This is a genomic window from Streptomyces sp. CNX435, assembly GCF_059570575.1.
The window spans coordinates 115344-346029 of record NZ_JCANTA010000001.1; the positions used below are offsets into that span (position 1 = coordinate 115344).

A 230686-nucleotide genomic window follows, 5' to 3' on the forward strand; every position below is an offset into this window, starting at 1 on the left:
GCGCCGGAGACGGTCTGCGCCATGATGTCGCCCATGTTGGTCAGCGACAGACCGGCGGCGGCGAGGGCGTGGTTGAGCTGGTGCAGCGGGGTGCCCGCGGCGACGGTGACGGTGCCGGCGCCGCGGTCGATCTCGTGGATGCCGACCAGCCGCTCCGGGCGGACCATGAGCCCGCCGGTGGCCGCGGCGGCGGTGAAGGAGTGGCCCGTACCGACGGCCTTGACCTTCAGGCCGTCCTCGGCGGCGGCGCGTACGGCGTCGGCGACCTCGGCGGTGGTGGACGGGCTGACGGTGCGCGCGGGGCGCGCGGCGACGGTGCGCGCCCAGTTGCGCCAGGCGCCCGCGGCCCTCCTGCTGATCACCTGACGCATCCGCCGCCCATCCGCCGCCCATCCCCTGAACAGGCCGTCGTACGGCCCTTCTTCCGGCTCTCCGCCCCCGGTTGGAGAGGGATGATACTCGCGCGTACGGACCGGCCATACGCCGGTGTCCGACTCGGGCGGGCGGCTCGCGCATGGCAGGATCGAAGGCATGCCCGACGCGCAGTCCCCCCAGCCGTACGACGCCCTTCTCCTGCTGTCCTTCGGCGGCCCCGAAGGCCCGGACGATGTCGTTCCGTTCCTGGCGAACGTCACCCGGGGCCGCGGCATCCCGCGCGAGCGGCTGGAGGAGGTGGGGCAGCACTACTTCCTCTTCGACGGCGTGAGCCCCATCAACGCCCAGAACCGCGAGCTGCTGGAGGCCCTGCGCAAACATTTCGCGGACGCCGGCCTCGACCTCCCGGTCTACTGGGGCAACCGCAACTGGGACCCGTACCTCACCGACACCCTGCGGCAGGTCGCGCGCGCCGGGCACCGGCGGGTGCTGGCGCTGGTCACCAGCGCGTACGCCTCGTACTCCGGCTGCCGGCAGTACCGCGAGAACCTGGCCGAGTCGCTGGCCGCGCTCGCCGCGGAGGGCCTGGAGCCGCCGCGCGTCGACAAGCTGCGGCACTACTTCAACCACCCCGGCTTCGTCCGCCCCGTCGCCGACGGCGTGCTGGCCGCGCTGGACCGGCTGCCCGCGGACGTACGCGACGGCGCCCACCTGGCGTTCTCCACCCACTCCATCCCCACCGCCGCGGCCGGCACCTCCGGCCCCCCGGCGGACCACGGCGACGGCGGCGCGTACGTCGCGCAGCACCTGGACGCCGCCCGGCTGGTCGCGGACGCGGTGCGGGAGGCCACGGGCGTCGAGCGGCCCTGGCGGCTCGTCTACCAGTCGCGCAGCGGCGCGCCGCACATCCCGTGGCTGGAGCCGGACATCTGCGACCACCTGGAGGAGCTGCACGCCGCCGGCGCGCCCGCGGCCGTGATGGTGCCGATCGGCTTCGTCTCGGACCACATGGAGGTCATGTACGACCTCGACACGGAGGCGGCGGCGAAGGCGGCGGAGCTGGGCCTGCCGGCGGTGCGGTCGGCGACGGTCGGGGCGGACCCGCGGTTCGTCGCGGCGGTACGGGAGCTGGTCCTGGAGCGGGCCGCGGCCGAGCGCGGGGAGCCGGTCGAGCGCTGCGCGCTGGGTGCGCTGGGGCCGAGCCACGACGTCTGCCCGGCGGGCTGCTGCCCGGCCCGTACGCCGAAGCCCGCGACCGCGGGCGCCGACTGAACCGCCGCCGTACGCCGCGGCACCCGCCGTACGGCGCCCGCACCGCCGCCCCGCCGCCCCCGCGAGAAGCGCACCGAGGAGCACCGTGACCGACGAGCCCCGCCCCGGACCCCCCGCTCCCGAGACCCCCGCTCCCGAGACGTCTGCTCCCGAGACCCCCGCCGCGCCGCACGACGAGCTGTTGGCCCTGGCACTGGAGGCCGCACGCCGCGCGGGCGAGCTGCTGCGCGACCATCGGCCCGCCGACCTCGGCGTGGCCGCGACGAAGTCCAGCGCCATCGACGTCGTCACCGAGATGGACCTCGCCGCCGAGAAGCTGATCACCGGCTTCCTCACCGAGCGCCGGCCCGCCGACGGGATCCTCGGCGAGGAGGGCGCGAGCACGCCCGGCAGCAGCGGCGTGCGCTGGGTCGTCGACCCGATCGACGGCACGGTGAACTACCTCTACGGCCGTCCCGACTGGTCGGTCAGCATCGCCGCGGAGTACGCGGGCGAGGCCGTCGTCGGCGTCGTGGCGGCGCCGATGCGGGGCGAGACGTACCACGCCGTGCGCGGCGGCGGCGCCTTCGTCAACGGTGAGCCGGCGCGCTGCCGGCCGACGCCGCCCATGGACCAGGCGCTGGTCTCCACCGGCTTCAACTACGTCCACGCGGTGCGCGCGCACCAGGCCGAGGTGGCACGGCTGCTGATCCCGCGGGTCCGTGACATCCGCCGCGGCGGCTCCGCGGCGATCGACCTGTGCGACGTGGCCTGCGGCCGGCTCGACGGCTACTACGAGCGCGGCCTGAACCCCTGGGACCTGGCCGCGGGCGACCTCATCGCCCGCGAGGCCGGCGCGCTGACCGGCTCCCGGCCGGGCCTGCGGCCGGACGGGGACCTGACCGTCGCCGCGGTGCCGGGGCTCTTCGAGCCGCTGCAGCGGCTGCTGGACGAGCTGGGCGCCTGGCACGACTGACGGGGACCCGCTACCCCGCTACCCCGCCACCCCGCCGTGCCGCCCCGCGCCCGTGGTACGCACCGCCCCCGCGCCAGCCGAGCCGTGACGACCCCGCGGCGGCGCCCTCTCGTCCGTACCCCGCCGCCTCCCGGACACGTCCGCACAGCAGCGCCCCGGCACCGTGGCGGTGCCGGGGCGGCGTGGTCGTCGGGGCGTCGGGCGGGTCAGACTCCGGAGCGGGCTCCGACCTCGACGCCGTGGTCGGCGGCGAGCCGGCGCAGGTCGTCCAGCTCCTCCTGCTCCACCTCGACGCCGAACTCGTCGCCTTCCTCGCGGGCGCGGTCCCGCTCTGACTCGGCCGTCTTGATGCGCTGCAGAATGCCAGCGGTGAATGCGTCCATTGTGTACGCCCCCTCGTCGTCGGGTCGAGGCACTGGGGGTGTGCCGACGGGTCAGATCACGGAGAACGTCCCTCCGGCTACAGCCTGTGTGCCGTGCCGGGAAAGGAGGCTGGGAAACGTGATCGGCGGGTGTGGAATCGTCCTCCCCGCGGCATCGGGGGTGGAAACATCGGATCCGGAGAATCTTTGGGTGCCCGGCTGCTTACCACCGGTTTACTCCCATTGCAGGCAGGATGGAGCTGTTCCCAGGCGGTACTACGAGAAGGGACCTCGCCGTGCGCGTACTCGTCGTCGAGGACGAGCAGCTGCTCGCCGACGCGGTGGCCACCGGCCTGCGCCGGGAGGCCATGGCCGTGGACGTCGTCTACGACGGCGCGGCGGCCATAGACCGCATCGAGCTGAACGACTACGACGTCGTGGTGCTCGACCGCGACCTGCCCCTCGTCCACGGCGACGACGTGTGTAGCAAGGTCGTCGAGCTGGGCCTGCCCACCCGGGTGCTGATGCTGACCGCGGCGGGCGACGTCCGGGACCGCGTCGAGGGGCTGGAGCTGGGCGCGGACGACTACCTGCCCAAGCCGTTCGCCTTCAGCGAACTCACGGCGCGCGTGCGTGCCCTCGGCCGGCGCAGCGCGCAGGCGCTGCCCCCGGTGCTGGAGCGCTCCGGCATCAAGCTCGACCCGGGCCGCCGGGAGGTGTACCGGGACGAGCGGCTGGTGCAGCTCGCGCCGAAGGAGTTCGCGGTGCTGGAGGTGCTGATGCGGGCCGAGGGCGGCGTGGTCTCGGCCGAGCAGCTGCTGGAGAAGGCGTGGGACGAGAACACCGACCCGTTCACCAACGTCGTGCGCGTCACCGTGATGACGCTGCGCCGCAAGCTCGGCGAGCCCCCCGTGATCATCACGGTGCCCGGCTCGGGCTACCGCATCTGACGTTCCCCACGTCCCCCCACGCCCCCCACGCACCCGACGGATGGCCCCATGGACGAGAACAGACGCTCCGCCTCGGACGCGCTGCCCGCCGGTACCCCGCCCAAGCCCACCTGGGACCCCCGGGAGGCCGCCGCGCCGTACTGGCTGCGCCCGACCATCCGGATACGCCTCACGCTGATCTACGGCGGCATGTTCCTGATGGCCGGCATGGTGCTGCTGGCCATCATCTATCTGCTGGCCGCCACCGCCCTGGACAGCTTCGCCACCCCGTTCAAGCTGCTGGAGAGCAGCGGCACGGTGAAGGTGGCCAGCGAGACGTGTCCCGAGGTCTCGGACGCGGAGACGTACAGCCAGTTCAACGGCATCCTCGAAACCTGCATCGAGCGGCGGCGCCAGCTCGCCCTGGACTCCCTGCTGCGCAAGTCGCTGCTCGCGCTGGTGGGGATGACGGTGCTCGCCTTCGCCTTCGGCTACGTCGTCGCCGGCCGGGTGCTCTCGCCGCTGGGCCGCATCACCCGCACCGCCCGCAGCGTGGCCGGCTCGGACCTGCACAAGCGCATCGAGCTGGACGGGCCGGACGACGAGCTGAAGGAGCTGGCCGACACCTTCGACGACATGCTCGACCGCCTCGACCGGGCGTTCAACGCCCAGCAGCGCTTCGTGGCCAACGCCTCGCACGAGCTGCGCACCCCGCTGGCGATCAACCGCACGCTGCTGGAGGTCCAGCTCTCCGATCCGGACGCCTCGCCGGAGCTGCAGCAGCTGGGCAAGACCCTGCTGGCCACCAACGAGCGCAGCGAGCTGCTGGTGGAGGGGCTGCTGCTGCTCGCCCGCAGCGAGAACGAGATCGTCGACAGAAAGCCCGTCGACCTCGCCGAGGTCGCCTCCCAGGCGATGGACCAGGCCCGCGGCGAGGCGCAGTCCAGGGGCGTCGAGCTGCGCGGGGTGCGCAAGCCCGCGTACGTGCAGGGCAATGGCGTGCTGCTGGAACGGGTGGGGCTGAACCTGGTGCAGAACGCCGTGCGGTACAACGTCCCCGAGGGCGGCTGGGTCGAGGTGGAGACGGAGGTGCAGCCCGGCATCGCCGTGCTGACGGTCTCCAACACCGGGCCGGTCGTCCCGGCGTACGAGGTGGACAACCTTTTCGAGCCGTTCCGGCGGTTGCGCACGGAGCGTACGGGGAGTGACAAGGGGGTAGGACTGGGGCTGTCCATTGTGAGATCCGTCATCCGGGCGCACGGCGGGACGGTCGCCGCACAGCCGCGCGAAGGCGGTGGGCTGGTGATTCGCGTAGCGCTGCCCATGCAGACTGTGTGATACGTCACATTCGGCCCATTCCGGCCGTGTGCGCTGCGTCATCGCCGCATTCCCGGAAAAGCCCGTAAGATCCGCGTTTCCGCAGGATGCGGTCCCGGGAAGTACACGGGGTGGCGTGCACGAGAAGCGCCCGGGACCGCGTATGGTCCCTTTCGCCATCCGGCCGCGATCACCCCTGGGTGATGCGGGCGGGTGTCGATTGAGTAACAGACCTTGATGTGAGGCAAAATCTCCGCTTCGGGTCGGGCACAAGACCGGCCTCTCATGCGTTACGAGCGCTGGAGACTCACTGACCACCCGGAGGGGGAGAGCGAGAATGGCAACGGACTACGACACCCCACGCAAGACAGACGACGATGTCAACGAAGACAGCATCGAAGAGCTGAAGGCGCGGCGCAGCGACAAGTCGGCCGCAGCCGTCGACGTCGACGAGTTCGAGCAGAATGAGGGCCTGGAGCTGCCCGGTGCGGATCTCTCCAACGAGGAGCTGTCCGTGCGGGTCCTGCCCCGCCAGGAGGACGAGTTCACCTGCATGAGCTGCTTCCTGGTGCACCACCGCAGCCAGCTGGCCGCCGAGAAGAACGGCCAGCCGATCTGCCGCGACTGCGCGGCCTGAGGCCGGCCGTGGCCCCCACGGTCGGCTCCGGTCCCGCCGGGCCGAAGACCGGGATCCTGCGGCGGACGCGCCCCGACCGGCGCGTCCGGGCGGCGTTGGAGTGGGTGGCGGACGCCATCGTGCAGACCGCGCCGCGCGTCCCGGTCCGCGACCTGGCGACGCTGCGCCGGCAGTTCCCCGGGCTCGGCCCGGAGGAGATCGCCGACCGGCTGGTCGCCGGAGCCGTGAAGGGGAGCGCCACGGTCGGCGCGGGCATCGGAGCGGTGGCGATGATGCCCGCGCCGCCAGCGATGCCCGCCGAGCTCGCGGCCGAGATCGTCGGGGTGGCCTCGATAGAGCTGAAACTGATCGCCGAGCTGCACGAGGTGTACGGGGTACGGGCGGCAGGCCCGGCGCGGCAGCGGGCCATGGCGTACCTCGGCGCCTGGACCGACGAGCGCGGCATCGACACCGCCAAGCTCGTGAGCTTCGACGTCGTACTCGGCGGCCCCATGCGCCGCCGGCTGCGGCAGCAGGTCCTCAAGCGCACCGTGCGGAACCTGCCGAGCCTCGCCCCGTTCCTCATGGGCGCGGTCGCCGGTGCGTTGATGAACCGCAGGGACACCCGCAGGCTGGCCGAGACCATCCGTGACGACCTGCGTGCCCGCCAGGTCCCGTGGGACGTGCTCCCGCCCGCGGGCGGAGGGCTTGCGGCGTCGGGGGACACCCAGGACTCCGGAGGTCTTCCGGGCGCCGGGGGTGCCGGGGCCGCCGCGGATGCCGCACTGCCGACGGGACCGCCGCAGGGCGACCCGCGGGCGCTGCCGCCGGGCGAGCGCTGACCCGCGTCGCCCGCCGCCGTCAGCCCATGGCCGACCGCAGCACCGCCACCAGCCGCTCCGGCTCCCGCGTGGACAGGTAGAGATACGGCGTCGGGTCCTCCGGATCCGTGACCTCCACCCGCACCGCCGTCGGGATGTACCCCCGCAGCAGCATGTACGCGCGCGTGTCCGCCTTGTGCGTACGCCAGGCCCGCGCCTCCTCCGCGTCGAGCGCCTGCGCCTCGCCCAGCGCCGTGAGCGGGATCCGGGCGTCGTCGGTGACCAGCTGCCCGGCGATGACACGGATCCGCGCCGAGCCGTACGAGCTGACCGCGACGGCCGCCAGCGCCGACCCGCCGGCGAGCCCGGCCAGCAGCGGCAGCGTGCCGAACGGCGTCAGCACCAGCGCCAGACACACCCCCGTGCCCACCGCCAGGCCCCACCAGGACCGCGGTGCGCTCAGCCGCTCGTCGTAGCTCTGCGTCGTCTCCATGCACCCACCCTCCCACGGCTTCCCCCCGCGGCCCGCTCCCCTCGCGGCTCCGCCGTGGGCCTGCCACGCAGGTAGGCTCTGGCCGTGTGACTGCAAGTGACAAGCTGGCCCCGCCGCCCGGCGCCGCGGAACCCGTGCGGCATCCGGACGCCCCGGCGCCCGGGCAGCTCCTCGGCTCCCACTACGACCAGTGTTTCGGCTGCGGCGGCCAGGAGCACGGCCTGCACCTGGCCGCGCGGGCGGGCGAGGGCGTGAGCGTGACCGCGGAGTTCACGGTCAAGGCCGCCCACCAGGGCGCCCCCGGCCTCGCCCACGGCGGGGTGCTGACCTCCGCGCTCGACGAGACGCTGGGCGCGCTGAGCTGGCTGCTGCACACCATCACGGTGACCGGCCGGCTGGAGACCGACTTCCTGCGCCCGGTGCCGGTGGACACCACCCTCCACCTGGACGCCCGCGCCCTCGCCGTCGCCGGCCGCAAGATCTACTCCACCGCCACCGGCCGCATCGGCGGCCCGGCGGGACCGGTGGCCGTACGAGCCGACGCCCTCTTCGTGGAGGTCAAGGTGAACCACTTCATCGAGCACGGCCGGGACCGCGAGATCCGGGCCGCGATGGCCGACCCCGACCAGGTCCGGCGGGCCCGCGCCTTCGAGGTGAACCCGTGACGGCGGGGCGGGAGCCGGTGGACGTGCTGATCCGCCGCGTCGACCCCGAGGTGCCGCTGCCGTCGTACGCGCACCCGGGCGACGCCGGCGTCGACCTCGTCACCACCCGGCCCGCGGAGCTGCCCCCCGGCGAGCGCGTCGTCCTGCCCACGGGCATCGCCATCGCGCTGCCCGACGGCTACGCGGCCTTCGTGCACCCGCGCTCCGGGCTCGCCGCCCGCTGCGGCGTGACTCTCGTGAACGCCCCGGGGACGGTGGATGCCGGGTACCGTGGGGAGATCAAGGTGAACGTGGTCAACCTCGACCCGCGCCGACCGGTGCGGTTCGAGCGTTTCGACCGGATCGCCCAGCTGGTGATCCAGCAGGTGGAGAAGGCCCGCTTCCACGAGGTGGCCGAACTCCCCGGCTCCGCCAGGGGCGAGGGCGGACACGGGTCAACCGGAGGGCATGCCTCCCTCGGGGACCGGAAGGCCGTTCATGGATACGCTTCGGTCATTGCCGACCGGGAAGGACAGTGACGTGTTCGGACGTCGTCGCAAGGGGCAGGACGAGCCCGTCGACAAGGCCGCCGACGGCGTGACCGCCGAAGACGCCGAGGAGTCGGCGGACGGGCAGCCGGAGGACGGGGACAGGCCCGCGCTGCCGCCCAGGCCACGGCCCGACGGGCCGTGGGACATCAGCGAGGTCGAGGACGCCACCCGCGGCCGGGTGGACCTCGGCGGGCTGATGGTCCCCGGGGTCGAGGGCATGGAGCTGCGCGTCGAGGTGGCGGGCGAGTCCATCGTCGCCGCGACCGTGGTGCTGCGGGACAGCGCGATCCAGCTGCAGGGCTTCGCCGCGCCCAAGAACGAGGGCATCTGGGGCGAGGTCCGCGCGGAGATCGCCGGCGGCATCACCAAGCAGGGCGGCATCATCGACGAGCAGGAGGGCACCCTTGGCTGGGAGCTGCGCGCGCAGGTGCCGGTGAAGCTGCCCGACGGCAAGAGCGGCGTGCAGGTGGTGCGGTTCGTCGGCTGCGACGGGCCGCGGTGGTTCCTGCGCGGGGTGATCTCCGGCCAGGCGGCGGTGCAGCCGCAGGCGGCGGGGGTGCTGGAGAAGATCTTCCGCGAGACCGTGGTCGTACGCGGCGAGGGCCCGATGGCGCCGCGCGACCCGATCGTGCTGCATCTGCCCACGGACGCACAGATGGTGCCGGACGGGGTGCAGCAGGACGAGGCGAGCGAGGGCTCACGGTTCGCGGGCGGCATCGACTCGCTGGCGCGGGGGCCGGAGATCACCGAGGTCCGCTGAGCGCTCCGCGGGGGCGCTCCGTGGGGGCGCTCCGTGGGGAGTGTGGACGTACGGCGGCGGGCCGGGTCGTGGGACCCGGCCCGCCGCCGTTGTGCGTGCGGGCGCCGTGGGCGGCGCGGGCGGCCGGGTGCCGGATGGCGGGTGGCGGGTGCCGCGGCTGAGGCGGGCGGGAGCGTCGGGGCCTTCGGGGTCCCGGGCGGTGCCGCGCCCGCGGGCGGGGGCCGGGGATCCGGTCGTCTCGGGGGACCGCGTCGGAGTCGTCGGGCGGGCCGGGCTCCGCGCTGCGGGGAGCCGGCCGGGTGGGTCCGTCCAGGGCTGTCTGGGCGCCCGCCAGCCGCGGGGTCCGGGTTCGGCGGTCTGGGGTCCGGTGGCCCGAGGTCCGGCGGTCGGGCGCGCAGCCGGTGGTGTAGCCGCCCCGGACTCGACCGTGGAGAGTGCGTCGACCGGCTCCGGCGCGTCCAGCGCCTCGGCGCGGGGTGTCGGCTCGCCGTACGCCTCTCACCGTTCCGGCCAGCCACGTCCGCCGCCCCCGTGCCGCGGCTCGGTACGCGCGGGTCCCGCCGCGCCGCGGGCCCGGGGCCGCCGGCCTGCGCGTAACGAAGCGGTGAAGGCGCGTTCTTGACCTGCCTGGGCCGTCGCGGCTCGCTTATTCTCCCGGCAACCGGGACAGGGGGGACCGTTGACCGCGACCGTTGCGCGGCCGGGGCGCCGGCTTCCGGCCGTGCTGCGGCAGAGCGCGCACCACGGCCTCGTGCTGGCCGCCGCCGCGCTCGCCCTCTTATTGGCCGTCACCGTCCTCGCCGCGCTCGTCGCGGTCGCCGAGCAGGCCGCGGAGGCCGGCGCGCGGGAGCGGCTCGCCGCGGACCCGGATGCGGCGGTGCGGATCAGCGGCGCGTACGACCCGGAGGGCGTGGCGCGCGCGGACGGGCCGGTGCGGGGTGCGCTGGCGCGTACGTACGGCGACGTGCCGCACCGTACGACGCGGCTGATGCGGGCGCCGGCGGCGCGGGAGCTGCAGCTGCCGGTGGCCGGGAGCGGCGTCGGCGGGCGCGGCGCGGTGGGGCTGTCGGTGCTGTGGGCGGAGGACGCCGGCCGGCAGGCGCGGCTGGCGGAGGGGGAGTGGCCGCGGGCCGGGGCCGGGGGCGAGTCCGGGGCCGGCGGGCCGGTGGAGGTCGCGCTCGACGAGCGGTACGCGGCGCGGTTGGGGCTGACGGTCGGCGACGATTTCGCGCTGGGCGGCGACGAGGACGCGGGGGAGGAGGGCTCCGGCGCGGACCCGGACGGCGACGGCTCGGGCGACGGCTCGGGCGACGGGAGCGCGGCCGGGGAGCGGCATGGGTCCGGCGGCGAGGACGCCGCGTCCGGCACCGAAGCCGGTGCCGGGGGCGACGGCGCCGGGGGTTCCGCCCCGGACTCGGGCGGCGGTGGTGCCGGCTCGGGTGACGAGCACGCGACCGACGAGCGGCGCGGCTCCGCCGGCGAGGACGCCGGGTCCGGCACCGGCGCCGGGTCCGGCACCGCCGAGGCCGGCGACGGCGCCGCGCCGCTCGGCATGCGCGTCAGCGGGCTCTACGCCCCGCGCGACCCCGACGCTCCCCTCTGGCAGGACCTCACCGGCACCTTCGGCACCTCCGACAGCGTCGGCCTCGTCGCCCGCCGCGCCTTCGCCGAGCAGCCCGCCCTCCGCCACGACGCCACCGCCGTGTGGCTCTCCGTGCCCGACGCCCGCCGGCTCCGGCTCGGCCAGGTCGACCCCCTGCGCGACCGCGCCGCCGCGCTCGCCACCGGCGACGCGGCGCGCGTCGTCTTCGGCCGCGACGGCACCTCCGCGCGGTCCGCGGCCCTCGCCGACGTCGAGGCCGACACCGATCTGCCGTACGTGTTACGGCAGTTGGACGTGCCCGTCGCCGTCGCCCGCGCCGCCACGTACCTGCCGGTGGCCCTGCTCGCCTCGCTCGCCCTGGCCGCGCTGGTGCTGACCGCCCGGCAGCTGGCCCGGCACCGCGCCGCCGAGCAGGTGCTGCTCGGCAGCCGCGGCGCGGGGCCCGTGCGGCTCGTCGGCGGGGCGGCGGCGCAGTGGGCGGCGGTGGCGCTGCCCGCCGCGCTGGCCGCGCCGTTTCTGGCCGGCCCGCTGCTGCGCGGGCTGGCGGCGGCGGGGGTGCTCGACGGGCCGGTGCCGGCGGGCGCCGCGACCGGCACGGGGTGGACGGTCGCCGGGCTGGCGCTGGCCGTGCACGCCGCCGCCGCGCTGACCCCCGTTGCGCGCGCCGCCCGCGACCGGCGCGCGGTGGCCCGGCTGCGGCGGCGGGTGCCGCGGCTCGCGGCGTACCAGCGGGCGGGTACGGACCTGGCGCTGGCCGGTGTCGCCGCGGTCGGCTGGCTGCAGTTGGTCACCTACCGCACCCCGGTCGCCGACTCCGGCGCCGTCGACCCCGTCGTCGTGCTCGCGCCCGTCGCCCTCACCGCCGCGACCGTGCTCCTGGCGCTGCGGCTGCTGCCGCTGGCCGCCCGCGCCGCCGACCGGCTCGCGCGCCGCTCCGGCGGCCTCGTCCTGCCGCTCGGCGGCTGGCACCTGGGCCGCCGGGCGGCCGGGCACGCCGGCCCCGCGCTGCTCGTCGCTCTCGCGCTGGCCATCGCCGCGCTGGGCGCCACCGCCCTCGCGGTGCTCGACCGCGGCGACCGCGACCAGGCCGCCTTCGCGGTCGGCGCCGACCTCAGCGTCGAGGCCGGGCACGAGGGCGCGGGCTTCGTGCCGCGCGCGGAGCGCCACACGCGGTATGGCTTGCTGCCCGGCGTCGGGGCGGTCACGCCGGTGGTGGACTGGGACGTCACCGTCGGCACGTCGTTCGCGGGGTTGACCGCGCTGGACTCCGCCGAGGTGCTGCCGACGCTTCGTACGAACGCCGCCGCGAGCCCCGTGCCCGCCGTACGGGACGGGGCCGGGCTGCCCCACGACGCGCTCGCGGCGCTCGCCGGCGCCGGCCCGGCGCCGGCCCACGGGCTGCCGCTGCCCGGCCGCCCCGACGCCCTCGGCATGCGCGTACGCCTGGCCGCCGACGGCCCAGGCACCGCCGAGCCGTTCACGCTCAACGTCACCCTGGAGGACGCCGACGGCCTCGCGCACACCGTCTCCGGCACCCTGCCGCCCGCCGACGGCCGGGCGCACCGGATGAGCATCCCGCTCGGCGCGTACCAGTACCCCCTGCGGCTCACCGGGCTGCAGCTGCGCACCGAGGAGGAGACCGAACGGCGCACGTACCTGCTGACGATCGACGACTTCGCCGGCGTTGCGCCCAAGGAGGACGGCGTCCGGTGGCGGGACCTCATCAGCGGCGAGCGGCCCGACCGCGGTCTCGCCGGCTGCCCGGGCCGCAAGCCGGCGCCGACGCGGGGCCTGCCGCCGCGGGTCGCCACCGGGTTCGTCCTCTGCGAGGCGCGCAACCGTCCCGGCGCGCTCTTCGACGGCGTGCTGCGCGGCCCGGACACGTCGCTGCGCGACGAGTACCTGAGCTGGCAGCTCCAGCTTGGTCAGGCCGGCCAGGGCGACCCGCGGCCCGTGCCCGTGCTCGCCACCGACGCGCTGCTCGACTCCGGCCAGGCGGAGGTGGGCGAGACCCTGCGGGCCGGGCTGCCGGGCAACACGGAGCTGCGCGCTGAGGTCGTCGGCCGCGTCGATGCCGTCCCCGGCACCGACCCGGGTCGTGGGCGGCTGCTCGTGGACACCCGGCTGCTGGCCGCGTACCTCGTACGGGCCGGGCTCGACCCGCCGGTGGAGACCCACTGGTGGCTGGCCGCCCGCGACGGCGACGCCACCGCCGCGCTCGCGGCCGTCGAGCGGCGGCCGGAGCTGGGCACGGCGCGCGACGTGCCGGGGGAGCGGGCGGAGCTGGCGGCGTCGCCGCTGCGCGAGGGCGCGGACGGGGCGCTGCGGCTCTGCCTGGTGCTGGCGCCGGCGTTCGCCGTCGTCGGCTTCGCGCTGCACAGCGTCCTGGCGGTACGGTCCCGGGCCCGGGAGTTCGCGCTGCTGCGGGCGCTGGGGGTGCGGACGCGGCAGCTGACGGCGCTGCTGTGGACGGAGCAGCTGTGCCTGGCGGCCTTCGCCGCCGCGGTGGGCACGGCGACGGGCGTGGCGCTGGCGGCGGCGGTGGTGCCGGCCGTCACGGTCACGGAGACCGGGGCCGCGGTGCACCCGGAGCTGGCGGTGGCGGTGCCGTGGCTGCGGGTGGCGGTGGTGGCGGCGGTGGTGACCCTGCTGATCTGCCTGGCGGTCACGGCGACGGCGCGGGCGCTGGCGCGGACGGACCTGGCGCGGGTGCTGAGGGCGGGGGACGAGTGACGGGGCGGGCGAGCGGGCGGTGGTGGCGCCGGGGGCGCGCGGAGCGGGAGCCGTGGCCGGGCGGTGCGCGGGAGGCGGCCCAGGACCGGGCGGACCAGGTTGACCAGGCGGACCAGGCGGACCGCGTAAACCCCGCCGACCTTACGGACCCGGCCCCGGACGCGGGGCGCGGGGGGCGTGCGGAGCGGGAGGCGCGGCCGGGCGCTGCGCGGGCGGCGGCCGGCGCCGGGCGTGGGAGCGGTGCGCGGGAGGCAGCCCGGAAGCGGGCGGACCGAGCGGATCAGGCGGACCGGGTTGATCGGGCGGACCAGACCGACCGGGCCGACCTTGCGGGCCCGGCCCCCGACGCGGGGCGCGGGGGGCGTGCGGAGCCGTCGGGCCCGGGGCGTACGGAGCCGGTGCCCGGCCCGGTTCGTACGACGCGGGCATCCGGTGCGGACGCTACGGACCGACCGCCCCGCGCCACCTGCGCCACCCGCGCCGCCCGCGGTCCCCGCGCCTGGCGCGAGGCGCGCGCCGACCTGCCCGCCTTCGTCCTCCTCGGCGCGCTGGTCGCGCTGCTCGCCGCCGTCGCGACCGCCGCGCCGCCGCTGCTCGACCGGGCCGCCGGCCGGGCGCTCGTAGACCGGATCGCGGCGGCGCAGGACGAACGGCCGCTGCTCACCCGCACCGTGTCGTTCGGGCAGCCGGTCACCGGGCTGCCGGGGGAGGGCGGGACCAGCGTCGCCGACGACCTGACGTGGGCCGAGCAGGACCTGACCAACGCCGTGCCCGCGGCGCTCGCCGGCCTCCTCGACGAGCCCGCGCACCAGGTGCGCGTCCCCGCCGCCACCCTCGGCGCCCCCCGCGGGGACGCCGCCCTGTCCCTGCTCCACACCAGCGAGGCCCCCGGCCCCGCCGGCTACGCCGCCGGCCGCCCGCCCCGCCACACCGGCCCGGACGGCCCCGTGGAGATCGCCGTCTCCACCCGCACCCGCGACGCGCTCGGCCTCCGCCTCGGCGCCCGGCTGGACCTGACCCCGCGCCACTCCCGGCTCGACACCCCCGTCGTCGTCACCGGCTTCCTCCGCACCGACCCCGACGGCCCCCAGGACCGCCTCTGGCGCAGCCACCCCCTCCTCGCCGTCCCGCTCCCCGCGGCCCACGAGTCCAGCCCGACCGAGGCGCAGGCGCTGATCGCCCCCCGCGCCCTCGACGCCCTCCTGGACCGCGGGCTGCCGCAGATCACCGTCGAGTGGCGGCTCCGCCTGCAGCTGGGCTACGCGGACGGCGCGGACGGCGCAACCGACGCAGACGACGAGCGCGACGAGCGCGCCACGGCCGCCGCCCGCTTCACCGGCGACGACGGCCGCGACAGGCTGATCCGCGCCCTCGCCGCGTACGACACCGCCAGCGCCGACAACTTCTGCGACAGCACCGGCACCGCCTGCATCTACGGCTCCCACCCCGCCCAGCGCCCGACCCGCACCGACCAGGTCCAGCCGCTGGTCCGCGACTTCGACGCCGAGTGGGACCAGGCCGCCGTCGTCGTCTCCTTCGCCCTCGTCTCCGTCGTCGGCGTCGGCCTGGCCGCCGCCTTCGTCACCGCCCGGCTCGCGGTGCGGCGGCGGCTCGGCCACCACCGGCTGCAGCGCGCCCGCGGCGCCTCCGCGCTCGGCGTCGCGCTCTCCCGCGCCGCGCAGTACGCGCCGGTGGCGGGCGCGGGGCTGGCGGCGGGGCACGTCGGGGCGCGGCTGCTGCTGCCCGCCGGCGCGGCGCCGGAGGGGTGGGCGGCGGTGGCGGTCGCGGGCGCGGCGTGGCTGCTGCTGCCGGCGCTGACCTGGGCGGCGGTACGGGACCGCCGCTCGGGCCGGACCGCTCGTCGCCCCGCGGGCCGGCGGGCGTCCGCGGAGGCCGCGGTGCTGCTGCTCGCCGCGGCGGGAGCGGTGGCGCTGCGGGTACGCGGCACGTCCGGCGGCAGCGCGTCGGACCCCCTGGTCGCGGCGGTGCCGGTGCTGTGCGGGCTCGCGGTCGTGGTGCTGCTGATACGGACCTACCCGCCGCCGCTGCGCCTGCTGGCCCGGCTCGCGGCCCGCCGCCGCGGGCCGCTCGGGCTGCTGGCGCTCTCCCGCGCCGCCCGCGACGCGCCCGCGGCCGTGCTCGCGCTGCTCGTGCTCGTCGCCACCCTGGGCGCCGCGGTCTTCGGCGGCCTCGTCACCGGCACCGTCGAGGAGGGCCGCCGCGACGCGCTCGACTGGCGCACCGGCGGCGCCGACGCGGTGCTCACCGACGCCGTCAACCCCGCCGGCGACGAGGCGCTGCGCCGGGTCCCGGGCGTGGCGCACGCGGTGCCGGTCCGGCTCGTACGCACCGAGCTGACCAGCGCCGCCACCGGCCTCGGACAGCCCGGCGCCGACCTGCTCGCCGTCGACTCCGCCGCGCTCGGCCGGGCCGACCCCGGCTCGGCCGCCGCGGCGGCGGTCGCGGGGCTGGGGGAGCCGCGGCGGGACGGCGCGGGGCGGCTGGTGCTGCCGGTGCTGGCCGGCGGGGAGCGGGGGGCGGCGCGTACCGGCGAGACGTACGAGACGGGGTGGCGCGGCGTGCGGGTGCGCGTCGCCGGGCGGCTGGCCGGGGACGCGGTCCGGGACAAGGCGTTCGGCCCGCTGTACGGCGGGCGCGACGCGGCGCCGGGGGCGGACCGGCCGCTGCTGCTGGCCGACACCGCCGCGCTGGCCGCCGCGGACCGGGAGCGCGCCGCGGACGTGCCCCGCGGCGACGCGGCCGTCCTGTACTACGGCGCCGGCGCCACCCCGGCCGCGCTGCGCTCCGCCGCGCCGGGCACAGGCGTCGACAGCCCGTACGGGGAACTGCTGATCGCCACGGAGGAGCGGACGGCGGACCGCGACGACGGGGTGCTCGGCACGATCCGGGCCGCGCACGCCGTGTGCGCGGCGCTGGCCGCGGTGCTGGCGCTGCTGACGCTGCTCGTGGAGCTGCTGCTCTCCGCGCCGGAGCGTGCCCGCACCACCGCGTACCTTCGCCTCCTCGGCCTCGACCGGCGCGGCGCCACCGCCCTCGGCGCGCTGCAGCTCGCCCCGCTCGCGCTCACCGCCGCGGCCGGCGGCCTCGCCCTGGGCCTCGCGCTGCCCGCGGCCCTGGGCCCGGCGCTGGACCTCCGCGCGCTCACCGGCGGCCCGGTGGACCCACCCCGGCGGCCCGACCACCTGCTGACCGCCGCGCTGACGCTCGGGCTGCTCGCGCTCGTCGCGGCGGCGGTGGCGGCCGACGCGGTGGCCTCCCGCCGCAGCCGCCGGCTGACGGCGCTCCGCGTGGGGGAGGACGGGTGACCGCCCCGAGGCTCTCCAGGCGGCGAGGTCCGTCGGCGTCGGCGCCCCGCGCGGCCCGGGCGGGCTCGCGCCCCGGAGACGTACACCCGCCGACCGCACACTCCCCCTACGCCCTGAGGGCGTGGGGGTACCCCCACGTGTCCCGCTCGCCCGGCCCCGCCCCGCGGTCCGGTGCCGGGCAGGTGCTCGTTCTCCGCTGTGCTGGTCTCCGGCTCGTGGCCGGGCCGGTGTGCGGAGTCGCGGCGCGGAGGCGTAGGTCCGTGCGCGGTACGCGGTACGCGTCCTGCCCGGCTGGCTCCGTCGCCGCGGCGTGCAGGTGGCCGCCGCGGCCCGGTGCCGGGCAGGGGCCCGTTCTCCGCCGCGCCGGGCTCCCGCCCGCGGCCGGGCCGCGCAGCGGGCGCGCCACCCCGCGCGCCCGGCCGCCCGCCTGCCACCCGCCCGTGTCGCCGCCCGCCGCGGGTCGCCGCCGCGGTCCGGGACAGGGCACGGACTCGTACCCCGCCGTGCCGGTCTCCCGCGGCCGGGCCGCGGCGCGCGCGTGCCACAGCCGCACCCCTGCGGCCCGCCGGCGCCCGCCTTGCCGCACACGCCCGGCCGCCGCACGCCCCGCACACCCCGGACCCGGCCCAGGAGGTCCGCGTGACCGAACCTCGCACACCGGCCCCCGACCTCGCCGCGCTGGAGCGCGCCGCGCGCGCCGCCCGCGCCGCGCGCGCCGCCCCCGGAGCCGCGGCGCCCGAGCGCCGCGAGCCCGTCGTCGACTGCGACAACCTCGTCCGCGTCTTCCACGCCGAAGGCGTCGAGGTGCAGGCCCTCCAGGGCCTCGACCTCACCGTCGCCGAGGGCGAGATGACCGCGCTCGTCGGCGCCTCCGGCTCCGGCAAGTCCACCCTGCTCGGCATCCTCTCCGGCCTCGACCTGCCCACCGCGGGCCGCGTCCGCGTCGCCGGGCACGACCTGCTCGCCATGGGCCGCCGCCAGCGGCTCGCGTACCGGCGCCGCACCGTCGGCTTCGTCTGGCAGCAGACCGCCCGCAACCTGCTGCCGTACCTGACCGCCCTGGAGAACGTCGCGCTGCCCATGGCGTACGCCCGGGTCCCCCGCCGCGAGCGGCCCGGCCGGGCCGCCGACCTCCTCGACGCCCTCGGCGTCGGGGACTGCGCGCACCGCCGCCCCGCGGAGCTGTCCGGCGGCGAGCAGCAGCGCGTCGCCGTCGCGGTCGCCGCCGCCAACCGGCCGCGGGTGCTGCTGGCCGACGAGCCGACGGGGGAGCTGGACACCGCGAGCGGCGAGCAGGTCTTCGCGGCGCTGCGCCGGGCCAACGAGGAGCTGGCCGCCACCGTGCTCGTCGTCACCCACGACCCGCTGGTCTCCCGCCAGGTGCGCCGTACGGTGCAGATCCGCGACGGCCGCACCGCCGCCGAGACGCTGCGGGACGAGGCGCTGACGGCCGCCGAGTACGCCGTGCTCGACCGCGTCGGCAGGCTGCAGCTGCCGCGCGAGTACGTAGAGAGGTACGGTCTGCGGCGGCGGGTGCGGCTGACCGCGGAGCGGGATCACGTCGGTGTGTGGCGCGCCGCCGAGCAGCCCGCCGAGCAGCCCAGCGAGGAGCCCAGCGAGGAGCGTGACGGGCGGGACGGGCACGACGAGGGGGAGGACGCATGAGTGAGGACGCCGGTCGGGACACCACGGCGGTACGGGAGCGGGCGGCGGACGACGGCCGCCCCATGGTCGTCGTCGAGGACCTGCACCGCACGTACGGCAGCGGCGCCACCGCCGTACACGCCCTGCGCGGCGTGTCGCTGCGGGTGCCGCGCGGCGAGCTGGTGGCGCTGAAGGGCCGCTCGGGCTCCGGCAAGACGACGCTGCTGAACCTCGTCGCCGGGCTCGACGTCGCCGACTCCGGCCGCATCGAGCTGGACGGCGTGGCGCTGTCCGGGCTCGGCGAGGCGGAGCTGCTCGGACTGCGGCGGGACCGGATCGGGCTGGTCTTCCAGTCGTTCGGACTGATCCCGATCCTGTCCGCGGCGGAGAACGTCGGGGTGCCGATGCGGCTGCGCAAGGTGCCGCCCCGGGAGCGGGAGGAGCGGGTGGAGCTGCTGCTCGCGCTGGTCGGTCTGGCGGACCACGCCGCGCAGCGGCCCGGGGAGCTGTCCGGCGGGCAGCAGCAGCGCGTGGCCATCGCCCGGGCGCTGGCGAACCGGCCGGCGCTGATCATCGCGGACGAGCCGACGGGGCAGCTGGACGCGGAGACGGGGCACGCGGTGATGGAGCTGCTGCGGGCGGTGGTGCGCAGCGAGGACGTCACGGCGCTGGTGGCCACGCACGACGCGGCGCTGCTGGACGTCGCGGACCGGGTGCTGGAGCTGCGGGACGGGACGATCACCGACCACGCGGATGCGGATGCGGGTACGGGCCCGGAGGCACCCGCGCCCGCCACCTGACCCCCCGTCCCTGTCAGAGATGCGTCAAGGTCTGCTCCGCGCCCCCACGCCCCGTGCGCCCCGCCGCCCCGCGGTCGTACGCTCGACGGTGCGACACATACGGAAGTGGACGGACAATCGAGTCATGACACGGGGCAAGCTGCGTATCTACCTGGGCGCGGCGCCGGGCGTCGGCAAGACCTACGCGATGCTCTCCGAGGCGCACCGCCGGCTGGAGCGCGGCACCGACGTCGTCGTCGGCTTCGTCGAGCACCACGACCGGCCGCGTACCGAGGTGCTGCTGCACGGCCTGGAGCAGATACCGCGCCGGCAGCTGGTCCACCGCGGCACGCGGTTCACCGAGATGGACGTGGACGCCGTCCTCGCCCGCCGCCCCGCCGTCGCGCTCGTGGACGAGATGGCGCACACCAACGTCCCCGGCTCCCGCAACGAGAAGCGCTGGCAGGACATCAAGGAGCTGCTGCACGCCGGCATCGACGTCATATCGACCGTCAACATCCAGCACCTGGAGTCGCTGGGGGACGTCGTCGAGAACATCACCGGCGTACGGCAGCGGGAGACCGTACCGGACGCCGTGGTCCGCAAGGCCGGCCAGATCGAGCTTGTCGACATGTCGCCCGAGGCGCTGCGCCGCCGTATGGCGCACGGCAACATCTACGACCCCGGCAAGATCGACGCCGCGCTGTCCAACTACTTCCGCCCCGGCAACCTCACCGCCCTGCGCGAGCTGGCCCTGCTGTGGGTCGCCGACCGCGTCGACGACTACCTGCGCGAATACCGCAGCGAGCACCACATCCGGGACACCTGGCAGGCCCGCGAGCGTATCGTCGTCGGCCTCACCGGCGGCCCCGAGGGCCGTACCCTCATCCGCCGCGGCGCACGGCTGGCGACCAAGGGCGCGGGCGGCGAGATCATGGCCGTCTACATCTCCCGTAGCGACGGCCTGACCCCCCTGACCAGCGCCTCCCCCGAGGAGCTGGCCGTCCAGCGGACCCTGGTCGAGGACCTGGGCGGAACGTTCCACCACGTCATCGGCGACGACGTGCCGGACGCCCTGCTGGAGTTTGCGCGCGGCGTCAACGCCACCCAGATAGTGCTGGGCTCCAGCCGCCGCAAGGCGTGGCAGTACGTCTTCGGCCCCGGCGTCGGCGCCACCGTCGCCCGCGACTCCGGGCCCGACCTCGACGTGCACATCGTCACCCACGACGAGGTCGCCAAGGGCCGCGGGCTGCCGATCTCCCGCGGTGCCCGCCTCGGCCGCGGCCGGATCGTCGCCGGCTGGCTGACCGGTCTGGCCGGGCCCGCGCTGCTCACCTGGCTGCTGCTCGTCCTCGACCCGGACCTCGGGCTGCCCAACGAGGTGCTGCTGTTCCTCTTCGCCACCGTGCTGGCGGCCCTCCTCGGCGGCACGCTGCCCGCGCTGGCCTCGGCCGGGGCCGGCACGCTGCTGCTCAACTACTACTTCACCCCGCCTGTCAGGACCTTCACCATCGCCGACGGGCGCAACATCGTCGCCCTCGTCGTGTTCTTCGCGGTCGCCGTTGCCGTGGCGTCCGTCGTCGACCTTGCCGCCCGCCGCGCCTCGCAGGCTGCCCGGCTGCGCGCCGAGTCCGAGGTGATGTCGCTGCTCGCGGGCAGCGTGCTGCGCGGCGAGGCGTCGCTCGAATCACTGCTGGACCGGGTGCGCGAGACCTTCGCCATGGAGGCCGTCTCGCTCTTCGAGCGGCAGCCCGGCGAGGACGGCTGGACGTGCGTCGGCCGCGTCGGCAGCGAGACCTGCGGGCTGACCAACCCGGACGACGCCGACGTCGACATGCCCGTCGGCGACGACATGGCGTTGGCGCTCACCGGCCGCAAGCTGCCCGCCGCCGACCGCCGGGTCCTCGGCGCGTTCGCCGCCCAGGCCGCCGTCGTACTAGAGCGGCAGCGGCTGGCCGCCGAGGCCGTGGACGCCCGCAAGCTCGCCGAGGGCAACCGCATCCGCACCGCCCTCCTCGCCGCCGTCAGCCACGACCTGCGTACCCCGCTCGCCGCCATCAAGGCCGCCGTCACCTCGCTGCGCTCCGACGACGTGGCATGGTCGCCGGAGGACGAGGCGGAGCTGCTCGCGGCCATCGAGGAGGGCGCCGACCGGCTCGACGCCCTCGTCGGCAACCTGCTCGACATGTCCCGGCTGCAGACCGGCACCGTCACCCCGCTGCTGCGCGAGGTCGACCTCGACGAGGTGGTGCCCAAGGCCCTGGCCGGGGTGCCGGAGGGCAGCGTGACGCTGCGGATCCCGGAGACCCTGCCGATGGTCACCGTCGACGCCGGGCTGCTGGAGCGCTCGGTGGCGAACGTCGTCGAGAACGCGGTCAAGTACAGCCCGGCCGACACCCCCGTCCTGGTGCAGGCGAGCGCCCTCGGCGGCCGGGTCGAGCTGCGCGTCGTCGACCGCGGCCCCGGCGTCCCCGACCGCGGCAAGGACCGGATCTTCGAACCCTTCCAGCGCTACGGGGACGCCCCCCGCGGCGCCGGCGTGGGCCTCGGCCTCGCGGTCGCCCGCGGCTTCGCGGAGGCGCTGGGCGGCACCCTCGTCGCCGAGGACACCCCCGGCGGCGGGCTGACCATGGTGCTCACCCTGCGGGCGGCGCCCGTCCGCGGCACGTCCGCGCCGGCCGAGCTGCCGGCCCCGGCGACGACGTGACGCCGCCCGCCCGGCCCGGGACCGCCCCGACGCAGCCGCCGCCGCGGCACTCCCCGTATCCGTATCCGCATCCTCCGCATCCTCGGCAGGAACGAAAGGCGGCAGCCATGCACCGGGTGCTCGTGGTCGACGACGAGCCGCAGATCGTGCGCGCGCTCGTCATCAACCTCAAGGCGCGCCAGTACGAGGTGGACGCCGCCCACAACGGCGCCACCGCGCTCAAGCTCGCCGCCGACCGCCACCCCGACGTGATCGTCCTGGACCTCGGCCTGCCCGACATGGACGGCGTCGACGTCATCCGCGGCATCCGCGGCTGGACCCGGGTGCCGATCCTGGTGCTCTCCGCCCGGCACAGCTCCGACGAGAAGGTCGAGGCCCTCGACGCGGGCGCCGACGACTACGTGACCAAGCCCTTCGGCATGGACGAACTGCTCGCCCGGCTGCGCGCCGCCGTCCGCCGCGCCGAGCCGTCCGCGCCCGCCGACGACCAGGCCGTCGTCACCACGGATGCCTTCACCGTCGACCTCGTGGCCAAGAAGGTCAACCGCGACGGCGCCGACGTACGCCTCACGCCCACCGAGTGGCACCTGCTCGAAGTGCTCGTACGCAACGCGGGCCGGCTGGTCAGCCAGAAGCAGCTCCTCAAGGAGGTCTGGGGCCCGTCGTACGGCACGGAGACCAACTACCTGCGGGTCTACATGGCCCAGCTGCGCCGCAAACTGGAGGCCGACCCCGCCCACCCGCGCCACTTCGTCACCGAGCCGGGCATGGGCTACCGGTTCGAGCAGTGAAACGGACCGCCCCGGGCGGGTACTCTGCGGACATGGACCCCGCCCGCAGCGCCGGCCGACCCGCCGGCCCGTTCCGCCGGATCCTCGGCCGGCTCACCGGCGCCGCCGAGCCGGCGGCGGAGGACTCCCTGCCGCCCGACGAGGACACCGCGGACGTCACGCCCATCCGGCGGTGCCACGACCGCGCCGTGGTCACCGTCACCGGCAGTCTCCGCACCGTCACACTCCAGCCGCGCGCCGGCGTGCCCGCGCTGCAGGCGGAGCTGTTCGACGGCACCGACTCGCTCGACCTGGTCTGGCTCGGCCGCCGCGCCATCGCCGGCATCGAGCCGGGCCGCAGCCTGACCGCCTCCGGCCGGATCGCCATGAGCCGCGGGCGGCGGGTGCTCTTCAACCCCAAGTACGAACTGCGACCCCTCGGACAGGAGCAGCGGTGACGTCTTTCCAGAAGCCGGCCGACGACCGCGCCGGCGGCGCCGGCGCGACCGGGGGCACATCCGGGGGCACATCCGGTGCCGCGCCGGCGCCCCCGTACGACGCCGAAGGCCGGCCCGGCTCCGACGTACCGCAGGGCGACTCGCACGCCGTCACCCAGGCCGCGATGGCCGAGGCGTTCGGCGGCATCCGCGGCATGGTGGAGACCACGGTCCCCGGACTCGTCTTCGTGCTCGTCTACACCATCGGCTCGGACCTCAAGCCCTCCGCGCTGGCCGCGCTCGGCGTCTCGCTGCTGCTCGGCCTCTCCCGGCTGATCACGGGGGGCACGTTCAAACACGCCTTCAGCGGCGTCTTCGGCGTGGCCATCGGCGTCGCCTTCGCGTCGATGACCGGCAACGCCAAGGACTTCTACCTCCCCGGCCTGCTCTACGGCCTCGGCCTGGCCCTGGCGTACATCCTCAGCACCCTCGCGGGCCTGCCGCTGATCGGTCTGATCCTCGGGCCGCTGTTCCGCGAGAACCTCTCCTGGCGCACCCGCAACCCCGGCCGCAAGAAGGCGTACGCCAAGGCGAGCTGGGCCTGGGGCCTGATCTTCCTGGCCAAGTCCGCGATCCTCTTCCCGCTCTACTTCTGGGCCGACCCCAAGGAGTTCGGCTGGGTGATCGTGGCGCTGAAGATCCCGCCGCTGCTGCTGGCGGTCACGCTCACGTACATCTTCCTCAAGCAGGCGCCGCCGCCGATCGACGTGATCGCGGAGATGGAGGCGGAGGAGAAAGCCGAGGAGGAGCGGGAGAAGCAGCGGCAGGCGGCGGGGGAGCGCGAGTAACCCCCGCGGCTGTGCCGGGTCAGTCCTCGCGTCGTACGGAAAGCAGCTCCTCCAGCTGCTCCTCGCGCGCCTGCGCGGCGACGAACAGCAGCTCGTCGCCGGCCTCCAGGGTGTCGTCCGGCTTCGGGGTGAGAACCGTGCTGCCGCGGATGATCGTCACGAGCGTCGTGTCCGCGGGCCAGTCGACATCGCCGACGGCGGTGCCCGTGAGCGCCGACTCCTCCGGCAGCGTCAGCTCGACGAGGTTCGCGTCGCCGTGGCTGAAGCGCAGCAGCCGGACCAGGTCGCCGACGCTGACGGCCTCCTCCACCAGCGCGGACATCAGCCGCGGGGTGGAGACGGCGACGTCCACGCCCCACGCCTCGGTGTAGAGCCACTCGTTGCGCGGGTTGTTGACCCGGGCGACCACGCGCGGCACGCCGTACTCGGTCTTGGCGAGCAGCGAGACGACGAGGTTCACCTTGTCGTCGCCGGTGGCCGCGATGACCACGTGACAGCGCTGCAGCGCGGCCTCGTCCAGCGAGGCGATCTCGCAGGCGTCGGCGAGCAGCCACTCCGCCCGCGGCACCCGCTCCACGGCGATGGCGGTGGGCGTCTTGTCGATGAGCAGCACTTCGTGCCCGTTGTCCAGCAGCTCACCCGCGATGGACCGGCCCACCGCGCCCGCGCCTGCGATAGCCACCCTCACAGCACCGCTCCGTTCGCGCGTGCGTCGCTCACTGTGCTGCTCCGTTCGCTTCTCCGCCCGCGCGGCGGGTGTGCGGCTGGTGTGTCCTGTGCGGTGGGGCAGCCGCGCGTGCGTCGCTCACCGTCGGTCCTCCGTGTCCGGGCCCTTGGCGCAGGCCGCCTCGACCTGCTCCACCTCGTCGGTACGCATGATCACATGCACCAGGTCGCCGTCCTGCAGCACCGTCTTGGCGGTGGGCAGCACCGCCTCACCCTGCCGGGTGATGAACGCGACCCGTACGCCCGTCTCCTCCTGCAGCTCGGCCACCCGGTGCCCGATCCACGCCGCCGAGGTGTGCACCTCGGCCAGCTCGACCCGGCCGCTCGGATCCCGCCACAGCGGCTCCGCACCCGAGGGGAGCAGCCGGCGCAGCATCTGGTCGGCGGTCCAGCGGACGGTGGCGACGGTGGGGATGCCGAGCCGCTGGTAGACCTCGGCGCGGCGGGGGTCGTAGATGCGGGCGGCGACGTTCTCGACGCCGAACATCTCGCGGGCCACGCGGGCGGCGATGATGTTCGAGTTGTCGCCGGAGCTGACCGCGGCGAAGGCCCCGGCCTCCTCGATCCCGGCGTCCTTCAGCGTGTCCTGGTCGAAGCCGATGCCGGTGATGCGGCGCCCGCCGAAACCGGAGCCGAGGCGGCGGAAGGCGGTCGGGTCGCGGTCGATCACCGACACCGTGTGCCCCTGCTGCTCCAGCGTGCGCGCCAGGGTGGACCCCACCCGACCGCACCCCATGATCACGATGTGCACGCGGCGTCCCTCCGCCATGTCTGCCGTTTCCGTTCAAGCTACACACCCCCGCGGGCCGGGGGCACCCCGGGTGGCGCGGCCGGCCGGTGCGGCGGGCGGGACGGTCCGTACGCGCAGGGGCAGGGCGGCCCGCCTAGACTGGCGCGGCCCGACCCGCCCGTATCCACCCACCCCAGGAGCCCGCCCCGTGCCCGAAGAACAGCAGGCGTCCGCCACGTCCCCGAGCCCGGTGGGGGAGGAGTACGAGGTCGAGGTCGGCCCGGTGGCGCACGGCGGGCACTGTGTCGCCCGTACGGCCGAGGGCCAGGTGCTCTTCGTACGCCACACGCTGCCCGGCGAGCGGGTCGTCGCCCGAGTCACCGAGGGGCGCGCCGGCGCCCGCTTCCTGCGCGCGGACGCGGTGCGGGTGCTGGAGCCCGCGAAGGACCGCATCGAGGCGCCGTGCCCCTACGCCGGCCCCGGCCGGTGCGGCGGCTGCGACTTCCAGCACGTCGCCCCGGGGGCGCAGCGGCGGCTGAAGGCCGACGTACTCGCCGAGCAGCTGAGCCGGCTCGCCGGGCTCACCGCCGAGGACGTGGGGTGGGACGGCACGGTGGAGCCGGCGCCGGGCGACAAGGTGCCGAAGGGCGAGGTGCCGGCGTGGCGTACCCGGGTGCAGTACGCGATCGACCCCGACGGCCGGGCGGGCCTACGCAAGCACCGCTCGCACGAGGTACAGCCCATCGACCGCTGCCTCATCGCGGCCCGGGAGGTCGAGGAACTGGGTGTGGAGAGCCGGGAGTGGCCGCAGCTGGCCACGGTCGAGGCCATCGCCGCCACCGGCTCGGGCGACCGCCAGGTCGTCCTCACCCCCCGCCCGGGCGGCCGGCTCCCCCTCGTCGAACTGGACCGCCCCGTCTCGGTCCTCCGCGCCGAGGTCCCCCACACCCCCGGCGCCCCCGCCGCCGTCCACCGCGTCCACGGCCGCGACTTCGTCCGCGAACGAGCCGCGGGCCGCACCTGGCGCGTCGGCGCGGGCGGCTTCTGGCAGGTGCACCCGAAGGGTGCGGACCTGCTCGTCGAAACGGTGATGACGGGCCTGATGCCGAAGAAGGGCGACATGGCCCTCGACCTCTACTGCGGCGTCGGCCTCTTCGCCGGCGCCCTCGCCGAACGCGTCGGCCCCAAGGGCGCCGTCCTGGGCGTGGAGTCCGGCAAACGCGCCGTTACCGACGCCCGCCACAACCTCGCCGACCTCGACCGCGTCCGCATCGAACAGGGCAAGGTCGAACGCGTCCTCCCCCGCACCGGCATCACCGAAGCGGACCTCGTCGTCCTGGACCCACCCCGCACCGGCGCCGGCCGCCAGGTAGTCACCCAGATCACCACCCTCCACCCCCGCCGCATCGCCTACGTCGCCTGCGACCCGGCAGCCCTGGCCCGGGACCTCTCGTACTTCCTCGCGGCGGGCTACACCCCGAAGTGGCTCCGCGCGTTCGACCTCTTCCCGATGACCCACCACATGGAGTGCGTGGCGGTGCTGGTCAGGACCGAAAAGACTGCCTGACCTGCGGTTTGGCCGTGGACCTCGGCATCCCGACCTTTCCTGGCATCGCCAGCGGGGCATCTTACGCCGCTCCACCTCAAGATCGCTCTCCATGACGGTGCGGCCCTGCCCCATCCCCGCCAGGACGAAGCCCAGGGACGGACGGGAGGGCGCGCACCATCAGCGTTCGGCGACGGTCTTCCCCTCAGGGGCGTCGCCGAGTCTCTGTTTGGGCTTCAGGTGCCCGCTCGGGAGTGGCGGTGCCGGATATCACCCCCGCAGACCTTTGTAAACCGATCGGTTTTCATTGCGATGGAATCGAGTTAACCTCGCAGTGTGACCACCAAGGCGAAGCAAAGTCCCCGGGAGCGGCTGCTGGAGGCGGCGGCCACGCTCACCTACCGAGACGGTGTCGGCATAGGCGTCGAGGCGCTGTGCAAGGCGGCGGGGGTGTCCAAGCGCTCCCTGTACCAGCTGTTCGAGAGCAAGGACGAACTGCTCGCGGCGAGCCTGGAAGAACGCGCCTCCGACTACGTGGCGAGGGCCCTGCCGTCGGCGGACGACGACCGCTCACCCCGCGAGCGGATCTTGCACGTCTTCGAGCGGGTGGAACTGCAGGCGGGTGCGGCCGAGTTCCAAGGCTGCCGGTACCTGGCCGTCCAGATCGAGCTCAAGGACCAGAGTCACCCCGCGAGCCGGGTGGCGCACCGGATCAAAGGGGGACTGACGGCCTTTTTCCGTGCCGAGGCCGAACAGGGTGGTGCGAGCGATCCCGAACTGCTGGCCCGGCAGCTCAGCCTGGTCTTCGACGGCGCCAGTGCCCGCGCGGGGATCGGCGCCGACAACCTGACAGGGCTCATCACGCCCACCGTGGCTTCCCTGCTGGATGCGGCAGGCATGCGCTGACGCATCGCCTTTCTGGGCAGGTTCGGTGACTGATGTGCTCTCCGAGCTGATGCCGGTCTCAGGCAGCCGGCACGGCCCGCATGGCTTCATGCCCTTGCTCCCCGGTACTCATGGTGAAGCCCGATGATCGTGAGGGAATTGATGAGCAGCCGGGCGCGGGTCTTGTCGGCATCGGCGCCCAGTGGCAGGGCGTGGTCTCCCGGAGCCTCATCCAGCCGGCCCGGACGCTCGCCGATCCGGTCATCGCCCCGCGCGTCGGTGGCTGCCGCGACGGCGCATCCCTGCATCTGGAGTGTCTCGGGGTGCGTCGAGATCAGCTGCATGTAAGCGATCGCCATGGGGCTGACCATTGCCTGGGAGGGCCCGCTCGCGCCCCCACCCCTTTGGCCGCCCTCTCGCAATCCAGGCGGGCGTCTTCCGTGCTCCGCGTCAAGGCGGCGACGATCGCCGGGGATGACGCTCTCGCGTCTCTCCTGCCTGCTCATCCGGCCCGTGCCGCCATGCCGGCGGGCGCCGATCAGCTCAGCCTGAAGCCGGCCGGTGACGCATACCCGGGATCAGTTTCCTCCTTGAACTTGCACATTGGAAACCGATCGGTTTACAGTTGCGGTAGGTGAAACCGATCGGTTTCCCAGCGAGTTCGGGAGCGTATGATGACGACGAATCGGCCGGTGGCCCTCGTGACGGGCGCGTCCTCCGGCATCGGCAAGGAAACTGCGCTCGCGCTGGTCGCAGCGGGTTTCGACGTGGCGGGCACCGGCCGCGACACCTCGCGCGTCACCCCGCTGGGCGGGGTGACGTTCATCGATCTCGACGTGGCCAGTGACAACTCGGTCACCACCGCGGTCAAGCAGGTGATCGACCGGTTCGGGCGGATCGACGTCCTGGTCAACAACGCCGGCGTCGGCTCGGTAGGTGCGGCCGAGGAGACCTCCATCGCGCAGGCCCCATCGCGCCGTTGACACCGGGAGAGACCCATGTCCGAGACCCTGCACTCCACCGCCGCTACCATCGCGAGCTGGCGCGCTGCCTCAGAACGCGGTGACGTCGACGCCGCGGTCGCGTGCCTGAGCCGGGACGTCGTGCTCGGCTCGCCGCTCACCGAACAGTTCCGCTTCAAGGGACCTGACCAGCTGCGCGACTTTTTGACCTCGGCGTTCACGGCGGTCCAGGACATCCGCTTCCATACTCAGATCGGCGAGGGCGACGCGTACTCGCTGTTCTACCGGGCGCAGGTGGGATCCCAGCCGTTCGAGGAGGCGCAACTGCTGCGGCTCGACGAGCAGGCACGCATCAAGGGGATCACGCTCTTCGGGCGTCCGATGCCGGCCCTCACCGCCCTGATGATCAGCGCGGGCTCGGAACTCGCCCGCAGACAGGGCCGCCGGGGCGTCGCGGCGCTCATGCGCGCCAGCGCCGCGCCCGTGCACCAGATGGTCACCTTCGGGGACCGCCGCGTGGTCCCGCTGACCCGGCCGGCAGCACGGCCGAACTGACAGCACCAGACCCACCGGGCGTTCGGCCCCGTTCCCTTCCCGGAGCCGGCGCCAGCCGCAGGCGTTGAACCGCCCCGGGTTTGATGGAGATCATCAAGACCCGGAAGGATGCCGATCGCGGCTGCGCCCCGTAAGTACCCCGACGAACTGCGTGAACGCGCGACGCGTCTGGCCGTCGATGCCCGCAAGGACCCGACCGGCCGGGCCGGAGCGATCAAGCGCATCGCCGACCAGCTGGACGTGCGTCCTGAGGCACTGCAAGGGTGGGTCAAGCGGGCCGAGATCGATGAGGGCGTCGGGCCCGGCACCACCAGCGCGGAGGCCGCCCGGATCGCGGAGCTGGAGCGGGAGGTGAAGGAACTGCGGCGGGCGAACGCGATAGTGAAGTCCGCCTCGGCTTTCTTCGCCGCGGAGCTGGACCGTCCACTGCGATGAAGGTTCAATCAGCCGATGTCCGGGTCGTCGGCCTCTTCGAGGAGGCGGGTCGCGAGGTCATCGGCCCACTCCACAGCCCAGCCGCGCAGGGCGGTGATCGTGGCGTCGTCGAGCCCGTAGGCGGCGAAGGCTTCATCGTCGGTCCACTCGGCGCCCGTGAGGTTCGCTTGCAGATCCTCGCGCTCGAAGCGGCCACGGGCATGGCGGCGGCCCAACTCCTCCAGCTCGGCATTGCTCCAACTGGTGTGATCTTGCGGCAGTGTTGAACGGTGACTACCTCGCTTGTTCAGCGGCTGGCGCCGGATGACCTGTGGGAATTGTTTGAGCGGGTGGTCCCACTGGCCCCGGAGCGCCCGCAGGGCGGCGGCCGGCGGCGGCGTGGGGACCGGGAAGTGCTGGCCGCAATCATCTTCGTGACCACCTCGGGCTGACCGGGTGATGCGCGGCGCTGGGGGTGCGATCAGGGACAACAGGCTTCTCTCGGCAGGCGGTGCTAACGGCGGGGTGTGGGCGCGTGGCGGCGTGGCCGGGTCGGTCCGCGGCCGGCGCGGGCCGATACAGGGCCTCGGGGTCCAGCGCGGCGAGGGAACAGCGGCGGTTGCGGCGAGGTCCTCGGCCGCCTCCTGGACTTCGCCGGTGAGAAGCCGACTTGCCGGCCGGCTGCGGCGAGGCGGCCGGCGATCTTCCCGCCCTAAGGCTCCTGCTGCGCCTGGCCAGCACGGGCGCAGATCGGTCCGTGGTGTGGAAGCCGGCTTCAGGCTGGTCCTTCCCACCCTGGGCGGGCCCTGGCAACTCGACCCGGTACGTTGGTTGTTGACTCCGCACACCCGCGTAAGGACGGCTCCCATGGCAGACGCGACGACAGCGGGCAACGGGGCACCGTTTGACGCCACCGTCTCCCACTCGGCCCGGATCTGGAACTACTGGCTGGGCGGCAAGGACAATTACGCGGTGGACCGCGCGGCCGGTGACGCGATCTGCGAGGTGCTGCCGGAGATCGTCGACATCGCCCGCCACACCCGCGCCTTCCTCAGCCGCGCCGTCCGCTACCTGGCAGGCGAGCAGGGCATCCGCCAGTTCCTGGACATCGGCACAGGGCTGCCGACCGCGAACAACACCCACGAGGTCGCCCAGGCGGTGGCGCCCGACGCGCGGATCGTCTACGTCGACAACGACCCGCTGGTCCTGGCCCACGCCCGCGCACTGCTGACCTCCAGCCCGGAGGGCGCGACCGACTACATCGACGCCGACCTGCGCGACCCGCAGCGCATCCTCGCCGGCGCCGCCAAGACGCTGGACTTCACCCGACCTGTGGCGATCACCTTGCTGGGGGTCTTGCCGTTCATCGGCGACGACGATGAAGCCTCCTCCATCATCCACACACTGCTCGACGCTGCCCCCTCCGGGAGCTACCTGGTCATCGTGCACAGCACCAGCGACGTGACCGGCGAGAAGATGGAAGAGGCGGTACGCCGCTGGAACGAGGCCGGCTCGGCGGTTTACCACCTGCGCACCGGGGAGCAGCTCGCCCACCTCTTCGCCGGCCTGGAGATGGTCGAACCCGGGCTGGTGACACTGCCGCAGTGGCGACCAGAGCCGAACCTCTTCGGGCAGGCCGCTGAGATGGACGAATTCGGCGCGGTAGCCCGCAAGGTGTAGCCGGGCGCCTGCGGTGGGTTCGGTGTCGGTTCGGCTCGGTGTGGCCGGTATGCGGTGGCCACTGCGGTGGTCTGCCCGTGCGGCGTGGCTCCTACCTCATGCGATGGCTTCGCCGCGGAGGTGAGCTTGCTTCGGTTTGACGGACAGGGTGGTTGTGTCGGTCAGGCCGTGTGTGCGGCTTCGTACTCGGTGGGGCTGCGGTAGCCCAGGCTGCTGTGCAGCCGGTGGAGGTTGAACCAGCCCTCGATGAACTCGAAGATCGCGGAGTGGGCGGTGGCCCGGCTGGCCCACACCTGGTGGTGGCCGGCGCCCAGCTCGCGCTTGAGAGTAGCGAAGAACGACTCCGCCAGCGCATTGTCCCAGCACACCCCGGTCCGCCCGGTGGACAGCCGGATCCCGAACGACGCGGCGACCTGCGCGAATTCGCGGCTGGTGTACTGGCAGCCGCGATCCGCGTGGAAGATCAGCCCGGGGCCGGGCCGGCGGCTGCGGCGGGCAGCTCGCAGGGCGTCGGTGACCAGCGAGGTCCGCAGGTGGTCCGCAGTGGCCCAACCGACCACCTTGCGCGAGGCGATGTCAATCACGGTGGCCAGGTAGAGCCAGCCTTCCTCGGTCGCGATGTAGGTGATGTCGCCGCACCACCGGGTGTTGAGTGCGGTGGGCTCGGGCGCGAAGTCGCGGCCGATAAGGTCCGGGCGCCGGCCGGCGTGCGGATCGGGGATCGTGGTGCGGGCCCGGCGGCGGTGGTGCCGGCCGGTGAGATCGCCCTGGCGCATCAGCCGCGCCACCCGGCGTCGACCGCAGCGAACGCCTTCACGCAGCAGCGCGGCGTGCACCCGCGGAGCCCCGTAGGCGCCGCGGGAGCGCGCATGCACCGCGATGATTCGCTTCGTCAGCTCGGCGTCCTGTCGCCGGCGCGGTGACAGGGTGCCCGCGCGGCGGGCATAGAAGGCGGCACGCGAGACCTTCAGCAGCTCACACGTCCGTTTGACGCTGTGGCCTGCCTGCTTCTCCGCCTCGATGAACGGATCCACCGTCACCGGGTCTCGTTCGCGAAGAAAGCCGTGGCCCGCTTGAGCACGTCCACGTCCTGCCGCAGCCGGCGGTTCTCCTGCCGCAGCCGGACCAACTCGGCCCGCTCATCGCTGGCCAGCCCCGGCTCCTGACCGGCATCGACCCCGGCCTGACTGACCCACAAACGCACCGCGGTCTCGGTCAGGTCGAAGTCCTTGGCCACCTGACCGACCGAACGGTCACCGCGGCGGCACAGCTCGACGATCTCCGCCTTGAACTCCGGCGTGAACGAGCGCCTGGGACGCGGCTTCTTCTTCCCCATGCTCTCCATGGTGGACATCCTTCCGGGGCCGTAACCCCTGATCTCGGATGTCCGTCAAAGCTGGTGTGGTGCCAGTCCGTGACAGTAAGGACCCGCACGGCTCCGCGCTGGTCTTTTCGGCAGACGGCTGGTCATCGTTCGTGACGGCCGTCAGGCGCGGGGAGTTCCCCACCACCTGACCCACGCAGCAACCAGCCACCGAAGCGAGCGGCCCCGCGATCGGGGGCCGCCGTCATGTCGGCAGTCTGCCGCGCCGCCCACGTCCGCATGTCCACGGCAGACGTTGCCGGCCGCCCCGGGGCCCCGGGCCGGCCGGTGAGCGGCGTGAACGCCGGCCTGTCGGAGGCAGGCTTGGGGGTCAGTGGAGCCGCGAGCTGAACCGGTAGCTGCCTGGGCCTACGGAGTAGACGGCACGGCCGTCGGCGAAGGTCGTGAACTCGGCCGCCCGCGACGCATCCACCGGCCGTCCCTCAAGCCGGACTGCGGTCGGACGGACGGTCGGGACGTGGATCTCGCCGACCGAGTTCGCGGGTATGGTGACGTCGAGTTCGAGGTCCCGGCTGCCGTGCGCGGGGATCCTCCAGGCGCTGCCGATCCGCCCCCGCGGACCGTGGTAATGGCCCTCGACCTCCGTCAGCGGGTGCTCCGCCGTCCCCACCAGCTTCGGCTTCACGACCACGTGCTCGTACGCGAGGGAACCGGGCGCCTGCCGGATACCCGCCAGGCCGGCGCTGAACCACTCGTCGATCTGGAGCAGGATCATGTGGGTCAGCGACGAGTTCCGCTCCGGCGCGTACCAGTGCTCCGGCACCGTGGTCATGCCCTGGGGGTTGTGGACCGAGGGCAGTAGGAAGGCGCCGTAGCCCGGCCTGGTGTCCTCGTGCAGCACGTCCCAGATGACGTCGTCGCGACCGCCGTCGCTGAGCGCGCGGAAGGTGGGGCCGAGCGAGATCGTCCCGCCGCTGACGTGCGGTCCGCCGCCGTCGGGGTGGTAGTCGCGGATCCGCCGGACCAGGTCGTCGAGGACGTGCCGTTCCCTCCCCGGCGGGACCAGGCCGGCGTCGAGGGCGAGCGCGTTCGCCGCCTGGGTGCCCTGGGTGCCGGCGTTGCCCTCGTTGGTGTAGGTGCCGAGCCTGTGGTTGAAGAAGCGGTCGTTGAAGGCGGTCCTGATGGCTCCGGCCAGCGCCCGGTACCGTCTGGCGGCGGAGTTTCTGTGCAGGGCGGCGGCCATCTGCGCCAGTCGCTCGGTCATGAGGTAGTACCCGTACGTCCCGACCAGGAGCCCCGGTGTGCTCTCGTCGTGCGCGACCCAGTCCCCCAGCGGTCCGTTGACCAGGTGCTCGTCGGCTCCTGAGCCGGCGTGCGCGACGCGCACGTAGTCGTGGTAGTCGACCATGGACCGGAAGTGCGCGGCCATGGTCGCGGTGTCTCCGTGGTGGCGCCACAGCCACCACGGGGTGAGGATCACCGCGCTGCCCCAGTTGACGTCGTCGCGGTACATCGCCCACTCGCCGTCGAAGACCGGGAACTCCGGAGCGTGCGCGGGGACGAGCCCGGCGTTCGGCCCGGAGACGAGCTGGGCCTCCTTCATCACCTGCTGGATGTGCGGCAGGTAGGCCGCCATCGCGTAGTTGCGGTCGATGGCGTGGATCGAGTGGAGCATGTCGGCCAGCCACCCGAGCTTCTCCCGGTTGGGGCAGTCCGTGAAGACCGACAGCATGTTGCCGGCGATGGAGTACCTGCTCATCCGGTGGAGCCGGTCGACCCGTTCACTGGAGGTGGACACGTCGCCGGAGACCGGCGCCGAGGCGCGGATGTGCAGCGCCCGCACGGTGCCGGTGCCCACCTCGTACGCGGCGGGCAGGCCGGTGACCTGGATGTACTGGAAGCCGTGGTAGACGAACCGGGGAGCCCACGCCTCGCCGTCGGGGTCGCCGGAGGTCGTGTACGTGTCGAAGATGTCGTCGTCCGACCCGAGGCTTCCCGCGTCGACGGTGCCGTCGGCGCGTAGCGACTCGGACGGCTGCATCCTGATTACGGTGCCGGCCGGCAGTGTCCCGTCGACGTGCAACTCGGGCAGGGCGGCGGCGTTCTGCCCGAAGTCGAAGACCCAGGTGCCGGGCACGGGTTCCGTGACGGCGACCGGAGAGACGACGTCGGTCACGGTGACCGGCTGCGCGCGGCGCCACGCGAGTCGCGTCGCGAGGCTCGGCGGCGGGGCGATGCCCGCCGGGACCCAGCCGGTGGGCGTGCCGTCGCGGCGCGTCGCGCCGTCGGTCAGGTCCGCTCCCGGCAGGTCCCAGCCCGGCTGTTCGCGCCGGGCGTCGTAGTCGCTGCCGGCGTACCAGTTGTCGGTGACGGTCGGGCCGAGGGCCGTCCGCCAGCTGTCGTCGGTCACGATCGTGTCGGTGCCGCCGTCCGCGTAGCCGATCTCCAGCCGTGCGATCAGGCGCGGGCTGATCGCCGTGATGGTCGCGTTGGCCGTGCCGGACCGGGTGACGGCGGCTCCCTCGGCGTGCCGCCCGGTGAGCGGTTCGGCGAGGCCGATGCCCGTGCCGCCGGCACCGGCGGTGCCGACGGCGGTGATGATCCGGCTCTCGAGCCGGCCGCCGCCGTCGCCGGTGTCGACGTTGAGCGTCGCGCCGACGGCGAGGCCGCTCACGTCGGCCACCTGCACGCTCGTGTCGCCGGGGGCGGCCGGCGCCGCCAGGGTCGTCGGCGTCGGGACGGTGCTGGTGAACTTCCGGTACACGCTCGTTCGTCCCACCGCGTCGTTGGTGACGGGACGGACGTGGGAGATGCCGTTGCCGAGTCGGACGGCGACCGTGTTCCGCCCGCTCTCCAGGAGGGCGGTGACGTCGTAGGTCCCGACCTCGACGGACTGCTGGGGGTTGGAGTTGCCCGGCACGAGCACCGCGTCGGTGACCGGACGGCCGTTCACCGTGGCGACGTAGACGCCGAGGCCCACGACGTAGAGCCGGGCGTGGTCAACGGTCCGGCCCTCGGCGGTCGTGAAGGTCCGGGCGAGGACGGGCAGGGGGTCGGTGTCGTCGCGTGCGGCGTGCTGGATCCACCGGGCCGGCGACCAGTCCGCCGGATCGAGCAGACCGGCCTCCCAGGACGACGGAGCACTCCAGTCCGAGACCCTGCCGCCGGTGTCCCGGACCCGCACCTGCCATACGGCCCGTTGGCGCGAGCGCAGCGCCTTGCCCTCGTAGGCGACCCCGGTGGAGTCGCCGGACCTGACCCAGCCGGAATCCCAGAGATCCGGCTCGGGCAACAGGCTTGGCGAGCTGGCGACCCGGATCCGGTACGCGCGCTGCATCCCGCGCGCCAGACGCCACGACAGGAGCGGTCTGGGGTCGTCCACGCCCAGCGGACGGTCGAGTCTGCCTGCCAGCGACAGGCCGTCGACGGCGGTCGCACCGGCCGACTCGGCCGCGGCGGCACTGCCGAGCCCTGCGCTCGAACTCGCGACGGCCAGTCCGGTGACTCCAAGGGCAGTCGACTTGACGAAACGGCGGCGGGGGACTCCGGTCGGTTCGTTCCGCATCTCAGCCATGAAGCGCGCTCCTCACGTCCGTTGCGATTGAATCGTTTCAACAACTGATCGCAAGCTCCCAGGTGCGGAAACGAGGGGTCCGTGTACGTTACAACATGGTTTCCGGCGAAGGTCAAGATCCGCGACGGAGTTGGTCAAAGGATTGACGGGAGCATTACAGCTCTCTTACTGTGATCCTCCGCTCATTGATACGTTTCAATCGGCAGAGTCGAGGAGTGTGCCTCCATGGCCGAGGTCAAGGCCCGTCGGAGCGGTCGCCGGACAAGCCTGGTTCTGCTGGTTGCGGCCCTCGTCGTCGGCTGCCTGCCCGCGGTGAGCGGAGCGGCCTCGGGGGAGGGCGCCGCCCGGTCGGCGAGCGGCTTCGTCCGCAGTTTCGCGGATCCGCCGGCCGCGTACCGGCCCGTCTACCGCTACTGGCATCCGGGTGGGCGGATGGACCCGGCCACGCTGAAGGCTGAGTTCGAGGCGATGCGCCAGGGGGGCGCCGGCGGCGTCGAACTCGTCAACTTCGTCCGCGACAACGAGATCGCTCCCATCGAGGACTATGACCCCGCCGTGCACGGCTTCGGGACGCCGGCGTGGCGCGAGCGGCTTGCCGACGCCTACCGGATCGGACGAAGCGCCGGGCTGCAGGTCGACACGCTGTACACGTCCAAGTGGTCGGCCAACCTCCCGACCGTGTCGCCGGACGGACGCCGCTCGGCCAAGGAGCTGACACTCGCCACCGCCTGGCTGGACGGCGGGGAGGCGTACGCCGCGGAGGTGCCCGAGCCGGAACTTCCGGACCGGGTCCACAAGCGTGATCTGGTCGCGCTTCGGGCCTACCCGTGTCGCCAACAGTGCGACTCCGGGACCCCGGTCATCGATCCGGCGAGGTCCGTCGACCTCGCCCCCCGCGTGACCGCCGATGAGCGGCTGAACTGGACTGCCCCGCGCGGCGCCACGCGATGGGTGCTGGTCGCCTCGTGGCTCCATGGGACCGGCCAGGTCGTGGAGGGTGCGGAGTCAGAGGGCGACTCCTTCGTGGTGGACCACTTCAGCCGCGACGGATTCGACGCGGTGAAGGAGTTCTGGACGCAGCGGGTGCTCGACCCGGAGATGCGGACCCGGCTCGCCGCCAGCGGAGGCTCGCTGTTCTTCGACTCGCTTGAGCTGAACCGCAACGGCGGCCAGCTCCGCCACTGGACCCGTGACTTCCTGCGGGAGTTCAGGAAACGGCGCGGATACGACCTGGAGCCGTACATTCCGACGCTCGCCGTGCGCGACCCGGCGTACGAGGTGCCGGGCGACGCGGGTGAGCGGGTGCGCGAGGACTACCGGCGTACGTTGCAGGAGCTGTTCCGCGACGAGCACCTGCGTCCGCTGCGCACGTGGGCACACCACCTGGGGCTGACACTCCGCGGACAGCCGTACAGCTCGTGGGGGCCGAGCTTCGCGGATCCGATCGAGTCGTCGTCGCTGCTCGACGTCCCGGAGGGAGAGGACCGCTCCTTCAACGCCGGAGCAGGTCAGGACTTCATCGAGACGCAGGGCGCCGACGCCTTCCGCGGTCTGGCCACCGCCGCGCACGTGACCGGACGCCCCGTGGTGTCTACGGAGTGCTGCGCGTCGTTCGGCCGGGCCCATCGGGTGACCCGCCAGGAGCTGCTCTCACACCTGAACCAGAACTTCTCGGCCGGGGCCAACCACGTGGTGTGGCACGGCTGGTCCCACGATGCGCCGGGCACGGCGGGGAGCTGGCCGGGCTGGGCGGCCTTCGGCAACACGGGCGTGGACGACTCCTACGGGCCACGCAATCCCACCTGGGCCGACGACCGCCGCATCAACGACTACGTCGCACGCCTCCAGGTGGCGCTCCGCGCCGGTCAGCCCCGTACCGACGTCGCCGTCTACCACCAGAAGCCGGGACACAGCTCGGAGGGAACCGTCGGCGAGCGGTACTTCACCAGCCCCGGACTCGAGAACCGCGGCTTCACGTACGGCTTCGTCAACGCGTCCCTCCTGACCGGCGACGACACGCCGGTCGCCGACGGAATCCTCGCCCCGGACGGCCCCCGCTTCCGCGCCTTCGTCGTCGACGAGGAGGAGGCGATGGACCTGGACGTCGCCCGGCGGATCGTGGGCATGGCGGGCCGAGGTCTCCCCATCGTCGTCGTCGGCGACGCACCGAGCCGCGCCACGGGCAGCCGCGCGGCCGACGACGAGGCGGTACGCGCCGCCTTCGACGACCTGCGCCGGTTCGCCGGCGTCCGGTGGGTGAAGGGCGAGGACGACGTGCCGCAGGCGCTGGCCGACCTCGGAATCCGCCCGCGTGCGGAGTTCGCGAATCCCTCATCGCTGGTCGGAGTCCAGCGCGGCGCCGGCACGCTGGACACGTACTACTGGTATAACGCCTCGGAACGACGCGAGCGGGCGACCGTCTCCGTCGCGGCGGACGGCATCCCGTACCGACTCGACCCGTGGACGGGAGAGGTCACGAGGCTGCCGGCGTCCGCGAAGGGCGGCCGCACGCGAGTCGACCTGGACGTCGCACCCGGAGACGTCGCCCTCGTCGCGGTGAGCGACGTCCCCCTGGACGGGGCCGCCGCTGCGCCCACCGGGGCTCCGCGCGTCGAAGACCCGGGTGCCGCCCGGGACCTGACCGACTGGGACCTGACGGTCGCGTCGTGGCACGAGGGAACCGGCCCGCAGGACACCGACGTGACCCGCCTCCCCGAACGGCACGTGACCGCCTCCGACACCGACGGCCGGCTGCCCTCCTGGGACCGGCTCCCCGGGCTGGAGGCCGTGTCCGGAGCAGGCACCTACCGCACGACGTTCGACCTGGACGAGACGTGGCCGGGGCGAGGGGCGTACCTGGACCTGGGCGAGGTCAGAACCACGTTCCGCGTCGAGGTGAACGGACGGGACATCGGCCCGGTCGACCAGCTCGACGCCTCCCGCATCGACGTCGGCCGGCTGCTGAGACCGGGCCGGAACGAGATCGTGGTCAAGGTCGCCACCATGCTCGGCAACGCCGTCGCGGGAAAGCCGGTCGACAGCTACGGACTGATCGGACCCGCCCGACTGGTTCCGTACTCCTGATTCCGCCGCCGAGGAGGCACACGTGAAACACGTACCGTCGCGACGCACTCTCCTGCGCGGAGCCACGGCTGCCGCGTCACTGACTCCCGCGCTCGTCGATCCGGTCGGCGCACGTGCCGCCGGTCGAGACCCTGCGGGTGAGGTCCCGGAGCGGAGAATGCGAGAGGTCTACGAGACGGCGTTGACGCCCTACAAGTACGGAGTCGTCCTCGAGAACGACCTCGGCTTCGTGGACGGCCCGTGCGTCTTCCGCCTCGGCCGCGACTGGTACATGACCTACTTCGTACTGCACGGCGACGACGCTCCCGTCAACGGATACACGACCGAGATCGCCCGGAGCGAAGACCTGCTGCACTGGGAGCCGCTCGGCACGCTGCTCCCCTTCAGGCAGGGGGCGTGGGACGCCGCGCAAGCGGCCGGCTCGATAGCGCTCCCGAACACCGCGTGGGGCGCAAGCCGCCCGCTCACGTACGGCGGCAGATACTGGATGTCGTACTTCGGTGGGGACGAGGAAGGCTTCGAACCCGGCCCACTCGCCATCGGCACGGCGAGCAGCGCGACGCCGCTGGCGCCGTCGACGTGGACGCGGCCCGGCACACCGGCCCTGGGTCCCCAGGACGCGGATGCGCGGTGGTGGGAGAACCACCGGCACTTCCGCTCCACGGTCATCCACGACCCCGGCAGAACGCTCGGCGCGCCCTTCGTCATGTACTACAACGCCAGGGGCGGCACCATCCATGAGTGGAGCGAGCACATCGGGATGGCCGTCTCGACCGATATGACGGAATGGACCCGGTACCGACGCGATCCCGTCATCTCGAACCCGCCTCTCGACGCGGACGGCGGGCTGTCAGGTGATCCGCAGATCGTCCGCATGGGCGACCTCTGGGTCATGTTCTACTTCGGCGCCTTCTGGCGGAACGGGGCCTTCGACACCTTCGCCTGTTCCTACGACCTCGTGAACTGGACGAAGTGGACCGGCCCGATGCTCGTCGCGCCGACGGAGGAGTTCGACCGCACGTACGCCCACAAGCCGTGGATCGTGAAGCACGACGGAACGGTCTACCACTTCTACACGGCGGTCGGGGACAAGCGCTCCATCGCCGTCGCCACGTCGCGCGACCTCGGCGGCCGGCGGCGGCCCGGCGCCGAGCACGTGACGGCCTCCTACACCCACTGGAAGAACAGCGTGTCCTCGGTCCGGGACGGCATCACCGACCCGGGCGACTCCCCGCAGGGCAGGTGGACCGCGTACGAGACCCCGAACTTCCACGACTGGATCGAAGTCGATCTCCCCGGACCCCGCAGAGTCTCCGGCCTGCGGCTGCACGTCCTCGACGACGGGGCGCACATCAAGCCCCCGCGCCATTACCACGTCGAGGTCCGCACCCGACGGGGGTGGGTCGCCGCGGACGGCCAGGAGCGCGTGCCCCGCGAGCCCGGCGCGGGGGAGAACACCGTGACGTTCAAGCCCGTGACGACCCGGAGGATCCGGCTCTACGTGCACCATCGTCACGGGGGAGTCGGACCCGCCGCCGGCGGCGCCTACTCCGGGCTCACCGAGATCGAGATCCGCTGAGCGCCGACGCCGGCGTCCCGGCCGGACGACGTTCTTCAGTCCTGCACGGGGATTGTGCTCAAGGGACCGAGTCGGTTAGCTTCCGGCTAGTCAATCGATTGAGCGGAGGTTGCGTGACCGTTCATCTGTCTCTCTCCGGGCGCCGGATCCTGGTGACCGGCGGCGCCGGAGGGCTGGGACGCGCCGTGGCCGAGCGTCTCGCCGAGTGCGGTGCGAGCGTGGCGTCGGCCGACCTGAGCGAGGACGAGGGCGCGCAGGCCGGCGACGGGCCGCCCGGCGGCTCCGGAGCCGCGGCGGTGCGGCTGGCCGCCGATCTCGCCGACCCGGACGAGGCCCGCGCGCTGCCCGGGCGGGCCGCCGACGCGCTCGGCGGTCTCGACGGGCTCGTCAACTGCGCGGGCGTGATGCAGACCAAGCCACTGGCCGAACTCGCTCCAGAAGAGTGGCGGCGAGTGATCGACCTCAACCTCACCTCCGTGTTCGACGTCGTCCAGCGGGCGGCGGCGGAGATGACCGACGGCGGGTCGATCGTCACGCTGGCGTCGGTGGCCGCCCGTTCGGGGCGGCCCGACGCGGCGCACTACGCGGCCTCCAAGGCCGCGCTGCTGTCGCTCACCAAGTCTGCGGCGCTGGCGTACGGCCCGGCGATCCGCGTGAACGCGGTGTGCCCCGGCGTCTTCCTGACCCCGATGTGGGAGGGGATCATCGCCGACCGGGAACGCCGGTTCGGCACCGGCGCGGGCCGGAGGTACCTGGCGGAGGTCACCGACGCCCTCGCACTGAAGCGGGACGGACACCCCCGCGAACTCGCGGACGTGGTGGCCTTCCTGCTCAGCGACCTCGCCTCGTACGTGACCGGGCAGGCGCTCAACGTCGACGGCGGACTGGAGATGGACTGATGGGGGCCCAGGCGTTCCGGCTGCTGTCGGCGCTGTACCACGACGAGCCGACGGTGGGCATCTGGTCGCCGGAGCACACCGTCGCCACCTGGCTGCGCGTCGAGTCGGCGCTCGCCCAGGCCCAGGCGGAGGTGGGGCTGCTGAGCCGGGAGGACGCGGACACCATCGCGGGCGCGTGCAGGCCGGAGCTGATCGACGTGGACCGGCTGTGGGAGGGGGCCCGCACCGTCGGGTATCCGATCCTGCCGCTGGTCCGGCAGATCGCCGCCCACCTGCCGGCGGGGCCGGACGGGCGGGTGCACTACGGCGCCACGACCCAGGACATCATGGACACCACGCTGGCCATCCAGCTCGTCGGCTGCTGCGACCGGCTGATCGAGCTTGCGGTGTCCTTCGGTGACGCGCTCGCCGCGCTGACCAGAAACCACGCCGGGTTGGTGATGGCCGCCCGCACCCATGCCCAGCAGGCCGTGCCGACGACACTGGGCGCCAAGACCGCGGTGTTCCTCGACGAGGTCGGCCGCGAACTCGCCGAGCTGCGCCGGACCCGTACCGACGTGGGCGTGGTGTCCCTTTTCGGTGCGGGCGGCACCAACGCGGCGATGGGGGAGGACGCGGCGCGCGTACGGGCGACGCTCGCCCGGCGGCTCGGCCTCGCCGACACCGGCGTGCCGTGGCACGTGGCCCGGGACCGGGTGGCCAGGTTCGGCCAGACCTGCGCGCTGCTCGCCGCCACCTGCGTGCGGTTCGCGCGGGAGGTCGTCGACCTGTCCCGCACCGAGATCGGGGAGGTCGGGGAGGAGGACGGGCACCACCGCGGCGCGTCGTCCACGATGCCGCAGAAGGCCAACCCGATCTACTCGGAGGCCGTCATCGGCTACGGCGTCGCCGCCTCGGCGACGTCCACGCTGCTCCTCCGGGGCATGGAGGCGGGGCACGAGCGCAGCGCCGGGGAGTGGCAGGTCGAGTGGCTTGCGGTGCCGCAGGTCGCGGAGTACACCGCCGCCGCCGTGCGGCTGGCCGGCGACACGGCGGGCTCGCTCCGGGTCTTCCGCGAGCGCATGCGCGCCAACGTCGAGCTGGACGGCGGCCTGCTGATGAGCGAGGCCCTGATGATGCGGCTGGCCCCCGCGCTCGGCCGCGAGCGCGCCCACGACCTGGTGTACGCCGCGGTCGCCCGGACGCGGTCGGAGGGCGGGGACCTGGTCAGCGCCTGCGTACGGGACCTGCCGGACGAGGTGCGCGAGGACCTGGGGCGGCTGCTGCTTGATCCGGCGGGCTACCTCGGCGAGGCGACGACGGTGGCGTCGCGCGCGCTGCGCGCATGGGAGTCGGTCCGCGGCGAAGGCGGCCAAGCCGGCCAAGCAGACCAAGCCGGCCAAGCAGACCAGGCAGACCAAGGCGATCGAGGAGGCAAGTGATGGCGGACGTCGGGCAGATGCTCGCGGACCTGCACGCCATGTGGCGCATCCGCGTGCTGGAGGAGAAGGTGCGGGACCTGCGGCTCGGCGAGGAGGGCGCGATCGTGGGCTCGGTGCACCTGAGCATCGGCCAGGAGGCGGGCCCGGTGGGGGCCTGCACGGAACTCGCGTCGGACGACGCCCTGTTCACCACGTACCGGGGACACGGGTGGGCGCTCGCCCGCGGCGTGCCCGCCGAGGGCATGCTCGCGGAGTTCGCCGGACGCGCCACCGGCGTCAACGGAGGCCGGGGCGGGTCCGCGTACTTCACCGCGCCGGAACACGGCTTCTACGGCGAGAACTCCATCGTCGGGGCCGGCCTGCCGATCGCCGTCGGTGCCGCGCTCGCCGGCCGTTTCGACGGCAGCGGACGGGTCGCGCTGACGGTGTGCGGCGACGGCGCGCTGAACCAGGGGGCCGCCCACGAGGCGCTCAACATGGCCGCCGCGTTCCGGCTGCCCGTCGTCTTCGTCTGCGAGAACAACCTCTGGTCGGAGCTGACGCCCATCGACGAGATGGTCGGCGAGCCCGAGCTGTGGCGGCGCGCGGCCGGGTACGGCATGGCCGGCGAGCGCGTGGACGGCAACGACCCCGCCGCGGTGCGCACCGCCGTACGGGCGGCCGTCGCCCGGGCGCGGTCGGGCGAGGGGCCGACGCTGCTGGAGCTGATGACGCAGCGGCTCGTCGGCCACTACATCGGGGACGCCGAGCAGTACCGCAGGCCGGGGGAGCTGGACCGGGCGCGGGAGGAGGAGCCGATCGCGCGCCTCGGCCGGTCGCTCGCGGCGGCCGGAGTCCCGCAGGCCGACATCGAGGACGCCCGGACGCGCGCCCAGGACGAGATCGACCGCGCGGCGGGCGCCGCGCTGGCCGCACCGCCGGCCGACCCCGAGACCGCGAAGGAGCACGTCCATGCCTGAGCCGACGGCCGAGGTCGCCGAGAGCCGGCCCGCCGAGTCCCCCGCGCCCGAGACCCGCCGGCTCAAGTACGGCGAGGCCGTGAACGCCGCGCTCGTCAGGCTGCTCGCGGAGGTGCCGGAGACCCTGCTGTACGGCGAGGACGTCGGCGAGCCCGGCGGGGTCTTCGGCGTCACCCGCGGGCTGCGTCGGCGGTTCGGTGATCGCGTGTTCGACACGCCGATCAGCGAGGCCGCGATCCTCGGCAGCGCGGTGGGCGCGGCACTGATGGGCGCCAGGCCCATCGTCGAGATCATGTGGGCGGACTTCTCCCTCGTCGCGCTGGACCAGCTGGTGAACCAGGCGGCGAACGCGCGCTACGTCTCGCGGGGCACGGCTCCCGCGCCGATCGTGGTGCGCACCCAGCAGGGCAACGCGCCCGGCGCGTGCGCGCAGCACTCGCAGTCGCTGGAGGCGCTGTTCCTACACGTCCCCGGCCTGCGGCTGGCCATGCCGCGGACTCCGCAGGACGCGCACGACGCCCTGGTCACCGCGGTCTACGCCGACGACCCGGTGATCGTGGTGGAGAACCGGACGCTGTACTTCGGCGACAAGGCCGACGTCCGGCTCGGTGAGCCGCCGCGGACGATGGGGTGGTCGCACGTACGCCGCCCCGGTCGCGACGTCACGGTGGTGAGCTGGGGCGCGGTGACGGACCAGGTGCTGGCGGCGGCCGGGACCCTCGCGGCGGAGGGGATCGAAGCCGAGGTGGTCGAGCTGACCTGGCTCGACCCGGTGGACATGGACACGGTGCTGGCCAGCGTCGCGCGCACCGGGAAGCTCGCCGTGGTGCACGAGGCCAACGTCACCGGCGGCTTCGGCGGAGAGATCATCACGCGGGTGGCGGAGGCGGGTGTCCGGCTGGACGTCGCACCGCGGCGGATCGGCGCTCCGGACGTACGAATTCCGGCCGCGCCCGTGCTGGCGGAGGCCCTGCTGCCGTCCGCCGGGCACATCGCCGCGCGGATCGCCGGGATGGTGCGCTGACCACCCCTCCCGCCTATCAGGAGATTTCGGAAGTCAATCGTGAGAACGGAGATGCCCCGATGGGCAGAAAGCAGATCCTGACGACCGCCGCGGCGGCGGCGCTCCTGGCGGCACTCGCCGGTGGTTGCGGGGAGGCGACCAGCGAAGGGCAGAGCGAGAAGAAAGCGGGCGACATCACCATCGGGGTGTCGAGTCTGGGGCAGAGCTTCCCCTTCCCGGCCGCGATCACCAAGGGGATCAAGGCCGAGGCCGACCGGCTCGGCATCAAGGTGATCGAGGTGGATGCGCAGGGCAAGGCGGAGAAGCAGTCCAGCGACATCCAGGATCTGATCAGCCAGCAGCCGGACGGTGTGCTGATGCTCCCCGTCGACTCGGGCGTGGCCACCGGCATGGTCGACCGGCTCAAGGACGCCGGTATCCCGACGGTGGCGGTCTCGTCGCAGGTCGGCGACCCCGAGACGCGCGAACTCGACGACGTGTACCCGGGCCTGACGGCGCTGGCTACGCAGGACGAGTACGCGGCCGGACGCAGGGCCGGGGAACTCGCCGTCGAGTCGGTCCCGAAGGGCGGCCCGATCGGCGTCGTCGAGGGCGCCGCCGGATTCGCCGAGACGCAGCAGCGCTTCCGCGACTTCCTGGCCCCGGCCGAGGAGAAGGGCGTCGACTTCGAGGTGGTCGCCCGGCAGCCCGGCGACTGGCTGCCGGAGAAGGCGCAGTCGGCCTGCCAGAACATGCTGGCCGCCAACCCCGGCATCGAACTCTTCTACGCCGAGAGCGACGACATGGCCGTCGGCTGTGCGAAGGCCGTCAAGGCGTCGGGCTCCGAGGCGAAGATCATCGGCGTCGGCGGCTCCAGGCTCGGCGTCGACGCCGTCAAGAGCGGCGAGGTGTACGGCACGGTCTGCTACAAGCCGGAGGATCTCGGCAAGCGCGCCGTGCAGGTGCTCCACGGGCAGCTCAGCGGCGACGAGAAACTCGACGCCGAGTTCGTCAGCTACGACACGCCCGTGATCACCAAGGGCAACGTCGACGACTGCCGCCCGCAGTGGTGACGGAGGCACCGATGGCAGCCGCCGGCCAGGCCGTGGACGAGCGCGAGCCGCTGCTGCTCCTCGACGGCGTCACCAAGACGTTCCCCAACGGGACGCGTGCACTGCGCGGCGTCTCCCTGGCCGTGCGGCCGGGCAGCGTACACGGCCTGGTCGGCGCCAACGGGGCCGGCAAGTCCACCCTCGTAAAGATCATTTCAGGATCGCTCGCCCCCGGCGGCGGCACGGTCCGCTGGGCGGGACGGGACCGCCGGTGGCGCGATCCCGGTACGGCACGCCGGGCCGGCATCGCCACCATCCACCAGCACGCCCCGCTCGTGCCCACGCTGACCGTGATCGAGAACGTGTTCCTCGACCGGGGCGGCGCCTGGCGCAGGCCCCCGGCGCTGCGCGCGGAGTTCGACGCGCTCGTCGAGCGGATCGGCTATCCGGTGGACCCGGATGCCGTGGTGGGCGATCTGCCGATCGGCATGCGCCACATGGTGGCGGTGCTCCAGGCGCTGGCGGCCGGCGCGCGTCTCGTGGTCATGGACGAGCCGACCGCGTCACTCTCCGAACAGGAGCGCCGGGTGGTCTTCGACGCCGTGCGGCGGCTGTCGGCGCAGGGCACCGCGTTCCTGTACATCTCGCACTTCTTCGCGGAGATCTTCGAACTCACCGACAGCACGACCGTCATCCGGGACGGCAGGACCGTGCTCGACGAGCCCACCGACGCGGTGACTCCCGCCATGCTCGTCCGCGCCGTCACCGGCCGCGAGTTGCTCGACATCGAGCGCGCGGGCAGTCCCGGACCGGACGCCGGCGCGCCCGCGGTGCTGGCGGTGGACGGCCTGTCCTCGGCGGTCGGGCTGCGCGACGTGTCGTTCGAGGTCCGCCAGGGCGAGATCGTCGGCATCGCGGGGCTCCTCGGCGCGGGCCGGTCGGAGATCCTGCGTGCCGTCTTCGGCGACGATCCCGCGGCGACGGGCACCGTACGCGTCAACGGCTCCCGGGTGGGCCGCTCTCCGCGGGCCGCCGTGGCGGCGGGCATCGCCTACGTCCCCGAGGACCGGGCGGGCCAGGGGCTGCACGGCGGGATGCCGATGTGGCAGAACATCTCCCTGCCCGACCTGGACCGTCTCTCCCGCGCCCAGTTGGTGCCGCGCAGCGCGGACGAGCGGGCGCGCGCGGAGCGGGCCATCGGCGACCTCGGCATCGTGGCCCCGGGCGTCGACGCCCTGCCGGGGGAGCTGTCCGGCGGCAACGCCCAGAAGGTGGTGTTCGCCAAATGGATGTACGCCGATACGTGCGTCTGGCTGCTCGACGAGCCCACCGCGGGCGTGGACGTCGGCGCCAAGGCCGACCTGCTGCGCGTCATCCGCCGCTTCGCCGACCAGGGCAACGCGGTCGTCATCGTGTGCGGCGAGTTCGAGGAGCTGCTGTCGGTGGCCAACCGCGTGCTGACCGTACGGGGCGGCCGGATCGTCGCCGAACGGGACGCGGCACGCACCGACGAGGAGGAACTGCTGATGCTGTCCCACGGCCTCTCGGGGCAGCCGGGGCAGCCGGGACAAGGGCTCCGCCCCCGCACCCCCGGCGGGGCTCCGCCCCTGCACCAGGCGGGTCAGGACGAACAGATAAAAGAGGTACATCGTGAGCGCTGAAGCCAGCCGCATCCGGTGGCGGCCACCGGCCGCGCTGCGGCTCGGGAACGCCGGCGTCGTGTACGCCCTCGGCATGATCGTCGTGGTGCTGACCATCGCCAGCCAGGCGCAGGGCCGGGTGTCCTATCTCGGGCCGACCAATGTCTCCAACATCCTCGATCAGACGACCCTGCTCGGCATCATGGCGGTCACCACCACGCTCGTGCTGATCAGCGGAAACTTCGACCTGTCGGTCGGCGCCGTCGCCGCGCTCGGCGCGGCGGTCTGCCTGAGCCTGGCGGACGAGATCGGGTTCTGGCCCGCACTGCTGACCGCGCTCGCGTGCGGCGCGCTCATCGGCCTCTTCAACGGCGTGGTGGTGCAGTACGTCGGGATCAACGCCTTCGTCGTCACCCTCGGCACCATGACCGCCGTACGCGGGATCGTGCTCCTCGTCACCGACGGCCGCACGGTCACGGCAGCGGAAGGAGCAGCGGCCGACGGGCTCCGCTCCCTCGACAGCGGGTCGTGGGTCACGCCCAACCTCTACCTCCTCGCGGGCATCGGCCTGCTGGCCCTCGGCGGCTGGCGCGCCTGGCGCGCCAGGCAGGCGGGCGGGTCCCGCCACCTGCGTGCGCCACGCCTGCTGGTGCCGCTGCTGGCCGGGGCGGCGCTGATCGCGGCCTCGCCGGGGCTCGTCTTCACGATCCGGATCACGCAGCGCACCTTCTACATGCTGGCGCTGGTTGCCGTGGCGGCCCTGGTGCTGCGCTACACTACGATCGGCCGGCGCCTGTACGCCAGCGGCGGCAACGCCGACGCCGCCCGGCTGTCGGGCATCGCGGTGGACCGGTACAAGGTCGTGGTGTTCGTGCTGAACGGGACGACCGCGGCCTTCGTGGGAGTGCTGTACGCCGCCCGGTTGGGCTCCATCAACCCCAACGGGCTCACCGCGTTCGAGCTGACCGCCCTCGCCGCCGCCATCCTCGGCGGGACCTCGCTGTTCGGCGGGATGGGCAGCGTCGCCAAGTCGCTGGTCGGCGCACTGATCCTGATCACGCTGGAGAACGGCTTCAACATCCTCAACCTCGGCGCCAACTGGCAGGGCCTGATCGAGGGCATCGTCCTGATCGTGGCTGCCGGTGCGTACACGATCTCGCTGCGGCGCCGGCAGACCCGGAAGATCCGGGAGGAGGAGGTGCCGGCCGCGGCAGGGCCGGCGGAGCCAGACGGCGGGGGAGCGCCGAAGTCCTCCGCACCACAGCGGGAGACCGTCCCCGCGGACGAGAGGAGCTGAGGCGATGCTCACCGCGGTCTGGCACTTCAGCTTCCACGTCGCCGACCTCGACCGGTCGGTCGCGTTCTACCGCGACGTCCTGGGCATGAAGCTGGTCCACGTCCAGGTGCAGGACAACGCGTACACGCGGTCGCTCGTCGGCTACCCGGACGCGCACCTGCGGGTCGCCCAGCTCGCGCTTCCCGGCCGCGTCGGCCCGGGCGAACACGTCAGCACACACGACCTGGAGCTGGTCGAGTACGTGGTCCCGCGCGGTGAGCGCCAGGACCCCGCGCGCCACCACCCCGGCGCCGCGCACCTGGCGTTCGCGGTGGACGACATCGAGGCGGAGCACACCCGGCTCACCGCCCTCGGCGTACGGTTCGTCTCGCCGCCCAACCACATCACGGCAGGGGTCAACACCGGCGGCGCCGCGTGCTATTTCGTGGACCCGGACGAGATCACACTGGAACTCGTGCAACCGCCGCCCCGTGAGGAGACCCCATGAAGCTCGCACTGCACAGCGTTCTGCGGGAGGGACAGGAGACCGCGTACGAACGCGAACACGCCACCGTCCCCGACGACCTGCTCGCCGCCCTGGAACGCGCCGGCGTCCGCGACTGGACCATCTGGCGCAGCGGCCGGCACCTCTTCCACCTGGTCGACGCCGACGACTTCGCCCGGGCTCTCGCCATCCTGGCCGAGGACCCGGCCGACCAGGAGTGGCAGCGGCACATGGCGGACTTCGTCGACCACTTCGAGCCGGGCGCGGACGGGCCGACCGGCGCGCTGGGGCAGGTGTGGAACCTGCGCGAGCAGCGCGAGGGGAGCGACACGTGATCATCGACGCGCACCAGCACTTCTGGAACCTCGACCGGGTCGCGTACCCCTGGCTCACCCCCGACCAGGGCCCCATTCACCGGACGTTCGAGGAGAGCGACCTCCTGCCGGACCTGGACGCCTGCGGGGTCGACGGCACGGTGCTCGTCCAGGCCGCCGACTCCTACGAGGACACCGACTACATGCTGGAGGTCGCCGACAGGTGGCCCCGGGCGCGGGCCGTCGTCGGCTGGGTGCCGCTGCTTCGTCCGGACGAGGCCGCCGAGGCCCTGGACCGCTACCGGCGCGACCCCCGCTACGTCGGCGTCCGGCACCTGATACACGACGAGCCCGACCCCGACTGGCTGCTGCGCCCCGAGCTGCGCGACGGCCTGGACGCACTGGCCGAGCGGGGCCTGACCTTCGACGTCGTGGCGGTGCTCCCGAGGCACCTGGAACACGTGCCGGTGCTGGCGGAACGGCACCCCGGGCTGCGGTTCGTGATCGACCACCTGGCCAAGCCGCCGATCGCCGAGCGCGGCCGGCAGCCGTGGGCGGACCTGCTGGCCCGTGCGGCCGCGCACCCCCACGTGTACGCGAAGGTCTCCGGCCTGAACACGGCCGCCGACTGGACCACGTGGTCGGCCGCCGATCTGCGTCCGTACGTCGAACACGCCCTGGAACTCTTCGGCGCCGAGCGGCTGATGTTCGGCGGCGACTGGCCCATCTCCGTCCTCGCCGGCGGCTACCGCAAGGTGTGGGACGAGACCCGGAAGCTCCTGGACGACCTCGCCCCGGACCCCGGCGACCGGGCCCGCCTGCTCGGCGGCACCGCCGCCGACGTCTACCGCATCCCCGACCCCACCTGAACCGGAGCCGCCCCATGCTCGACCTGTTCGCCCCGATCGCGGCCGAGGCCCGGATCTCGGTGCCGGCCGGCCACCGCCGCCCGATCGCGGTCGTCGGCGCCGGCGCGATCGTCGACGTGGCGCACCTGCCCGCGTACCGCGCGCACGACCTGCCCGTACGCGGCATCCACGACCTCGACCCGGCGCGCGCCGAAGAAGTCGCCGCCCGGCACGGCCTGCCCCGTGTCTACGGCTCGCTCGACGACCTGTTGAAGGACGGCGACGTCGAGGTCGTCGACGTCGCCGTCGTCCCGGGCGCGCAGCCCGGTGTCGCCCGCGCGGCGCTGGCAGCCGGCAAGCACCTGCTGTGCCAGAAGCCGCTCGCCCCGGACCTCGACGGGGCCCGCGAACTCACCGAACTCGCCGAGGCCGAGGGCCGCCTGCTCGCCGTCAACCAGCAGCTGCGCTGGGACGAGGGCATCGCCGCCGCCCGCGCCATGGTCCGGGCCGGCTGGGTCGGCGTCCCCACCGCGATGTCGTTCACGGTCGACGTGAACACCGACTTCACCGCCTGGCCGTGGCTGGCGAACTCGGACCGCCTGGAGATCATGTACCACTCGATCCACTACCTGGACGCGGTACGCAGCATCCTGGGCGACCCGGTGCGCGTCTTCGCCGCCGCGGGCCGCACCCCCGGCCAGCCGGAGGCGGGGGAGACCCGTACGGTCAGCACCCTGCTCTTCGACGACGGCGCCCGGGCCGTCCTGCACGTCAACCACCAGAACCGCACCGGCGACTTCCGCGCGGAGTTCCGGATCGACGGCGACAAGGGCGCCATCCGCGGCACCCTCGGCCTGCTCTACGACTACCCGCACGGCCGCCCGGACACCCTGGAGGTGAACAGCGCCGTGGCGCCCACCGACGGGTGGCTGAGCTACCCCGTGACCGAACGCTGGATCCCCGGAGCGTTCGCCGGCCCGATGGCCGCGCTGCTGCGCTGGATCGCCGAGGGCGAGCCGTCCCCGACCGCCGCCCGCGACAACCTCGGTACGCTGAGGCTCGTCCAGGCACTGTACGCATCCATCGACAGCGGTGAGGCACGGCCACTGTGACCCAGTCCACCGGGGGCGCCCGCAGGCGGCGCGCCAGGCGGGTGACGCTCGCCGACGTCGCCCGCCTGGCGCGCGTCGACAAGGCGGTCGTCTCCCGCGTCGTCAACGACGACCCGCTGCTCAACATCCGTCCCGAGACGCGCGCCCGGGTGACCGCGGCCCTCGAAGAACTCGACTACCGGCCCAACGCGGCGGCCCGCAGCCTGCGCACCGCGCGCGCGGGCACCGTCGGCCTGATCATCCCGGACTTCGCCAACCCCGTCTACGCGGAGATCATCACCGGTGCCGAGACCGCCGCGGCGGCGCGCGGCTGCGCGCTGATGGTCGGCTCGTACACGGCCGACCGCGGCGGCGCGCAGGGCTACCTCGACCTGCTCGGACAGGGCCGGGTCGACGGCGTGCTGCTGGCCGGCGGCGCGATCACCGACGACGAGCAGGAGGTGCTGGAGGACCGGGGGCTGCCACTGCTGTACGTCAACCGCCGCGGCGCCGGATCCGGGCGGCACGTCATCCTCGACGACGTGCTCGGCGCCCGGATGGCCGTCGAGCACCTGCTGGACCTCGGCCACCGCCGCATCGCCCACGTCGGCGGCCCGGCGGGTGCCGACACCGCGCACCGCCGCCGCGAGGGATACGTCATGTCGCTGCGCTCGGCGGGCCTGGCGGAGGACCCGCGGCTGCTCGCCCAGGGCAGCTACGGGCCGGACGGCGGCGCGGAGGCCATGCGGCGGCTGCTGGCCGTCCCGGAGCCGCCGACCGCGGTGTTCGTCGCCAACGTCACCTCGGCGGTAGGGGTGCTGAGCGCGCTGCGCGCCCACGGTGTGTCGGTGCCGGCGGAGATGTCGGTCGTCGCCGTGCACGACCTGCCGCTGGGGGAGTACCTCATCCCGCCGCTGACCACCGTGCGGATGCCGCTGCAGGCGCTCGGGGCCCGGGCCACCAAGCTGCTGCTGACGCTGCCGGCCGACCACCCCGTCGAGGAGGTCGTCCGCGAGCCCATCGAACTCGTCGTGCGGCAGTCGACGGCGCCGCCGCGCTGAGGGTTCGTACCCGAACGGCAGGGGCCCCGGCGCAGCGCCGGGGCCCCTGCCGTTCTGCACGCCGTCAGCCGAGGCCGAGCGTGCGGTCGCCGAGGCGCTTGACCTCCGTCGCCGGGCTCCCGCCGACGCCCTCGAACGGGAACGACGAGGCGGGCCTGTCGACCCGCTCGACGAGGTAGGAGCGGCCGTCCCGGACGCGGAACGACAGCTCGTCGTCCGTGGTCGGGCCCGCTATGGCGCGGCCCTCGCCGGTGGCGCCGTCCACCACCCGCACCTCCTGGCCCGGCCAGGGGTTCGCGACCTTCAGGGTGGCGTCCTCCGCGGCCTGGATGCCGACCACGTTGGGCTCCCCGTCGCGCACCTGCGTGCTGACCCGGTGCCCGCCCTCGATCTGCACCGAGCCCGAGACGTCCCAGTCGCGCGGCACGGCGGGCGCGATCCGCACGATGCCCTCGTACGACTGGACCAGCGACTCCTGCACCGCGGATCCGACCACCGCGTTCCAGCCGTTGTAGTAGTTCGTCTGCTCGGCCGGGTCGTCGCCCACGCTGTGGGAGCCGAATCCGTTGGGGAAGATCTGGAAGTCCTTCGTCCCCTGGACGAGCAGGTCCTTCATCTCGTCCGGCAGGCCGAGCCTGCCCGCGAGCAGCGCGTCCTCGGCCCACTCACGGGTGTTCACGAACACCCGGTTGCGGAAGGTCGACTGCATCAGCTCCGAGTCCGCGCCGTACAGGCCCCACGGGAAGAGCGGCTCGGTGTCCGGGTTCTGCGTGTTGTGCGCCTCCTCGTCGGTGGCCGACCACGCGATCACCTCCTCGCCGTTGCGGGTGACCGTGCGGAACGGCGGGATCTTCGGCAGGGCCGCGCGCAGCTGCTCCGCGAGACCCTCGTCGCCGCGCTTGTCCGCCTGCCCGGCGATGATCGGGAAGACCACCCGCATGGCGGCGAGGTCGGGGGTGGGGTCGGTGGCGTCCCACTGCGTCTCCATCGAGTTCAGGTGATGCAGGTGCAGCAACCCGTCGTCGCCCTCCTCGAGGATCGACAGGTAGAAGCGCGCCACGTCCCTCATGAGCGGGTACGACTCGTCGAGGATGGCGCGGTCGCCGGTGTAGCGGTACTGGAGCCAGAGGTTGTACATGACCTCGGGGCCGCTGGTGACGATGCGGTTGAGCCAGCTGGGCTCCATGCTGCTGTCGCAGGCGTCCGCGGTGCCGTCGTACCGGAAGTACTCGGGCAGGCAGATGCCCTCGGTACCGGGCCAGTGGGCGCGGGTCCAGTCCCGCATCTCCTGGAGCCGGTCGAGGTACAGGCGGAAGTACGGTCTGTTGAACTCCTCGGTGTCGGCACCGAGGTTGGTGTAGACGGGCTGGCGCAGGTTGAAGTGCCACCAGTAGTCGGCCGACCAGTGGACCTCGTCCCGCCACGGCGAGAACATGTTGATCACGCCGCCGTGGCTGCTGGGCACCGAGCCGCGCATCGTGGCGGCCGTCATGTAGAGCTGCTGCGCGCGCAGGTGCTCCATGTACTCGCCGGTGCCGTCCGGCGAGTCGATCCGCATCGGCGCCGCGTCCGCCCAGAAGCGGTGCCACCACTGCCGGTGCTCGTCGCCGATGCCCGACCCGGACGACCTGGCGAGCGCCTTGCCCGCCGCCGCCCCGAGGTCGCCGCCGGTGTACGCGGTGACGCCGGTGACGAGGCGGTAGCTGCCGTCGGAGCGGGGCTTGAAGCTCACCCGGACGGTGCTGCCGTCGACGACCTCCGCGCTCGTGTCGCGGCCGTACGCGGTCAGCGCCGCGATGGCGCCCGTCGTGCCGCCGTTGGCGTCGTCCGTGAAAGTCTCGGCCAGCGCGGCCACTCCGTCCGCGGCGTACGTCGTCGGCGTACGGCCCTCCCAGAGGTGCAGGTCCGCGGTCTGCACCCGGTCCGGGTCCGCACCCGTGACCTCCAGCACGAACTGGTCCGCGCCGGGCCTGACATACGCCCGGGCCGACATGCCGCCGCCGCTCTGCTCCAGCTCGCCCTCGTGCAGCCGCAGCCGGCCGGCGTAGTCGGATGCCTGCAGCAGCGGGCGCACCCCGGGGACCGTGAGCCGGCCCGCCGACTTCAGGTCCGGGAAGGTGTCCGCGCGGTTGAGCTGCGCGTGGAGCCCCTGCCCCGACTCCGACCAGATCGCCGCGCCCAGCGTCCCGTTGCCGACCGGCATGCTCTGGTAGGGCTGGCGCGCGGGCTCCTGGAGCACGAAGTCCGACCGGGACACGACCCCCGCGGTGTCCACCCGCAGTGCCCCGTTCCGCCAGGCCGTCGTGGGCTCGGCCTGCCCCTGCGTGTGCGCAGGCGCGCCCGCTCCCGCGAGCACGGTCACGATGAGCGCCGTCACGAGCGCGACCCTGCGCGCGGCCCCGCCGCCGCGCCTCACGTTCTCCGCCCTCTCATGGTCGTCTTCCTCCTCTGGTCAAACGATTGACTCAATCGATTGACCGATGATTGCACCAGACATGCCAGAGGACAAGATTCCGTGCGCTCCTGCGCACTTGAACGAGGGCGGGGCCGGCGACGTACCCACCCGCGTGGGTCAGCTAGACAGTGGTGCATATTAGACTTAGTCGAACTATTCGATTTAAATAGCACAACTGAGATCAAAAATCAATAAGCCACCTCTTGTTGACCCTCGTCACATGCGATGCAACAGTCGTTCCCCGACCGGTCGTTCAACGTTCGACTTCTCGAACACACCGGTGACGTGTGCGCACACGGCCACTTCCGCACGGCTCCCGAACACCGCCCATCCGGCTCCGCCCGCTCGCCACCGACGGGCGCGGAGCATGGACTGCCAGGAGGCTTCTGTGCGCTTCACGCATGTGCCCGACCCCCACCCTTTCGAGACCGCAACGGACCGCCTGCCCGACACCGACCGCCGGCTGTTCCGGCAGTTCGGCTGGGGCCCCGCGAGCACACCGCCGCACCGATTGATCCACCGCCCCATCGAGGAGCACGCCGCTGCCCGCCCCGATGCCGTCGCCGCCGAGCACCTGGGCGAGACCCTCACCTACGGCGAACTCGACCGGCACGCCGAGCGCCTCGCGGCCGTGCTGGCCGGCTGCGGTGTCGGTCCCGGCGACGCCGTGGGGCTGTTCCTGCGCCGTTCGCTGCCCATGACGGTCGGCCTGCTGGGGGCGCTGAAGGCGGGCGCCGCCTACGTGCCGCAGGACGTCGGCGCGGCCCCGGCGGCGCAGCTGCGCCACGTGATGCGTGCCGCCCGGACGAAAGTCGTCCTGACCGTCTCGGACTTCGCCGGCCTCGTCCCGGTGCCCGAGGGAACCACCCTCGTCAACGTCGACGAGGTGATGGCCGGGACCCTTCCGCCGGGCCTGGCGGACGCGGCCCGGCACGCGCCGGCCCGCCGGCGGCCCGCCGTCCCTGACGACCCCTGCTACGTGCTGTTCACCTCCGGCACCACGGGCGCCCCCAACGGCGTCGTCGTCACCCACCGCAACGTCTGCAACCTTCTCCTCACCGAGCCCGGCGGCCTGGGCATCCGCCCCGGCCTGGGCGTGGCTCAGCTCCTCAACATCGCGTTCGACATGGCGTCCTGGGAGATCCTCGGCTGCCTCGCGCACGGTGCCACCCTGCTCATCCGGGGCCGCGACATCGCCGCCACCGCCGAGCGCGCCGACGTGCTGATCGCGACCCCGACCGTGCTGAGCGGGATCGACCCGGCCCGCTGCGCCCGCGTGCGCACCGTCGCCGTCGCGGGCGAGCCCTGCCCCCGACCGCTCGCCGACGCCTGGGCCGCCGCGGCTGCCTTCTACAACTGCTGCGGCCCCACCGAGACCACCATCGTCAACACGATGCACCGGCATACCCCGAGCAAGCGGCTGACCATCGGCCGCCCGACGCCCAACAACACCGTCTACGTCCTCGACGACCGGCTGCGCCCGCTGCCCATCGGCGAGGTGGGCGAGATGTGGGCCGGCGGAGACTGCGTCTCGGCCGGTTACCTGGACAACCCGTCCCTGAACGCGGAGCGGTATGCGCCCGACCCCTTCCTCGGCGGCGGACGGACGATGTTCCGCACCCGCGACCTGGGCCGGTGGACCCCGGAAGGCGAGCTGGAGCACCTCGGGCGCACCGACGATCAGGTCAAGGTGCGCGGCTTCCGCGTCGAACTCGACTCCGTCTCCGCCGTGCTGGAGTCCGTCCCCGGCTGCCGGCAGGCGGTGACGCTGCAGCGAGACGGGCGCAGCCTGGTGTCCTTCGTGACCCCGGCGGACGTGGACACGGACGCGGCGCGGCGTGCCGTTGCCGCGGCGCTGCCGTACTACTGCACACCCGCGGAGGTGCACGCGCTCGACGCGCTACCCGTCACCGCGCGCGGCAAGACGGACAAGGCGCTCCTGCGGCGGCTGGCCACCGCGGCCCCGGTGACCACTCTCGCCCCGACCGTCCCTGCTGCCCCGACCGCCCCGACCGCCCCTGCCACCCCGGCCGTCGCGCAAGGAGCCGTGTCATGACGGCTCCGGTCGCACAGGACGCCACTACCCGCATCCGGGTGCCGTCCGCGCCCGAGGAGGTGCGGCTGCCGCCGCGCACCGGAGCGCTGCGCCGCGCGTTCAAGCACCCCCGCCTGATGCACTACAACCGGCTCGCCGCCGGCGTGCTCGCCGCGAACCTCGTGGCGGCCACGGCCGGCGCCACCGGGGGATGGTGGGACGCGCGCACACTGTCGTACATGGCGCTCGCGAACGTCGCGCTGGCCGTGATCGTGCGCAACCAGTACGTCATCAACCTCTTCTTCCGCGTCGCCACCTCCGCCCCCACCCGCTGGCCGCTGAAGATCCGCTGGACGCTCGGCAAGGTCTACCACTTCGGCGGCCTGCACGTCGGCGGTGCTCTGGCCGGCTCGCTCTGGTTCTGCGCCTCGGTGGTGGCCCTGACCGCCGAGGGCGCCGACGCCGCGGTGCTGACGGTGAGCTACGCCCCGTTGCTGCTGCTCGCCGCCATGCTGGTGACCGCGCTGCCGCGGATCCGTACCCCGCGCCACGACCTGTTCGAGCGCACCCACCGGTTCGCCGGCTGGGCGACTCTGGCCCTGCTGTGGGCGCAGGCGGCGCTGACCGGCTCCACGGTGGCGCTGTGGGTGCTGGCGTGCGTCACCGCGAGCGTCGCGCTGCCGTGGCTGCGGCTGCGCAAGGTGCCGGTCGGGATCACCCGCCCGTCGTCGCACGTGGCGCTGCTCCGCTTCAACCACGGCGAGACGCCGTTCGCCGGGTCCTCCACAGCGATCAGTCGCAGCCCGCTGCTGGAGTGGCACTCCTTCGCCAACGTCCCCGCCCCCGGCGAGGAGGGATTCCGCCTGACGGTCTCCCGAGCCGGGGACTGGACGGGCAGGCTGGTCGACGACGCCCCGGAGAAGCTGTGGGTCAAGGGCATCACCACGGCGGGCGTCGCCAACATCGAACGGCTCTTCACCAAAGTGGTCTACGTCGCCACCGGCAGCGGCATCGGTCCGTGCCTGCCGCACCTGCTGGCGCAGCAGGTGCCGGCCACACTGGTGTGGTCCACCCGCAGCCCCCGCCGCACCTACGGGGACGCGCTCGTCGACGACATCCTCGCCGTCCAGCCCGACGCCCTCATCTGGGACACCGACGAGCGGGGCAAGCCCGACATGGTGCGCCTGGCGTACTGGGCCTACGAGAGGTCCGGCGCCGAGGCGGTGATCTGCATCTCCAACAAGAAGCTCACGTGGCGAGTCGTCCACGCCCTCGAAAGCCGCGGCATCCCCGCATACGGCGCGATCTGGGACTCATGAGCCCCCACGGACACCAGGAGGCAGCAGTGGAACACGTAAAGATCGAGAGGCACGAGAAGGACGGAGCCGTGGTGACGGCCCGGCTGCACCGGCCCGGGGTGCTCAACGCGCTCAACAGCGCGCTGATGGAGGAACTGACCGGGGCGCTCGGCGAACTCGACGCCGACCCGGACGTCGGCTGCTTCGTCGTCACCGGCTCCGAGCGCGCCTTCGCCGCCGGCGCCGACATCCGGGAGATGGCGACGAAGTCGGCGGTCGAGATGGCGGAGGAGGACTTCTTCGCCGGCTGGGACGCCTTCTGCGCCCTGCGCACCCCGACCGTGGCGGCGGTCAGCGGCTACGCGCTGGGCGGCGGCTGCGAGCTGGCGATGATGTGCGACCTCATCGTCGCCGCCGACTCCGCGGTGTTCGGCCAGCCGGAGCTCTCCCTCGCGGTGATCCCCGGCATCGGCGGCACCCAGCGCCTGATCCGGGCCGTGGGCAAGGCCAAGGCGATGGACATGATCCTCACCGGCCGCACCATGGACGCCGCCGAGGCCGAGCGGGCCGGTCTGGTCGCCCGCGTCGTCCCGGCGGACCGGCTTGCCGACGAGGCGTACGAGGTGGCGTCCGCCATCGCGGCACGCAGCACCCCCGCGGTACGGGCCGCCCGCGAGGCCGTCGGCCGGGCGCAGGAGGTGCCGCTGCGGGAGGGGCTGCTGTTCGAACGGCGGCTGTTCCACGCGCTGTTCGCCACCAGCGACCAGAAGGAGGGCATGAGCGCGTTCCTGGAAAAGCGCGAGCCGCGCTTCACCGGCCGGTAGCCGCCGGCGCACCGCGGCGGGCGTCTGCCCGCCGCGGTGCGCACCCGCCCTCACTTCCTTCGATAGGCCGCCGTCACCTCGACCTCGACCAGCCAGCCCGGCACGGCGAGAGAGGCGACTTCCATGGTCGCCCGGGCCGGGCGGGCCCTGTTGACGAGGATCGGCGGCTTCGGCGCCGAGGTGCCCATCGGCACCGGGACCGTTTCGCCCGAGGCCAGGTCGACGTTGGCGTAGAACTGCCGGTACGCGCGGTTCCAGCCGGCGTAGTCGGCGAGTTCGGCGTCGGGCGGCTTCATCAGATAGCACTTCATCGTAATGACATCGGCCGGAGCCAGTCCGGCCACGGCGAGGTTGTCGGAGATCTTGCGCAGCACCAGCAGCGCCTGCGCCTCGGTCACCGTGACGCCCTCGGCGCCCGCGGTCATCGACGGGTCCGTCCAGCTCTCCGGCGTACCCTCCGGAGCGGCCGGGTTGAGCGCGTCGGGGCCGAGGCCGCTGCTGGTGTAGAGCGCGACGGACTCACCGGTCGCCACACCGGTGGCGATGGCCGGGTTGCTCTGCCCGGTCGGCAGCATGACCTTGACCTGGTCCGGCCCGGGCCGCCAGCCGCGCGCCGCCGCGAAGGCGGTGGCGGAGGTCAGCAGTGCGCCGCCGGCGCCGGCGACGGTCAGCATCACGGCGCGTCGTTTCGGTGCGCTCATCCCAGCATCACCCTCTCGTGCAGTTCGTTGACGACCTTGCGGGCCGAGGTGATGGCTCCGTGCTGCCAGGCGATGGCATGGCTGAGCCAGTCGCCGGCGAAGTACACGTGGCCCGCGGGCTCAAGCAGCCGCCGGTACTCGGGGCCGGTCTGCGACTCCCAGCCGACCCATCCGCCCTCGATGAAGGGGGTGCGGTGCCAGGCGACGCTGAAGGAGGCGGCGAGCTCGGTGCGGTACTTGTCGCCGTGGATCCGCACGCCCCGACTCAATGCCCGCGCCTCGCGCTCGGCGTGCGTCAGCTGACCATAGGCGACGGCGTCCGCCCCGAAGTTGTAGTAGCCGATGACCGTGCCCCGCCGGCCGTGGTAGCCGGACGAGGGATACCAGATGGTGGCCAGGTCGGTGTCGGTCGGGGTGATGCCGCCGTAGATGTGCTCGTCCGTCTCCCACCAGCGGCGGCGGTACTCCAGGCCGATCTTGCCCACGGGGACGGGAGTGGGAGTTCTGAGCGCGGCGGTGACGTCGGCGCCCAGATTGTGGTCGAGCCGGGCGGCGATCATCGGCGGGATTGCGGAGACGACGAAGTCGGCGCGCTCGGTGTGGTTGCGGCCGCGTATGTCCCGCCAGGTGACCTCCGCGCCGTCGGGGCGGTCGGTGACGGCGGTGGCCTCGGCCCCGTAGACGATCCGCTCGCGGCCGATGGCCCGGGCCAGCGCGTGCGGTATCCGGTCCATGCCGCCCTTGGGCTGGAACATCAGCATGGCCTGGTCGTAGCCGAACTCGAAGCTGAAGCGGTGGCCGATGCCGCTGGCGAAGACGTCCGAGAGAGAGGGGACGGGGTCGAGCACGGTGCCCGACTCCAGGCCGGCGCCGGGCTCGACGGAGTAACCGCGGCGTTCGCTGCCGGCGTATGCCCGGCCGTCCGTGGGACCTCCTATGTCGCCGAAGTCTTCCAGGAACGCCAGTAGCTGCTCCTTGTCGTCGGCGGTCAGCTCCTTGTCCAGGGCGCCCTGGTCGGTGGCGGTGGCCAGCAACTCGGAGACGTAGCCGTAGACGTCGGCCTTGGCGGTGCGCCAGCGCACCGGCTTGCCGGCGAGCGAGCCCGCGGCCTTCTCGTGGTAGATGTAGGCGTTCGCGTTCTGGTTGGTGAAGACCTCAAGCTCCACGCCCAGTTCGCGGCAGTACTCCAGCGTGACGTGGGATTGCGGCAGCCGGGCCGGGCCGGCGTTCATGTACTGGTCTTGGGAGAACGTCGCGTGCTGGGTCTGTCCGTCGAGGTCGGTCTCGGTGGTGCCACCGCGGACGGTCCAATTGCGACCGCCCGGCCGGTTCCTGGCCTCCAGGATCCGTACGTCGTAGCCCGCCTTGCCCAGCTCGTACGCGGTGATCAGCCCTGCGATGCCGGCACCGAGCACGATGACCGTGCCCGCGGCCCGGCCGGAGAGGGTGAAGTCGCTGCGCCGCGGCGGGCGGAACTCGGTCGCGGCGGCCTCGACGACGGGGGCCAGGCCGAGCGCGCTCATCGTGGAGTACAGCATTCCGGCGCCCCCTGCGGCACCGACGGAGCGCAGGAAGTGCCGGCGGGTTGCTGAACCTGCCACAGTCTTCTCCTTGCCCGCGGCCACCGCCCTGCAGAGAACCGGCGGCCACGTGTTCGTGGAACGGTCCGGCCCTGTGGGGTGGGAAACCGGCGTGCGAGAGGAGCCTCTCCCCGGTGTGTTTCCGGCATATGCCGGATGCATCACCGGCCGGTTGAAGTCTTGACTGCCCCGTGCGGGGGCTCGGCGGGATGCGTCGCCGGGTCTGACGAGGCGTTACCGCAGGTAGTCGGCGGGCTCCCCCACCAGGTCTCCCGCCACGCCGCGGCGGTAGGATCCTGCCCGCCAACTGAGGGCGGCCGGTCCGCGGATCGGCCGGTGGGCGCCGGACGGCCCGGGGGCGCGGTCGGTACGGGCAGCGGGGCCGGTCGTCGGCGGTTATCGTGGCAAGTTCACGACACAGGAGCCACTCCTGTATCCGGGCTCGGGGTGAGGGGCATGAGGTGCGGGACGGCACGGGGGCGGACGAGCCCGGGCGGTTGATAGCGGGGCGGTACCGGCTGCTGGAGCGGATCGGCCGCGGTGGCATGGGCACCGTCTGGCGAGCGGAGGACGAGGTTCTCGGCCGGCACGTCGCGCTCAAGAAGCTGCACCTGGCGCCGCATCTGCAGGACGCCGAGCGCGACACCCTCTTCGAGCGCACCCGGCGGGAGGCGCGCAGCGCCGCCCGCATCACCCATCCCAACGTCGTCGTGGTGCACGACGTCGTGGACGACGCGGGGCTGCCCTGCATCGTCATGGAGCACGTCCCCGCACCCGCGCTCGACGAGGTCCTGAAGAAGGACGGCCCGCTGCCGGCCGCCGAGGCGGTCCGGATCGGCATCGGCATGGTCGCGGCGCTACGGGCCGCGCACGCCGCCGGGGTCTTCCACCGCGACGTGAAGCCCGGCAACGTGCTGCTGGGAGCCGACGGGCGCGTGGTCCTCACGGACTTCGGCATCGCGGTCGTCGCCGACACCTCCACGCTCACACGCACCGGGGAGCTGGTCGGTTCCGTCGACTTCTGCGCGCCGGAACGCCTCAGGGGCGCGGACCCGGCTCCCGCGTCCGACCTGTGGGCCCTGGGCGCGACCCTCTACCAGGCCGTGCACGGGCGGCCCCCGTTCCGCCGGGCCACGGCGCTCGAGACCGCCTACGCCATCGCCGCCGACCCCCTCGAACAGCCCGCCGGCGCCCGGGCGCTGGCCCCGCTGATCGCGGAGCTGCTCGCCAAGGAGCCGGCGGACCGGCCGCCGGCACCGGAGGTGGAGCGGCGCCTGCGGCAGCTGGCGGACGCCCTTCTCGTCGGGGACGCCCCTTTCGTCGGGGACACCGCCCACGTCACGGAGGTCACCCGGGTCGTGGACACGCCCCGCGGCGCGGACGCGCCCGGCTTCGGGCCCGCGTACCCGGCCGCCGTCGCGCAGGCGGCGCCCCCCGGGGCCGGGACCCGCGTTTCCGCCGCCGGCCACGGCCACGGCCAGGGCCACGGCCGCGGTGACGGACGCGGACGGGGGCGCCGTACCGGCGTGTGGGCGGCCGTCGCGGTCGTCGTGGCGTCGCTGGCGCTCGGCGGCACGTACCTCGTGCTGCACGACGAGGGCGACGGTTCCGGCACCCCCCGCGGCGACAAGCCGCCCGGGAGTGTCGAGGGCACCCGCAGGCCCGCGCACACGCCCGCGCCGGTGCCCGAGGGCTACCGCCTGGTGCGGGAAGAGGAGTTCGGCGTCTCCTTCCCCGTGCCGGTGGACTGGACCCGCAAGGACCTGGAGGACGAGAGCGAGGGCGTCGCCTACATCGATCCGACCGGGATGGCCGGCCTGCGCGTTGCCGCCCTCGACTACGCGACCAGCGACCCCCTGCAGCACTGGAAGGACGACGAGGCCAAGTCGATCCAGGAGGGCAAGCTGCCCGGTTACCGCCAACTGCGGATGCAGGGCACGACCTTCCGGGGCATGCCGGCGGCGATCTGGGAGTTCACCTGGCAGGGCAGGGCCCGCGAGTTCCGCGCCCGCGACCTGGGGTTCGGACGGCCGGGCGAGAAGGAGTACGCGATATACCTCTCGACGCCCACCGCGGACTGGGACCGCTTCGAGCCGGTGTTCGGCCACGTGAGCGCCGGCTTCCGCCTCGGCTCCGACGCCCACGGGGGGCGCTGACCCGGCAGGCCGGTGACGCGACCGGCTGCCGGGCCGGCGCCGCGCGCGCGTATGGCTCCGCCCGCCCGCACACGGTTGCGGGCGGGCCCGTACCGGTCAGCGGGTGTGGATGGTCACGTCCAGGCGGTCCTCGGTCCTCGGGAGGCTGGTGAAGTAGTCGTAGTTGCCGCCCTGGTCGCCGTGGCAGCTGTCGGCGCCGCCCTTGTGTATGCCGTAGGCGACCCGGCTGTCACCGCTGGGCCGGTACCAGCCGCCGCCGCTGTCGCCGGGGCAGGCGTCGTGGCCCACGACGCGGATGTAGCCGTTGCCGACGGTGCCGTCGATCGTGCCGCAGTCGCTGCCGTTCTCCGGGTTGTACTTGGCGGACAGGCACACGATCTGCCCGTTCTGGATGCCGGACTCGCTCGTCAGCCGGCCGGTCACCGGGTACGGGTCGTCGTGGTCGTCGGGGTTGTAGAGCCAGCCCAGCGACGTGCTCAGCCAGTGCGTGTTCTCGACCCGGGCCTTGGCCACGTCGGTCCCGGAGTCGTTGTCGAAGACCACCCGGTCGAAGTGCCCGATCGTCCAGTTGCTGTGCTTGAGCCGCTGGTCCTTCTCGCCGCAGTGCCCCGCGGTGATCGCGAACTTGCGCTTCGGGTGGTCCTTCCCGTAGGCCGTGAAACCCAGCGAGCAACCCACGTTGGGGCTCTTCACATCGATGCCGCCGCGCAGCGGCTTGCTGCAGTCCATCCGCGAACTGCAGGCTTCGTCGACGATCGGCAGCCCGGACGGGTCGGTGGTGCTGCGCGGCTTGATCTGGAAGGTGTCCGGCACCGCCATGGTGTCGTTGCGCGCGGACTTGAGGTCGGTGGACGCCAGCCCGGCCACCACCCGGTTCGCCTTCACGTCCACGGCCGCGTCGCCCTTGGCGGCGTCACCTAGCACGGGGTGCGCACCGGCGCGCGCCTGCTCGGCCTCGGCCGTCAGCTGCGCGTAGCTGTAATCCACCTGGTGCACCTCGGCCTTGATGCCGCTGTCCGCGGCGAGCCCGGCGAAGCGGTCGGCCGCCTCGGCGGTGGTCGCCTGCAGGTGCTGGGTGTCGGTCGCGCCGTCGTACCAGGAGCCGCCGAACGTGTCGGCGTCGTCCTTCGCCAGCCCGGTGATGAGGGCGACCCGCCCGTCCTCGGCCTGGATGCGACGCCACGCCTCCTCGTCGCTCACCCCGGGGAAGCGCTCCTGGAACGCCCGGACGGCACCCGGCCGTGCCGCGGCCGGGTCGGCGGCGGTGCCCGCCCCGGCGGTGTCCCCGCCGCCGTCGTCCCAGATGGCGGCACTGGCCGGCGTCAGGTACAGCGTGCCGCCGACGGCCGCCACGCCCGCCGACAGCGCGAGCGTCGTCCGCCAACTGCCTCGTCTCCTGGCCATCCTGCCCCTCTCACTTCTTCCTTCTTCTGCACGGAATGCACAACACGCCTGCGGCCGGCGGTCAGGTGTGGATCCACTTCTCGTACTCCGGCACGTCGGGCTCGGTGGCGCACGCGCCGTCGCCCGGGCCGCGGCTGACCTTCGCGTGGCTTGGCTGTACGTGGGTGCAGCGTGCCGTACGCACCTGGTACCGCACCTTGACGAAACCTGACGCGGCTTCTCGAACTCGCCGCCGCTGCGCGCGATCACGTGCCGGTACGGTCCTGAGCCGCCGCTTGCGTTGTAGCGCGCTGGAACTCCTACGCTCCCCTCGTCGGAACTTCCCAGCGGCTCCAGCACGAGGTGATCATGCGTTCCACCCGGTCACGGCTCATCGCCGGCGTCGTCGTGATGGCGTTCGCCACGGCCTGCGGAGACGGCGGCGACCCGGCGGCGCCCAGGTCGCAGACCTCCGCGGGCAGCCCGGCGGGGGCGAGGGCCCTGCACACCGGATTCTCCTCCCCGACCGGTCTGGCCTTCGGCCCGGACGGCGCGATGTACGTCTCCAACTGGTCCGCCGGCACGGTGGAGCGCATCGGCGCGGACGGCGCGCGCTCGACCTACCTCGACGGCCTGGACGCCCCCGCGGGTCTGGCGGTGACCGAAGCGGGTGTGCTGTACGTCGCCGACTACAGCGCGGACGTGGTCTACCGGGCCACGGGGGCGGGCGAGTTCGAGGAGTTCGCCACCGGCTTCCGTACCCCCACCGGGATCGGCTTCGACGCGCGGCGGAACCTGCTGGTGGCCAACCGGGCGAGCGACGAGATCATCCGGGTCCGGCCGGACGGCACCCGCAGCACCCTGGCCGGCGGTCTGCACACGCCGGTGGGCGTGGCCGCGCATCCGGACGGCACCGTGTACGTGTCCAACTACGAGGGCGGCATCTCACGCATCCGGCCGGGCGGGCGGCCCGAGACGCTCTCGGACGAGGTCGAGGGCCCGGGCGTGGGCGTCGTCGTCACCGAGGACGACGAGTTGTACGTCGCCGACCGCGCGGGCGGTGCGGTCACCCGCGTACGGCCCGACGGCTCGGCCGAACCCGTTCTCCGCGGCCTCGACTCGCCCGTCGCCCTCGGCGTCGACGCCGCCGGCGAGCTGCACACCGCGACCTGGGGCGACTCCGCCGTCTACCGCGTGCCCGGGTGACCGGAGGGCCCGTTGCCTTGAAGCGCACTCCAACCCCTAGCGTCCCCGTATGTCCACTACCCAGACGACCGAGACCACCCGGACACTGACCATCGCCGACACGGCCGCGCTCACCGGCCTGAGCCCCACCACACTCCGCTACTACGAGCGCATCGGGCTCATCGACCACGTGGAGCGGACCGCCGACGGGCACCGCCGCTACCGGCAGGCGGACCTCGCCTGGCTGGCGTTCCTGCTGCGGCTGCGCACGACCGCGATGCCCATCCGGCAGATGCTGCACTTCGCCCGGCTGCGCCGCGGCGGGCAGGCCACCGTCCGCGACCGGCTGGAACTGCTGCGCCAGCACGAGGCGAGCGTCCGCCAGCAGCACGAGGCCGTGATGCGCAGCCTCGCCGCCATCAGCGACAAGATCGTCCACTACGAGCAGACCCTGGAGGAGAAAGATGAGGACCCCGGAGGATAGGCCCGCCCACCGCCGCACGCTGCTGCGCTACGGAGTCGCCGGCGGAGCCGGCGCGATGGCCGCCTCGCTGCCGGCGGCCGGCGTGGCCGCGGCGGACACCGGCACGTCCGAGCGGTATGCGCGCGGCGTGGCGCGGATGCGGCAGATCGCGGGCCCCGACGCCCTGGACACGGTCACCGCTCTGCGTGACCTCGCCCCCGACCTGGGGCGCTTCATCGTCGAGTTCGCCTACGGGGACGTGCACGCCCGGCCCGGGCTGGACGCGCGCGAGCGCCAGCTCGTCACCGTCGCCGCCCTCACCGCCGCCGGCGACACCGCGGCGCAGCTGCACTTCCACATCGGTGCGGCGCTGCACACCGGCCTCAGCCCCGCGCAGGTCGTCGAGGCCCTGATCCACCTGGTCCCGTACACCGGCATCCCCCGTACGCTCAACGCGCTGACCGCGGCCCGCGCCGTCTTCGAGGAGCGGCACGAGCACGTCGACCCGATCGCAGTGCCCCCGGGCGGGGACCGCTACGGGCGCGGGCTGGACATGCTGCGCACCGTCGACGGCGAACACGGCGTCGAGGTCGTCGAGTCGCTGAACGACGTGGCGCCGGACCTCGGGAGGTACATCGTCGAGTTCACCTTCGGCGACGTGTACACCCGGCCCGGCCTGGACCTGCCGCAGCGGCAGCTCGTCACGCTGGGCGGCCTGATCGCCTTCGGCGACACCGCACCACAGCAGCGGGTGCACGTGGGCGCCGCGCTCAACGTGGGCCTGTCACCCCGGCAGGTGATCGAAACCGTCATCCAGACCGTCCCCCTCGTGGGATTCCCCCGAGCGCTCAACGCCGTCGGCGTGGTCCGCGAGGTCTTCGACGAACGCGGCGTCAGCACCTGACCGGCCCGCCTGCCGGGCAGCACCACCTCCCGCTCGCCCGTCCGCGGGACGAGCGGGAGCCCCCGACGACCCGGCCGGCCCCCGACGACCGGCCGGCCGCCGAAGAACCGCGACGACCGCCGTGACCGGCGGGGGCCACCCACGTCGAGGGGATCCGCAGCCGGGGGACCGCTACTTCCGGTCAGCCGGTCCCGGCGATCACTTACCCCCGGCGCCCGTGTCGGCTGCCGCCCAGCCGATGCCTCCGACGAGGTGCTTGACGAGGTTGTTGTCCCCGCCGTTCGCCGTGTAGGACTCGGCGAAGTGACCCATCCCGGTCACCCAGACGCGGCCCCCGTCGTACTGCCTGCACCAGGAGATCGGGTGGTCCTCGCCCATCGCGTTCGGGCCGGGGTCGTACGACTCCTCGTCGAGCGTCGCCAGCACGTGCGCGTCGCCGCGCACGCTGCGGGCGAAGTTGTAGTGCTCGTCGCCGAATTCGAACTCCTCGGGGAGGTCGCGCGTCGAGGGGTGCTTGCGGTCTTCGACGTGCACCGTGGCGGTGTTGTTCAGGTCGGTGGCTGCGTGTCCGGTCATCAGCGTGCCGACCGCGCTGCCGGCCCCGCCGTCCCACCAGTCCCAGGTGGTGACGCCGGCACCCATGTCGACCGCGTTGTGGTTGGCGGCGATTCCGCCGCCGGCGTTGACGAATCCGCGGATCGCGGCACGCTGCTCCTCGTCCCACAGCGGGCCCGGACGGTCGCCGCCGAGCCACTGCGACGAGGCGTTGAAGAGGAAGATCGCGTCGTAGCCGGCCAGGTTCTCCGGGGTGAAGATGCGCGGGTTCTGATCCGGGTGGTCGCAGTTGCCGACGGCCCCGCCGAGGCCGTCGCAGTCCTCCCACACCCATGCGATCCCGGCCTCGTCCAGCGCGTTCTGGATCGGGCCGATGCCGCCGTCGATCGCGTCGGCGTGGCGGTACCCGGTCGTCCCGGTGTAGATAAGGACCTTCGACTTGGCCTTGGCCTCGGCAGGTACGGCCGACGCCGCGACGAGCCCGAGCGCCGCCACCGCGAACGACCTACGGCTCACGCCTGATCGTGCGTAACCCATGACACTCCCCTCGCGTCTGATGCCCCCATCAACTACGGCCTCTTTTCGAGGACATGTCAAGACGGCGCGGAGTCGGCCCCGCGCGCATGGCGGACGATCCTCTGCTCAGGACAGGAAGCAGAACGGGAAGCAGGACAGGAATCTGCCGTACGGGCCGTTGCCGTCGGCCAAGCCGGGGCGGGCCGGCTCCCAGCTCTCGGCTCCGTGTCCCCGTCGCGGCTAGACTCTCCCACCACCGAACGCGACCCGGGGGAGGGGACGTTGGCCGTGGAGGGGGAGACGCCGGGGCAGGGCGGTTCTGCGGCGGGCGGCGCGGACATTCAGCCGCTGGAGGAGGACGACCCGGCGATACTCGGCTCCTACACGCTGCTGGGACGGCTCGCCACCGGTGGCATGGGACGCATCTTCCTCGCCCGCTCCGTGCGCGACGGCTCGCTGGCCGCCGTCAAGACGCTGCTCGCCGAGGGCGAGGTCGACGGCACAGACCGGCGGCGCTTCGCGCGCGAGGTGAAGGTCGCCCGGCGGGCGGAGGGGGTGCGCACCGCGCGCGTGCTCGACGCCGACCCGGAGGCGCCGCGGCCGTGGATGGCGACGGAGTACGTGCCCGCCCCCTCGGTTGCGGAGCTGGTACGCCGCGCCGGGCCGCTGTCCGGGACCGCCGCCCGCTGGGTGACGCGGGGGGCGCTGGAGTCGCTGGCGGAGCTGCACCGGCAGGACATCGTGCACCGGGACGTCAAACCGCAGAACATGCTGCTCGAACTCGCCGGACCGCGCCTGATCGACTTCGGCATCTCGCACGCCACCGACCTGACGAGGACCCGGCTGACCCTCGGCACCCTCGCGTACATCGCCCCCGAGCAGGCGCGCGGTGAGCCGGCGACCCCGGCGTGCGACGTCTACGCGCTCGGCGCCACGCTCTGCACCCTCGCCACCGGTCGCCCGCCGTACCCCGACACCGGAGACCCCGTCCGGCTGCTGGCGCTCGTCGCGCGTGGCGCCGTGGAACTCGGCGGGGTGCCGGACGTGCTGCTCGGCCTCGTCCGGGCCTGCCTGTCCCCCGATCCGGCGGCCCGGCCGCGGCCGGCCGCGCTCCGCGCGCTGGCGGAGGAGACGGGCGCGGCTGCCGCTGCCGCTTCGGCCGGCGGCACCGGCGGCACCGGCGGGTCGTCGTGGTCCGGCATGCCGGACCGCTGGGCGTGGATCGTCCTGGCGTACCAGCGGCAGGGCCGGGAGCTGACGCAGCGGTACGGGTCCACCGGCCCGGTGCCGCCCTCCGGGGAGGGACTGCGCCCCGGGGCCGCGGCGGCGGCGGGCCCCGCCTCGGTGGCAGACCCGGACCCGGGCGTGCCGGTGGCGGAGGCGGCAGCAACGGCGCCGCAGGCGACCGCCCCCCGGACGCCGACGGAGACGGTGGATGCCGTCGCCGCCGGGGCGGACGCCCGTGCACCGCACCCGGCACCCGGCGGGCCCGCGCCGGACCCCGCACCGGACCCCGGCCCCGCGCGGCGCGTCGCCGGGCTGACGCCGCGGGGGTGGCGGGCCGCCGTCAGCGTGGTCGGGAACTGCGCCGGAATCGGCTTCCTCGCCCTCGGCGCACTCGCCGTGCTCGCCACGGTCATCGGGATCGTGGTCGCCATCGCGGCCGGGTGATCCCGCAGCCAGAGGTGGTGCGGGCGGACTCGGCGGCACGGTCCGGTCCGGCAGCGCGACCCCCGTCCCCGGCGAGGACGTGCTGACGGCCACCACCGAACTCTGCTGGATCTGACCCGCTGCCGTCCCTGTCCGGTCCCCTTCGCCCGGGCCGGTGGAGCCCGGCCACAGGGCGGAGCCCTCAGGAGTGTGGGCCGCATCCGATGGCGCGGCGGCGGTACGTGCCTAACGTGCGGGGTCGGGTGCCCGATTTCCTCACCCCCCTCACGACGGGAGAACCCCATGGCGGTTCGTGACCGTACCCTTGTTCGCCTCCGGGCGGTGCTGTGCGCGCTGCTGGCGCCGCTCGCCCTGGTCGCGGGAGTGCTCGTGGCGCCCGCGTCGGCGAGCGGTGCGTCGGCCGGCCTCACGCCGGTCACCGGATTCGGCTCCAACCCCGGCAACCTCGGCATGTACGCCTACGTGCCCGACGGCCTGCCCGCCGGCGCGCCGCTAGTCCTCGCGCTGCACGGCTGCACGCAGAGCGCGAGCGACTACCACGGCCACTCCGGCTGGGCCGAACTGGCCGACGCGCACGGCTTCGCCGTGGTCTACCCGCAGACCACGAGCGTCAACAACGCCAACTCCTGCTTCAACTGGTTCCAGTCGGGAGACACCGCCCGCGGTCAGGGCGAGGCGCTGTCCGTCAAGCAGATGGCCGATCACGCCACCGCGCTCTACGGCACGGACCCCGAGCGGGTCTTCGTCACCGGCCTCTCCGCCGGCGGCGCCATGACCGCGGAGCTGCTGGCCGCGTACCCCGACGTCTTCGCCGGCGGTTCCATCGCCGCCGGCATCCCGGCCGGCTGCGCGCGCAGCCTCGTCGACGCCTACATGTGCATGTACGCCCCGTCCGGCAAGTCCCCGCAGCAGTGGGGCGACCTGGTGCGCGCCGCCTCCGGCGGCTGGGGCGGGCCGTGGCCGCGGGTGGCGGTCTGGCACGGCACGGGCGACACCACTGTGGTGCCGGCGAACGCGACCGAGTCGCGTGACCAGTGGACGGACGTCTGGGGCATCGGCCAGACACCGGCGGAGACGACGACGCTCCCGGGCGGCACGACGAGAGCTTCGTACGAGGACGCGTCCGGCCGCTCCGTGGTGGAGACGTACACCGTCGACGGCATGGGCCACGGCCTGCCCGTCGACCCGGGCACGGCAGCCGAGCAGTGCGGCGCTACGGGCACGTACTATCCGGACCACGTCTGCTCCGGCTTCTACACGGCGCGGTTCTGGGGTCTGCTCTGACGCCGGCTCACCGACGGGCCCGGCCGCCGGCCGGGCCCGTCCCCGGCCCGCCGTCACGTCCCGTCATGCGGGCCCGTCATCCCGGCCCGTCGTCCCAGCCCGTCATTCCGGCCCCGCGCGCGGGGAGAGTATGGCGTGCACCTTCACCGCCAGGTGCGCCTGCAGCCCGTGGTCCCCGTGCCGCCAGTGCGGGCCCAGCAGCGCGGTGATGCGGTCGATGCGCTGGTAGAGGGTGTTGACGTGGACGTAGAGCGCGGCGGCGGTGCGGGTGAGGTTGGCGTCGCAGGCGAAGTAGGTCGTCATGGTGTGGGCCAGGTCGCCGCCGCGGCGCTTGTCGTAGTCGAGCACCGGGCCGAGGGTGCGGCGTACGAAGCGGCGCAGCTCGTCGCGGCCGGCCTGGTGGAACAGCAGGCCGTAGACGCCGAGTTCGTCGGGGGAGGCGCCCTCGCCGTCGCGGTCCAGGGCGAGCAGCACGTCGAGGCAGCGCACCGCGTCCGGGTGGGCTTCGACGATGGCCTCCAGCCCGGCGGACGCGGGCGCGGCTCCGACGGTGACCGCCGTGTCCAGGGTGCGCCGCAGGTGGTCGGCGAGGGCGCGGGCCTGGGCGCCGGGGTCGGCGTCGCCGGAGAGCAGGACGACGATGTCGCCGTGGTGCTCGCCGGCCAGGCCGCCGTGGCGCGCCGCGTAGGGGGCCGCGGCGTCCGCGATGCGCCGGCGCGGGGCGCCGTCGCGGGAGCGGGCGGCGAGCACGGTGTGCGGGCGGCCGTGGGCGATGCCCATCAGGGCGGCCCGGCGGCGCAGCCCTTCGGGGTCGCGGTGGGGGGACGACAGCAGGTCGTCGAGGAACTCGCCGCGCAGCCGGTGCTCGGCCTCGGCCACCGTCCGTTCCCCGAGCAGCAGCAGCGCGGTGACCATCGCCGCCCGCTCCAGCAGCCGCACGTCGTCGGCGCCGATGCGGTGGCACAGCAGCAGCAGGACGCCCTGGACCTCGCCACCGGCGACCACGGGGGTGGCGCAGGCGGCGGAGCCGCCGTCGGCGGCCGGCACGCGACGTGTCCTGCGCGCGTCGGTGCTCAGCACCCGCGCTTCGCGTACGGCACGCGCCGCCGGACAGGACTCGGGCAGCGCGCCCTCGGCGCGGGCCTGCTCGACCACCGGGTCGGCGCCGGCCGCCGCCATGGTGCGCCCGCTCGGGTCGAGGACGAGCAGGCCGCCGCCGAGCACCTCCGCGAGGGTGTCGGCGACGTCCGCGAGGCCGCCGCCGTCCAGGACGATCCGGGTCAGCCGCTCGTGCAGCGCCGCGGCGCGTTCGATGGACTCGCTGTGTGCCTGGATGACCGCGTTGGCCTCGGTCAACTCGTCGACGGTGCGGCGCACGTCCTGGAAGAGGGTGGCGTTCTCGATGGCGATCGCCGCGTGGTTGGCGAGCGAGACCAGCAGGGCCACCTCGGCCGGCGAGAAGGGCCGGGCGCGGCGGTTGGCGGCGAAGAGCACGCCGATGACCCGGTCGGCCAGGGACAGGGGCACGCCCTGGATCGCCGTGACCCCTTCGCCGCCCACGACGTCGTCGATGGTGTGGTCGAAACGCGGGTCGTGGAGGTAGTCCGGCGTGTGGTAGGGCACGCCCGTCTTGGCGACGAGCCCGCCGAGTCCCGCGCCCATGGCGAGCCGCACCTGCTTGAAGGCGTCGGTGCGGATGCCGTCGGTGACCCGCATGTACGTGTCGCCGCGGTCGTCGTCGTTGAGCATGAGGTAGGCGGCGTCGGTGCCCACGAGCTGGCGGACGCGGCGGACGATCGCCCGTAGCACGGCCTCCAGGTCGCGTAGCGACGACAGGTCGCCCGCCGTCTCGTACAGCGCGGCCAGCTCCGCCTCGCGCCGGCGGCGCTCCTCCAGCTGCGCGCGCACCGCGAGCGCGTCCTCGACCAGCGGGCCCAGCGCCGCGGCGGTCTCGCCGTGCGCGCCGGCGAGCAACTCCTCGTACGCCTCCCGGGACGCGCCTTCGCGCAGCAGCCGCAGCAGGCGTTCGGCCGCCTCTCCGGTGGTGCCTGTGCCGCGTGCTTCGCCCGGTGGGTCCGCGCACATCGCGGCCTCCTGACTCACGGCTCCCTGACCAGGGAGCGCTCCGGCCTTTCGCCGGTGGCGGGGTCACGAACCGTACCGCCGGAGTCGGCGGAGCGCATGCCGGCGGTACCCGCGCGCGGCCGGAGCAGGTGCGACACGGTGCCCCAGATGCCGCGCCGGAAGAGGAGCACGACCAGGATGAACAGGCTGCCGGTGACGATCCCGACCTCGTCGAACCCGGAGGTGGACATCCAGTCCTCCAGCCGCACGACGGCCGCCGCCCCCAGCAGGCTGCCCCACAGGGTGCCGATGCCGCCGAGCACCGTCATCACGACGACCTTGCCCGAGGTCGTCCAGTACACCTCCTGCAGGGACGCGAACCCGTGGTTGACGGCGTACAGCCCGCCCGCGAGACCGGAGAGGAACGCGGAGACCGTGAACACGACCACCTTGTAGCGGTCGACGGAGTAGCCGAGCGCCCGGGCGCGCGCCGGGTTGTCCCGCACCGCGGCGACGACGCGGCCGAACGGCGAGTGCACGATGCGCCAGGCGGCGGCCAGACCGGCCAGGACCAGCGGCAGCGCCGCGTAGTAGTAGACGAAGGAGTCCGACAGGTCCACGCCCGGCAGTTCGCGCGGGATGCCCTGCAGCCCGTTCTCGCCGCCCGTGAGGTCGCCCCACTGGTTCGCGATGAAGTAGATCATCTGCGCGAAGGCGAGCGTGACCATGGCGAAGTAGATGCCGCTGCGGCGCACCGCCAGCAGGCCGATGGGCACGGCGACGACCGCGGCGGCCACCGCGCCGCCGGCCACCGCGAGCGGAAACGGCACGCCGGCGTGGATGGCGATGAGCCCGGTGGTGTACGCCGAGGTACCCCAGAACGCGGCATGGCCGAAGGACAGCAGCCCGGCCTGTCCCAGCAGCAGGTCGAACGCGACGGCGAACAGGCCCCAGCAGAGGATGTCCGCGGCCACCGGCGGATAGAGGACCCACGGCAGCCCGAGGACGGACGTGAGCCCGGCGGCCAGCAGCCCCAGGCGCAGCCAGGCGGGCCGGCCGCGGAGGCGGTCGAGCAGGGCGAGGATCATAGTGCGTGTTCCTCCTTGCCGAAGAGTCCGGCCGGCCGGACCAGCAGCACCACGGCCATCAGCACGAAGACCGACGTCTGCGACAGGACGGGGACGTAGAGGTTGCCGAGGGCCTGCAGCATCCCGATGGCGAAGCCGGCGACCACCGCGCCCGGGATGGAGCCGAGGCCGCCGATGACGACGACCGCGAAGACCGCGATGATCAGGTCCCCGCCCATGCCCGAGTTGACCGCGCGCATCGGCGCGGCCAGCACCCCGGCCAGCGCGGCCAGCGCGACGCCGAAGCCGAACACGGGCGTGACCCAGCGGGCGGTGTCGATGCCCAGCGCCCGGGTCAGCTCCGGTCGTTCGGTCGCGGCGCGCACCACCGTGCCGATGCGGGTGCGGGTCAGCAGCAGCCAGACGGCGAGGCAGACGACGGCCGCGGCGCCGAGGACGAAGACCTGGTAGGCGGGGTAGTCGAAGAGCCCGAGGTCGACGGAGCCGGGGAAGGGGCCCTCGTCGTACGGGGTGGACTGGGCGCCGTACTTCATGCGCAGCAGGTCCTGGCAGACCAGCGCGATGCCGAAGGTGAGCAGGAAGTTGTACAGCGGGTCGAGGGCGGCCAGCCGGTGGATGAGCAGCCGCTCCAGCAGCATGCCGGCCAGCGCCGCGGCGAGCGGCACCAGCAGCAGCGCCCACCAGAACCCCAGCCCCGTGGCGTCCTGCAGGGCCACCGCGCCGAACGCGCCGAGCATGTAGAGGGCACCGTGAGCGAAGTTGACGACGTGGAGCATGCCGAAGATGACGGCGAGGCCGAGGGCGAGCAGCGCGTAGAAGCCACCCGAGACCAGGCCGTTGAACGCCTGTTGCAGGAAGGAGGTCATCGTGGTTCCCGTCCGTCCGCCGCAGCCCGGGCGGAAGTTCCGCGGGCCGCGGCCGTTGGTCGCCGGTCAGGACATCGAGCAGTCGGGGGAGGGCGGGCCGAACGCCTCGTCGGCGGGGATGGTCTCCACCTTCTCGGTGAAGTCGCCTTCGGTCTCGCTGTCCGCGGGGTCCTTGACCCGGGCCAGGTAGGCGTCGTGGACGACGCGGTGGTCGGCCGCGCGCACCTCGGCGTTGCGGGCGAAGAAGTCGTCGAACTTCATGCCCTCCAGCTCCTTGTTGACCTCCTGGGGATCGTCGGTTCCGGCGCGCTGCACGGCCTGGAGGTAGTGCGTGGCGGCGGAGTAGTTGGCGGCGTGGTCGAAGGTCGGCCAGGTGCCCGCCTTCTCCCTGAACCGCTCGGCCCACTGCTTCGACTCCGCGTCGACGTTCCAGAACCAGGGGGAGGTGAACATCGTCCCGGCGAGCTTGTCCTGCCCGATCGCCTTGATGTCGGTGTCGAACATCAAGCCGATGGCCAGTTGGATGTCCTTGTCCTTGAGCTTGAACTGCTGGTACTGCTTCACGACGTTGACCAGGTCGCCGCCCGCCTGCAGCGTGCCGAGCACGGCGGGTGGCGGCTTCTTCGCGGACGCCTTGAGCAGGAAGGTGGAGAAGTTGTCGTTCGGGAACGGGGTCGGGTCCTTGCCCACCACCTCGCCGCCGGCCTCCTCGATGGCGGTGCTGAACTGCTTCTCCATGTCCTGGCCGAAGGCGTAGTCCGGGTAGATGAGGTACCAGCTGTCGCCGCCCTGCTTCGTCACCTCGGCGCCGGTCCCGTTGGCCAGCATGTAGGTGTCGTAGGCCCAGGCGTACGTGTACGGGTTGCAGGACTCGCCGGTCAGCTCCGTGGTCGCGGCGCCGATGTTGAAGTACAGCTTCTCCGACTGCTCGGCGACGTTCGCCACGGCAAGCGCCGCGGACGACGTCGGCACGTCGAAGACCGCGTCCGCGTGCTCGCGCTCGTACATGTCCCGCGCCTGGTTGTTGGCGATGTCCGGCTTGTTCTGGTGGTCCGCGGAGGTGACCTCGATGTCGTCGGTGACCGCGTCGCCGCCGTGCTCCTTCTCGAAGTCCGCGACGGCCATCTCCACGGCGGTGACGGCGTCGGGTCCGGCCAGTTCGGCGTAGACGCCGGAGAGGTCGGTGAGCACGCCCAGGGTGATCCCGCCGTCGCTGATCTTGCCGCCGCCGGAGCCGGGTCCGCCTCCGCCGCACCCCGCCAGCAGCGATCCGGCTACCACGGTGGCCGTGACGGCCGCGGCTTTCGGCCAGGTATGTACCATGCTTCCTCCTTGAAGTGGTCGACGTGAGGCGACGCGGCGCTTGCGCCGGCCGTGCTACAGGCCCAGGTAGTCGAGGAGCTCGTGTTCGCGCTCCCGCACGTCGTCGTTGGCCAGTGATTCGGCGATCCGCCCGCGGTCCAGCAGGTAGTGGCGGTCGGCGACGGTGGTGGCGAAGCGCAGGTTCTGCTCCACCAGCAGCACCGCCGTCCCGTGCCGCTTGGCCTCGCGCAGGATCTCGCCGATGCGCTCGACGACGATCGGCGCCAGGCCCTCGGTCGGCTCGTCGCACAGCAGCACCCGGGCGCCGGTACGCAGCACGCGGGCGAGGGCGAGCATCTGCTGCTCGCCGCCGGAGAGCTTGCCGCCGGGGCTGCGGCGGCGCTCGCCGAGCACCGGGAACTCCTCGTAGACACGCGCCAGCGGCCAGGGCGAACCCGTCTTCGCCGGCGGCAGGGTGAGGTTCTCCTCCACGCTCAGACCCGCGTAGATGCCCCGGTCGTCGGGGACGTAGCCCAGGCCGCGGCGGGCCCTGCGGTGCGGCGGTACCGCGCCCAGGTCCCGGCCCGCCAGCCGGACCGTGCCGGCCGTGCGCCGGTGCAGGCCCATCACGCAGCGCAGCAGCGTGGTCTTCCCGGCCCCGTTGCGGCCCACCAGCGTCACGACCTCGCCGGCGCCGACGTCCAGCGACACCTCGCGCAGCACCTCGGCCTCGTCGTAGTGGGCGGTCACGCCCCGTACCTCAAGCAACGCCGGCTCCCAGGTACGCCTCGACGACCCGGGGGTCGGAGCGGACGGTGCGGTACGGGCCCTCGACGAGCACCCGGCCGCGCTGCAGCACCGTGACCGTGTCGGCGAGCGAGCCGACGACGCTCATGTTGTGCTCGACGAGCACCACCGTGCGGCCGGCGCGGATGCGGTCCACCAGCGTGACGGTGCGATCCACGTCCTCCAGGCCCATGCCGGCCGTGGGCTCGTCGAGCAGCAGCACCCGGGGATCGAGGGCGAGGGCGAGCGCCAGCTCCAGCGCGCGCTTCTGCCCGTACGGCAGGCTGCCCGCCGGCTGCTCGGCCCGGTCGGCCAGGCCCACCTCGTCCAGCAGCTCCAGCGCGCGACCGGTGAAACGCGCCAGCAGCCGGTCCGATCGCCAGAACCGGCGGCCCAGGTCGGTGCCGGCCTGCAGCGCGAGTTCCAGGTGGGCGCGCGCCGTCACCGCGGGGAAGAGGCTGGTGACCTGGAAGGAGCGGGCCACGCCCAGGCGCGCCACCCGCTCCGGCGGCAGCCCGGTGATGTCCTGTCCGGCCAGCTCGATCCGCCCCGCCGACGGCGGCAGGAAGCCGGTCAGCAGGTTGAACAGCGTGGTCTTCCCGGCCCCGTTGGGGCCGACCAGGGCGTGGATGGTGCCCTCCGCGACGCCGAGGTCCACCCCGTCGACGGCAAGGAAGCCCTGGAACTCCTTGCTCAGGCCGTGGGTGGCCAGAAGGGCGCGCGGGGGTGCCGTGGCGCCACCGCTCGTCGTGTTCGTCGTCCTCGTCGTCCTCGTCGTCCTCGTCGTCCTCGTCATGCCGGCCTCGGATTCCGCGGGTGGGGCGCCGACAGAGCGTCGGCGTCGGGGAGAACGTAGAGGCGGACGGCACCCGCGACTACAGAGAAGGCACCCACAAGAAGGCGGTCCGGAGTGTGGGATTCCTCCGTGGTCCGCGTCCGAAGCCCCGGTCAACATGTCCGCCATGGCGATGATGGACATCCCGCTCAACAGCTGGCTGCTCTTCGACCACGGGCCGCGCTACTTCCACGACACCGAGGTCGTCAGCCGCCTCCCGGACGGCGGCGAGCACCGTTACACCTACGCGGACTTCGGACGCCGGGCGCAGCGGCTCATGCACGCGCTCGACGCCCTGGCACTGCCGCCGGGAGCGCGGGTGGCCACCCTGGCCTGGAACGGCTACCGGCACCTGGAGGCGTACTGGGCGGTGCCCTGCACCGGGCGGGTGCTGCACACCCTGAACGTGCGGCTGTCCGCCGGCGAACTCGCGTACATCATCAAGCACGCCGACGACCGCGCCGTGCTCGTGGACGCCGACCTGCTGCCGCTGCTGGAGCAGGTGGCCGAGCGCGGCGGACTGGCGGGCGTGGAGCACGTGGTGGTGCTCGGCGACCGGGTGCCGGCCGGCACCACGCTGCCCGGCGCCGTCGCCTACGAGGAACTCATCGCCGCGCAGCCGGAGACGTACGAGCCACGGGAGATCGACGAGCGGGCGCCCCTCGGCCTGTGCTACACCTCCGGCACCACGGGCCGGCCCAAGGGCGTGGTCTACACGCACCGCTCGACCATGCTGCACGCCCTCGCCGGCTCCTCCCGGGCCGCGATGTCCATCGGCCCGGGCGACGTGGTGCTGCCGGTGGTGCCGATGTTCCATGCCAATGCGTGGGGCCTGCCCTACACCGCCACCCCGTACGGCGCCAAGCAGGTGTTCTACGGCGGGCCGCTGGACGCGGCGGCGCTGGTGGAGCTGATGGCCGCCGAGCGCGTCACCGTCGCGGCCGGCGTGCCGACGGTGTGGATGGCCGTCGCGGACGCCGTCGCCGCCCGCGGCGGCGGGCTGCCGGACGTACGGCACCTGCTGTGCGGCGGCGCCCGCCCGTCGCGGGCGCTCATCGACCGCTACCGCGCCGAGTTCGGCATCCCCCTGGTGCAGATCTGGGGGATGACGGAGACGTCACCGCTCGCCAGCTTCGCCTGGCCGAAGGAGCGCATGCGCGGCTGGGACGAGGAACGGCTCGCGGACACCGTCCGGGGCATGGCCGGACTGCCGCTGCCGGGGGTGCAGGCGCAGATCCGCGACCGGGACGGCCACCCGCTGCCCTGGGACGGCGCGTCGATGGGCGAGCTGCTGGTGCGCGGGCCGTGGGTGGCCGACGCGTACCTCGGCGAGGACGGGGCCGAGCAGTTCACCGAGGACGGCTGGTTCGTCACCGGCGACATCGCGACCGGCTCGCCCGACGGCTACTTCGTCATCACCGACCGGGCCAAGGACCTGGTCAAGTCGGGCGGCGAGTGGATCTCCTCGGTCGACATGGAGTCGGCGGTGATGGCGATGGACGCCATCGCCGAGGCCGCCGTGATCGCGGTGCCGGACGAGAAGTGGTCGGAGCGGCCACTGGTGTGCGTGGTACTGCGCCCCGGGGCCGCGGTGACCCGTGACGAGGTGCGTGCGCACCTGGAACGCAGCGGGTTCGCGCGCTGGCAGCTGCCCGACCGGGTCGAGCTGGTGGACGCGGTGCCGCGCACCGGCACCGGCAAGTTCGACAAGAAGGCGCTGCGCGCACGCTTCGAATCCTGACCGCCGGCCCGCCGGCCCGCCGGCGGGCCCGGGCGCGCAGCACCCTTGCGAGCGGCATCCTTTCGTGGTCCGATGTTGACGACCTTGGTGGTCAAAAGCAGTTCGACTGTCGCAACCGAATCAGCGCCGCCCAAAGCGAAGCATGAGGTTCGAATGCGCAACGAAACGCTGGAGAGCCTCGTCCTCGGCGATGTGCTCCGAGAGCGGGCCGAAACCCATCGAACAGAGACCTTCCTCAAATTCCGCGAGGGCGAGGTCACTTACGGCGAGGTCGACTCGATGGCCGACCGTGTGGCCCACGGGCTGGCCACCGCGGGCATCGACCGCGGGGACCACGTCGGCGTGATGCTCCCCAACTGCGCCGACTTCATCCACGTGATCTTCGCGCTCGCCCGGCTCGGGGCCGTCGCCGTGCCGGTCAACATCAGCTACCGCGGCGAGCTGCTCCGGCACGTCCTGCACACCTCCGACGCGTCGGCGCTGATCGTCGACGCGCCGTACGCCGACAGGCTGCCGGAAGTGGTCCGGCAGCTGCCCGATCTGGGGCGCCTCATCGTCCGTACCGAGGGCGCGGCCGACGTCCCGCTGCACCGGCTCGGCAAGCCCGCCGCGACGCTGTCCAGTCTCCTGGTCAACGGCGCGGAGGCACCGGGCGTCGACGTCGGCTTCGGCGATCTCCAGGCGATCATGTACACCTCGGGCACCACGGGCCCGTCCAAGGGCGCGATGATCCCGCACGCCCTGGCGTTGACGTGCGCGCTGGACTCGCTCGACTTCCTCGACCGGTGGGGCAAGACCATCTACTGCCCGCTGCCGCTGTTCCATGCCGCCGGGCTCTGGGACGGCGTGATGTCGGCGCTCCTCGCCGGCGGGTCCATCGCCGTCGTCGAGCGCTTCAGCGCCTCGCGGTTCTGGGACGACGTGCGGAGGTTCGACGCGCAGGTCGCGATGAGCGTCTTCTCGATGATCCCGATACTGCTCAACCAGCCGCGCACCGAGCGCGACAAGGAGCACCCGCTGGAGACCTTCTACATGGGCAAGTCGAGCCTCGACGAGCCCCTGAAGGAACGTTTCGGTGTCCGTTCGGTGGAGACCTACACCAGCACGGAGGTCGGGATCGCCACCGCCAGCCCGTACGGTGAGTGGCGGCTCGGGTCGTGCGGGCAGGCCCACGACGAGCGGTTCGAGGTGGCGGTGGTCGACGAGTGGGACCGCGAGGTCGGGGTGGACGAGCCGGGCGAGCTGGTCGTACGGCCCAGGCAGCCGTTCGTGATCACGACCGGGTACTACGGGGCTCCCGGGGCCACGGCCGACTGCTTCCGCAACATGTGGTTCCACACCGGCGACCGCGTGTGGCGCGACGCCGACGGCTACTTCTACTTCCTCGACCGCATGAAGGACGCCATCCGGCGCCGCGGCGAGAACATCTCCGCCTTCGACCTGGAGTGCGAGGTCAACCTGCACCCCGCGGTCCTGGAGTCGGCCGCCACCGGCGTGCCCTCGGAGCTGGAGGACGAGGACGTCAAGCTGTGGGTCGTGCTGCGGCCGGGAGCCGCGCTGGAGCCCGCTGAGCTGGTGGCGTTCTGCGCGGAACGGCTGCCCCGTTCGATGGTCCCGCGCTACGTCGAGTTCATCGACGCCCTCCCGCGCACGCCCACCGACAAGGTCGCCAAGTACCGGCTGCGGGCCGAGGGTCCCTCCGGTTCAGGGGGCCTCACGCCCGCCACCTGGGACCGGGAGGAGGCTCCGTGAACTGGGGGGACACCGCGGAGCAGGCGGCCTTCCGCGAGGAGGTGCGGGCCTTCGTACGCGACCGCTTCCCGCCCGCGTACGCGCCCGACCCCGGGGCCGAGCAGAGCCTCGAACCCGAAGACGTCTGGGGCTACAACTGGCCGGTCGACCGGCTCTCCGACGACCCGGCGCGCCGCGCCGGGGCCCGCGCGTGGGCGGCTGCGCTCGCCGGGCGCGGCTGGATAGCGCCGCACTGGCCGGCCGAGTTCGGTGGGGCGGGGCTGTCGGCGGTGGCGGAGTTCATCCTCCAGGAGGAGATGATGCGCGCCCGCGTGCCCACCGTGAACGGGATCGGCGCCTTCCTGCTCGGCCCGACGCTCCTGGAGCACGGCACCGCCGAGCAGCGCGCCGCGCACCTGCCGCCGATCGCCCGCGGGGAGGTCACCTGGGCGCAGGGCTTCTCGGAGCCGGGCTCCGGCTCCGACCTCGCCTCGCTCCGTACCCGCGCGGAGCGGGACGGCGCGGAGGCCACCGGTACGTACACGGTCAACGGGCAGAAGGTGTGGACCTCGCTCGGGCAGTACGCCGACTGGCTGTTCGTGCTCGTCCGCACCGACCCGGCGGCCGAGAAGCCACACCGCGGCATCACCTTCCTGCTGATCGACGCGACCTCGCCCGGCGTCACCATCCGCCCCATCACCGACATCCGCGGCGCGACGCCGTTCTGCGAGATCTTCTTCGAGGACGTACGGGTGCCGGCGGCCAACCGGGTCGGCGAGGAGAACCGCGGCTGGTACGTGGCGATGACCGCGCTCAGCTTCGAGCGGGCCGGCATCGGCGCCACGATCAAGTACGAGCAGGCGCTCTCGGACCTCGTCGGCTACCTCCGCTCGGCGGAGGGCCGCGGATTCCTCCGGGACGACACGAGGGCCGCGCTGCGCCAGGAGATCGCCCGCCGCCACACCGAGATCCGGGTGCAGTACAACCTCGCCCGGTACACGGTGTCCAGGCAGGCCGCCGGCGGGGTGCCCGGCTACGAGGCGTCGGTCAACCAGCTCTTCGGCGCCGAGCTGCACCAGCGCCTGGCCCGTACCGGCGCTTCGGCCTTCGGCCGGTCCGCCCAGCTCTGGCAGCGCCGCGGCGCCCCGCTCGGAGCCGTCTTCACCCACATGTCGCGCGACTCCGTGGCCGCCACCTTCCTCGGCGGTGCGGCGGAGATCCAGCGCGATGTCATCGCCACCCGGGGCCTGAAACTGCCTCGCAGCCGATAACGACTAACCGCTAACGACTAAGGAGAACGCTCTCCATGTACGAGACCCTCGACCTGAAGATCGAGGAGCGGGTCGCCTGGCTGACCCTGAACCGGCCCGAGAAGCTCAACGCCCTCACCCCCACGACCATGCGCGAACTCCGCCGGTTCTTCACCGAGGTCGACGACGACGAGAACGTCAGCGTGGTGGTGCTGCGGGGGGCCGGCGAGCGTGCCTTCTGCGCGGGCATGGACCTCGGCTGGTCGGAGCAGCTCACCAAGCGGGAGCGGGTGGAGCAGGGCCGCCTCGGCGAGAAGACGTTCGCGATGATGGAGCGCCTGTCCGTCCCGGTCGTCGCGGCCGTGCACGGCTACGCCGTCGGCGGCGGGCTGGAGCTGGCGCTGGCCGCCGACTTCATCGTCGCCTCGGACAACGCAAAGATGGGCCTGGTGGAGATCACGCTGTCCGCGCGCCCGCCGTACCGGCCGAAGATGACCGAGGACGGCGACCCCGACCAGCCGGAGTTCGGCGGGTCCGCGCCCGGCTGGGGCGGCGTCAAGCGGCTGCCGCGGCGGGTCGGCAAGGCGATGGCCAAGGAGCTGCTGTTCACCGGTGTCCGTGTCGACGCCGCCCGGGCACAGCGGATCGGCCTGGTCAACGACGTGTACCCGGCCGACGAGTTCGACAAGCGGGTCGGCGAACTGGCCGAGCGGATCGCGGCGATGAACCGGTACAACCTGCGCCTCGTGAAGGAACTGGTCACCAACGAGTACGACTGGATCGAGCCGCACCCGAGCTGAGCCGCGTCCGGACCGGGCAGGAGCGAACGAGGAGGAACCGTGCGGATTTACCGGATCGACCACATCGGCCAGGTCGCGCCGGAGCTGGAGCCGCAGGTGGCGCTGCTGGAGGGCCTGTTCGGGTTCCGGCGCACCCGGAGCTGGGACAACCCCGCCGAGGGCTGCCGCGGCGTACGGCTGGCGCTGCCCGGGAACCCGGGGCACGCCTGGGAGGTGCTGGCGCCGGCCGGGGAGGGGTCCGCGCTCCAGGAGTTCCTCGACGGCCAGGGTGGCCGCCCGGGGCTGCACCACGTCGCCGCCGAGGTGCCCGACATCGGCGCCGTACGCACCGAGCTGGCGGGTCTCGGCATCGAGCCGACCGGCGGCGGAGCCGCGGGCGGCTGGCTGGAGGCGTCGCTGTCGCCGCCCGAGCGCGGGCCGGGCGTGCTGTTCCGGCTGCGCGGCCCGGGTGGCCTCGCCCTGTGCGGCGACGGGCCGCCCGGGCCGGCGACCGCCGAGCCTCCCCCACAGCGCGCAGAGCGCGCGTGGGCGGTACCCCCAGACGCGCCCTCGCCCGGCCCCTCGCTCGGGATCGTTGCCCTGGACCACGTGTGCCAGGCGTTCCCCGACCGCGACGAGCTGGCCCGGTGGTACGCGCGGCTCGCCGGCTTCATAGAGGTCTGGCGGACGCCCGAGGACGAGCACCCGGACATGGCGGACCTCGTGCTGAACATCCCCGGATCGACGATCTGCTGGGAGGTCATCATGCCGCGCGGAGAGGACTCGTTCATCGAGCGGTTCTGGGAGAAGAACGGCGCCGCCGCGCATCACGTGACCTTCGAGGTCGCCGACTGGGACCGGGCGCTGGCGGCCTGCGCGCACCACGGCGTGCCGACGTTCGGCGAGAACGAGGGCAGCACCGACGGCGCCGGCTGGCGCGACACCTTCATCCACCCGAAGCACACCGGAGGCGTGCTGGTGCAGCTCTTCTGGGAGGAGCGGCCCGGTGTGTGGGTGCGGTCCGACAAGATCCCGCCGGGGACCTGATGGACCTCACACTCACCGAGGACCAGGAGCTGATCAGGGCCACCGCCCGGGGGCTCCTGGAGTCGCGGAGCGGGACCGCCGGGGCCCGGGCGATGGCGGACGAGCCCGCCGGCTACTCCGCCGCGCTGTGGAAGGAGATGGTCGAACTCGGCTGGACCGGGCTGGCGCTGCCGGAGGTCCACGGCGGCGTCGGCGCCGGCTTCCTGGAACTGTGCCTGGTCGTGGAGGAGCTGGGGCGCTTCCAGGTGCCGAGCCCGTTGGTGTCCACGGTGGTGTGCTGCGGGCTGCCCCTGGCCCGGTACGGGACCGAGGCGCAGCGGGCGGAGTGGCTCGGGGCGATCGTCCGCGGCCGGGTCATGAGCGCCGTGCCGGGCCGCTGGGACGGCACGGGCGACGAGATCGCCGCGGTCGAGCGGGACGGCGGGTTCGTGCTGGACGGCACGGCGCTGTTCGTGCCGTACGCGCACGCCGCGGAGGACCTGCTCGTCGTACCCGGCGAGGGCCCGGCGCTGCTGGTCGACGCCGCGTCGCCCGGCGTCGGACGCGAACCGCTCGACGCCGTCGGCGCCGACCGGCCGCACCGGGTCCGCTTCGACGGGGTGACCGTGCCCCACGACCGCGCCCTGCCCGCCGGCCGCCCCGTCGCCGAGGCGATCGACGCGTACGGCGCCGCCGCCACCTGCGCCGCGATGGTCGGCGCGGCCCAGCGGGTCCTCGACATGACGGTCGCGTACGCGGCGGAGCGCGAGCAGTTCGGCCGGCCCATCGGCGGCTTCCAGGCGGTCCAGCACCACTGCGCGAACATGGCCGTCGACGTGCTGAGTTCGCGCTTCATGGCGTACGAGGCGATCTGGCGGCTGTCCGTCGGCCTGGAGGCCGCGGCGGAGGTGTCGATGGCGAAGGCGTGGGTGAGCGAAGCGTGCCGGCGGGTCTGCGACACGGGCCACCAGGTGCACGGCGCGATCGGCTTCACGCACGAGCACGACCTGCACCTCTTCTCCGGCCAGATGGCGGCGTGGGCGCTGGCCTTCGGCGACGCCGACCACCACTGGAGCCACGTGGCCGGTCACCTGGGCCTGCCGGCCTGACCACCTCCGCACCGCCCGGCCGGGGCCCGGTGCCGCCGGCCCGGTCTCGGCTGGGACGGTACGCGGACGAGGCGTCGCGGGCGGGCCACTGCGGCAACCCCGACGTCGTCACCGCCGCCTCGGCCGGGCATGAGTGCCGGGCCAGGCGCAAGGCGCCGCGCATTCTGAGAATTTGCTGTGAGTGCCGACTCCGCCCGTGATCGGCGATTCCGCGCCCTAAACTGATCGCTTTCGATCAACTCCTGTGGGAATGAGGGGCGTGCACGTTGGGCGATCTGGTAATCCGAGGCACCGTCATGGAGGACCTCAGAAAGACATTCAGCACGATCACCAACCGCATGGAGAACGTCCGGAGAGTGATCGGCAGCGCCGACGGCGACGCCGCGGGCGCCGAGAAGCTGGTCGACGAGGTGCACGACTTCGCCGACGAGTGGAAGTACGGCATCACGCAGATCGGCGAGACCACCGCCGCCACCGTGGACATGATCGACGAGATCGCCAGGAAGTTCGACGATCTCGACAAGGACCTGATGGAGACCCTGACCAAGGCAGAGGCCGGCTGAACCATGGCACCGCCCGAACCCTCCCGCAGCTTTCCCACCCTCGGCTTCGACCCCACCCCCGGGGACGTGCACCGCACCAGAACCCTCGCCAGGCGGATCGGCGGCGTCGCCGGCGAACTGCGCGACACCGTCTCCGACCTGGAGCGGATATCGTGCGGCGCCTGGAAGGGGAAGGCCGCCAACGCCTTCTCCGACTACGTGTCGGATGACGTCACGCCCAAGCTGCGCGAGGCCCGCGACTCCTTCGAGAGGGCGTCGCACGCGCTGAGCCGCTGGTCGAACCAACTGCAGAACTTCCAGGAGGAGGCCGCCGACCTCGAACGCGAGGCCAAGCGCCGGCAGCAGGAGGCCGAGGACGCCCAGCTGGCGCTGACGACCGCCACCGGTGCCGCGGAGGACAGCGGCAGCGAGCGCGAGGAGAAGCGCGCCGAGAAGGACAAGGAGCGTAAGGAGGAGGCCGCCTCCAACGCCGACGACGCGCTGCAGCGCGTCATCGACCGCGCCGAGGAGCTCCGGGACCGCTACAACGCCGCCGCCGAGCGGATCACGGACGACCTCGACGGCGCCAGCGACATGGCCCCCAACGAGCCGGGGATGTTCGACAAGATCACCGGTGGGATCGCCGACGCCTTCGGCAACGCCGTCGACTGGGTCCAGGACCACGCCGACTTCATCAAGGCCATCGGCGACCTGCTGAGCACCCTCAGCAGCATTCTCGGCGTCCTGGCCATCATCACGGCGCCGTTCGAGCCCATCGGCGCCATCTTCGCCGTCGCCGCCATGGTGACCAGCGCGCTCGCGCTGGTCACCCACCTCACCGCCATGGCCGCGGGCGCCGACGTCAGCTGGATGTCCATCGGCATCGACGCGCTGGGCATCCTCCCCGGCGTGAAGGGCGTCACCGGGACGGCCCAGCTCGCGCGGGGCACCAACGCGGTGGCGCGCGCGGCCAGGCTGGGCAGCGCGTACAGAGCGGGCGAAGGGACAGCCAGGATGTTCGTCCTCTTCGGCCCGAGGGCGACCGTCCCTATCATCCAGGGCGGCAGCCGGATGATGCTGGCGGCGGAGAACGCGTACCAGAACGTCCGCATGGGCCAGTGGCTGGGCACGCAGGGGATCAACAACGTCGCCAGTCTGTTGGGCCGCGCCGACGATCTGATCGCCCCCATGTCGAACCTCGGCCGCGGCCTCGACGCGGGCATCAAGGGCGCGCTCACCGGCTTCAATATCAAGGGGCTGTGGGAGCGCGACTTCGGCTTCGGTGACGCCTTCGACAACGCGGCCGCGGCAAGGTGAGCCGGGGCGTGAGCGAAGTGACGAGCCCGAACGAGACCGCGACCGACAAGGCGACGAGCGATACGGCGCCCGCCACGGCAGCCGACGCGGCACCCGACATGGCAAGCGGCACGGCGACCGGAGTCCAGCTGCCGCCCATGGCGTTCCACGTCCCCGAGGGCATCCACGCCGTCTCCCTCAGCCTCGACCCCGCCGAGCGGGCCGCGGCCGCCGGCGAACTCGTCCGGGACATCTACCCGAAGGGCGACCAGCAACTCTGGGAGGCGATGGGCACCATCTACGTGCCCGTGCTGGAGGCGATGGCCGTCAACGGCGTCTGCTTCACCGGCATCGGCATCTACGACGACGAGGAGGGCGGCGTCGCCCACTGCTCCCTCACCGTCGCCGCGATGGAGTCCGACCACACCAGCGCCGAGGTCGCGGCGCTCGGCCTGCGCGAGATCTGGGGGCGCCGGCCCAAGCACGACGTGCGCTGGCTCGACCTGCCCTGCGGCCCGGCCGTCGCCGTGGTCACCGTCAAGGCGCTGACGATCGACGGCGAGTACACCAAGACCGGCGAGCACACGCAGATGATCACCGGCCAGATCCAGGTCTACGTCCCGTTCCCCACCGGCCCGTACACCGCGGTGTTCACGCTCGACACCAGCGCGATGAACCAGTGGGACAACCTCAGCGAGCTGATGGCGGAGATCGTCAAGTCCATCGTCTTCCCCGAGCCGCAGGACACGGAGGGAGACTGACGGGCATGGACTGGTATCCGGACGGCGGCGAGACCCTGCGGTACCGGGTGGCGGTGCACTTCGCCACCGGCGTCTCGCCGCGCGTCGCGGGCGCGCGCTGGTTCCGGGACACCGGGCGGCGCGACATCCAGCGCGAGCTGCAGGAGCAGGCGGGCTGGCCGGAGGGCCCGGAGTTCACCGTACGCGCGGCGGGCGAGCGGGCGGCGCGGCGTACGGGCCGGGCGCTGGGCCTCGGCATCCCGGCCGTCCTGAACGTCGTCGCGAACGCGCTCGGCGGCGGCGGCTCCCCGTTCGGCAGCCCGTCCGTGCGGGGCCGCCCGGAGGAGCCGGAGAACGAGGTCGACGACTTCCCCGTCATGTGGGCCGACCCGGGCACCGTGGCGCGCGGCGCCCCCTGGCAGCTCGACCCGTCGCGCCGCCCGGACACGTACCGCACGCACGTGGCGCTCACCGACCGGCGCCTGGTCCTCCTCGGCGCCACGCTCGGCCCGACCGGCCGCGGGGACGTCCTGTGGGAGGTGCCGCGCGACGCCGTCGCAGAGCTGCGGCGGATGCCGTACAGCGAGCTGGAATCCGACGTACGCCTCACCTTCACCGACACCTCCTGGCTCCGCCTGACCGCAATGACCCCCGGCATCGCGACCCTGCTGATCCGCCACGTACGGGGCGAGGTCGGCAGCCTGCAGCCCTCGGACCTGACGGGAGGGCAACGGGCCCGCGTCGACCAGTTCGTGCGCAACCTGCCGAAGAACGCGGAGCCGCCGACGTTCACAGTCCTGCCGAGCGGCATCGTCTACGTCTCCAGCCAGTCCCCTGCGAAAGCGGCCCCCGACCACTACGAGGCGCACGCCATCCTGATGGACACCACCGGTGCCCCGGCGCAGCCGGAGCCGGGCGACCTCTGACGGCGGGCCGCGGCGGCACAGCCGTGACGGGTGGGCCCCGGCCGGGGTTCGGCCGGGGCCCACCCGGTGGGGGGTGCGGCGCGTCGCTCAGGCGCTGCCCGAGACGTTCACGCCGTGGTTCTCCAGCCAGGTGATCGGGTCCTCGGCGGATCCGTACTCCGGTGTCGTGCGGACCTCGAAGTGCAGGTGCGGGCCGGTGACGTTGCCGGTGGCGCCGGACTCGGCGATCGCCTCGCCCATGCCGACGGAGTCGCCCACGGAGACGTCGATCTGCGACAGATGGGCGTAGTGGGTGTAGTCCTCGGCGCCGTGCTTGACGACGATCTCGTACCCGAAGGAGTCGTTCCAGCCGGCGTCGACGACGACTCCCTTGGCCGCGGCCTGGACCGTCGTGCCCACGGGCACGGACCAGTCCTGGCCGGTGTGGCCGCTCTCCCAGTGCGCGCCGGACGCCGCGTAACCCGCCGTGGGCGTGCTGCCGTCGACGGGCATGACGGCGGTCGGCTCGTCCGCGGCGGTGTCGGTGCCGTACGAGGCGCTGTCGGCGTCCGCGTCGGTGCCGGAGCCGGCCGCGGGGCCGTCGAGGGACAGCTCCATGCCGGGGGAGATAAAGTCCGGGTCGTCGCCGATGACGGATCTGTTGTTCTCGTACAGCGCCTTCCAGCCGCCGTCGACGTCCTGCTCCGCGGCGATGACGGAGAGGGTGTCGCCGGAGGCGACGGTGTAGGTGGAGTCTTCTTCGGCGAAGGCGGTGGACGCGCCGATGACCGGCAGCGCGAGGGTGGCGCCCGCCGCCGAAGCGCGAGTGGCGAGCTTGCGGACGCCGCTGGGGCGGCGCAGCGCTCGGTGGCGGCCGTGTGAGGACGACATCTGACGGGCCTCTTTCTCCGGACGCCTGCGAGGTCAGCTGTCGGGTTCGGGCTGGAGTTGCCCGGCCGCCGGCTTCGGCGGACCTCACCCCAAGCCGTCGCAAGGGACGGCGGTGGTCCGGCGGTTGCCGGACCCGTGGGTCCCCCGCTCCTGCCCGGCGGTGAGAGCTGAACGGCAGGTCCCGCGGCGCCGGGGGCAGGATTCGGCGGTCCGGCACCAGCAGGTGTTCGCCTCTCGAACGGGCAGTCACGCTAGGGCGCTCATGTGTGCGATGACAAGGTCGTCACGCGTTCCCGCGCAATAATTGACTTCGCGTCGCGGGGAGTTCACGCGGCGCAGCCGCCAGACCCGGGCAAGCCCCGATTTGCCCGCCGCACTCCGACAAAGAGCGCCGCGAGCCCGGATGCGTCGACATGCCCGAAGCGGGCGGCAGTGGCGTCGCCGGATGGCTATGCGCTTTCCGTGCGCTGAACATCCGGAGCGCGCGCCACGGACCTAAGCTGGGGGCCACGGGACGGAATTGGGGGCGCGCACGGTGCTGGACGTGGAGCTGCACCGGGATTTCCGGTACGTGCACGAGCCGTTGCCCGCGGGCGACAGCGCGTTACCCACGCTCGGGCACGAAGAACTGGTCGGCGGGCTCGCCGAGCGCCTGCGCTATTCGCACGGTGGCGCCTTCCTCGTCACCGGGTTCCGCGGGGTCGGCAAGTCCACGCTGGTGGACCGGGCGCTGACCGAGGCCGCCGGGCAGTGGCGCCCGGACGAGGAGTTGCTCGCGGTCCACCTGACGGTGGCGCGCACCATGACGGCGGACGAGTTGCTGTTCGCCGTCGTGCGGCGGATCGTCGAGACCCTGGACGACCGGGAGTTGCTGCAGCGCCTGCCGCCCGAGGTGCGGGACAAGCTTCTCCTCGCGTACATGCGCACCTCGTTGTCGTACACGCAGACCCACTCCGAGAGCACCGAACGCGGCGCGACCCTCGGCGCGGGCGCCATGCGTGGCGCACTGGCCGCCCTGGCCCCCTCGGTCAGCCTGAGCGGCCGGCGCATCCAGGCCCAGGCCACCGAGGCGGCCTTCCTCGCCTACTCCGAGACCGACGTCGAGTACGACCTGCTGCGCATCATCCGGCTGCTCTCCGGCAGGGAGGGGAGGGCGGCCCGGCCGCGCCGCCGGCTGCTTCGCCGCCGCGGACGGTCCGGGCCGCTCCGCATCCATCCCGTCGTGGTGCTCGACGAGATCGACCGGCTCACCGACAACCGCGAGGAGGCACTGGAGGATCTGGAGACGCTGCTCGCCCGGCTCAAGAACGTGCTGACCTCCCGGGGGGCCCACTTCGTCCTCGTCGCCGGGATCGATCTGCACGAGCGGGCGATCCGCGACGCCGAACGGGGCAACGGCGTCTACGACAGCGTCTTCGCCTGGCGCATGTACGTCCCGTGTCTGTGGGCGGCGCCCGAGCGGCTCGTACGCGCACTGACCTCGCCGGCCCCCGGTGGCGACCCGGGTTCCGGCCCGCCGGCCGAGACCCGGCCGGACACCATTGCGGGGGGCCTGAACCCGTGGCGGCGCGACGAGTTCGTCCGGTACCTCAGCTACAAGGCCCGCGGGCTGACGCGGCGCCTGCTGCAGGAGTTCAACGCCCTGGTCGCGTGGGAGAACAGTGCGCCGTCGCTCCGTGTCCCCACCGAGGACTGGGAGCGCATCAAGTTCTACGGCGAGTTGGAGCTGCTCGTGGCCGCGGCCGTGTCCGACGGCAGACCCGCCGGCCTGACCTCCGTACCGCTGGACGAGGACCGCTGGCGGCTCGGCGGCTACCACGTCGTGGACTGGGCGCTGCGCAGCAGAGGCCGCTCCTTCACCGCCGCGGACATCTTCGGCGGCGGCGGGCGCGAGCCCGGGATCGACCCGCTGCTGCGGATGGACGGCCACACCGCCGAGCGCCTGCTGCGCCACCTGGCGCGCTTCAGCGTGCTGGAGGTCGTGAGCGAGGCGGGCCGGCCGGACATCACCGTCGTCGGCAACCCCGCCGAGGTGCAACCCAGCTACTACACGCTCACCACCCAGCTCCGGCGCCAGCTCGACGACTTCGCGCGGCGCAGCGAAACGGAGCGGGCGGAGCTGCAGCTGGGCGTGTCCTGGTCGCCCGGCCGGTACGACACCGCCGCCGGCGACGGTTCCCACACGGGCACGGGCACGGGCACCTTCACCGACGTGCCGGTCCCGGACGACGAGTCCGGCTGGCCCGTGCCGCCCCCGCCACCTCGGTCCGACGGGCCGCCGAGCCGGCCGGCCGGGGCCGGCCCCCGCACCGGGCCCACCGGGTCGTACCGGATCGCCTCCCCGGCGGCCGGCGGGGAGGCGGGCCCGCGCCCCGGGCCGGCGCCCCCCGCGGGCCGCCCGCCCGAGCCGGTCACGCCGATCACCGTCCTCGCCGACCGCTACGAGGTGCGGGAACTCATCGGCCAGGGCGGGATGGGCGCCGTGTACCGCGGCCGGGACACCCGCACCGGCCAGGCCGTCGCCGTCAAGATGCTCAACCGCTCCCTCGCCGAGGACGAGGAGGCCCGGACGCGGCTGCAACGAGAGGCCCGCGTGGGGCGGATGTTCCGCAGCCCGCACGTCGTCCGGGTTCTCGACTTCCTCGACGGGCCCGATCCGGCCCTGGTCATGGAGCTGCTCCAGGCCCCCTCCCTACAGGACGTGCTCGCCGACCGCGGGTCTCTCAGCGGCCCCGAGGCCACCCGCCTGGGCCGGGACGTCGGCCGGGTGCTCGAACAGGCGGTGGAGCTGGAGGTGTCCCGGCTCGACCTCAAGCCGTCGAACGTGCTGCTGCACCCGGAGCGCGGCGCCGTCGTCATCGACCTGGGCATCGTCCGGTACGAGGGCCGGCAGGCCGACGACCTCACGGCGGCGGGCGCCGTGGTCGGCACCCCGGGCTACATCTCGCCGGAACAGGCCCTGGGCCGCCCCTCCGACATCCGGGCCGACCTGTTCGTGCTCGGCCTCATCCTCTACGCCTGCCTGGCGGGCGAGCCCCCGTTCGACGCGGTCGAGCCGCTGGCGCTGCTCTACAGCGTCGTGACCGACGACGTGCCGGTGGACCGCCTCGCGGTGTCGGAGGCGCTGCGGGCCGTGCTGCGCAGACTCACCGCGAAGGACGCCGGCACCCGCTATCAGACGCCGGGCGAGTTCCTCGCCGATCTGGCCGCCACCCCGGAGGCCCGGGACGACCGCCCCGGCCAGGGCCGGACCACCCCGGCGGCCTCGTAGCGCCCGCTCACTCGCGCAGGTCCGGGTCGCCGTGGACGATCGAGTGGAACGCCCCGTGCAGCAGCGCCGCGACCTGCTCCGGTGGCGCGTCCCGCAGGCCGTCCAGCCGCAGCAGGTGGCGCCCGATGACGGTCCCCAGCATCAGCGCGCCGATCAACCCCGCACGCAGGTCCGCGTCCTCCGTCGGCAGCGCCCCGGCGGCCTGGCGCTGCTCGGCGAGCATCGCCTCCCGTACCTCCGCGGCGGCCTCGGGGTGGGTGAACATCGACCGGAGCGCCGCCAGCGCGTCGACGGGCTCGTCCGCGATCTTCGCGCTCAGGGCCGCGAGCAGCAGGTCGGCGATCTGCTCGGGGCTTCCGTCGATCGGTTCGGCCCGGTGGACCACGGCGACCCGGGCGAAGAGCCGTTCCTTCGACTCGAAGTACCGCATGACCAGGCCGGGGTCGGTGTTCGCCGCAGCCGCGATCCCGCGAATGGTCGTCCGGTCGTAGCCGTGCTCGGCGAACAGCTTCCGTGCCGCCGCCAGGATCCGCTCCTGGGTGCGTCGACGCTGCTCGGATCGGGAGACAGGTGCGGAGCCCACTGCGACAGTCTACATGCGTTGACTGACGCGTGGCGTGCGGCTATATTTCAGCCAACGAACGTTGACTGAAATTGAGGAACCAAAACCATGTTGCAGACCGTCGTGTTCTCCTTCCTCGCCGGCCTCATGGGGATCAACGCACTGCCCCACCTGATCAAGGGCGTCGTCGGCGAGGAGTTCCCCAACGTCCTGGGCAACTCGCCCCTTCGCAACGCTCTCTCCGGCGTGACCGCGCTCTTCCTCACCTTCCTCTTCGTGCGCGGGGCCGACATGCCCGGCCACCCGTGGGCCGCCGTCGTCTCCGCCCTCGCCGGCGCCTATCTGATGGCCGTCTTCCACGGACTGCGCGGTGCCTTCCGGCTGAACACCGCCACCGGCCGCCCCAACCCGGTCACCCCGAACGGCTGAGGTGGGCTAAAGCCATGTGACATTGTACTGTTCTCCCATGGGTCCGCGACGGTGCGGCCCGCCCGTACGCCGCGACTCACCGGGAGTACTCCATGACCACTGCCCCACAGGAACGGTCCTGCCCCTGGCACGGCCTCATGGTCGCCACCGCGCTCCCGCTGCGCCCCGACCTCACCGTGGACTTCGACGCGTACGCCGAGCACGTGCGCCGGCTCCTCGACGCCGGCTGCGACGGGGTCGTGACCAACGGCTCCCTGGGCGAGTACCAGACCCTCACCTACGACGAGCGCATCCGCCTGGTGCACACCGCCGTGGCCGCGGCGGGCGACGGCGACCGGGTCATGGTGGGCGCCGCGGCGTACGGCAGCGCCGAGGCCCGCGGTTGGGCCGAGCGGGCGGCCGAGGCCGGCGCCGGCTCGGTCCTGCTGCTGCCGCCCACCGCCTACCGGTCGGACGAGGCGGCGGTGCGCGCGCACTACGCCGAGGTGGCGAAGGCCGGGCTGCCGGTCGTGGCGTACAACAACCCGTACGACACCCGCACCGACCTCACCCCCGCGCTGCTCGCCGCCCTGCACGGGGAGGAGAGCATCGTCGCCGTCAAGGAGTTCACCGGCGACGTCCGCCGCGCGTACGAGATCGCCGAGCTGGCGCCCGGCCTCGACCTGCTCATCGGCGCGGACGACGTGCTGCTGGAGCTGGCGGTCGCCGGCGCCGTCGGCTGGATCGCCGGGTTCCCCAACGCGCTGCCCGAAGCCTGCGCCACCCTCTACCGCGCCGCCACCGCCGGCGACCTGGCGCTGGCCAAGCCCCTCTACCGGGCCCTGCACCCCCTGCTGCGCTGGGACTCCAAGCCCCAGTTCGTCCAGGCGATCAAGCTGTCCATGGACGTCGCCGGGCTGCACGGCGGCCCCTGCCGCCCGCCGCGCTCGCCGCTGCCGGACGAACAGGCGGCGGCCGTGCGGGGCGTCACGGAAAAGCTGCTCGCCGAGGGCCTGGGCTGACCCGCGTCCCGCCCGCCCCGGTCCTCGGCCGCCGGGCGGGAGGGCGGGGGTACGATGCAAAAATGTCACATCGCGCACCGAGCCCCTGCCGCCCGCGGAGGGAACTCCATGGCTGAGGCGAAGCGGGGCAAGCTCATCTCGGTGCAGAAGCACCTGCGCGACCAGGTCGCGGGCGCGCTGCGCGCCGCGCTGATAGCGGGGGAGCTGCGGCCCGGCACCATCTACTCCGCACCCGCCCTGGCCACGGAGTTCGGCGTCTCGGCCACGCCCGTGCGCGAGGCCATGCTCGACCTCGCCCGCGAGGGCCTGGTGGAGGCGGTGCGCAACAAGGGCTTCCGCGTCACCGAGATGACCGAGGGAGACCTCGACGACTACACGGAGATCCGCGAGCTGATCGAGGTCCCCACCGTGGGCCGGGTGACCGAACTGGCCACCGCGGAGCAGTTGGAGGCGCTGCGTCCCCTCGCCGAGGACATCGTCAAGGCCTCCCGCGACCACGACCTCATCGGCTATCTGGAAGCCGACCGCCGCTTCCACCTCGACCTGCTCGCGCTCGCCGGCAACGCCCACCTGGTCACCGTCGTCGCCGAACTGCGCAACCGCTCCCGCCTGTACGGCCTGACCGACCTCGACCGCGCCGGCGTGCTCGTCGACTCCGCGCAGGAGCACGTCACCCTGCTCGACCTGATGATCGCCGGCAACGCCGAGGCCGCCCAGGAGCTGATGGCCGGCCACCTCGGGCACATCCGCACCCTGTGGGCGGCGGGTCAGCGCAGCGCCGCGAAGCGCGCCGGCGCCCTGCGGCTCGGCGAAGGCTAGACGCTCGGGGCGCTCTCTCCTGCACGCACGGGCGCCGCTGCCGCGGCGGGCTCCCGGGGCGTCATGCCGGATAGGCGGCGGGCGGGGCCGTGGAGTGGGTGGTCAGGTGCGGGTCGGCCGCGGCGGCGCGGGCGATGTCCGCGCAGCGGGCGAAGCGGGTGCCCTGGCCGCGGGCGTAGGCGAGCAGGGATCTGAGGGCCTCGGCCCGGGCCGGGCGCCCGGTCAGTTCGGGGTGGACGGTGAGCATGAACAGCGCCTGGTGCCGGGCGTGTGCGTCGAGTTCGTCGCGCCACATGGCCAGGACGGTGTGCGGCGCCTGGATGACGGAGCCGACGTCGGGGTCGGGCAGGAAGGCGTACTGCTCCCAGTCGTCGAGCGACCAGTGCGGCGGAAGCTCGACGAACCAGCCGCCGTCCGCGGTGGTGACGCGGTAGGGCCGGTCGTGGCCCATGAGGGAGGAGTCATACAGGCCGTGCTCGGCGACGAGCCGGCAGGTGGTCTCGTTGGACTGCCAGTTCGCGGCGCGGAACCCCTCGACGGCGACGTCCTGCGCCGCGAGGACCTCCAGCGCGCGGGTGAAGTCGGCGCGTTGCTCGTCGTCGGTCATCTCGACGGGCGGGCGGTGGGCGTAGGTGTGGTGGGCGATCTCGTGGCCGTGTTCGAGGATGGCGGCGGTCAGGCCGGGGTGGTGTTCGGCGACCCATCCGGGGACGAAGAACGTGGCGGGGACGGCTTCTTCGTCCAGCAGGCGCAGCAGCCTGGGCACGCCGACGTCCACGCCGTACTGCTGGTGCGACATGGTGCCGGTGTGGGCGGCGTAGCGACGTGAGCGGGCCAGGACGGCGGAGTGGGCGTCGACGTCGATGGTCAGCGCGGCGACGGTGTCCCCGCCGGGCCGGGGGGAGCCGGTGGTGGTCATGGTGGATTCCTTGGGTGGAGCGCCCCGTGCCGGCCGGGGGGAACCGGCCCGGGGCGGGTCGGGGCCTCAGTGCCGGCGGTGCTGCCGCCGGCGTCGGGCGGCGTTGTCGAGGGTGACGGTCGGGCTGAGCACGGCGGGGTCGAACGCGGCCGGCTCGGCGCCCTTGGCCAGTATGACCGGGTAGTCGGGGCCGGCGAGAGCGGCGCGGCCCAGGGAGATCAGGTCGGCGTGGCCGTCGTCGAGCACGCCGGCCGCCAGCACGGGGTCGCCGAGGCCGCCGTTGGCGATGACGGGCCGCCCGGTGACGCGCCGGGCCAGGGCGGTGAGGGTCTCGCCGGAGTCCAGGGTGGCGCCCTCGGCCCAGCCCTGCCCCTCGCCGGCGATGTGGACGTAGGTGGCGCCGGCGTCGGCGACCGCGGTGAAGACGGCGACGGCGTCGGCGGCGCCGCCGGGCCACCGGTGGTGGTGGTCGTTGACCTTCCCCTCGGACAGCCGCACCCCCACCCAGAACTCCCGGTCGGTGATCCGCCGGCGGATCTCCCCGACGACCCGGGCGGTCAGCCGGGCCCGGTTCGCGGCGCTCCCGCCGTACTCGTCGGTGCGGGTGTTGGTGTAGTCGGTGAGGAACTGGTCCAGCAGGTAGCCGTTGGCGGAGTGCACCTCGATGCCGGCGAACCCGGCGCGGCGGGCGCGGTCGGCGGCGGTGACGAAGCCCTCGACGGCGGTGTCGATGTCGCCGGTGGTCATGGGGCGCGGCACGGGCCAGGGGCCCGAGCCGCCGTAGGCCGGCATCATCTCCCCCCGCGGCAGGACGGGAGAGGGGCCGGCGGTGCGCGTGCTGTGCCGGTTGCCCTGGGAGAGGGCCCCGGCGTGCATGAGCTGCATCACGGGCAGCGCTCCGGCGTCGCGTACCGCCCGGGCGACGGTCCGCCACCCCTCCTCGTGCTCGGCGCAGATGATGCCGGGCTGGTTCAGGTAGCCCTGGCTGTAGTGGGAGTCGGTGTAGACGCCCTCGGTGAGGACGACCGCGAAGCCGCCGCGGGCGTACTCGGTGTAGTAGTCGGCCATCTGCGCGGTCGGGGTGCCGTCGGGGGCGGCGGACACGCGGGTCATGGGGGCGACGGCCAGCCGGTTGGGCAGGGTGGCGCCGGCCACCTGGACGGGGGTCAGGGCAGGGTGGTCCCGCATGGTGAATGCTCCTGTGGACGGGTGGTCCGCGGCGGTGTGGATCCGCCGCGGTGGGGGCGTGGTCCGGACGTCAGCCGCCGACCGGGGCGGCCGGGGTGGTGGCGTGCGGTGGGGTCTGTGCTGTCGTGCTGACCTCCGGGGGCAGGGCTCATGTGCGGTGACCAGGCCCACACCCAACACCGCGTGCACCCGTGGTCTCCAGTGGTGAGACATCCCCTTTGGGCGGCTTAGGGGTGGGAGAATGTCCACCGTGCTCACCATCAATGCCCTCGCCGTTCTGCCCCGGCTGGGGCTGGCCGTCCTCGTTCCCGGCCCGCCCGGCGCCCTCGACGCCGAGATCGCCTGGCTCCACAACACGGAACTGCCCGACCCGTCCGGCTACGTCGGGCGTACCGAACTCGTCCTGACCAACGGGCTGTGGCTGCCGACGACCCCCGCGGACGAGTTCGTCGACCACTGCCTCGCCGCCGGCGCCGCCGGCATCGTCTTCGGCCTGCGCGACGCCACCCCCCACACCCCCGCCGCGCTGACCGCCGCCTGCCGCGCGGCCGGCCTGCCGCTGCTCCAACTCCCCGTCGACGTCCCGTTCACCGCCGTCACCCAGGCCGCCTCCGACATCCGCGCCACGGAGCGGCAGACCCCCCTCGCCGCGTCCCTCCACCGCGGCACCGCGTTCACCGACGCCCTCTCCACCGGCGCGGGGGCCGACGGCGTCCTGCGCGTCCTGCGCCGCGAGTACGAGCTGCCGCTGGCCGTCGTCGACCGCACCGGCGCCGTCCTCGCCCACAGCGGAGACGGCGGAGACGCAGCCCCGGGCGCCGACGACGCGCAGACCGCCGCCACCGCCCTCACCCGTACTCCGCCGCCCCTGGAGCTGGTTCTCGCCGACGGTGCCACGGCCACCCTGCTGCCCGTCGGCGCCCTCGGGCACCCGGAGGCCGCGCTGCTCTGCCTGCGCCCCGCCGCCGGCCTCACCGAGCCCCAGCAGCAGGCACTCAGCCAAGCGGCCCACTACCTGGCCATGGAGATCGCCCGCCGACAGGCCGTCCGGGCCAGCGAGGAGCGCTTCGCCAGCGAACTGGTCGACATGGTCGTCTCCGGCGTGGAGTCCCCCGTCACCCTCACCCGCCGCCTCGGCGCGTTCGGCATCGACCCCGGCCAGCCCCTGGCCGCGCTGGCCGTGACGAGCCGGGCCGGCGTCCCCGTGCCGGACCTGGCCGCCGCCACCCGCACCGCCCTCCGGGATCAGGGAATCCCCGCCGTGGTCGCCGCCGGCCACGCCGACGTCGTCGCCGTCTGCACCTGGCGCCGGTCGGCGGCGGCCCTGCCCGAGTGGTGCCGCCGGATCACCGGCTCCGACGCCGCCCGGGACCGCCGGCCGCCCCGCCTCCCCGACGGCAGCGTCATCGGCGTCGGCGGGCCCGTCACCAGCCCCGGCCACCTGCGCACCGCCGTGCTCGAAGCCCGCCGCGCGAGTGCCGTTCTCGCGCAGACCGGCGGTCCTCTCACCGTTGCCCGCCTGACCGACCTCCCCACGTACCACACGCTTCTCAGCCGGGCCGACCCCCAGACCCTCCACCAGCTCACCGCCGTCCTCGGCGCCCTCCGCGACTACGACGCCGCGCACGAAGGCCGGCTCGAGAACACCCTGCGCACGTTCCTGGACCATCAGGCCAGCCCCTCCGCCACGGCCCGGGTGATGCATCTGCACATCAACTCCCTCTACAAACGGCTCGCCCGCATCACCGAGCTGACCGGCCGCGACACCGCCACCCTCACCGGACGCCTCGATCTCCTGCTGGCCCTGGAAGCCGATGCCCTCACCGCCCCGTGACCTCGTGGCCCTCCCGCCCGGCGGGCTCCGGCGGCAGAAGCGAGAACTGCGCGCCCGGCCGGGAATTGGCGTCGCGGACCGGGCGAACCGCGTGAACCTGGGATGTTCCGGCCCGCGTGGGCCAGCCGATGGTGTCTCACATGACTTCCGCATCGGTGGCGAGCACGTGGACCTACGACGACTTCACCCGCGGCGCACTCGACCCGGCCCGCTGGCGGCTCATGGAGATGACGGGCGCCGGGGGCGTACGGCACGAGTACCGGGACGACAACGCCCGGGTCAGCACCGGGGACGGGCGGCTGACGCTGACCGTCCACCCGTTCAGCCGCTTCCACGACACCGACCCCCGGCGTAACAACGCCAAGCAGATGTACCGGTCGGTGCGGCGGTTCGCCGCCCCCGCGGCGGGGCGGCTGACGTTCGAGGTGGAGATGGCGGTGCGGACCTACGGGCAGGTTCCGTACGACCTGCTCGACGCCTTCGGCACCGTCAACCTCTTCGATCTGGAGACAGGCGTCGTCATCAACGCCGCCGCGACCAACGACACGGTGTACGCGGTCGTCGAGCGGCTGGTGATCCCCGGCGTGAGCCGGCCGGACGACCACTACATCCACCGGGTCGTCATGAACGTGCCCACGGAACCCGGGCTGGCGCACCGCTACGCCGTCGCCTACCGGGCCGAGACGTCCCAGGTGGAGTGGTACGTGGACGGGCGGCTCGCGTACTGGGCGCGGGTGCCGGTGCCGGTGGCCGGCTTCCACGCGGGGATGGCCCTGTTCTCGGCCCGCGACCTCGCCCGCTACTCCCGCGCGGAGCGGGAGCGCGGGCAGGGCGCGACCGGATGGTGGGGGCCGTGGCGCGTCACGACGAGCGCCGCCTGAGCGGGGGCGCGGGGATGCCGCGTACGCCGGCGGGCCGGGGACAGCCGGTGCCCCGACCGTACCCCGGTCCCGCCGTCCCGGCTCATCCCGCGTTCACGGTATTTCCTCCGGCTCGGGGTGCCGGGGTACGCGGACGGGGGCGGGCGCGGGCGGTGCGGGGGCCTGCCCGCCCGCCGGGTAGCGGCGGATCGCCAGCGCCGTCACCGCGTACGCGGCCAGCCCCACCGCCGTCGCGGTGACGGCGACGCCGGTGCCGTCGGAGACGGCCAGCGCCGCCCCGCCGCCCGCGCCGGCCAGCGCGACGCCCACGTACAGCCCGCTGGTGTTGAGCGCCACCGCCTCGGTCCCGGCCTCGCCCGCCAGTTGCAGGATGCGGGTGTTCGTCGGCGGGGTGAAGCTCCACGCCGCGCACCCCCACAGCGCCAGGTTGAGGGCCACCAGCCACACCGGCGCCGCCCGGCCCGTGGCCCCGGTTACGGCCAGCAGCGCGGAAGCGGCGACGACGCCGGCGATCGACGCGCGCAGCGTACGGTCCGGGCCCCAGCGGTCCGTCAGCAGCGCGCCCGCACCGGTGCCCACCGCACCGGCGACGCCGACCACGGCGATGAACAGGGCGAGGACGCCGCCGCCCCGGCCGGTCAGGTCCCGGGTCAGGGGCGCGACGTAGGTGTAGATCATCAGGCCGCTGCCGGCGCAGACCACCGTCCCCGTCGCGCAGAGCAGGACCGCCGGCCGGCCCAGGATCCGCACCTGCCCCCGCACCCCGAGCTGCGGGGCGCCGGCCAGCCGCGGCAGCGCCGCGGACCCGGCCGCCGCCACCAGGGCGGTGGCCACCGCGACCGCCACGAAGGTCGAGCGCCAGCCGAAGGCGTCCCCCAGCAGCGTGCCGGCCGGCACGGCGGTGAACAGCGAGAGCGTCAGCCCCGCCGCGACCGTGCCGATGGCGCGCCCCATCCGCTCGGGCGCCGCCAGCCGCGCCGCCATGGCGAAGGCCGCGGGGGAGACGGTGGCCGCGATCAGCGCGGTCAGCACCCGCGCGGCCATCAGGGTCGCGTAGTTCGGGGCCAGCGCGGTGGCGGTGTTGGCCACGGCGAAGGCCGAGAGGCCGCCGACGATCAGGGTCTTGCGGGGCAGCCGCGCGGTCGCCACGGCCAGCACGGGCGCGGCCACCGCGAAGGTGACCGAGAAGACCGTCACCAGCTGGCCGGCGGCGGCCTCGCTCACGTCCAGGTCGGCGGCGATGTCCGGCAGCACGCCCGCGATGACGAAGTCGTCCGTGCCGATGACGAAGGTGGCGAACATCAGGCACAGCAGCCATCCCGCGCCCCGCGCCGGCGGAGAAGAACTCACCTTGGAAGCCATGGCCGCACGCTAACGCCGCCGTGGCGGGGTACTTCCAGGGCGTTTCGACGCCATTCGGGGAAATCCCCGGCGGCCGGATCCGGCGCGCGATGCTGCGGACGCGGTAGCCGGCTGCTGTCGTCGCAGTCCCCGCGCGCGGCGGCTACCGCGGCGGCGGCAGGCACATCGGCCGCGTCTGGAGGACGACCCGTGACCAGGCCGGTTCGTACGCTGACGCCGCCAACACGGTTCGAACCGAAGGGGTTCCGATGTCCGTCCGTCACCTGTCCACCTCCGCCGCGGCCGCTGTGCTCGGCGTGGCCGGGCTGGCCCTCGGCGCGCTGGCGTTGTCCCGCTCCCGGCGCGGGGTGGCCGCCTAGCACCACGGCGTACGGGCGGCTCCGGCGGACGCGTACGCCGGAATCGCTTCCCCCTGTCAAGCCGGTGCTCAACTGACCACTCCCCGATGGGCATCGGGCGTGCGCCGTCCTACCGTACGAAAGGTCCACGCCCCCCTGCGCCGGAACAGGAGGCAGCGCCATGACCGCGACCGCCCCCCAGTCCCAGTCCCCGTCGTCGCCCCTGACCGTCTGGCTGGCCGCGCGACCGGTGTGGCTGGTCGCCGTCCTGGCCACCTTCGCCGCCGCCGTGGTGGCGGAGTCGTTCACGCTGCTCGCCCGCGGCGCCGGCGTCGAGATGGTGGCGGCCGGGGTCGGGGAGGACGTGGCCACGGACATCGCGGTGGGCAGCGTCGCGCGGAGCGTCGTGCTGTGGTCGGTCGGCGGCATCGTGTTCGCCGTGCTCCTGGACGTCCTCGCCCGGCGGGCGGTGCGCGGGGCGAGACGCCCGGCGCGCGTCTTCGCGGTGTGCGCGGGGGCGTTCACGATCCTGTCCCTCGCCGGCCCGGGCTTCGCCCCGCACACCGCCGACACCACCCAGGCCGTGCTGGCCTGCACCCATGTGCTCGCCGGTGGCGTCATCATCCCCGTCGTGGCGCGCCGGCTCTCCTTCGTCTGACCCTTCGTCCGAATGCCCGTGCTCTCGACGACTCCTCGTTTGACATGTACTGCAAGAGGAGTACCGCCCCCGCGGTAGCGCGGCCCGCAGAGTGCCTGCATCTGTACGTCGACTCCGGTGATCCCCGTCCCGAGGATGAGGGAGCACCGCACCAGACCCGAGGAGACGATGATGCCCACCGAGACCGCACGCCCGGACGGCGCGCTGGCGGGCCTGGCCCGGTTCTGCTTCCGGCGCCGCCGCCTGGTCCTGCTGGCCTGGATCGCCGGCGTGATCGCCGTGGCCTTCGCCGGCTTCGGCCTCGCGGCCGACCCCGACAACGACTTCTCCGGCGGGGACTCCGGTTCGGCCCGGGCGCAGACCCTGATGGAGAAGCACTTCCCCGAGGAGCAGGGCGACACGCTGACCCTCGCGATCAAGGCGGACGCGGGGGTCGACGACCGGGCCGTGCGGCAGAAGGTGGAGCAGGTCGTCGCCGACCTCGCCGACTCGCCGGTCACCGGCCCGGTGACCTCGCCGTACGACGACGACCAACTGGTCACCGAGGACCGGCGCATCGCCCGTACGACCATCCCGCTCACCGACAAGGAAGCGACCAAGGACGAGGTCAAGCCGCTGGTGACGACCGTCAAGGACGCCTCCGGCGACGGTGTGACGATGGGGCTCGGCGGCGACAAGGCGGAGAAGGCCGAGACGCCCGCGCAGGGCCCCGCCGAGAGCGTGGGCGTGCTGGCCGCGGCGGTCATCCTCTTCATCTCCTTCGGCTCGCTGGTGGCGATGGGCCTGCCGATCGTCACCGCGCTGATGGCGATCCTCGGCGGCATCGCCCTCATGAAGCTCGTCGGGCACCTCGTGCCCTCGCCGGACTTCACCGTCCTGGTCTCCGCCCTCATCGGACTCGGCGTGGGCATCGACTACGCCCTGTTCATCGTCACCCGCTACAAGGAGAAGCTGCAGAGCGGACACAGTCCCGAGGACGCCACCGTGGGCGCGCTCACCACCGCCGGTCGCGCGGTGCTGTTCGCCGGCACGACGGTGGTCATCGCGCTGCTCGGCCTGGTCACCATGGGGCAGCGGCTGATGACCGGCGTGGCCGTCGCCGCGTCGGTGACGGTGCTGGTGACGATGGTCGCCGCGGTGACCCTGCTGCCCGCGTTCCTGGGCTTCACCGGGCACCGGATCAACTCGCTGCGGCTGCCCCGCCGTACGGCCCGCGGCGCCGGCGGCCCGGCCGCGGAGCGCCGTACGCCCGCGGAGCGCTGGGCCGGCGTGGTGCAGCGCCGGCCGCTGGCCGCGGCGGTGCTGGCCGTCACTGGGCTGCTGCTGCTCGCCGCGCCGGCGCTGTCGATGCGGCTCAGCCTGCCGGACGCCAGCGTCCAGCCGCACGACCGGAGCAGCTACACCTCGTACGAGATCATCTCCGAGGGCTTCGGCCCCGGCTACGGCGCACCGCTGATCTTCGCCGCCGAGCTGGACGCCACCGGCGGCGATCTCCTCCCGTCCGTCGACGCGGTCGCGGGCACGGAGGGCATCGCGCACGTCACGGAGCCGCGGGTTAGCGAGGACGGCGAGGCCGCCACCTTCATGGCGTTCCCGGAGACCGGCTACCAGGACGAGAAGACCGCGGACCTGGTACACGAACTCCGCGACGACGTGCTGCCCGAGGCGGCCGGCGGCGACGCCGTCCAGGTCGGCGGGCCGAACGCGGGCGCGATCGACTTCGCCGAGGAGACCGGCTCGCGGCTGCCGTTCATGATCGCGGTCGTCATCGTGCTGTCCCTGGTGCTGCTCGTCGCGCTGGTGCGGTCGGTGACGATCGCGCTGCAGGCCGCGGTGATGAACCTGCTGTCGATCGGCGCCGCGTACGGCGTGCTGGTCGCGGTGGTGCAGTGGGGCTGGCTCGGCTCGGCCCTCGGGTTCCCGACCGACATGCCGATCACGACCTGGGTGCCGATGATGATGTTCCCGGTGCTGTTCGGCCTGTCGATGGACTACGAGGTCTTCCTGATCTCGCGGGTCCGCGAGGAGTACGAGCGCACCGGTGACACCAGGACGGCCGTCACCCGCGGGCTGGCGCGGACCGCCAAGGTCATCACCGCCGCGGCGGCCATCATGATCGCCGTCTTCACCACCTCCCTGCTCGGCCACGACGTGTCGGTCAAGCAGATCGGACTGGGCATGGCCGTGGCCGTGTTCATCGACGCCACCGTCGTCCGGATGGTCCTGGTGCCCGCGGTGATGGAGCTGTGCGGCAACACCAACTGGTGGATGCCCGGCCGCCGGGCACCGGAGAAGACCTCGCCGCCGCCGGCCGAGGTCGGGGAAGAGGCCAGGGTCTGACCTCTTTCCGAGCCTGCGCGCGGGGAATTCCGGGGGACCGGGATTCCCCGCTTTGGCGTGGCGCTTTTCCGCTAATTCTCCGCGCCCTTCTCGCCGAAGGCACAGGACGGGTCAAGTGCAGGTAAAGGCTATGCCATATCACGGAAAAGGGATCAGCCCTCCGTATTTTTGGCCCCAAGTCTGCGTCAAGCCGGCGCCAAGTCCCCCGGTTGAAAATCGAGTTGATAGAGGCACGTGGGGAGGTCACCGTAACGGTTGAGCAGGTTCCGGGATAAACCTGGGGATAGTCAGGGGAAATATGACAACGTGGTCAACGAAAGGGACGCAGAAGCCGGAGACGTTACTCGATCACGCCAGCCCGTCCGGACGTCCGCTGCCGAAGCGGGTACGTGCCGAGGCCAACGAGCAGTTCCTGCGCGAGCTTCTCGGCGGGGATCTGGACGGCGAGTTGCGGGGGCTCGCGGCGGCGGCCGGCGAGAACTCCCGGCTGCTCGCGGAGCTGGCGAACAGGCTGGTCGACGAGGGTTTGGTGGCACGGCGCGAAGGGAAGGTCCGGCTGGCGGAGTCCCGTACCCCGCGCAGTCTGCTGGTGTTTGTGCGGCTCCGTCTCGGGGAACTGAGCCCGGGCTGCCAGGAGTTGTTGAAGATTGCAGCACTCCAGGGGAGGTCGTTCCTTCTGGAGGATGTCTCCAGGATGCTGAACCGCCCCCTGGCGACGCTGCTCGCGCCGCTGGACGAGGCGATGTCCGCGGGCTTCGTAGCGGCGACGGAGCGTCAATTCGTATTCCGCAGCGAATTCTTGATGCGCGGCGCGGTCGCCGCCATTCCCGTACCCGCACGCGGGGCGCTGCAGCGCGAGGCGCTGCAGCATTCCCGGAGAAGTGCGGAAGAAACCGACCAGGGGGTGAGTGCGGCCGAGCCCCCGGCCCAGCGGTTCGCCGTGGTGGCGGAGGACGACGGCGGACCGTATTCGCGGGCCCACGGGCTGATCATGCAGGGGAAGGTGGCCGTAGGAACGGAACTTGCGCGGCGCGCCCTGGCCGTTCCGGGAATTTCCGGCGACGACCGTCTCGACGCGCAGGCATCGGTGCTCCTGGGGTGCCTGCTGCTGGGGAGCGACGAGGAGGCCGAAACGCGGTCCCGGGAGATTCTGCGGGAGCGCAGTGACGAGCCGGACGACATCGCCGCGCTGATGGCGATGACGGTCCTGTCGGACCTCGGCTGGCGGGCCGGCGAGCTGGCCGAGGGCATGAGGCTGGGCCGTGCGGCGGAGCGGTTCTGCGGTGCCGCCGACCCGCTGTGGCGGCTGCACTTCCAGCTCGAACTGGCCGCCAAGCTGGTCGATCTCCGCGAGTTCGACGAGGCGGAAGCCCTGATCGACAAGGCGGAGGCGGGTCTGTACGAGCTGTCGGCGGACGTCTGGCACGCGGCGCCGGCCGCGCTGCGGGCCCTGCTGTGCCTCACGGCCGGCAGGTTCAGGGACGCCCGCCGGCACGCGGAACTGGTCACCGCGGCGACGGGACAGAACGCCGTCCCCATGCTCCTGCCGCTCGCGTACACCGTGCTCGCCACCCGTTCCCTCTACACCGGGGACCTGCCCGGCGCGATCGAGCAGTTCCAGCGGGCACAGAGCGAGCTGGCACGCGACGGGGGGACTCGGCGCTCGCCGCGGCACGCCTGGACCGAGGTGCGGATCGCGGTCAGAAGGGAGGGGCCCCGCGCGGGCGTCGCCCTGCTGTCCGGCAAGCACGACCGGCTGCCCGCGGACCGGCGGCTGTACGTCGAGGACCCGGCCGCCGCCGCGTTCTTCGTCCGCCTCGCACTCGACGCCGACGACTCCGGTCTGAAGCGCACCGTGCTCGACACCGTCAACGGCCTCGCCGGGGACAACCCCGGCATCTCCGTCGTCGGACTCGGCGCATTACACGCCAACGCCGTCGCCGAGCGCGATCCCTCGGGGCTGGCGCGCATCATCGCGCAGTCGCCCGACATCCTCTCGATCGGCCTGGCGACCGAGGAACTCGCCAAACTCCACGGCGGCCAGGGCTCGCCGCGCAGGCCGCGGGTCCTGCCGGGCCTGCCCGACCCCGCGGGAGTGGTCGCCGACGGCACCCACGCACACCGGCAGGGCGCCTGCTGGTCCGTCCTGTCCGACATGGAACGGCGCATCGCCTACCTGGTGAGCGTGGGGATGACGAACCGGCAGATCGCCCGGCGCATCCATCTCTCCGCGCACACCGTCAACTACCACCTGAGAAAGATCTACAAGAAACTGGGCATCGGCACGCGCGTCGAACTCGCCCGCGAAGCCGCCATGTACTCCGGCTCCGCCGCGATCTACTCGATCGGCGACGACACCGGGGGCTCGGGCCCCGCGGCGGCGAGCTGACGTGAGGAGACGGTCGCGCCGCCCGGCGCGACCGTCTCGTGCGCGAGGAACTGCTTGGTCAGCTCGACGCGGCTGTTGATGTCGAGCTTGGCGAAGACCCGCCGCAGATGACTGTCGACGGTATGGGGTGACAGGAAGAGCATGCCCGCCGCCTCCCTGTTGGTTTTGCCGTCGACGATCGCCCGCACCACGCGCAGCTCCGCGCCCGTCAGGCTCTCCCAGCCCGACTTGGGCCGCTGGGCGGCGCCCAGGGCGCGCGCGTGCGGCACCCCGAGGCGGCGCAGCTTGCGCTGCACCCTGGCTGTGTCGCGCTGCGCGCCGCAGTCCAGGTAGAGGTCCGCCGCCGCCGCGAGGAGCCGTGCGGCCCCGTCCCGGTGCCGGGCCGCGTGCTCCGTACGGGCCGCGTCCTCCAGCGCGCCGCCGGCCGCCAGCGGACGGCCGGCGAGCCGGTACAGCTCGGCCGCCCGCCGGAGCGCGTCCAGGTCGTCGCGCAGGACGCCGTCGGCGTGCGCGGCACCGGCGGCCAGGGACGTCACGTCCGGGTTCCGCTCGGCGATCCGCCGGGCGAGGCCGGCCGCCTGCCCGGCCTCCGCGCCGAGGTTCATCTGCCCGGCCAGGCGTACGAGCATCGCCGCCGCGGTCGGCGCCTCCGCGAACAGCAGCGGGTCGGGGTCGGCGCCGTCCTCGGCGTCGAGCAGCGACCGCACCGTCATCGCCGCCCGCCCGCTGGCCGCGTGGAACCGGGCCAGCGCCCAGTCCAGCCGCGGCTTCACGGCCGCCGCGGCGGGCCCGGCGGGCCGCTCCGCCATGCGCAACTGCTGGCTGGCGGTGGCGAGGTCGCCGTAGCGCAGGGCGATCCGGGCCAGGACGAGCCGCGCGGGCAGCAGGTCCTCCGGCGGTGTCCGGTCGGCCAGGCTCAGCGCCTCCTCCGCCTCGACCCGCGCCTCCTCCAGCCGCCCGGCCGCCGCCAGCAGTTCGGCACGGTGGCCGTGCCACAGCGCCGCCGCCCGGGGCCCGCCGCGCTGCCCGGCCTCCTGCCCTACGGCGTCGCAGACGACGGCCGCCTCCTCGAAGGCGTCGACGGCGACGAGGGCCCGGGCCAGCCACGTCCACAGCGGTCGCGCGCAGGCCCCGCAGGGCGCGGGTCCGCCTGCGGCGGTGCCCGGGGGTGTGGTGGTCGGGGATGCCGTGGGGGCCGGTGCGAGGGGTCGGTCGGCGGCGACGCCCGCTGGCGTGGTGGCCGTGGATGCTGCGGGGGTCGGTGAGTCGGACCGGCCCGCGGTGGCCGCGGGTGTGGTGGCCGGGGACGCGGTGGGGGCCGGTGCGTGGGGTCGGTCGGCGGCGACGCCCACCGGTGTGGTGGCCGGAGGCGTCGCGAGGGCCGGTGCGTCGGGCCGGCCCGCGGTGCTCGCGGGCGCGTTCGCCGGACGCGCCGCGCCGGTCGCGTCGCTCACGTCTGCCGTTACCGCGAGGCGCGCGACGTCCGCCGCGTGCGTCACGCCCGCTACGTCCGCCACGTCGGCTCCGGAGCGTACGGCGACGTCCGCCAGCCGGGCGGCCTCGGCGGCGCGGCCCGCGCCGGCGAGCAGCCGCAGGGCCCGTGCGAGGGTGCGCGGCGCCGTGTCGGAACGGTCCGTCAGCGCCGCCACCGCCCGGGCCACCATGCCCTCGCAGCCGCACACGGCGGGCCGCGGCGGCGCGCCGGGGGAGTTCTCCGGCGGTACGGGGCGCGGCTGTTCGCGGTACGCGTCCGGTACGAGGCCCGCCGCGGCAGCGGCCGACGCCGACACCGGACCGGGCGCCGGCGCGGGGTCGGGCTCCTGTGCCGGGCCGGGCGCTGGTACCGGGCGGGACATCGGCACCGTGCCGGACGTCGCTACCGGGCCGGGCGCCTCCGCAGGGCCGGGCACCTGCGCTGGGCCGGGCGCTGGGCCTTGGCCGGACATCGCCGCGGGGCCCGGGGCATGCGCCGGGCCCGACGCATGCGTGGGGCCGGACGCCTGCGCCGGGCCCGACATCTGCGCGAGGTTGGGTGCCTGCACCTGGCCCGACGTCGGCACCTGGCCCGAGGTCGGCACCCGGCCGGGCGACGGCACCCGGCCGGGCGCCTGCCCCGGAGCGGACGGCGGGACCTCCGCCGCCTCCGCCGGCCCGGCCCCGGCCGGGGCGGGCCGCCGCGGCGCCGGATGCCGTAACGCCGGGTGCCGCAGCGCCTCCGCGATCACCCCGTGGGCGAACGCCAGCTCCTCGCCGTGCCGTTGCAGCAGCCCCGCCCGTACCGCCTCGTCCACTCCGGCGTCCTGACCCGCGCCGCCGAGCACCGCCGCTGCCTCCGCCGCGGTGAACCCCGCCCCGGCCACACCGACTTCCGCACCCGCGACGAGCAGCCGCGCCACCGCGCCCGGCAACCCGTCCAGCAACTCCCGTACCGTGCCCAGCACGTCGTCGGGGAGCTGCTCGCCCAGCACCGCGGCCGTACCGTCCACGAACACCAGCCGCCCCGTCGTGACCAGCGCGTCGAACACGCTCGCCAGCAGCCACGGGTTGCCCCCGCAGCGGGCCGCCCAGCCGAGCACGGACGAGTCCGGCTTGGCACCGAGGAGGCCCGTGCACAGCTCGGCCACCGCCTCGTCGTCCAGCGCCCCGAGGTGGAGCCGCACCGCGGCGCCGTCGATCATCCGGTCGACGGCGTGCTGGGCGAGCGACCGCGCCGGCACGGACCGGCGGGTGAGCAGCCACAGCACCGGCGACCCCGCGAGCGACTGCACCAGCCCCCGCAGCGCCAGCCCGTCCATGTCGTCCACCCGGTGCACGTCGTCCAGGAGGACCACGAGCGGATGGCTGCGCGCCGCTATCTGCACCAACTCGCCGACCTGGTCCATCAGCCGGAAAGGGTTGCCGTCCGGCCGGACGAGGTCGTCCACGTCCACATCCGCCGCCAGCACCCGCCGCAGGTAGTTCATCAACAGGTGTACGGGCAGCGGCGGCCCTCCCTCACCGGCTACGCCCCCTCCCCCACCGGCTACGCCCCCATTGGCGGGGGTGCCCCCAGACACTCCCGCGCGGGCGCCGACCACCGTCAGCCCGCGCTCAGCCCCCTCCCGGGCGGTGGCCCGCAGGAGCCGGCTGCGGCCGATGCCCAACGGGCCCTCGACGACGACGCAGCCGCCGTCGCCCTGCAGCGCGGCGTCCAGGTACTCGCCCAGCACGGACAGCGTGCCCTCACGCCCTACGAGTGATTCCATGATCTGCCCCCGCGGTGCCGTGGAGAATTCTCGAACACGTGCGACGAGTCCTGGCGTTAATGGTCATCCCGCGGCAATGGCCGGTCAATGAACGCGGTCCCGACAACTCGGGTAGCCGCCACTACTCGGCCGGGTAGTGGGCAGGACCGTGCGGTGCGATTACTTTTTTACGCACCCGATAAACCCGTGCATTCGCATCAGCCCCCGATACGTACCGCAATACATTCCGTGCCGACCAAGGGGTTTCGCATGTCCGCAACAGTCGAGATGGACGAGCTGTACTCAGTCATCGAGCAGTCGGCCCGGACGCTGGGCGTGCCGTGCGCACCCGAGACCGTCCGCCCCGTCCTGGCCGCGTACGCGGACACCTTCGGGCACGCCGCGACCGTCGTCGCCTTCCGGGTGGCGACCAGTATCCGGCACGCGGGGGAGCTGGACTGCCGGTTCACCACGCACCCCGAGGAGCGCGAACCGTACGCGACCGCGCTCGCGGCCGGTCTCGCTCGACGTACGGACCACCCCGCCGGCGCGGTGCTCGCGCAGCTGCAGGGACGCTGCCACGTCGACAGCCACGGCATCGACTTCGGCGTCGTCGGCGGCTTCAAGAAGGTCTATGCCTTCTTCACCCCCGACGACCTGCAGGAGATCTCGAAGATCGCCGACCTGCCGGCCATGCCGCGCGCCCTGGCCGGGCACGCCGGTTTCTTCGCCCGCCACGGCCTCGCCGACCGCGTGGGCGTCGTCGGGGTCGACTACGGCCACCGCACCCTCAACGTCTACTTCAACGACGTGCCCGCGCGGCTCTTCGAGCCCGGGACCATCGCCGCGACGCTCGACGAGCTGGGGATGGCGCGGCCGAGCGAGCAGATGCTGAAGCTCGGCCGGGAGGCGTTCGGCCTGTACGTCACGCTCGGCTGGGACTCGCCGCGGATCGAGCGGATCTGCTACGCCGTGACCACCGCGGACCTGGCCGCGCTGCCTGTGCCGGTGGAGCCGGAGATCGAGCGGTTCGTGCGCGGCGTCCCGGCCGGCGACGGCGACCGCAAGTTCGTCTACGGCGTCGCGGTAGCGCCCGAGGGCGAGTACTACAAGCTCGAATCGCACTACCGCTGGAAGCCCGGAACGATGGACTTCATCTGACGGACCCGGACGGCGGCCGGACGGAGGGCCGGACGGGCGGCCCGACGGGCGGCCGACCGGGGCAGCCGCGGCGGCTCACCGGCCGCGCGGGGTCACCAGCCCCGACTCGTAGGCGATGACCACCAGTTGGGCGCGATCGCGCGCGTGCAGCTTGAACATGGCCCGGTTGATGTGGGTCTTCGCGGTCAGCGGGCTGATCACCATGCGGTCGGCGATCTGGTCGTTGGTCAGCCCCTGGGCGGCCAGCGCGACGGCCTCGCGCTCCCGGTTGGTCAGCTCCTCCAAGCCGCGGACGGCCGACGGGTCGAGCGGCGGCTGCGACACGTACTTGTTGATCAGCCTGCGGGTGATCGACGGCGCCAGCAGCGCGTCGCCGCGCGCGGCCACGCGCACCGCGTGCAGCAGGTCCTCCGGCAGGATGTCCTTGACCAGGAACCCGGCGGCGCCGGCCCGCAGCGCGTTGAACACGTTCTCGTCCAGGCCGTAGTTGGTCAGGATCACGACGTGGATGTGGGCCAGCGCCGGATCCGCGGCGATGTGCCGCGTCGTCTCGATGCCGTCCATCACCGGCATCGACAGGTCCACGAGCGCGAGGTCCGGCAGGTGCTCCCGGGCCAGGGCCAGGCCCTCCTTGCCGTCGCCCGCCTCGGCCACGACCTCGATGTCGTCCTCGGCGTCGAGCAGCGCGCGGAACCCGCTGCGCAGCAGCGGCTGGTCGTCGAGCATCAGCACACGGATCACGGGATTCTCGCCACCGGAAGTTCGGCCTGGACGGTGAAGCCGCCCTCGGTCCGCGGCTCGGCGGTGAGGCTGCCGCCGAGGGCGGTGACGCGCTCGCGCATCCCCAGCAGGCCGACGCCGGGCGCGGGGCCCGCGCCCGGCCGGGCCGTCCCGTCGTCGTCGACGCGGATGCCGAGGGCGCCGGGGCGGTAGGAGATGAGGATCGACGCGGTGGAGGCCGCGGCGTGCCGGGCGGTGTTGGTGAGCGACTCCTGCACGATCCGGTAGGCGGTGCGGCCCACCGCCTCGGGCACCTCGTGCCGCTGCCCCTCGATGGTGAGCGTCGTGTGCAGCCCTATGCCGTGGGTCCGCTCCACCAGTTCCGGCACCCGGTCGATTCCGTGCGCCGGCGACTCCTCGCCCTCGTCGCGCAGCGTCTCCAGCGTCGCGCGCAGCTCCCGGGTCGCCTCCCGGCCGGCCTCCTGGATCGCGAGCAGCGACTCGGGGACGTCCTCGCCGCGCTTGCGGGCCAGATGGACGGCGACCTCGGACTGCACCTTGACGATCGAGATCTGGTGGGTGAGCGAGTCGTGCAACTCCCGTGCGATGTGCAGCCGTTCCTCGCTGGCGCGCAGCCGCGCGGTCTCCTCGCGGGTGCGCTCGGCCTCGTCCGCCCGCCGCTCGGCCTGCCGCAGCGCCTCGCCCGCGGCCCCGGCGGCGATCAGCCAGGCCAGTTCGAGCACGCCGCGGGCCTGGGCGAAGGCGTCCGGGGGGCCGTCGCCGGGGGAGGCCATCACGGCGTACGGGAGGGTGAGCACGAGCACCACGCTCACCGCGACCGTGACGATCCGGTGCCCGGAGCGTACGGCGGCGTAGACGGCGAACAGGTAGGCGACGGCGGGCACGTCGAAGCCCGCGGCGTTGTAGCCCACGACGCACATCCCCGTCACGGCAAGTATCGGTACGGGGGCCCGCGCGCTGCAGGCCAGCGCCAGGCCGCTGGTCACCAGCAGCCCGTAGCCGAGGAGATCGAGACGCGAGGCGGCGTGGTCGCCGGACAGCGCGGTGATCAGGAGCACCGCGGCCACGCAGACCGCGATCACCAAGCTCCTGACCCGGGCCCAGACCTTGGACAGCCGTGCGCTCATACGTGCACCATAACGGCAGTTCCGGGTATCCGAGTACTGCCTGCGGAGGAGTATGTGACTACCGCGCCCACAGTAGTCCGGCGGCGGGTACGGCAGCCCGGCAACCCAGCGGCCCGGCAGTGCGGCGAATTCCCCGGTCCGCAATTCCCTATGGCGTGCCGCCGCCATCGCGTGTTCGCGGTAACGCCCTTCTCCATGGCGTGACCCACTGAATTCGACGCCACTACCCGGGCGAGTAGTGGGCCGGGAAGAAAGCCGCGCTTACTGTCGTGTCATACCTGGTAGTCGAAGGGGGTGAAACGGCTGTGGCTGTGCTCGTGCAGAAATACGGTGGCACCTCGTTGCAGACGCTCGACCGCGTGCGCCGCGCCGCGCTGCGCATCGAGGCGGCGTGGCGGCGCAGCCCGTCGGTGGCCGTGGTCGTCTCCGCCCGCGGCGGCCGGACCGACGAACTGCTGCGGCTGGCGGCCGACGTCGGCGCCCCGTCCTCGTCCCGGGAGCTGGACCAGCTGCTCGCCGTGGGCGAGGCGGAGTCCGCGGCGCTGATGGCCCTGACGCTGGACGGCCTGGGCGTGCCCGCTATCTCGCTCACCGGTCACCAGGCGGGGATACGTACCACCGACCGGCACGGCGACGCGCTCGTCTCCGGCATCGGCGCCGAGCGGGTGCGGGCGGCGCTGGCCGCCGGCCGGGTGGCCGTGGTCACCGGGTTCCAGGGCGTCGACCGCGCCGGGGACGTCGCCACCCTCGGCCGCGGCGGCTCCGACACCACCGCCGTGGCGCTCGCGGCGCGGCTGCGCGCGGCGACGTGCGAGATCTACACCGACGTGGACGGCGTGTTCACCGCCGATCCCCGCGTGCTGCCCGCCGCTCGCTGCCTGCCGTGGGTCGACCCCGGCGTGATGGCGGAGATGGCGTTCGCGGGTGCGCGGGTCCTGCACACCCGCTGCATCGAGCTGGCCGCCATGGAAGGGGTCGAAGTGCGCGTGAGGAACGTGTCGTCGCAGGCGCCCGGGACAACGGTCGCCGAGCGGCAGGACGACCGCCCGCTGGAGACCCGGCGGGCGGTTGTGGCGGTGACCCACGACACCGACGTCGCGCGGGTGCTCGTGCACTGCCGGGACAGCCGCCGGGACCTCGCGCCCGACGTGTTCGACGTGCTCGCCGCCCGGGGCACGGTGGTGGACCTGGTGGCCAGGTCCGGACCGTACGAGAACGAGTTCCGCATGGGCTTCACGATCCGCCGCGGCGAGGCCGGCCGGGTGGGCGACGCGCTGCACGAGGTCGCGGCCTCCTTCGGCGGCGGCGTGCACTTCGACATGGACGTCGGCAAGGTCTCCGTGGTCGGGATGGGCCTGCTCAGCCGCCCGGAGTACGCCGCGCGGCTGATGGCGGCGCTGGCCGCCGCCGGGATCCCGACGAGCTGGATCTCCACCTCCCAGATGCGGCTGTCCGTGATCGTGCCGCGGGAGCGCACGGCGGACGCCGTGGAGACCCTGCACCGCGAGTTCTCGCTCGCCGAGCCGCAGCCGGACGACGCCGCGCCCGCGGCGCCTGAAGGCCGCTCCGCCACCGTTTGAGAGAGGCAGGACACAAGTGGCTGTACTCAACGCTTCGTTCGGCCGCGGGCTGCGCCTGCGACGCCTCCACCGGCACGGCGACGGGCGCCTGCTCGTCGTACCGCTCGACCACTCGGTGACCGACGGTCCGCTGCGCCCCGGCGAGCTGGACCCGCTGCTGGGCGAGCTGGCCGGCACCGGCATCGACGCCGTCGTCCTGCACAAGGGCACGCTGCGGCACGTCGACCACGGCTGGTTCGGCGGCATGTCGCTGATCCTGCACCTGAACGCGAGCACCCGGCACGCCCCGGACCCGGACGCCAAATACCTGGTGGCGCACGTCGAGGAGGCGCTGCGCGCGGGCGCCGACGCCGTCAGCGTGCACGTCAACCTGGGCTCCCGGCAGGAGGCCCGGCAGGTCGCCGACCTGGCCGCCGTGGCGGGGGAGTGCGACCGCTGGAACGTTCCGCTGCTGGCCATGGTCTACGCCCGCGGGCCGCGGATCGGCGACTCCCACGCGGCCGACCTGGTGGCGCACGCCGCGCTGCTCGCCGCCGACCTCGGCGCCGACGTCGTCAAGACCGACTACGCGGGCACGCCCGAGGAGATGGCCGACGTCGTACGGGCCTGCCCGATCCCCGTGATCGTGGCCGGCGGCCCGCGCGCCGCCGACCCCGACGCGGTCCTGTCGTTCGTCTCCGACGCGCTGCGCGGCGGCGCGGCCGGGGTGGCGATGGGGCGCAACGTCTTCCAGGCCGAGAAGCCCGGGCGGACGGCCGCGGCGATCGCCCGGCTGGTGCACCCTCCCGGACCCGCCCCGGGCCGTAGCGGCAATGGGGGTACCCCCGCCAATGAGGGCGTAGCCGGTGGGGGAGAGGGCGTAGCCGGCGGGGGAGAACGGCTCGCCGCCCTCACCTCGTGACGGCCATCTCGTCCACCGACCCCTCCCGTCCCGCCCTTCAGACCCGTCGACCATCCGCTCGTGAGGAGAGATCCGTGAAGCTGTGCTGGCTGGACATCCGAGACGCCGACGGGGCCAAGGAGGCCATCGTCGAAGAAGCCATCCACCAGCGGGTCGACGCCATCGTGGCCGCCGACCCCGCCGACCTGGCGCCGCTGCCCCCGACGGTGAAGAAGGTGCTCTTCCCGCAGGGCCGGCCGCTGCCGGAGCAGCTGGAGCCCGCCGACCTCGTCATCGTCGACCCCGCCCGGCACGGCGAGCCCGCCGAGCTGGCGCTCGCGCACGCCGGTGTGGAGTTCGGCCGCTACGTCGAGATCACCGACGCCGGCAGCCTGGACGACGCCTGCCGCGCCGCGCGCCACGACCGGTGGAGCCTGCTGGACTTCCGCGACCCCACCAAGATCCCGCTGGAGATCGTGCTCGCCGCCGCGGCCGGCGCCGAGGGCAGCATCGTCACCCGGGTCGCCGACGTGGAGGAGGCGGAGATCGTCTTCGGCGTCCTCGAACACGGCTCGGACGGCGTGATGCTCGCCCCGCGCGCGCCCGGCGAGGCCACGGACCTGCGGGCCGCCGCGGTCAGCCGGGCCGCGGACCTGTCGCTGGTGGAGCTGGAGGTCACCGGCATCCGCCGGGTGGGCATGGGCGAGCGGGCGTGCGTGGACACGTGCACCAACTTCCGCCTGGACGAGGGCATCCTCGTCGGCTCCCACTCCACCGGCATGATCCTGTGCTGCAGCGAGACCCACCCGCTGCCGTACATGCCGACCCGCCCGTTCCGCGTCAACGCCGGCGCGCTGCACTCGTACACCCTCTCCGCCGAGGGCCGCACCAACTACCTCAGCGAGCTGACCTCCGGCGGCAAGGTGCTCGCCGTCGACTCCGCGGGCAAGTCCCGCGTCGTCACCGTGGGCCGGGTCAAGATCGAGACGCGGCCGCTGCTGGCCATCGACGCGGTCGCGCCGTCGGGGGTGACGGTCAACCTCATCGTCCAGGACGACTGGCACGTACGGGTCCTCGGGCCCGGCGGCGAGGTGCTCAACGTCACCGACCTGACGGCCGGCACGAAGGTCCTCGGCTGTCTGCCCGTCGAGCAGCGGCACGTCGGCTACCCCATCGACGAGTTCTGCATCGAGAAGTGAGCGGTGGCCGCGATGACCGCACAGCCCGTGCTGGACTTCCACGTACGTCTCGCGCCCCGGCCCGGCGCCGGTGAGCGGCTGCTCGCGGCGATGGACGACCACGGCCTGGCGCGCGCGGTGGTGTGCGCCGGCGGCACGATCGACCTCGACACCCTCGCCCGCCAGCTCGTCGAGGGCGGGCACGTCGAGACCGACGCGGACAACGACGCGGTGCTGGCGGCCTGCGCGGGTACAGACAGGCGGCTGGTGCCGTTCTGGTTCGCCAACCCGCACCGGCCGCCCGGGGCGTACCGCGAGCGCGCGGCGGAGTTCCGCGGTCTGGAGATCTCGCCCGCGGTGCACGGCGTCGCGCTCACCGACCCGCGCGTCGCCGCGCTGGTCGAGGTCGCCGCCGACCACGGCCACCCCGTGTACACCGTCTGCCTCGCCCGCCCCGGCGCGGGCGTGGCCGACCTGGTCACCCTGGCCCGCCGGTTCCCGCGGACGGACTTCGTCCTCGGGCACAGCGGCATCGGCAACATCGACTTCCACGCCCTCGCCCTGATCCGCGACGAGCCCAACATCGCGCTGGAGACCTCCGGCGGCTACACCTGCGTGGCCGCGGCGGCGATCGACCGCCTCGGCGCCGCGCGCGTGGTCTTCGGCACCGAGTACCCGCTGCAGCACCCGGCCGTGGAACTCGCCAAGTTCGAGGCGCTGCGCCTCCCGCCGGGACAGTGGCGGCAGATCGCCTGGGAGAACGCCCACCGACTACTGGGGGAGGAGAAACCGTGACCGACACCACCGCGCGCCTGCCGCACATCGGCCAGTGGAACGGGCCCGAGGAGCTGCGCGGCCTGCAGGAGAAGCAGCTGCCGCAGACCGTCTCCTGGGCCGCCCGCTCGCCCTTCTACCGGCCCCGGCTGGGCGCGTCCGCCGCCCTGCCCGCGACCGCCGCCGACCTCGCCGGACTGCCGCTGACGACCAAGCAGGACCTGCGGGACAACTACCCGTACGGCATGCTCGGCGTCCCGAAGGAACGCCTGGCCACGTACCACGAGTCGAGCGGCACCGCCGGCCGGCCCACACCCTCGTACTACACCCAGGAGGACTGGCTCGACCTCGCCGAGCGCTTCGCCCGCAAGTGGATCGGCATCTCCGCCGCGGACGTCTTCCTGGTCCGCACCCCGTACGCGCTGCTGCTCACCGGCCACCTCGCACACGCCGCCGCCCGGCTGCACGGCGCCACCGTCGTGCCCGGCGACAACCGGTCGCTGGCCATGCCGTACGCCCGCGTGGTGCGCACCCTGCACGACCTGGGCGTCACGCTCACCTGGTCGGTGCCGACCGAGTGCCTCATCTGGGCCGCCGCGGCCACCGCCGCCGGCCACCGCCCCGGCGCCGACTTCCCCGCGCTGCGCGCGCTGTTCGTCGGCGGCGAGCCGCTGACGACCGCCCGCCGGCAGCGGATCAGCCGGCTGTGGGGCGTGCCGGTCATCGAGGAGTACGGCTCCACGGAGACCGGCAGCCTCGCCGGCGAGTGCGCGCACGGGCGGATGCATCTCTGGGCCGACCGGGCGCTGTTCGAGGTGTACGACCCGCAGACCGGCGCCGTCGCCGCGGAGGGGGCCGGGCAGCTCGTCGTCACCCCGCTGTACCGCGAGGCCATGCCGCTGCTGCGCTACAACCTGGAGGACGACGTCGAGGTCTCGTACGACGACTGCGACTGCGGCTGGCACCTGCCCACGGTCCGGGTCCTCGGCCGGGCGGCGTTCGGCCACCGCGTCGGCGACGCCAAGGTCACCCAGCACCGGCTGGAGGAGGTCGTCTTCTCCCTCCCCGACGCCTACGGGGTGTACTTCTGGCGCGCCCGCGCCGAGCCGGTGTCGCTGCGCATCGAGGTCGAAGTCCCCCCGGAGCACCGCGCGGACGCCGAGGCGGCGCTCGCGGCGGCCGTACGCGCCGAGTTCGGCGTCGACGCCGACGTCACCGGGCTGCCGCCGGGGTCCCTGATCCCGCGCGACGCGCTCACGAACATGCCCGACGTGGTCAAGCCGCGCAGCCTGTTCGGCCCCGACGAGGACTGGAGCAAAGCGCTCCTCTACTACTGAGGAGGACGAAGGCATGTCGCAATTGAGGGTGGCCGTCGTCGGCGCCGGGATCGCCGGCCTCGCCTTCGCCGCCGCCCTGCGGCGGGGCGGCGCCGACTGCCACGTCTACGAGCAGGCGGAGCAACTGGCCGAGGTGGGGGCGGGGGTGCAGGTGGCGCCCAACGCGACCCGGCTGCTCCACCGGCTCGGCCTGCGCGGCCGGCTCCGCGCCGCCGCCGTCGCCCCGGAGGCGATCGAGATGCGGCGCTGGGACGACGGCCTGATGCTGCAGCGCACCCCGCTGGGCGACAGGTGCCTGCGCCGCTTCGGGGCGCCGTACTACACCGTGCACCGCGCGGACCTGCACGCCGCGCTGCTCTCCGAACTGCCGCCGGACCGGCTGCACCTCGGCGCCCGGCTCGTCGCCGTCACGCAGGACGCGGGCGAGGCGCGGCTGCACCTGGCCGACGGGCGGACCGTCACCGCGGACGTCGCCGTGGGCGCGGACGGCATCCACTCGGCGGTGCGCGAGTGGTTCGTGGCCGACTGGCCGCGCTACTCCGGGCAGACGATCTACCGCGGACTGGTGCCGGCCGAGCGGGTGCCCCACCTGGTGGCGGAGCCGCGGGTGCGGCTCTGGTTCGGGCCGGACCAGCACTGCGTGTGCTACCCGGTCTCGGGCGGGGCGCAGGTGAGCTTCGGCGCCACCGTGCCCGCCGCCTCCTGGGAGGTGGAGTCCTGGTCGGCGCGGGGCGACCTCGCCGGGCTGAAGGCGGCGTACGCGGGCTGGCACCGGGACGTCGCGCTGCTGCTCGACGCGGCGCAGACGGTGAGCAGATGGGCGCTGCACGACCGCGACAGCATCGACCGGCTCAGCTGGGGCCGGGTGGCCGTCATCGGCGACGCCGCGCACCCCATGCTCCCGTTCCAGGCGCAGGGAGCGAACCAGGCGATCGAGGACGCCGTCGTGCTCGCGCACTGCCTCGCCGAGGCGGGCGCGGGCGCCGCGCCGGACCGGCTGCGCGCCGCCCTGCACCGCTACGAGCGCATCCGGCTGCCCCGTACCACCCGGATACAGCGCCAGTCCCGCGCCAACGCCGGCACCTTCCACCTGGCCGACGGCGCCGCGCAGCGGCGCCGCGACACCGGCGCCCTCGCCGAGCCGGGGCTCGACCGGCACCAGTGGCTGTTCGGGTACGACGCCGAGCAGGCAGTCGCCACGACCAGCAGGAGTTCATGATGGAACTGACCGGAATCGAGTCGACCGTCGCCCTGGTCACCGGGGCGGCACAGGGCATCGGCGCCGCCGTGGCCACGACCCTGGCCGGCGCCGGAGCGCACCTCGCCGCCGCGGACCGGAACACGGAGAAGCTCGCCACGGTCGTCGCCAAGCTGGAGGCGGAGGGCACGACGGCACGCGGCTACGCCGTCGACGTGTGCGACAGCGCGGCGGTGGACGCCGTCGTCGCGCGCGTCGAGGACGAGCTGGGGCCGGTCGGCATCCTCGTCAACGCCGCCGGCGTCATGCACACCGGCCGCGTCGTGGACCTGCGCGACCGGCAGTGGACCGAAACCCTCGCGGTCAACGCCGGCGGCGTGTTCCACGTCTCGCGCGCGGTGGCGCGGCGGATGATCCGCCGCGGGCGCGGTGCGATCGTCACGGTGGCGTCCAACTCCGCCGGCGTGCCGCGTACCGAAATGGCCGCGTACGCCGCCTCCAAGGCCGCCTCCGCCCAGTTCACCCGCTGCCTGGGGCTGGAGCTGTCCGGCTACGGCATCCGCTGCAACGTCGTCTCGCCCGGCTCGACGGACACGCCCATGCTGCGCGCCATGCACGTCGACGACCCCGAGCTGCGGGAGGTGGTCGAGGGCATGCCGGCGGAGTACCGCGTGGGCATCCCGCTGCACAAGCTGGCCCAGCCGCGGGACGTGGCGGAGGCCGTCGCGTATCTGGTGTCCGACCAGGCGGGCCACGTCACCATGCACGACCTCTACGTCGACGGCGGCGCCTCCCTGCACGTCTGACGCCGCCGGTGCACCTCAGACCCCCAGCCCCCCAGACCCCAGGCCACCAGGAAGGGAACACCACCGTGTCGGAACGCACTCACGTCGTCGTCATCGGCGGAACGTCGGGGATCGGGCGGCACTTCGCCCAGACCTGCGCCGACCGCGGCAGCGACGTCGTCATCACCGGCCGCGCCGAGGACCGTACGAAGGCCGCCGCCGACGAGATCGGCGGCCGGACCCGCGGACTCGCCCTGGACCTGGCCGACACCGCGGGCGTCGTCGCCGCCCTGGCCGGCGTCGAGCGGGTCGACCACCTCGTGCTGACGGCGCTCGACCGGGACCGCAACACCGTGCGCGACTACCGCCCGGACGACGCCGCGCGGCTGCTGACCGCGAAGCTCGTCGGCTACACCGCGGTCCTGCACGCGCTCGCCCCGAAGATGCCCGGGCACGGCGCCGCCGTCCTGCTCGGCGGACTGGCCAGCCACCGCCCGTACCCGGGCTCGACCAGCGTGACCACCGCCAACGGCGGCATCGGCGCGCTGGTGCGGACCCTCGCGGTCGAGCTGTCGCCGATCCGCGTCAACGCCCTGCACCCGAGCATCGTCGCCGACACCCCGTTCTGGAGCGACAAGCCGGCCGCGCGCGCCGCCGCGCAGGAAAAGGCCCTGACGAAACGGCCGGTGACGATGCGGGACTGCACCCACGCGATCGACTTCCTGCTGGAGAGCCGTGCCGTCAACGGCATCAACCTGAACATCGACGGCGGCGACGTCCTCATCTGACAGCCACGTGAATCCCCACGCGCGGGCACGCCAATTCCCCCGCCGCGCCCGCAGATCGCGTGAATGGGTCATGTCCACGCGGAAGCGGTGTCCAACACTGCAGTGATGACCGCCACGTCCGGACGTCGTCGTCCAGGCGTCCCTGCCAAGGAGGTGTCATGAGTTCGACGGACTCGTCGCCGGGTGGCGACCGCTACGTCGCCGTTCACGGCAGCGCCGGGTTCAAGTCCCTGCAGCGCCAGACGAATTCCTTCCTCATCCGGGCGAGCGTCCTCTTCTTCGGATGGTGGTTCACCGGGACCTCGCTGGCCGCGTTCGCCCCCGGCTTCTTCCGGCAGGAGATCGGCGGCCCCGTCAACGTCGGGCTGCTCTTCATGTTCCTGACGTTCGTCGTCGTCGTGACGGTCTGCGCGTCGTACCTGCGCTACGCCGCGGGCCGGCTGGACCCCCTGACCGACCAGGTCCGGGCGGAACTGGGAGGAGAGCCGCGATGAGCACGACCCTCGCCGACCCGCCGCCGCCCATCGACAACACCTGGGCGGTACCCGAGATCGCGATACCCGCGACGATAGCCGTCGCCGTCGCCGTGTACTTCGTCGTGAAGGCGGCCCGCGGCAGCGTGCGCACCTCCGACGACTTCCTCATCGCGGGCCGGCGGATCGGGCCCGCACAGAACGCCGTCGCGCTGGCGTCCGCGCCGCTCATGTACTCCACTCTGTTCATCATCACCGGGCACATCGCGCTCAACGGCTACGACGCCGCGATGCTGCTGACCGCCTTCACCACCTCGATGGTGCTCGGCGTGCTGCTCTTCGCCTCGCCCATACGCAACCTCGGCGGACACACCCTCGGCGACATCTTCGCGATGCGCGCGGAAGAACGCACGGCGCGCAAAGCGGCGGCGGTCGTCACGCTGCTGATCTACGGGATGTTCACGATCATCAGCCTCGCGGCGATCGCCTTCATCTTCAACCGCTGGTTCGGCCTGGAGAACGTCGCGGGACTGGGCCTGTCGGTGCTCGTCGTGGGCCTTGTCACGGTCCTGTACGCGTACATGGCCGGCATGCCGGGCGTCACCCGGCTGCTGGTGTTCAAGGCGATCCTCACGCTCACCGTCGTGCTGGTGCTGACCTTCCTGGTCCTGGCGAAGTTCAACCTGAACGTCTTCGACATCCTCGACACGGCCGAGGAGAACCGCAAGGACGTCCCCGCCGGCTACGACCTGCTCGGCCCGGGACGCGAGTTCGGCGAGGGCCAGCACCGGCTGGTCCACCTCTCCAAGCTCATCTGCGTCGCCGTCGGCGTCGCCGCCATCCCCTTCCTGTTCCTGCGCAACTTCGCCACCACCAGCGGCAAGGACGCCCGCCGCTCCGCCGGCTGGGCGTCGATGATCGTCGTCGGCGTCTACCTGTGCATGTCCATCGTCGGCTTCGCCTCCGTCGCGGTGCTCGGCTCCGAGCGGATCGGCGTGATCAAGGCCCACCGCGACATCAGCCTGCCCAAACTCGTGGACGAGCTGGGTGGACAGGTGATGGTCGGTGTGCTCGCGCCGATCGCCCTGCTGACGATCGTCGGCGTCTACGCGGCCCTGCTCATCAACGCGGTGACCTGCGTCACCAAGGACCTCAACGTCGTACGCGGCCGGACACCGGCCCCGGCCGACGAGCTGAAGGACATCCGCCGCAACACCCTGCGGATCGGCGTCGTCTCCGTGCTCGTCGGCGTCGCGATGCTGCCGGTGCGCACCCACATCTTCATCCCGACCTCGATCGACCTGGCCGGCACCGCGATCCTCCCGGCCGTCGTCTACGCCCTGTTCTGGCGCCGGTTCAACACCGCCGGGCTGAAGTGGATCGTCTACGGCGGCACCGCGCTGCTGATGTTCCTGACGGTGTTCTCCAACGGGGTGTCGGGACCGGAGGACGCCATCTTCGCCGGCGCCAACTTCAAGTTCATCGACATCGAACCGGGGCTGATCACCATCCCGGCCGGCTTCCTGCTCGGCTACCTCGGCTCGCTCAGCAGCAAGGAGCGCGACGACGTGGCCTTCGCCGAGATGCAGGTCCGCGCCCTGACCGGCGGCCTCGCGCCCGGCACCCGTAAGGCCGCGGCCGGCGTCGCCGCGACGGCGCCCGCCGTCGGCCCGAACGGACAGGGCCCGCAGGGGCACAGCCCCGACGATCCCGGCAGCCAGACCCGTACACCCAGCGAAGCCCGCTGACGACGACCGAAGACGACCGAAGACGACCGAAGCGACCCGAAGACGACCGCAGACGACTGCGACGGTGTGGGGCGGCCGAGTGCCGCCCCACACCCCTGGGGAGGCATCCGTGGATCCAGCACCGGTACTCGTCGTGGGCGCCGGCCCGGTCGGCATGGCAACCGCTCTGGCGCTCGCCCGCCAGGGCGTCCGGTGTGTGCTCGCCGACCAGAGTTTCGAGACCTCCGTACACCCCAAACTGGACTACGTGAACTCCCGCAGCATGGAGTTCCTCCGGCAGCTCGGCGTCGCCGACGACGTCCGCGCCGCCGGCGTCGCGCCCGGGCACCCGGCCGACGTCGTCTGGTCCACCGGCCTCGCCGGCGAGCCGATCACCACCTGGGCGCTGCCCTCCGTCGACGAGGAGCGCCGGCGTATTGCCGAACACAACGACGGCACCCGGTCCACCGAGCCCGGCCAGCGGATCTCCCAGATCGAGCTGGAACCGGTGCTGCGCGCGCACTGCCTGCGCCACCACCTCGTCGACCTGCGCGCCGGGCTGCGGTTCGACTCCCTGACCCAGGACGACCAGGGCGTGACCAGCCACCTGGTGGACGTCATGTCCGGCGAGCGGATCCGGCTGCGGTCCCGGTACGTGATCGGCTGCGACGGCGCGTCCAGCCGGGTCCGCGCCGTCCTCGGCATCGGCGAGGACACCTTCGGCGTCCCCGGGCTGCCCGGCGCGTTCATGGTCCACTTCAAGAGCCGCGACCGTGAGTCCCTGCACCGGCACGGGCCCTTCTGGCACTACTTCGCCTTCCGCTACGTCATCATCGCCCAGGACGAGGTGGACACCTGGACCGCGCACGTCAACGGCGCGCACCCGGACGAGTTCGACACCCCGCCCGCCGACCCGGCCGGGTTCCTGCGGGAGACCCTGGGCACCGGGCTGAAGATCGAGAAGGTGCTGCTGACCTCCCGCTGGCGCCCCGGTTTCATGCTCGCCGACCGCTACCGCGCCGGCCGCGTCCTGCTCGCCGGCGACGCCGCGCACCGCATGTTCCCGACCGGCGCGTACGGGATGAACACCGGCATCGGCGACGCGATGGACGCGGCCTGGAAGGTCGCCGTCCTGGTCCGGCACACCGGCGGCCCCGCCCTGCTCGACAGCTACGAGACCGACCGCCGCCCCGTCGGCCTGCGCAACATGCGCACCTCGCACCGGCACATCGGCGTGCACATGAAGGCGGGCACCCTGCTGCGCGAAGGCGTCCCGCCGGCCGCTGTCGCGGACTTCCTCACCGACGAGCGCGGCGAGAACGAATACCGCGGCGTCGAACTGGACTACCGCTACGACGACTCGCCCGTCGTCTGCCCCGAGGACGGCCCCGCGCCCGGCTGGAGCCCGCGCGCGTACACGCCGACGACCTGGCCCGGCAGCCGCCCGCCCAGCCTGCTGCTGGCGGACGGGTCACCGCTGTACGACCTCTTCGGCGCGGCGTTCACCCTCGTCGACTTCGCCGGCGGCGGGCGCGCCGACCCGCTGCTGAACGCCGCCGCCGCACAGGGCGTGCCCGTACGGCACACGGTGGTGCGCGACGCGACCGCGCGCGAGCTGTGGGAGCGCGATCTCGTCCTGCTCCGGCCGGACCACCACGTGGCCTGGCGCGGCAACGGCGCGCCCGCGGACCCGGACGCGGTGGTCCGGCGCGTACGGGGCGCCGCGGGCGTGACACACAGCTGACCGCAGCCGCGCCGGGTGGGTGGGAACGTCCTTCCCGGCGCGGCTCTTCGCACGCCGCGGCGCCGGCCGCCGACGGGGTGGACATCACCCCGTCGGCGGCCGGCGCCGGTCTCAGCCGTGCTCCCGTACCCGCTCCCGGTCAGCCGCCGTTCAGCTTGCGCTGGACGAACTCGTAGCTCATGTCGCCGATCTCGGGCGCGTAATGCTCCGCGGCCTCGACCGAGGACCGGAAGTTCTCGCCGGCCCAGATCCGGCTTTCGCCGCAGGCGTCGGCGTACTCCGTCCAGCTGTTCCACTGCAGCGTGATGTCGGAGGACGGGGTGACACCCGGTTCGACCACCGACGACCCCTTGGGGAAGGGGGCGGTGATCTTGATCTCGTCGGTGCCGGTGAGCTGCGGTACCTGCGCGGCGAGGGCGAGGCAGAGCGCGGAACTGGCGGACGGGTACTCGGGATGGTCGGCGGAGACCGAGTCCAGGTAGCCTTCCCACTCGCCGCCCGTGATGTCGTCGACGGTGCCCTGGCCGGGCCCGCCCCAGGCGGTCACCTTCTCGTCGCCGTACAGGTAGGCGATCGCACTGCCCGGCCGTACCGAGTCGAACTTACGCTTGTAGTACCAGGTGGCGATGGTGACGTCGACGAACGCCACGTCGGTCATGGTGACGTAGTGGACAGCCTCCTCGGTGTTGAAGTCGCCTCCCGCCACTACCGCGGTGGCCGCCCGGCCGAGGCTGAGCACCTTGTCGTCGAACACCTCGGCTGCCGCCTTCTGCTCGTCGGTCAGGTTCGCCGACGCCTTCAGCACCTCGTCCGCCTGGCGCTTGTAGGCGCGGCGGTTGTGATGGTTGCTGCTTACCGGCGGGGGGACCTTGAACTCGGTGGGGCTGTCGTACGTGAACGGCCGCACCCTGCCGTAGTGGGGGGTCGCGAACTGCTGGTCCTTGTAGACGCCCCGCGCCGAGGACGTGTTCGGCTGCCAGCGTGAGGGGTCGCGCAGCTCGTAGGCGGTGTTGACCGGCCGGTAGCCGGTGTAGTCGGAGTAGGGCCGTTTGTGGTATTTGCGGCCGTTCAGGTCGCCGTACCGGTTGCTGCCGTCGTCCTGCCGTGCCGCGATGGCCTTCTTGGCCGCGATGATGCCGATGCCGCTCGGTGTGCTGGGGTCTTCCGCGGTGTTGTCCGGATCGAGTCCGGCCTCGTTCATCATCTCGATCCACCGCGACTTGTACTGCGGTAGCACCGCGTTCAGCGAGGTGAAGGCGGCGTAGGTGACCGCGATGTTCTGGTTGCGTGTCGTGTGCTCGGATTCCGGGCGGCGGCCCATATCCGAGAAAATGCCCTCCGCGGTCGGGTGATAGGGCGCGATGGCGTCGAACCACGGAAGTTCGATGAGCATGATGAGGTCCACGGTCAGCGACACCGCACGGCCCGAATCCTGCTCCCGCGACACCGGCTGGAACTTGGGATAGACGACTTCCAACAGCACGTTGTCATGGTTGATGTCGAAGCCGTCGTCCTGTGACGACGCCGGCACCGCACTGGTCAGGGTCCCCGTCAGCGCCGCCGCGGTGGCGATGGCCACCGCGTATCCCAGACGTCGGTTCCGCAGCCGTGTTAATTTCGCCACCGGACAATCTCCTTGTTCGTGCGTGGGGTGGATCCGCGATGTGGCGCGCCTTATTCCGCAAGGGGGTTGCACACTGCTGAAGGACGCTAGTCCCGCCGTCAGAAGCGGGTCCACTGCTCGATCGGGTAGTGCGCACTACCCATGCTGGAGCATTTGCGGATGTTGCCCGCGCGGATGCCGCCGGGAAGGATTCCGCCGGGAACGGGTTTCGCTCTGGCTCCTACGGGTCGACGGGTGGGTGCGCGCATGCGGAGCAGCGGGGAGTCAGCGGAACGGGACCGTCACCCGCCGGCGCGGGTTCCGGCCGCGGCCGTCGCGGTGCCGGTGGCGTCGCTGCTGCCCGGCGACTCGCCCCGGCTCACCGGAGTGGACCCCGAACACGTACGCCTGCTCGCCGCGGTGCCGGACCTGCCGCCGGTGCTCGTACACCGCCGCACCATGCGCGTCGTCGACGGCATGCACCGGCTGCACGCCGCACTGCTGCGCGGCGATACGACCATCCCCGCCACCTTCTTCGACGGCGACGAGAAGGCGGCATTCCTGCGCGCCGTCGAGCGCAACCTCACCGGCGGGCTGCCGCTCTCCCTCCACGACCGCGAGGCGGCGGCCGTCCGCATCCTCGCGGCGTACCGGCAGTGGTCGAACCGCGCCGTCGCCGCCGCCGTCGGCCTGTCCCCGACGACGGTGGGCGCGATCCGGCGGCGCTCCTTCGTCCCGCCGGCGGGCGGGGACGGGGGCGGCGACGGCGCGGGTGACGCCGGCGCGGGTGACGCCGGCCGGGTGGGCCGGGACGGCCGGGTCCGCCCCCTGGACGCCGCCGCCGGCCGGCTGCGGGCGAGCCGGGTGATCGCCCGGCACCCGGACGCGTCGCTGCGCGCCATCGCCCGGGCGGCGGGCATCTCGGTGGGCACGGCCCACGACGTACGCGAACGCCTGCGCACCGGCCGCGACCCCCTCCCGCCCCGGCCCGCGACCCCCGGGCCACCGCCGCCCCCGCCCCCGGGCGGAACGTCGGGCGGATCTTCGGGCGGACGGCGCGGCGCCGAGTGGCGCACGGTGCGCGACGGCCTGGGCCGGGACCCCTCGGTGCGGTACGCGGAAGGCGGCCGGGCCTTCCTGGCCTGGGCCGACGACCACGTGCTGGCGCCGGACGACCGGGACGAGCTGGTCGACGCGGTGCCGCCGCACTGGCGCGGGGCCGTGGCGGAGGTGGCCCGGTCGTGCGCCGCGGCCTGGCTGGAGTTCGCACGCGAGCTGGAGCAGCGCACCTGACGCTTCTGCGTCCCGCTGGGCGGACATGGGGACCAGAAATCTTCCTCAAAACGCTTAATTCGGGCCCACATCTGCGCCCACTCCTTCTTCACCCGGGCCAGCTCGCCCGTGCGCCTACGGCAGGGCGGGGCCGCGGGTGCCGGTGACCTTCCAGACCTTGCCGTTCGCCTTCGCCAGCAGATACAGGTCGCCCGCCGCGTCCTGCCCGAAACGCAGGTCGACGCGGGTGTCGCCGGCCAGGTCCGGCGCGGAGACCTGCTCGCCGGTGGCGGCGTCGTAGAGCCTGAGCTGATGGATCGTGGCCATCTGCGCGGCGCCGCGGTCCATGTCTTCGGTCCGGGTGGCGAAGACGCGGCCGTCGACGAGGTCGCCGAAGACGTACGTGCCGCGCAGGTTGCTCAGGTCGTCGCCGCGGTAGACGAAGCCGCCGGAGACGGCCCGGCCGATGTCGGAGGTGCAGTCCCAGTCGGCCGGCGGGTCGTGGTCGTAGGCGGCCACGGGGTAGGTGTAGCCGTACTTGTCGTCGTCGGGCGGCAACGGCTTGTACGCGTCGCACGGGTCGGCCGGGTTCTTGTCGAAGACGAACGGCCCTTCGCGCTCGCTCCAGCCGGAGTTGTCCCCGGCCCGTACCTCGTAGACGGACTCCACGGCGTGCTGGCCGATGTGGCCGAGGTACATCCGGTTCCCGCCGCCGGTGTCCCAACTGAAGCGGTGCGGGTCGCGGAAGCCGTAGGCGTAGATCTCGCCGAGCGCGCCAGGGCGGTCGGCGAAGGGGTTGTCGGCGGGGATGCCGTACGCGCCGTTGGCGCTGTCGGTGCCGCGCGGGTCGATCCGCAGCAGCTTGCCGTGCGGCAGCGCGAGGTTCTGCGGCTCCGTGGTCTTGACGCCGGTGCCGCCGTCGCCCACGGCGACGTAGAGCTTGCCGTAGTCGGCGCCGCCCTCGCGGGCGGTGGGGTTGAAGGCGATCTGCTGGATGCCGTGGATGCGGCCGCTGAAGCCGAGCCGCAGCACCTCGCGGCGGGTGCCGGAGAAGGCGCCGGCGGCCGGGTCGTCGGCGGTCCACTCGGTGATGATGCCGTGGTAGCCCGTGTCCGGCTGCGGGGTGAGGTCCGGCTCCTTGTCGGTGGTCGAGGCCAGCTCGGTGTGCACGGTGTAGAAGATGCCGTTGCGCGCGAAGTCGGGGTGGAAGGCGGCGTAGCCGAGGCCCTGGCCCAGGCCCTGGCCGGAGAAGAACTGCGGCGCGAAGGTGGCGCCGACGTCGAGGTACGGGCGGGGCTGCGCGCCGTCCTCGACGAGGTACAGCGTGCCGTTGAGGTCGGGCACCGCCTTGCGGCCGGAACCGTCCGGGAGTTCGGCGAGCGCGTTGATCCGGGCGTGCCGCATCAGCCGCGGGTCGGTCGGCGGCGGCGTCGGCTCCGACTTCGGGAACTGCGCGTACTCCTGGACGACCAGCCCGAGTTCCGCCGGCACGGGCCTGGGGAGGATCGGGTCGCCGGGCGCGGCGGCGGGCGCGGGCGGCGCGGTGGCCGGCTCGGTGCGGGCCTCGGCGGGGGCGGTCAGGAAGGCGGTCGCGGCGACGGCCCCAGCGAGGATCGGGGCGAGTATCGGGGCGAGGCGGCGGGGCGGGCGCTTGCGGCCGGTGGGTGTGGGCATGCCGGGACTCCGTTCTGGGGTGGTGCGCGTTGCCCGTGCGCTACGGGCGGGGGTGCGGCGGGTGCGCGACGGGCGCGGGTACGGGCGCGGGGGTACGGGCGCGGGTGTGGGTACGCGGGCGCGTGCGGCTCAGGGCCGCGACGAGGTCATCAGCCGGTACTGCGCCCGCACCTGCCCGTCGGACAGCTCGCTGTCGAGGAACATCAGGCTGTCCATGCGGCAGTTGCAGGGATTGCGCTCCCGCGTGTTCTGCGGGAAGCTCCCGCCGATCTTGATGCCCGCCGGATCCGTCGGCGAGGCGCGGTGCTCGCCGGGTTCCGCGACCTGCCAGGGGTCGCCGGGGACGGCGTAGAAACCGTCGAGGCGTTCGCCGTTGCGGAACAGCGCCATGGTGCCGTCGGTGTAGTCGAACGTCGCGGCCAGGAACACCCACTCGTCCGGCGGCAGCAGTCGGCGCCAGTCCGCGGCGGCGGCGAACGTCTGCGAGGCGCCCTCGTCGAGCCGCCGGCCCAGCGCCACGAGCCGCAGCTCGCCGTCCACCTCGATCAGCTCCAGCAGGGCCCGTACGCCGTGGCCGTCGGAGTTGCCGGCGAGCACGCCGGCCAGGCCGACGGCGCCGTAGCGGTCGGCCGGGTCGGGGGTGGTGGAGTCGGGGGCGGGGTTGTCGCCCGCCACCTTGAACCACCCCATGACGGTGGCGGCCTTCGCCCCGTTGAACGCGCCCATGCCGGGGATGCCTCCGGGGCCGTAGACGCCGGCCTTCCAGTCGTCGTTGCCCGCGGTGGCGGGGGAGACCTGGGCGGTCTGCAGCGCGCTGCCGGCGCCCGGGTACGCGCGGTCGGGCACGCGCATCGCGGCGCCGCCGTTGACGAGTTCGATGTCGGTGCCGGAGCGGCCCCGGTCCTGTTCGAGGGCGGGGCTGCCGCTGACCGGGTGGGTGAAGTCGTAGTACGCGGCGAGGTTCGGCAGCAGCTCGGGGAGCACGTCCGGTGCGCCCCGCTCCGCCGCCCCCGGTCCGTCCGCGGTCTGCACCGCCTGAACCGGCCCGGCCGCCAGGGCGGTCAGGGCCAGCGCCGCCGCGGCGGCGATCATGCGCGCGGCAACGCCCCTTGTGTGCTTGTGCATTGCGTCATCTCCCCTGCCCGAAGAGGACGTTGATGGTTCGGTAGCGTTTAGTAAGCGCTTGCTGTACGTCCCGCTGCGGACCGTATCCGTGCGACGTGAGCGCGTCAAGAAAGCCGGCGCCGCCGCGGCGCCCGCGTCACCGCCCGGCCGGGCTGATACGCATGGCCGCGCCGCCGCCCGCGACCAGTTGCAGAGTGAGCACGCCGGACGCGCGCACCACCCGCCCTCCGTCGCCCCGGGCAGCCCTGCCCCGCCGGTCTGCCCGGACAGCCTCAGCGGGCTCTCCGCATATCCGAGATGCGCTTCTCAGGAAAAATCTGCAGGATATCTGGCAACGCAGAGGGGAGCTGCCGTGCAGACACCACAGGTCCGGGATCCGCACTGGCGCGTCGCGCGCTCCGACGAACTGCTCCGCGAAGAGCAGCGGCAGGCCGCCCGGCCCGCCGAACCCGACCTGCAGCGCATCGTCGACTGGTTGCGCGGGCACATCGACGCGCACGTCGCGCTCGTCTGGAGTACGGGGACGGTCGCCGCGGCCTCCGCGGGGTTCCCCCGCGCTGTGCTGGGCATGCTGGCGCCCGCGCTCGCCCGGCTCGGCGACGGCCGCAGCGGGGTCGCCGGGCTGGAGGCCGCCGGGCTGCACCTGCACGTCGAAGCCCTCGCCCCGCAGCCCGAGCCCGCCGGAGCCCGCTCCCGCGCGGCTGTTTCCGGCGACGGCGACAACCCCGGCGACCCCGGTGACAGCGACAACCCCGGCGACGGCCACGCACCCGGCCCCTGGCCCGCCGGGCCCGCGCGGCCGGTGCTGGTGGTCGCCGGCGCGGCACCGCCCGCCCGCGAGGCCGCCCGCCTCGCCTCGGACGCCGCCCGCTCGGCCGCGCTCCTGCTGCGCCTGCACGAGGCCGCCGTGGCGCACCGCAAGTACGAGTACAAGGCCCGGCAGGTCCGCTTCGGCGTCCTCCAGGCGCTGCTGGCCGGCGACCCCGAGCTGGCCCGGCGGATGACCACCGGCGACGTACCCGAACTCCTCGACGCCGCCACCCTGCGGGTCTACCTCCTGCACTGTCCCCCGGCCGAGCGCGACCGGATCGTGCTCGATCTCCAGGACCCCTCGGGCTACCACGACCGCGACCTCATCGTGCACTGCCCGGTGTTCCGCGAGCACCTCATCTGCCTCGTCGCCGAGGGCCCCGACGACCACGCACCCGGCGGCCGGGGCGCGGCGCTGCGCCGGCTGGCGCGCGACGGCGCGGGCTACGCCCTGGGCATCAGCGCCGTCCACGCGCTGGAGGCCACCCCGCAGGCGTACGAGCAGGCCCGGCACGCGCTCTCCGTGGCCCTGAACCTGCCCGGCGGCGTGGCGTTCTACCGCGGTGAGTCGTCCTTGGCCCAACTCCTGCCGCGGCCGGGCGCGGTCGAGTGGGCCCGCGCGTTCCTGCGCCCGCTGGCCGGCGTGCCCCGGCTCACCACGCACGTCCTGCGAGTCGGGCTGACGGCGCCGCGCTCGGGGGCCGGCCGGCTTCTGGGGATCAGCCGCAACACGGTGGCGGCCCACTTCAGACGTGCGGAACAGCTGCTGGGCCTGGACCTCGGCGAGGTGGTCCCCCGGGCGCTGCTTCACCTCGCCCTGGCCCTCGCCGACCCCCCGACTGCCGGCCCGCGGGGTTCGGTCCCGCCGGCCGCCGGACCCGGGACCGCCCGCGCCCGGGCCGCCGACGCCGCGTCCGCCCTCGCCGCACTCGTCTGCTCGCCGTCCGCCACGGCCTGGGCCGCGGCCTTCCTCCACCCCCTGGACGACACGCTGCGCACCACCGTACGAGCCTGGGTGGACGCCAACGCCGACGCCCAGCGCACCGCCCGCGGCCTCGGCATCAGCCGCAACACGGTCAGGGCCCGGCTGCGTACCGCCGAGGCCCTGCTCAACCGGGACCTCCTCAACAGCGGCTTCGGCGTCTACGATCTGGTCCACGCCCTCGCCATCGCCGAAGGGGGATCCGCGGTCGGCGGTCCCTCGGGGGTGCCCTCCGGGGGCCCGGGCGGCCCCGTCGCCGGCCGGCGACCTCTCGGCCGCGCGGGTGGTGTACACCCTGGGGAGGAGGCGACCCCGGCATGACGGTCCGCCGGGGCGACGGCCACAGGCGCCTCCTCCCGTAATCTGTGGCCATGGAAGTCGAGCGTGGCGAGCAGGGGGAATCGAGGATGGAGAAGGCCAGCACCGACGCTCCGGTGGCGAAGGTGGACGAGCCGGAGAAGCCGGAGGCGCCCGAGCACCAGGCGTGGGGGTCGAAGGCGCCGGGCTTCATCCAGCGCTCCCGAGCGCTGCACGTGAGCTGGCAGGTCGGGGTCTTCATCATCGGTCTGGCCATAGTCATCGGCGGCATCATCCTGCTGCCGCTGCCCGGGCCCGGCTGGCTGGTGATCTTCGCCGGCATGGCCGTGTGGGCGACGGAGTTCGTGTGGGCGCAGATAATCCTGCGCTGGACCAAGCGGAAGGTCACCGAGGCCGCGCAGCGCGCGCTCGACCCGAAGGTCCGCCGGCGCAACGTCATCCTGACCACCGTCGGCCTGGTGATCTGCGGCGTGCTGCTCGGCATCTACCTGTACAAGTTCGGCATGGAGATGCCCTGGAACGTCTGACGGCCCGCAGACGCGCGGTCCCGTCACGCACGGTCCCCGTCCCGCGCGTCTCTCTCCGGCCCCGGCGGGCAGCCCTCGGCTGCGTGCCGGGGCCGGGTCTTCTGTACGGGTGCGCTCCCAGCCCGACCAGGGGAAGGACATCGGAGGGCAGCGCCGGCTCACGGGTCGGGGAGGGTCAGCCGCTGGTCGCCGCAGGCCAGGCGCTCGGATTCGGCCGCCACATACTGGGGGAGGAGAGTGCGGATGTCTTCGGGGTGGTCGGAGTCGCGGGCCTGGACGACGAAGACGACCAGGCCCGTCTGGCACCTGGCGCCGTACAGGCCCCGGTCCGCGCGGAGGCTTCCGTAACCGTGGGCGGCGCCCCTGACCCGGTCGCCGCGGCGCAGCAGCTCGTCGATGAAGACCTGGGCCAGCCGGGGGTCCTCGACCGTCATCAGTCGCAGCAACGGAGCCGACGTGCCGTACTGCCGGTCGCAGGTGCGTACCGGCCCGGTGACGGGGGTGACCAGGGACCGCCAGCGGTCGTCCCGCCAGCGCGCCGGCGCCCGAAGGCCGTCGATGCCGCAGAACGCGCCGGGCTCGTCGGGTGCGGGCCGCGGAGGCCGCGCCATGCCGTCCGCGGGGTCGGCGACGGCGCCGTCGCAACCGAGGTCGGCGCTTACGGAGTTGACCAGCTCGACGACGATACGGGCCAGCGCGTTGCGCTCGGCCGCGGCAACCTCCGCGCCCTCCTCCGCCGGCGGGCCGGCGACGTCCACGACGGTCGGACCCTCGTACTCCGCCGGCCGGCCCTTGCAGCTGTCCGGGATCGCCAGCCAGGCCCGTTCGTCGGAGGCCATGCCGAGCATGTCGCCGCCCAGCGGCGACATGCGGCCGCCGAGGAACCGGTCGGCCCACTCGCCGGCGGTGCCACTCCACTCGCCGGCGGAGCCGCCCGGGTTCCCGCTCAGCTTGTGCAGGCGCGCGGTGAGGGCCGTCCCGGTGCTGCCGGAGCCGTCCGTGCGGGAGAGCCGGCAGGTTCCTTCGAGCCCGCCGGGGTACGAGGTCGTGGAGACCGGCGGGAGTTCGGCGGCGTCGAGCGCGCCGGGGTCGTCGACGAGCGGGGAGAGCGCGTCCCGGTCCAGGGCGCCCCAGCACACCTCGTCGGCGGCGAACACGCCGGCCTCGGCCTGCCAGGCGACGGCGGTGCCGCCGAGGAGCGCACCGGCGAGGGCGGCGGCGAGCACGGGCCGCAACCGCCCGCGCAGCAGGCGGCGTGGGTGCCACCGGCGACGTGGCGGCGACCCGGCGGAAGCAGCGGGCACGGAGCCGGCGTCAGTGCCCGGCCCGGCCCTCTCCCCGGCCCTCTCCCCGGCCCTGTCCCCGGCCCTGTCCCCGGCCCCGTCCCGGGCCCTGTCCCCGTCCCCGGCCCCGTCTCGGGGCCGGAGCCCGGAACCGGATTCCGTACCGCTGTCCGCACGCGGTTGTCGTTCGTCCGTCATCGGCCGGACCTCCCGGGGGCGAGCGGTGCGCAGCCCAGCCGCTGCGTGACGGCGTCGGTGAACGCCACGAAGTGCTCCGGCCCGCCATCGTCGGTGCCCTGCACCAGCACGAACACCGTGGACCGGCCCGCGCACTCGGCCCGGGCGGCCAGGTAGTCCGCGGTGAAGTCGCCGGTGCCCCGCCAGCCCTCGTCCGGCGGCGCCTCCCCGGCCACGTCGGCGACGAGCGAGACGAGCCGCGGCTCGGCGATCATCGCGAGGCCGAAGGACAACTCCCCCTCCTCGTCCAGCTCGCCGCCGCTCACCCAGGGCGGGACCGACACCGAGCAGGTCTGCAGCTCCCGGGTCACCGCACTCACCTGGGGCTGGAGGTCCTCCAGTTGCTCCTCCGTGCCCTCGACGTCCAGGCCCCGTACGCGGCAGGTGTCCCGGCCCGCCGTCACCAGGCCGTCGTCCGGATCCTCCGGCAGGGTGAACACCGGCGAGGTGACGCGCAACGGCTTCCCGGCGGCGCAGCCGGCCAGCTCCATGCCGCGGTTCGCGGCGGCGACGAGCAGCACGGCGGTCTCGCGCACGCCGCCCAGACTCGGCTGCGCGTCCGCGTCGAGCGCGACGGTGGCCGGCCGGCCGTCGGCGGCGGCGCACCGCTCGGGCAGCACGAGCAGCCCGCCGCCGGCGGAGACCACCCCCGGCAGCCCGTCGGGCAGCGGTACGGAGTCGGGGAAGAGGAAGCCGCCGAGCCACGACATGCGCTCCGCCGGGTCCTTCGGGGCGGGCCCGTAGGCGACCCGTACCGTGCCGCGGTACCCGCTGGGTCCCCGCGAGTCGTCGAGGGTGACCTCGCAACTGCCGTGCGGGCGCCCGGGCGTCGGTGCGTCGTCGGTCCCCGTGCGGCGGCCCTCGTCACCGAGCACGCCGGGCTCCTGCCAGGCGCCCCAGCAGAATCGGTCGGGGGCGAAGGGGCCCGCGTCCGCGGCCCAGGCGCCGAGCCCGCCGGTGAGCACGCCGGCGAGCACGACGGCCGCCGCGCCACCCGCGACCAGCCTTCTGCGTGTCCGCAGCACACGTCCCAGCCGCTCCCGGCGGCTCCCGCCTTCTCCGGCCACGTCTGCCTCGTCCGGCATCTGCCCGCTGTCTCCGTCCGCACCTCGCGCGATTCGCTTCAGTGTGTCCCACCGACCTGAGCGAAACCTGACGAGCGGCCGGCCGCCGCGGGTTCAACCCGGGCGGGACGGCTCGGGGAGCCCCGGCGCCGACGGCGAACACGGAAAGCACGCGCCGTCCGTCCCCACCCGGACGTCCGCACCGGGCGGGGACGACCGGGTGGGGTACCGGGCCCGGCCGCGCTCAGTCCGCGTCGTCCTCCGCGACGGTCTGGAGGATCTGCTCGCCGTACTTCGCGAGCTTGTTCTCGCCGACTCCGCTCACCGACTCCAGCGCGGCGAGCGACCCCGGGCGCTCGGTGGCGATCTGCCGCAGCGTCGCGTCGTGGAAGATCACGTACGCGGGCACCCCCTGCTCTTTCGCGGTCGCGCCCCGCCACGCGCGCAGCCGCTCGAACAGCCCGGCCGCCTCCGCCGGCAGGTCGGCCGCCTCGGCCCGGCCGGCCCCGGAGCCCTTCGACCGCGCCGCCTTCGCCGCCCGCGCGGGCTCGGTGCGCAGCGGCACCTTGCGACCCCGGTACAGCACGTCGTCGGCGTCCTCGGTGAGCACGAGCGTGCCGTAGTCGCCCTCGACGGCGAGCAGCCCCTTGGCGAGCAACTGCCGTACGACGCCGCGCCACTCGTGCTCCGCGAGGTCGGCGCCGACGCCGAAGACCGACAGCGAGTCGTGGTCGTGCTGGATGACCTTGGCCGTCTTCCGGCCCAGCAGGATGTCGACGATCTGGCCGGCGCCGAACTTCTGCCGCCGCTCGCGCCGCAGCCGGACCACCGTCGACAGCAGCTTCTGCGCGGCGACCGTGCCGTCCCACGACTCCGGGGGCGTCAGGCACGTGTCGCAGTTGCCGCACGGCGAGCCGCTCTGGCCGAAGTAGGCGAGGAGCTGCGAGCGCCGGCAGTCGACGCTCTCGCAGAGCGCCAGCATCGCGTCGAGGTGCGCGCCCGCCCGCCGCCGGTGCGCGTCGTCGCCCTCGGAGCCGTCGATGAGCTTGCGCTGCTGCACCACGTCCTGCAGCCCGTACGCCAGCCACGCGGTGGACGGCAGCCCGTCCCGGCCGGCGCGGCCCGTCTCCTGGTAGTAGCCCTCGACGGACTTCGGCAGGTCGAGATGGGCGACGTAGCGCACATCGGGCTTGTCGATGCCCATGCCGAACGCGATCGTGGCGACGATCGCCACGCCCTCCTCGCGCAGGAAGCGCGACTGGTGCTCGGCGCGTGTCGCCGCCGGCAGGCCGGCGTGGTACGGCAGCGCCTCGATCCCGTTGCGTACGAGGAACTCCGCGGTGTCCTCCACCGACTTGCGCGACAGGCAGTAGACGATGCCCGCGTCGCCCGCATGCTCGGTGCGCAGCAGCTCCAGGAGCTGCTTCTTCGGCTCGCGCTTGGGCACGATGCGGTACTGGATGTTGGGCCGGTCGAAGCTCGCCACGAAGTGCCGCGCCTGCTCCAACTGCAGCCGGCCGGCGATCTCCGCGTGCGTGGCCTTGGTCGCCGTGGCGGTCAGCGCGATGCGCGGGACGTCCGGCCAGCGCTCGGACAGCGCGGACAGCGCCAGGTAGTCGGGCCGGAAGTCGTGCCCCCACTGCGAGACGCAGTGCGCCTCGTCGATGGCGAACAGCGCGATCGTGCCGCGGTCGAGCAGCCGCAGCGTGGACTCCACCCGCAGCCGCTCGGGGGCCAGGTAGAGCAGGTCGATCTCGCCGGCGACGAACTCGGCCTCCACCATCCGGCGCTCGTCCGGGTCCTGCGTCGAGTTCAGGAAGCCGGCGCGTACGCCGAGGGCGCGCAGCGCGTCGACCTGGTCCTGCATGAGGGCGATCAGCGGCGAGATCACCACGCCCGTGCCGGGGCGCACCAGCGCCGGGATCTGGTAGCACAGGGACTTGCCGCCGCCTGTGGGCATCAGCACGAGGGCGTCGCCGCCACCCACCACGTGGTCGATGATCTCCTGCTGACCCTCGCGGAACGACTCGTAGCCGAAGACCTTGCTGAGGACTCGAAGCGCCTCGGTGGAACTCATCGGGCGAGTTTATGCCCCGCCGCCGACACCGCGCCGGGCGGTCGGCCGGGCCGGACGCGTCCACGGCTACGCCCCGGCCACCGCGCGCAGGGCGCGGTCGCGGTACTCCCGGGGCGGCATCCCGTACGCCGCGCGGAAGGCCCGGCTGAAGGCCGCCGCCTCGGCGAAGCCCCAGCGGGCGGCTATCCGGTGGATCGGGGTGGCACGCAGCGCCGGCTCCGCGAGGTCGCGGCGGGCGCGCTCCAGGCGCTGCCGACGGACGGTCTCGGTGACGGAGGTCTCGTGCGCCTGGAAGAGCCGGTGCAGATAGCGGGTGGAGATGTGGTGCGCCGCGGCGATGACGTCCGGCGTCAACTCGGTGTCGTGCACGTGCTGCTGGATGAACGAGCGGATGCGGAGCAGCAGCGTCTGCTGCCGCGTCTCCGGCTCCAGCGGCGACTCGGCGTCCAGCAGGTGCCCGATCACGGCGGTGACCAGCTCCAGGGTGACGGCCCCCAGCCGGGGCACGTCGGCCGGGCGGTACGCGCCGGGTTCCTCGGTGAGCCGGACCAGGAACCCGGCCAGCAGCCCGGCGACCCCCTCCCCGGCGGGCAGCCGCCGTCCGTCCAGCACGTCGGGCCGGTGCGCGGGCAGCGGCAGCAGTGCCCTCGGGACGGCGGCGACCACGCCGCGGAACGGGCCGGTGAGGCCGGTCGCGAACGGCTGCGACCCGCTCACGTACAGGTAGTCCGGCCGGCACTCCACCCGCCGCCTGCCCAGCTCCAGCCGCACCGTGCCGCGCACCGGCACGATGACGTGGTACGACTCGGAGTCGTCGGCCGGGGCCGGCCGGGCAGCGGTCATCCGCAGCGACGTCACCTCGGTCGCGCACACCTGCGCGACGCCCAGGTCGATCATCCGCAGCACCGAGGCGCAGCCCTCCGCCGCGTCGGCCTGCACCTCGACCGGTTCCTGCGACCGCGTGGCGCACTCCCGCCCGGCCCCCGGGCGATCGCCCTCGTCGAGGTGGTCGCTGCGGAACTCCTGCACGAACATGGCTTTCCCCCCGTGGCCGGCTCCCGGCCTGCACCGCCGCCGCCGGCAGGCGACGGGAGAGGACGCTAGGCCGGGCGGTGTCCGGCGGGCAAGGCGCACGCTGCCCAGCCGGCGCGGCCGGGCTGTGCACGGTGCACAGCCCGGCCGGCGCCACCGGTCGCTCGTCTCCGACCCGGCGAGGGCTCCGTGGGACGGGAACGCCCGGGAGTCCTCCCGCGCGACGGCGGGAGGGCTCCGCGGGCCGGTACGGCTAGAGCGTGAAGCCGGCGGGGAACGGGTCCGCGGGATCGAGCAGGTACTGGCCCATGCCCGTGATCCACGCCCGGCCCGTCACCGTCGGCACCTGCGCCGGCAGCCCCCCGACCCCGGTCTCAGCCTCCAGCCGGCCGGTGAACACCGTGCCGAGCAGCGACTCGTTGACGAAGTCCGCCCCCAGCCCCAGCTCCCCGCGCGCGTACAGCTGCGCCATCCGCGCGCACGTGCCCGTGCCGCAGGGGGAGCGGTCGAACCAGCCCGGGTGGATGACCATCGCGTTGCGCGCGTCGGCGCCGCCGCCGGCGGCCGGCGCCGTCAGCTGGACGTGCTTGCAGCCCGCGATCCCGGGCTCGGCCGGATGCACCGGCCGGTTCTGGTCGTTGATCGCGGCCATGATCGCCATGCCCGCGTCCAGCATCCGCTCCTTCTCGGCCTTCGCGAACGGAATGCCGAGGCTCTCGATCGGCAGGATCGCGTAGAAGTTGCCGCCGTACGCCATGTCGTACGTGACCCGGCCAAGACCCGGCACCTCCACCGCGGCGTCCAGCTCCAGCGCGAACGACGGCACGTTGCGGAACGTCACCGACTCCGCCCGCCCGTCCGCGACCGCCACCTCGGCGACCACCAGCCCCGCGGGCGTGTCCAGCCGGACCTCCGTGACCGGCTCCGTGACCGCCACCATCCCGGTCTCCACCAGCACCGAGGCGACGCCGATGGTGCCGTGGCCGCACATCGGCAGCAGCCCGGAGACCTCGATGTAGAGCACGCCGTAGTCGGCGTCCGGGCGGGTCGGCGGCTGGAGGATCGCGCCGCTCATCGCGGCGTGCCCGCGCGGCTCGTTCACCAGCAGCTGCCGGATGCCGTCCAGGTGCTCGGCGAAGTACGCGCGGCGCTCGGCCATGGTGGCGCCGGGAACCACCCCGACGCCGCCGGTGATCACCCGGGTCGGCATGCCCTCGGTGTGCGAGTCGACGGCCGTGAAGTAGCGGGAGGCGCGCATGTCACACCCCCGCCGGGCGGGCGCGGACGGCTCGGTCGGACGGGTCGTGCGGGTCGTGCGGCCTGGGGCTCATGACGGTCTCTCCTTCGCGTGGCGGTCCGGCTGGTACGGGGCCGCGGCGGTCACGGCGGTCACGGCGGTGTCGTTCCCGGCTCTGGGCCGGAGGGCGGCGGCGGCTCCGCCAGCTCGCCCAGCCGGACCGGGGACGCGAGGGGGCGGCGCGCGAACGCCGCGGCGTCCGCGGAGCCGGTCAGGCAGGCGACGTTGGGGCCGCAGACCCGGCCCTGGCACGGCCCGAGCCCGGCCCTGCTGACCAGCTTCACGGCCCGTACCCCGAGCGCTTCGCGGTCCTCGACCGAGCGGCACAGCTCGCCGTACGAGACCTCTTCGCACCGGCAGACGAGGGTGTCCTCGCGCAGCCACGTACGCCACCCGTCCGGCACCGGGTACGCCCGCGCCAGCGCGGCGGCGAACCTGCGCCCGGCCCGTACCCGCCGCAGCGCGTGCACCGGGGGCGCCGGGCGCGCGCCGAGGAGCCGGGCCGCGGCGACGCCGGCGACCTCGCCCTCCGCGGCTGCCAGGTCCGCGCCGCCGACGCCCGTCAGCTCGCCCGCCGCGAACACCCCCGGCACCGACGTCGCCTGCGCGGCGTCCACCGCGACGAACCCGCCGGCCAGCGCGCAGCCGACGGCGACCGCCGTCTCCAGCTGCGGCTCGAAGCCGAAGCCGACGCACACCGCGTCGACCGCCATCCGGCGCTCGCTGCCGGGTACGACCCGCCAGCCGGCGTCGAGCCGGGCCGTGGTGACCTCCTCGACGCGGTCCGCGCCGTGCGCGGCGACGACGGCGGCGCGGCGCCGGTACGGGATGCGGCGGCGGGCCAGCAGCGCGGCGTAGCCGGCGAGTTCGCCGAACTTGCGGCGCCCGGCGAGGACGTCCGCGGGCCGGCGCAGCCAGGCGGTGACCGGCTCCGCGGCCTCCAGCACCCCGGCGACCTCGGCCCCGACCGCCGTCAGCGACGCGGCGACCGGCAGCAGGAACGGCCCGGTGCCGGCCAGCAGCACGCGCTCGCCGACGCGCACGCCCTGCCCCTTCGCCAGCGCCTGCGCGGCGCCGGCGGTGAAGACGCCGGGCAGGTCCCAGCCGGGGAACGGCAGCGCCCGGTCGTACGCCCCGGTGGCCAGCACCAGCGCGCGGGTCTCGACGCTGCGCCCGGTGCGGCCCGGCCCGTCGGCGGGCCCGGTGCGCAGGTGCACCCGGTGCCCGCCGCCGGGCACCGGCTCCAGCGCCCAGACCACGGAGTGCGGCAGGTGCTCCACGCCGGGCGGCAGCGGGAACCGGTCACGGCCGGTGCGGAAGTCCTGCCGGTGGTACTGCCCGCCCAGCGCGGCGCCGGAGTCGACGAGCAGCACGTCGACGCCGAGTCCGGCGGCGGCCCGGGCCGCGGCCATCCCGGCGGGCCCGCCGCCGATGACGACGGCGGGGGCGGCGCGGGGCGCGCCGGTGCGGGGCGCGCCGGTCCGGTCAGGGTCGGTGCCGCTCCCGACGGTGTGGCCGGCTGTGTGGCCGGCTGTGTGGCCGGCGGCCGGGCGGTCTGTGCCGGCCCGGCCGTGCGCGGTGCCGTTCGCGGTGCGGTGCGCGCCGGTGGCCTCCCCGTCGCCGGTCACGACGGCAGCTCCGCGCCGTCCTGGGTGCGGATGTCGTCGCCGTCACGGACGAGCCGCTGGCAGGCGCGGACGTCGGGTGCGCCGTTGACCACGACGAGGCAGTCGTGGCAGACGCCGATGCCGCAGAACACGCCGCGGGGCCGGCCGCCGCCGCGGGTGGTCCGCCAGGAGACCCGGCCGAGCGCCAGCAGCAGCCCGGCGACGGTCCGCCCGGGCTCGGTGACCAGCTCCGCCCCGTCGACCCGCACGGTCACCGGGCCCCCGGCCGCGTGGTCCGTACCGGATCGGGCCGCGTGGTCGGCACCGGATCCGCCCGCGTGGTCCGTACCGGATCGGGCCGCGTGGTCGGCACCGGATCGGGCCGCGTGGTCCGTACCCGATCCGCCCGCGTGGTCCGTACCCGAACCGCCCCCGTGGTCAGCACCCGAACCGGCCGCCCCGATATCCGCCGGGCGGCCCCCGCGGGCACCTGCCCCGCGCTCCGCTCCCGGCCCCGGCGCTCCCGTACCGCCGGCCCTCGTCCGCCTGTCCCTACTCCCGCTCATCCGCCGCCTCCCTCATGACCCCCGGCCGGTCCACCCGGAACGGCGCCGCGGCCACCTCCGGCGTGCCGCCCGTGAGCAGGTCCGCCAGCATCCGCCCGGTGCCGGCCGCCAGGCCGATGCCCGCGCCCTCGTGCCCCGTCGCGTGCCAGAGCCCCGGGCGGCGCGGGTCTTCGCCGATCACCGGCAGGTGGTCCGGTACGTACGGACGGAAGCCGCCGTACGCGCGGATCACCGGCACTCCGGCGAGCACGGGGAACAGCCCGGCCGCCTTGCGCGCAAGCTCGCGCAGCACCGCGACCCGCACCGTCTCGTCGAACCCGACCCGCTCCCGGCTGGAGCCGACGAGCACCGTCCCGGCCCGCGTCGCCTCCACCACGGTCGACGTCTGCAGGTCGGCGCTGCCGCCGGCCACCGCGCCGACGTAGTCGGCGTCGTACACCTTGTGCCGCACCGTGCCCGCCGGCAGCGCCGCGGTGACGAGCACCATCCCGCGCCGCGGCAGCACCGCGACCGGGGCGCCGCTGGCGGCGGCGAAGTGGCCGGCCCACGGGCCGCAGGCGTTGACGACCGCGCCGCACGGGACCGTGCCCCGGTCGGTGCGCACGCCGTCGACGGCGCCCGCGGCACCGACGGTGACCCCGAGGGCGGTGACGCCGGGGCGCACCCGGCCGCCGCGGGCCCGTACCGCGGCCAGCAGGGCGGTCGTCGCGAGCACGGGCTGCAGCTGGCCGTCCTGCGGGTAGTGCACGGCCGCCGTCACGTCCGCGGTCAGGTGCGGCTCCAGCTCGCCGGCTTCGGCGGGGCTCACCGGCTCCGCCCGGACGCCGGCGGTGCGCTGGGCGGCGGCGAAGTCCGCGAGGGCGTCGGCCGCGACGGGGGTGGTGGCGACGACCAGGCCGCCCTTGGCCTCCCACTCCGCCTCCGCGCGCTGCGGGCCGAGCAGGTCGTGCAGCGCGGCGAGGAGTTGGGGCCAGCGGCGGCGGGAGTCCCGGGCGAGGGCCAGCTCGGGGCCGGGTGCCTTGTCGGACACCAGGACGTTGCCCTCGCCGGCGGCGGTGGTGCCGCTCGCGGGCGCGCCGCGGTCCAGCACCGCCACCGAGAGCCCGGCGGCGGTCAGCGCCTCGGCGCAGGCCGCGCCGATCACGCCGGCGCCCACGACCACGACGTCGTACGCCACCTGCCACCACCTCTGTTCATTAAAACGAACGACAACGAGCGTATGGAGGGCGCTGATCGGGGGTCAAGCCTCTGCGTCGGGCGGGTGTGGTGCGTTCTGCCGTGGCGCCGGCACGGCGCACGAGGCGACGGGCGGGACCGGGTGCGCGGCGGCCGGGTACTCCAGCATCAGCACCGAGAGCACCGGGCCGCCGACGGTCTCGTAGACGTGCGGGCCGGCCGCCGGGAAGCAGACGTAGTCGCCGGGGCCCAGCTCGTACGGCGCCTCCGGCGGACCCACCCGGAGCCGCCCGGACGTGACGACGACGTGCTCACGGCCGGGGTGGCCGGCGGAGTGCTGCACCGCGCCGGGGCGCACCCGCTGGTCGTACAGCTCGACGACCGTGTCGGTGAGGTCCATGCGGCGCAGCATCCGCAGGTCGACCGCGTCGCTGCTGAGCACGTCGAGCCCGGCCGAGCGCACCAGCAGCACGTCCGGGTCCGCGCGCTCGGTGAGCAGCGACGACACCGGCACCCCGAGAGCGTTCGACAAACTGAACACGGTCTCGATCGTGGGGTTCCCGGTCCCGGACTCCAGCTGCGACAGCGTGCCCTTGGCTATGCCGGAGGCGCGCGCCAGTCCGGAGAGGGTGAGCCCCGCCCGGGCGCGCAGCGCCCGCAGGTTGGCCCCGAGCACCCGGCCTGCCTGTTCCCGTACCACCGGACCTCCTCGACGCCCACGTGCGCGAGAGGCTACCCCGCGCCCGGCGAGGCGGCGACGGGCGTATTCACTATTCGCGTATCGTCGCTTTCATTGGTCGGCCCATTGGCGCGGAGAGTTTTTCCCCAATTCCCCGTGCATAAAGGGTCGTTGTTTAACCCAGGGGTTGTCGTGTGCATGCCCCGGATGTTTTCATGGCCGATCGGACAACGCGCACAATCCCTGATCCCCCACACCCACCCCCCACCTGAAGGAGACCAGGATGGCAGCACATCCGGGTTTCGGCCGCCGCGCTCTGCTGCGCGGCGGACTGACCGCCTCCGCGGCCGGAGCGCTCGGGCTCGGCGCGGCGGGGCTCGCGAACGCCGCGCCCAGGTCAGCGACCGCGTCCGCGCCCGCCGCGGCCCCCGTCCCGCTCCGCGGCGCGCGTTCGCTCGCGGCCCCCGAGCCGCGCATCTACAGCACCGCCGAATGGGGTGCCCGGCCGCCGGAAACCGACATCGTCATCCTCGACCACGTGCCGACGTACATCGTCGTCCACCACACCGCGGAACCCGGCAACAGCGAGGATTACTCGCTCGAACACGCCATGGAAATCTGCCGGTCCATCCAGAACTTCCACATGGACGGCAACGGCTGGGGCGACACCGGCCAGCAGTTCACCATCAGCCGCGGCGGCTACAACCTCGAAGGCCGGCACGAGAGCCTGGACGTCGTGCGCGGCGGCACCCAGCACGTGCAGGGCGCCAACGTCGGCGGCCACAACAGCGAGGTCATCGGCATCGAGAACGAGGGCCTCTACACCGAAGTCGACGTGCCAGCCGCGCTGTGGGACTCGCTCGTCGCGATGGTCGCCTGGATCGCCGGGCAGTACGGGCGGCCGGTGGAGAACATCATGGGCCACCGCGACTTCAACTCCACCGAGTGCCCCGGCGAGGTGCTCTACGGGCGCCTGCCGGAGCTGCGCGAAGCGGTGGCCGGGGTGCTCGGCGTCCCGGCCCCGGCCCGGACCGCCGTCTGGCCGCTGCTGCGGCCCGGCGACAGCGGCCCGACGGTACGCGCCGCGCAGCACCTGCTGCGCGCCCGCGGGTTCACGGGGCTGCGGGCCGACGGGATGTTCGGCCCGTCGACGAAGGCGGCCGTGGCGAAGCTGGCCGAGATGAGCGGCGTCGAGCGGCACTCGTGCTCGGCGGAGATCCACAAGAGCGCCGACGAGACCGGCTACCTGGGCTCGGACATCTGGCCGCTGATCACGCCGCGCGGGCGCGCCGGGGACGGCGAGGTCGCGAAGGCCCTGGAGGCGCTGCAGGGCCGCGGCAAGCGGGCGCCGGCCGGCCGGAAGCTGGACGCGACGGTGTGGAAGCAGTTGCTGTCCTGACGGCCTGGTCCCGTACGGACCGAGCGCGCGGCGGCCGTCGCGTACGCCCCCGGAGGGCGGCGCGGCGGTCGCCTTCGTCAGCGGCGGCCTGTGACGTACGGCCGGAGCTTGTCGGCGAGGGCCTCGCTCGTGACCAGCTGGAACTCCGTGGCCGGGTAGAGGGCAGACTCGGGGCACGTCTGCTCGGGGGTCGTCGTGCCGTCGAGGGCGAACTTCGTTACCAGCGCGCCCGTGCGCGCCTCGAAGACACGGAATATGTAGCGCGCGCTCTCCACGTCGACCACGCCGTCGCCCGAGTTGTTCGAGCCGCCGAGGTAGGTGCAGGTGCCGACCTTGTGACTCGGGTAGTCCCAGTCGTCGTACTGGCAGACCACCAGCTGGGTGTCGTTGTTCGCGAAGTCCGCCGTCCAGTCGTCCGGCAGCTGCGGCGGCTCGCTCTCCTCGACGGCGATGTCGTCGCTGAACAGCACGGCCGGATGCGGCCCGGGTCCCTTGTAGGCCGGGCCGTCGGGAAGGTACGCCTTCACCTTGCCGGCCTCGAACGGCTCCGCGAAGTCGCAGACCTCATCGGCGCTCCGGACGACCTGGCTCGCCGGCGGAGGCGTGCGCGGCAGCGGATCGGGCGAGGGGGGCGGGCTCGACGCCTTCGCGTCCCCGCCCGCGCTCCCGTCCCCGCGCCGGTACACGTCCCCGTCGGGCCCGGTGCAGGCGGCGGGCCCCGCCAGTCCGGCGACGGCGAGCAGAACGAGCCCGGCCACCCCGCGCCGCGTACGTCCCACGATGCCCGCTCCTCCCGCCACGCCCCCATGATCCGTCCGCACCATACCGCCCCCGACCCGGGACGGGTCCCCGTCCACAACGGTGATTCGCGCGCACCTGCCGCCGAGGTCAACCACTGGTGCCATCTTGGTGGTTGGGTTGGGGGCGAGCAGTGCCGGAGGGTGTGGTCCGGCACGGAGGGAGGAGCGCCGTGGAGCCGCTGGCGGCTGGGGACCCCGCGCGGGGGGGTGACTTCGTGCTACGTGGCCGCCTGGGCGCGGGCGGCATGGGGGAGGTGTTCCTCGGCCGGTCGCCCGGCGGGCGGGCGGCGGCGGTGAAGGTGGTGCACGCCCATCTGGCCAGGCAGCCGGAGTTCCGGCGCCGGTTCCGCCGGGAGGTGGCCGCCGCGCGGTCGGTCAGCGGCGCGTACACCGCGCCGGTGATGGCGGCGGGCCCGGAGGACGATCCGCCGTGGATCGCCACGCTGTACGTCCCGGGCCCCTCCCTGGCCGACGCCGTGACGGCGGCCGGGCGGTTCCCGGAGGGCTCGGTGTGGCCGCTGGCGGCCGGGCTGGTCGAGGCACTGCAGGCCATCCACGCCGAAGGGCTGCTCCACCGCGACCTCACGCCGGCGAACGTGCTGCTGGCCGCCGACGGCCCGCGCGTGATCGACTTCGGGATCTCCCGGGCCCTGGACGGCACCGTGCTGACCGGGACCGGCGCGACGATCGGCACACCGGGCTTCATGTCCCCGGAGCAGGCCCAGGACGGCGACGTCCGGCAGGCCGGCGACGTCTTCTCCTTCGGCGCCGTGCTGGCCTACGCCGCCGGCGGCGCCGAGCCGTTCGGCCAGGGCGCGCCGCTGGGCGTCCTGCACCGGGTGGTCACCGCGGAACCGAAGCTGGACGGGGTGCCGGAGCGGGTACGTACCCTCGTCGCCGCGTGTCTGGCCAAGAACCCGGACGACCGGCCCACCCCCGCGGAACTCCTCGGCCTGATCGCCGCGGAGTGGGACCCGGGCGACGACTTCCCGGCCGCGCCGCCGTGGCCCGAGGCCGTGACTGCCCTCATCCAGGCCCGCGCGACACCGGCCACCGCGCGCGGCACCGAGCGCGACTCGGCGCGCGGGACGGAGTCCGGCACCGCCCCGCCGCCGTACGAGGCGCCCACCATGACCGCGCCCCCGCCCTACACCCCCACGCAGCCGGCCGAGGAGGAAGCCCGACCGGATCCGCAGCCGGATCCGCAGCCCGCCTCCGGCCGCCGCCGCACGCCCAGAGCCGACCGGCCCCGCGCCCTGAACCGCCGCCAGCGGCACGCGCTCCGGGCCACGAAGTCGGGCGACTATCCGGAGGCCGAGCGGCTGGTCGCCGCACTCGTCGCGGACCGCATCCGGGTGCAGGGGCCCGACCACCCCGACGTCGTCAACACCCGCCAGCACCACGCCTCGACGCTCATGGACACGAAACGGTACGCGGAGGCCGCGGAGATACTGGCCGACGTCATCCCGGCCCTCCAACGACAGCGCGGCACCGACGACCTCAACACCCTGGGGGCCCGCCGGCAGTACGCCGAGGCCCTCGGGAACACCGGGCTCCCGGAGGAAGCCCTGCGGCTGCTGGCCGACGTCGTCCCGGACCACGTACGCCTGTGCGGCCCCGACCACCCCGACACGCTGCTCGCCCGCCACATCCAGGCCCTCAACATCGCCGAGACGGGGGACTACGCGCAGGCCGCGCGCCTCTTGTCCGTCCTCCTCGACGACCGGATCCGGGTGCACGGCCCCGACCACGTCAAAACCCTGGTCGCCCGCATGTTCCACGCGCACTTCCTGGGACTTGCGGGGGACCACGCGGAGGCCGCGCGACTGCTGGCCGCGCTCATCCCCGACCAGGCCCGGGTGCTGGGGCCCGACCACCTCCAGACCCTGGACGCCCGCGGGTCCCGCGCCCGCAACCTCGGAGCGGCCGGGGAGCATGCGGAGGCCGCACGCGCGTACGCGGAGCTGGCCGCCGACCGCGTACGCGTCCTGGGGCCCGACCACTACGACACCCTGCTGGCCCGCTTCCACAGCGCGTGGGAGCTGGGCGCGGCGGGGGAGCACGCCGAGGCGGCGCGGCTGCTGGCCGGGGTAGCGGCCGACTGGGCGCGCGTCATGGGTGCGGACCACGTCTGCACCCTGAGCGCGCGCCACTCCCATGCCCATCACGTCGGTGCGGCGGGTGACCACGCCGAGGCGGCGCGGCTGCTGACCGGGGTCGCCGCCGACTGGGCCCGCGTCCAGGGGCCCGATCACCCCGATACCCTGGCCGTCCGCGGCCACCACGCCTATCACCTCGGTGCGTCGGGGGAGCACGAGGAGGCCGCACGCCTGGAAGCCGAACTGGCCGCCGACCGGGCCCGTATCGGAGAGAGGGCGGTCTGATCGCCACGCGGCACCCCGGTCGGCGTCCGGCGCCGACCGCGTCCCCGTTCAGGCGCCCGGCGGCGGGGCCGCCGGCGACGGCGTCAGGTCGCCGGCGCCGCCGGCCACCACGGGCTGCGGTCGCGGATCCCGGCCTGGGCGCGGGTGACCAGGCCCGGGTAGGACTTGCCCGGATACCAGGGGGAGGTCGGCAGGGCGTCGAAGCCCGGCACCTGCTCCATCTGCCGTACCATGCGCCAGCGCGTCGCGCGGTCGGGCAGCTCGCCGCGCATGGCGCCGACGTTCTCGGTCAGGTGGTCGGGGTTCGACGTGGCCGGCAGCACGGCGGTGACGGCCGGGTGGCCCAGGGCCCACTTGAGGAAGTACTGCGCCCAGTTGGCGGCCCCGAACTCCGCCGCGAGGCCGGGCACTTCCCGGTCGCCCACCACGTGGTGCAGGCGCCCCTTCTCCAGCGGCATGTTCACCAGCACCGCGACGCCGTTGTCGGCCGCCGCCGGCAGCACGCGCTCCTCCGCGGCACGGGTGCGTACGGAGTAGTGCACCTGGACGAAGTCGACGTCGCCGCGCTCGATCCAGTCGGCGAGCACGTCGAAGTACGCCGGCTCGTGGTGGGTGACGCCGATGGCGCGGATGCGGCCCTCGGCCTTCCAGGCGTGCAGCATCGGCAGGACGCAGTCGATGTTCACCAGGCTGTGCACCTGGACGAGGTCGAGCGGCCGGCCGCGCGCGAGGCGTTCCATGGAGCGCTCCAGGCTGGCCAGCGCGTGCGCCTCGTCCCACAGGAAGTCGCCGGTCGACCAGATCTTGTCGGCCACGAACACCCGGTCCTGGAAGCCGGCGAGGGCGGCGCCGGTGTTCGTCTCGGCGGCGCCGTAGAGCGGGGACGTGTCGACGATCCGGCCGCCCGCCTCGTAGAACCGCCGGACCACCTCGGCGAGGTGGCCGGTGGGCGCGTCCGGGAGGGTGTCGAAGGTGGTGAACGTGCCGAGCCCGACGGCCGGCAGCCGCTCCCCGGTGCCGGGCACCTCCCGGGTGATCAGCTCCCGCCGGCCGGGTGCGCCGGGCCGGCCGTGCGCCCCGGCGGGCCCGGCATGGACCGCGGTCGCGGCACCGGCCGCCGCCGCGGCGGCGGCCAGTCCGCCGGTGACCTTGAGCACGCGGCGCCGGGTGGCGCCGGTGGCCGCGTTCGTCGTGCTGTCGTCAGTCGTCATGGCCAACTCCCATCGGTGGCGGGGCACTTGCCGCTCGGAGCGTAAGTCGGCCTCCGGGGAGAATGCACAGACCGGTTTGGTCTGCGGATATACCCTGAAGGTATGCCGCTGGACCTACGCCTGATGCGCTACGTCATCGCCGTCGCCGAGACCGGCGGGTTCCAGGCCGCCGCCGAGCGGCTGCACATCGCCCAGCCCCCGCTCAGCCGCCAGATCCGGCAGCTGGAGGACGAGCTGGGGGTCGCCCTCTTCGAGCGCCGGCCGACCCGGCTCACCGGTGCCGGACAGGCGTTCGTCGACGCCGCGCGGGAGACCCTGGCCGCCGCGGAGCGCACCGTCGCCGTCACCCGCCGCGCCGCCCGCACCGCCACCGGCACCGTGCGCGTCGGCTACGGGCCGACCACCGCGCACGCCGAGATGCCCCGGCTCCTCGCCGCCCTCGCCGAGGCGCACCCGGAGGTGACCGTGGAGGTGGTCGAGGCCTGGGACCCCGAGCTCGTCGACGGCCTGCGCACCGGCGGCCTCGACGCGGCGCTCGGCCGCCACCTGCCGACCCCGCCCGACTGCCGGGCGCTGACGCTGCGCACCGAGCCGTACGTGGCCGTGGTGCACTCCGGCCACCGGCACGCCGCCCGCGGCGCGGTCGCCCTGCGCGACCTGCGCGGCGAGACCTTCCGCTTCCTCGCCCGCGACCTGGCGCCCGGATACCACGACGCGGTCCTGGCCGCCGCCCGCAGCACCGGCGAGGACTTCCCCGTCTGGCACAACCCGGTCCCCGGGCTGCGCAACCATCTCGGCGTCCTCACCGACGGCTTCATGCTGCTGCCCCGCTCCGTCGCCGAGCACCTGCTGCCCGGCGCCGCCCGGCTGACCGTCACCGACCCGCTGCCGCCCGTACCACTGCGGCTGGTCCACCGCGGCGCCACGGACGCCCCGGCCCTCGCGGCGCTGGTCCGTACGGCCCGTGGCCTCGCCGCCGCCCGGGGCTGGCAGGCCGACGGGACCGCCGACGGCGCCTGAACCGCCGCGCCCGCCCACCGGGCCGCCGAACCGGGTCCGGGACCCCTCCGCGACGCCCCTGGCCTGCGTTCATGTCGTTGAAGAATAAATCAGTCCGCTTCGGGCTTTCCCGCCAATCCCCACGACAGAAAATCAAGTCAGCACCAAGGGGCGCGCTCCATACTTCCGGCGAGAGGTGCGAGTCGCTCACACCTCCTGTCGATCCGCAACGGATCCCGCTGAACCCGTGGCGGGCCGAGGCCAACGGCTCCCGGTCCCGGCCCGCGACGGTGACCGCACGGACCTTCCACGTACCGGGTGACACGACCTCGGGACGGGACCTTCCGTTCGCCACGACCTCACCCCGAATCCCGCAGGCCACACCGCCGTGGCGGCGGCGTAGCGGGGCGCACACAATCACAGTTCGATGGAGGCAGCTTTCATGGTGAGTCGGCGCAGGGTACTCGCTGCGGGTATGGCCACAGCGTGCACGGGGGTTACCGGAGCCGCGTTGATACCACTGGCCACGACACCGGCCGGCGGGGCCGAGCCGGCCGGCGCGCAGCCGGCGGCGAAGGCCGGGGCACTTGCCGTCACGCCCTTCACCCAGCCCATGCCGCGGCCCACGGTGCTGTCGCCGGTGTCGACGGGCGACGGCACGGACGTCTACGTGATGACCATGCAGCCGGCGACCGCGGAGATCCTCCCCGGCATCCAGTCGCAGGTGCTCACGTTCAACGGCAACTTCCCCGGGCCGCTGATCAAGGCGCGCCAGGGCCGGCCCGTCGTGATCCAGCAGCGCAACCGGCTCGACGTGCCGGCGTCGGTGCACCTGCACGGCGGGGAGGTGGACCCGGAGCACGACGGCCAGCCGATGGAGACCATCGCCCCGGGCGAGGACCGTACGTACTACTACCCCAACACCCAGCCGCACGCCTCGCTCTGGTACCACGACCACGCCCACCACATCGAGTCCGAGAACGTCTACCGCGGTCTGTCCGGCCAGTACCTCCTCACCGACGACGTCGAGGCGGCGCTGCCGCTGCCCACCGGGGAGTACGACCTGCCGATCGCCATCCGCGACGCCAACGTGGACGCCACCGGCCTGCACTACACGATGGGCGACCGGGAGCGGTCCACGATGATCGCCAACGGCAAGGCGTACCCGTACGTCGAGGTCGCCGCCCGCAAGTACCGCATCCGCTTCCTCAACTGCTCCAACCAGCGCTTCATGGAGCTGGGCCTGGAGGACGGCGGCGAGATGATCCAGATCGGCTCCGACGGCGGGCTGCTGCCCCGCCCGCACCCCACCGCCAGCATCCCGCTGTCCGCCGCCGAGCGCGCCGACGTCGTCATCGACTTCTCCCGCTACGCCGTCGGCAGCAGCGTCGTGCTGAAGAACACCGGCGGCTTCGGAGACCCCGAACTCGTCGGCCAGGTACTGCGCTTCGACATCGTCCGTACCGCCGAGGACGACAGCAGCGTCCCGTCCGTGCTGCGCGAGCTGCCCCCGCTGCCCCAGCCGACCGCCGAGCGCACCGTCACCCTGCGGATGGACGAGGACGGCCGGCCGAACCCGCAGGCGTACATCGACGAGAAGCTCTACGACCCGGACCGGGTGGACCAGCAGATCCGGTTCGGCGCCAGCGAGATCTGGACGGTGCAGAACCTCAACCAGGTCGCCCTGCACAACTTCCACATGCACCTGGTCCAGTTCCGCGTCCTGGAGCGGGGCGGCCAGGCCCCGGGCCCGGCCGAGGCCGGCCTGAAGGACACCATCAACCTCCTCCCGAACGAGACGGTCAAGCTCCAGGCGACGTTCGACACCCACCGGGGCTCGTACGTCTACCACTGCCACATGCTGGACCACTCCGCGATGGGCATGATGGCGACGATGAAGATCAGCTGACGCCCGGCCGCCACCGGCCGGAGGGGCGGGGCCCCTCCGGCCGGTCGCGCGGCCGGGCTACTCCGGCGGGTGGGGCCTGGCGAGGGTGCAGGCACCGTCCGCGCAGCGGCGTTCCAGCCGGCCGCGGGAAACGCTCTGCGCGAGGCCGGCCAGCCAGCAGGTGGGACAGCCGCGGAAGGCGATCAGGGCCGGCGGGGCCGCCAGCAGGGCGGCCGGGCCGACCACGGGCAGCAGGGCGACCGAGCCGGCGAGCAGCCCGAAGCCGAGGGCGCCGCACGCCAGTTGGCGGCGGACGGACGGGACGGCGGCGTCCGCCCGCGGCGCGGGCCGCCCGGGACCCGCGGTGTTCACGGGCTCGACAGTGCTCGCGGGCTCGACGGTGTTCACGGGCTTCACGGTGACGTGTCTCCTTGGGTGTTCGCCGTCAGTGAGTGCCGCAGCGCCGCGCGCGCCCGGTGCAGCCGGGACTTCATCGCCGCGCCGCTCAGCCCGAGCGCACGCGCGACGGTCTTGCCGGGCAGGCCGTGCACGTCCCGCATGATCAGGACCTGCCGCTGGTCGCGGGGAAGGGCGCAGACCGCCGCCGCGATCCGCTCCGCCTCCAGCCGGTGTAGCACCGCGTCCTCGGCGGACGGTTCCGTGGCCGCCTCCGGCCCGGCCGGTGTCTCGTCGCGCCGCGAGACGAGCAGCCGCGCCTGCCGGAGGCATTCGTTGCGTACGATCCGGAACATCCACGAGGCGAGCGCACCGGTGGCCCGCAGGGTGCCGATCTTCCGGTAGAGGACGATCAGCGCCTCCTGCGCCGCGTCCTCCGCGTCCTGCGGCGAGGCGCACAGCGACAGGGCGAACCTGCGCACATGCGGCCGCGACTTCAGGACGACGTCGGCGAGCGAGTCGGCGTCGCCGTCCTGAGCGGCCTTGACCAGCCGCTCGTCGGGCCAGGGGAAGCGTCGGTTCACTGGGCTCGTCGGCTCCGGCTCCTGGAGCGCCGCACCAGGTGCCAGCTGCATGCGCCCACGAGCAAGGCTCCGATCGCCACGAGGCCGGTGACCATCATGGATGTCTCCTCCCGGTTTCACCGGCCCGTTCGGCCGGTGCATGGACAGCGGTACACGGATAAGAGAGCGGCGGGCCCCGAAAGGATTCACACTCTCACCCGACTGCGCGCGCAGCGCTGGTGCGCCCGGCGGGCGTGATCCAGGCTCGGATACGGACCCCGGGCGTGGACGAGCCGGACGCCGGCCTCCTCGTCACCGGCGCGCGGGGGCGCGGCGGCTTCGCGCCCCTGACCCGGCGTATCCCACGGCCCTCGGACCCGGAAAGGGGACCATGCACACCTCGCTCACCCCCACCGCGCTCGCGGAGCTGCGCGAGCGGCGCCCGTACCCCGCCGTGTCGCTCACGCTGCCGACGGACCGGCGCGCGCCCCGCAACGCCGAGGACTCCGTGCGGCTGCGCAACGTCCTCGCCGAGGCCGACCGGCAGCTCGAACGCGACCCCGGCGTGACCCGCGCGGCCCGCCACGAGATCCGTACGCAGCTCACCGCCGCCGCCGACGAGACGGACCTCTCCCGGGCGCTGGACGGCCTCGTCGTCCTCGCCACCGTGGGCGAGCACCACGTGTATGCGCTCCCGCGCGCCGTCCCCGAACGGGTCGTACTCTCCGAGACGTTCCTCACCCGCAACCTGGTGGCGGCCTACGCGGCGCAGCGCCCGTACTGGGTGCTGTCCCTGGCCGCCGACCGCGTCACCCTCTGGAGCGGCTCCGGCCGGCACGTCACCGAGGCTACCGGCGGGGGCTTCCCGATGACCAGAAGCCTGGAGAACCCCGACGTGGAGCGGGAGGAGCGGATCGGGGACACGCCCAGCACGTTCCGCGACGAGGAGGTCCGCCACTTCCTGCGGGACGCCGACGCGGCGCTGCACGCCGTGCTGCGGAAGGACCCGCGGCCCCTCTACACCACCGGCGAGGACGCCGCCCTCGCCCTGCTCGCCGACGCCGGCACCGCCGCCGCGACCGCCGTGCACATCCACCACGGCGGCCTGGCCCACGGCCCTCCGGACGCGGTCGCACGGGCCGTCGCCCCCGCCCTGGACGCGGCGGCGCGCCGCGAAACCGGCGCGGCGATCGAGGCCCTGGACGACGCCAGGGGCCGCCGGGCCTTCGCGGGCGGCGTGGACGAGGTGTGGGCGAAGGTCTCCGACGGCCGCGTCCGCCGCCTGGTCGTCGAGGAGAACTACCGCATCACCGTGCGCCCGGCGGACGACGACCACCTCATCCCCGCCGAGGACGACGACCCGCGGGCGCGCCACGACATCGTGGACGAGATCGTCGAGAAGGCACTCGACACCGGCGCGGAGGTCACCTTCGTCCCCGACGACGCCCTCGCGGACCACGACCGGATCGCGGCGGTGCTGCGCTACTGAACGGCGGCGAAATCCGTTCGCACCGTCGGCGATGACTTTCGGCGCGCCGTGCCGTCGTAAAGGATGACCGCACGCGGCGGGGGCAGAGCCCCGCCCGACACCACCGGACCAGGAGCTATCGATCATGCGTACTCTGATCAGCACCGCCTTCGTCTCCCTCGACGGCGTCGTGGAAGCCCCAGGCGGCGAGCCCGGTTACCGCAACTCCGGCTGGACCTTCAAGGACGTCGAGTTCCTCCCCGAGGCGTACGAGATCAAGGGCCGGGAGCAGGAGGAGTCCGACGCGCTGATGATGGGGCGGGTCAGCTACGAGGCGTTCAGCCCGGTCTGGCCGGGCATGGAGGAGTTCGCCCGGTACAAGGTCCTGCCGAAGTACGTCGTCTCCACCACCCTCGCCGAGGACGACCTCGTCACCGACTGGGGCGACATCACCATCCTGCGCTCGATGGACGACGTCGCCGCGCTGAAGGAGACCGAGGGCGGCCCGATCATCGTGCACGGCAGCGCCAGCCTGAACCACAGCCTCTCCGACGCGGGCCTGATCGACCGCTACCACCTGCTCGTCTTCCCGCTGCTGCTGGGCGCGGGCAAGCGGCTGTACAGCGACACCTCCAAGGACACCCAGAAGCTGAAGCTGGTCGAGCACGAGGTGTACGCCAACGGCCTGCAGAAGAACGTCTTCGACGTCGTCCACTGACGACGTGCGCTGCCCCCGATCGATGTCGTCACGCGCGTTACGCCCCGGACCCGTCAGGCCAGCAGCACCTCGGCCCGGCGGGTCCGCGCGTACAGCACGCTGCGCCCGGTGCGGGGACGACACCGGGGGCGACCGGCGCCGGTATCCGACGGCGGCGGGGCTGGCCCTGCGGGATGCGGCGGCGCAGGGCGTGCTCACGATCAGATGTCGAAGTACGCCCTGGCGACGGCGTAGCTGTCCTCATAGAGGTGGTAGCGGGTGATCCGCCCCTCCCGGACCGTGACGTGCAGGGCGAACGCGGTGTCGATGTCCCGGCCCGTCTTCTTGACCTCGGAGACGATGCGCCCGAGGAGCACCACATCGTCGCCCTCGGCGATGACCTGGCGGACGTCGAACACCTTGGCCTGCACATGGGTCTGCAGCAACTCGAAGAACGTCCGCATGCCCGCCGCCGAGTCCACCTCCGGTACCCACGGAATGCCCGGCGGGTGCGGGATCGAGAACGACACCGAGTCGGCGAACAGCGCCGCCGCCTCCGCGGTCTTCCCCTCGGCGAGCAGCGGGAACAAGCGTTGTACGGTCGGCGCCGGTGACCCTGCTGTCATGCGCACCGACCTTACCTTTCGGACTTGCCGGGCGGCCCGTCAAGCACTGACCTCAGCTGAGCTCCTCGGCGAGTCCGACCACGATGCCCTCCGGGCCGCGGACGTAGCAGAGCCGGTAGACGTTCTGGTACTGCACGATCTCGCCGACGAGTTCGGCACCCCGGGCGCGTAGGCGGGTGACGACGTCCTCGATGTCATCGACGGCGAACATGGCGCGCCGCAGGCCGAGGGTGTTCGCCGGGGCTTCCTGCGGCTCGGGGACGATGGCCTTGGGCCGGTGGAACTTCGCCAGCTCCACCCGCCCATGGCCGCCCGGGACGCGGAGCATGGCCACGTCCTGCCGGACATCGTCAAGCCCGATCACCTGTTCCGCCCCGCGCCAGTCGAGCGGGCCCCTGCCCTCGAGTTCCATGCCGAGTTCGACGAAGAACGCGATGACCGCGTCGAGGTCGTCGACGACGATGAGGACGTTGTCCATCCGCTTGATGGCCATGGCCGGGCCTCCCTTGTACGGCACGCCACGATAGCCGCTTCGCCGGCGGAGAGCGGCAGGACCGTGGTGCGGCCGGCGACACTCGGCGCGGACGGTTCGACGGGGACGTTCACCGACGAGGAGGGGAACTGTGCTGGTAGGAGCGGAGGTCCGGGGGCGCGGTGGACCTGGGCGGTACTTCGGGGTGACGCCAGCCCTCAGGGGTGGAGGGGGGGTAACCCCTACCAAGGCCGGGGGAAACCCGGATCGTGCCGGGGCCGGGTGATCCGTAACTTCGGGGGTGCCATCGCAACAGCGGTGCACACCGACCTCGGAGGACCCCGTGATCCAGCTTCCCAGCCGCCCGGCCGTCGCGGCGTTCGCCCGGTTCGTGGTCTGCGGTGGCGGCGTCGGGCTCGCCTCCAGCGGCGCGCTCGTGCTCCTCGACGGCGCGCTGCCGATGATGGTCGCCAACGCCCTGATCACCGTGGTCTCGACGCTGCTGGCCACCGAGTTGCACGGCCGGGTGTCGTTCCGCAGCGAGCGCGGCGGGTGGCGCGTACACCTGCAGTCCGCGCTGACGGCCGCCGTGTGCTACGCCTTCACCACCGCCGCGCTGCTGGCGCTGCACGCGGTGCGGGCGGACCCCTCGGTGGTCACCGAGCAGACCGTCTACCTCTCCGCGTCGGCCCTGGCGGGCGTCGGTCGCTTCGTGGTCCTCCGCGCGGTGGTCTTCGCCGACGACCGCCGTGACCGCCGTGACCGCCGTGACCGCCGCGTCCGCCGTGCGCCGGCGCTCGCCAAGGCGGCCGTGACGATGGCCGCGTAGCGCCGCGGGCCCGACCGCGGCGGGCGCGGTCTCAGCAGGTGGAGTGGAACAGCCCGCCCACCGGGCCGGCCGCCGCCAGGGAGTTGTACAGCTCGACGGCCTCGGGGGTGGGTGCCACGTGCACCTCGACGCCCTCCTCCGCGAGGAGCGCCAGCGTCTCCGGCATCGTCTTGAGGCGGCGGTCCATGCCCTCGCTGAGGACGATCACGGTGGCGCCGTGGGCCAGCAGTTCGCGGGTGTCCTCCGGGCGGATGCCGGGCTCGTGGCGGGTCCCGTACTCGTTCCAGTCCCACGCGTGGCCGCCGCCCGGGAACAGCTTGAAGTCCTTGCCCTCGCCGATCCCCTCGACCACCATCCGCCCCCATGACAGGTGTGTGATCTTCGGTGAGTGCTCCATCGGGGTCCTCCGGCGGCCTGGGCGGGGCGACTTCGCGCCCATCGTAGGCCAGCCCATCCCAGGCTGCTGGAAGCCGCCGGGGCGTGCACAAGCCGCCGGGCCGGCCCCCTCCGCGGGGGCCGGCCCGGCAGGGTCAGGCGGGGGTCAGCTCAGCTCGAAGCGGTCCAGGTTCATGACCTTGTCCCACGCCGCGACGAAGTCGTGCACGAACTTCTCCTTCGCGTCGTCGCTCGCGTACACCTCCGCCAGCGCGCGCAGCTCGGAGTTCGAGCCGAAGACCAGGTCCGCGCGGGTGCCGGTCCACGTGACTGCGCCGGTGGCCGAGTCCCGGCCCTCGAAGATCTGGCCGTCGCCGTTGGCGGACGACCACGTGGTGCCCAGGGCGAGCAGGTTGACGAAGAAGTCGTTCGTCAGCGTGCCCGGGGCCTCGGTGAGGGCGCCGTGCGGGGACTGCTGGTAGTTGGCGCCCAGGACGCGCAGGCCGCCGACGAGGACCGTCAGCTCCGGGGCGCTCAGGGTGAGCAGGTTCGCGCGGTCGAGCAGCAGGTACTCGGCCGGGAGCCGGTTTTCCTTGCCCAGGTAGTTGCGGAACCCGTCCGCGGCCGGCTCCAGCGCGGCGAACGACTCGGCGTCCGTCTGCTCCCGGGTGGCGTCCGTACGGCCCGGGGTGAACGGGACGTCGACCTCGACGCCGCCGTCCCTGGCCGCCTTCTCGACGCCCGCGACGCCGCCGAGGACGATCAGGTCGGCCAGCGAGATCCGCTTGCCGCCGGACTGCGCCGAGTTGAACGACTCCTGGACGCGCTCCAGCGTGCCCAGTACGCCCGCGAGCCGGTCGGGGTCGTTGACCTCCCAGCCGCTCTGCGGCTGCAGGCGGATGCGCGCGCCGTTGGCGCCGCCGCGCTTGTCGCTGCCGCGGAACGTCGAGGCCGACGCCCACGCCGTGGAGACCAGGTCGGAGACCGACAGCCCGGACTCCAGCAGGCTGGTCTTCAACGCCGCGACGTCCGCCGCGTCGACCAGTTCGTGGTCGACCGCCGGCACCGGGTCCTGCCAGATCAGGGTCTCGTCCGGGACCTCCGGGCCGAGGTAGCGCACCTTCGGGCCCATGTCGCGGTGGGTCAGCTTGAACCAGGCGCGGGCGAACGCGTCCGCGAACGCGGCGGGGTCGTCCTTGAAGCGCCGCGAGATCTGCTCGTACGACGGGTCGAAGCGCAGCGCCAGGTCCGTCGTGAGCATCGTCGGGGCGTGCCTCTTCGAGGAGTCGTGGGCGTCGGGCACGGTGTCCGCGCCGGCGCCGTCCTTCGGCCGCCACTGGTTGGCGCCCGCGGGGCTCTGGAACAGCTCCCACTCGTAGCCGAAGAGGATCTCGAAGAAGCTGTTGTCCCAGGCGGTGGGGGTGTCGGTCCAGATGCCCTCCAGGCCGCTGGTGATCGTGTCACCGCCCTTGCCGGTGCCGTGGCTGTTGGCCCAGCCCAGGCCCATGGCCTCGATCGGGGCGCCCTCGGGGTCGGGGCCGACGGCGTCGGCGGGGCCGTTGCCGTGGGTCTTGCCGAAGGTGTGGCCGCCGGCGATCAGGGCGACGGTCTCCTCGTCGTTCATCGCCATCCGGCGGAACGTCTCGCGGATGTCGCGGGCCGCGGCGACCGGGTCGGGACTGCCGTTGGGGCCCTCGGGGTTGACGTAGATGAGGCCCATCTGCACGGCGCCGAGCGGGCTTTCCAGGTTGCGGTCGCCGCTGTAGCGGTTGTCGCCGAGCCACTCGGTCTCGGGGCCCCAGTAGACGTCCTCCTCGGCCTCCCACACGTCGGCACGGCCGCCGGCGAAGCCGAAGGTGGCGAAGCCCATCGACTCCAGCGCGACGTTGCCGGAGAGGATCATCAGGTCGGCCCAGGACAGGCTCTGGCCGTACTTCTGCTTCACCGGCCACAGCAGCCGGCGGGCCTTGTCGAGGTTGCCGTTGTCCGGCCAGCTGTTCAGCGGCGCGAAGCGCTGCTGGCCGGAGCCGGCGCCGCCGCGGCCGTCGTGGATGCGGTACGTACCGGCGCTGTGCCACGCCATCCGGATGATGAACGGGCCGTAGTGGCCGAAGTCCGCCGGCCACCAGTCCTGCGAGGTCGTCAGCGCCTCGGCGATGTCCCGCTTGACCGCGGCCAGGTCCAGGGTCTTGAACGCCTCGGCGTAGTCGAAGTCCTCGCCGAGGGGGTTGGAGACGGCCGGGTTCTTGGCCAGGATCTTCACGTTCAGGCGCTCGGGCCACCACTGACGGTTGCCGCCGCCCTGGGTCGGGTGCGGCGCGCGGCCGTGCGCGACGGGGCAGCCTTCCGCCCCCTCCAGGTTGGTGTCGGTGACGTGTGCATCAGGCTTGTCGGCCATGAATATCCTTCCGGACCATGCGGTTGAGGGTGCGGTGCTCGGGGGCCGCGGGGCGAGGGAGGTGTGGAAGTGCCGGGGCAGGCGTGGGCGACCGGCGTGGTATGGCCGGTTTCCGCCCGGACGCGACCCTCGAACCGGGCTCCGGGCAGCCTTGCGGTTCGAAACGGCGGCGTACGCGCATGTCGGAGTCTTCGTCTCCTGCCGTACGAGGTCTTCCTGTTTCCTGTGGCTTTCGCCGACTCCGATCCTACGGTGGACGGATTCTAAGTCAAGAAGCGCGCCAACTTCGTATCGGATCGGACCAGTGGGAATCCGCGGTTTTCGGACACCTGTCCGCCGGGTGGTTCTTTGGCGTCAGAGCCAGCCGTTACGGCGGAAGCCCCGGTGGACGACGAAGCAGGCCGTCACGATGACCGCGAGGACCGCCGGGTAGCCGTACGTCCAGCGCAGCTCCGGCATGTGGTCGAAGTTCATCCCGTACACCCCGCACACCATGGTCGGGATCGCGATGATCGCCGCCCACGCCGTGATCTTCCGCATGTCCTCGTTCTGCGCCACGGTCACCTGCGCCAGGTGCGCCTGCAGGATGGAGTCCAGCAGCGCGTCGTACGACGTGATCTGGTCGGTGATCCGCTGCAGGTGGTCGGCCACGTCCCGGAAGTAGGCCCGTATCCCCGGCGCGATGTGCGGCATGTGGCTGGTGGCGAGCCGCTGCAGCGGCCGGTCCAGCGGGGCGACGGCCCGGCGCAGCTCCAGCAGCTCGCGCTTGAGCTGGTAGATCCGGCCCGCGTCGGCGCCGCGGGCGTGCTCGCTGAAGACGGCGGACTCCACGTCGTCGATGTCCCGCTGCACCGCGTCGGTCACGGCGAGGTAGTCGTCGACGACGTGGTCCGCGATCGCGTGCAGCACGGCCGCCGGCCCCTGCGCCAGCCGCTCCGGCGCCGACTCCAGCGTCTCGCGCAGCGGGCCCAGCGAGCCGTGCGGCCCGTGCCGCACGGTGATCACGAAGTCGGGGCCGGCGAAGACCATCAGCTCGCCGGTGTCGACCACCTCGCTGGTCGCGGTCAGCTCCGCGTGCTCGACGTAGCGGACGGTCTTGAAGACCGCGAACAGCGTGTCGTCGTACTGCTCCACCTTGGGCCGCTGGTGCGCGTGGACGGCGTCCTCGACGGCCAGCGGATGCAGCCCGAAGAGGTCGGCGAGGCCGGCGAACTCCTCCTGGCCCGGCTCGTGCAGCCCGATCCACACGAACCCGTCGCCGCGCCTGCGCACCTGCTGCAGCGCCTCGGCGGCCGGGCAGTTGCCCTGCTGCAGCCGCGCGCCGTCGAGGTACGATACGCAGTTGACCACGGCGCTGCCGAGCGGCGAGCGGGCGGGGTGGCTCAGGTCCACGGTGCGCCCGGGTGCCCTGCGCACCACGTGGCGGAGGTTTTTGATCATCGACACGGCGGGCTCCTTCGGCGGACCGATGGCCAGTCTGCCACCGGTCCGCCGCGCGCCGGGCCGCCCGGGCGGCGATCACCCGCGGGGGAGGAGGTGAGCGGGGGTGCGGGGGAGCTGCGGGAGCGGGGTCAGTCCCCGGTCGCGCGCCCCGGGCGGCGCTGGACGTAGATGCGCCCGTTGTTCCCGCCGGTCCACTCCAGGCGTACGACGCCGGGGACGGCGGCGTCCGCGATGCGGGCCGGGTCGGCCCAGTAGCCGAAGTTGGGGTTGCGGAAGAACGTCGCCCACAGCCCGCCGTCCGCGTCGGCGAAGAAGTTGTTGTGGCCGGCGCCCACGCCCGCGGTCCAGCGTCTGGAGTACGGGCCCTCGAAGCGGTCGGCCACCGCCACCACCGCGTCGTACTGGTACTGCACGCGGCCGGTGCCCGCCGGGTCGTACGCGTGCCGCGTGCTGCCGTACGGATCGAGGCTGGCCCGGTCCCACGCCGCGTGCAGCAGGAAGTACTTTCCGTCGTGCTTGAAGACGTACGCGCCCTCCAGATACGGCTCGGGGGAGTAGCGCTCCTGCCCGAACCGCGGCAGGTCCGTCACCGGGACGATGTCCTCCATGTCGTCGCGGAACTTCGCGTACAGGTCGTTGTGGAGTACCAGCCAGGCGTCGTCGCCCTCGGAGTAGAGGCTGCCGTCGATGTGGTGGTACGCGCCGGGCTCGATGAACGACGGGCCGCCGGTGAGCGGGTCGCCGAAGGGCTTGTCGGCGTTGCCCTCGACCAGCCGGTACGGGCCCTCCACGCCGCCCTCGCTCACCAGCATGAACGAGCCGACCAGGCGCGAGTGGTCGCCCATGCACGCGACGATGTACCAGGTACCGCGGAAGTAGTGCACCTCCGGCGCCCAGGTGTTGCCGCGCTTGCCGAACATGTCGTCGTGCCAGAACTCCTGCCACGGCGCGACGACCGTGCGCCCGGGCCGGTTCTCGCCAGCGAACTCCGGCGACCACACCTTGCCCTTCTCCGCGTCCGGCCGGATGCCGGTGGTGTCGGCCAGGTGCCACGGGCCGCGCAGGGAGCGGGCCGTCCAGACGAAGATCCCGTCGTTCCACGGGCTCGCGGTCTCCAGTCCGGGGACGCGGCTGGTGCCGGTGGCGACGTACAGCGGACTGCCGTCGACGTCGAAGCAGTTGACGTAGGTGTCCCGTATCCAGACCACGCCGCGGTCCTCGTCGCGGGGGCGCAACTGGAGCGGCAGCACGAAGGAGTTGTCCTCGCGGGGCCACAGGTCGGCGCGGGTGTCGGCCAGCCCGTACGGCTCGGGTTCGGGCCAGTTGGCCAACAGTCCTCCCGTGCCGCTCCCGGCCGCGTCCGCCGCCGCTCCGGGAGCCGTCGCGGACGCCGGTACGGGGGCCAGCGCCGCCGCCGCTCCCACGGAGCCGGCGCCGGCCAGCAGGGAACGCCGGCCGATGGACGAACCGCTCGCTGAGTGAGTCATCTTCTCGTCCTCCCTCGTCGTGCCGCACGCGGGCGGCCTGGCGCACAGCATGCGAACGCCCGTCGATTTTCGTCAACAGGTCGGAAAAATAATCCGCCCCGGCCCCACGCCCCGCCGGATCCGCACCCCGGCACATCGCCGCAGGTCACGCAGGCTCCATCGGGCGGCAGGCGGCAGCGGAGTTTTGTGTCGGGAGTCTTGCGGCTCTGTGATTCTTTTTTCCGACCTGTTGACGAAAAAGGCGAGGCGTCCCCATGCTGTCGGCCATGCACCCCTCCGCAGGCCCCCTCTCCCGCCTCCGCCGCGAGCACGAAGAACTCGTGCTCTCGCTGCTGCGCAAGCACGGCCCGCTCAGCCGCGGCGAACTCGGGACCCGCTGCGGGCTGTCCCGCACCACCCTCTACGACATCGTCGGTGACCTGATCGCCAACGGCGCCGTCGTCGCCGCCGTGCCGCTGGCGGAGGAGCGGCGGCGCGGCCGGCCGGTGGAGAAGCTGTCCCTCAACCCCGACGCCGGGCAGGCCCTCGGCATCGACTTCGCGCGCCGAGCCGTGCACGTCGCCGCCGTCAACGTCGCCCACGAGATCGTCGGCTCCGCCAGCGAACAGCACGCCCCCGACCTCCCCTGGGAGGAGCGGGTACGGCTCGCCGAACGGCTCGTCGGCACCCTCACCGGCGGCGCGCTGCGCCTCGGCGCACTCAACGCCATCGGCGTCGGCGTCGTCGGCCCCGTCGGCGCGCCCGGGGACCTCACCGCGGCCGGCCGGCACCTCGACGTCCCGTCCGAACTGCTGCGCAAGAGCTTCGGCGTGCCCGTACTGCTGGACAACAACACCCGCCTCGCCGCGCTCGCCGAGGCCACCTGGGGCGCCGCGGCCGACGACGCCGACGTGCTCTACCTCCGGGTCTCCCACGGCGTCGGCGGCGGCCTGGTCGTCGGCGGCTCGCTGCACCGGGGCGCCTTCGGGCTCTCCGGCGAACTCGGCCACGTCACCGCCGTACCGTCCGGCGCCCCCTGCGAGTGCGGCGGCACCGGCTGTCTAGAGACCGTGGCCTCCGTCGGCGCCGTACTCGACGCCTACCGCGCCGCCGGCGGGCGCGCGGACGACCTCGCCGCCTTCAACGCCGCGCTGTCCTCCGGCGACGCCGCGGCCCGGGCGGTCCTCGCCGTGGCCGGCGCCCACATCGGCACCGTGCTCGCCGCCGTCTGCAACGCGATCGGCCCCGGCGTGATCGTCATCGGCGGCGAACTCGCCCGCACCGGCGAGGCGCTCACCGGCCCCGTCGAGAAGGCACTCGGCGCGCACATCATGCCCGCCTCCCGCGACCGCGTGGTGCTGCGCCCCGCCACCCTCGGCGCCACCGGCGGCGCGCTCGGCGCCATCGCGCTGGTGCTGCACGAATCCCCGCTGCTCTCCCACTACCCCGCAGAAGCCGATCCCGAGGACGACGCGTGAAACGTGTGCAACGCGTGAGACGAACGAGGTGCGTATGGCCGTGATCACCACACCCCAGAAGAAGGCCGCCCGGCCGCGCACGCGCCGCACCGAGCGGCGCGGCCAGGTCCGCTCCCTCGTACTGAACGTCATCGCCCTCGCGTTCGGCGTGGCCGTCTGGGCGGTGCTGGCCGCGCTGAACTTCGAGAGCCTGCCCGGGCCGCTCGCGGTGGCCGAGAAGGCCGGCGACCTGATCGCCGACGGCACCCTCGCCGACGACCTGCTCGCCAGCCTCCGCCGCGTCTTCACCGGCTTCGCACTCGGCACGGCGCTGGCCATCCCCGTCGGCTTCCTCATGGGCTGGTACCCCACGGCCCGCGGGCTGCTGGAGCCGTACGTCCAGTTCTTCCGCACCATCCCGCCGCTGGCGCTCATCCCGCTGGCGATCGTGCTGATGGGCATCGGCGAGACGCCGAAGGTCTTCGTCATCTTCCTGGCGGCGTTCCTGTCCTGCGTCGTCGCCGCCTTCCAGGGCGTGGTCGACGTCGACCGCACCCTCATCAACGCCGCCCGGGTCCTCGGCGCCTCCGACCGCGTCATCTTCCTCAAGGTCGTCATCCCGGCGTCGACCCCGTTCATCCTCGTCGGCATGCGCATCGGACTCGGCGCCGCCTGGGCCACCGTCGTGGCCGCGGAGCTGATCGCCGCCCAGGAGGGCCTGGGCTTCCGCATGCAGTACGCCCAGACCTACTACGACCTCGACACGATCTTCGTGGGACTCATCACCATCGGCGTGCTCGGCCTGCTCATGGACCGACTGCTGCTGCTCGCCGAGCGTCGTCTCACCGGCTGGCAGGAGCGCAGAGGATGACCGAAAAAAAGATCTCCTTCCGGGACGTCGTGAAGACCTTCCCGATGAAGGGCACCGACTTCACCGCCCTCGACGGGGTGTCCCTCGACATCGCCGACCGCGAGTTCGTCACCGTCGTCGGCCCCTCGGGATGCGGCAAGAGCACCCTGCTCAACATGGCCGCGGGGCTCGCCGAGCCCACCTCGGGCGACGTCCTCGTCGACGGCGGCCCCGTCACCGGGCCGGGCCCGGAGCGCGGCGTGATCTTCCAGCAGTACGCCCTCTTCCCCTGGCTGACCGTGCGGAAGAACGTCGAGTTCGGGCTCAGGCTCGCCCGGCTGACGGCGGACGAGCGCGCGCGGCGGGCCGACCGCGCCATCGAGCTGGTCGGCCTCACCGACTTCGCCGACGCGCTGCCCAAGACGCTGTCCGGCGGCATGAAGCAGCGCTGCGCCATCGCCCGCGCGTACGCGGTCAACCCCCGGGTGCTGCTGATGGACGAGCCGTTCGGGGCGCTGGACGCGCTGACCCGGGTGCAGCTGCAGGACCAGCTCCTCGACACCTGGAGCCAGGACAAGCGCACCGTCATGTTCATCACGCACGACGTCGACGAGGCGGTCTACCTGGCCAGCCGGGTGGTGGTGATGGCCGCCCGCCCCGGGCGCATCCACCGGATCATCGACGTCGATCTGCCCTATCCGCGCACCGAGGAGATCCGGCTGTCCCCCGAGTTCGGCCGGATACGCAACGAGGTCTGGCACTCCGTCTACCACCAGAGCACCGCCCCGGCCGCCGCCTGACCCCGTAACCCGTCCCCCACACCTCTACGCATCCCGAGACTTCAGCACACCGGAAAGGACCCTCCGCCATGCGTGCGACCCGACGTAGCATCGCCCTCTCACTCACGGTAGCTCTGATATCACTCCCGGTCGCCGCCTGCTCCGACGACAACGGCGGCGGCGGGTCAGACAGCTCGACCGTCCGCTTCGGCTACATCAACGACTACAACGGCGCCAGCCTGCTGGCCATCGCCGAGAAGCAGGGCCTGTGGAAGAAGGCCGGCCTCGACGCCGAGGTCTCCGTCTTCAACAACGGCCCCATCCAGATCCAGGCCCTCGGCGCCGGCGACCTCGACTTCGGCTACATCGGCCCCGGCGCCATGTGGCTGCCCGCCTCCGGCAAGGCCGACGTCATCGCCGTCAACACCCTCGGCTACGCCGACCGCGTCATCGCCCAGCCCGGCATCACCTCGCTCGCCGACCTGAAGGGCAAGAAGGTCGGCGTCCCCGAGGGCACCTCCGGCGACATGGCACTCAACCTCGCCCTCCAGGAGGAGGGCATGTCCATCGACGACGTGGAGAAGGTGCCGATGGACCCCGCGACCATCGTCTCCGCATTCTCCTCCGGGCAGATCGACGGCGCCGGCCTGTGGTACCCGATGATCGACGAGATCAAGGCCAAGGTCCCCGACCTCGAAGAGGTCGCCAGCACCCGGGACATGCCGGACAGTTACTTCCCCACCGCCTTCGTCGCCGGCACCGACGTCGACCCCGAGCTGTCCGGCAAGGTCATCGGCGTCCTCCAGGAGGCCAACGACTGGCGCTTCGAGAACCCCGAGGAGTCCGTCGCCGACACCGCCGCGATGCTCAAGCTGGACGAGGAGAAGGTCAAGGCCGACGCCGCCAACCAGGAGGTCCTGGCCACCAAGGACCTCGTCGCCAAGACCGAGGACGGCACCGTCGGCGGCTGGCTGAACGACCTCGCCGAGTTCTTCGTCGGCACCGGCCAGCTCGACGAGGCCCCCGACCCGGCGGAGTACTACCTCGGCGACCTCTACACGAAGGCGTCCGCCAAGTGAACCTGCTCTTCCTGATGACCGACCAGCACCGGGTCGACACCCTGGGCTGTTACGGCAACCCGCACGTCGACACCCCCCACCTCGACCGGCTGGCCGCCACCGGCACCCGCTTCGACCGGTGCTACACCCCCACCGCCATCTGCACCCCGGCCCGGGCCAGCCTGCTGACCGGCCAGGCGCCGTTCCGGCACCGGCTGCTCGCCAACTACGAGCGCAACGTCGGCTATCTGGAAGACCTGCGGGACGACGCGTTCACCTTCCCCGGCGCGCTCGCCGAACGCGACTACCAGCTCGGGCTGGTCGGCAAGTGGCACGGCGGCACCCACCGCAACGCCGCCTCCTACGGCTTCGACGGCCCCGACCTGCCCGGCTGGCACAACCCCGTCGACCACCCCGACTACCTCGCGTACCTCGCCGAGCGGGGGCTGCCGCCGTACCGGATCTCGGCGCCGATCCGCGGCACCACCCCCAACGGCAACCCCGGCAACCTCCTCGCCGCCCGCCTCCACCAGCCGGCCGAGGCCACCTTCGAGCACTACCTCGCCACCCGCGCCATCGAGCAGCTGGAGACGTACGCCGCGACCGGCCGGCCCTTCTTCCTCGCCACCCACTTCTTCGGCCCGCACCTGCCCTACCTGCTGCCCGACGAGTACTACGACATGTACGACCCCGACCTCGTCGACCTGCCCCCGTCGATCGCCGAGACCTTCGAGGGCAAGCCGCCCGTGCAGCGCAACTACAGCGCCCACTGGACCTTCGACACCATCCCCGTCGAGGTCACCCGCAAGCTCATCGCCGTCTACTGGGGCTACGTCACCCTCATCGACCGGCAGATCGGCCGCATCCTGGCCCGCCTCGACGAGCTCGGCCTCACCGACGAGACCGCGGTGTTCTTCACCGCCGACCACGGCGAGTTCACCGGCGCCCACCGCCTGCACGACAAGGGCCCGGCCATGTACGAGGACATCTACCGCATCCCCGGCATCGTCCGCGTCCCCGGCGCCCCGCCGCAGGTGCGGGACGAGTTCGTGACCCTGACCGACTGCACCGCCACCATCCTGGAGCTGGCCGGCTGCGACACCGCGCCCGCCGTCGACAGCCGCAGCCTGCTGCCGCTGGTCCGCGGCGAGCATCCCGAATGGCCGGCCGAGCTGCTCGCGGAGTTCCACGGCCACCACTTCCCGTACCCGCAGCGCATGATCCGCGACGACCGCTACAAGCTCGTCGTCAACCCCGAGTCGGTCAACGAGCTGTACGACCTGGCCGCCGACCCGCACGAGCTGGCCAACCGCTACGCGCACCCCGAACTGCTGCCTGTACGCCGCCGGATGCTGCGCCGGCTGTACGACCTGCTGCGCGAGCGCGGCGACAACTTCTACCACTGGATGACGCCGATGTACGACGTCGGCACCCTCGACTACGACCCGACCCTCAGCGCATTCGAACCGGAAGGAACCACCGCATGAGACGACGGACGTGGACACGGACCGCGCTGCTGCTGTGCGCGCTCCTCGCGGGACTGCTGCCGCTGTCGTCGGCGACGGCGTCGCAGCCGGTCGAGAAGGCGGCGAAGGCCGCGAAGGCCGCGAAGGCCGCGGAGGCCGCGGGGGCCCCGGATGCCGCGGAGGCCGCCCCCGGGACGTACGCCAACCCGGTCACCGAAGGCGTCGTCGACACCTTCCCCGACCCCGTGACGATCCGCGGCAAGGACGGCTACTGGTACTCCTACGGCACCATGAACCCCGTCTTCCAGTCCGGCGGCGAGCAGAGTGAGCGGATGCTCCCGATCCTGCGCTCCGCGGACCTGGCGAACTGGGAGTACGCCGGCGAGGTCTTCACCCCCGCCACCCAGCCCGACTGGCACGAGGGCTCGCGGCTGTGGGCCCCCGACATCCGCTACAACGACGGCCACTACACCCTCTCCTACTCCGTCCCCGGCCGTGACACCGTCGGCGCCGCCACCGCGCCCACCCCGACCGGCCCGTGGACCGACACCGGCCCCGTGCTGCCCACCCCCAGCGGCTGCCCCACCGGCGGCATCGACCAGGCGCAGTTCACCGACCGGGACGGCAAGACGTACCTGTACTGGGGCAGTTACGACATCCTCTGCGTCGCCGAGATGAACGCGGAGCGCACCCGCATCACCGGCGAGGTGACGCAGGTCGCCCAGGGCCGCCGCATGGAGGGCGCGTTCGTCGTCCGCCGCGACGGCTACTACTACCTCTTCTACTCCGACGCCGGCTGCTGCGACGGCGCGTACAGCGGCTACCAGGTCAAGGCCGGCCGCTCCACCAGCCCCACCGGCCCGTTCCGCGACGACGAGGGCGTCGACCTCATGGCGCCCACCAGCAAGGGCGCCATCGTCCTCGGCGCCAACGGCAACCGCTGGATCGGCCCCGGCCACAACGGGCTGGCCACCGACCTCGCCGGCCAGGACTGGCTCGTCTACCACGGCATCCCCGCCGACAACCCCGACCTCGACCGCTTCCCGGACCTGCCCGACCGCCAGCTCACCCGGCGCCCCATGCTCATGGACCGGCTCGACTGGATCGACGGCTGGCCCGTCGTCCGCGCCGGCGCCGGCCCCTCCGAGGGCCCGCAGCGCGCCCCCGTCACCGACTGGGACGCCGGCGGCACCTTCGCCGGCGGCTCGCTCGACGGCTGGCGCGCCGACGGCGCGGGCACCGGCGGCTGGTCGCTCGCGGACGACGCCGACTCCGGCCCGTACGCGACCCACGAGGGCGGCGGCGCCGACCCGGCGTTCCTCGTCACCGACGAGACCGCGCCGCGCGACCTGCGCGCCGAGGCCGACCTGCGGGTGGCCTCGGCCGAGGGGGCGGCGGGCCTGACCGTCGCCTACCGCGACCCGCGCAACCACACCACCGCCTGGCTCGACCGCGAGCGCGGCGCGCTGGTCACCGACGTCGTCGTGGCCGGCCGCAGCCGGGGCGAGCAGGTCACGCCGCTCCCCGGGACGTACGACTGGGACACCTGGCACAACGTCACCGCCGAGGTGCGCGGCGGACGCATGACCGTCGAGGTCAGCGGCGACCGGCTGCGCGACGCCGTCGCCGCCCAGGAGCGGCGGCTGCCCGCTGACGCCACCGGCCCCGGCGCCGTCGGCACCGCCGCCCGCGGCGGCGGCGCGGCGGCCGACAACGTGGGCGCGGCGCGGCTCTACGAGCCGGTCACCGAGCGCGTACCCGAGCCGGCCACGGGCCTGCCGCTGCCCGGCCACAGCGACGAGTTCAGCTCCGCCGCCGTGCCCGGCACCGAGCCCGGCTCGCCCTGGCGGTGGCTGCGCGGCCCGGCGCCCGGCGTGACCACCGACGGCGGCGGAGGTGACCTCGTATGGCCCACCCAGAACGGCGAGCTGCACCTCGACAGCAACAACGCCTCCGTGCTGCTGCGCGACGCACCCGAGGGCGACTACACCGTCACCACCAAGGTCGGCTTCGACCCCGACCAGCCCAACCAGCAGGCCGGGCTGCTCCTCTACGCGAACGACGACAAGTACTTCAAGATGACTCACTCCGCGCTGCCGCTGAACCGCGGCGGCGGCACGCTCCTCGACGTCAGCGAGTTCGGGAAGGAGGGCGAACGCCCCACCACCTCGCCGCCGACCCCCGTCGCCAACGCGCCCATGTTCGGCGGCCCCACCGCCGACACGATGTGGCTGCGGCTGTCGTACCACCACGACGGCGGCAACGGCGAGCACGAGGTGCGCGCGGCCACCAGCCGCGACGGCCGGACGTGGGTCCATAACGGCGTGTGGACGCTGCCCGGGGACGAGCGGCTGCAGATCGGGCTGGTGTCGATGAACAAGGAGGGAGCGGAGGCGCGGTTCGACTACGTACGCACCCACCGGACCCGCTGACGGCGGGGTACTTGCCCCCGGCGTCTTGACGGCGGTCTCGATCACGCCCACCGTGGCTGAGGCTGGTCCACCGGCCCCGCCGGCACCCCAGGTGCCGGCGGGGCCGCCTCGTACGTCCCCGTATGCCCCCGTACGTCCAGCGTCCCCCTCCAAGGAGCCGCCATGGCACCCGTCCCGACCGTGAGAAACCGCGTGCTGCTCGTCCTCTCCGCGCTGTTGCTCGCCCTCGTCCCCGCCGCCCCGACGCTGGCCGCGGCGGCACCGGAGCGGGCCGCGGCGGGCAGCCCTCGGGGTGACGCCGAGGTCGTCGGCGTCACGCAAGTCGGAGACCGCCTGGTCGACTTGTCGGTACGTTCCCCCGCCCTCGGCGGCCGCACCGTCCCCGTACGCCTGCTCACCCCCGACGGCTGGGACCCGGACGACCCCGCGCAGGACTGGCCGACCTTCTGGCTGCTGCACGGCTGCTGCGGCGACTACACCTCCTGGACCTCCGAGACCGATGTCGAGGACACCGACAGCCTGCGCGACGTCCTCGTCGTCATGCCGGAGGCGGGCTGGAACGGCTGGTACAGCGACTGGTGGAACTTCGGCGAGGGCGGCGACCCGGCATGGGAGACCTTCCACACCGACGAGCTGCGCCGGCTGCTGGAGAGCGACTGGGGCGCCAGCACCAACCGCGTGGTCGCGGGCCTGTCGATGGGCGGCCAGGGCGCGCTGATGTACGCCGCCCGCCACCGCGGCATGTTCAAGGCCGCCGCCGCCTACTCCGGCGCCGCGCACCCGCTGCTCAACGACGAGTCGGTCGACCGCATCATGGGCTTCTTCGCGGGCCAGGGCGACGACCCCCGCCGCGTCTGGGGCGACCCGGTCGACCAGCGCGCCATCTGGCAGGCCCACGACCCGTATTACCTGGCGAAGCAGCTCAAGTCCACGCCGGTCTACCTCTCCTGCGGCGACGGCACCGCGGGGCCCCTCGACCCGCCGGGCGCCACGGACGCCCTGGAGGCGGACTTCAACCGGCAGAACCAGGCGTTGGCCGCGGAGCTGAAGCGGGTCGGCGCCAGGAAGGTGATTACCAACCTCTACGGCCCGGGCACCCACCGCTGGGAGTACTGGGAGCGGGAGTTGCACGCCTCGCTGCCGATGCTGATCGGAGCGCTGAAGGTGAGCTGACGCGCGGGCCCCTGACGGGCCCCCGGCGGCCGGGAGCGGGCCGCCGGGGGTCCCTTGCCGTTGTCATCGGCTCAGCTACGGTCCGTGGCTCGCGGATGCCCTGTGCCTGCGAAGGTGATCCAGCAGGTCTCTCGGGCGGTATCCAGGAGATACCAGATGCGACCGCCGCCGGTCACTTCGATCTGCCACTGCTCGCAGGTCCGCCCGCGATAGGTGCCATGCGCCAGACCGCCCTTGAGCCGGTGGTGCCGGGGTGTCTCGGTGGCCGGTCCGGGGGTGGTGCGCATGGTGCTCCAGGCCCGGTAGGTGTTCTCTCGGGCCTGTTGGGCTAAGCATTCCCAACCCTTGGCCGAGGCCGCGTCCGCGAAGCGGACTTCCCAGTGGCCCTCCGGCGCAGGAGGCGCGGCCCGGTCGCCGCGGCCCCCAGTCACGCGACGTCCCGCGGGTCGGCCACCGGACCGTAGTCCTCACTGTGGTCCCTGGTCAGTGCGGCAAGCAGCGCAGGGTCGGAGTAGACCTCCGCGGTGTGCTGCCAGGCGACGAGCATCTGCGCGACAGACGCGCTGTTGCCGAGTGAATCGGCGGCACGCATGGTGTCGACCAACTCGATGGCGAAGGAGTGGAGATCGGGCTCAGGCAGGAAACGAACCCAGGGGAAGGCGTCGGGAAGTATGTCGAGGAGCAGTTCCATGCTTCCCGGCTCCCGGCGTGCCATCGCCGCCAGCATCCGCGTGGCAGCCGATACGACGGTCTGATCCTGCTCAGCGCGTGCCGCGGTGGTGAGGACCAAATCCTCCCCGTCCCTGCGGTGCAGCACCAGCCGTGATGACACCTTGAGCCGGGCGAGCGTCTGCTTGTTCTTGTTCACCAGCTCGGAGAAGTTCACCGCAGTGCTTTCGCTTGCCATGACTTGCAAACTACTTCGAAACTCCAGGATCCGCCATCACCCGAATGAGGGGCGCGTACCGGTTCGCTCCGACGGTGTCGGAGCTTACGCGTTGGCCTGACGCCCTCGCCGTGGCGCTGCGGGGGACGGACCCGCCCGCCACCCGCCCACGGCGACGGCCGACGTGGTTGCCCCAGGCCGCCTGGACGTGGAAGTAGCCGAGGGGGCCTTCCCTGCGCATCCCGACGTAGGTCAGGTACGCGACCCAGCCCAGCGGAGCGAGGAGCAGCATGCGGCTACTGGTGGTCGACGACGAGGAAGGGCTCGCCGCGTCCCTCAAACGGGGCCTGGAGGCGGCCGGTTACGCGGTGGACGTGGCCCACGACGGCCACACCGGCCTGTACCTGGCGCGGGAGTACCCGTACCAGGCGATCGTGCTCGACATCATGCTCTCCGGGCTGAACGGCTACCGCGTGTGCGCCCGGCTGCGGGCCGACGGCATCGACCCCCCGATCCTGATGCTGACGGCCAAGAACGGCGAGTACGACGAGGCCGAGGACCTGCTCCTGCTGGCCCGCCTCGACGGCACCGCCCCCCCTCCCGCGCGACCCTGTCAACCTCACCGACCTCGTCCACGACCTGGTCGAGGAGCACCGCCATCTGCGCCGTGTGCACCCGCTGGAGGTCCGCCTCGACGCCCCGGGGCCGCCGGCGTGGGTGGCGGGCAGCGGCCTCCAGCTGGAGCGGATGCTGCGCAACGTGCTGAGCAACGCCTGCCGCTACGCCGACAAGGACGTCGAGGTGGCCATCCGCGCCGAGCGGCACGACGGCGTCGAGACGGTGCGGATCGACGTACGCGACGACGGCCCCGGGATACCGGCCGCCGACCGGGAGCGGGTCTTCGAGCGGTTCAGCAGGCTGGAGGACGCGCGTGCCCGCAAGTCCGGCGGAGCCGGTCTCGGCCTGGCCATCGCCCGCGAGATCGCGGACCACCACGGCGGCACGCTGCGCTTCACCGACCCGCCGCACGGTGCGCACGCCGTCAGCCGGCTCCCCGCCGCCGGGCCGGGGCGGAGCGCGTCCGCCGACGCGTGACGTGCTCGTGTCGTCCTGAAGTTCGGCGCGCGTCGAACCCGCCCACCACCCGCCCAGCTTCCGGTTGGGCTGGTTACGGACTGGACATAGAAGGTAACTGTCCGTAATCATGACGGGATTGGAGATCCGGCAGTGGTGCGTGAGAGAGGTGGCCGGGCATGGGGAACGCGGGCAGCGGCGGGGTGTACGGGAGCGAGCCGGAGGTGTCGGACTCCCTGAAGACGTTCGGGGCGGTGCTGAAGGTGCTGCGGGAGGAGGCGGGGCTGACGCAGGAGCAGCTGGCGGAGCAGCTGGGGTACTCCGCGGAGACCATCGCGGGGGTGGAGCAGGGACGGCGGTTTCCGTCGCAGCAGCTCGTCACGCTGTCGGAGGAGGCTCTGGGGGAGTTGGCCGCGAGGTTGCTGAAGGCGGCGCGCAGGAGCCTGACGAGGAAGGCGGGCCTGGCGTCCAGGTTCCAGCACTGGGCTTCGATCGAGGAGGAGGTGGTCACCCTGTACGCGTACGAGTGCCGAACGGTTCCGGGGCTGTTGCAGCCCGAGCCGTACATCCGCGCTGTGTTCGAGGCCGTGCCGCCGCCGCTGACCGAGGAGCAGATCGAGCGTCAGGTCGCGGCACGTCTGGAGCGGCAGGCGGTCCTCGATCAGCGGCCGTACACTTTCTTCGGCTTCATCATCGAACAGGCGCTGCTGGAGCGGCAGCTGGGCGGCGTAAAGGTCGCACGCGCCCTGATCGACCACCTCATGGCGATGGGCGAACGGCGCAACGTCGAGATCCAGGTGATGCCGCTGCGCATGGCAAACCACGCCGGGGTAGACGGCTCCCTTTACCTCGCCGAGACTGTCGACCACAAGTGGCTTGGCTACTCCGAGGGTCAGCGGTCGAGCATCTTGATCAGCGATCTGGCCAACGTGGGTATTCTGCAACAGCGCTACCGGAAGCTCAGTTCCCAGGCCCTCAGCCACGAGGCTACGGTGGAACTGCTGGAGCAGATGCGAGGAGACCTATGAGCAGGATCGGACCGGAGTGGTTCAAGAGCAGCTACAGCGGGAGCGACGGCGACAACTGCATCGAGGTCGCCGTCACTCCGCAGGTTGTCCACGTCCGTGACACCAAGGACCGGGAGGGCGGTCAGCTCTCCGTCACCCCCGCGGCCTGGGCCGACTTCGTCGCCTTCGCCAAGGCCGTCGAACTCTGACACAACCCGCGCCCGTGCGGCCGTCCCCGGCCGCGCGGACGGCCCGGGGCTACCGGCTCGTCAGGTCGAACATGTGCAGGCCCTGTCTGCCGGTCACGGCCAGAGTTCGCCCGTCGGGCAGCCAGCAACAGTCCATCGCGTTCTTGCCTTCGTTCGGGTCCGCGTAGAAGCGGACCGTCGTCTCGATCTCACCGCCGGCGGCGGCCCAGATGCGTGCCGTGTGGTCGCCGACCGAGGCCAGACGACTGCCGTCGGGTGACCACCGGCAGGCGTTCACGAAGTGGCTGTGGCCGCGCAGGACGTGGAGCGTCTCGCCGGTGGCCGCGGCCCAGACCCGGATGTCGAACCCTTGCTCGCTGGCGAACAGAGACCCGTCGGGGGAGACGTCGAGCAGGCGGCTGGAGCGATCGATCTTCCGGTTCGTGCCGCTGGGCAGATCGTGGACGACAGTTCCGTCCGGGCCGCTGTAGGCAAGCCAGCTCGCGTCCGGGGCGACGACGCATCTCAGCATCCGGCCCGTGATGGCGGGGTGGTCGAGGATGTCCCGGGTCTGTCCGGTGGCCACGTCCAGAAGGCGTACGGTCCCGTCTTCGCAGGCCGCGGCCAGCCAGGTGCCGTCGGGTGCGACGGCGAGGTCGATGACGTAGTTCGTGGCCGCGCTTCTCAGTACGTGCCCGGGGCGGACCGGGCATTCGATGTGGTGCAGCAACCGGCCGGTGGCCACTTCCCAGATCAGCACGGCGTCGCTGCGGGCGGTCGCCAGCCAGGTGCCGTCCGGGGCCGCGACGCACGAGCTGTATCGACCGGAACCAAAGGCACAGCGTTGTTGACCGGTGGTGACATCCCAGATCGCGATCCGGCCCTCCCGCCAGTCGTCGTCTGCCGTCGCGAGCCAGGATCCGTCGGGTGCTGCCGCGCAGGACGACAACGGCACCTGGCGCGGGTCGGGCCGCTGCTCGGCGACGCCTGCGTTCAGGTCCCAGAGCCAGATGGTGCCGTCCCCGCAGCCGGCGGCCAGCCTCGCGCTGTCCGGCGAGATCGCATACGACGTCACCATCGAACTGTGCTCGCCAAGCGTGAGGGGGCGGGACCGGCCGCCGGTGGTGTCCAGGAGCACCGTGCGCCTCTCTTCCAGCGTGGCGGCGATCCACGAACCGTCCGGAGTGACCGTGTGCACGTGTCCCAACCCGCACGCGAAGGTTTCACGAACCTCACCCGTCGCGGTGTCCCAGACCCGGGTACGGCTCTGACGCGGGCCGATCTCGGCGGCCAGCCACGAAGCGTCCGGCGCCAGCACCAGCCTCCCGGCGCCGTAGCCGTCGGCGTGGAATTCGTGCACGACCCGGCCCTCGGGCAGCTCACGGATCCGGAGCCGCCCGTCGTCCACGGTGACCACCCGGGAGGCGGCCGGTCCCCTTGCGGCCCGCGCCTCTGTGACGGGATGCCAGGGAAAGGTGTCGAGACGCCGGCCATCGGGCATCCGGTAGAGCCCGACATGCGCCAGCTGCCCGGTCGTGATCGGCTTGGCGGGACAGCCGATCGCCAGCCACGTTCCGTCCGGGGCCATCGCCACTGGCTCATCGCCGCGCCCCGTGTCCAGTTCGCCGGACAGCCGCCCATCCGGCATCCGGTAGACCTTGATCCGGCGTCGTCCCGCCGTCGTGTGTGATTCATCGATCGCCAGCCAGGCGCCGTCCGGGTCCGCCGCCACCAACCGCCCTTCGAACATTCCGCACAGGTCGCCTGAGTCCACGTCCCATATCCACACCGTGTCGGCCGCGTAGGTGGCCAGCCATGCTCCCGACGATGGCAGGACACAGTCGCGTATCCAGTTCGGCACGTCGGCACCGTGATCGAAGGTCGGCCCGGGCAGCCAAGTACCGGCGTGCCAAAGCCGAACCGCATTGCGCCGCCCATCAGCGCCGAACCCGTTGCCGATCGACACCAGCCAGTGGCCGTCCGGCGACCAGGCGCACCAGGAGGCGTCGCCTTCTCGACCGTCGAGGACCCGGGCCAGGCCAGGGGCGGGCTGATCCGACATCGGCCATCTGCTTCTCACGGCAGGACCGCGCAACGACGCGCGAAAGGACTCCACCATCAACCGCAGCTCCGGTACGCCGGTCAACCGAAGTACCAACGCATCGCGCAACTCCCTTTCGGACTCGGCACGAGCCAGCAGGTGCGCCGCCCGGGCCAGCGCACGGCGCAACGCATCAGCTGCAGAACCACCGGCGCGCGCCAGGTCTTCCTCCGCGGCCGGCAGACCGTTCCGCCAGAGCCTTGCCGCCACCTCGGTGAGCACAGACGGATCGGAGATCAACACGAGGTCCTTGCTGTGTGGTCCGACGATGTCCGAAGCCGGCCGGCCGCAGTCCCTTCACCCCCGTGCCCCTCCGGGGAACCGGGTGAACACCGCGACGTCGCCGCCGAAGCATACGGCCATGCGTACCTGAGGGTTGAGGGCGAGCGCCGAGGGCCGTCACCGGCATCACCCGAGCCCGGCCGCCGGCGACCTGCCGAGGTGCCCGACTTCCATCATTAATAGAGCGCATGCTCTGTTAATGTGCTGGGAACGGCCCGGCCGGGCCGGGTGCTCGGAGTGTCACGGGAGGCGCAGGTGCAGGAGCGTGGAGTGCAGGCACGGGGGTTGAGCCGGAAGCGGTTCCTGGCCGGGGCGGCGGGGCTGGGCGCCGCCGCCGCGGTCGGGTCGGTGGCCGCCGCCAACAGCGGCGGGGCGTCGGAGCCGGCGCGGACGACGGGCGGCGGGCGCGGGGTGCGGTATCGGAGCGTGTGTTACACCATCGGCGCCGGCGAGACCCCCGCGACCAAGTGGAGCGCCGCCCGGATGCGGCACGACATCCGCGCCATCGGCGGCGAGCTGCACGCCAACGCCGTGAAGGTCACCGGCGACGGCGTGCGGCGGCTCACGGCCACCGCCGAGGAGGCCGCCGAACGCGGCCTGTACGTACGCGCCGAGCCCACCCTCGCCGACCGCCCGCCGCGGGAGATCCTCGACCACCTCGCGGAGGTCGGCCGGCACGCGGAGGGACTGCGCCGCCAGGGCGCCGGGGTGGAGCTGAGCGTCGGCTGCGAGTTCTACCTCTTCGTCCCCGGCATCGTCCCCGGCGACAACGCGCTGGAGCGGATCGAGAACATCCTCAGCGGCAACTACGACCCGGTGGAGATGCAGCGCAAGCTCGATGAGTTCACCGCCCGCGCCGCCGCCGTCGGCAGGTCCGTCTTCGGCGGGCAGCTCAGCTACGCCGCCGCCCAGGACGACGAGGTCGACTGGGGCCTGTTCGACATCGTCGGCATCGACTACTACTCGTACCACCCGCGCCCCGCGGACTACGTCCGCGAACTGCGCACCTACCAGCGCTTCGGCAAGCCGGTGTCGATCGCCGAATTCGGCTGCTGCACCTACGAGGGCGCCCCTTCGGACAGCGACATGGGCTGGTTCAAGGTCGACTACAACAAGTACCCGCCGGAGCTGAAGGAGCCGCTGGTGCGCAGCGAACGCACGCAGGCGGAATACGTCACGGACGTGTACGACGTCATCGAGTCGATGGGCCTGCACTCCGCCCACGCCTTCGAGTTCGTCACCCCGGAGACGTGGCACTGGCCCGGGGACCCGGTCCACGACCTCGACATGGTCAGCTACGCCCTGGTCAAGTCGATCCAGGACACCCCCGGCGACCCGGACTCGCCCTGGCACTGGGAGCCCAAGGAGGCGTACCACGCGCTCGCCTCCCGCTACGCCCGCGCCGGCCGCGCCGCGCGACCGTAGCCGAAGACGTCGCGCCCGGGGTGACCTCCCCGGGCGCGGCGTCTACCCTCTACGCCCGGACGGCCCGGACGGGCTGCGGAGTCCCGGACGGTTCGGGACCGTACGGGACGGGGTGCGCGATGGCTGGCGCGGCAGGGAGCGGGGGGCAGGTCCGTACGTACCGGGGACACCTCGGGTCCATGATCACCCTCGCGCTGCTGTGCGCCCTCTTCGGCGGCCTGTTCGTGTTCTTGGGCGTGCTGCTCGTCGCGGGCGCCGGCGCGCCCGCTGCCGTCGCGATCCCGTTCTGCGCCGTCGGGCTGGCCCTGTTCCTGCTCACCTACTGCGTAGTCCGCAGCGTGACCGTCGTCGACGACGCCGGCCTCACCCTCCGCTGGTTGCGCACCCGGCGGCTGGCCTGGTGCGACCTCGTCGCCGTCGAACTGGAGCACAACGCGCCCGCGTCGGCGGAGCGCAAGCGCCCCGTCATGGGCGTCGTCGTCTACCACCGCGACGGCCGCCGGGTGAGCCTGCCCAACGTCATCGACACCCGCAGCCTGCGCGCGCACCGCGAGGTGGAGGTGATTCGCGAGGTCTGGGAGCGCCACCGCGGCGCGGACTGGACGCCGCGGCCGGAGGTCACCGAAACCGCGCGGGCCAAGGCCGACGCCTCCGAGCACACCCAGAACTCGCTGGTCGAGTCCATGGGCTGCGGCCTTACCGCGGTCCGCGTGCTGGTCTTCTGCGTACTCGTCGTCGCGGTCGTCTTCCTGGCCACCGGCAACGCCGACGCGCTCCCGGACATCCCCGGCGAGGTCTTCGCCGGTGTCTTCGCCGCGGTGTTCCTCGCCCCGGTCGCGATCGCGCTGGCGGGCAGGGCCGCTGCCCGTGGACGACGCGGCGACGGCCCGGGAGCCGACCGGGAGCCGGACGAACCGCCGCCCTGGTGACACGGAGCCGGGCGCGGTGACGAGGACGAGGCGACGAAGCCCCCCGGCCCAGTACCGCCGCGACTAACGTGCCCCGTCCGGCAGTCGGCGGCCGGCGAGCGGCGGTCGGAGGACGGCGGTCGGCACCCGGCCGGTCACCGCGTGCCGTCGGCCGGCACGGCGTGCGGGCGGCCCGGCCGGGTTGCCGCCTGGGATCCCGCCCCGATCGTCCGCCTCCGCCAACACCCAAGTCAATCCTCGGAATTCCTTGCCCGGCCCCGAGGAGTCGCTTGGAGGAGAACGCCGGTTTCCCCGCGTGTCCCTGCGCGGTCACCCGTTCGGCCCATCGATAGAATCGCGCGATGTCCACACTGGGAGCACGGAGAACTGGGAGGAGGACCGTTGACCGGACATGACGTCACCGACGAGCAGTGGCAGGGGCTCGCCGAAGTCGTGCCGCTGCGCGGCAACGAATGGCCCTCCTGGACCGGGCACGAGGCGCTCGACGACCCCGAAGTCGACGCCGACCAGCGGCAGTTCGTCGTCATCCGCTGCCAGGTCTTCGCCGACGCGCGGCGCGTCGCCGAGTACCTGATAGCGCAGGTTCCGGTGCTGCTGGACCTCACCGGCGCCGAGATCGACGTCGCCAAGCGCGTCCTCGACTTCGCCAGCGGGGTCACCTTCGGGATCCAGAGCAGCATGCACCGCGTCGACCGCAACGTCTTCCTGCTGGCCCCGGTCGGCACCGAGGTCGAGCCGCTGGCCGGTCGCTGACTGCCTTACCGTGCCCGTTCGGGCAAGCCCCCGCGGATCCGCGAGGGCTCGCCCGAACGGGGGAAGGTCCCGCTGCCGGAACGGTTCCGCTGACGGCGGCCTCAATAACGTCCTGTCGTATGATCTCCCCCACCGGGCACCCGCTTCACGCCGCGCGTGACGTCCCGCGCGAGGGCCCGCGCGAGGACCTGTTCGACGCTCTGAGCGCGGCCCACCCCGGGCGCCACCCCCGGGCCGAACGCGTGGCGCTCGGCGAACTGCGGCTGTCCGCCTTCAAGTCGCACCGCGGCACCCGCCTCCGCCTCGGCGCCCTCACCCTGCTCACCGGCGGCAGCGGCAGTGGCAAGACCGCGGCGCTGGAGGCGTACGGGGTCCTGGCCAGGCTCGGTGCCGGGGCCACCCTCAAGGAGGCGTTCGCGCCCGTGCCCGGCGGCGCCGCCGCCTGCGTACCGCACAAGGCCAGGCCCGACGCCGCCGGCCGGCGCGGCGTCCGGCTCGGCTGTACGGTGCGCGGCCCCTTCGGCGACGTACACCTCGACGTCGCCGTACAGGCCGAACCCGAACTGCGCATCGTCGGCGAACGCCTCACCGGCGCCGGACGCACCCTGCTGACCACCGCGCTGCGCGACCCCGGGCGGGACCGGGTGGACGCGTCGTGGTACACCGCCGGCCCCGCCCCCGTCACCCGCGCCCCGCTGCCCGACGACCGCCTCGGCACCGCCCTCTTACCGCTGCGGGTCGGGGGCCGTACGGAAGGCGAAGAGCTGGTGCTCGCCGCCGCCGAACAGGTCGTCGTCGCCCTCCGCTCCGTCTACCTCTGCGACCCCCATCCCGCGCTGATGCGTGCCACCGCGGCCGTCCCGTGCGACGGCGGCCAACTCGCCCCCGACTGCCGCAACCTGCCCTCGGTGCTGCGCCGCGTACGCGACGAGTGCGGCACCCGGCACGCGGCTCTCGTGGACGCCGTACGCGCCGGCTGCCCGGGCCCGCTGTACGACGTGACGACGGAGCCGCACGGGAAGGAGCTGGTGCGGGCCGTGCTGCTGCGCCGGCCGGGGCAGCGCGGCACCCTCCTTGAGACGCTGGGCGACGGCGAGTTGCGCTACCTCGCCCTGGCGCTGGTGCTGCTCACCGGGCCGGGGGTGCTGGCGGTGGACCCGGCGGCGGAGGTGCCGGCGGCGCGGCAGGCGCTGACGGTGCTGGCGGACGGGATCGACCGGAGCCTGGACGCGCGGCAGGCGCGTGAACTGGTGGCGCTGTGCGGGCGGATGTGCGACCGCGGGCACATCCGGGTGGTGGGTTCGGTCAGCGACCCGGCGCTGGCGGCGGGGGTGGCGGGCGCCACGGCGGTGACGCTGCCGCAGCGGGCGGGGGAGGGGCCGGGGCGGCGGGGGCGTACGGCCGACGACGGGTGAGCGGCGGCCGGCGAGGATGCCGGAACCCGTCCTCGGCCGGCTCGTACGAAATTGCGTTGCGGACTGTGCGCGCGGGCCCGGACAGTGGGCGGATGCCTCTCACCGTGCGCGCGGCGCGGCTCGACGACGCCCCCGCCATCTGTGCGCTTCTCAACGAGGTCGACGTCTTAGAGATCGGCCGCCCGGAGACCGACCTGCACACCGTCGAGGCGGACCTCAAGCACCCCGAGGCCGACCTCCCGCACAACTCCTGGCTTGCCCAGGCCGACGACGGCAGGCTCGTCGCGTACGGGCTGCTCTGGGACGAGTCGTACGCCGAGCGCATCGACACCGACCACTACGTGCTGCCCGGCCACCAGGACGCCGGACTGCGGCTGCTGGAGCGGATGGAGGCGCGCGCGGCGGCGAAGGCCGCCGCCAACGGCGTCCGCCGGGCCGTCGTCCACCTGCACCTCAACGCCGCGCCCACGATGGACACCGCGCTCCTGAAAGCCCGCGGCTGGCGCGTCGTGCGCCGCTACCACGTCCTGACCCGCACCCTCACGCCCGCCGCCGACCCCGTGGTGGTCCTGCCCGGGGTGCGCCTGCGCGACTGCACCGCCGAGCCCGACCGGCGCCGCGCGCACGAGCTGCTGCAGCTCGCCATGTCCGAGCACTTCGACTTCCAACCCAAGAGCTACGAAACCTGGCTGGCCGACCCCGCCAACGCCGCCCTCGACTGGTCGCTCGTCTGGATCGCCCACGTCGACGGCCTCGGCGACGTGGGCGCTCTCGTGGCGCGCAACGACCGCGAGGCGATGGGCTGGATCTCCACCGTCGGCGTCCTCCCCGGCGCCCGCGGGCGCGGGCTGGGCGGACTGCTGCTGCGGCACGCCTTCGCGGCCTTCGCGGGGCGGGGGCGGGACGTCGTCGGCCTCGGGGTCGACACGCGGAACGAGTCCGGCGCGCCGGCGCTCTACGAGCGCCACGGCATGGGCGTGCACTTCGCGGTGAACACCTGGGAGATCACCCTGCCCGCCGCTCGGCTGACGGAGCCGCCGGACCGAAGGACCTACGACCGAACGAACGAATGCACGCACGCGCGCACACGCGCACACGCGCACACGCGCACACACGCGAAACGGAGTGCACATGCCCATCGACGGCCGGACCGCACTGGTCACCGGAGTGAGCCGGACGCGGGGAATCGGGTTCGCCATCGCCCGCCGGCTGCTGGCCGACGGCGCGCGCGTGTTCGCGCATGGCTGGACGCCGCACGACGCCGAGATGCCCTGGGGCGCCGACCGCGACGGCACCGCGGGCGTCACCGCCGCGCTCGGCGGTGAAGGCGACCGGCTCGCCTACGCGCACGCCGACCTCGCCGAACCGGACGCGCCCGCCGCGCTGCTGGCCGCGGCGGGGGAGCGGTACGGGATGGTGGACACCCTGGTCGTCAACCACGCCCGCAGCTCCACGTACGACCTGGAGGGGCTGACGGCCGCCGAGCTGGACCTGTGCTGGGCGGTCAACGTACGGGCCACGCTGCTGCTGGTGCAGGCGTACGCGGCGCAGTATGACGCGGCGGCGGGGCGGGAGCGGGGCGGCGGCCGGGTCGTGCTGTTCACCTCCGGCCAGCACCTGGCGCCGATGAGCCCGGAGATCCCGTACGCCGCCACGAAGGGGTCGCTGCAGCAGTTGACGCTCACGCTCTCGGACACCCTCGTCGACCGCGGCATCACCGTGAACTGCGTCAACCCCGGCCCCACGGACACGGGTTGGGCGGGCGCGGAGCTGGCCGCGCAGGTGGGGCGGGCGCTGCCGCGCGGGCAGTGGAACACACCGGACGAGGCGGCGGCGGTGGTACGGCTGCTCCTGGGCGACGACGCGGCGACGATCACGGGCAACACGGTCGACGCGGAGTCGGGTTTCCGGCGCTGGGTGTCGTAGATGCGGGTGGTAGACAGGGGCGCATGACGGACGACGTGCAGGGACTCCAGAAGCGGCTCGTGGCGTTCGCCGCGGCGCGCGACTGGGAGCAGTACCACACCCCGAAGAACCTGGCCGCGGCGTTGAGCGTGGAGGCCGCGGAGCTGGTGGAGATCTTCCAGTGGCTGACGCCGGAGGAGTCCGAGCGGATCATGGCGGACCCGGAGGCGGCGCACCGGGTGACGGACGAGGTCGCGGACGTGCTGGCGTACCTGCTGCAGTTCTGCTCCGCCGTGGGGGTGGACCCGCTGGCGGCGCTGGCGGCGAAGATCGAGCGCAACGAGGAGCGCTTTCCGGTGCCGCAGCGGGAGGGCGCTCCGGATACGGCGCGGCCAGGGGCCGCCGGGCCGGGGGAGGGGCGGTGAGACCCGGCCTGTCCTTCGCGGCGGCGGTGGCGCGGGCGGCGTCGGCCGGGCCGCCCCTGGTCCTCGACGGCGGCCTGTCGAACCAGCTCGAAGCGCAGGGCTGCGACCTGCGCGACGCGCTGTGGTCGGCGCGGCTGCTCGCGGACGCCCCGGAGCAGATCGCCGCCGCACACGCCGCGTACGTACGGGCCGGGGCCGAGGTGCTGCTGACGGCGAGCTACCAGGCGACGTTCGAGGGCTTCGCGCGCCGGGGCGCCGGCCGGGGCGAGGCGGCGCGGCTGCTGACGAGCAGCGTGGCGCTGGCCCGGCGGGCGGCGGACGCGGCGCCGCGGCCGGTGTGGGTGGCGGCGTCGGCGGGGCCGTACGGGGCGATGCTGGCGGACGGCTCGGAGTACCACGGCCGGTACGGGGACGGGGTGGGCGTCGCGGAGCTGGAGCGGTTCCACCGCCCCCGGCTGGAGGTGCTGGCGGCGGCGGAGCCGGACGTGCTGGCGCTGGAGACGGTCCCGGGGGCGGTGGAGGCGACGGCGCTGCTGAGAGCGGCGGGCGGGCTGGGGGTGCCGGTGTGGCTGACGTACACGATCGAGGGCCGGACGACACGGGCGGGAGAGCCGCTGGCGGACGCCTTCGCGCTCGCCGCGGACGACGAGCGGGTGGTGGCGGTCGGGGTCAACTGCTGTGCGCCGGCGGACGTCCCGTACGCGATGGAGACGGCGGCGCGCGTCACCGGCAAGCCGGTGGTGGCGTACCCGAACAGCGGCGAGGGCTGGCACCCGGCCACCCACAGCTGGCGCGGCCCGGGCTCGTTCGACCCGGCGGCGGCGACGTCCTGGCGCCGCGCGGGCGCCGCCGTCCTGGGCGGCTGCTGCCGCGTGGGCCCGGACGGCATCGCCGCGTTGGCGGCGGAGCTGCACGGGGAGGGCACCGGAGGGTGACGGCCGCTCGGGCCGTTGAGCACCGCTCTGTGCGGCGGCCGGCGCACCGGCGAGAGCACTGCTCCGTGCGGTGAGCGCCGCTCTGACCCGGGCGCGCGCCCGGTGGCTCCGAGAGCGCTGCTCTCGCGCGCGACCGCCGCTCTACTCCGAGAGCACCGCTCTCCGCCCGAAACCCGCTGGCCCGCGCCCCGCCCCGCACGAAATACTCGCTCACGTGTTCCTGACCATCACCGCGACCGGCACCGACGCCGCGCCCGCCACCGACCTCGGCTTCCTCCTGCACAAACACCCCGACAAGGCGCAGGAGTTCGCCACCGCGCGCGGCACCGCCCACGTCTTCTACCCCGAGGCGACCACCGCCCGCTGCACCGCCGCGCTGCTCCTCGAAGTCGACCCCGTCGGCCTCGTGCGCGCCGCCAGGGGCGGCGGCAAGAACGGCAAGGGCAAGAGCCCCGACTCCGCCCTCGCGCAGTACGTCAACGACCGCCCGTACGCCGCCTCCTCCCTCCTCGCCGTCGCGCTGAGCCGCGTCTTCCGGACCGCCATGACCGGGACCAGCCGTAGCCACCCCGAGCGCGCCGCCCGGCCGCTCCCGCTGCGCATCGAGGTCCCCGCCGTCGCCGCCCGCGGCGGCGCCGAGCTGGTCGGCCGCCTCTTCGCCCCCATGGGCTGGCAGGTCACCGCCGACGTCGTGCCGCTCGACCCCGCGTTCCCCGAGTGGGGCGACTCGCGGTACGTCTCCCTCGCCCTCGACGGCGAGGTGCGGCTCGCCGACGCGCTGCGCCACCTGTACGTGCTGCTGCCGGTGCTCGACGACGCCAAGCACTACGGCGTCGCCCCCGACGAGGTCGACAAGCTGCTGCGCGCCGGCGAGGGCTGGCTGGAGGACCACCCCGAGCAGCGGCTCATCACCGGCCGCTACCTCTCCCGCCGCTGGTCGCTGGCCCGCGAGGCGCTGGAGCGGCTGGAGCTGGCCCGCCTCGCCGAGTCCGACGACGCGGAGCCCGAGGAGCTGGACAACGCCGTCGACGAGACCACCGACACCGAGGAGAAGCCGGTACCGCTCGCGGTGCAGCGCCGCGCCGCCATCGCCGAGGCGCTGCGCGCCGCGGGCGCGGCCCGGGTGCTCGACCTCGGCTGCGGCCAGGGCCAGTTGGTCAAGGAGCTGCTGAACGACCCGCGCTTCACCGAGATCGTCGGCGTCGACGTCTCCGTACGCGCCCTCGCCGCCGCCGGCCGCCGGCTGCGGCTGGAGCGCATGGGCGAGCGGCAGGCCGCGCGCGTGTCGCTGCTGCAGAGCGCGCTGACGTACACCGACCGCCGGCTCGCGGGCTACGACGCCGCAGTGCTGAGCGAGGTCGTGGAGCACGTCGACCCGCCGCGGCTGCCCGCGCTGGAGTACGCCGTCTTCGGCTCCGCCCGGCCCGCGACGGTGATCGTGACGACCCCCAACTCCGAGTACAACGTGCGCTGGGAGTCCCTGCCCGCCGGCCACGTCCGGCACGCGGACCACCGCTTCGAGTGGACCCGGGCGGAGTTCCGCGCCTGGGCCGGGCCGGTGGCGGCGCGGTTCGGCTATGCGGTGGCGTACGAGGGCGTGGGCCCGGACGACCCGGAGGTGGGCCCGCCGACGCAGCTCGCCGTCTTCACCCGCACCGACGTCCGCAACCCCACCGACCCCCGCAACTCCACCGACACCAGCGACCACACCGAGACCCCGAAGGAGGCGTCATGAGCGACACCACCCCGGCGGTGAGCACCACGAACACCACCCCGCGCCGCCTCGGCGTCCCCGACCTCTCCCTCGTCGTCCTCATCGGCACCACCGGCTCCGGCAAGTCCACCTTCGCCCGCCGGCACTTCAAGCCCACCGAGGTCCTCTCCTCCGACTTCTGCCGCGGCCTCGTCGCCGACGACGAGAACGACCAGTCCGCCTCCGGCGACGCCTTCGACGTCCTGCACTACGTCGCCGGCAAGCGCCTCGCCGCCGGCCGCCTCACCGTCGTCGACGCCACCAGCGTCCAGCCCGAGGCGCGCCGCCAGCTCGTCCGGCTCGCCCGCGAGCACGACGTGCTGCCCGTCGCCATCGTCCTCGACGTCCCCGAGAGCGTCTGCCGCGAGCGCAACGCCGCCCGCCCCGACCGCGCCGGCATGGGCGCCCACGTCATCCCGCGGCAGCGCCGCGAGCTGCGCCGCGGCCTGCGCGGGCTGCAGCGCGAGGGTTTCCGCGCCGTGCACCACCTGCGCGGCACCGCCGAGGTCGACGCCGCCGAGGTCGTCCTGGAGCGCCGCTACAACGACCTGGCCCACCTCACCGGCCCGTTCGACCTCATCGGCGACGTGCACGGCTGCGCCGGCGAGCTGGAGACCCTGCTCGCGGACCTCGGGTACGAGGACGGGGTGCACCCCGAGGGCCGTACCGCCGTGTTCGTCGGCGACCTCGTCGACCGCGGTCCGGACAGCCCCGGCGTGCTGCGCCGCGTCATGGGCATGGTCGCCGCGGGCAGCGCGCTGTGCGTGCCCGGCAACCACGAGAACAAGCTCGGCCGCCTCCTGCACGGCCGCAACGTCAAGGTGACGCACGGCCTCGCCGAGACCGTCGAGCAGCTGGAGCGCGCGGAGGCGGCGGAGCCCGGGTTCCGCGAGCGGGTGCGGACGTTCGTCGACGGGCTCGTCAGCCACTACGTCCTCGACGGCGGCCGGCTCGTCGTCAGCCACGCCGGGCTGCCGGAGAAGTACCACGGCCGCACCTCCGGCCGGGTGCGCTCCTTCGCGCTCTACGGCGACACCACCGGCGAGACCGACGAGTACGGCCTGCCGGTGCGCTACCCGTGGGCCGAGGAATACCGTGGCCGCGCCGCCGTCGTCTACGGCCACACCCCGACGCCGGAGGCGTCCTGGATCAACAACACCATCTGCCTCGACACCGGCTGCGTCTTCGGCGGCAGGCTCACCGCGCTGCGCTGGCCGGAGCGCGAGCTGGTCGACGTGCCGGCCGAGCGCGTCTGGTACGAGCCGGTCAAGCCGCTGGCGGCCGGTAACGGGACCGGCGCCGGCGCCGCACGGAACGGCACCGCCGACCGCCCGCTCGACCTCGCCGACGTGCACGGCCGCCGCGTCGTGGAGACCGGCCAGCACGGCCGCGTAGCCGTACGGGAGGAGAACGGGGCGGCGGCGCTGGAGGTCATGAGCCGCTTCGCGGTCGACCCGCGGCTGCTGCTCTACCTGCCGCCGACGATGGCGCCCACCGCCACCTCGGCGGAGGACGGGCACCTGGAGCACCCGGCGGAGGCGTTCGCGGCGTACCGGGCGGACGGCGTGGCGCGGGTGGTGTGCGAGGAGAAGCACATGGGCTCGCGCGCCGTGGCGCTGGTGTGCCGGGACGCGGGCGTGGCGGAGAAGCGCTTCGGCCTGCCCGCGGGCGCCGGCGTGACCGGCGCGCTGCACACCCGCACGGGCCGCCCGTTCTTCGCCGACGGGGAGCGCACGGAGCAGGTCCTCGCCCGCGTCCGCGACGCGGCGACGGCCGCGGGGCTGTGGGAGGAGCTGGGTACGGACTGGCTGCTGCTCGACGCCGAGCTGCTGCCCTGGTCGCTGAAGGCGGGCGGGCTGCTGCGGCAGCAGTACGCCGCGGTGGGCGCGGCGTCGCGCGCGGTGTTCCCGGACGCGCTGGCGGCGCTGGCGGCGACGCAGACGCGCCTCGCCCGCGCCGCGTCGGCCCCCGGGGTGCACCCGGACGCCGCCGCCGCCGACACCGACCCGACCGCCGCCCTCGCCGCGCTGCTCGCCCGCCAGCGCGAGCGGGCCGGCGACGCCGAGGCGTTCTCGGCCGCGTACCGTCGCTACTGCTGGCCGGTCGACGGCCTCGACGGCGTGCGCCTGGCCCCGTTCCAGCTGCTCGCCGCCGAGGGCCGGAACCTGGCCACCGAGCCGCACGACACCCAGCTCGCCCGCCTCGACCGGCTGGTGGAGAACGACGCGAGCGGGCTGCTGCAGCGCACCGGGCGGCTGTACGTCGACACCGGCGACGACGAGTCGGTGGCCGCGGGCGTGCGCTGGTGGCGGGAGATGACGGCGGCGGGCGGCGAGGGCATGGTCGTCAAGCCGTTGCAGGCGCTCGTACGGAACGGGGACGGCCGGCTCGTACAGCCGGGCGTGAAGTGCCGCGGCCGGGAGTACTTGCGCATCATCTACGGCCCGGAGTACACCCGCCCGGAGAACCTGGGCCGGCTGCGCAACCGCTTCCTGGGGCACAAGCGCTCCCTCGCGCTGCGCGAGTACGCGCTGGGTCTTGAGGCGCTGGACCGGCTGGCGGCGGGGGAGCCGCTGTGGCGGGTGCACGAGGCGGTGTTCGCGGTGCTGGCGCTGGAGTCGGAGCCGGTGGACCCGCGGCTGTGAGCCCGCGGCGCCGAGTACGGGCGGGCCCGCGCCCACCACCGCGGGCCCGCCACAACCCGTCCGTGCGACTCGGCCCGTGCGCGCCCGGCCGAGTGATCAGCACGGGCGCGCGGCAGGCCGCCGTCCCGGTATCCGGGATGACCGCCTGCCGCGTAGAGGCGCTGTTCAGTCCGTGGTGAGTACGGTTCGGTCACGGGAGGCGATGGTTCACTTCCCGGAGCCGACGATGGCGGTGACGCGGATCTCCACGCGCATGGTGGCGAGGCCGAGGACCGTGACGCCGGACTCGGTCCAGATCGGCGCGCGGCCGTCGAGGCGGCGGCGGAACTGCTCGGCCATGACCGCGTTGTGGTCGTCGCCGATGGCGTCGTCCCCGAGCGCGACCTTGTGGTAGGAGTTGACGTGGATGACGTCCTTCCAGGTCGCGCCGACCGTGGCGAGCGTGCGCTCCACGTTGTCGAAAGCCTGGATGATCTCGTCTTCCAGCGAGTCGGGGATGACCAGGTCGTCATCCACCCCGGCCTGGCCGGAGGTCTCGACCCGGTCGCCGACGCGGACGGCCCCGCTGTAGCCGTAGGCCGCGTGCAGCTTCTCGCCGTAGCCCGGGGTGATGCCGAAGGTGACGGTGCTCATGATGTTCGCTCTTCCTTGTCCATAGGGGGCGCGTTTCCTCTTCGGTGAGTTCACGCATAAAGTGATAGTAGCAAGCGATGACTTCAAGCGTAAAGTTATGACGGACGTCGTCTGAAGGGCGGGAAGATCCATGAGCAGCACGGACGGGCCGATGAGCGGCACGGACGAACGCGAGGACGAGGAGGAGCTGCGATGGCTCGACGAGCAGGAGAAGGCGGCCTGGACGGGGCTGATCTCCCTCGTCCTGCTGCTGCCCGGCAAGCTGGAGCCGCCGCTGCGGCAGGAACACGGCCTCACCCTGTTCGAGTACCTCGTGCTCAGCCAGCTCTCCGAGGCCCCGCGGCGCACGCTGCGGATGGGAGAGCTGGCCTTCCTCGCCAGCGGGTCACTCTCCCGCCTGTCCAACGTCGTCAAACGCTGTGAACAGCGCGGCTGGGTCGTACGGACACCCGACCCCGCCGACGGCCGTTACACCCTCGCCGAACTCACCGACGCCGGCTTCGGCATCGTGCACCGGGCGGCGCCCACACACCTGCGCGCCGTACGCCACACCGTCCTCGACTCGCTCAACACCACCGACCAGAAGGCCCTCGCCCGCATCGCCCACAAACTCCGCATCGTCCCCGAGGGTCTCGGCTGACAGCCGTCCCCGCTGCTTCCCTGTGTGCCACCCGGCGGTCCGGTCAGATCCAAGGAGGACCTGTTCCGCAAGCCCCTGGAGCGCTACACCGAGGGCCCCGCCTCGTACGGAGCGCGTGCCCTACAGGAGCCGACCGTCCGCCGGGTGGCCACCGCGCTCCTCCACGGCTCTCCGTCCGGGCCACCACCCGCCCGGGCTGCCCCACCGGGTGCCTGGGTGTCCAAGGGTCCCTCGCCGCCGGCGACCAGGGACGCAACGCCCGCGACTACCTCATCGTCTGGCGCAGTGAGTACACCTCCCTCCTCCGCGACCGGCTAGAGCAAGCCGTCGGGGAAGGCGACCTGCCCCCGGGCACCTATCCCGACCTCCTCGCCCGTTACCTCATGACCGTGGCAAACGGCATCGCCGTCCAAGCCGCCAGCGGCGCCACTCGCAGCGACCTCCAGCAGGTGGCCGACATGGCCCTGCGAAGCCGGCCACCGGCCACGGGCCCGAGGAAACACCGGGCCGGCTCGAAGCGCTGAATTCGCCGCGGCGGGCGGCATGAGCGCGCGGTGCCACACCTTGCGCCGCTCCCTCGCCGTGCGCTCCCCGCCCCCGGCGTGGTCTCCGAATCGCCGCCCCTGCGCCGCCCCCGGGCCGCCCCGCGTGGCAGTCTGATCCCATGCCAGCGCCCTCATTCCGCGTCGACTCCGAAGCCGGCCGCCTGCGCCGCGTGATACTGCACCGGCCGGACATGGAGCTGAAGCGGCTCACCCCCCGCAACAAGGACGCCCTGCTCTTCGACGACGTGCTCTGGGTCCGCCGCGCCCGCGAGGAGCACGACGGCTTCGCCGACGTGCTGCGCGACCGGGGCGTGCAGGTGCACCTCTTCGGCGACCTGCTCACCCAGAGCCTCGACATCCCCGAGGCGCGGGCGCTGGTTCTCGACCGGGTCTTCGACGAGAAGGAGTACGGCCCCCTCGCCACCGAGAAGCTCCGCTCCACGTTCGAGTCCCTGGACTCCGCCGCGCTCGTCGAGGCGCTGGTCGGCGGGATGACCAAGCGGGAGTACCTGGCCGGCTTCGCCGAGCCGGCGTCGGTGCGCTTCCACGTCATGGACCCGGACGACTTCCTCCTCCGCCCGCTGCCGAACCACCTGTTCACCCGCGACACCTCCTGCTGGGTCTACGACGGGGTCTCGATCAACGCGATGCGCTGGCCCGCCCGGCAGCGCGAGACGGTCCACTTCGAGGCGATCTACAAGCACCACCCGCTGTTCGCCGGCCCGCAGTCCGGCGCGTTCCACGTCTGGTCCGGCGGTCAGGAGGACTACCCCTCCACCATCGAGGGCGGCGACGTGCTGGTCATCGGCAACGGCGCCGTGCTCATCGGGATGAGCGAGCGCACCACGCCGCAGGCCGTGGAGCTGCTGGCCCGCGGGCTGTTCGCGGCCGGCTCCGCGCGCACGATCGTCGCGCTGGACATGCCGAAGGCGCGGGCGTTCATGCACCTCGACACCGTGATGACGATGATCGACGGCGACACCTTCACGCAGTACGCGGGCCTGGGCATGCTGCGCTCGTACACGATCGAGCCCGGCTCCGGCAGCGACGAGCTGAAGGTCACCGACCACCCGCCGGAGCACATGCACAACGCCATCGCCGCCGCCCTGGGCCTGGACGGCATCCGGGTGCTGACGGCCACGCAGGACGTGCACGCCGCGGAGCGCGAGCAGTGGGACGACGGCTGCAACGTGCTGGCGGTGGAGCCGGGCGTGGTGGTGGCGTACGAGCGGAACTCGACGACCAACACCTTCCTGCGCAAGCAGGGCATCGAGGTGATCGAGATCCGCGGCAGCGAGCTGGGCCGCGGCCGGGGCGGGCCGCGGTGCATGAGCTGCCCCGTCGAGCGCGGCCCGGTCGAGAGGCTTGTATAATAATGCGTTTTAACGCATAGAATTTGGGAGCGCGGGACCATGGCGACAGACCTCACCGGCCGCACCTTCGTCAAGGAGCTGGACCACACCGCCGAGGAGCTGCGCCACCTCCTCGCCCTGGCCGCCGAGCTGAAGGCGGCGAAGCGGGCCGGCGCCGAGCGGCGCCGGCTGGCCGGGAAGAACGTCGCGCTGGTCTTCGAGAAGACCTCCACCCGCACCCGCGCCGCGTTCGAGGTCGCGGCGGCGGACCAGGGGGCGTCGACCACGTACCTCGACCCGGCCGGCTCGCAGCTCGGCCACAAGGAGTCGGTGAAGGACACCGCGCGGGTGCTGGGGCGGATGTACGACGCCATCCAGTACCGCGGCGCCGCCCAGGCGGCCGTGGAGGAGCTGGCCGCACACGCCGGCGTGCCCGTCTACAACGGCCTGACCGACGACTGGCACCCCACCCAGATGCTCGCCGACGTGCTCACGATGACCGAGCACAGCCCGAAGCCGCTGACGGAGATCGCGTACGCCTACCTCGGCGACGCCCGCCTCAACATGGGCAACTCCTACCTCGTCACCGCCGCCCTGCTCGGCATGGACGTGCGCATCGTGGCCCCCGAGGCGTACCGGCCCGCCGCGGCCGTCGTCGCCGAGGCCCGCCGCCTCGCCGCCGCCAGCGGCGCGCGGATCACGCTCACCGCGGACGTCGCCGAGGGCGTGGCCGGCGCCGACTTCGTCGCCACCGACGTGTGGGTCTCGATGGGGGAGCCCAAGGAGGTGTGGGGCGAGCGGATCGCGGCGCTGCGCCCGTACGCCGTGACGGCGGACGTGCTGCGCGCCACCGGCAACCCGGACGTGAAGTTCCTGCACTGCCTGCCCGCCTTCCACGACCTCGGCACGGCGGTCGGCCGGGAGATCCACGAGCGGTACGGGCTGACGTCGCTGGAGGTCACCGACGAGGTCTTCGAGTCGGACCACTCCGTCGTCTTCGACGAGGCGGAGAACCGGATGCACACCATCAAGGCGCTCATGGTCGCCACCCTGGGCTGAGCCCTCGCTGCTCCCTCCTGTTCGCGTATCGCGTGGTCGTGACGACAGTCACGTACGAGTGATAACTTCGGCTTACCGCCACCGCCCGCCACCGTCTGCAGACAGGGGCCGCGCACGATGAGCCCGTTCACCGGATCCGCCGGCAGCACCGAGCAGTGGGAGCACCTCCGGGTCGCCGTCGACGACGGGGTCGTCACCGTCACCCTCGACCGCCCCGAGAAGCTCAACGCGCTGACCTTCGAGGCGTACGCCGACCTCCGCGACCTGATCGCCGAGCTGGCCCGCACCGGCGGCACCCGGGCGCTGGTGCTCGCCGGCGCGGGCCGGGGCTTCTGCTCCGGCGGCGACGTCGACGAGATCATCGGCGCCACCCTCGCCATGGACACCGGCCTGCTGCTGGACTTCAACCGCATGACCGGCCAGGTCGTACGGGCCCTGCGCGAGGCCCCGTTCCCGGTGGTCGCCGCCGTCCACGGGGTCGCCGCCGGCGCCGGCGCGGTCCTCGCGCTCGCCGCCGACTTCCGCGTCGCCGACCACTCCGCGCGCTTCGCCTTCCTCTTCACCCGCGTCGGCCTCTCCGGCGGCGACATGGGCGCCGCCTACCTGCTGCCCCGCGTCGTCGGCCTCGGCCACGCCACCCGGCTGCTGATGCTCGGCGACGTCGTACGCGCCGGCGAGGCCGAACGCATCGGCCTGATCAGCGAACTGGCCGACGAGGGCCGCGCCGACGAGGCCGCCCAGGCACTCGCCCGCCGGCTCGCCGCCGGGCCCGCGCTCGCGTACGCGCAGACCAAGGCACTGCTCACCGCCGAGCTGGACATGCCGCTGGCCGCCGCCGTCGAGATGGACGCCGCCACCCAGGCGCTGCTGATGAACAGCGACGACTACGCCGAGTTCCACGCCGCGTTCACCGCCAAGCGGCCCCCCGCGTGGCAGGGGCGCTGAGCGCCGTGCGGGTCGCGGTCATCGGCGGCGGGCCCGGCGGGCTGTACGCCGCCGCGCTCCTCAAGCGGCTCGACCCCGCCCGCGAGGTCACCGTCTTCGAGCGCAACGCCCCGGACAGCACGTACGGCTTCGGCGTCGTGCTCTCCGACGAGACCCTCGGCGGCATCGAGCACGCCGACCCCGTCGTCTACCAGGCGCTGCAGGGGGAGTTCGTCCGCTGGGACGACATCGACATCGTCCACCGCGGCACCGTGCAGCGCTCCGGCGGCCACGGCTTCGCCGCCCTCGGCCGCCGCCGGCTGCTGGCGGTGCTGCAGCGGCGCTGCCGCGACCTCGGCGTCTCGCTGCGCTTCCGCACCGAGGCCCCGCCCGCCGCCGAACTCGCCCGCACCCACGACCTCGTCGTCGGCGCCGACGGCGTGCACAGCGCCACCCGCGAGGCACACGCCGGCTTCTTCCGCCCCCGGATCGCCGAGCACCGCTGCCGGTACGTGTGGCTGTCCGCGCCGTTCGCGTTCGACGCGTTCCGCTTCGAGATCGTCGAGACCGAGGCCGGCGTCATGCAGCTGCACGGCTACCCCTATGCGGCTGATTCCTCCACCGTCATCGTGGAGATGCGCGAGGAGGTGTGGCGGCGGGCCGGGCTCGACGACTGCGACGAGGAGGAGTCGGCGCAGCGGTGCGCCAAGTACTTCGCCGACGCGCTCGGCGGCCGGCCGCTGACGGGCAACCGCTCGCCGTGGACGGCGTTCCGGACGGTGGTCAACGAGCGCTGGTGGCACGAACCCGCCGCGGGCGGCGGCGCCGTCGCCCTCCTCGGCGACGCCGCCCACACCGCGCACTTCTCCGTCGGCTCCGGCACCAAGCTTGCCGTCGAGGACGCCCTGGCGCTCGCCGCCTGTCTCGACGAGCGGCCCGACGTGCCGGCCGCGCTCGCGGCGTACGAGGCGGAACGCAAGCCCGTCGTCGCCTCCACCCAGCGCGCCGCGCACGCCAGCCGCGAGTGGTTCGAGGACCTGGCCCGCCATCTCGGCCGCCCGCCACGCCAGTTCGCGTTCGACCTGCTGACCCGCAGCCGCCGCATCACCCACGACAACCTGCGGCTGCGCGACCCCGGCTTCGTCGCCGCCGTCGAGCGCGAGGCGGGGGTGCCGGAGGGCACGCCGCCGATGTTCACGCCGTACACCCTCGGCGGACTGACCCTGCGCAACCGGGTCGTTTGCTCGCCGATGGACATGTACGTCGCCGAGGACGGCCTGCCCGGCGACTTCCACCTCGTCCACCTCGGCGCCCGCGCCCTCGGCGGCGCCGGGCTGGTGATGACCGAGATGGTCTGCGTCAGCCCGCGCGGGCGGATCACCCCCGGCTGCACAGGCCTGTGGTCGGACGAGCAGGAGGCCGGCTGGCGCCGCGTCGTGGACTTCGTACGCGTCCACGCGCCCGGCGCCGCCCTCGGCGTCCAACTCGGCCACTCCGGCCGCAAGGGCTCCACGAAGCTGATGTGGGAGGGTATCGACGAGCCGCTCGCCGACGGCAACTGGTCCGTCGTCGCCCCCTCCGCGCTGCCGTACCGCGCGGGCCTGAACCAGACCCCGCGCGAGCTGGACCGCGCCGGGATGGACGAGATCCGCGAGCAGTTCGCCGCCGCCGCGCGCCGCGCCGCCCGCGCCGGGTTCGACCTGCTGGAACTGCACTGCGCCCACGGCTACCTGCTGTCCGGCTTCCTCTCCCCGCTGACCAACCGCCGCACCGACGCCTACGGCGGCGACCTCGACGCCCGGCTGCGCTACCCGCTGGAGGTCTTCGACGCGGTACGCGCCGCGTGGCCGGCCGAACGCCCCATGACCGTGCGGATCTCCGCCACCGACTGGGCCGAGGGCGGCACGACCGCCGCCGACGCGGTCGCCATCGCCCGCGCGTTCGCGGCCCACGGCGCGGACGCGATCGACGTCTCCACGGGCCAGGTCGTCTCCGACGAACAGCCGGCGTACGGCCGCTCGTACCAGACCCCGTACGCCGACCGCATCCGCGCGGAGCTGGGGATCCCGGTGATCGCGGTCGGCGCGATCTCCTCCTGGGACGACGTCAACTCCCTGATCCTCGCCGGCCGCGCCGACCTCTGCGCCCTGGCCCGCCCCCACCTCTACGACCCCCACTGGACCCTGCACGCCGCCGCCGAACAGGGCTACACCGGCCCGGGGGCGCCGTGGCCGGCGCCGTACCGCGCGGGCAGCCGGAGGCCGCCGACGGGGCGTACGGACGGGCCGAAGCCGAGGCTGGCGCTGGACGGCGGCTGAGCTTGTCGTGGCGAGCCGGCGCCCGGCCGTCCGGCCGTCCGGCCACGGAGCCTCCGCGAAAACCTGTTGGCCGGACGGTGGCGACCACTGCTAATCTTCCGCGGGCCGTGCAAGAGAACGAGGAGGTGGTACCCGTGAACGCAGTATCGACATGGGTGCTCCCCTCCGGGGTCACGGTCGGGCGGTAGGTCGTCCGGGAGCGCCGTTCCAGCCCTCCCGAAAGGCACGACCATGCACGTCACTTCCGAACGGCGCCTCGACGACGGCGTCCTCGAACGCGAATTCACCCTCGGCGAGATCCCCGGCACCCTGTGGACGCCGGAATCGGCCGCACCTTCCCCGCTGATCCTGATGGCCCACAACAACGGCCTGCCCAAGGGGGACGCCCGGCTGGTGGCCCGGGCCCGGAAAACCGCGGCCTACGGCTACGCGGTGGCCTCCATCGACGCCGCCGAGTGCGGCGACCGGCCCCGTTCCGCCGCCCACGAGCAGGCCCGCGCCGACCTCCGCCGGGCGGTGCAGGCCGGCCAGCCGGTCGACGAGATCTTCGAGTCCCTCGTCGGCCCGATGGTCGACAAGGCGGTCCCGGACTGGCAGACCACCCTGGACGCCCTCCTTGCGCTGCCCGAGATCGGCGGCCCGGTCGGCTACTCGGGGTGGACCGCCGTCGGTATCCGGCTGGCGGTGGTCGAGCCGCGCATCGCCGCCGCCGGTTTCTTCGCCGGGGGTTACGTGCCCCACGCCCAGCGCGAGGAGGCCCGGCAGGTCGCCATTCCGCTGCTGTTGCTGCTGCAGTGGGACGACGAAGGGAACCCCCGGCAACGGGCCCTGGACCTGTTCGACGCCTTCGGCAGCAAGGAGAAGACGCTGCACGCCAACCTGGGCGGACACCTCGGCACCCCGTGGTTCGAGTTGGAGGACGGGTGCCGGTTCTACGACCGGCACCTGAAGTGAGCCGGGCCGTCAGGGGCCGGTTACGTCGATCGGGGCGCCGTCGGCCTCGTCGAAGATCATGATCACGCCGCGGCCGAAGCTGCGCCGCGGCGTCTCCACCACATCGGCCCAGTATTGAGCAACACGCCGGGACCGATCCCCCGGCAGCGGCCGACCGATGAGTTCCGGGCCGCGCGGAGGTCAGAGGTGCAGGACCGCCGGTAGACCGGTGTGCTCGTATCCGAAGGAGACCCCCATGGCAAAGCTACGGGTCGCCGGTCCACGTGTCGCGCTTGAGCGCCGTGTACAGGCGCTTGCGCTCCTTCTCGTCCTTGATGCGGCGGTCGACGGCGCGGCGTACGCGCACCTTGGCGGCTTCCCGATTCGCGGCGATGTCGGCGACCGCGTCCCGCACGGTTTCCTTCCAGGCGTTCGCCAGCACACCGAAGGTACGGTCGGTTCCGTTGCTCATCCACTGGTCGCGGATGGCGCGGTCCTTGACGCCGGCGCCCCCAATCGAGCCGTACTCGCGCCACACCTTCGAACGGACCCGGCCGAGGCGGCGTGCCTGCTCTTCGAGCCGGCCGTACTTCCCGGTGTTGAGCTGCTTAGAGTAGGCGATACGGGTGACCTTCACCGGCTACCGCCGGACAACTCGTCCTTCAGCGTCTTCGCATAGCGTCATGGGCCGTACAGACGACGCGAGAAGGTGTGCGCGATCACCACCGTCTCCCCCCCCCGCGTTCGATCTGGTCCATCAGGTTCAGGAACTTCTTACGCTGGAGGTTCATCCCGCCGCCGATCTCCTTGACCCACTCGCCAACGGCGAGACCACGACCCCGGCAGAACTCCTCCATCGCTCCCACCGTGCGAAGCGAAGCGTCCGGTGCTATCAACGACTCAACGTTCGGACGGGTTACGCTCGGTGAAGGTTTGAGTTCACGAACATCTCGGCGGGCCCGCGAAGCCGGTCGTGCAGGGCCGCGAAGACCTCCGCCGCCCGGGCGCCCGGCCAGTCCGGGGGCAGCACCTCGGGCGGCAGGCCCGGGTCGGCGTACGGGAGGTGGCGCCAGGCGTCGAGGGCGAGGAGGTAGTCGCGGTACGCGTCCGTGTCCGCCCTGGGGGGCGTCCGCGAGGACCACCGCCGCAGCACCGCCTCCTGCGCGTCCAGGAACGCCTCGTGCAGCTTCGCTATCGCCGGCAGGTCCCACCACCGGGCCACCGCCTCCGGCGTCGGCGTGAAGCCCTCGTGCACGCCGCGGAAGAGGTCGACGTACGGGGCGAGTTCGAGCCGGCGCAACGTGTGGCGGGTCTCCTCCGTGACGTGCGCCGGGGCGATCCACACCCCGGGCGCCGCCTGGCCGAAGCCGAGGCGGGCCAGGCGGGAGCGCAGCAGGTGGCGCTTGCGGCGCTCGGACTCCGGTACGGAGAACACCGCGAGCAGCCAGTCCCCGGGGCTCGCGGGGGTGTCCCGGCGGTAGATGCGGCGGTCGCCGTCGTCGAGGAGGGTGCGGGCGGAGGGCGACAGCTCGTACGCCGCCTCGCCCTCGTGCCGTACGGGCACCAGCAGCCCGCGCCGCTTGAGCCGGGACACCGCCGACCGCACCGCCGGCGCGTCCACGCCCGCCGCGCCCAGCAGCCGGATGAGCGCCGCCACGGGCACCCGCCCGGAGCCTGCGGAGACATCGGAGCCGGCGGAGCCGCCCGGCCCGGCCGGGCCCTCGCCGCGGCCGAACGCGCCGTAGAAGCTGACGATCAGAGACCGCGGGGTCCGCTCTGCTGCCACTCGATCACTCTAGCGATTCCCGGCCGGCCGCCCGGCGCCCGGCCTGCTCCTCCCGCAGCCGGTACCGCTGCAGCTTCCCCGTCGGCGTCCGCGGCAGCGCGTCGGTGAAGACGATCTCCTTCGGGCACTTGTACGGCGTGATCTCGCCCTTCGTGAACTCCCGCAGCGCCGCCTCCGTCTCCGGCCCCCGCGGCACGCCCTCACGCAGCACCGCGTACGCCACGACCACCGTGCCCCGCTCCGCGTCCGGCCGCCCGACGACCGCGGCTTCGCGCACGTCGGGGTGGCGCAGCAGCGCGTCCTCGACCTCGGGGCCCGCGATGTTGTACCCGGCCGAGATGATCATGTCGTCCGCGCGGGCGACGTACCGGAAGTACCCGTCGGGCTCCCGCACGTACGTGTCGCCGGTGAGGTTCCAGCCGCCCCGCACGTACTCCCGCTGCCGCTCGTCCGCCAGGTACCGGCAGCCCGTCGGCCCGCGCACCGCCAGCAGCCCCGGCTCCCCGTCCGGCACCGGCGCGCCGTCCGCGTCGACCACCCGCGCCTCGTAGCCGGGCACCGGCACGCCCGTCGTCCCCGGGCGGGCGTCGCCGTCGGCGGCGGAGATGAAGATGTGCAGCATCTCGGTGGCGCCGATGCCGTTGATGATCCGCAGCCCGGTGCGTTCGCGCCACGCCTGCCAGGTGGCGGCCGGCAGGTTCTCGCCCGCGGACACGCAGCGGCGCAGCGAGCCGATGTCGTACGCGTCGAGCTTCTCCAGCATCGCCCGGTACGCGGTCGGGGCGGTGAACAGCACCGACACCCGGTGCTCCGCGATCGCCGGCAGCAGCCGGTCGGGCCCGGCCTGCTCCAGCAGCAGCGCCGAGGCGCCGGCGCGCAGCGGGAAGACGACGAGGCCGCCGAGGCCGAAGGTGAAGCCCAGCGGCGGGCTGCCCGCGAACACGTCGTCGGGGACGGGCCGCAGTACGTGCTCGGAGAAGGTGTCGGCGATGGCCAGCACGTCGCGGTGGAAGTGGACGCAGCCCTTGGGCCGGCCGGTGGTGCCGGAGGTGAAGGCGATGAGGGCGACGTCGTCGCCGGACGTTTCCACCGGCGCGTAGGTGTCGGGTTTGGCGTCCGCGAGGCGTAGAAGGTCGCTCGGTCCCGCACCGCCGTAGGTGAGGACGGTCAGGTCGGCGACCTCCGCCCTGGCCAGATCGTCGAGCGCACGCGCGTCGCACAGCGCGTGCCGTACCTGCGCGATCTCGCAGATGCCGCGCAGTTCGTGCGCGCGCTGCGCGGCCAGCACGGTGACGGCGACCGCGCCGGCCTTCATGACGGCCAGCCAGCAGGCCACCAGCCAGGGGGTGGTGGGCCCGCGTAGCAGCACCCGGTTGCCGGGGAGCACGCCGAGGTCGTCGGTGAGCACGTGCGCGATGCGGTCGGTGTGGCGCTGCAGTTCGCCGTACGACCAGGTCTCGCCGGCGTCGGTGTGCAGGGCGGGGCGGCCGGCGCCGAACCGCTCGACGGTGGCGTCGAGCAGCTCGGCGCCGCAGTTGAGCCGGTCGGGGTAGCGCAGGCCGGGGAGTGGGAAGACCAGCTCCGGCCACTGCTCGGCCGGCGGGAGGTGGTCGCGGGCGAAGCTGTCGGCGTGGGCGGAAGGCTTCAGCTGCATGGCGGTACGCCCCCTAGGTCTGCCCTGCGGTACCACAAGGAGCGTAGCGTTGACGTGACGACAGTCAACACTCCGCGATATCCCGGCTGTCACGTCACCGGGAGAGAGGAGCACCTGCATGCCGCAGCCGCAGCCGCAGCCGCAGCCGCAGCCGCAGCCGCAGCCGCAGCCTCCGCCGACGCCTCAGCCCTTCGCGCTCGACCCCGGGCTGCAGCGGTGGTGCGGGGAGCTGCGCTCGTTCGCCGCGCGGCGGCTCCGCCCGCTGGCCGAGGCCGGCGAGCCGGGCCGGGTCAACCGGCCGCTCCTCGCCGCGCTCGGGGCGCCGGGTGACGACGGCGGACCCGGCCTGCTAGCGCGGGTGTTCCCCGCCGCCGGGCCGGTCTCCGCGCTCACGCTCTGCCTGCTGCGCGAGTCGCTGGCCCGCGAGTGCACCGAGGCCGAGACGGCACTCGCGCTGCAGGGCCTCGGCGCGTACCCCGTCGTGCAGGCCGGCACGGCCGGGCAGCGGGAGCGGTGGCTGCCGGAGGTGACGGCGGGGCGGGCGGTCGCCGCGTTCGCGCTGACCGAGCCGGAGGCGGGCTCCGACGCGGCGGCGCTGCGGCTGGCCGCCGAGCCGGACGGGCCCGGGCGCTGGCGGCTGACCGGCGAGAAGAAGTGGATCTCCAACGCGCCCGAGGCCGACTTCGCCACCGTCTTCGCCCGTACGACGCCGGATACCGGCGCCCGCGGCGTCACCGCCTTCCTCGTGCCCGCCGACCGCCCCGGGCTGACCGGCGAGCCGCTCACCATGCTCAGCCCGCACCCCATCGGCACGCTCCGCTTCGACGGCGTCCCCGTCACCGCCGCCGACGTCCTCGGCGAGGTCGACGGCGGCTTCCGCACCGCCATGGCGACGCTCAACCTCTTCCGTCCCTCCGTCGGCGCCTTCGCCGTCGGCATGGCGCAGGCCGCGCTCGACGCGGCGCTGGCGCACGCCGAGCGGCGGGAGGCGTTCGGCGGGCCGCTCAAGGACCTGCAGTCCGTCGCACACACCCTCGCCGAGACGGCCACCCGCGTCGAGGCGGCCCGGCTGCTGGTGTACGCGGCGGCCTCGGCGTACGACGCGGGCGCGCCGGACGTCACCCGGCGGGCGGCGATGGCGAAGCTGCTGGCGACGGAGACCGCGCAGGCGGCCGTCGACGCGGCGGTGCAGATCCACGGCGCCCGCGCGCTTCAGGCGGGGCACCTGCTGGAGCACCTCTACCGCGAGGTGCGTGCGCCGCGCATCTACGAGGGGGCGACGGAGGTGCAGCGGAGCATCATCGCCAGGGAGCTGTACCGCCGTTGACCACGGGCGTACGGGACCGCCCCGGCCGCGTACGCCCGCCCGCCCTCACCCCCACCCCCGCACCCCTCCGATCGAAGGGAACCGCCGCCGCCGTGTCCGTCCACCGCATCAACCCCGCCGTCCTCGCCAAGCCCTCCGGCTTCAGCCACGCCGTCACCGCCACCGGCTCCACCCTCGTCTTCCTCGCCGGGCAGACCGCGCTCGACGGCACCGGCCGGATCGTCGGCGACACCCTCCCCGCCCAGTTCGAGCAGGCCCTCGGCAACCTCCTCACCGCGCTCGCCGCCAGCGCCGGGGAGCCCGCCCACCTCACCCGCGTCACCGTCTACGCCACCGACCCCGAGGACTACCGCGCCCACGCCGCCGAACTGGGCCGCATCTGGCGCCGCCGGGCCGGCGACACGTACCCGGCGATGGCGGTGATCGGCGTCACCCGGCTCTGGGACGCCGAGGCGCTGGTCGAGCTGGACGGGATCGCGGTGCTGCCGTAAAGGTCCGCCGTCGTGGGCCGCCGTCGTGGGCCGGCGCGCCGCCGGCAGGTCGCGGTCCCGCTACGAAGTGGCCGCGGTGCGGTGACCGCGTACGGCAACGAACTGGTGACCGGCGGCCATCGTAGGTAGATTTGTGCGCATCCCCAACTACCGCACGCAGAACAGAGGTTACGTGCCGATGCCTGACCGCCGGCCCGAGCTCGGCCGCTACGAAGCGCGCCTGCTGCTGTGGCTGCTGCGGGAGTCCGGCCATCGCTCGGACGTGCCCGTGCGCACCGCCGCCTTCGGCCTGGAGCAGAACAAGCCGGCGCTCGGCGTCTCCGCCGTCATCGCCACGCTGGCGGACCGCGGCCTGGTGCACGTCCACGAGTGGCCCGAGCACAACCCCGCCGACACCTCGCTCCGGCCCGCGGGCCACGAGCGCGCGCTGCGCCTGGAGCGCGAGCGCCGCGACCCCGGCGCCCGCCGCGCGTACGCCGGGGACGCCGTGCTGCGCTGGGCGTTCGAGCACCGCGGCGACGACGTGCTGCTGCTGCGCGACTTCTTCGTGGCCGACCACGTCTTCTTCCACGGCGACGCCCTCGACGCCGAGGAAGTCCTCGACGCGGCCCGCTCGTTACGGTCGGACGGCCTGCTCGGCCTCACCGAAGACGGCATCGCCGGCGGCGTGGTCACCGGGGAGGTCAAGCTCACCGAGCGCGGACTGGAGTGCGGGCACGCCGGCACCGGCCGCGACGAGTTCCTGCGCCGCGAGCGCGACAGGCCGCGGCCCTCGCTGAACATCGAGAACTTCCAGGGCACGCTCATCAACAACAGCACCATCCACGTCGTCGGCACGCTGGCCGACGAACTTGCCGAGCGGGGCGGCGAACTCGGCCTCGACGAGGAACGGCTGCGGCTGCTGCTGCGGGACGCGGACGACATGCGCAGCGCGGCCGAGGAAGGCCGTCCACGTCGAGTGCGGGCGCTGTTCGAACGGATCAGCCACGAGCTGGGCGGCGCCCCGGACACCACCGGCCGGCAGCTGCTGCTCGAAACGGCACGACACGTCGGCGACCTGCTCAGCTAGCCGGGACGCCGTCGCGCAACGGGAGGGAAGCGGAGCTTGACCCTGTACGGACGTGATGCCGTGCTGCAGGACCTGGTGCCGCGGATGGTGGGACTGCACCACACGAAGCGGAAGGCCGTGCGACAGGAGCCGCGCGACGAGGTGCCCGCCGTGCTGCTCCACGGCGGCCACGGCAGCGGCCGCACGGCCGTGCTGGACGAACTGCGCACGGCGTACGCCGACCGCGTCCCCGTCGCCGCCGTGGACTGCGCCGACGCCAACGGCGACGACGCCGCGGTCTCCAACACCTCGCCCGTCGCCGAGCTGCTGACCGGCCTGGCCCGCGGGCTGTGCGGGCACCGCCCCGGCTTCGGCCGGCTGCGGCTGCCCCGGCTGCTCACCGGCCTGGTGGCGGTCAGCGCCTGGCACCGGGGCGAACTCGGCGAGCAGGCGTGTGCCCGCGACCGGGTCGCGGCGCTGCTCACCGACTGCGGGCTGGAGAAGGACCCGGGCCGGGCCCGCGACTGGCCCGGCGACGTGCTCGGCCTCATCGGCGGGTGGGGCACGGACGACCTGGGTCCGATCGCCGCCGCGAGCGTCCATCTCTTCACCGACCGGTATCTCGGCTTCCGGGAGAACCGGGCGGTGCGCCAGTGGTACGACGGCCTGGACGGCGTGCCCGCCTCGCAGCAGGACAACAACCACGTGCTCACCGCCCTGTGCCGCGCCTTCCACCTCGGCGAGGGCATGCGCCGCCGCATCGAGGGCCACCTGGTCGAGGCGCTGCTGGAGGACCTGCGCGCCGCGTACACGGGGTGGCGGCACCTCAACGCCGCGCCCCGCCCGCTGGCCCTCCTCGACAACGTCCACACCCCCGCCGGCGCGGACCTGCTCGACCTGCTGCTCGCCCGGCGCGTCGCCGCCGGTGACCGGCCCGACCCGCTCGTCGTGGTCGCCGCCACCCTGGGTGAGCAGCACGGCGAGCGGTTCGCCGGCGCGACCCGGTGGACCGCCCCGAACGTCCCCAAGCTGCCCGAGTGGCGTCGCCGCGGCGAGCCCGGCGACCCGGCCGCCGGGCTCGTCACCCTGCCCCTGCCGCCCCTGGACCCCGACGAGCTGCTGTCGATGATGCACGTCGGCGAGGAGCGGGCGGTGCGCCAGGAAGTGGCCCGCGCCGTGCACCGGTTCACCGGCGGCAGCCCGCTGGGCTGCCGGATCTTCTGCGACGCCCTCGACGCCTCTCCGGACCCGGCGGCCGTTGAGCCGCACGAGCTGGCGCGGCTGCGGCTGACGGGGGAGCACGCCACGGAGCGGATGCTCCACGCGCTCGTACCCGACCCGCAGCTGAGCCCGTACCTCGTGCTGCTGTCCGTCGCGCAGGACGACGCCGCGGCCCGGGCGCTGGCCGGCGCGTATCTGACCGGGGACCACCAGGCCGGCGCCGTCGCGGCGGTACGCAGCCATCTGCGGGCCGAGCAGTGGCCGCAGGCCGACCGGCCGTTCGTCGCCGACGACTTCCTGCGCGCCGTGCTCGTGCACGAGCTGCGCCGCCGCCCAGCCGGCGCGACCAACCCGCCGCTGTCCTGGCAGGAGCTGCACGAGCTGCTGCGCGACCACCACGACGCACGCGACGAGCCCGCCGCCGCCCGGCACCACGCGCTGGCCGCGGGCAGCCCGGGCGAACCCGTACGGTGGCTCGCCCGGACCCTCCACGAGCCGGCCACGGACCGCTGGCTCGCCGACCTGTGGCACGTCGCCACCGCCCCGCACCCGCCCGACCCCGCCTGGGCCGACGTATGCCGGGCGACGGCGACGGGGGAGCGGGACGCGACGTTCGCCGGCGACTCCGTCCAGCGCTCGGTCAACCGGCTGCTGCACGCCGTGTGGTTCGCCGCCGACCCGCTGTCCGTACCCGACGCGCACCTGCGCGGCCTGGTCGGGAGGGAGCTGGACTTCCTGTCGTTCGAGCACCCGACGGGCGGCAGGGCGCTGTACGCCGCGTCACAGGAGTGGCCGGCGGCGCTCAAGGAACTGCGCACTCCGGACTTGGCCGTGGGACGCCGCGAGGGCGGCGAGGAGGGGAGGGGCCATGCCGTTCCTTAGCCGGCCGCTGGGCCGGGCGGAGAAGGTGATCCTGGCGGTGCTCGCCGCCGCGGCGGTCACCGCGGGCGTGGTGTGGCTGGGGCTGCGCCTGAGCGGCGGCGACCCCTGCGGCGACGGGCTGGTGGAGTCGGCGAACGGCGAGGAGTGCGTCGGGGTCGCCGACGCCACCGCCGAGTCCCCGGCCTTCGAGCCGGGCGCGGGCGGGCCGGACGAGCGGATAGCGGACCTCGTGCGGCAGATCGGCGAGGAGAACGAGCGGGTCCGCGCGCGCTGGGAGGAGCGGGAGGGCTCCGAACGCGAGCCGTACGTCCGCGTCGCGCTCATGCTGCCGTTCAACTCCTCGAAGTCGAGCGCGATGACCCCCGAGGTGCTGGAGAACAGCCTCGCCGGCGTGCTCGCGGCGCAGCTCGCCGCCAACGAGGCCGGCGGCGCCAACTACCAGCTGCTGCTCGCCAACGTCGGCCGGGACCTCTCGCAGTGGAAGCCGGCCGTCGACGAGCTGGCCACGCTGACCGGCGACAGGGCGCCGGCCGAGAAGGACTCCCCGCTCGTCGGTGTGGTCGGCCTGCCCAACAGCGAGCAGGACACCGAGGACGCCGCCGAGGCGCTTGCGGCAGTCGACATCCCGGCGGTCAGCGGCGTGCTCAGCTCACCGGAGATCGGCTCCGCCAGCCTGTTCAAGGCGGCGCCGTCCAACACCGAGTCCGTCGCCGCGCTCGCCGCTTACCTGGAGGAGCACCCGGGCGAGGCGCCCGGCAAGCGCTCCGGCTACCTCGTCTGGGACTCGCGCAAGGAAGACAACTACGTCACCAACACCCGGGACAACATGCGCGATGTCTTCGGCGAGGAGTACCGGCTGGAGAACCGCAACAGCTCCTTCGTCGGCATAGGAGCCGGCGAGGGTTACGCGGGCGCGCCGCGCCGCTTCTCCCCCGCCGCAGAGGGCATTTGCCGGCTGGAGGCGGATACCGTGTTCTACGCTGGCCGCGACTCCGACCTGCCCTATCTGATCACCCAGTTGTCGGACGAGCCGGAGTGCGACGACTACGACGCCACGATCCGCATCCTGCGCGTCGCGACCGGCCTGCCCACCGGGCTCACCGAGCGGCAGGTGCGTGAGGACATGGCCGAGGCCCGGGTCGTCACGGTCGGCGGCGCGGCCACCGACGCGCCCTCGTGGCGGGCGGGGGAGGGGGCCGGCGAGCGGTTCACCACCTTCGCCGAGAAGTTCGCCAAGGTCAGCGGGCTGCCGGAGGAGGCGCTCGATGACGGCTACGCGGTCATGCACCACGACGCCTTCGTCGTGCTGGCCGAGGCCGTGGACGCGGCGCTGACCGACCTGGACGCGCAGGCCACCGGCGGTAACTCCGACCGGCTGCCCTCCAAGCTGGACGTCTACAACACCATCACCAACATGAAGATGGTCGCGGGCGGTGAGAGCCCCTGCCAGGATTGCGTGCACGGCGCCAGCGGGCAGTTCGGCTTCGACGTGGAGAAAGACAACTGGCCGGTGTGCAAGCCGGTCCCCATCATCGAGTACCCGCGCTCGGAGGGCGCGGACCGACCCCGGCTGTACCGGACGTTCCAGGGCCCGGACGGCACCTGCCCGGCGTGACAACGCCGGACCCCGAGAAAGGCGACAGCACCGCATGAACGCACTACCGGACGAGGAACGGCCCGAACTCGACCTGCACACCGACCGCCCGCACTCCGCGCGGGTCTACGACTACCTCATCGGCGGCAAGGACAACTACACCCCCGACCGCGCCGCGGGCGACGCCTCGGTGCGCGCCTGGCCCAGCCTGCCGACCTCCATGAAGCAGACCCGAGTCTTCATGCACCGGGTCACCAGGACGCTGGCCCGCGAGTACGGCGTACGGCAGTTCCTGGACATCGGCACCGGCATACCGACACCCCCGAACCTCCACGAGGTGGCCCAGGAGGTCGCCCCGGAGTGCCGGGTGGTGTACGTCGACAACGACCCCATCGTCCTCGCCCACGCCCGTGCCCTGCTGCAGAGCACCGAGGAGGGCCGGACCGGCTACATCCAGGCCGACCTGCGCGACCCCGAGTCCATCCTCGGCGACCCCCAACTGCGCGAGGTGCTCGACCTCGACCGCCCCGTCGCGCTGTCCCTCGTCGCCATCGTCCACTTCATCCTCGACGAGGACGACCCGCAGGGCATCGTCGCGCGGCTCATGCGTGCCCTGGCCCCGGGCAGCTTCCTGGCGCTGACCGTCTTCACCGGCGACACCGACCCGGAGCGCGTCGCGGGCGTCGGCCGCGAGTACAACGAGCGCGGCATCCCGCTGCAGATCCGGGACCGTGCCGAGGCGGAGCGGTTCTTCACCGGGCTGGAGCTGATCGACCCGGGCGTGACGCTGGTGCACCACTGGCGTCAGGACGGCATCGGTGAGTCGGTTCCGGACTCGCACATCGCCATGTACGGAGGTGTGGCCCGCAAGCCGGCCTGACCGCGGCGGCGCGGCCGGACTGCCCGGTCCGTACCCGCGTAAGCGGCGCCGCCGCGTCCGCGCCGGACACGGCGGCCGGCTGCCCACGCCGTGCGCGACACGGGTGGGCGCCCCGGCGGAGCCATGGAGTAAGGTTTATCTCGACATCGAGATATCTGCCGAAGGTGCCACCCTCAAGTCGCCCCGCTCCGGACGTAGCGGCAGGATTGCGGTGGAACGCGAAGATGACGAAGGAGACTGTCGTGTCGGCGAACAGCTTCGACGCCCGCAGCACGCTGCAGGTGGGCGGCGAGTCGTACGAGATCTTCCGGCTGGACCAGGTCGACGGGGCCGCCCGTTTGCCGTACAGCCTGAAGGTGCTGCTGGAGAACCTGCTCCGCACCGAGGACGGCGCGAACATCACCGCCGACCACATCCGGGCCCTGGGCGGCTGGGACTCCCAGGCCCAGCCGAGCCGGGAGATCCAGTTCACGCCGGCCCGCGTGATCATGCAGGACTTCACCGGCGTCCCCTGCGTCGTCGACCTCGCCACCATGCGCGAGGCCGTCAAGGAGCTGGGCGGCGACCCCGCCCGCATCAACCCGCTGGCCCCGGCCGAGCTGGTCATCGACCACTCCGTGATCGCCGACAAGTTCGGCACCCCGGACTCCTTCCAGGTCAACGTGGAGCTGGAGTACGGCCGCAACCGCGAGCGCTACCAGTTCCTGCGCTGGGGCCAGACCGCGTTCGACGAGTTCAAGGTCGTCCCGCCCGGCACCGGCATCGTGCACCAGGTGAACATCGAGCACCTGGCCCGCGTCGTCATGGTCCGCGACGGCAGGGCGTACCCCGACACCCTCGTCGGCACCGACAGCCACACCACCATGGTCAACGGCCTCGGCGTGCTCGGCTGGGGCGTCGGCGGCATCGAGGCCGAGGCGGCGATGCTCGGCCAGCCCGTCTCGATGCTCATCCCGCGCGTCGTCGGCTTCAAGCTCACCGGCGAGCTGCCCACCGGCACCACCGCCACCGACCTGGTGCTGACCATCACCGAGATGCTGCGCAAGCACGGCGTCGTCGGCAAGTTCGTCGAGTTCTACGGCGCGGGCGTCGCCCAGATCCCGCTGGCCAACCGGGCGACCATCGGCAACATGTCGCCGGAGTTCGGCTCCACCGCCGCGATCTTCCCGATCGACGCCGAGACCCTCACGTACCTGAAGCTCACCGGCCGCGACGCGCAGCAGCTCGCGCTGGTCGAGGCGTACGCCAAGGCCCAGGGCCTGTGGCACTCCGCCTCGAACGAGGAAGGGGGGGCGCACGAGCCGGAGTACTCCGAGTACCTGGAGCTGGACCTCGCCACGGTCGTGCCGTCGCTCGCCGGGCCGAAGCGCCCGCAGGACCGCATCGAGCTGTCGAAGGCCGCCGAGCAGTTCCGTCTCGACGTGCGCAACTACGTCGACGACGCCGACGAGGCCGGCAAGGAGTCCTTCCCCGCCTCCGACGCCCCCGCCGCCTCCAACGGAGTGCCGACCCGCCTCACGCCGGTGACCGCGCCCGACGGCACGACGTACGAGATCGACCACGGCGCCGTGACGGTGGCCGCCATCACCTCCTGCACCAACACCTCCAACCCGTCCGTCATGGTCGGCGCGGCGCTGCTGGCGAAGAAGGCGGTGGAGAAGGGCCTCAGCCGGAAGCCGTGGGTGAAGACCACGCTGGCGCCGGGCTCCAAGGTCGTCATGGACTACTACGACCGGGCCGGCCTCACCCCGTACCTCGACAAGCTCGGCTTCAACCTCGTCGGCTACGGCTGCACCACCTGCATCGGCAACTCCGGCCCGCTGCCGGAGGAGATCTCCCAGGCCGTCAACCAGCACGACCTGGCGGTGACCTCGGTGCTCTCCGGCAACCGCAACTTCGAGGGCCGCATCAACCCCGACGTCAAGATGAACTACCTGGCGTCGCCGCCGCTGGTCGTCGCGTACGCGCTCGCCGGCTCCATGAAGACGGACATCACCCGCGAGCCGCTGGGCACGGACAAGGAGGGCAAGCCGGTCTACCTGAAGGACATCTGGCCGAGCGAGCAGGAGGTCGAGCAGGTCGTGGCCGCCGCGATCGGCGAGGAGATGTTCACCGAGTCGTACGAGGACGTCTTCGCCGGCGACGCGCAGTGGCAGGCGCTGCCGATCCCGACGGGCGACACCTTCGCCTGGGACACCGACTCCACCTACGTGCGCAAGCCCCCGTACTTCGACGGCATGCGCATGGACCCGGCCCCGGTCGAGGACATCGCGGGCGCCCGCGTGCTGGCCCTCCTCGGCGACTCGGTCACCACCGACCACATCTCCCCGGCCGGCGCCATCAAGGCCGACACCCCGGCCGGCCAGTACCTCACCGAGCACGGCGTGACCCGCCGTGACTTCAACAGCTACGGCTCCCGCCGCGGCAACCACGAGGTCATGATCCGCGGCACCTTCGCCAACATCCGGCTGCGCAACCAGATCGCCCCCGGTACCGAGGGTGGCTACACCCGCGACTTCACCCGCTCGGACGCCCCGGTCTCCTTCATCTACGACGCCGCGCAGAACTACGCCGCCGCCGGCACCCCGCTCGTCGTGCTGGCGGGCAAGGAGTACGGCTCCGGCTCGTCCCGCGACTGGGCGGCCAAGGGCACCGCGCTGCTCGGCGTCCGTGCGGTGGTCGCCGAGTCGTACGAGCGCATCCACCGGTCCAACCTCATCGGCATGGGCGTGCTGCCGCTGCAGTTCCCCGCGGGCGCCTCGGCGCAGTCGCTGGGCCTGACGGGCGAGGAGACCTTCACCCTCACCGGCATCACCGCCCTGAACGACGGCGGCGTCCCTGAGACGGTCAAGGTGACCACGGACACCGGCGTCGAGTTCGACGCGGTGGTCCGCATCGACACCCCGGGCGAGGCCGACTACTACCGCAACGGCGGCATCCTGCAGTACGTCCTGCGCTCCCTGATCCGCGACTGACCGGCAGACCGGCAGGCCGGACGGTCCCGTTCCGATCCCCGCCCCCTCCCACCGGGAGGGGGCGCGGTTTTTCCGTCACCCTCCCGCGGGGACCGTCCGGACGCTACGGTGCTGTGCGACCGCTGCAGGTACCGGTGGGATCGGGGGACCGGTGGGCAACAGACCGACGGACTGGCATGTGCTGGACCTGGATGACGACCCGACACCGGGTGATCCGGAGCGGGTGAAGCAACTGGCCCGTGAGCTGCACGACTTCGCCGACGATGTGGCGGACGCGCTGCGGCAGATCAAGGGGATGGCCGGTGAGGACGCGCTGCTTCGCTGGGCGGGGAAGACGGCGAAGGCGTTCCAGGACGAGTTCGAGGAAGTCCCCAAGAACCTGAAGAAGCTGCAGCGTTCGTACGACCTGGCGGGTGATGCGCTGGCGGCGTACTGGCCGAAACTGGAGCGTGCGCAGTCGCTGGCGGACAAGGCGCTGGCCAAGGGCCGGGAGGCGCAGAGCGACCTGACCGCCGCCAACGGCCGCCTGGACTCCGCGAATTCCTGGGTCGACCGGGCGACGGAGAAGACCGAGGAGTACGACGAGAAGGAGGGCAAGGAGAAGCCCGACGAGTCCGAGGTACGGGCCGCCACCCGCAACGCGACCGACGCCAAGTCCGCGCAGTCCTCGGCGCAGACGGCGGTGGACAACGCCGAAGCCGGCCTCGAAGCGGCGAAGAAGATGGCGGCGGACGCGAAGCAGATGCGTGAGGACGCCGCCTCCGAGGCGAAGGACAAGCTGGAGGACGCGTCCGACGCGGGGATCCAGAACCGTAGTTGGTGGGAGAACGCGGTCGACTGGGTCAAGGACAACTGGGACACCATCGTCAGTGTCTGCAAGGTCATCGTCGCGGTGCTCGGCATCGTCGTCCTGATCATCGGCGGGCCGCTGGCCTGGGTGGTGCTGGCCGCCGCCCTGGTCGTCCTCGCCGACACCCTCATGAAATACATGAACGGCCAGGCATCTCTGTGGGATGTCGCCTTCGCCGCCCTCGACTGCATCCCCGGCATGAAGGGCATCACCTCGCTCGGCAAGCTCGCCAAGGGCCTCAAGGGCGGGCTGAGCATGGCCAAGACCGGCCTGAAGGGCATGACACTCGCGGCCAAGGGCCTCGCCAAGTCCGCGCGCTCCGGCGCCCGGTCCATGAAGAAGCTCTTCACCTGCGGCGACCCCATCGACATGGCCACCGGCGAGATGGTGATGTCGGCGTACGACGTCAGCCTCCCCGGCGTCCTGCCCCTTGTCCTCGACCGCCACCACCGCACCGGCTTCACCTCCGGCCGGCTCTTCGGCACCTCCTGGTCCTCCCTCCTCGACCAGCGGCTCATCGCCGACGAGTACGGATACCGCCTCGTCACCGCCGACGGCATGGTGCTGCGCTACCCCCTGCCCGAGCCCGCGACGCCCGTCATGCCCGTCGAGGGCCCGCGCTGGCCGCTGCACCCCGCCGACGACAACGGCGTCCTCGGCGTGCACCGCCCCGACGAGGGCCTGACCCTGTACTTCCAGATGCCCGCGCCCGGGGCGGGCGCGGCGCGGCTCGTGGCGCTCACCGACCGCAACGGCAACTCGATCTCGGTCGAGTACGACGCGGAGGGCATGCCCGCCGAGGTCGTCCACGACGCCGGCTACCGCGTTGCCGTCACGACCGCCCTCGGGCGCGTCGTCGCCCTCCACCTCCACGACGGCGACGCCCGGCACGAGCTGCGCCGCTTCGCCTACGACGAGCACGGCAACCTCGCCGAGGTCTACAACTCCTCCGGCCTGCCGCAGCGGTTCGACTACGACGACGAGCACCGCGTCACCGGCTGGGCGGACCGCATCGGCGCCTCGTACCGCTACGAGTACGACGCCGCCGGCCGCTGCGTCCGGGCCGGCGGCGCCGAGGGCACGCTGGCGTACACGTACGCCTACGACGACGAGACCCGCACCACCTCGGCCACCGACTCCCTCGGCCACACCACCCGCTACCACTTCGACGACGCCTACCAGCTCGTCGCCGAGACCGACCCGCTAGGCCACACCACCCGCCGCACCTGGGACCGCTACGACCGCCTCACCTCGATCACCGACCCCACCGACCGCACCACCCGCTACGAGTACGACGACGACGGCAACCTGGTCCGCGCGACCCGCCCGGACGGCACCGCCGTCACCGCCACGTACGCCGCCCCCGGGCTCGCCGAGGCCATCACGCCGGCCGGCGGCCGGACCTGGCGGCAGACCTTCGACGCCCGCGGCAACCGCACCTCGGTCACGGACCCGTCCGGCGCCACCACGACGTACGACTACACCGCGGCCGGCCACCCGCTGCGCGTCACCGACCCCCTCGGGCACGGCCACGACGTCGTGACCAACACCGCCGGGCTTCCGCTGGCGGTGACCGACCCCGCGGGGGCGACCGCGCGCTGGGAGCGGGACGCCTTCGGGCGCATCTCCGCCGCCGTCGACGCGCTCGGCGCCCGCACCGAGCTGGAGTGGACGACCGAGGGCAAGCCGTCCCGGCACCGCGCGCCGGACGGCGGCGAGCAGCGGTGGACGTACGACGCGGAGGGCAACTGCACCGCGCACGTGGACGCCGCCGGGAACACCGTGCGCTACGACTACGGCGCCTTCGACGTGCTCGTCGCCCGCACGGAGCCCGACGGCACCCGCTACGAGTTCGCGCACGACACCGAGCTGCGGCTCACCGGGGTCACCGGGCCGCACCGGCTGACCTGGACGTACGCCTACGACCCCGCGGGCCGGCTGGTCGCCGAGACGGACTTCGACCGGCGCCGGCTGGACTACGCGCACGACGCCGCCGGCCGGCTGGTCTCCCGCACCAACGGCCTGGGCCAGGAGATCGCCTACCGGTACGACGCCCTCGGCCGCGTCGTCGCCCAGAACGCCGCCGGGGCCGAGTCGACGTTCGCGTACGGCCCGGACGACGAGCTGATCGCGGCGGTCGGGCCGGACGCCGTGCTCGGCTGGGAGCGCGACGCCGTCGGCCGGGTCACGGCCGAGACCTGCAACGGCCGCACCCTCACCGCCGCCTACGACGAGCGCGGCCGGCGCACCCGCCGCACGACGCCGGCCGGCTCCGAGACCACGTACGCCTACGACGCCACCGGCCGCCGCACCCTGCTCACCACCGCGGGCGTCGAGCTGGGCTCCGCCTACGACGCCGCCGGCCACGAGACCGCTCGCAGCATCGGCGACTCCCTCGTCCTGGACCGGGTGTGGGAGCCGACCGGGCGGCTGGCCGGGCAGACCCTCACCGGGCACGGCCGGCGGCTGCAGGAGCACGGCTACCACTACCGCGCGGACGGGCAGCTCACCGGGATCGACGACCTCGTCGACGGCCCGCGCACCTTCGAGCTGGACGGCGCCGGCCGCGTCACCGCCGTCACCGCGGCCGGCTGGACGGAGTCGTACGCCTACGACCCGGCCGGCAACCAGACCGAGGCGCACTGGCCGGCGGGCCCCCACGACACGGACGCCACCGGCGCGCGGGCCTTCTCGGGGACCTCGCTCATCCTCGCCGGCGCCGTCCGCTACCGCCACGACGCCGCGGGCCGCACCGTCGAGCGGCAGAAGGTCCGGCTCTCCCGCAAGCCGGACACCTGGCACTACGAGTGGGACGCCGAGGACCGGCTGACGCGCGTGACCACCCCGGACGGGGTCGTGTGGCGCTATCTGTACGACCCGCTGGGCCGGCGCATCGCCAAGCACCGGCTCGGTGGCGACGGGGAGCCCGTGGAGCGGGTGGAGTTCTGCTGGGACGGCTTCACGCTGGTCGAGCAGACCGCCTACGGGCCCGGCGGGACCCGGCCGGTCACGCTGACGTGGGACCACGACGGGCTGCACCCCGTGGCGCAGAGCGAGCGGCTCGGCTCGGCGGACCTGCCGCAGGAGGAGGTCGACCGGCGGTTCTTCGCGATCGTCACCGACCTGGTCGGCACGCCGACCGAGCTGGTGGACCCGGACGGCGACATCGCGTGGCGCACGCGGCGCACCGTGTGGGGCTGCACGGCGTGGTCCGCGGACGCCACCGCGTACACGCCGCTGCGCTTCCCCGGCCAGTACTTCGACGCGGAGAGCGGGCTGCACTACAACGTGCACCGCTACTACGACCCGGAGACCGCCCGCTACGCCTCCCCGGACCCGCTGGGGCTGACCCCGGCGCCCAACCCCGGGACGTACGTCCGCAACCCGTTCACCTGGAGCGACCCGCTCGGGCTCAGCCCGTGCACCTCGGCCGGCAGCAGGGCCGCGCTGCCGCCCGCGGGCCGCGAGCCGCCCAACCTGGCGGGGACGAACATCGTCTCCCGGCTGGCCCGGCCCGGCGAGGAGTTCAACATGGTGCTCTCCCGCGGCCAGCCGCCGTCGCGCCCGGGCGGCTTCGGCACGTTCGACGATATTCCCAACCAGCAGTACGCGCGGGAGCAGCTGGCGATCCGCAGCGACTGGAAGCCGGACGTGTCGATGGTGCAGCGCTACCGCATCCCCGACGGCGATCCGATCCGGATTCAGGAGAGTATCGTCGGGCCGCAGACCGACCCCGTGCTCGGGCATCTGCCGGGCGGGGGGACCCAGCTCGAAATCCTGGACTTCGGCGACCGCGCGAGACTCATCCCGGTAGGTGACCCGGTGGCGTTGCCCACATGACCCGACAGCCCGAGAAGATCGAGGTCCGGTGGACGGAGGGCGACCGCCTCGTCCGCTGGACGCACGGCTCCGCGACGGTGGAGAAGCGCTTCGCGGAGCCCCCGCAGTCGGTCGTGGCCTGGGACGGCCGCGTCCTGGTGGTCGAGGCGATGCCGCCGCCGGAGGCGAGCAAGGACAACGCGGTCGTCTTCGACGCGGACGGGACCGAACGGGTGAGGCTCACGCCGCCGCGGACCGGCGGCGAGCCCCACTGGGTGATCGGCTACTACACCGCCTACCTCGACGACGGAGGCCCGGTCGTGGTGGTGGCCACTCAGGTGGGCGACGTCTGGGGCCGGGTCGACCTCGCAGCGGGCACGCTCACGGACGTACGGCCCTGGCGTTGATCAGGACATCCCGGGCAGCGCGGACGGCGCCCGCGCCGGCCGGCGCCACCGCCACGTAACAGGCCCGTGAGAATGCCGCGGGACCGCTTTCTTCCGGCCATCATGTCTGGCTACGCTCCAGGCACTTGACTGCGTTGTGTGCACGACATAGGGGGTACCCGCACGATGACCACCTCACGCTGGCGCGGGGGCGCCGCCGCGGTGCTGGGCGCGGCACTGCTGCTGACGGCCTGCGGGGACTCGGGGGGCGACGACCCGGACAAGATCGTGGGTGCGGACCAGGACCCCACGGAACAGCCGTCGAAGCCGGGCGGTGCGGAACCGGCCGTGGACGCACCGGAGTTCGACTTCCCCGCCGACTTGAAGGTCGAGGTCGACGCCGACACCACCGGGGACGAGACCAAGGACGCGGTCCTGCGCGACCACGGCTACGCGGTACGGGCCACCATGCTGGCCCTCGCCAAGCTCGACCCCGAGCTGCCGGTGCTGTCCGACTACGTCACCGGCGACGCGTTCATCAACTCCGCCGACAACGTCGAGTCCTTCAAGGCCGACGGCCGGACCGTGACGGGCGCGACCCACTTCTACGACCGCGAGGTCGAGCTGCGGAACAAGGGCCTGGCCTCGGTGACGTACTGCGAGGACCAGCGCAAGGCGTTCAACAAGGACGTCGACAGCGGCGAGGTCGACCGGACCGAGCCCAGCGACGAGAGCTTCGTGCGCTACACGGCGCTGATGGAGAAGACGGAGGAGGGAGTCTGGCAGATGACCTTCGACCAGTCCGAGAGGGGGGCTGCCGAGTGTCAGCTCTGAACCTGCGGAGAGCAGGTGTGATCGCCGCCGGACTCGTGGTGGCGACGGGTCTCGGCGCCGCGCCGGCGGCGGCGGACTACGGCGGCGGCAGCGAGGACGGCGGGGCCAGCGCGTACGTCAGCTTCGAGTACAGCAACCCCGGCTCCTCGGGTACGTCCATGACCTCCAGCGACGTCAACTGGTCGCCGCCGACGTGCTGGTACGAGCCGGCTTACAAGCCGGCGGAGTTCCAGGATTACCTGGCCTCGCACGACTACGGGGGCGGCAGCGCGGGCACCGACCTGCACGGCCAGTACTACGACGAGACGGACGGGAAATTCCACAAGGGGGACGACGGCGCCTGGTGGGAGCTGACCGTCGACCTCACCCAGGACGACCTCAGCTGCGCGCAGGAATACGACGCGTACGAGTTCATCGGCCCGGACTTCCCGCCGCCGCCGGACGTCGAGGTCCTCGACCCCGAGCTGCTCGCCATGCTCGCCTACGAGCGGATCAAGCTGCCGGCGCCGCCGGTCGACCTGAAGCCCGGCGCCGACCGGCAGATCGTGAACCTGGAGACGCTCGCGACCTTCGGCCAGGACCTGGAGCCGGCGTGGGTGACCGCGAGCATCGACCGGGTGGGGGTGCAGCTCGCCGCGACCACGGTGGCCACCCCGAGCCGGCTCACGCTGTCGGCGGATTCGGCCCACGCCGACCCGGCGGAGTGCTCGTACGACCTGGTGGCCAGCGGCGGCGGCTACACGGTGGACACCGAGGACGCCGCCTGCAACGTCACGTACCGGAAGTCGAGCGGCGAGGGCACGTACGACCTCCAGGCGTCGCTCACGTGGGAGGTCGCCTGGAACGCGTCGGCGGACCCGGCCGGCACCCCGACGACGGCGCTGCCGGACGGGCAGTCGACCAACGACATTCCGGTGACCGTGAAGGAGATCCAGACCGTGGTCCGCTAGGAGACCATTGGAGTAGACCTCTGGGTATACCACTGAGGGCCGCGTCACCGTGGGGATGCAGGTGGCGCGGCCCTTCTCGATACCGGTTGACCCAGGTCTCAACTCGGGAAAGACTGACGGCGAACCTTGTATTTGATCTTGCTCGGACGGTGGCGAGTGGACTATACCTGTCCGGACCCGGCGGCTCCCCCTGCCCTCCGGAGCATGACCCAGAACCACTCACGTATCACCGACCGCGGTAATCGGCCCCCTTCAACTACCGGCGTGTGGCGTCGGGGACCCGGTACACCGCCTGAGTCCTGGAAAGTGAGGACTTGAGCATGGGATCTACCTCGGAAGTCGGTCGCCGCGATCTCGTCAAGCAGGCCATGGCGCTCGGCTTGATCTCCGTACCCACCGTCGGCGCTCTGTCGGCGTGTGCGAGTGGCGGTGACGACGGCAACGACGGAGGCGCCAAGGGTGACAAGACGGAGAAGAACCCGCTGGCTGTCGACAAGAACGCCCCGCTGGAACTACTGATCTTCGACGGCGGCTTCGGCACGAAGTACGTCGAGGACGACGCCGCGGCCTACGAGAAGGCGTACGCCAAGGTCACGATTGGCTCGACGGTCAAGATCCAGTCCAAGGTGCAGGGCCGGATGGCCGCGGGTGATCCGCCCGACGTGATCAACAACTCGGGCGACGAGGCGATGGACGTGCCCGCGCTGATCGCCCAGGGGCAACTCGCGGACATGACGCCGCTGCTGAAGGCACCGTCCATCGAAGACCCGTCGAAGACCGTCGCGGACACGTTGCGCCCCGGCACGGTCGAGATGGGTCAGTACGGGGACGACAAGTGCTACCGGATGAACATCGCGTACTCGGTGTTCGGCATCTGGTACTCGCAGAAGATGCTCGACGACCACGGCTGGGAATATCCCAAGACCTGGGACGACATGCTCGCGGTCTGCGCCGAGGCGAAGAAGGAGGGCATCGCCGGCTGGACGTACACCGGTGTCTACCCCCAGTACCTCGGCTTCAGCATGCTGCCGATGATCGGCAAGGTCGGCGGCGTCGAGGTGCTCGACGCGATCGACAACTTCGAGCCCAACGCCTGGAAGCACGACTCGGTCAAGAGCGTCCTGGAGGCGCACTACGAACTCCACGCCAAGGGGTACATCCTTGAGGGCTCCGGCGGCTGGAAGCACACCGAGTCGCAGACCAAGTGGACCGAGGGCAAGGCCGTGTTCATCCCCAACGGCTCCTGGGTGGAGAACGAGTCCAAGGACACCACCCCCGAGGACTTCCAGATGACCGTGTCCCCGTCGCCCAACCTGGACAGCTCGGACGCGATGCCGTTCGAGACGATCTGGGCTCAGGCCGGCGAGCCGTACATCGTTCCGGCGAAGGCGAAGAACGTCAACGGCGGGCTCGAGTTCCTGCGGAACATGCTCACCAAGAAGTCCGCCGCGGGCTTCTCCAAGCTGGTCTCCTCGCTGGCGAGCGTCGAGGGCTCGGAGGAGGGACTCCAGTTCGGCACCGGTCTGACGAGCGCGATCGGGCTCATGGACGCCGCCGGCGAGAACTTCCTCAACCCCCGGTTCCCCGACTGGTACCCGACGACCTGGCGCGAGCACGTCGTCTTCGTCCTCGGCGACATGATGAAGGGCGACGCGAGCCCGGGCGAGGCGGTCAACAAGATCCAGCAGATCGCCGACGACGCCGCCAAGGACGACAGCATCAAGAAGTACAAGCACTGAGCGGCGAGTCCAGTCGGTGAGCGAGCGAGACGGAGCTGGCGGGATGACGGTCGACGACCCTGCCGTGACCAGGACAGTACGGCGATCCGCCGGATCGCCGAAGGCGGGCGCGGGGGGCTTCCGGTCCTCACCGCGCTACCGGACCTACGTCAAGTACCGGTTCGTCTTCGGGTTCCTGGTGATCCCGTTCGGCCTGTACGCGGTGTTCGTCATCTCGCCGTTCGTCCAGACCTTCTTCTACTCGTTCACCGACTGGTCCGGCCTCAGCAGCGACTTCAACATGGTCGGGTTCGAGAACTTCACCCGGCTCATGGACGACGAGCGGTTCTGGGCCGCCGTCCGGAACAACCTCATCCTGGCCCTCGCCGTGCCGTTGGTCACGCTGAGCCTGGGCCTGTTCTTCGCCTTCATGATCAACCTCGGTGGCCGCGGCCGGCGGGGCGAGGCGGTGTCGGGGGTCGTGGGCGCCAAGGCGTACAAGATCCTCTACTTCTTCCCGCAGGCGCTCTCCATCGCGGTCATCGCCGCGCTCTGGGGCTACATCTTCACGCCCGGCATCGGCGTGCTCGAAGCCATCCTTCCGGCCTCGCTGTCGCCGGAGAACGGCTGGCTGGGGGAGCGGCGCTTCGCGCTGTTCGCCGTGATGATCGTCATGTGCTGGGCGATGGTCGGCTTCTTCGTCGTGCTCTTCTCGGCCGCCATCGGGCAGATTCCCAAGGAGATCAACGAGTCGGCGCTGCTGGACGGCGCGGGCCGGGCCAGGACGTTCTTCAGCATCACCCTGCCGCTGATCCGGGACACGGTGCAGACCGGCTGGGTCTACATGGGCATCATGGCGCTGGGCGCGGAGTCCTTCGCCGTGGTCAACATCATCACCATCGGACCCGGCGGCCCCGACGACTCCACCCAGGTCCTCGGCGTCTACCTCTGGCAGACCGGCTTCACCCAGGCTCAGGCGGGCCGCGGCGCCGCGATGGGCGTCTGCCTCTTCATCCTCACCATGCTCCTCGCCGTGGCCGCCCTGTCCGTCGGCCGCCGCCGCGACCGCATCGAATACTGAGCGCGACCCGGGAGAGCACTCCATGACCACTGCCGATCCCACGGACACCCCGCGGGCCGCCGGGGCACCCTCGGACGAGGACCCGAAGGCGAAGAAGTCGAGCTCGTCCCTGCTCAAGCCGGAGCGGAGCATCGAGGGGGCCGTGCTCAACGTCTTCTCGCACGGCTTCCTCGTCCTGTGGGCGGTGCTGGCCGCCGGGCCGCTGATCTGGGCGCTGATGACGGCCTTCAAGCCGTCTGCCGACATCTTGGCGAGTCCGTGGGGGCTGCCGGACGGCCTGCACTGGGAGAACTGGTCCAACGCCTGGTCGAAGGCGAACATCGGCCGCTACACGCTGAACTCGTTCGTCATCGTGATCTTCTCCGTGCCGCTCACGATGCTGTTCGGCTCGATGGCGGCGTACGTGCTGGCCCGCTTCGACTTCCGCGGCAACCGCGCCATCTACTTCACCTTCGTCGGCGGCATGGCCTTCCCCGTGGTGATGGCGCTCGTGCCGCTGTTCTTCGTCATGAAGAACCTGTCGCTGCTGGACACCCGGCACGGCCTGATCATGGTCTACATCGCCTACTCGATGCCCTTCACGATCTTCTTCATGACCACGTTCTTCCGGACGCTGCCCTCGTCGGTCGCCGAGGCCGCCGAGATCGACGGCGCCTCGCACTCGCGGATCTTCTTCCAGGTGATGCTGCCCATGGCCAGGCCGGGCCTGGTCAGCGTCGGCATCTTCAACTTCCTCGGCCACTGGAACCAGTACGTCCTGCCCTTCGCGCTCAACCAGGGCGACGAGGACGACTACGTCCTCACCCAGGGCGTCGGCTTCCTCTTCGCCCAGGCGGGCTACCGCTCCGACTACGGCCGCCTGTTCGCGGGCCTGATGATGGCGGCGCTGCCGATCCTGATCGTCTACGCCATCTTCCAGCGCCAGGTCCAGGCGGGCCTCACCGCCGGCGCGGTGAAGTAATCCCCCCTGGCCCGGGGGCACTTCGGCGCCCGGTCGGACGGGCTCGGTACCGTGGACGTTTGCGGGTTACGGAATAGTCACGCCGTCAAGGTCTTGACGGCGGTAACCATGGCCGTCGAGCCTAGACTTCACAAGTTGTAGGCGATCCGGGTCCCGTCGGCGTGACCCGGGAGGTAGGGGGCCGTCGTGTCTCCCACCGAACCAGGAGTGGATGGCCGTGGTGGAGACTCCGGGCTCGCAGTCCTCGCTGCACCGGGCAAACCTCGAGCGCGTCGTGCGCGCCGTGCGACTGTCCGGTTCGCTCACGCAGGCGCAGATCGCGCGGAGCACCGGGCTGTCCGCCGCCACGGTCTCCAACATCGTCCGCGAGCTGCAGGAGAGCGGGACCGTCAGCGTCACGCCGACCTCCGCCGGCGGGCGGCGGGCCCGGGCCGTGTCGCTGAGCGGGGACGCCGGGATCGTCGTCGGGGTGGACTTCGGGCACACGCACCTGCGGGTGGCCGTGGGGAACCTGGCGCACCAGGTGCTCGCCGAGGAGTCCGAGCCGATCGACGTGGACGCCTCCGCCACCCAGGGCCTGGACCGGGCGGAGGCGCTGGTGACCCGGCTCGTGGGGGCCACGGACGTGCCCGCGGACAAGGTCGTCGGCGTGGGGCTCGGGGTGCCCGGGCCGATAGACACCGAGACCGGCGTGCTGGGCTCCACCGCCATACTGCCGGGCTGGACCGGCACCAACCCGCGCGACGACCTGCAGTCCCGCCTCGCCGTGCCGGTGTACGTCGACAACGACGCGAACCTCGGGGCGCTCGGCGAGCTGGTCTGGGGCAGCGGCCGGGGTGCCAAGGACGTGGCGTACATCAAGGTCGCCAGCGGCGTCGGCGCCGGGCTGGTGATCAACGGGCAGCTCTACCGCGGACCCGGCGGCACGGCCGGCGAGATAGGGCACATCACGCTGGACGAGTCCGGCCCCGTCTGCCGCTGCGGCAACCGCGGCTGCCTGGAGACCTTCACCGCCGGCCGCTACGTCCTCGGCCTGCTGGAGGCCAGCCACGGCCCCGGGCTGACCGTGGAGCGCATGGTGCAGCTGGCCCGGGACGGCGACCCGGGCTGCCGGCGGGTGATCGCCGACGTCGGCCGGAACATCGGCAGCGGCGTGGCCAGCCTGTGCAACCTGCTCAACCCCAGCCGGGTGGTGCTCGGCGGCGATCTCGCCGAGGCGGGGGAGCTGATCCTCGCGCCCATAGGGGAGTCCGTCGCGCGCTACGCCATCCCCAGCGCCGCCCGCCAGCTGGACCTGGCCTCCGGGGCGCTCGGCAGCCGGGCGGAGGTGCTCGGGGCGCTGGCGCTGGTGCTGAGCGAGATGGGGGACCGTTCGATCCTTGACGGCGCCGCGCCGGCTCCCACCCCCGTTCTCACGTAGCGCTGAGTTCACATAGAGAAACCACCGGATCGTTTCCGTCTCGTTAAGCATTTACTTCTTGACGACATGGTTACGGGCGAGTTGACTACCTGACACCTCGGCCGCGACGGCGCGGCCACGTCAGGGAGGTTCGACCGTGCACACCTATCTGCGCCGTGCGGCAGTCGCACTGGCCGCCGTAACCATGACCGTCGGCATCGCGGCCTGTGGCAGCGCTGAGGAGGCCGACAGCGACTCCGACAGCGGAGACAAGAAGAACGACGGGCCGTTGACGATAGGTCTCCTCCTGCCGGAGGACCAGACAGCGCGCTACGAGGACTTCGACCGGCCGCTGATCGAGAAGAAGATCGAGGAGCTGGCCCCCGGCACCGACGTCATCTACAACAACGCCAAGCAGGACGCGAACACGCAGCAGCAGCAGGTCGACACCATGATCACGCAGGACGTCGACGCCCTGATCCTGGACGCCGTCGACTACAAGTCGATCGCCACGGGCGTCAAGGCCGCGGACGAGGCCGGCATCCCCGTCGTCGCGTACGACCGCCTCGCCGAGGGCCCGATCAGCGGCTACTCCTCCTTCGACAACCACAAGGTCGGCCAGGTCCAGGCCGAGTCCCTGCTGGAGGCGCTCGGCGACGGGGCCAAGGACGGCGAGGTGATCATGCTCAACGGCTCCGTCACCGACCCGAACGCCGCGATGTTCAAGGAGGGTGCGCAGTCCGTCCTCGACGGCAAGGTCAACGTCGGCAAGGAGTACGACGTCAAGGAGTGGAAGCCGGAGAACGCCAACTCCGACATGAAGGGCGCCATCTCCTCGGTCGGCAAGGACAACATCATCGGTGTCTACTCCGCCAACGACGGCATGGCGGGCGGCGCCATCACCGCCCTGAAGGCCGCCGACTTCGACCCGCTGCCGCCGGTCACCGGCCAGGACGCGGAGCTGGCGGCCGTGCAGCGCATCGTCAGCGGCGAGCAGTACATGAGCGTTTACAAGCCGTACAAGCCGGAGGCCGACGCCGCCGCCGAGATGGCGGTCAAGCTGGCCCGCGGCGAGAAGGTCGACTCCGTCGCGACCGGCACCGTGGACAGTGGGTCCGAGCAGGGCGTGCCCGCCGTGCTCATCGACCCGATCCCGCTGACCAAGGACAACATCAAGGAGACGGTCGTCAAGGACGGCCTGTGGAAGATGGAGCAGATCTGCTCGGGCAAGTTCGCCGCCGCCTGCAAGGACATCGGCCTGCAGTGAGCCGCTCACGCCGGTGAAAAGCCACCCGCGTGCCCGGGGTCCCGCCATCTCAACTCCCGCTGCCGGCGGAGCCCCGGGCACCCGGGCCTCATCTTGCCCACGCCTATCCCCCTGTAGGAGATGGTTCACGTGTCCGCTACGCCCGTGCTGGCGTTGCGCGGGATCTCGAAGCGGTTCGGTGCCGTCCAGGCACTCACCGACGTCGATCTCGAAGTCCGCGCCGGTGAGGTGGTCGCCCTTGTCGGCGACAACGGCGCCGGAAAGTCCACGCTCGTCAAGACCGTCGCCGGCGTCCACGCCATCGACGACGGCCGCATCGAGTGGGGCGGCCGCCCCGTTCGCATCCACAAGCCGCACGACGCCCAGAACCTGGGCATCGCGACCGTCTACCAGGACCTCTCGCTCTGCGACAACCTCGACGTCGTCGGCAACCTCTTCCTCGGCCAGGAGATCCGCACTGTCGGCGTCCTGGACGAGGTCGAGATGGAGCGCCGCTCCCGCGAGCTGCTCACCACCCTGTCCATCCGCATCCCCAGCGTCCGCATCCCCACCGCCTCCCTCTCCGGCGGCCAGCGGCAGACCGTCGCCATCGCCCGCTCGCTCCTCGGCGACCCCAAGCTCGTCATCCTCGACGAGCCCACCGCCGCCCTCGGCGTCGAGCAGACCGCCCAGGTGCTCGACCTCGTCGAGCGGCTGCGCGAGCGCGGCCACGCCGTGCTGCTGATCAGCCACAACATGGAGGACGTCAGGGCCGTCGCCGACCGGGTCGCGGTGCTGCGGCTCGGCCGTAACAACGGCGTCTTCGACGTCGCGAGCACGACGCAGGAAGAGATCGTCGCCGCCATCACGGGCGCCACGGACAACGCCGTGACGCGCCGCTCGGCGCGCAGCAGCGCGGAGGCAGAGAAGTGAGCACCGAGCAGATCGAGGGCTCCGACTCGGGGAAGCCCGACCTCAGGAAGTCCAGCGCCCCCGCCGACTCCGCACCGGAGGTCGCCAAGGACGGGGTCACCGCCGTCGACCCCCGGCTGCTCGTACGCGAGCAGGGCTTCGCCGGCTATCTGACCGAGTTCAAGCGCCGCATGCGCGGGGGCGAGCTGGGCTCCGTCCCGGTCATCGTCGGCCTGATCATCATCATGGCGACCTTCCAGGGCCTGGACGACGCCTTCCTGTCCGCGCAGAACCTGTCGAACATCTCCATCGACATCGCCGGGCCCGGGCTGATAGCCGTCGGCATCATCTTCGTGCTGCTGCTCGGCGAGATCGACCTGTCGATCGGCTCGGTCAGCGGCCTGGCCGGCGCGGTGTTCGCCGTGCTGGCCGTCCAGGAGGGGATGCCGGAAGTCCCGGCGATCATCCTCGCCATCCTCGTCGGCACCGCGACCGGCGCCTTCCACGGCTTCTTCTTCGCCCGGATCGGCGTCCCGCCGCTCGTCGTCACCCTCGCCGGCCTGCTCGGCTGGCAGGGCCTGATGCTCTACATCCTCGGCAGCACCGGCACCATCAACCTCGACTCCGACGGTGTGGTCGCCAAGCTCACCACGTACTACTTCACCGACGTCGCCGCCGCCTACGGGCTCGCGGCGATCTCCGTCGGCGGCTACTTCGCCGCCGCGTACTTCGGGGCTAAGCGGCGCGAGGCGGCCGGCGTGCCGTCGCGGCCGATGAGCGAGATCATCATGCGTACGGCCGTCCTGGCCGTGCTCGCGTTCGTCCCGGCGTACGTGCTGAACCAGTAC

At 73.3% G+C, this 230686-nt stretch carries 187 protein-coding genes, 8 pseudogenes and 1 riboswitch (2 of these 196 only partly in view); of the genes and pseudogenes, 135 read left to right on the forward strand and 60 right to left on the reverse strand.

Annotated elements, in window-relative coordinates:
* On the reverse strand, positions 1–371 hold the 5' end (the start) of the coding sequence (locus tag T328_RS00420; protein WP_496493751.1) for a D-arabinono-1,4-lactone oxidase. 961 nt of this gene lie to the left of the window's left edge; 371 of the gene's 1332 nt are visible here — the first part of the coding sequence; it begins with the start codon at positions 369–371; its stop codon lies beyond the left edge, outside the window.
* A gap of 160 nt (positions 372–531) precedes the next feature.
* Here T328_RS00420 and T328_RS00425 point away from each other — a divergent pair, with 160 nt between their 5' ends.
* Both T328_RS00425 and T328_RS00430 read left to right on the forward strand, forming a co-directional pair.
* Entirely contained in the window at positions 532–1647 is a 1116-nt protein-coding gene (locus T328_RS00425; RefSeq protein WP_496493752.1) for a ferrochelatase, read from the forward strand.
* A 178-nt stretch (positions 1648–1825) separates the two neighbouring features.
* Entirely contained in the window at positions 1826–2602 is a 777-nt protein-coding gene (locus tag T328_RS00430; RefSeq protein WP_496494283.1) for an inositol monophosphatase family protein, read from the forward strand.
* A gap of 206 nt (positions 2603–2808) precedes the next feature.
* Here T328_RS00430 and T328_RS00435 read toward each other — a convergent pair whose 3' ends face one another.
* A complete protein-coding gene (locus T328_RS00435) occupies positions 2809–2985 on the reverse strand; it encodes a hypothetical protein (protein ID WP_496493753.1) in 177 nt (58 codons plus the stop codon).
* A 275-nt stretch (positions 2986–3260) separates the two neighbouring features.
* Here T328_RS00435 and T328_RS00440 point away from each other — a divergent pair, with 275 nt between their 5' ends.
* The 4 genes from T328_RS00440 to T328_RS00455 all read left to right on the forward strand — a co-directional run bounded on the left by T328_RS00440 (position 3261) and on the right by T328_RS00455 (position 6668).
* Positions 3261–3914 carry a response regulator transcription factor gene (locus T328_RS00440; protein WP_496493754.1) on the forward strand — a complete coding sequence of 218 codons (654 nt, stop codon included), beginning with the start codon at positions 3261–3263 and terminating at the stop codon, positions 3912–3914.
* A 48-nt stretch (positions 3915–3962) separates the two neighbouring features.
* The gene (locus T328_RS00445) at positions 3963–5231 is read left to right on the forward strand and encodes a sensor histidine kinase (RefSeq protein ID WP_496493755.1); all 1269 of its coding nucleotides are present in this window, start codon (positions 3963–3965) and stop codon (positions 5229–5231) included.
* A gap of 316 nt (positions 5232–5547) precedes the next feature.
* On the forward strand, positions 5548–5847 hold the full coding sequence (locus T328_RS00450; protein ID WP_018838171.1) for a DUF4193 domain-containing protein: 300 nt from the start codon (positions 5548–5550) through the stop codon (positions 5845–5847).
* An 8-nt stretch (positions 5848–5855) separates the two neighbouring features.
* On the forward strand, positions 5856–6668 hold the full coding sequence (locus T328_RS00455) for a hypothetical protein (RefSeq protein WP_496493756.1): 813 nt from the start codon (positions 5856–5858) through the stop codon (positions 6666–6668).
* A gap of 19 nt (positions 6669–6687) precedes the next feature.
* On the opposite strand, the gene T328_RS00460 is transcribed toward T328_RS00455, so the two are convergent.
* Complete coding sequence (locus tag T328_RS00460; protein ID WP_496493757.1) at positions 6688–7140, reverse strand: DUF3093 domain-containing protein; 453 nt, start codon at positions 7138–7140, stop codon at positions 6688–6690.
* Positions 7141–7226: 86 nt separating this feature from the next.
* Here T328_RS00460 and T328_RS00465 point away from each other — a divergent pair, with 86 nt between their 5' ends.
* From T328_RS00465 to T328_RS00515, 11 genes are all read left to right on the forward strand, one after another.
* Positions 7227–7805 (forward strand): PaaI family thioesterase, encoded by a 579-nt coding sequence (locus tag T328_RS00465; RefSeq protein ID WP_496493758.1) that lies wholly within the window; start codon positions 7227–7229, stop codon positions 7803–7805.
* The gene (dut, locus tag T328_RS00470) at positions 7802–8323 is read left to right on the forward strand and encodes a dUTP diphosphatase (RefSeq protein WP_496493759.1); all 522 of its coding nucleotides are present in this window, start codon (positions 7802–7804) and stop codon (positions 8321–8323) included. Before T328_RS00465 ends, dut begins: the two co-directional genes overlap by 4 nt.
* 1 nt (position 8324) lies before the next feature.
* Entirely contained in the window at positions 8325–9095 is a 771-nt protein-coding gene (locus T328_RS00475) for a DUF3710 domain-containing protein (protein WP_496493760.1), read from the forward strand.
* Positions 9096–9774: 679 nt separating this feature from the next.
* On the forward strand, positions 9775–13431 hold the full coding sequence (locus tag T328_RS00480) for an FtsX-like permease family protein (protein WP_496493761.1): 3657 nt from the start codon (positions 9775–9777) through the stop codon (positions 13429–13431).
* Between the two features lie 398 nt (positions 13432–13829).
* Entirely contained in the window at positions 13830–16757 is a 2928-nt protein-coding gene (locus T328_RS00485; RefSeq protein WP_496493762.1) for an FtsX-like permease family protein, read from the forward strand.
* A 639-nt stretch (positions 16758–17396) separates the two neighbouring features.
* On the forward strand, positions 17397–18422 hold the full coding sequence (locus tag T328_RS00490) for an ABC transporter ATP-binding protein (protein WP_496493763.1): 1026 nt from the start codon (positions 17397–17399) through the stop codon (positions 18420–18422).
* Positions 18419–19201, forward strand: coding sequence for an ABC transporter ATP-binding protein (locus T328_RS00495; RefSeq protein ID WP_496493764.1), 783 nt, complete (start codon positions 18419–18421; stop codon positions 19199–19201). The genes T328_RS00490 and T328_RS00495 overlap by 4 nt, the downstream gene beginning before the upstream one ends.
* Before the next feature lie 124 nt (positions 19202–19325).
* On the forward strand, positions 19326–21887 hold the full coding sequence (locus T328_RS00500) for a DUF4118 domain-containing protein (protein ID WP_496493765.1): 2562 nt from the start codon (positions 19326–19328) through the stop codon (positions 21885–21887).
* A 107-nt stretch (positions 21888–21994) separates the two neighbouring features.
* Positions 21995–22678: a response regulator gene (locus tag T328_RS00505; RefSeq protein ID WP_496493766.1), complete on the forward strand. Its 684-nt coding sequence runs from the start codon at positions 21995–21997 to the stop codon at positions 22676–22678.
* A gap of 32 nt (positions 22679–22710) precedes the next feature.
* Positions 22711–23115: an OB-fold nucleic acid binding domain-containing protein gene (locus T328_RS00510; protein ID WP_496493767.1), complete on the forward strand. Its 405-nt coding sequence runs from the start codon at positions 22711–22713 to the stop codon at positions 23113–23115.
* Entirely contained in the window at positions 23112–23942 is an 831-nt protein-coding gene (locus T328_RS00515) for a DUF3159 domain-containing protein (RefSeq protein ID WP_496493768.1), read from the forward strand. Before T328_RS00510 ends, T328_RS00515 begins: the two co-directional genes overlap by 4 nt.
* Positions 23943–23961: 19 nt before the next feature.
* Here the strand turns inward: T328_RS00515 and T328_RS00520 are convergent, their stop codons facing one another.
* On the reverse strand, positions 23962–24630 hold the full coding sequence (locus T328_RS00520; protein ID WP_496493769.1) for a potassium channel family protein: 669 nt from the start codon (positions 24628–24630) through the stop codon (positions 23962–23964).
* 117 nt (positions 24631–24747) lie between these two features.
* Positions 24748–25419 (reverse strand): potassium channel family protein, encoded by a 672-nt coding sequence (locus tag T328_RS00525; RefSeq protein ID WP_496494284.1) that lies wholly within the window; start codon positions 25417–25419, stop codon positions 24748–24750.
* 187 nt (positions 25420–25606) lie between these two features.
* Between T328_RS00525 and T328_RS00530 the strand changes: the two genes are divergently transcribed.
* Positions 25607–26965: a class I SAM-dependent RNA methyltransferase gene (locus T328_RS00530; RefSeq protein WP_496493770.1), complete on the forward strand. Its 1359-nt coding sequence runs from the start codon at positions 25607–25609 to the stop codon at positions 26963–26965.
* Positions 26966–27280: 315 nt separating this feature from the next.
* A complete protein-coding gene (locus tag T328_RS00535) occupies positions 27281–27850 on the forward strand; it encodes a TetR/AcrR family transcriptional regulator (protein ID WP_496493771.1) in 570 nt (189 codons plus the stop codon).
* A gap of 86 nt (positions 27851–27936) precedes the next feature.
* Here the strand turns inward: T328_RS00535 and T328_RS00540 are convergent, their stop codons facing one another.
* A complete protein-coding gene (locus tag T328_RS00540) occupies positions 27937–28188 on the reverse strand; it encodes a hypothetical protein (protein WP_496493772.1) in 252 nt (83 codons plus the stop codon).
* A 315-nt stretch (positions 28189–28503) separates the two neighbouring features.
* On the opposite strand from T328_RS00540, the pseudogene T328_RS00545 reads away from it, so the two are divergent.
* The 3 genes and pseudogenes from T328_RS00545 to T328_RS00555 form a co-directional block, all read left to right on the forward strand.
* Positions 28504–28797 (forward strand): annotated as a pseudogene (locus tag T328_RS00545) (SDR family NAD(P)-dependent oxidoreductase); the annotation flags it as partial.
* 30 nt (positions 28798–28827) lie between these two features.
* Positions 28828–29346: a nuclear transport factor 2 family protein gene (locus T328_RS00550; protein ID WP_496493773.1), complete on the forward strand. Its 519-nt coding sequence runs from the start codon at positions 28828–28830 to the stop codon at positions 29344–29346.
* Positions 29347–29454: 108 nt separating this feature from the next.
* On the forward strand, positions 29455–29781 hold the full coding sequence (locus T328_RS00555; RefSeq protein WP_496493774.1) for a transposase: 327 nt from the start codon (positions 29455–29457) through the stop codon (positions 29779–29781).
* 8 nt (positions 29782–29789) lie between these two features.
* Here T328_RS00555 and T328_RS00560 read toward each other — a convergent pair.
* A pseudogene (locus T328_RS00560) lies at positions 29790–30020 on the reverse strand (hypothetical protein); the annotation flags it as partial.
* 30 nt (positions 30021–30050) lie between these two features.
* Between T328_RS00560 and T328_RS00565 the strand changes: the two are divergent.
* Positions 30051–30209, forward strand: a pseudogene (locus tag T328_RS00565) (IS5/IS1182 family transposase); the annotation flags it as partial.
* Between the two features lie 418 nt (positions 30210–30627).
* Entirely contained in the window at positions 30628–31440 is an 813-nt protein-coding gene (locus T328_RS00570; RefSeq protein ID WP_496493775.1) for an SAM-dependent methyltransferase, read from the forward strand.
* A gap of 161 nt (positions 31441–31601) precedes the next feature.
* Here the strand turns inward: T328_RS00570 and T328_RS00575 are convergent, their stop codons facing one another.
* A complete protein-coding gene (locus T328_RS00575; RefSeq protein WP_496493776.1) occupies positions 31602–32480 on the reverse strand; it encodes an IS3 family transposase in 879 nt (292 codons plus the stop codon).
* Complete coding sequence (locus tag T328_RS00580) at positions 32477–32785, reverse strand: transposase (RefSeq protein WP_496493777.1); 309 nt, start codon at positions 32783–32785, stop codon at positions 32477–32479. Before T328_RS00580 ends, T328_RS00575 begins: the two co-directional genes overlap by 4 nt.
* A gap of 53 nt (positions 32786–32838) precedes the next feature.
* Here T328_RS00580 and T328_RS00585 point away from each other — a divergent pair.
* A pseudogene (locus T328_RS00585) lies at positions 32839–32955 on the forward strand (DUF397 domain-containing protein); the annotation flags it as partial.
* Between the two features lie 179 nt (positions 32956–33134).
* Here the strand turns inward: T328_RS00585 and T328_RS00590 are convergent.
* Positions 33135–36338: a family 78 glycoside hydrolase catalytic domain gene (locus T328_RS00590; RefSeq protein ID WP_496493778.1), complete on the reverse strand. Its 3204-nt coding sequence runs from the start codon at positions 36336–36338 to the stop codon at positions 33135–33137.
* A gap of 225 nt (positions 36339–36563) precedes the next feature.
* On the opposite strand from T328_RS00590, the gene T328_RS00595 reads away from it, so the two are divergent.
* The 14 genes from T328_RS00595 (at position 36564) to T328_RS00660 (ending at position 53070) form a co-directional block, all read left to right on the forward strand.
* Positions 36564–39422, forward strand: coding sequence for a glycosyl hydrolase (locus T328_RS00595; protein ID WP_496493779.1), 2859 nt, complete (start codon positions 36564–36566; stop codon positions 39420–39422).
* A 157-nt stretch (positions 39423–39579) separates the two neighbouring features.
* Positions 39580–41001 carry a discoidin domain-containing protein gene (locus tag T328_RS00600; protein WP_496493780.1) on the forward strand — a complete coding sequence of 474 codons (1422 nt, stop codon included), beginning with the start codon at positions 39580–39582 and terminating at the stop codon, positions 40999–41001.
* Positions 41002–41114: 113 nt separating this feature from the next.
* Positions 41115–41900, forward strand: a complete 786-nt coding sequence (locus T328_RS00605) for an SDR family NAD(P)-dependent oxidoreductase (protein WP_496493781.1) — start codon at positions 41115–41117, stop codon at positions 41898–41900.
* Positions 41900–43321 carry a class-II fumarase/aspartase family protein gene (locus tag T328_RS00610; protein ID WP_496493782.1) on the forward strand — a complete coding sequence of 474 codons (1422 nt, stop codon included), beginning with the start codon at positions 41900–41902 and terminating at the stop codon, positions 43319–43321. The genes T328_RS00605 and T328_RS00610 overlap by 1 nt, the downstream gene beginning before the upstream one ends.
* Positions 43321–44280: a thiamine pyrophosphate-dependent dehydrogenase E1 component subunit alpha gene (locus T328_RS00615; protein WP_496493783.1), complete on the forward strand. Its 960-nt coding sequence runs from the start codon at positions 43321–43323 to the stop codon at positions 44278–44280. Before T328_RS00610 ends, T328_RS00615 begins: the two co-directional genes overlap by 1 nt.
* The gene (locus T328_RS00620; protein ID WP_496493784.1) at positions 44273–45304 is read left to right on the forward strand and encodes an alpha-ketoacid dehydrogenase subunit beta; all 1032 of its coding nucleotides are present in this window, start codon (positions 44273–44275) and stop codon (positions 45302–45304) included. The genes T328_RS00615 and T328_RS00620 overlap by 8 nt, the downstream gene beginning before the upstream one ends.
* 59 nt (positions 45305–45363) lie before the next feature.
* Positions 45364–46356 carry a sugar ABC transporter substrate-binding protein gene (locus T328_RS00625; protein ID WP_496493785.1) on the forward strand — a complete coding sequence of 331 codons (993 nt, stop codon included), beginning with the start codon at positions 45364–45366 and terminating at the stop codon, positions 46354–46356.
* Between the two features lie 11 nt (positions 46357–46367).
* Positions 46368–47996 carry a sugar ABC transporter ATP-binding protein gene (locus tag T328_RS00630; RefSeq protein ID WP_496493786.1) on the forward strand — a complete coding sequence of 543 codons (1629 nt, stop codon included), beginning with the start codon at positions 46368–46370 and terminating at the stop codon, positions 47994–47996.
* On the forward strand, positions 47986–49272 hold the full coding sequence (locus tag T328_RS00635; RefSeq protein ID WP_496493787.1) for an ABC transporter permease: 1287 nt from the start codon (positions 47986–47988) through the stop codon (positions 49270–49272). The genes T328_RS00630 and T328_RS00635 overlap by 11 nt, the downstream gene beginning before the upstream one ends.
* A 4-nt stretch (positions 49273–49276) precedes the next feature.
* Entirely contained in the window at positions 49277–49759 is a 483-nt protein-coding gene (locus tag T328_RS00640) for a VOC family protein (protein WP_496493788.1), read from the forward strand.
* Positions 49756–50091: an L-rhamnose mutarotase gene (locus T328_RS00645; RefSeq protein WP_496493789.1), complete on the forward strand. Its 336-nt coding sequence runs from the start codon at positions 49756–49758 to the stop codon at positions 50089–50091. Before T328_RS00640 ends, T328_RS00645 begins: the two co-directional genes overlap by 4 nt.
* Positions 50088–50939, forward strand: coding sequence for an amidohydrolase family protein (locus T328_RS00650; protein WP_496493790.1), 852 nt, complete (start codon positions 50088–50090; stop codon positions 50937–50939). Before T328_RS00645 ends, T328_RS00650 begins: the two co-directional genes overlap by 4 nt.
* A gap of 14 nt (positions 50940–50953) precedes the next feature.
* Positions 50954–52030, forward strand: a complete 1077-nt coding sequence (locus T328_RS00655; RefSeq protein ID WP_496493791.1) for a Gfo/Idh/MocA family oxidoreductase — start codon at positions 50954–50956, stop codon at positions 52028–52030.
* Positions 52027–53070 carry a LacI family DNA-binding transcriptional regulator gene (locus tag T328_RS00660; RefSeq protein WP_496493792.1) on the forward strand — a complete coding sequence of 348 codons (1044 nt, stop codon included), beginning with the start codon at positions 52027–52029 and terminating at the stop codon, positions 53068–53070. Before T328_RS00655 ends, T328_RS00660 begins: the two co-directional genes overlap by 4 nt.
* A 64-nt stretch (positions 53071–53134) precedes the next feature.
* On the opposite strand, the gene T328_RS00665 is transcribed toward T328_RS00660, so the two are convergent.
* Entirely contained in the window at positions 53135–55447 is a 2313-nt protein-coding gene (locus tag T328_RS00665; RefSeq protein ID WP_496493793.1) for a glycosyl hydrolase family 95 catalytic domain-containing protein, read from the reverse strand.
* A gap of 481 nt (positions 55448–55928) precedes the next feature.
* Here T328_RS00665 and T328_RS00670 point away from each other — a divergent pair, with 481 nt between their 5' ends.
* The 3 genes from T328_RS00670 to T328_RS00680 are packed head-to-tail and all read left to right on the forward strand — an operon-like array spanning position 55929 to position 59682.
* The gene (locus tag T328_RS00670; RefSeq protein ID WP_496494285.1) at positions 55929–57581 is read left to right on the forward strand and encodes an amino acid adenylation domain-containing protein; all 1653 of its coding nucleotides are present in this window, start codon (positions 55929–55931) and stop codon (positions 57579–57581) included.
* Positions 57578–58879, forward strand: coding sequence for a ferredoxin reductase domain-containing protein (locus tag T328_RS00675; protein WP_496493794.1), 1302 nt, complete (start codon positions 57578–57580; stop codon positions 58877–58879). Before T328_RS00670 ends, T328_RS00675 begins: the two co-directional genes overlap by 4 nt.
* A 26-nt stretch (positions 58880–58905) precedes the next feature.
* Positions 58906–59682 (forward strand): enoyl-CoA hydratase-related protein, encoded by a 777-nt coding sequence (locus tag T328_RS00680; protein ID WP_496493795.1) that lies wholly within the window; start codon positions 58906–58908, stop codon positions 59680–59682.
* A 50-nt stretch (positions 59683–59732) separates the two neighbouring features.
* Here the strand turns inward: T328_RS00680 and T328_RS00685 are convergent, their stop codons facing one another.
* The gene (locus T328_RS00685) at positions 59733–60383 is read right to left on the reverse strand and encodes a Rid family hydrolase (protein WP_496493796.1); all 651 of its coding nucleotides are present in this window, start codon (positions 60381–60383) and stop codon (positions 59733–59735) included.
* Complete coding sequence (locus tag T328_RS00690; RefSeq protein WP_496494286.1) at positions 60380–61921, reverse strand: flavin monoamine oxidase family protein; 1542 nt, start codon at positions 61919–61921, stop codon at positions 60380–60382. Before T328_RS00690 ends, T328_RS00685 begins: the two co-directional genes overlap by 4 nt.
* Before the next feature lie 503 nt (positions 61922–62424).
* On the opposite strand from T328_RS00690, the gene T328_RS00695 reads away from it, so the two are divergent.
* Positions 62425–64119: a serine/threonine-protein kinase gene (locus T328_RS00695; RefSeq protein WP_496493797.1), complete on the forward strand. Its 1695-nt coding sequence runs from the start codon at positions 62425–62427 to the stop codon at positions 64117–64119.
* A 96-nt stretch (positions 64120–64215) separates the two neighbouring features.
* Here T328_RS00695 and T328_RS00700 read toward each other — a convergent pair whose 3' ends face one another.
* Entirely contained in the window at positions 64216–65523 is a 1308-nt protein-coding gene (locus T328_RS00700; RefSeq protein ID WP_496493798.1) for a S1 family peptidase, read from the reverse strand.
* Between the two features lie 61 nt (positions 65524–65584).
* Positions 65585–65707 carry a hypothetical protein gene (locus tag T328_RS00705; protein WP_496493799.1) on the reverse strand — a complete coding sequence of 41 codons (123 nt, stop codon included), beginning with the start codon at positions 65705–65707 and terminating at the stop codon, positions 65585–65587.
* Between the two features lie 164 nt (positions 65708–65871).
* On the opposite strand from T328_RS00705, the gene T328_RS00710 reads away from it, so the two are divergent.
* Genes T328_RS00710 through T328_RS00720 form a run of 3 tightly spaced genes read left to right on the forward strand, consistent with a single transcriptional unit; the run spans position 65872 to position 68054 of the window.
* The gene (locus T328_RS00710; RefSeq protein ID WP_496493800.1) at positions 65872–66708 is read left to right on the forward strand and encodes a virginiamycin B lyase family protein; all 837 of its coding nucleotides are present in this window, start codon (positions 65872–65874) and stop codon (positions 66706–66708) included.
* 49 nt (positions 66709–66757) lie between these two features.
* On the forward strand, positions 66758–67171 hold the full coding sequence (locus T328_RS00715; RefSeq protein WP_496493801.1) for a MerR family transcriptional regulator: 414 nt from the start codon (positions 66758–66760) through the stop codon (positions 67169–67171).
* A complete protein-coding gene (locus tag T328_RS00720; RefSeq protein ID WP_496493802.1) occupies positions 67152–68054 on the forward strand; it encodes a carboxymuconolactone decarboxylase family protein in 903 nt (300 codons plus the stop codon). The genes T328_RS00715 and T328_RS00720 overlap by 20 nt, the downstream gene beginning before the upstream one ends.
* Positions 68055–68252: 198 nt before the next feature.
* Here T328_RS00720 and T328_RS00725 read toward each other — a convergent pair whose 3' ends face one another.
* Entirely contained in the window at positions 68253–69125 is an 873-nt protein-coding gene (locus T328_RS00725) for a ThuA domain-containing protein (RefSeq protein WP_496493803.1), read from the reverse strand.
* A 288-nt stretch (positions 69126–69413) separates the two neighbouring features.
* On the opposite strand from T328_RS00725, the gene T328_RS00730 reads away from it, so the two are divergent.
* Entirely contained in the window at positions 69414–70796 is a 1383-nt protein-coding gene (locus T328_RS00730) for a serine/threonine-protein kinase (protein WP_496494287.1), read from the forward strand.
* 282 nt (positions 70797–71078) lie between these two features.
* Complete coding sequence (locus tag T328_RS00735; protein ID WP_496493804.1) at positions 71079–72080, forward strand: extracellular catalytic domain type 1 short-chain-length polyhydroxyalkanoate depolymerase; 1002 nt, start codon at positions 71079–71081, stop codon at positions 72078–72080.
* Between the two features lie 102 nt (positions 72081–72182).
* Here T328_RS00735 and T328_RS00740 read toward each other — a convergent pair whose 3' ends face one another.
* From T328_RS00740 to T328_RS00765, 6 genes are all read right to left on the reverse strand, one after another.
* Positions 72183–74183: a GAF domain-containing protein gene (locus tag T328_RS00740; protein ID WP_496493805.1), complete on the reverse strand. Its 2001-nt coding sequence runs from the start codon at positions 74181–74183 to the stop codon at positions 72183–72185.
* Positions 74180–75232, reverse strand: coding sequence for a branched-chain amino acid ABC transporter permease (locus T328_RS00745; protein ID WP_496493806.1), 1053 nt, complete (start codon positions 75230–75232; stop codon positions 74180–74182). Before T328_RS00745 ends, T328_RS00740 begins: the two co-directional genes overlap by 4 nt.
* Complete coding sequence (locus T328_RS00750) at positions 75229–76098, reverse strand: branched-chain amino acid ABC transporter permease (protein ID WP_496493807.1); 870 nt, start codon at positions 76096–76098, stop codon at positions 75229–75231. The genes T328_RS00745 and T328_RS00750 overlap by 4 nt, the downstream gene beginning before the upstream one ends.
* Positions 76099–76164: 66 nt before the next feature.
* Positions 76165–77421 (reverse strand): ABC transporter substrate-binding protein, encoded by a 1257-nt coding sequence (locus tag T328_RS00755; RefSeq protein ID WP_496493808.1) that lies wholly within the window; start codon positions 77419–77421, stop codon positions 76165–76167.
* A 54-nt stretch (positions 77422–77475) separates the two neighbouring features.
* The gene (locus T328_RS00760) at positions 77476–78150 is read right to left on the reverse strand and encodes an ABC transporter ATP-binding protein (RefSeq protein WP_496493809.1); all 675 of its coding nucleotides are present in this window, start codon (positions 78148–78150) and stop codon (positions 77476–77478) included.
* A gap of 10 nt (positions 78151–78160) precedes the next feature.
* Positions 78161–78982, reverse strand: coding sequence for an ABC transporter ATP-binding protein (locus T328_RS00765; RefSeq protein ID WP_496493810.1), 822 nt, complete (start codon positions 78980–78982; stop codon positions 78161–78163).
* Between the two features lie 166 nt (positions 78983–79148).
* Between T328_RS00765 and T328_RS00770 the strand changes: the two genes are divergently transcribed.
* From T328_RS00770 to T328_RS00815, 10 genes are all read left to right on the forward strand, one after another.
* Positions 79149–80762: a long-chain fatty acid--CoA ligase gene (locus T328_RS00770; protein WP_496493811.1), complete on the forward strand. Its 1614-nt coding sequence runs from the start codon at positions 79149–79151 to the stop codon at positions 80760–80762.
* 153 nt (positions 80763–80915) lie between these two features.
* Positions 80916–82514, forward strand: coding sequence for an AMP-binding protein (locus T328_RS00775; protein WP_496493812.1), 1599 nt, complete (start codon positions 80916–80918; stop codon positions 82512–82514).
* Positions 82511–83764, forward strand: a complete 1254-nt coding sequence (locus tag T328_RS00780) for an acyl-CoA dehydrogenase family protein (RefSeq protein WP_496493813.1) — start codon at positions 82511–82513, stop codon at positions 83762–83764. The genes T328_RS00775 and T328_RS00780 overlap by 4 nt, the downstream gene beginning before the upstream one ends.
* A 35-nt stretch (positions 83765–83799) precedes the next feature.
* A complete protein-coding gene (locus T328_RS00785; RefSeq protein WP_496493814.1) occupies positions 83800–84543 on the forward strand; it encodes an enoyl-CoA hydratase/isomerase family protein in 744 nt (247 codons plus the stop codon).
* A 39-nt stretch (positions 84544–84582) separates the two neighbouring features.
* Positions 84583–85569 carry a VOC family protein gene (locus tag T328_RS00790; RefSeq protein WP_496493815.1) on the forward strand — a complete coding sequence of 329 codons (987 nt, stop codon included), beginning with the start codon at positions 84583–84585 and terminating at the stop codon, positions 85567–85569.
* Positions 85569–86657 carry an acyl-CoA dehydrogenase family protein gene (locus T328_RS00795; protein WP_496493816.1) on the forward strand — a complete coding sequence of 363 codons (1089 nt, stop codon included), beginning with the start codon at positions 85569–85571 and terminating at the stop codon, positions 86655–86657. Before T328_RS00790 ends, T328_RS00795 begins: the two co-directional genes overlap by 1 nt.
* A 296-nt stretch (positions 86658–86953) precedes the next feature.
* Positions 86954–87220 carry a hypothetical protein gene (locus tag T328_RS00800; protein ID WP_496493817.1) on the forward strand — a complete coding sequence of 89 codons (267 nt, stop codon included), beginning with the start codon at positions 86954–86956 and terminating at the stop codon, positions 87218–87220.
* 3 nt (positions 87221–87223) lie between these two features.
* Complete coding sequence (locus T328_RS00805) at positions 87224–88516, forward strand: putative T7SS-secreted protein (protein ID WP_496493818.1); 1293 nt, start codon at positions 87224–87226, stop codon at positions 88514–88516.
* 8 nt (positions 88517–88524) lie between these two features.
* Entirely contained in the window at positions 88525–89256 is a 732-nt protein-coding gene (locus T328_RS00810; RefSeq protein WP_496493819.1) for a hypothetical protein, read from the forward strand.
* Positions 89257–89261: 5 nt separating this feature from the next.
* A complete protein-coding gene (locus T328_RS00815; RefSeq protein WP_496493820.1) occupies positions 89262–90161 on the forward strand; it encodes a hypothetical protein in 900 nt (299 codons plus the stop codon).
* Between the two features lie 87 nt (positions 90162–90248).
* On the opposite strand, the gene T328_RS00820 is transcribed toward T328_RS00815, so the two are convergent.
* On the reverse strand, positions 90249–91031 hold the full coding sequence (locus T328_RS00820; RefSeq protein WP_496493821.1) for a M23 family metallopeptidase: 783 nt from the start codon (positions 91029–91031) through the stop codon (positions 90249–90251).
* 8 nt (positions 91032–91039) lie between these two features.
* Positions 91040–91204: riboswitch (cyclic di-AMP (ydaO/yuaA leader) on the reverse strand.
* A gap of 371 nt (positions 91205–91575) precedes the next feature.
* On the opposite strand from T328_RS00820, the gene T328_RS00825 reads away from it, so the two are divergent.
* Positions 91576–94302, forward strand: coding sequence for a protein kinase domain-containing protein (locus tag T328_RS00825; protein WP_496493822.1), 2727 nt, complete (start codon positions 91576–91578; stop codon positions 94300–94302).
* A 7-nt stretch (positions 94303–94309) separates the two neighbouring features.
* Here the strand turns inward: T328_RS00825 and T328_RS00830 are convergent, their stop codons facing one another.
* Positions 94310–94885, reverse strand: coding sequence for a TetR/AcrR family transcriptional regulator (locus tag T328_RS00830; protein ID WP_496493823.1), 576 nt, complete (start codon positions 94883–94885; stop codon positions 94310–94312).
* A gap of 87 nt (positions 94886–94972) precedes the next feature.
* On the opposite strand from T328_RS00830, the gene T328_RS00835 reads away from it, so the two are divergent.
* The 3 genes from T328_RS00835 to T328_RS00845 all read left to right on the forward strand — a co-directional run bounded on the left by T328_RS00835 (position 94973) and on the right by T328_RS00845 (position 97113).
* Positions 94973–95293: a hypothetical protein gene (locus tag T328_RS00835; RefSeq protein ID WP_496493824.1), complete on the forward strand. Its 321-nt coding sequence runs from the start codon at positions 94973–94975 to the stop codon at positions 95291–95293.
* 137 nt (positions 95294–95430) lie between these two features.
* Positions 95431–96294: a dihydrodipicolinate synthase family protein gene (locus tag T328_RS00840; protein WP_496494288.1), complete on the forward strand. Its 864-nt coding sequence runs from the start codon at positions 95431–95433 to the stop codon at positions 96292–96294.
* 108 nt (positions 96295–96402) lie between these two features.
* On the forward strand, positions 96403–97113 hold the full coding sequence (locus T328_RS00845; protein ID WP_496493825.1) for a GntR family transcriptional regulator: 711 nt from the start codon (positions 96403–96405) through the stop codon (positions 97111–97113).
* A gap of 61 nt (positions 97114–97174) precedes the next feature.
* On the opposite strand, the gene T328_RS00850 is transcribed toward T328_RS00845, so the two are convergent.
* Together T328_RS00850 and T328_RS00855 are read right to left on the reverse strand one after the other, a co-directional pair.
* Positions 97175–98032 (reverse strand): polysaccharide deacetylase family protein, encoded by an 858-nt coding sequence (locus tag T328_RS00850; RefSeq protein WP_496493826.1) that lies wholly within the window; start codon positions 98030–98032, stop codon positions 97175–97177.
* A gap of 66 nt (positions 98033–98098) precedes the next feature.
* Positions 98099–99220, reverse strand: a complete 1122-nt coding sequence (locus T328_RS00855; protein WP_496493827.1) for an oxidoreductase — start codon at positions 99218–99220, stop codon at positions 98099–98101.
* A gap of 241 nt (positions 99221–99461) precedes the next feature.
* Between T328_RS00855 and T328_RS00860 the strand changes: the two genes are divergently transcribed.
* Both T328_RS00860 and T328_RS00865 read left to right on the forward strand, forming a co-directional pair.
* The gene (locus T328_RS00860) at positions 99462–101054 is read left to right on the forward strand and encodes a PucR family transcriptional regulator (protein ID WP_496493828.1); all 1593 of its coding nucleotides are present in this window, start codon (positions 99462–99464) and stop codon (positions 101052–101054) included.
* Between the two features lie 140 nt (positions 101055–101194).
* Positions 101195–101935, forward strand: coding sequence for a DUF6081 family protein (locus T328_RS00865; RefSeq protein ID WP_496493829.1), 741 nt, complete (start codon positions 101195–101197; stop codon positions 101933–101935).
* A 93-nt stretch (positions 101936–102028) separates the two neighbouring features.
* Here the strand turns inward: T328_RS00865 and T328_RS00870 are convergent, their stop codons facing one another.
* A complete protein-coding gene (locus T328_RS00870; RefSeq protein ID WP_496493830.1) occupies positions 102029–103297 on the reverse strand; it encodes an MFS transporter in 1269 nt (422 codons plus the stop codon).
* 519 nt (positions 103298–103816) lie between these two features.
* Between T328_RS00870 and T328_RS00875 the strand changes: the two genes are divergently transcribed.
* The 3 genes from T328_RS00875 (at position 103817) to T328_RS00885 (ending at position 109022) form a co-directional block, all read left to right on the forward strand.
* The gene (locus T328_RS00875; protein ID WP_496493831.1) at positions 103817–104293 is read left to right on the forward strand and encodes a DUF6069 family protein; all 477 of its coding nucleotides are present in this window, start codon (positions 103817–103819) and stop codon (positions 104291–104293) included.
* Between the two features lie 171 nt (positions 104294–104464).
* A complete protein-coding gene (locus tag T328_RS00880) occupies positions 104465–106633 on the forward strand; it encodes an MMPL family transporter (RefSeq protein WP_496493832.1) in 2169 nt (722 codons plus the stop codon).
* Positions 106634–106931: 298 nt separating this feature from the next.
* Positions 106932–109022 (forward strand): helix-turn-helix transcriptional regulator, encoded by a 2091-nt coding sequence (locus tag T328_RS00885; RefSeq protein WP_496493833.1) that lies wholly within the window; start codon positions 106932–106934, stop codon positions 109020–109022.
* On the opposite strand, the gene T328_RS00890 is transcribed toward T328_RS00885, so the two are convergent.
* Positions 108971–112267 carry a helix-turn-helix transcriptional regulator gene (locus T328_RS00890; protein ID WP_496493834.1) on the reverse strand — a complete coding sequence of 1099 codons (3297 nt, stop codon included), beginning with the start codon at positions 112265–112267 and terminating at the stop codon, positions 108971–108973. The two genes, T328_RS00885 and T328_RS00890, sit on opposite strands and share 52 nt — an antisense overlap.
* Before the next feature lie 249 nt (positions 112268–112516).
* Here T328_RS00890 and T328_RS00895 point away from each other — a divergent pair, with 249 nt between their 5' ends.
* Entirely contained in the window at positions 112517–113407 is an 891-nt protein-coding gene (locus T328_RS00895; protein ID WP_496493835.1) for an aromatic prenyltransferase, read from the forward strand.
* Positions 113408–113482: 75 nt separating this feature from the next.
* Here T328_RS00895 and T328_RS00900 read toward each other — a convergent pair whose 3' ends face one another.
* Positions 113483–114148: a response regulator gene (locus T328_RS00900; RefSeq protein WP_496493836.1), complete on the reverse strand. Its 666-nt coding sequence runs from the start codon at positions 114146–114148 to the stop codon at positions 113483–113485.
* Complete coding sequence (locus T328_RS00905; RefSeq protein WP_496493837.1) at positions 114145–115275, reverse strand: sensor histidine kinase; 1131 nt, start codon at positions 115273–115275, stop codon at positions 114145–114147. The genes T328_RS00900 and T328_RS00905 overlap by 4 nt, the downstream gene beginning before the upstream one ends.
* 305 nt (positions 115276–115580) lie before the next feature.
* Between T328_RS00905 and T328_RS00910 the strand changes: the two genes are divergently transcribed.
* From T328_RS00910 to T328_RS00960, 11 genes are all read left to right on the forward strand, one after another.
* Entirely contained in the window at positions 115581–116855 is a 1275-nt protein-coding gene (locus T328_RS00910) for an aspartate kinase (RefSeq protein ID WP_496493838.1), read from the forward strand.
* Positions 116856–116871: 16 nt separating this feature from the next.
* Positions 116872–117756, forward strand: a complete 885-nt coding sequence (locus T328_RS00915; protein ID WP_496493839.1) for a 2-amino-3,7-dideoxy-D-threo-hept-6-ulosonate synthase — start codon at positions 116872–116874, stop codon at positions 117754–117756.
* Positions 117757–117830: 74 nt separating this feature from the next.
* Positions 117831–118934: a 3-dehydroquinate synthase II family protein gene (locus T328_RS00920; RefSeq protein WP_496493840.1), complete on the forward strand. Its 1104-nt coding sequence runs from the start codon at positions 117831–117833 to the stop codon at positions 118932–118934.
* A gap of 12 nt (positions 118935–118946) precedes the next feature.
* Positions 118947–119708 (forward strand): amidohydrolase family protein, encoded by a 762-nt coding sequence (locus T328_RS00925; RefSeq protein WP_496493841.1) that lies wholly within the window; start codon positions 118947–118949, stop codon positions 119706–119708.
* Positions 119705–121024 (forward strand): phenylacetate--CoA ligase family protein, encoded by a 1320-nt coding sequence (locus tag T328_RS00930; RefSeq protein ID WP_496493842.1) that lies wholly within the window; start codon positions 119705–119707, stop codon positions 121022–121024. Before T328_RS00925 ends, T328_RS00930 begins: the two co-directional genes overlap by 4 nt.
* A 13-nt stretch (positions 121025–121037) precedes the next feature.
* A complete protein-coding gene (locus tag T328_RS00935; RefSeq protein ID WP_496493843.1) occupies positions 121038–122243 on the forward strand; it encodes an FAD-dependent monooxygenase in 1206 nt (401 codons plus the stop codon).
* Positions 122243–123028, forward strand: coding sequence for a 2,3-dihydro-2,3-dihydroxybenzoate dehydrogenase (locus T328_RS00940; protein WP_496493844.1), 786 nt, complete (start codon positions 122243–122245; stop codon positions 123026–123028). Before T328_RS00935 ends, T328_RS00940 begins: the two co-directional genes overlap by 1 nt.
* A gap of 65 nt (positions 123029–123093) precedes the next feature.
* Positions 123094–123795 (forward strand): SDR family oxidoreductase, encoded by a 702-nt coding sequence (locus T328_RS00945; RefSeq protein ID WP_496493845.1) that lies wholly within the window; start codon positions 123094–123096, stop codon positions 123793–123795.
* Between the two features lie 158 nt (positions 123796–123953).
* The gene (locus tag T328_RS00950; RefSeq protein WP_496493846.1) at positions 123954–124289 is read left to right on the forward strand and encodes a DUF485 domain-containing protein; all 336 of its coding nucleotides are present in this window, start codon (positions 123954–123956) and stop codon (positions 124287–124289) included.
* The gene (locus tag T328_RS00955) at positions 124286–126016 is read left to right on the forward strand and encodes a solute symporter family protein (protein WP_496493847.1); all 1731 of its coding nucleotides are present in this window, start codon (positions 124286–124288) and stop codon (positions 126014–126016) included. Before T328_RS00950 ends, T328_RS00955 begins: the two co-directional genes overlap by 4 nt.
* A gap of 109 nt (positions 126017–126125) precedes the next feature.
* The gene (locus T328_RS00960) at positions 126126–127739 is read left to right on the forward strand and encodes an FAD-dependent monooxygenase (protein ID WP_496493848.1); all 1614 of its coding nucleotides are present in this window, start codon (positions 126126–126128) and stop codon (positions 127737–127739) included.
* A gap of 139 nt (positions 127740–127878) precedes the next feature.
* Here the strand turns inward: T328_RS00960 and T328_RS00965 are convergent, their stop codons facing one another.
* A complete protein-coding gene (locus tag T328_RS00965) occupies positions 127879–129363 on the reverse strand; it encodes a vanadium-dependent haloperoxidase (RefSeq protein ID WP_496493849.1) in 1485 nt (494 codons plus the stop codon).
* A 246-nt stretch (positions 129364–129609) separates the two neighbouring features.
* On the opposite strand from T328_RS00965, the gene T328_RS00970 reads away from it, so the two are divergent.
* Positions 129610–130635 carry a ParB/RepB/Spo0J family partition protein gene (locus tag T328_RS00970; protein WP_496493850.1) on the forward strand — a complete coding sequence of 342 codons (1026 nt, stop codon included), beginning with the start codon at positions 129610–129612 and terminating at the stop codon, positions 130633–130635.
* Positions 130636–130749: 114 nt separating this feature from the next.
* Here T328_RS00970 and T328_RS00975 read toward each other — a convergent pair whose 3' ends face one another.
* Together T328_RS00975 and T328_RS00980 are read right to left on the reverse strand one after the other, a co-directional pair.
* Positions 130750–132288, reverse strand: a complete 1539-nt coding sequence (locus T328_RS00975) for a PQQ-dependent sugar dehydrogenase (RefSeq protein WP_496493851.1) — start codon at positions 132286–132288, stop codon at positions 130750–130752.
* A gap of 129 nt (positions 132289–132417) precedes the next feature.
* Positions 132418–133413 (reverse strand): LamG-like jellyroll fold domain-containing protein, encoded by a 996-nt coding sequence (locus T328_RS00980; protein ID WP_496493852.1) that lies wholly within the window; start codon positions 133411–133413, stop codon positions 132418–132420.
* A 352-nt stretch (positions 133414–133765) separates the two neighbouring features.
* Here T328_RS00980 and T328_RS00985 point away from each other — a divergent pair, with 352 nt between their 5' ends.
* Both T328_RS00985 and T328_RS00990 read left to right on the forward strand, forming a co-directional pair.
* The gene (locus tag T328_RS00985) at positions 133766–135526 is read left to right on the forward strand and encodes a helix-turn-helix domain-containing protein (protein WP_496493853.1); all 1761 of its coding nucleotides are present in this window, start codon (positions 133766–133768) and stop codon (positions 135524–135526) included.
* Between the two features lie 86 nt (positions 135527–135612).
* Positions 135613–136050 carry a TIGR02611 family protein gene (locus tag T328_RS00990; RefSeq protein ID WP_496494289.1) on the forward strand — a complete coding sequence of 146 codons (438 nt, stop codon included), beginning with the start codon at positions 135613–135615 and terminating at the stop codon, positions 136048–136050.
* Between the two features lie 158 nt (positions 136051–136208).
* Here T328_RS00990 and T328_RS00995 read toward each other — a convergent pair whose 3' ends face one another.
* The 9 genes from T328_RS00995 to T328_RS01035 form a co-directional block, all read right to left on the reverse strand.
* Positions 136209–137354 (reverse strand): hypothetical protein, encoded by a 1146-nt coding sequence (locus tag T328_RS00995; RefSeq protein ID WP_496493854.1) that lies wholly within the window; start codon positions 137352–137354, stop codon positions 136209–136211.
* Between the two features lie 173 nt (positions 137355–137527).
* The gene (locus T328_RS01000; RefSeq protein WP_496493855.1) at positions 137528–138655 is read right to left on the reverse strand and encodes a hypothetical protein; all 1128 of its coding nucleotides are present in this window, start codon (positions 138653–138655) and stop codon (positions 137528–137530) included.
* Positions 138656–138878: 223 nt separating this feature from the next.
* Positions 138879–140711, reverse strand: coding sequence for a DNA helicase RecQ (gene recQ / locus T328_RS01005; RefSeq protein ID WP_496493856.1), 1833 nt, complete (start codon positions 140709–140711; stop codon positions 138879–138881).
* A 66-nt stretch (positions 140712–140777) separates the two neighbouring features.
* A complete protein-coding gene (locus T328_RS01010) occupies positions 140778–141746 on the reverse strand; it encodes a helix-turn-helix domain-containing protein (RefSeq protein ID WP_496493857.1) in 969 nt (322 codons plus the stop codon).
* Positions 141747–141996: 250 nt separating this feature from the next.
* Positions 141997–143001 carry a proline racemase family protein gene (locus tag T328_RS01015; RefSeq protein WP_496493858.1) on the reverse strand — a complete coding sequence of 335 codons (1005 nt, stop codon included), beginning with the start codon at positions 142999–143001 and terminating at the stop codon, positions 141997–141999.
* Between the two features lie 131 nt (positions 143002–143132).
* Entirely contained in the window at positions 143133–144668 is a 1536-nt protein-coding gene (locus tag T328_RS01020) for an FAD-dependent oxidoreductase (RefSeq protein ID WP_496493859.1), read from the reverse strand.
* Complete coding sequence (locus T328_RS01025; protein WP_496493860.1) at positions 144665–144922, reverse strand: (2Fe-2S)-binding protein; 258 nt, start codon at positions 144920–144922, stop codon at positions 144665–144667. Before T328_RS01025 ends, T328_RS01020 begins: the two co-directional genes overlap by 4 nt.
* 277 nt (positions 144923–145199) lie before the next feature.
* On the reverse strand, positions 145200–146390 hold the full coding sequence (locus T328_RS01030) for an NAD(P)/FAD-dependent oxidoreductase (RefSeq protein WP_496493861.1): 1191 nt from the start codon (positions 146388–146390) through the stop codon (positions 145200–145202).
* Between the two features lie 63 nt (positions 146391–146453).
* Positions 146454–147089: a helix-turn-helix domain-containing protein gene (locus T328_RS01035; protein ID WP_496493862.1), complete on the reverse strand. Its 636-nt coding sequence runs from the start codon at positions 147087–147089 to the stop codon at positions 146454–146456.
* A 262-nt stretch (positions 147090–147351) separates the two neighbouring features.
* Here T328_RS01035 and T328_RS01040 point away from each other — a divergent pair, with 262 nt between their 5' ends.
* Positions 147352–148467, forward strand: a complete 1116-nt coding sequence (locus T328_RS01040; RefSeq protein WP_496493863.1) for a peptidoglycan recognition protein family protein — start codon at positions 147352–147354, stop codon at positions 148465–148467.
* Between the two features lie 77 nt (positions 148468–148544).
* On the opposite strand, the gene T328_RS01045 is transcribed toward T328_RS01040, so the two are convergent.
* Positions 148545–149246: a hypothetical protein gene (locus T328_RS01045; protein ID WP_496493864.1), complete on the reverse strand. Its 702-nt coding sequence runs from the start codon at positions 149244–149246 to the stop codon at positions 148545–148547.
* A 236-nt stretch (positions 149247–149482) separates the two neighbouring features.
* Between T328_RS01045 and T328_RS01050 the strand changes: the two genes are divergently transcribed.
* On the forward strand, positions 149483–151651 hold the full coding sequence (locus T328_RS01050; RefSeq protein WP_496493865.1) for a serine/threonine-protein kinase: 2169 nt from the start codon (positions 149483–149485) through the stop codon (positions 151649–151651).
* 83 nt (positions 151652–151734) lie between these two features.
* Here the strand turns inward: T328_RS01050 and T328_RS01055 are convergent, their stop codons facing one another.
* Positions 151735–152862: an aldo/keto reductase gene (locus T328_RS01055; RefSeq protein WP_496493866.1), complete on the reverse strand. Its 1128-nt coding sequence runs from the start codon at positions 152860–152862 to the stop codon at positions 151735–151737.
* Positions 152863–152964: 102 nt separating this feature from the next.
* Between T328_RS01055 and T328_RS01060 the strand changes: the two genes are divergently transcribed.
* Together T328_RS01060 and T328_RS01065 are read left to right on the forward strand one after the other, a co-directional pair.
* Complete coding sequence (locus T328_RS01060) at positions 152965–153882, forward strand: LysR family transcriptional regulator (protein WP_496493867.1); 918 nt, start codon at positions 152965–152967, stop codon at positions 153880–153882.
* Between the two features lie 421 nt (positions 153883–154303).
* Positions 154304–155770: a multicopper oxidase family protein gene (locus T328_RS01065; protein WP_496494290.1), complete on the forward strand. Its 1467-nt coding sequence runs from the start codon at positions 154304–154306 to the stop codon at positions 155768–155770.
* Positions 155771–155827: 57 nt separating this feature from the next.
* Here T328_RS01065 and T328_RS01070 read toward each other — a convergent pair whose 3' ends face one another.
* Positions 155828–156166: a hypothetical protein gene (locus tag T328_RS01070; protein ID WP_496493868.1), complete on the reverse strand. Its 339-nt coding sequence runs from the start codon at positions 156164–156166 to the stop codon at positions 155828–155830.
* A complete protein-coding gene (locus tag T328_RS01075) occupies positions 156163–156729 on the reverse strand; it encodes an RNA polymerase sigma factor (protein ID WP_496494291.1) in 567 nt (188 codons plus the stop codon). Before T328_RS01075 ends, T328_RS01070 begins: the two co-directional genes overlap by 4 nt.
* A gap of 370 nt (positions 156730–157099) precedes the next feature.
* Between T328_RS01075 and T328_RS01080 the strand changes: the two genes are divergently transcribed.
* Both T328_RS01080 and T328_RS01085 read left to right on the forward strand, forming a co-directional pair.
* Positions 157100–158197 carry a baeRF3 domain-containing protein gene (locus tag T328_RS01080; RefSeq protein WP_496493869.1) on the forward strand — a complete coding sequence of 366 codons (1098 nt, stop codon included), beginning with the start codon at positions 157100–157102 and terminating at the stop codon, positions 158195–158197.
* Positions 158198–158321: 124 nt separating this feature from the next.
* Positions 158322–158894, forward strand: coding sequence for a dihydrofolate reductase family protein (locus T328_RS01085; protein WP_496493870.1), 573 nt, complete (start codon positions 158322–158324; stop codon positions 158892–158894).
* Positions 158895–159094: 200 nt separating this feature from the next.
* Here the strand turns inward: T328_RS01085 and T328_RS01090 are convergent, their stop codons facing one another.
* A complete protein-coding gene (locus T328_RS01090; RefSeq protein WP_496493871.1) occupies positions 159095–159499 on the reverse strand; it encodes a nuclear transport factor 2 family protein in 405 nt (134 codons plus the stop codon).
* A gap of 52 nt (positions 159500–159551) precedes the next feature.
* The gene (locus T328_RS01095) at positions 159552–159992 is read right to left on the reverse strand and encodes a VOC family protein (protein WP_496493872.1); all 441 of its coding nucleotides are present in this window, start codon (positions 159990–159992) and stop codon (positions 159552–159554) included.
* Positions 159993–160314: 322 nt separating this feature from the next.
* Here T328_RS01095 and T328_RS01100 point away from each other — a divergent pair, with 322 nt between their 5' ends.
* Entirely contained in the window at positions 160315–160800 is a 486-nt protein-coding gene (locus tag T328_RS01100; RefSeq protein ID WP_496493873.1) for a GtrA family protein, read from the forward strand.
* 31 nt (positions 160801–160831) lie between these two features.
* On the opposite strand, the gene T328_RS01105 is transcribed toward T328_RS01100, so the two are convergent.
* The 4 genes from T328_RS01105 to T328_RS01120 form a co-directional block, all read right to left on the reverse strand.
* Positions 160832–161197, reverse strand: a complete 366-nt coding sequence (locus T328_RS01105) for an Mth938-like domain-containing protein (protein WP_496493874.1) — start codon at positions 161195–161197, stop codon at positions 160832–160834.
* A gap of 144 nt (positions 161198–161341) precedes the next feature.
* Entirely contained in the window at positions 161342–163573 is a 2232-nt protein-coding gene (gene katG, locus T328_RS01110) for a catalase/peroxidase HPI (protein ID WP_496493875.1), read from the reverse strand.
* A gap of 354 nt (positions 163574–163927) precedes the next feature.
* Positions 163928–165013, reverse strand: a complete 1086-nt coding sequence (gene corA / locus T328_RS01115) for a magnesium/cobalt transporter CorA (protein WP_496494292.1) — start codon at positions 165011–165013, stop codon at positions 163928–163930.
* Positions 165014–165144: 131 nt separating this feature from the next.
* A complete protein-coding gene (locus T328_RS01120; RefSeq protein ID WP_496493876.1) occupies positions 165145–166503 on the reverse strand; it encodes a family 43 glycosylhydrolase in 1359 nt (452 codons plus the stop codon).
* Between the two features lie 254 nt (positions 166504–166757).
* On the opposite strand from T328_RS01120, the gene T328_RS01125 reads away from it, so the two are divergent.
* From T328_RS01125 to T328_RS01155, 7 genes are all read left to right on the forward strand, one after another.
* The gene (locus T328_RS01125; RefSeq protein WP_496493877.1) at positions 166758–167960 is read left to right on the forward strand and encodes an ROK family transcriptional regulator; all 1203 of its coding nucleotides are present in this window, start codon (positions 166758–166760) and stop codon (positions 167958–167960) included.
* A gap of 34 nt (positions 167961–167994) precedes the next feature.
* A complete protein-coding gene (locus T328_RS01130) occupies positions 167995–168810 on the forward strand; it encodes an ABC transporter permease (protein WP_496493878.1) in 816 nt (271 codons plus the stop codon).
* On the forward strand, positions 168807–169589 hold the full coding sequence (locus tag T328_RS01135; protein ID WP_496493879.1) for an ABC transporter ATP-binding protein: 783 nt from the start codon (positions 168807–168809) through the stop codon (positions 169587–169589). The genes T328_RS01130 and T328_RS01135 overlap by 4 nt, the downstream gene beginning before the upstream one ends.
* 68 nt (positions 169590–169657) lie before the next feature.
* On the forward strand, positions 169658–170647 hold the full coding sequence (locus T328_RS01140; protein WP_496493880.1) for an aliphatic sulfonate ABC transporter substrate-binding protein: 990 nt from the start codon (positions 169658–169660) through the stop codon (positions 170645–170647).
* Positions 170644–172113 (forward strand): sulfatase family protein, encoded by a 1470-nt coding sequence (locus tag T328_RS01145; RefSeq protein WP_496493881.1) that lies wholly within the window; start codon positions 170644–170646, stop codon positions 172111–172113. The genes T328_RS01140 and T328_RS01145 overlap by 4 nt, the downstream gene beginning before the upstream one ends.
* Positions 172110–174524 carry a glycoside hydrolase family 43 protein gene (locus tag T328_RS01150; RefSeq protein ID WP_496493882.1) on the forward strand — a complete coding sequence of 805 codons (2415 nt, stop codon included), beginning with the start codon at positions 172110–172112 and terminating at the stop codon, positions 174522–174524. The genes T328_RS01145 and T328_RS01150 overlap by 4 nt, the downstream gene beginning before the upstream one ends.
* Positions 174525–174686: 162 nt before the next feature.
* Positions 174687–175697 carry an alpha/beta hydrolase gene (locus T328_RS01155; protein ID WP_496493883.1) on the forward strand — a complete coding sequence of 337 codons (1011 nt, stop codon included), beginning with the start codon at positions 174687–174689 and terminating at the stop codon, positions 175695–175697.
* A 71-nt stretch (positions 175698–175768) separates the two neighbouring features.
* Here the strand turns inward: T328_RS01155 and T328_RS01160 are convergent, their stop codons facing one another.
* A complete protein-coding gene (locus tag T328_RS01160; protein WP_496493884.1) occupies positions 175769–175984 on the reverse strand; it encodes a hypothetical protein in 216 nt (71 codons plus the stop codon).
* Between the two features lie 140 nt (positions 175985–176124).
* Positions 176125–176604: a hypothetical protein gene (locus T328_RS01165; protein ID WP_496493885.1), complete on the reverse strand. Its 480-nt coding sequence runs from the start codon at positions 176602–176604 to the stop codon at positions 176125–176127.
* Positions 176605–176873: 269 nt separating this feature from the next.
* Between T328_RS01165 and T328_RS01170 the strand changes: the two are divergent.
* From T328_RS01170 to T328_RS01185, 4 genes and pseudogenes are all read left to right on the forward strand, one after another.
* Positions 176874–177146, forward strand: a pseudogene (locus T328_RS01170) (response regulator); the annotation flags it as partial.
* Positions 177147–177252: 106 nt separating this feature from the next.
* Positions 177253–177678, forward strand: coding sequence for a sensor histidine kinase (locus T328_RS01175; RefSeq protein ID WP_496493886.1), 426 nt, complete (start codon positions 177253–177255; stop codon positions 177676–177678).
* A 158-nt stretch (positions 177679–177836) separates the two neighbouring features.
* Positions 177837–178685, forward strand: coding sequence for a helix-turn-helix domain-containing protein (locus T328_RS01180; RefSeq protein WP_496493887.1), 849 nt, complete (start codon positions 177837–177839; stop codon positions 178683–178685).
* Entirely contained in the window at positions 178682–178873 is a 192-nt protein-coding gene (locus tag T328_RS01185) for a DUF397 domain-containing protein (RefSeq protein ID WP_496493888.1), read from the forward strand. The genes T328_RS01180 and T328_RS01185 overlap by 4 nt, the downstream gene beginning before the upstream one ends.
* Positions 178874–178922: 49 nt before the next feature.
* On the opposite strand, the gene T328_RS01190 is transcribed toward T328_RS01185, so the two are convergent.
* Entirely contained in the window at positions 178923–181193 is a 2271-nt protein-coding gene (locus T328_RS01190) for a WD40 repeat domain-containing protein (RefSeq protein WP_496493889.1), read from the reverse strand.
* A gap of 327 nt (positions 181194–181520) precedes the next feature.
* Between T328_RS01190 and T328_RS01195 the strand changes: the two genes are divergently transcribed.
* The 10 genes and pseudogenes from T328_RS01195 to T328_RS01240 all read left to right on the forward strand — a co-directional run bounded on the left by T328_RS01195 (position 181521) and on the right by T328_RS01240 (position 193420).
* Complete coding sequence (locus T328_RS01195; RefSeq protein WP_496494293.1) at positions 181521–182660, forward strand: abortive phage infection protein; 1140 nt, start codon at positions 181521–181523, stop codon at positions 182658–182660.
* A 179-nt stretch (positions 182661–182839) separates the two neighbouring features.
* Positions 182840–183589 (forward strand): hypothetical protein, encoded by a 750-nt coding sequence (locus T328_RS01200; RefSeq protein ID WP_496493890.1) that lies wholly within the window; start codon positions 182840–182842, stop codon positions 183587–183589.
* Between the two features lie 381 nt (positions 183590–183970).
* A complete protein-coding gene (locus T328_RS01205) occupies positions 183971–184342 on the forward strand; it encodes a cell division protein SepF (RefSeq protein ID WP_496493891.1) in 372 nt (123 codons plus the stop codon).
* Positions 184343–184461: 119 nt separating this feature from the next.
* Positions 184462–185757: an AAA family ATPase gene (locus T328_RS01210; protein WP_496493892.1), complete on the forward strand. Its 1296-nt coding sequence runs from the start codon at positions 184462–184464 to the stop codon at positions 185755–185757.
* Positions 185758–185849: 92 nt separating this feature from the next.
* A pseudogene (locus T328_RS01215) lies at positions 185850–186779 on the forward strand (GNAT family N-acetyltransferase); the annotation flags it as partial.
* A gap of 109 nt (positions 186780–186888) precedes the next feature.
* Complete coding sequence (locus T328_RS01220; RefSeq protein WP_496493893.1) at positions 186889–187683, forward strand: SDR family oxidoreductase; 795 nt, start codon at positions 186889–186891, stop codon at positions 187681–187683.
* A 23-nt stretch (positions 187684–187706) separates the two neighbouring features.
* Positions 187707–188087, forward strand: coding sequence for a nucleotide pyrophosphohydrolase (locus T328_RS01225; RefSeq protein WP_496493894.1), 381 nt, complete (start codon positions 187707–187709; stop codon positions 188085–188087).
* A gap of 8 nt (positions 188088–188095) precedes the next feature.
* On the forward strand, positions 188096–189022 hold the full coding sequence (mmuM, locus tag T328_RS01230) for a homocysteine S-methyltransferase (RefSeq protein WP_496494294.1): 927 nt from the start codon (positions 188096–188098) through the stop codon (positions 189020–189022).
* Between the two features lie 214 nt (positions 189023–189236).
* Positions 189237–190757 (forward strand): 3' terminal RNA ribose 2'-O-methyltransferase Hen1, encoded by a 1521-nt coding sequence (locus T328_RS01235; RefSeq protein ID WP_496493895.1) that lies wholly within the window; start codon positions 189237–189239, stop codon positions 190755–190757.
* Positions 190754–193420 carry a polynucleotide kinase-phosphatase gene (locus T328_RS01240; RefSeq protein ID WP_496493896.1) on the forward strand — a complete coding sequence of 889 codons (2667 nt, stop codon included), beginning with the start codon at positions 190754–190756 and terminating at the stop codon, positions 193418–193420. Before T328_RS01235 ends, T328_RS01240 begins: the two co-directional genes overlap by 4 nt.
* 207 nt (positions 193421–193627) lie before the next feature.
* Here the strand turns inward: T328_RS01240 and T328_RS01245 are convergent, their stop codons facing one another.
* Positions 193628–194053, reverse strand: a complete 426-nt coding sequence (locus T328_RS01245) for a Rid family hydrolase (protein ID WP_496493897.1) — start codon at positions 194051–194053, stop codon at positions 193628–193630.
* 130 nt (positions 194054–194183) lie between these two features.
* Here T328_RS01245 and T328_RS01250 point away from each other — a divergent pair, with 130 nt between their 5' ends.
* The 7 genes and pseudogenes from T328_RS01250 (at position 194184) to T328_RS01280 (ending at position 201845) form a co-directional block, all read left to right on the forward strand.
* Positions 194184–194693, forward strand: a complete 510-nt coding sequence (locus tag T328_RS01250; RefSeq protein WP_496493898.1) for a MarR family winged helix-turn-helix transcriptional regulator — start codon at positions 194184–194186, stop codon at positions 194691–194693.
* Positions 194694–194741: 48 nt separating this feature from the next.
* Positions 194742–195217, forward strand: a pseudogene (locus T328_RS01255) (TetR family transcriptional regulator C-terminal domain-containing protein); the annotation flags it as partial.
* 140 nt (positions 195218–195357) lie between these two features.
* Entirely contained in the window at positions 195358–196611 is a 1254-nt protein-coding gene (locus tag T328_RS01260) for an arginine deiminase (protein WP_496493899.1), read from the forward strand.
* A gap of 39 nt (positions 196612–196650) precedes the next feature.
* Entirely contained in the window at positions 196651–197649 is a 999-nt protein-coding gene (gene argF, locus T328_RS01265; RefSeq protein WP_496493900.1) for an ornithine carbamoyltransferase, read from the forward strand.
* A 117-nt stretch (positions 197650–197766) separates the two neighbouring features.
* Positions 197767–198594 (forward strand): enoyl-CoA hydratase family protein, encoded by an 828-nt coding sequence (locus T328_RS01270; RefSeq protein ID WP_496493901.1) that lies wholly within the window; start codon positions 197767–197769, stop codon positions 198592–198594.
* 5 nt (positions 198595–198599) lie between these two features.
* Positions 198600–200891, forward strand: coding sequence for a bifunctional salicylyl-CoA 5-hydroxylase/oxidoreductase (locus T328_RS01275; protein ID WP_496494295.1), 2292 nt, complete (start codon positions 198600–198602; stop codon positions 200889–200891).
* A 231-nt stretch (positions 200892–201122) separates the two neighbouring features.
* Positions 201123–201845: a dienelactone hydrolase family protein gene (locus T328_RS01280; protein WP_496493902.1), complete on the forward strand. Its 723-nt coding sequence runs from the start codon at positions 201123–201125 to the stop codon at positions 201843–201845.
* Between the two features lie 244 nt (positions 201846–202089).
* On the opposite strand, the gene T328_RS01285 is transcribed toward T328_RS01280, so the two are convergent.
* The 4 genes and pseudogenes from T328_RS01285 to T328_RS01300 form a co-directional block, all read right to left on the reverse strand.
* Positions 202090–202461 (reverse strand): hypothetical protein, encoded by a 372-nt coding sequence (locus T328_RS01285; protein ID WP_496493903.1) that lies wholly within the window; start codon positions 202459–202461, stop codon positions 202090–202092.
* Between the two features lie 100 nt (positions 202462–202561).
* Positions 202562–202690: pseudogene (locus T328_RS01290) on the reverse strand (IS607 family transposase); the annotation flags it as partial.
* 50 nt (positions 202691–202740) lie between these two features.
* Positions 202741–203610 (reverse strand): PaaX family transcriptional regulator, encoded by an 870-nt coding sequence (locus T328_RS01295; RefSeq protein WP_496493904.1) that lies wholly within the window; start codon positions 203608–203610, stop codon positions 202741–202743.
* 4 nt (positions 203611–203614) lie between these two features.
* Positions 203615–205264: an AMP-binding protein gene (locus T328_RS01300; RefSeq protein ID WP_496493905.1), complete on the reverse strand. Its 1650-nt coding sequence runs from the start codon at positions 205262–205264 to the stop codon at positions 203615–203617.
* Positions 205265–205382: 118 nt separating this feature from the next.
* Here T328_RS01300 and T328_RS01305 point away from each other — a divergent pair, with 118 nt between their 5' ends.
* From T328_RS01305 to T328_RS01390, 18 genes are all read left to right on the forward strand, one after another.
* Positions 205383–206591, forward strand: coding sequence for an acyl-CoA dehydrogenase family protein (locus T328_RS01305; protein WP_496493906.1), 1209 nt, complete (start codon positions 205383–205385; stop codon positions 206589–206591).
* A gap of 92 nt (positions 206592–206683) precedes the next feature.
* Entirely contained in the window at positions 206684–207082 is a 399-nt protein-coding gene (locus tag T328_RS01310; protein ID WP_496494296.1) for a RidA family protein, read from the forward strand.
* A 178-nt stretch (positions 207083–207260) separates the two neighbouring features.
* Positions 207261–208151, forward strand: coding sequence for a hypothetical protein (locus T328_RS01315; RefSeq protein WP_496493907.1), 891 nt, complete (start codon positions 207261–207263; stop codon positions 208149–208151).
* A 36-nt stretch (positions 208152–208187) separates the two neighbouring features.
* On the forward strand, positions 208188–210233 hold the full coding sequence (locus T328_RS01320) for a P-loop NTPase family protein (RefSeq protein ID WP_496493908.1): 2046 nt from the start codon (positions 208188–208190) through the stop codon (positions 210231–210233).
* Complete coding sequence (locus tag T328_RS01325; RefSeq protein ID WP_496493909.1) at positions 210220–211848, forward strand: type 1 periplasmic-binding domain-containing protein; 1629 nt, start codon at positions 210220–210222, stop codon at positions 211846–211848. Before T328_RS01320 ends, T328_RS01325 begins: the two co-directional genes overlap by 14 nt.
* Before the next feature lie 34 nt (positions 211849–211882).
* Positions 211883–212707, forward strand: coding sequence for an SAM-dependent methyltransferase (locus T328_RS01330; protein WP_496493910.1), 825 nt, complete (start codon positions 211883–211885; stop codon positions 212705–212707).
* Positions 212708–212949: 242 nt separating this feature from the next.
* On the forward strand, positions 212950–215682 hold the full coding sequence (gene acnA / locus T328_RS01335) for an aconitate hydratase AcnA (RefSeq protein ID WP_496494297.1): 2733 nt from the start codon (positions 212950–212952) through the stop codon (positions 215680–215682).
* A 151-nt stretch (positions 215683–215833) separates the two neighbouring features.
* Entirely contained in the window at positions 215834–220372 is a 4539-nt protein-coding gene (locus T328_RS01340; protein ID WP_496493911.1) for an RHS repeat-associated core domain-containing protein, read from the forward strand.
* Entirely contained in the window at positions 220369–220758 is a 390-nt protein-coding gene (locus T328_RS01345; RefSeq protein WP_496493912.1) for a hypothetical protein, read from the forward strand. The genes T328_RS01340 and T328_RS01345 overlap by 4 nt, the downstream gene beginning before the upstream one ends.
* A 165-nt stretch (positions 220759–220923) precedes the next feature.
* Positions 220924–221571: a hypothetical protein gene (locus T328_RS01350; protein ID WP_496493913.1), complete on the forward strand. Its 648-nt coding sequence runs from the start codon at positions 220924–220926 to the stop codon at positions 221569–221571.
* A 17-nt stretch (positions 221572–221588) separates the two neighbouring features.
* Positions 221589–222521, forward strand: coding sequence for a hypothetical protein (locus T328_RS01355; RefSeq protein ID WP_496493914.1), 933 nt, complete (start codon positions 221589–221591; stop codon positions 222519–222521).
* A 320-nt stretch (positions 222522–222841) separates the two neighbouring features.
* Complete coding sequence (ngcE, locus tag T328_RS01360) at positions 222842–224260, forward strand: N-acetylglucosamine/diacetylchitobiose ABC transporter substrate-binding protein (RefSeq protein WP_496493915.1); 1419 nt, start codon at positions 222842–222844, stop codon at positions 224258–224260.
* A gap of 64 nt (positions 224261–224324) precedes the next feature.
* Positions 224325–225320 carry a carbohydrate ABC transporter permease gene (locus T328_RS01365; RefSeq protein ID WP_496494298.1) on the forward strand — a complete coding sequence of 332 codons (996 nt, stop codon included), beginning with the start codon at positions 224325–224327 and terminating at the stop codon, positions 225318–225320.
* A 22-nt stretch (positions 225321–225342) separates the two neighbouring features.
* Entirely contained in the window at positions 225343–226281 is a 939-nt protein-coding gene (locus T328_RS01370; RefSeq protein ID WP_496493916.1) for a carbohydrate ABC transporter permease, read from the forward strand.
* 220 nt (positions 226282–226501) lie between these two features.
* Entirely contained in the window at positions 226502–227701 is a 1200-nt protein-coding gene (locus T328_RS01375; RefSeq protein WP_496494299.1) for an ROK family transcriptional regulator, read from the forward strand.
* Between the two features lie 136 nt (positions 227702–227837).
* A complete protein-coding gene (locus tag T328_RS01380) occupies positions 227838–228947 on the forward strand; it encodes a sugar ABC transporter substrate-binding protein (protein WP_496493917.1) in 1110 nt (369 codons plus the stop codon).
* Between the two features lie 120 nt (positions 228948–229067).
* Positions 229068–229859: an ATP-binding cassette domain-containing protein gene (locus T328_RS01385; protein ID WP_496493918.1), complete on the forward strand. Its 792-nt coding sequence runs from the start codon at positions 229068–229070 to the stop codon at positions 229857–229859.
* Positions 229856–230686: the 5' portion of a sugar ABC transporter permease gene (locus tag T328_RS01390; protein ID WP_496493919.1), read on the forward strand. Its footprint extends 489 nt past the window's final position; only the first 831 of its 1320 coding nucleotides appear in the window; its start codon is at positions 229856–229858; the stop codon falls past the right edge of the window. The genes T328_RS01385 and T328_RS01390 overlap by 4 nt, the downstream gene beginning before the upstream one ends.

Excerpts from the sequence above, each read along its gene's own strand:
- T328_RS01120 (WP_496493876.1), bottom strand. The coding sequence starts at position 166,503 with ATGACTCACTCAGCGAGCGGTTCGTCCATCGGCCGGCGTTCCCTGCTG.
- T328_RS00975 (WP_496493851.1), bottom strand. The coding sequence starts at position 132,288 with ATGCCCACACCCACCGGCCGCAAGCGCCCGCCCCGCCGCCTCGCCCCG.
- T328_RS00590 (WP_496493778.1), bottom strand. The coding sequence starts at position 36,338 with ATGGCTGAGATGCGGAACGAACCGACCGGAGTCCCCCGCCGCCGTTTC.
- T328_RS00435 (WP_496493753.1), bottom strand. The coding sequence starts at position 2,985 with ATGGACGCATTCACCGCTGGCATTCTGCAGCGCATCAAGACGGCCGAG.
- T328_RS00690 (WP_496494286.1), bottom strand. The coding sequence starts at position 61,921 with ATGCTGTACTCCACGATGAGCGCGCTCGGCCTGGCCCCCGTCGTCGAG.
- T328_RS01200 (WP_496493890.1), top strand. The coding sequence starts at position 182,840 with ATGATCACCCTCGCGCTGCTGTGCGCCCTCTTCGGCGGCCTGTTCGTG.
- T328_RS01130 (WP_496493878.1), top strand. The coding sequence starts at position 167,995 with ATGGCCGTGATCACCACACCCCAGAAGAAGGCCGCCCGGCCGCGCACG.
- T328_RS00630 (WP_496493786.1), top strand. The coding sequence starts at position 46,368 with ATGGCAGCCGCCGGCCAGGCCGTGGACGAGCGCGAGCCGCTGCTGCTC.
- T328_RS01225 (WP_496493894.1), top strand. The coding sequence starts at position 187,707 with ATGACGGACGACGTGCAGGGACTCCAGAAGCGGCTCGTGGCGTTCGCC.
- T328_RS00970 (WP_496493850.1), top strand. The coding sequence starts at position 129,610 with ATGCGGAGCAGCGGGGAGTCAGCGGAACGGGACCGTCACCCGCCGGCG.
- T328_RS01260 (WP_496493899.1), top strand. The coding sequence starts at position 195,358 with ATGCCAGCGCCCTCATTCCGCGTCGACTCCGAAGCCGGCCGCCTGCGC.
- T328_RS01150 (WP_496493882.1), top strand. The coding sequence starts at position 172,110 with ATGAGACGACGGACGTGGACACGGACCGCGCTGCTGCTGTGCGCGCTC.
- T328_RS00820 (WP_496493821.1), bottom strand. The coding sequence starts at position 91,031 with ATGTCGTCCTCACACGGCCGCCACCGAGCGCTGCGCCGCCCCAGCGGC.
- T328_RS00625 (WP_496493785.1), top strand. The coding sequence starts at position 45,364 with ATGGGCAGAAAGCAGATCCTGACGACCGCCGCGGCGGCGGCGCTCCTG.
- T328_RS01125 (WP_496493877.1), top strand. The coding sequence starts at position 166,758 with ATGCTGTCGGCCATGCACCCCTCCGCAGGCCCCCTCTCCCGCCTCCGC.
- T328_RS00800 (WP_496493817.1), top strand. The coding sequence starts at position 86,954 with ATGGAGGACCTCAGAAAGACATTCAGCACGATCACCAACCGCATGGAG.
- T328_RS01330 (WP_496493910.1), top strand. The coding sequence starts at position 211,883 with ATGAACGCACTACCGGACGAGGAACGGCCCGAACTCGACCTGCACACC.
- T328_RS01210 (WP_496493892.1), top strand. The coding sequence starts at position 184,462 with ATGATCTCCCCCACCGGGCACCCGCTTCACGCCGCGCGTGACGTCCCG.
- T328_RS00850 (WP_496493826.1), bottom strand. The coding sequence starts at position 98,032 with ATGACCACCACCGGCTCCCCCCGGCCCGGCGGGGACACCGTCGCCGCG.
- T328_RS01185 (WP_496493888.1), top strand. The coding sequence starts at position 178,682 with ATGAGCAGGATCGGACCGGAGTGGTTCAAGAGCAGCTACAGCGGGAGC.
- T328_RS00795 (WP_496493816.1), top strand. The coding sequence starts at position 85,569 with ATGGACCTCACACTCACCGAGGACCAGGAGCTGATCAGGGCCACCGCC.
- T328_RS00755 (WP_496493808.1), bottom strand. The coding sequence starts at position 77,421 with ATGGTACATACCTGGCCGAAAGCCGCGGCCGTCACGGCCACCGTGGTA.
- T328_RS01220 (WP_496493893.1), top strand. The coding sequence starts at position 186,889 with ATGCCCATCGACGGCCGGACCGCACTGGTCACCGGAGTGAGCCGGACG.
- T328_RS00990 (WP_496494289.1), top strand. The coding sequence starts at position 135,613 with ATGGAGAAGGCCAGCACCGACGCTCCGGTGGCGAAGGTGGACGAGCCG.
- T328_RS00750 (WP_496493807.1), bottom strand. The coding sequence starts at position 76,098 with ATGACCTCCTTCCTGCAACAGGCGTTCAACGGCCTGGTCTCGGGTGGC.
- T328_RS00765 (WP_496493810.1), bottom strand. The coding sequence starts at position 78,982 with ATGACGAGGACGACGAGGACGACGAGGACGACGAGGACGACGAACACG.
- T328_RS00875 (WP_496493831.1), top strand. The coding sequence starts at position 103,817 with ATGACCGCGACCGCCCCCCAGTCCCAGTCCCCGTCGTCGCCCCTGACC.
- T328_RS01280 (WP_496493902.1), top strand. The coding sequence starts at position 201,123 with ATGCACGTCACTTCCGAACGGCGCCTCGACGACGGCGTCCTCGAACGC.
- T328_RS01350 (WP_496493913.1), top strand. The coding sequence starts at position 220,924 with ATGACCACCTCACGCTGGCGCGGGGGCGCCGCCGCGGTGCTGGGCGCG.
- T328_RS00785 (WP_496493814.1), top strand. The coding sequence starts at position 83,800 with ATGTACGAGACCCTCGACCTGAAGATCGAGGAGCGGGTCGCCTGGCTG.
- T328_RS00950 (WP_496493846.1), top strand. The coding sequence starts at position 123,954 with ATGAGTTCGACGGACTCGTCGCCGGGTGGCGACCGCTACGTCGCCGTT.
- T328_RS01055 (WP_496493866.1), bottom strand. The coding sequence starts at position 152,862 with ATGACGACTGACGACAGCACGACGAACGCGGCCACCGGCGCCACCCGG.
- T328_RS01270 (WP_496493901.1), top strand. The coding sequence starts at position 197,767 with ATGAGCCCGTTCACCGGATCCGCCGGCAGCACCGAGCAGTGGGAGCAC.
- recQ (WP_496493856.1), bottom strand. The coding sequence starts at position 140,711 with ATGAGTTCCACCGAGGCGCTTCGAGTCCTCAGCAAGGTCTTCGGCTAC.
- T328_RS00615 (WP_496493783.1), top strand. The coding sequence starts at position 43,321 with ATGGCGGACGTCGGGCAGATGCTCGCGGACCTGCACGCCATGTGGCGC.
- T328_RS00450 (WP_018838171.1), top strand. The coding sequence starts at position 5,548 with ATGGCAACGGACTACGACACCCCACGCAAGACAGACGACGATGTCAAC.
- T328_RS00775 (WP_496493812.1), top strand. The coding sequence starts at position 80,916 with ATGCGCAACGAAACGCTGGAGAGCCTCGTCCTCGGCGATGTGCTCCGA.
- T328_RS01385 (WP_496493918.1), top strand. The coding sequence starts at position 229,068 with ATGGTTCACGTGTCCGCTACGCCCGTGCTGGCGTTGCGCGGGATCTCG.
- T328_RS01090 (WP_496493871.1), bottom strand. The coding sequence starts at position 159,499 with ATGACAGCAGGGTCACCGGCGCCGACCGTACAACGCTTGTTCCCGCTG.
- T328_RS01305 (WP_496493906.1), top strand. The coding sequence starts at position 205,383 with ATGCCGCAGCCGCAGCCGCAGCCGCAGCCGCAGCCGCAGCCGCAGCCG.
- T328_RS00595 (WP_496493779.1), top strand. The coding sequence starts at position 36,564 with ATGGCCGAGGTCAAGGCCCGTCGGAGCGGTCGCCGGACAAGCCTGGTT.
- katG (WP_496493875.1), bottom strand. The coding sequence starts at position 163,573 with ATGGCCGACAAGCCTGATGCACACGTCACCGACACCAACCTGGAGGGG.
- argF (WP_496493900.1), top strand. The coding sequence starts at position 196,651 with ATGGCGACAGACCTCACCGGCCGCACCTTCGTCAAGGAGCTGGACCAC.
- T328_RS00935 (WP_496493843.1), top strand. The coding sequence starts at position 121,038 with ATGTCGCAATTGAGGGTGGCCGTCGTCGGCGCCGGGATCGCCGGCCTC.
- T328_RS00880 (WP_496493832.1), top strand. The coding sequence starts at position 104,465 with ATGCCCACCGAGACCGCACGCCCGGACGGCGCGCTGGCGGGCCTGGCC.
- T328_RS01240 (WP_496493896.1), top strand. The coding sequence starts at position 190,754 with ATGAGCGACACCACCCCGGCGGTGAGCACCACGAACACCACCCCGCGC.
- T328_RS00835 (WP_496493824.1), top strand. The coding sequence starts at position 94,973 with ATGTTGCAGACCGTCGTGTTCTCCTTCCTCGCCGGCCTCATGGGGATC.
- T328_RS00685 (WP_496493796.1), bottom strand. The coding sequence starts at position 60,383 with ATGAGCGCACCGAAACGACGCGCCGTGATGCTGACCGTCGCCGGCGCC.
- T328_RS01065 (WP_496494290.1), top strand. The coding sequence starts at position 154,304 with ATGGTGAGTCGGCGCAGGGTACTCGCTGCGGGTATGGCCACAGCGTGC.
- T328_RS00710 (WP_496493800.1), top strand. The coding sequence starts at position 65,872 with ATGCGTTCCACCCGGTCACGGCTCATCGCCGGCGTCGTCGTGATGGCG.
- T328_RS00940 (WP_496493844.1), top strand. The coding sequence starts at position 122,243 with ATGGAACTGACCGGAATCGAGTCGACCGTCGCCCTGGTCACCGGGGCG.
- T328_RS00675 (WP_496493794.1), top strand. The coding sequence starts at position 57,578 with ATGACGGCTCCGGTCGCACAGGACGCCACTACCCGCATCCGGGTGCCG.
- T328_RS01300 (WP_496493905.1), bottom strand. The coding sequence starts at position 205,264 with ATGCAGCTGAAGCCTTCCGCCCACGCCGACAGCTTCGCCCGCGACCAC.
- T328_RS01165 (WP_496493885.1), bottom strand. The coding sequence starts at position 176,604 with ATGGCAAGCGAAAGCACTGCGGTGAACTTCTCCGAGCTGGTGAACAAG.
- T328_RS01160 (WP_496493884.1), bottom strand. The coding sequence starts at position 175,984 with ATGCGCACCACCCCCGGACCGGCCACCGAGACACCCCGGCACCACCGG.
- T328_RS00840 (WP_496494288.1), top strand. The coding sequence starts at position 95,431 with ATGGTCGCCACCGCGCTCCCGCTGCGCCCCGACCTCACCGTGGACTTC.
- T328_RS01060 (WP_496493867.1), top strand. The coding sequence starts at position 152,965 with ATGCCGCTGGACCTACGCCTGATGCGCTACGTCATCGCCGTCGCCGAG.
- T328_RS01315 (WP_496493907.1), top strand. The coding sequence starts at position 207,261 with ATGCCTGACCGCCGGCCCGAGCTCGGCCGCTACGAAGCGCGCCTGCTG.
- T328_RS00610 (WP_496493782.1), top strand. The coding sequence starts at position 41,900 with ATGGGGGCCCAGGCGTTCCGGCTGCTGTCGGCGCTGTACCACGACGAG.
- T328_RS01250 (WP_496493898.1), top strand. The coding sequence starts at position 194,184 with ATGAGCAGCACGGACGGGCCGATGAGCGGCACGGACGAACGCGAGGAC.
- T328_RS00555 (WP_496493774.1), top strand. The coding sequence starts at position 29,455 with ATGCCGATCGCGGCTGCGCCCCGTAAGTACCCCGACGAACTGCGTGAA.
- T328_RS00870 (WP_496493830.1), bottom strand. The coding sequence starts at position 103,297 with ATGGCTTCCAAGGTGAGTTCTTCTCCGCCGGCGCGGGGCGCGGGATGG.
- T328_RS00735 (WP_496493804.1), top strand. The coding sequence starts at position 71,079 with ATGGCGGTTCGTGACCGTACCCTTGTTCGCCTCCGGGCGGTGCTGTGC.
- T328_RS01180 (WP_496493887.1), top strand. The coding sequence starts at position 177,837 with ATGGGGAACGCGGGCAGCGGCGGGGTGTACGGGAGCGAGCCGGAGGTG.
- T328_RS00645 (WP_496493789.1), top strand. The coding sequence starts at position 49,756 with ATGAAGCTCGCACTGCACAGCGTTCTGCGGGAGGGACAGGAGACCGCG.
- T328_RS00955 (WP_496493847.1), top strand. The coding sequence starts at position 124,286 with ATGAGCACGACCCTCGCCGACCCGCCGCCGCCCATCGACAACACCTGG.
- T328_RS00980 (WP_496493852.1), bottom strand. The coding sequence starts at position 133,413 with ATGCACAAGCACACAAGGGGCGTTGCCGCGCGCATGATCGCCGCCGCG.
- T328_RS01015 (WP_496493858.1), bottom strand. The coding sequence starts at position 143,001 with ATGCGCGCCTCCCGCTACTTCACGGCCGTCGACTCGCACACCGAGGGC.
- T328_RS00540 (WP_496493772.1), bottom strand. The coding sequence starts at position 28,188 with ATGGCGATCGCTTACATGCAGCTGATCTCGACGCACCCCGAGACACTC.
- T328_RS01140 (WP_496493880.1), top strand. The coding sequence starts at position 169,658 with ATGCGTGCGACCCGACGTAGCATCGCCCTCTCACTCACGGTAGCTCTG.
- T328_RS01040 (WP_496493863.1), top strand. The coding sequence starts at position 147,352 with ATGGCAGCACATCCGGGTTTCGGCCGCCGCGCTCTGCTGCGCGGCGGA.
- T328_RS00855 (WP_496493827.1), bottom strand. The coding sequence starts at position 99,220 with ATGCGGGACCACCCTGCCCTGACCCCCGTCCAGGTGGCCGGCGCCACC.
- T328_RS00550 (WP_496493773.1), top strand. The coding sequence starts at position 28,828 with ATGTCCGAGACCCTGCACTCCACCGCCGCTACCATCGCGAGCTGGCGC.
- T328_RS00495 (WP_496493764.1), top strand. The coding sequence starts at position 18,419 with ATGAGTGAGGACGCCGGTCGGGACACCACGGCGGTACGGGAGCGGGCG.
- T328_RS00505 (WP_496493766.1), top strand. The coding sequence starts at position 21,995 with ATGCACCGGGTGCTCGTGGTCGACGACGAGCCGCAGATCGTGCGCGCG.
- T328_RS00815 (WP_496493820.1), top strand. The coding sequence starts at position 89,262 with ATGGACTGGTATCCGGACGGCGGCGAGACCCTGCGGTACCGGGTGGCG.
- T328_RS00885 (WP_496493833.1), top strand. The coding sequence starts at position 106,932 with ATGACAACGTGGTCAACGAAAGGGACGCAGAAGCCGGAGACGTTACTC.
- T328_RS00460 (WP_496493757.1), bottom strand. The coding sequence starts at position 7,140 with ATGGAGACGACGCAGAGCTACGACGAGCGGCTGAGCGCACCGCGGTCC.
- T328_RS00865 (WP_496493829.1), top strand. The coding sequence starts at position 101,195 with ATGACTTCCGCATCGGTGGCGAGCACGTGGACCTACGACGACTTCACC.
- T328_RS01095 (WP_496493872.1), bottom strand. The coding sequence starts at position 159,992 with ATGGCCATCAAGCGGATGGACAACGTCCTCATCGTCGTCGACGACCTC.
- T328_RS00570 (WP_496493775.1), top strand. The coding sequence starts at position 30,628 with ATGGCAGACGCGACGACAGCGGGCAACGGGGCACCGTTTGACGCCACC.
- T328_RS00860 (WP_496493828.1), top strand. The coding sequence starts at position 99,462 with ATGTCCACCGTGCTCACCATCAATGCCCTCGCCGTTCTGCCCCGGCTG.
- T328_RS00620 (WP_496493784.1), top strand. The coding sequence starts at position 44,273 with ATGCCTGAGCCGACGGCCGAGGTCGCCGAGAGCCGGCCCGCCGAGTCC.
- T328_RS01010 (WP_496493857.1), bottom strand. The coding sequence starts at position 141,746 with ATGTTCGTGCAGGAGTTCCGCAGCGACCACCTCGACGAGGGCGATCGC.
- T328_RS00895 (WP_496493835.1), top strand. The coding sequence starts at position 112,517 with ATGTCCGCAACAGTCGAGATGGACGAGCTGTACTCAGTCATCGAGCAG.
- T328_RS00600 (WP_496493780.1), top strand. The coding sequence starts at position 39,580 with ATGCGAGAGGTCTACGAGACGGCGTTGACGCCCTACAAGTACGGAGTC.
- T328_RS01245 (WP_496493897.1), bottom strand. The coding sequence starts at position 194,053 with ATGAGCACCGTCACCTTCGGCATCACCCCGGGCTACGGCGAGAAGCTG.
- T328_RS00445 (WP_496493755.1), top strand. The coding sequence starts at position 3,963 with ATGGACGAGAACAGACGCTCCGCCTCGGACGCGCTGCCCGCCGGTACC.
- T328_RS00655 (WP_496493791.1), top strand. The coding sequence starts at position 50,954 with ATGCTCGACCTGTTCGCCCCGATCGCGGCCGAGGCCCGGATCTCGGTG.
- T328_RS01085 (WP_496493870.1), top strand. The coding sequence starts at position 158,322 with ATGCGTACTCTGATCAGCACCGCCTTCGTCTCCCTCGACGGCGTCGTG.
- T328_RS00890 (WP_496493834.1), bottom strand. The coding sequence starts at position 112,267 with ATGGAATCACTCGTAGGGCGTGAGGGCACGCTGTCCGTGCTGGGCGAG.
- T328_RS00580 (WP_496493777.1), bottom strand. The coding sequence starts at position 32,785 with ATGGAGAGCATGGGGAAGAAGAAGCCGCGTCCCAGGCGCTCGTTCACG.
- T328_RS00805 (WP_496493818.1), top strand. The coding sequence starts at position 87,224 with ATGGCACCGCCCGAACCCTCCCGCAGCTTTCCCACCCTCGGCTTCGAC.
- T328_RS00700 (WP_496493798.1), bottom strand. The coding sequence starts at position 65,523 with ATGGCCAGGAGACGAGGCAGTTGGCGGACGACGCTCGCGCTGTCGGCG.
- T328_RS00720 (WP_496493802.1), top strand. The coding sequence starts at position 67,152 with ATGAGGACCCCGGAGGATAGGCCCGCCCACCGCCGCACGCTGCTGCGC.
- corA (WP_496494292.1), bottom strand. The coding sequence starts at position 165,013 with ATGATCAAAAACCTCCGCCACGTGGTGCGCAGGGCACCCGGGCGCACC.
- T328_RS01080 (WP_496493869.1), top strand. The coding sequence starts at position 157,100 with ATGCACACCTCGCTCACCCCCACCGCGCTCGCGGAGCTGCGCGAGCGG.
- T328_RS00770 (WP_496493811.1), top strand. The coding sequence starts at position 79,149 with ATGGCGATGATGGACATCCCGCTCAACAGCTGGCTGCTCTTCGACCAC.
- T328_RS00425 (WP_496493752.1), top strand. The coding sequence starts at position 532 with ATGCCCGACGCGCAGTCCCCCCAGCCGTACGACGCCCTTCTCCTGCTG.
- T328_RS00845 (WP_496493825.1), top strand. The coding sequence starts at position 96,403 with ATGGCTGAGGCGAAGCGGGGCAAGCTCATCTCGGTGCAGAAGCACCTG.
- T328_RS00510 (WP_496493767.1), top strand. The coding sequence starts at position 22,711 with ATGGACCCCGCCCGCAGCGCCGGCCGACCCGCCGGCCCGTTCCGCCGG.
- T328_RS00925 (WP_496493841.1), top strand. The coding sequence starts at position 118,947 with ATGACCGCACAGCCCGTGCTGGACTTCCACGTACGTCTCGCGCCCCGG.
- ngcE (WP_496493915.1), top strand. The coding sequence starts at position 222,842 with ATGGGATCTACCTCGGAAGTCGGTCGCCGCGATCTCGTCAAGCAGGCC.
- T328_RS00500 (WP_496493765.1), top strand. The coding sequence starts at position 19,326 with ATGACACGGGGCAAGCTGCGTATCTACCTGGGCGCGGCGCCGGGCGTC.
- T328_RS01155 (WP_496493883.1), top strand. The coding sequence starts at position 174,687 with ATGGCACCCGTCCCGACCGTGAGAAACCGCGTGCTGCTCGTCCTCTCC.
- T328_RS00745 (WP_496493806.1), bottom strand. The coding sequence starts at position 75,232 with ATGATCCTCGCCCTGCTCGACCGCCTCCGCGGCCGGCCCGCCTGGCTG.
- T328_RS01105 (WP_496493874.1), bottom strand. The coding sequence starts at position 161,197 with ATGGAGCACTCACCGAAGATCACACACCTGTCATGGGGGCGGATGGTG.
- T328_RS01345 (WP_496493912.1), top strand. The coding sequence starts at position 220,369 with ATGACCCGACAGCCCGAGAAGATCGAGGTCCGGTGGACGGAGGGCGAC.
- T328_RS01000 (WP_496493855.1), bottom strand. The coding sequence starts at position 138,655 with ATGCCGGACGAGGCAGACGTGGCCGGAGAAGGCGGGAGCCGCCGGGAG.
- T328_RS00640 (WP_496493788.1), top strand. The coding sequence starts at position 49,277 with ATGCTCACCGCGGTCTGGCACTTCAGCTTCCACGTCGCCGACCTCGAC.
- T328_RS00905 (WP_496493837.1), bottom strand. The coding sequence starts at position 115,275 with ATGAGCGCACGGCTGTCCAAGGTCTGGGCCCGGGTCAGGAGCTTGGTG.
- T328_RS01370 (WP_496493916.1), top strand. The coding sequence starts at position 225,343 with ATGACCACTGCCGATCCCACGGACACCCCGCGGGCCGCCGGGGCACCC.
- T328_RS01135 (WP_496493879.1), top strand. The coding sequence starts at position 168,807 with ATGACCGAAAAAAAGATCTCCTTCCGGGACGTCGTGAAGACCTTCCCG.
- T328_RS01325 (WP_496493909.1), top strand. The coding sequence starts at position 210,220 with ATGCCGTTCCTTAGCCGGCCGCTGGGCCGGGCGGAGAAGGTGATCCTG.
- T328_RS00715 (WP_496493801.1), top strand. The coding sequence starts at position 66,758 with ATGTCCACTACCCAGACGACCGAGACCACCCGGACACTGACCATCGCC.